We start from the raw sequence: 230,686 nt of genomic DNA, 5'->3' as shown, positions 1-230,686 counted from the left end.
TTGCGCTTTGACAAACCCAGATGGTAAATTGCCGCCATTTGCACCAGTTATATCGTACGCAGTACCTTCATCTTGGCGGTCTGTAAATAAAGATTGAGTTGCATAGCGACTTAAATAGGTTGTATATGTCGCATCTGTAGGGATTTCTTGATTACCTGTTTTACCCCAACTGGCACGAAACTTAAGTGTTGATAAAAACTCTAAATCATAAAATGATTCATTGCTTACCACCCAACCTGCTGAAATAGCAGGGAAATTACCATACCGATTATTACTACCGAAGCGAGAAGAGCCATCTCTACGAATAGTCAACCCAGCAAGATATCGATTATCGTAGTTATAATCCAATCGTGCAAAATATGAATTTAAAGACCATTTATCACCATCACCCTCAACACGCACATCACCTGTTGCTTGGGATAAATGAGCATAGTTTCGTTCATCTGAAGCAAAACCAGAGCCAAAACCAACTACACCCTCATACTCATAATCTATTTGTTCAGTACCTGCTAGCACCGTAAATTGGTGTAGGTCATTAATATCGAACTTATATTCAGCCGTATTAGTCCAAGTAATACTTCTATTCCAATTATCTGTAACAGATAACTGATCACCAAAATTTAAAGAGCCAGCCTGAAATGCACGCGTGAAGTTTCTAAAATAATACTGGCCATAATCGATGCCTAATGAGCTTTTCAAAGTTAGATCTTCGACCGGCTCATACTCTACAAAGATATTACCCATCACTTTATTAAAGCGACTGACATTATCTCGATTCATTTCAATAATGCGAACGGGATTATCACGATCCGTTACACCTGGAACAGGACCACCCCAACCGCCTTCATCGTTATAAACTGGTACTATTGATTGTTGCTCAATAGCTAAGCCCAAGATTTGTCCCGCCAATGTATTAACTAAATTTGATTCCTGATTGGTGATTGTGAAGTTTTCACCTATTCTTAGCTTATCAGTGACTTGAAATTCTGAATTTACACGAAAATTAATACGTTCGAACTCAGAGCCATCTACAACACCTTCAGAATTGAAGTAACCTAATGAGCTATATACAGACGCACGATCTGACCCACCAGATAAGGAAAAGTTAATATCCGTAACCTTTGCCGAACGAGTTACCTCATTGAACCAATTTGTATCTGCAGGACGCTGGACTTGATTAGGATCGGTATATGTTGGAAGAGAAATGCCATTTAATTGTGGATTATTAAAATCACCGTTCCAATCAAAGCTATATAGCGGGCTTGCGGCATTTGGATCAGAGCCATCATTCACTGCTGCTCTCCACACTGCTTCACCACGCTGCTGAGTATTTAAAGGATTTAAATCATAGTCAAAATCATCGTATGACTGATTGAATGAGAAATCAAAATTCAGTCCTTCTTGGCCTTTTTTTGTTGTAATAACGATGACACCATTGCCCGATCTCGCGCCAAAAATACTAGCCGCTGCAGCATCTCTTAAAACCTGAATATCGGCAATATCATGCGAATTCAATTCATGCATTCCCGATTTAGTTGGAATACCATCTACTACGTATAAAGGGTCATTATTACCAAGCGGGCCTAGTCCTTGACCTCGAATTCTAACTGTCGCCGTCGATTCGGGAGAACCATTGGTTGTTATTTGAAGACCTGGAACTCGACCCTGAAGGTTTTGCATGATGTTACCAGCTGGTAAATCAGCAACATCTTCAAGTTCCACAGTACTTACAGCACCTGTAAGATCTTCTTTTTTGACGCTACCGTAACCGTAAGAAACTTCGATTACTTCAATGCCGCTACTTTTTTTTGCTACATCTTCTTGGGCTTCTTCAGCCGCTATTGTCACTTTAGGTAATAATATTGAACCGAACAAAAGTGCCTGAATACATAGCGCGAGCTGACTTTTATGGTATCTCCGCATGGTGTGTCCTCGTTATAGATGAAAGGCTCCTGCAAATAAACAACGTTGTCTTTTTGTTTTATTTTAAAGCCCAGCTTATTAGCTAGGCTTATTGCAGTCACAATGTGTAATGTTAATTATTATGTTGAAAACGATTTAAACAACGTTGTCTTTATAGCTAAAAAAATTACGTTGATCAACATTTTTTTTACACTCTTAATTGAAATAAATATGTTTAAGTTGGCTGACAAAACAGTGCACATTGAGTAAAAAAGTCTCGAAGATCAGTTTTCTATTTATATAAGAGATTGATTTAAATATATTTTTAAAAATATCATAATGAGTGATACACACTAGCCGGCAACAGTGGAGTTTGAGAGTTGGGCTTCAATTTCGGGTGTTGATAACGAAAACTCATAATTAATACCATTCCGCTTAATTAAGTGGTCTATTTTGAGGCAATAAAACCGCGTTGATAACAAGGCAAAAATTTAGTTATTTAGTTGTTCTAAATCAGAAATTTTTAACGCAGGTAGCGACTGGTTTGATCACTCAAAATGATTAAGTATTTTTGCGGATTGGTATAAAACACGTATCAAACTCTAAAAGTGATTCAACTAAATAGCTAGATTTATTTTTTGTTTATATCTTACTGGAGGATTTAACAGGCGGTGTTTTATTTTTTCTGTACATGTGAATGAGTTATTTAGTACTTAGTTAAGTTCTATTTAGTTAAGTACTACTTATTTAGTACTTAGTTAAGTACAAAGCCATGTCACTTTATACTTTCAATTTATGTCATTTTTTACTTCAAACGACACCCAAGAAGAATTTGGGTGGCAGTCTTACCAGCCACATCTCGGCACACACGTCACACGCTGTGGCTGCTCCCTTCCGGGCCTGACCAGGTTCACCTGCTAGTGTTGCGAGAGGACCAATAAGACTACCATTGAGGGCCTTGTTTGGCGCGGGAGGGATTATCTCTACTTTTGGCTCGTTATTCAAGGGGTATTCGAAAAAGAAAGTGCGATTGCATACTTGGTATACAATCGCACTGTATTTAGGGGCTTTTATACTTACTTTTCAAGTTCAGCTTTTATGTTACGCAATGCTGCTTTTACTTTTTTCATATTTTCTGGGCCCATACGCAATAATTGTTTTTGCGCATCGGGTAAGTTTTCCCACTCTGAATAAGCATATTGATAAGTCACTGAGTTACGCACTAACGGCATATCACCTTTGGGTTCTGGGGTATCGAGTAGTACATCAATCGCTTCTTCAAGTGTTTGCGTAAAGGCATCACCTTGATAACCAATTTCTGCGTATGCTTCATTAATAAGCGGTTTGTATTCGTCATAAATACGAATCGCTTGTGCAGCACTTAAGCTGGTAAATAATTTTACATACGGGGTGTAACGCTCATAACTATTTGGGTCAATCGTTAAAATATCCCCTTCGATAACCATGAATGACTCTTTAGGGCGCTCAACGGGCGCATGGCTCAATGCAACTTTGCCTTTGGCTAGGTTATCAACATAAACCACACCACGACGAATAAGATCATCGGTCACCATTAAACTCATGACTTGATCTGTTAATAATTCATCCATTCGGGCCACCACGACCTCATCACTGTCGTTTAATGTAGGCAAAGGCTTAACCTCTGGCTCAGGTTCAACAGCTCGTTGCTCTGGGCGTTCAACCGCAACAGGGTCTGGGGTTGGCTCTGTTACTACGGGTTCTGGCGCTGGCTCGTTATATTCAGCCATTGGCGTTTCTTCGATAACAACGTCTTCGACTACTTGCGTCGGTTTGTCGTCTGGCTGTAAAAAAATAAACGCCGCAACACAGGCTACAATAATAACAATAACAACTGCAAAAATGAGATTGTTATTCCCAGGACGCTTTTCTAATTCGGTATCTGACGAATGCTCTGACATACACACTCCCTTAATATAAAAAACAGACAAAAAAACACGACAAAATTAATATTACCAGTAAGGTAAACTTTGCTTCTTCTAGCTTAAAGACTTACAGTTGATAAATAAAGTAAAGACGCACAACGATTTAAATGCAACCATGAGCAGTAAGTTAAAAAAAACACAACACTCAAAAATCGCTTTATTATTAACAGGTGGTGGTGCCCGAGCGGCTTATCAAGTGGGTGTGCTTAAAGCCATCACACAAAGTATGCCTCGTACTGCGCCTTTACCTTTTACCATTATTAATGGGACATCAGCCGGCGCAATTAATTCCGCTGCGCTTGCCTGTTATGCTTCTTGTGCTCACTTAGCAAGTAAAAAGCTTGAATGGGTATGGCGCAATTTTTCCACCTCGCAAGTTTATAAAAGTGATTTTTTAAGTGTATTTTCACACCTCACTCGCAATATTTTAACGAGCTTTCAGTCTGAACATATTAACCACCCACCCGCAAGCTTGTTAAATAATCAACCGTTAAGAAAGCTGCTTAACGAGATACTCGATTTAGCACGCATTGAGCGTAATCTTCACAAAAACTACCTTGATGCGGTATCAATCACAGCCTCTAGTTATACAACGGGTGACTCTGTGGCGTTTTTTCAGTCGTTAACCCAACAGCCTTGGCAGCGAGCTAAACGCGAGGGACAAGCGACCCGCATTAATGTTGAACACTTAATGGCATCCAGTGCCATTCCAATGGTGTTTCCAAGTGTTAATGTGTACAACCATTACTTTGGCGATGGTTCAATTCACCAATTGTCGCCGTTAAGTCCTTCTGTGCATTTAGGGGCTGAAAAAATATTTATTATTGGTGTCGATGCACCCAAAGAGTTGCACCCACCTGGTTATCAACCCCACTATCCGGGACTGTCTAATATTGCAGGTCACCTGTTAGATAGTGTTTTTACCGACACATTGCAGTCTGATTTAGAACGTTTACAGCGTATTAATCGTACGCTTGGGTTATTACCAGCGCGTGACAAGCACCAAGAACTGAAACAAATTGAAACCTGTATTATCAATCCATCACAAAACTTTAATATGATTGCTGCGCAGTATTACGATGATATGCCATTAGCTATTAAAGTGTTGCTGCGCATGATCGGGGTGAAAAAACGTTCTCAATCCAGTTTAACGAGTTACTTGTTATTCGAAAAACGTTACACCCAAAAATTGATCGAGATTGGTTATCAAGATGGGCTTAAAAAACTGCCAGAAATACGGAAATTTTTAGAATTAGAGTAACTGATCTGTTAGTCTAATCCATCAAGTAAAAAGCGTTCAACGCGCTCTACCCTGCGTGGTTTGCCTTGCAATACCAAAATATCACCGGCGAGCAAAACCGTTTGCTCTGAGGGCGATTCTATTTCACGGTCTTGACGACGTAATGCACGAACTGATACTCGGCGCTGCTCAAGCTTAAGTTCGCTTATCATGTGATTCACAGCGAATGCGTGTTCAGGTAAAGCGATAACATGTAAGTACTCTAATCGGTCTGAGCTGCTTTCTTCGCTGTCGAGTTTATCACCGGTAAAAAATCCATTTAAAAACTGATAACGATTGCGGCGCTCTTTGCTCACTCTGCGAATAATACGGGTCATTGGTACACCCGACATATACAGTACGTGTGATACGAGCATTAAACTTGCTTCAAGGGTTTCTGGTACTACTTCTGTGACACCTAACTCTTTTAGGGTTTCGAGCTGAGAGTCGTCACGCATACGTACGAGTATCTTCACGGTGGGTGCAATTTGTTTTATCGCATCTACCACGACTTGCGTCTGCTCAAAGTCTGTAAACGTTATGATCACTAAACGAGCACGTTCAACCCCTGCAGATTTTAAAATATCTTTTTGTTTTACATGACCAAATATAATTGGCTCACCTGCGGCTTTTGCTTCTTGCAATAAAATGGGGTTGCTTTCTATTGCAACGTACTCAATGGCTTCGGGCTTTAAAAAGCGAGCGATTGTTTGCCCTACCCGCGAAAACCCACATATAACAACATGGTTATGATACAAGGGGCTGCTATTCGCTGGCTGTTGCCAATACTGCCCTGGCTGAGAAAGCAAACCCAAACGCTTTAGTAAAACAGGTGTTTTTTCAATAAGGTAAGGGGTCAGTGCCATAGACAACACGCCTACCGCAATTAAAAATGAGGCTTGCTCTGAGCTTATCAATAAATGCTGTGAAGCGAGTGCAATCAACACAAAGCCAAATTCGCCCATTTGCCACAGCATAATACCTGCTGCAACGGCATCTTGCTTTCGCTCGCCTATAAGCTGTGCAGAAATAGCCAGAACCGCAATTTTAAAAAATAATAAACCGACTAATACCGCAATAATCCAATACCAACTTTGCAACACATACAAAATATCTAATTGCATTCCTACGGTAACAAAAAACAGCCCCATTAAAATATCGCGAAACGGTCTAATATCGGCTTCTAATTGGTGACGATACTGGCTTTCACCGAGCATCATACCAGCCAAAAACGCTCCAAGCGCCATAGAAAGACCAAACAAATACGTTAAACCGGCTGCAAACAATGCCACTAACAATGTGGTGAGCACAAAGAGCTCGTCGGTTCTAACAAGCGCTATTTCTCTAAAGACTTTAGGCAGTACCCACTTGCCTATTGCCCATAACAAAATACACACAAAAGCACCTTTGGTTAATGCAAAGGCAAGTGCGCCAACAATTTCATCAGAGCCACTTTGAGCAAGTAAGGGGTAAATAATTAGTAAGGGCACGACAGCGATATCTTGAAACAACAACACGCCAATTGCTAACTGACCACGCCGCTGATTTAACTCACCTGATTCTTTGAGTAACTTCACGACCACTGCCGTTGATGATAAAGCCATTAAGCTCGCAATCGTAAAGCTATTAAGTAGGCTGTACTCAAGTAACAGTAAAATCAACATGAACACTAGGCTTGTGATCACCACTTGCAGTGACCCTAAGCCAAATACAATATTGCGCATTGCCATTAAGCGCGGTACTGAAAACTCAAGCCCTAAACTAAACAGTAAAAAAACAATGCCTAGCTCAGCTACAAAGTGCATTTCGTGGCTTTGTGCCATCCAGCCAATGCCATGACTCCCCGCTAATAAACCCGTTGCGAGGTACGCCAGGATAGGAGGTAAGCCAATTCGCTTGAAAAACCAAACAAAAATGACCGCAGCTACGAGTAACCCAAAGGCTTGAATCAGCACATTTTGCAAGCAATTACCTCCTTCTACTTAATGATAAAGCCGAACCCTCGTTTAAATATAGCAACCATATGTTTTTCAGCCAGTTTAAAAAAGTGGCACAAATTTCGCTTTATTAAGGAGTATCTAACACTCCGGGGGGAGAACAATCATGGAAAATGTCCATATTTTGACGCAGCGAGTGACTGCAAGAGGCGACTTTATGCCGTTTTCGGCAGAACGTTACCGAATAAGTGAACAGCACAATACACATGACTTAGTGACAAAGTTACAAACAACCCTGTCTATTGAGGGGATTTTGACTATTTTTGCCGAGCATGCAAAACAGCTCATCAATTTGTCTGGGTTGCAGTTTCAATCGGCTTTGGGTGTGTCTGAAAGTGTTGACAGCGATACCACGCACACTCCCTACTCGTTTGATTTAGATTTAGAAAGTGAGCGTTTAGGTCAGCTAATTTATTTTAGCCAATTTCCTATGGGGCAAGCTATCGAAACCAAACTACAGCAATTACATGCTGCGCTTGTTTACCCGCTTCGTAATGCAATTATGTACACACGTGTATTACGCTTGGCAACAAAAGATGCACTAACGGGGTTAAATAACCGTAGTCAATTTAATGACAGCTTGGCACAAAGACTAGAGCGTTGTCGCCGTCAGCATCGTCCATTTAGCTTAATGTTGCTCGATTTAGACAACTTTAAACAAGTGAACGACAATTTCGGTCATAAAATTGGCGACGACGTACTACAAGAATTTGCTAACGTTTTACGTAACTGTGTACGAGGCACAGATTCAATTTTTCGCTTTGGTGGCGATGAATTTGCGCTGTTAATTGACGACCCTGAATTTACCACTAACAAAGTCATCGCAGATCGCGTTATGCGTTTAGTCTCGCAATCAAGCTTAATGGCCCAATACGCTGTAACATCGAGCATAGGGTTTACGCTTGCGAATAACCAAGACTGCGAAAATGAAGTGTTTGCCCGCGCAGATAAAGGCCTATACCGTGCTAAAGCCGCGGGTAGAAACTGCGCAAAAGCGTACTAAAAGTCACATTTTTAAAGCGCAAAACAATACGCAAATATCGTTACGAAAAGCCTAGCTTCCCCCGCTCGACTTTTTTGTAGCCAATTTATAACCGAGTAATACCAACCAAAAACCTGAAAAAAAACCGCTCAGTAAATAAAGTAAAGCTGCCATGGTCGTTAATGGCGACACAACCACGAGAGCGAGGGGTGTTAACACCCCTAAAATAAAAAACACGCCGCCTTTGCCTGACCAATACCCTAACAGCAATAACGAGCACGCAACGCCCCCCGCTAGTGCATAAAACAAGGTACTCATTTCAAGCTCAGCAAACAAAAAACCGGCAATAACCGCAACTATAATCGACACAATAAAACCCAGCGGTGCTTTATTAACTAGCGATAAACCAACATGAGCCTGTTCACTCATTTTCACTCTCCCAAAAAATGCCTTCATCTGAACTGTGCGTAGCACTGATAAAATAGCCAACCACTTGAACAAGCTGATCATTATAAAAAATAAGCGGCACTTGTGCACGAACCCAAGGAGCGACCTTCGCATCTTTAAACCAATGTTTGAGCGTATTTGACCCCGGCTTTTTAAGCGGCTTTATGCGCGCTTGCGGGCAATTAAACACCACTTTCACCTGCTCATCAGCCGTTGGCAATCGAATTCCTTTACCTGTTTTAAATCTTAAAGTTCGGCCATCCGATAAGGTTACGGTTTCAAGATTTATATCACATGATTTGGGTATTGGCTGTTCTGTAACGAAATACCAGTAATGTTGATGGCGACGAACTTGTCCGCTCGCTAAACAGATTTTTAATTGGGCATCGGCCTGTGCGTTTAAGCCCTGTTCAATAATTTGCTTAAGCTGATTTTCAGAGGGCATTTGATGTGTAAATTGCTTGAGCCACGCGCGCACAAGGTTTGCTTTACGCGTATCAGAAAAACCTTCAACCGCACAACAGCTTAAACCGCCGTGTTTATTTTGACAGTGCGCAAGGTCTGTTTCTGTGTATTCATCTAACAGTGATTGTTGCTGCTGTAATAAGCGAATACTGCGCGCAGCACTTTTCTCAAAGCCCTGAAAGCGGTCGTTTAAAACGGGGATCACCTGATGACGTAAAAAATTACGGTCAAAGCGCTCGTCGCTGTTTGAGTCATCTGTAATATGTTGAATTCCACGCTGTTCAGCAAATAGCTCTATTTGCTGGCGTGTCACATTAAGCAAGGGTCTAAAGCAAACACGCCCAGATGACAACACTCTTTGCTGCTGCATTGCACTTAACCCTTGCAAGCCTGAGCCACGCTTTAGGCGCAAAAAGAACGTTTCAAGCTGATCATTTAAATGCTGACCTAGTAACAACACGCTGCCTTTTGGACTATGCGTATCGAGCGCATCATAGCGTGCGTCTCGGGCTTGCGCCTCGAGGCTGGTTCGTGCTTGTGTTTCAATGTTCACTTTTATTGCTTTAAATGGCACTGCAAGAGAGCTGCATAACGTTTCACAAAATGATTGCCACTGCCCTGCATATTCACTCAAGCCATGATTTACATACACAGCATCTACACTCAGTGCCGTATTTTCACGGTGTAATTCAGCCATTAAATGCAAAAGCACCACAGAGTCGACACCACCAGACAAGGCAACAGTATACGCCTTGTGCCCCTTTGTAATTAAAGGCTCAAGTTCTTTACGAAAATCGGTATAAAGTGGCAAAGTTAACATCGACTGGCACGCTTAAAATAAATTGCGTTGTATTATAAAACAAAAAAAGCCGCAAAAGCGGCTTTTTCATCATTATGCTAATTAGCAATAACCAAACGACATTAAACGTTTGTAACGCTGATCAAGCATTTCATCAAGTGACAAGCCTTGTAAATCAGCTAAATCGCGCTTTAGTTGATTTTTAAGGTTACGCGCCATTGCATCGTAGTTACGATGTGCGCCACCCAGCGGCTCTTCAATCACGTTGTTGATTAAATCTAGTTCTTTAACACGTGCAGCTGTTACACCCATTGCTTCTGCAGCGATAGGCGCTTTATCTGCACTCTTCCAAAGGATTGATGCACAACCCTCTGGTGAAATTACTGAGTAAGTGCTGTACTGCAACATGTTTACGCGGTCACCCACGCCTATTGCCAATGCCCCACCCGAACCACCTTCACCAATAACAGTACAGATCGTCGGTACTTTTAATGCAGCCATCACTTTAAGATTACGTGCAATCGCTTCTGATTGACCACGTTCTTCTGCGCCAACACCTGGGTATGCTCCCGGCGTGTCGATAAATGTCATGATAGGCATTTTGAAACGCTCAGCCATTTCCATTAAACGTAATGCTTTACGGTAGCCTTCTGGTTTTGGCATACCAAAGTTACGTTTGATTTTTTCAGCTGTATCACGCCCTTTTTGCTGACCAATAACCATGACTGGTTGGCCTTCAAAACGCGCAACACCGCCTAAAATAGCGGGATCGTTAGCAAAAGTACGGTCACCTGCTAGTTCGTCAAATTCCGTGAAAATGCGCTCGATGTAATCACGAGTATAAGGACGCAACGGGTGACGGGCTAACTGTGAAACCTGCCAAGCACCTAACTCAGAGAAAATTTTCTCTTTCATTTCAGCGCTTTTTTCTTTTAATCGACTGACTTCCTCTTCTAATCCAAGGTCTAATTCGCCAGCGCGGCTTACATTTTGTAACTCTTCAATTTTTGCTTCTAATTCTGCGATTGGAAGCTCAAAATCAAGATAATTGAGGCTCATGCTCTAAACTACCTAATTAATTAAATTCTAGTTCTACATCTTGCGCCGCCATCAGTGATAACTTGTGAATTAAGTCATCACTAGGCGTAACACACCATTCGGTTCCTAACGTAATCTCAGCCAACGCATCAGGACGTTGATAGAATACTTTAATAGGACACGTGCCAAACTTATAAGGTTCAAGCACTTTTTGTAAATTATCGAAGAAGTTCGCCTCGATCTGCACCATATTCAGCGTCATTTTAATCGCTTTTATACGCTTTTCTCGCGCTTGAGCAATGGTGCATATGTCTCTGGCGGTCATTGTAATGCCACCGGAGAAGTTATCAAAGCTGACCTGTCCAGATATTACCAAGATATTGTTAACTTGCAGCATATCTTGGTACATTTCAAACTGTTCTGGGAATAAGCGTACATCAATACGGGCACTCTTGTCATCTAAAGTTACAAGACCCCAACGATTTCCCTTTTTATTTATGAGCGTACGCGCCGCAATGACTAAGCCTGCAGCGGTTGACTGCACATCGCGATTCGTTGGCTGCAAATCAACCAAACGCCCCGAAGTATAATATTTAAGCTCTTTTCGGTACTGATTAATCGGGTGGCCCGTTAAATACAGCCCTAACGTTTCTTTTTCACCGTCTAACCATTCGTTATCCGTAAGGTCTGGGGCTTTAATAAAGGCTTGTTCAACTTCGTCTGGCTCTGTGGCTAATAAACCAAATAAATCAGCCTGACCAAGCGACTCCGCTTTATGGTGCTGGTCTGCCGCTCGCATGGCATCTTTTAAACTAGCTAACAATGTTGCGCGACCAGGCTGTGTTTTATCAGGGCCTAACTGATCCAGCGCCCCCGCATAAATAAGTTTTTCTACTACGCGTTTATTTAAACGTTTTAAATCAACGCGAGCGCAAAAATCAAATAAGTCTTTAAACGGGCCGCCTTCTTTACGCGCTTCTAAAATGGCTTCTACTGGGGCTTCACCCACCCCTTTAATCGCACCAATACCGTAAACAATTTGGCCTTTTAAGTTAACCGTAAACTTGTACTCACCCGCATTTACATCAGGCGGTAGCAAGGTTAACTTCATGTTTTCACATTCGTCGACCAAGGTAACAATTTTATCGGTGTTATCCATATCAGCCGACATTACGGCCGCCATAAACTCGGCCGGATAATGCGTTTTCATCCACAGAGTTTGATACGACACCAATGCATAAGCAGCGGAGTGAGATTTGTTAAAGCCGTAACCTGCGAACTTTTCGACCAAGTCGAAGATTTTTATCGCTAGTTCGCCGTCAATACCGTTCTTTTCTGCACCTTCTTCGAAGGTTGAACGCTGCTTGGCCATTTCTTCAGGTTTTTTCTTACCCATTGCACGGCGAAGCATGTCTGCGCCACCAAGGGTATAGCCTGCCAGTACCTGCGCAATCTGCATTACCTGCTCTTGATACAGGATGATGCCGTAGGTCGGCTCTAATATTGGCTGTAAGCTTTCATGTTGCCATTGTACATCGGGGTACGATATTTCTTCACGCCCATGCTTACGGTCGATAAAGTTATCTACCATGCCTGATTGCAGTGGACCCGGTCGGAATAATGCCACGAGTGCAATCATATCCTCAAAGCAGTCGGGTTTTAGACGACGAATAAGGTCTTTCATGCCGCGCGATTCTAGCTGGAAAACCGCGGTCGTCTCAGCGCGGAGCAATAAGTCAATGCTGGGTTTATCATCAAGCGGGATAGCATTGATATCAACGGGGTCTTTACCTTCGCGCGCTAAACGCTCGTTGGTCATGTCGAGCGCCCATTGCAAGATGGTTAATGTTCTTAAACCTAAGAAGTCGAACTTAACCAAGCCTGCGGTTTCAACGTCATTTTTGTCAAATTGAGTTACCGGGAACTTGCCTTCATCGTCGCAATAAAGTGCAGCAAAATCGGTGATCGTGGTGGGTGAAATTACCACCCCCCCTGCGTGTTTACCGGCATTACGTGTACACCCTTCAAGAATGCGACACATGTCGATAAGCTCTTTTACTTCTTCGTCACCGTCATAGGCTTCTTGTAAACGCGGTTCTACATCAAACGCTTTCGCAAGCGTCATACCGGGGTCGCCAGGGACTAGTTTTGATATGCGATCGACAAACCCATAAGGGTGGCCAAGTACACGCCCCACATCACGAATAACCGCTTTTGCAGCCATGGTCCCAAAGGTGATAATTTGCGATACCGCGTCGCGGCCATACAATGCCGATACGTGATCAATCACTTCATCACGTCTGTCCATGCAGAAGTCAACGTCAAAGTCGGGCATGGATACACGTTCAGGGTTCAAAAAACGTTCGAATAGTAAGTCAAATTCAAGCGGATCTAAGTCGGTAATTTTAAGTGCATATGCAACCAACGAGCCCGCACCCGAGCCACGTCCCGGTCCCACTGGAATATTGTTATCCTTACTCCACTGGATGAACTCCATTACGATTAAGAAGTAACCCGGGAACCCCATTTGGTTAATTACATCGAGCTCGATTTGTAAGCGCTCATCGTATTCTACGCGCTTTTCTTTTCGCTCTTCTTCATCGGGGAATAAAAACTGCAATCGCTCTTCAAGACCATCTTTCGATACTTTAACTAAGAATTCATCGATTTTGAGCGAGCCCGTTGGGTAATCGGGTAAGAAATAGGTGCCCAACTGTACGGTTACGTTACAGCGTTTTGCAATTTCAACGGTGTTTTCGAGCGCTTCAGGAATATCACTAAAGAGCTCAGCCATTTGCTCAGCTGTTTTTAGGTATTGCTGATCAGAAAAACGTTTTGGTCGGCGCTTATCTTCAAGGGTGTAACCATCATGAATTGCAACACGAATTTCGTGGGCTTCGAAGTTTTCAGGTTTTAAAAACACCACCTCGTTAGTGGCCACCACGGGCAGTTGTTCTTGGCTTGCTAATTCTACCGCTAAATGAAGGTAATCTTCTTCAAATGGGCGCTCAGTCCGAATAAGCTCAATATAATAATGGTCACTAAAGTGTTGCTTATAGAAACTCACCACCGACTCAATCAGGCCGGCATTGCCTTTAAGTAATGCTTTGCCTAAATCGCCATCTTTTGCGCCTGATAAAATTATGAGGCCATTTTTGAGCCCCACCAGCCATTCACGGTCAATCACGGGACGATGAAAAACATGCCCGCGTTGATACGCTTTAGAGATTAATAACGTGAGGTTTTTATAGCCTTCGTTATCTTTGGCTAAAATAGTTATTCGGCATGGTTCATCTTCGAATTCTGGGCTTCGTAACCAAAAATCAGCTCCCACAATTGGCTTAATTCCAGCGCCATGTGCAGCCCCATAAAAACGCACCAAACCACATAAGTTCATCTGGTCTGTTATGGCCAGCGCTGGCATTTGTAGCTCTTCTGCTTTGGCAACGATTGGTTTTGTTTTTGCGAGGCCATCCACCATTGAGAAATCAGAATGAACACGTAAATGAACAAATTGCGGCGCAGGCATTAGCGTTGCTCTCCTTTTGACGCCAAAATGCGCTGCACAGGTTTAAAGCTTTTGCGATGCTCATTAATAGCACCATACTGTTCTAGTGCAGCAAAATGCGCTTTGGTTGGGTAACCTTTATGTCCTGCGAAGCCGTATTCTGGATAGCGTTTATCGAGTTCAATCATTTCGTCGTCTCGGGCCACTTTCGCAAGAATTGATGCAGCCGAAATCTCTTCCACTAAGCTGTCGCCTTTAACTACCGCTTGCGCAGGTATGGTTAATTGGCTAGGAACGCGATTACCGTCAATAAATACAAACTCAGGTTTTACACTGAGTCCTTCAACCGCACGGCTCATTGCCAGCATAGTGGCATGTAAAATATTAAGCTCGTCAATCTCGCTTGGGCTACAACGACCAATGGCATAACACAGGGCTTTTTCTTTGATTTCTGCGGCTAAAAGTTGGCGTTTTTTATCCGACAATTTTTTTGAGTCGGCAAGTCCCACAATCGGTTTTGTAGGGTCGAGGATCACCGCGGCGGTTACTACGTCACCAACGAGCGGGCCACGTCCTACTTCATCAACACCGGCAATATAATTTACATGTGGTCGATCAATCTGCATTTAGTAACTCCGCGACTGCTGTTGCAGCTTGTTCGTTGGCATTTAACCTAATTTCTTTATGAATCGCTAAAAAGCGTGCTTTTAGTTCACTATTATCTGAATTTAACATAGGTGTGAGTGCATTTGTTAAATTATCAACATTACATTCTGTTTGTAGGTACTCGGGGACAAGCTCTTCATCGGCCAGTAAATTCGGTAGCGAAAAGTACTTGATGTTAAAGGTAAACAGCGTTTTAAATATCCAATAGCTCATTGGCTTTATTTTATACCCTACTACCATTGGCTTTTTATAGAGCATGCCTTCTAATGTAGCGGTCCCTGAGGCAAGTAAAATCGCATCGGCAGCTTGCATAGCAAGATTTGACTGGCCGTCGAGTAACTGTAATTTTAAATGAGGGGCTGTTTTTTCTAGAATGTCACAAAACTGAGTTTTTCGTTTTTCGTTAACGAGTGGTACCACTATTTTCAGTGCTGGGTTTTCTGCCTGTAGTTTAGCGGCGGTCTGAATGTAAGTGTCACTCAAAAGACCCACTTCTGAGCCTCGGCTGCCCGGTAAAAGCGCCAATACTTTGTCTGAATCTGATAAACCGAGTGCATTACGCGCTTTGCTCTGATCATGCTCCAGCGCAATATCATCAGCCAGCGTATGACCAACAAATGTGCAAGGCACGTTGTGTTTGTCATAAAATGCTTTTTCGAATGGTAATAAAGCCAACACTAAATTAGTTGCTGCGCTGATTTTATGAATACGCTTTTCACGCCACGCCCAAACAGAGGGGCTCACATATTGAATTGTTTTGATACCCGCTTCTTTTAGCGGCTTTTCAACACGTAAATTAAAGTCTGGCGCATCGATACCAATAAACACATCAGGCGGATTATCTATAAAATGTTGCACGAGCTGTTTGCGAATTTTTAATAAGCGCGGTAAGCGCCCCAACACTTCAACCAGCCCCATTACCGACAACTCATCCATATCGAATAACGTTGTACAACCCGCAGCTTGCATACGCGGCCCTGCAATTCCTTCAAAAATAGCATCTGGGAAACGTACTTTAAGTGCTTTAATGAGCCCTTCACCTAAAATATCACCTGATAACTCACCTGCCACCAAGGCAATACGTAACGGCTTTGTTTGTTCTTTCATTCGTTGATAATTCGCAACTTTCTGCACTAATAAAAATGAGTTTACCGTGTTTTAGCAATCGGATAAATGTCACAGAGTTAATAAATACTAGAAATTAAAATTGCGATTAAAAGTTGCTCTAAAAGCCGTTTATAAAATAGATAAAAACAATGCCAGCACAGGGGGCTACTCACTTTTGAGTAAGTCAAAGGGGTTGAATTAGTAATTAATTACTTTCTTAAACTATAGATTAATCATTTGAAATATTTAGTTTTTATCTCTAACCTGTAGAATTAACGAACAATCGCTATCATATTAATTTCCTATTTTCTATTGACTAAAATAGATACAAGGTTAATATTCACGAAGTTTCAGTAATTACTGAAACTTTGAAAGATATTTTTTTTGTCGTGTCTACCGCACCCTTTAATAAGGAGCTAAACAATGATAGATGAAACATTTGTGGATCTATCGCGATTGCAATTTGCAATTACTGCCCTCTTTCACTTTCTATTTGTACCACTCACTATAGGTATGACGTGGATTTTGGTGATCATGGAATCCGTTTATGTGATGACAGGTCGTGAAATTTACCGTGATATGACTAAATTTTGGGGTAAGTTGTTTGGTATAAACTTTGCGATTGGTGTGGCCACTGGTCTCACTATGGAGTTTGAGTTTGGTACTAACTGGTCTTATTACTCTCACTATGTGGGTGATATTTTTGGCGCTCCTCTGGCTATTGAAGGGTTGATGGCGTTCTTTTTAGAATCGACCTTTGTCGGCATGTTTTTCCTTGGTTGGGAGCGACTCACAAAACGCCAACACCTTGCAGCGACCTTTTTAATGGCTTTAGGCACCAACCTTTCGGCATTGTGGATTTTGATTGCCAATGGTTGGATGCAGAACCCTGTGGGCGCAGAGTTTAACTATCAAACCATGCGCATGGAAATGACCAGCTTTGCGGAGCTAGTATTCAACCCAGTCGCACAGGTTAAATTTATTCATACGGTGTCTGCCGGTTATGTCGCGGCTTCAATGTTCGTACTCGGCATCAGTAGTTGGTACATACTCAAAGGTCGTGATTTGGCCTTTGCGAAACGTTCATTCTCTGTTGCATCAGGTTTTGGCCTTGCCTCTATTTTATGCGTTATTTTACTAGGAGATGAGTCTGGTTATGAAGTAGGCGAAGTGCAAAAAGTTAAACTGGCTACAATCGAGGCTGAATGGCACACAGAAGAAGCGCCCGCAGCATTTACACTGGTAGGTATTCCTGACTCTGAACAGCAAGTCACCCATGCAGCGGTTAAAATACCTTATGCGTTGGGCATTATTGCGACACGTTCGATTGATGAACAAGTCACGGGTATCAAAGATTTAGAAAAACAACACGAAACACGTATTCGTAACGGTATGCAAGCATACGAGTATCTCGAAAAATTGCGTGGTGGTGATGACTCCGCCGAGAACATTGCCAAGTTCGATACACTTAAAGCTGACCTCGGTTATGGTCTGTTGCTTAAACGCTACACCCCTAATGTGGTTGATGCCACAGAAGCGCAAATTCAGAAAGCGGTGAAAGACTCATTTCCGAAAGTGGGGCCCATGTTTTGGTCATTTAGGATAATGGTTGGCTGCGGTGTGATTATGTTAGGGGTCTTTGTACTGGCCTTTTACTATAACGCCAAACGCGTTATAGAGCATAAGCGCTGGTTACTCTGGGCCGCCGTGTGGAGTATTCCATTACCTTGGATTGCTATTGAGTTTGGTTGGATTGTTGCTGAATATGGACGTCAACCATGGGCAATTTCAGAAATATTACCCACATTTTTAGCAACCTCCTCGTTAACGGTAAATGATTTGCTGATCAGCATTACGGGCTTTATTGTATTTTACACCGGTCTAGCAACCGTTGAAGGTTGGTTGATGCTGCGCTTTGTTAAACAAGGGCCTAGCTCTTTGCACACAGGTAAATATCATCATGAACTCATTAAAGAAGACTCGCTAGCAGGCCAAGGAGTACAGTCATGATCTTTGATTACGAAACACTAAAATTAATCTGGTGGGTATTAATCGGTGTGCTCTTGATTGGCTTTGCTGTTACCGATGGCATGGATATGGGGGTGGCTATTTTGCTCCGCCTTGTTGGCAAAACAGATATCGAGCGCCGAACCGTTATCAATACCATCGGGGCTCACTGGGATGGTAACCAAGTGTGGTTTATTACCGCTGGGGGTGCATTATTCGCTGCATGGCCTATGGTGTATGCTGCTGCATTCTCAGGCTTTTATTTTGCAATGATGCTGGTCTTATTTGCGCTGTTTTTCAGACCACTTGGGTTTGATTATCGCTCAAAAATTGAGTCAGCCCGTTGGCGAAATAACTGGGATTGGGGCTTGTTTGCAGGCAGTTTTATTCCTGCACTCGTATTTGGGGTTGCTTTTGGTAACCTACTGCAAGGTGTGCCTTATCATATTGACGATTTATTACGTGTAAGCTATCAGGGCTCATTCTTTGCTTTACTTAATCCATTTGCCATTGTTGCTGGCTTAATAAGTGTGCTTATGTTGGTTGGTCACGCGGGTATGTGGCTGCAACTTCGTACCGATGCAGACGTAGCCAAACGCTCAGCACAATATGGCCGATATGCACTTATGGCGTTTATTGTATTGTTTGCTTTGGCCGGTGTTTGGGTATCGCAAATTGACGGTTATACAATCGTCAGCATGGGCGACACTCAAGGCTATGCGAACCCTCTGGCTAAAACAGTAACGCAGGCACCTGGTGCATGGCTTGATAACTATACAAAAATGCCACTAACGATGCTTTTCCCAGCGCTAACATTTGTGATGGCGGCACTGGCTATTGTGTTATCTAAATTACAAAAGCCTGCGTTAGCACTTGTTTCATCAAGCATCATGTTGGCTGGAGTTATTTTAACAGCAGGCATGTCAATGTTCCCGTTTATTATGCCTTCAAGCAACAACCCAAATATTAGTCTTACTATGTGGGATGCGGTTTCGAGCCATATGACCCTCAATGTTATGTTTGTTGTTGCCATTATTTTTGTTCCTTTAATTTTAACTTACACGACCTGGTGTTATGTGAAGATGTGGCGAAAAGTCACTATCGCTGAAATCGAAAACAACACTCACGGTAGCTATTAAGGAGATTTAATTATGTGGTATTTTGCCTGGATATTAGGTGTTCTATTAGCCTGTACACTTGGGGTAATTAACGTGATGTGGTACGAATTTCATCAACATAAAGATTCTATCGCTGATGATGAGCTAGAGCTGTACGCGAGACTCAAAAACAACGATGACAACTAAACCCCGACCAAATCGCGCGCAGCAGCAAACGCTGCGCGCTTTTTTAAAGCAGTATAGTCAGTCCGCTTCTGGGCTGCTTAAATTAAGCATTAGTCTGGGCACTTTCAATGCCCTGTTAATGATTGCCTCTTGTTACTTACTTGCAAATACCGCGCATCAAGTCATGTTTGAACAAGCAAACTTGCAAGCCGTAAGCCCTTTATTATGGCCTCTTGCTGGGCTAATTTTAGTTCGTGCTTTGTTGGTTGCGCTAAGTGAACGCGTGAGTAACCTTGCCGCGTTAGAAATAAAAAACGTGATGCGAAATACATTGCTAGAAAAGCTCAGCAAACTTGGGCCAGCTTACAGTGAACAAAAAGGTCACGGCGCTACACTTAATACCTTACACAATGGTGTTGAAGCACTGCATCAATATTACGCCAACTATATTCCAAGTGTGGCTTACAGTGCACTTATTCCATTCGCAATATTAGTGGTGATTTTTCCAACCGATTACAAAGCGGGCCTCATTTTCCTATTAACAGCCCCGCTTATCCCATTTTTTATGATTTTAGTGGGCCATAAGGCTGAACAGTTAAACCAAGAGCGTTGGCAACAGCTAGCGGTACTAGGAAATTACTTTTTTGACAGATTACAAGGACTGACTCAACTCAAGCTCTTTAATGCAACCAAGCGTGAGCTAAATAGCATAAGTCAGATTTCTGATGATTACCGTGGTGCGACCATGGGGGTGTTGAAAGTCGCCTTTTTATCATCTTTCGCCCTTGAGTTTTTAGCCACCATTAGTGTTGCCCTTGTTGCCGTTATCATTGGCTTTAGGCTGTTCTTTGGCACCCTCGACTTTGCCACTGGTTTTGTGGTGTTATTACTGGCTCCTGAGTTTTATTTACCGCTTAGGCAAATGGGCACCCACTACCATGCAAAACTTGAAGGTATCAGCGCTGCTGCTGATATGGTCGAGATTATTAATCACAGTGAAGCAGATGATCACACGGGTACATCCCCTCTCCCATTACCACTTGAAGACATAAAATTAACCGCACTTAGCTATCACTACCCCGAAACAAACGAAGGGGTGACAGATATCAATTTAACACTACCTAACACGGGTTTAATTGCATTTGTTGGCGAAAGTGGCTCAGGAAAAAGTACTTTATTTGACTGCCTATTAGGTTTTCATCATCACGCTAACCACGCCATTAGCATCAACGGGCAACCCTTAAGTGACACGGCTTTAAGTGATTGGCATGCACAGCTTGCATGGATCCCTCAACACGCCACTTTATTTTACCGAAGTGTTGCCGACAACCTGCGTCTAGCCAAACCTGATGCATGCCAAGACGAGCTCATTGAAGCCGCCAGTAAAGCGGGCGCACTTGAATTTATTAACGCTTTACCACATGGCTTTGATACCTTACTGGGTGAGCAAGGTGAAGGCCTCTCCGGTGGGCAAAAACAGCGCATAGCGCTTGCCCGTGCATTTTTAAAAGATGCCCCAGTTCTACTACTCGATGAACCTACAGCACATTTAGACAGCCAAACAGAGCAGCTTATCAACCAAGCAATCTGTGAATATGCGAAAAATCATTTAGTCTTGGTCATTGCTCACAGACTTAATACGGTAAAGCACGCTGATACCCTTTACGTAATGCAGCAAGGCAGCATTGTAGAGTCGGGCCGTTATAAACAACTGGTCAACGATGCGGGGCTATTTGCAAAACTGGTAAGTCGAGGTGAAGCCCATGCATAATTTTGTACGCTTACTTAAACTATGCAAACCGCATGCTGGCATGCTGTTACTGGGGGCTTTTTTAGCAAGCTTAACCGTGCTGGCTAATGTGGGTTTACTGGCTATTTCAGGCTGGTTTTTAGCCGCGATGGCTGCCGCTGGCATTGCCGGTGTGCAGATGAACTATTTTACTCCAGCAGGCGTGATCCGCTTTTTAGCGATTGTACGAACCGCATCGCGTTATGGCGAGCGTATGATTACACATAACGCGACATTTTTATTATTGAGCGAGATTCGCGTAAAAATGTTCGCAACACTGAGTCGGCTCAATAATGTCGATTTAGCAATGAGCCGCAGTGCCGATTTAGTCAATCGATTACAAAACGATGTCGACGCGCTTGATAAGTTTTACTTAAATGTGCTGCTACCAATCATCGTTGCGCTTTTTACTATCCCAATTGTGATGGCGTTTATGGCAGCGTATAACGCCGACGTTGCATTGCTATGCTTTATTTCATTAATGGTTATAGGGGTGCTACTCCCCGCTTTACTAAGCCGTAAACTTCATAAAGAAGCGCATGTCGAAACACAACTTAGTGCAGAATTAAGAGCTGAACTTGCCGATACATTAAAAGGGGCAAGAGAGCTTGCTGTATATCAAGCACAAAACGCTCAACTCACGCATTGTGATTCTTTAAGCCAACAATACAATGCTCAGCTCTATAGCCGCCATAAAGCGGTTGCAAACAGCAATGGTTTAAGCACCTTGGTTATTCAACTGACTATGCTGGCAAGTGTGTTTATGATTATTCCATTGGTTTCTCTGGGCACCATGAAAAACGTTGAACTGGCTATGCTGGCGCTATTTGTTCTAGCAAGCTTTGAAACTGTACTCACCCTGCCTACAGCGTTTATAGAATTACCTCTGACCTTAAGCGCCGCAGAGCGCCTGTTCGTACTTGAAGACAATCACAGCAAAGCCAATACACAGCAAAATGAAATAGACAATCAATCAGCGCTCGGTCTTACGTTAAGTAATGTCAGTTATCAATACGCTGGAAGCACACGTAAGGCACTTAATAACATCAACGTGTCTGTCTGTGCTGCAAGCAAGGTTGCGCTGGTTGGTGCCAGTGGCAGTGGTAAAACCACGCTTGTTAATTTACTCACCGGTCTTTGGCCACTGCAATCAGGCTCTTTAAAGCTGACCACAGACGAGCACAGTTTTGAGCTTGAGAGCATGACACCTTCAGCACGCTTTAAACAACTGACAATTGTTGCGCAGCAGCATCATATTTTTGATGGCACTCTGCGTGAAAACCTACTCTATGCAGCGCCTGATGCAACAGATGAAATGCTTATTCAAGCCTGCGAACAAGCAGAACTCAGCTCTTGGCTTAACAATTTAAAGGCCGGGCTCAATACCCGTTTAGGCATAGCAGGTAGAAAGCTGTCGCACGGTCAATCACGCCGTATTGCAATTGCTCAAGCCATATTAAGGCGCGGTAATTTAGTCATTCTTGACGAACCGACAGAAAGTTTAGATAACCACACTAAATACCATTTGCTTAATACACTTGAGACAGTTTGGGCAGATAAAACGATGCTCACTATTACCCATGACCCAGCCATGCTTAGCCGGGTTGATAAGGTCATTTGGTTAGAGCAAGGGAAAATAAGAGCAGTGGCCACTCATGCAGAGTTGCTTGCAAACGAAGCTGATTATGTTGAGCTGATCACGCGTTTTTAATCGAGCTGCTCAACCGTAACGTCAATCACACCGTGCTTTAAGGAAGCAATTTCTGAAAACGCCTGCTTAGATAAATCAATAATGCGACCGCGAATAAATGGGCCGCGGTCGTTAATGGTAACAATCACACTTTTGTTGTTGGCAAGGTTCGTCACTTTGACCCGTTTGCCAAACTTAAGTGTTTTATGAGCAGCACTCAAGGCTTGTTGATTAAAAGCCTCCCCGCTTGCTGTCGTTCGACCATGGTACTTGTCAGCGTAATAACTCGCTTTACCTTTTTCTATCGCGCCCTTTGGTACGGAAGGTGCGCTACTACAGCCACTCATTAGCAAGGTCGCTAACACTAAAATAAAGAGTTTGTTCATATTGATTGTCCTTTTTAATCAATAAATTTAGCAAATCATTGCTTAGTAAAACCTGAACTACAAATACAAAAAAGCCACCTGTCGGTGGCTTTTCGTCTATCGCTATTGATTAGCGAATGATTCCGCGCTCAGAACTTTTCACAAAGTCGATCATAAGCTGAACGGCTGGGTATTTTGCTGCATCTTCGCTGAGTTCAGCGATTGCCTCCTCTACACCTAGGCTCTTACGGTAAAGTGTTTTATACGCACGGCGTGTTGCCATTATTTCATCACTTTCAAAGCCACGTCGTTTCATGCCTTCTGTATTGATAGCAACGGGTCCTGCTGGGGTACCAATCGTTGTAACAAACGGTGGAACATCTTTGTTAACGCCTGAATACATGCCAACAAATGCATGTGCACCCACTTTACAAAATTGATGAATACCCGAGTTACCAGCAAGGATAACCCAATCACCAATGTGTACATGGCCTGCAACAGATGCATTATTAGCAAAAATAACGTTATCGCCAATGACGGCATCATGCGCAACATGGGTGTACGCCATAAACAAGTTATTGCTACCAATTTTAGTAACGCCTTGGTCTTGGATAGTACCACGGTGGATTGTTGCACATTCACGAATTACGTTGTTATCACCGATAATTAACGTAGTTGGCTCATTAGCATATTTTTTGTCTTGGCAAGCTTCACCAACCGATGCAAATTGAAAAATATGGTTACCAGAACCTATTGTCGATGGGCCTTTAACAACCACATGAGACTCAATGATACAGTTATCACCAATTTCTACATCATTACCAATGTAGCTGTATGGGCCAACTGAAACATTATTTCCAAGCTTCGCACCTGGTTCGATTATCGCCGTAGGATGGATCACTGTTAAAACTCTCTTCTCGCACACATGATTTCGGCAGTACACACTACTTTGCCGTCAACTTTTGCTTCTGCTGCAAATTTCCATATATTGCGGCGCTCTTTTACAAACTCTACATGCAAATGCATCGTATCGCCAGGTAAAACGGGTTGCTTGAATCGCGCATTATCAATCGCAGCAAATAAATAAAGTTCATTTTCGCTACGGTTTTCAACTGTTTTAAAACCGAGTAAACCAGTCGCTTGAGCCATTGCTTCTAAAATCAACACACCTGGGAAGATTGGTTGATTAGGAAAATGTCCCGTAAAAATAGGTTCATTCACTGTTACATTTTTAATAGCATGTAACGACTCGCCTGGCGTGTAATCTAGTACACGGTCAACAAGCAACATCGGATAACGATGCGGAAGTAAACTCAAGATATCTTGGATATCAAGACTATTTAATTCATTTGCCAAAATAGCTTCCTTATTTGTCTTCAATATTGAGTGACTTTGTCAGTGACTCAAGTGCTTTAATGCGGTCTTTCATATCACCTAAATTACGGATATGGGCGATACTGCGTCGCCATTCTTTATTGGTTAGATGCGGTAAACCAGATGAGTAGATCCCAGGTTCAGTGATTGCCTTTGTCACCATACTCATGCCCGTGATTATAGCACCATCGCATACGCTAATGTGACCATTAATTGCGACCATGCCACCAATCTGACAATTCTTACCAATCACAGTACTGCCAGCAAAAACAGTGCAACCAGCAACGGCTGTACCTGAACCGATCTCGACATTATGCGCTATTTGACATTGATTATCGATAATTACATTACTATGGATGAGTGTGTCGTCAAGTGCACCACGGTCAATGGTGGTCGATGCCCCAACTTCAACTTTATCACCTATAATAACGCGACCCAGCTGCGGAATTTTCACCCACTCGCCACGCTCATTTGCATAGCCAAACCCGTCACTGCCGACCACGGTATTCGCCTGAAATAAGCAGTCACTGCCAATTTCAACGTCGTGGTAAATAGTGACATTAGCCCAAAGCTTAGTGCCTTGACCTATTTTTGCATTTTCGCCAATGAAACAACCTGGGCCAATTTGCACATCATTTGCAATCACGGCACCGGCTTCAATCACGACGTTAGCAGCAATCGCGGCATTATCACCAATTGAGGCTGAATCGTGAATGACTGCACTCGGATGAACACCTGTCGAAGCAGAGCGTGGCGTCGTGTCCATTAATTGAGCTAGCTTGGCGTAGCACACGTACGGGTTAGCAACAATAATCTTGTTACCCGCAAAATACTCAGCGTCGGCAGGTGATAAGATCACCGCACTGGCTTGTGTATCATCTAATTGCGAGCGATATTTCTTGTTCGCTAAAAATGCAATATGCCCAGTACGGGCATTTGCAAGTGTTGATATTTTTTTAATCTCTGTAGCGCCATCACCCTGAAGTTCGGCGCCCAGAAGATCCGCAATCTGCGAAAGCGTGTAGTTTTGCATATATGGTTTCTATTGCTTACTTACTTTTTCAACTACTTTATCTGATAAATCAGATACTGTTTTAGAGTTAACGTAAATTGTGGTTTCTTTCACTTTTACTTCGTCAAACTTGCCTGCTTTAGCAACTTCTTCAATTGCATCTAAGATTAGCTTTTGTACTTTCGCTAATTCTTGGTTTTGACGCATTTTGATTTCTTGCTCTAAAGGACGGCCTTTTTCTGCAAGTTGTTGTTGCATACCTTGAATCTTAGTACGTAATTCTTCTTTTTGCTTGTCGCTCATTGTCGTTGCTTCACGCTTGAACTTTTCAGCTTCAAAACGGATATCACCTTGCAGCTTTTCAAGCTCCTGACGACGCTCTGAGAATTCAGCTTCAAGTGTTTGTTCAACTTTCGCCATTTGAGGGATTTGTTTATAGATTTCTTGCATGTCTACAATCCCTACCTTGTGCGCAAAAGCATTCGTAGATAGGCCCATAGACAATGTAGCAAGAAGTGCAAACGCTGTTGATTTAAATGATTTTTTCACAAAAAACTCCTTTAGAATGTATTACTAATATTAAAGCTGATGGTCTTCGTATCGTCATCTTCTTCTTTTTGCAATGGATACGCAAAACTGATCAGCATTGGACCCATTGGAGAGATCCATTGTAGTGATAGACCGGTTGACACCCTAAAGCGCATAGGATCTGAATAATCCTCTAGTTTAGCGCGTTGATCAGGTAACAAGTTTTGATAACGGTCAATGTTAAACTCTGTATCCCATACGTTCGCAGCATCCACGAAGAAGCTTGTACGTACAGAGCTGGTGTTTTCTTCATCTAAGAAAGGCGTAGGAACAATAAGCTCCATACCTGCAACTGCTTTGGCGTTACCACCAATTCGGCCTTGTGGTATTAATACATCAAATTCTGATGCGCCACCAATACTGCCTGTTGTTGTGCCATCTGGCAGTGGTGTGCCCGGAATGCTTTGTGGCTGACGAGACACCGCGCGCGGTAGAATTGTATTACGGTCAAAACCACGCAGTTCCATCTCGGTGATACGGAAAAACTCTTGGAAAGGCAGCGTTTGGTCATAACCATTTGTCGTGCCATAACCATTACCATAAGCAAGGGCTGCACGCGTTGAGAATACCCAACGATGGTCATTACTGATTGGCCAGTAAAAACGTGAATCATAATTTAACTTAAAGTAGGTTAAATCTGAATTCGGCGTTGTACCAGTTAAGTTAAGTGACTGACGCGAACCCGCTGTTGGGAATAAACCACGGTTTACAGTAACACGCGACCACCCTGCACTCAGCTCAAACTTGGTAAAGTCGAAACCTGCATCTGGATTTTCTGGGTCTAAGAAGGTTTCACGCATTACACGTGTTTGCTCATATTCTGCAATATCAGACAGTTCTTCTTGAATCCAACGGAAACCAAAGTTAATACGGTTCACCGCATCAATTGGGAAACCAATGTTGGTACCAATACCATAACTCTTCGATTTATAGTCGATAAGACTAAATTTGCTCGCATCATAGTTGCTATAGAAGATACTACTTCCTTGCGATACACCATCCGGCGTAAAGTAAGGGTCGGTATACGACAAGCTGATACGCTCAGAACCACGTGAGGTATTAATGTTAAAGCCAATTTGGTTACCGGTGCCTAAGAAGTTTGATTCACTCACACCAATATTAAATTGCAAACCCAAGTATGAACCATACGCAAGGCCCGCATTAAAGCTACCAGCAGATTGTTCTTTAACCGTAAAGTCTACATCAACTTGGTCGTCAACACCGGGAACTGGCACCACATTAAAATCAACACTTTCCATGTATGGAAGACGTTGAATTTGTAATTTTGAACGCTCAAGATTTTGATTTGAAAGCCATGCACCTTCAAGCTGTGTCATCTCACGACGAACAACTTCATCCGCAGTATTTTGGTTACCACCAACAATGATTCGGCGAACATACACACGCTTACCTGGATTAACAGACAGTGTCAGTTGCACTTCTTTCTTTTCATCATCAATCTCAGGAATGGTGCGCACTTCTGCGTTTGCATAGCCAAAACGTGCTAAGTAGCTTTTGATAAATTCTTCAGATGACGTAACCACTGAACCATTATAAAGCTCACCAGTTTTTAGCGGTATAACACTCTTAATTAGCTCTTCTCGACCTAATAAATCACCGATGAAGTCAAAACCCTTTACGGTGTATTTTACACCTTCGGTAATATTAGCGGTTACATAAACAGAATCGCGCTCAGGGCTAACCGATACTTGTGTTGAATCGATATTAAAACGCAGGTAACCACGGTCTAAGTAGTAACTACGAATTTTCTCTAAATCGCCTTCGATAGTTTGCTTTTGATAACGGTCACTCGACATAAACTTCCACCATGGCAAGTCTTGTTGTGACTCAGCAAGTTTTAGCAATTCTTCGTCAGAGAATAATTCGTTACCCACGAGGTTTATTTGACGAATTGACGCGGCGTCACCTTCATCAAACTTAAATAATAATTTTACACGGTTACGTGGCAGCTTTGTGATGCTAACTTCCACTTTTGCATTGTATTTACCAATACTGTGGAAAAACTCAACTAAGCCTTTTTCAATGTTATCAAGTACCGTTTTATCAAGCGGCTCACCAGTACGAATATCTTGCTGGTCTAGCGACTCGTTTAACTGCTCATCTTTGATGTCTTTGTTACCATCAAACTCAATGAGGCTAATCGTAGGGCGCTCAGTTACTCGAAAAATGACGTTATTACCGTCACGTAACGCTTTAATATTGTCAAAGTGACCAGAGCGATAGAGAGCCTTTATGGTTCTTGAAATTGTGTACTCATCAATATTATCGCCCACGTTGATCGGAATATGGGTTAGCGCTGCACCTAGAGCAACACGTTGTAAACCTTCAACTTTTAAATCTTCTACAATAAAGGAGTTTTGGCCTAGGGCTGCAAAGCTTGCACCTAATAAACTTGAAACTGCCAAATGTTTTTTTATAGCCATTTTGTTATCTTTATCCTTTACAACTGTATTACCGCTCAACACCTTATAAATTAAACTTTTGCGGTGTTTTACAATCGTGTTCAAATTGGAATTTTTCACTTATTTGTTATAAACGCGATACATCATTGAACAAAGCGAAACATGTTAAAAATATGAGTAGCAAGGCACCCACTTTAAAACCAAATTCTTGCGTCTTTTCAGAGACCGGCTTTTTGCGAAAAAGTTCAATTATGTAATACATTAAGTGCCCACCATCAAGCACTGGCAACGGTAATAAGTTAAATACGCCAAGGTTTACACTGATCAAAGCTAAAAAGCTTAAAAATGCAACCAAGCCATAGCTTACGCTAGTTCCCGCTCCAACTGCAATGCCTACAGGGCCACTTAAATTTTTAACCGAGACTTGACCTGTAATTAAATTACCAATCATGTCAAAACTTAGGGTGATTAAACGCCATGTTTCTTGTATGCCCAGCACAATACTATCGACAGGGCCATAATGTCTAGTTTCAATATAATTTTCTGGCCATGCTTCAACTACAGGAGCCACACCTAAAAAGCCCTGCGCTACACCATCTGCATTGGTTTTGCTCTGAGGTGTCACAGTCAACTTTCTTATACTATCTTGCCTTTGTACACTAAATTGTAAGGATTTGTTAGGTGATTGCTGAATAACTGAAACTAACTGGGTCCAACTGCTGATATTTTCGCCATTTACAGCCACAATTGTGTCATTAACCTGTAAACCAGCCAGCTCAGCGGCTGAGTCTTTAGTGATTTGCGCAACGGTTAATGTTGCTTCAGGTCTAAAGGGCACAATACCGATTGAGGTCAATGGTGGGACATCTTGCTGATCAAGTTTCCAACCATCTAGATTTAAAGTGCGGACATGTTTTTGGTAATTCTGATCACGTAATGTGACGACCACACTTTGCTCACCTAAACGGCTCATTAATGAGAATGTGGCATCTTGCCAAGTGCTGATATCATCTTCACCAATTTTGATAATTTGCTGATTAGGTTCGATCTTAGCCGCTGCAGCACGACTGCCCTCGGTTACAGACCCCACCACAGGCTTTAATGATTGCACACCGACCATGTACATTACAGCAAGTGCAAAAATAGCGAACAAAAAATTGGCCATAGGACCTGCTGCTACAATCGCAATTCGCGCTTTCACTGACTTAGCATTAAATGATAAATGACGCTCTTCAGCAGGTACTTCATCGACACGCTCATCCAGCATTTTAACGTAGCCACCAAGGGGAATAGCAGCAATAACATATTCTGTTTTGTGTTTGTCGTACCACTTAATCAGTGGTTTACCGAAACCTATTGAGAAACGTAGCACTTTTACACCCGCTTTACGGGCTACCCAAAAATGCCCATATTCATGGACAGTCACTAAAATACCCAGTGCCAAGATAAACGAACCAAGGTTCCAGAAAAAATCAAACATGTTAGTTCAGACCCCTTTTTATAAACTCACTCGCTTTGATACGTGCAGCTTCATCACACGCTAAAATCTCTTCCAGCGTGTGTACGTTCACATCCTCAGTCGCGTTGAGTGTCTGTGAGTTTATACGGTAAATATCAGTGAAACCGATTTGCCCATTTAAAAATGCAGCAACGGCAATCTCATTCGCAGCATTGACTGTTGTTGTTGCACCCTGTCCCATTTCACACGCATCAATCGCCAGTTTAAGGTTAGGGTAACGAGCATAATCAGGTTTGGTGAATGTAAAATCAGCAATCTGAGAAAAATCAAGCGGCTTAACCCCTGCATCAACACGTTCAGGAAACGCCAGTGCATGCGCTATCGGTGTACGCATATCAGGATTCCCCATTTGCGCAAGCACCGAACCATCTTGATATTGCACCATAGAATGAATGATACTTTGTGGGTGGATCACCACTTCAATATCGCTAGCATGGCAATTAAACAGCCATTTAGCCTCGATAAACTCAAGCCCTTTATTCATCATGGTTGCTGAGTCGACTGAGATTTTTTGTCCCATAGACCAATTTGGGTGCGCAACAGCTTCTGCCACAGTCACCGATGACAAACTCTTTAAGTCACGCGTCAAAAATGGCCCACCAGAACCTGTCAGTAATATTTTACTCACGCCGTTGTCCGACAGTAACCCCACAGAGGCTTGCAGTTTTGCTGGCATACATTGAAAAATAGCATTATGTTCGCTGTCAATCGGCAACAAGGTTGCACCGTGTTGTTTTACTTTATCAATAAACAACTGACCCGACATAACTAACGATTCTTTATTGGCAAGCAGTACTTTTTTACCTGCTTCAACCGCACTTAACGTGGGTAATAGACCTGCCGCGCCGACAATGGCCGACATAACTGTATCAACATCAACATGCGCCGACAGCTCACTCATAGCAGTGACACCCGCGAGCACAGCTGTTGTACAAGCGGTATTAGCTAACAACGATTTTAATTTATTTGCAGCGTTCTCATCCGCCATCACTGCAAATTTAGGCTGATGCGTAATACACAACTCTGCCATTTTTTCTGCATTTTGCCCGGCGGTTAATGCAAAAACAGCAAAACGATCTGTATTTCTAGAAACAACGTCTAAGGTGCTTAAACCGATTGAGCCAGTTGCGCCAAGTACGACAAGCTGTTCTATTTTGCTCATAAACTTAACGTCCATGCATAACAAAGCACAAAAATAGGCGCCGCAGCTGTTAAACTGTCAATACGGTCCAAAATGCCGCCATGACCGGGTAGGCATGAGCCACTGTCTTTTAAGCCGACTTCACGTTTAAACATACTTTCTAATAAATCACCGACTGCTGAAAACAAGGCGATAAACGCGGTCATTACGGCGTAGATTGGCCATACTGCCATGTCTACATTGGTAAAGTGACAAAACGCCAAAACAAAAATAACCGCGGCAACAATGCCCCCCAATAGACCTTCAATCGTCTTATTTGGGCTGACTTTCGGCATGAGCTTGCGTTTACCTAGGTTTTTTCCGGTGAAATAAGCGCCGATGTCTGCGCTCCATACAATACCTAGCACGACTAAAATAAGCACTGAACCAAAATGCGTCGACTCGGTATACCCTGCACTTCTTAAGGTATTGAGCGCAAGCCACAACGGCACTAAAGTGAGGAATCCTGCAATCGCGCGCATGAGAATGCCTTCATTCCATGCTTTTGCCATGGCTGGATAGCGCCATACTAAGTACGTCGCAACAATCCACCATGCAAATGAAAGGGTAAACAAATAGTTCGCGTCACCAACAAGCTGACCATTTTGCCACAACGCTTCAATAGGCCAATGCCAATTGAAAAGAGCAAGAATGACCGCCGTGGCTGCCACAAATGAAAAACGTTTAATTTTATCGCACAGGCCCATAAAAGCTGACCATTCCCACGCACCAAGTAAAACAATACCAGCGGCGATATAACTAAATAATGTTAGTGGGGTATAAAAAACCAGTACAAGTGCAAGCGGTGCCAGCACCAGCGAGGTTAAAATTCGTTGTTTAAGCAATGTGTGTACCTTCAACTAGTAATTAGGTCTCGGCGAGTAATTGTTTTATTTGTTCGCCGGTACAACCAAATCGTCGCTCTCTGGCAACGTAACATGCGACAGCATCAGCAAAAGCAGCTTCATTGAAGTCTGGCCAAAGCGTATCGGTAAAGTAAAGCTCAGCATAGGCAGCTTGCCATAAAAGAAAATTACTAATGCGTAAATCACCACCAGTGCGGATCATTAAATCAAGCTCACCTTGACCTGCCATACTCATGTGTTCATTCATGAGGTCTTCTGTAATCTCTTCAGCTGCTAATTCACCCGCAGCGACTTTTTTTGCAAGTGCGGTTGCTGCGTTGGTTATATCCCAACGACCGCCATAGTTAGCTGCAACATTTAACTGTAGACCCGTATTATTACGAGTTAATTCATGGGCTGCATCAACTTTGTTTCGCAAACTTTCTGAAAAGCGCGATAAATCACCAATAATAGTGAGCTTTACATTATTCTTATGAAGTTTTTTAACTTCTTTGCCCAGTACGAATAAAAACAGTTCCATGAGTGTATTTACTTCGTCTTCTGGACGTCGCCAATTTTCACTACTAAATGCGAATAGTGTTAACGACTGTATACCTAAGCGAGTACAAAATTGCACTGATTGACGAACCGCATCAACGCCCTTTTTATGCCCATATACACGTGGGCGATTTTTCGCTTGCGCCCAACGACCGTTGCCATCCATGATTATAGCGACATGCTTAGGCAAACTTTGCTGGGAAATTTTATCAGCGTTAAGAACCATAAATATCGAGTATTCCATAAAAAAACGCCGTCTAGTATACCCCAGACGGCGTTTCAAAACTAATAAATTTAGTTGCTTAGATTTCCATCAACTCTGCTTCTTTCGCAGCCAGCTGTGTATCCATCTCTTTGATGAATTTGTCCGTTAGCTTTTGAATTTCATCTTCAGCTTGGCGTGCTTCATCTTCAGAAATATCTTTATCTTTCAATAAGCTCTTAATATCACCATTGGCATCACGACGAATATTACGAATGGCAACACGGCCACCTTCAACTTCACCACGTACAATTTTGATAAGGTCTTTACGACGCTCTTCTGTGAGTGGAGGAAGTGGTACACGGATTACAGTACCTGCTGACATAGGGTTTAAACCTAGGTCAGATGCCATAATTGCTTTTTCTACCGCTTGTGCAAGCGACTTATCAAACACACTAATTGCAAGAGTACGAGAATCTTCAATCGTCACATTTGCAACTTGGTTTAATGGCGTGTCTGCACCGTAGTAAGACACTTGAATGCCGTCTAGTAATGCTGGGTGAGCACGACCTGTACGAATTTTAGATAATTGACTGCCTAGTGCCGCAACACTTTTTTGCATGCGCTCTGACGCATCTTTTTTGATATCGTTAATCACGGTTCAATCCTAATCTATTTAACAATTTCATCTGAGGCTTGTGAAGAGATAAGCGTTCCTTCATCTTCGCCCATAATAACACGCTTAAGCGCGCCTGATTTATTCATATTAAAAACGCTTAAAGGCATTTTGTGGTCACGTGCAAGTGTGAATGCCGCCAAATCCATCACCTTTAACTCTTTTTCGATGATCTCATTGTAGCTTAAGTGGCGATATAGTGTAGCTTCTGGGTTTTTAACTGGGTCATCAGAATAAACACCATCTACTTTCGTTGCTTTGATCACGGTGTCAGCTTCAATTTCAATACCACGTAAACACGCAGCAGAATCTGTTGTAAAGAATGGATTACCTGTGCCCGCAGCAAAAATAACAACACGGCCAGATTTTAATAAGCTAATCGCTTCAGCCCAGTTGTATGCATCACACACACCATTAAGTGGAATAGCAGACATTAGACGACAATTAACAAATGCACGGTGAAGCGCATCACGCATCGCTAAACCATTCATTACAGTCGCTAACATACCCATGTGGTCACCTACAACGCGGTTCATACCCGCTTCGGCTAATGAACCACCACGCAAGAAGTTACCGCCACCGATAACTAAACCTACTTCTACGTCGAGCTCTACAAGTTCTTTAATTTCTTGCGCCATACGGTCAAGTACTTTCGGGTCGATGCCGAAGCCTTCGTCTCCCATTAATGCTTCACCGCTAAGTTTAAGAAGAACACGTCTAAAAATAGGTTTACGATTGATAGTCATAGTATTTGGGCCAGCCTTAATAATGAGATAAAAAATAACCGCGCTTATGGTTACACATAAAACGCGGTTATTTTAAAGAATTTTCGTCAGTGACGCAAAAGCTAATAGCAGATTAATTTCATCTAATTATCGTTGCGTCACTTACGTTGAAAATTACTCGCCTTTTGCAGCAGCGATTTGTGCAGCAACTTCAGCAGCGAAATCTTCTTCTTTACGCTCGATACCTTCACCAACTTCTAAACGGATGAAGTTAGTAACAGTTGCGCCTTTCTCTTTAAGAATTTCACCAACAGTTTTCTTAGGTTCCATGATGAAAGCTTGACCAGTAAGAGAGATCTCACCAGTGAATTTCTTCATACGACCAACAACCATTTTCTCAGCGATTTCAGCAGGCTTGCCTTCGTTCATCGCGATGTCGATTTGAACTGCTTTTTCTTTTTCAACAACGTCAGCTGGAACGTCTTCTGGGTTTACGAACTCAGGCTTAGACGCAGCAACGTGCATTGCAACGTGCTTAAGTGTTTCTTCGTCAGCATCACCTACTACAACAACACCGATACGGTCGCCGTGGCGGTATGCAGATAGTTTTTCACCGTCGATGTACTCAACGCGACGAACGTTGATGTTTTCACCGATTTTAGCAACAAGTGCAACACGTGTTTCTTCGAACTGTGCTTTAAGTGCATCGATGTCTGCTTTTGATTCAACAGCAGCATCTAAAACTTCGTTAGCAAAACCAAGGAAGTTTGAGTCTTTAGCAACGAAGTCAGTTTGACAGTTAACTTCAAGAAGTGCAGCGAAACCGTTGCCTTCTTTGATAAGGATTGTACCTTCAGCAGCGATGTTACCCGCTTTTTTAGCAGCCTTTGCAGCACCGCTCTTACGCATGTTTTCGATCGCTAACTCAATGTCACCGTTAGTTTCAGTTAACGCTTTTTTACAATCCATCATGCCAGCGCCAGTACGCTCGCGTAATTCTTTAACTAGGGCAGCAGTTACAGCCATTAGAATATCCTCAATTGAATTCTGTTATTAGGGAAGCGGTATAGGCCGCTTTACAAGAATAACAAGTCTTCACCTTAAGTAAGATGAAGACTTGATGACAGCTAATTATTCAGCTTCTACGAAGTCGTCTTTCTCAGCTTGAGCAACGATGTTGTTCTCACGACCTTCAGTGATCGCAGCTGCAACAGCACTTGTGTAAAGGTTGATAGCACGGATCGCATCGTCGTTACCAGGTACGATGTAATCAACACCGTCTGGGTTAGAGTTAGTATCAACGATAGCAACAACTGGAATACCTAGGTTGTTAGCTTCACGGATAGCGATGTGCTCGTGGTCTGCATCGATAACGAAAAGTGCGTCAGGAAGACCGCCCATATCTTTGATACCACCAAGGCTCTTTTCAAGCTTTTCCATTTCACGAGTAAGCATTAACGCTTCTTTCTTAGTTAATTTCTCGAAAGTACCGTCTTGGCTTTGTGCTTCAAGGTCTTTAAGACGCTTGATTGATTGGCGAACTGTTTTCCAGTTAGTCAACATACCACCTAACCAACGGTGGTTTACGTAGAACTGATCGCTTTGAAGAGCTGCTTCTTTAACTGCTTCGCTTGCTGCGCGCTTAGTACCAACAAAAAGTACTTTACCTTTGTTAGAAGCTGCGTTCGATAAGAACTTAAGTGCTTCGTTGAACATTGGTACAGTTTGCTCTAGGTTGATGATATGTACACGGTTACGAGCGCCGAAGATGAAAGGCTTCATCTTAGGATTCCAGTAACGTGCTTGGTGACCAAAGTGAACACCAGCTTGAAGCATATCGCGCATTGAAACGTTTGCCATTTGTAAATTCCTCTAATAGTTTAGGGTTAGGCCTCCACATATCCCATAGCACCAACACCTAAGTTAATTTGTAACTTATGTGCACCCAAGTGTATGTGACGATACGTGTGTGTGTTAAAATAAAATTGTGTTTGTCTTAAATACAAAAAATCAGTAAAGAATTTATTTGTAAAAAGACGGCGCGCTTTATACCATATTAAAATTGAAAACTCAACATTCAGTGCAAAAATTGTGCACTGAAAAATGACCTGAAAAACAACTTTGGAGCCTCAATGAGTGCTGTGATCAAGACCCCTGAAGAAATCGAAAAAATGCGTGTTGCCGGGCGCTTAGCCGCTGAGGTACTCGAAATGATAGAACCGCATGTGGTGCCTGGTGTAACCACGGATGAGCTAAATACAATTTGCCACGATTACATCGTTAATGTGCAAGACGCGATTCCAGCGCCGCTAAACTATCACGGTTTCCCTAAATCAATCTGCACCTCAGTGAATCATGTTATTTGTCACGGTATTCCTAACGACAAACCTCTCAAAGAAGGTGACAGCGTTAATATCGATGTAACCGTAATTAAAGATGGCTTTCATGGTGATACCTCAAAGATGTTCCATGTAGGCACACCCAACATTCAAGGCAAACGCCTTGCTGATATAACCCAAGAAAGCCTTTACCTTGCCATAAAAATGGTAAAACCAGGTGTTCGCTTAGGTGACATTGGTGCCGCGATTCAAAAGTACGCAGAAAGCTTTAATTATTCGATTGTACGTGAATATTGTGGTCATGGTATCGGCGCTGAGTTCCACGAAGAACCTCAAGTAATGCACTACGGTAAACCAGGTACAGGCGAGGTGTTAAAAGCAGGAATGTGTTTAACAATTGAGCCAATGGTGAACGCAGGAAAACGCCAATGTAAGTTATTAAAAGATAACTGGACTGTCGTTACAAAAGACCGTTCATTGTCTGCTCAGTGGGAACACACACTGTTAGTGACTGAAAATGGTGTTGAAATTTTAACGCTCCGATCAGATGATACTATCGACAGGATCATCGAACACTAGGAGCCAGCCCCTGTGGCATTACCCAACAAAGTAAAAAAGTTGCTCAGCCAAGCTGAGCAACTTAGCGATTATCGCGACTGTTCTGGTTATTTTTATAAGTGGCTACAGAACGAATTTTCTAAACAACCCGTCAGCAACTTAATCAATGCCCGCGCTGAGTTTATTGACCGCTTATTGATTAAACTGTTTCACGACTTTGACCTTGCCCACGAAAGTGATTTAGCACTTATTGCTGTCGGTGGTTATGGGCGTGGCGAGCTACACCCCTACTCCGATATTGACTTTATGCTGCTGGTTAGTGAACAACCAAGTGACGCTGTATGCGAAAAAATTGGCCAGTTCGTGACGATGCTATGGGACCTCAATCTCGAAATTGGTCACAGTGTTCGCACTATTGAACAAGCACTGGAGCAAAAACGTGAAGACGTTACTTTTGCCACCAGCTTACTCGAAAGCCGTTTAATATTTGGCAATCACATTGAGTTTGAAAAACTCAAAATGCACTTAATCGACACGCCAATTTGGCGCTCTGATGAATTCTTTTTGGCAAAAGTACAAGAACAACAATTACGCCATAAAAAATGCCATGGAACCGCCTATAATCTTGAGCCTAACATTAAAGAAAACCCAGGTGGCTTGCGCGATTTACAAACCATTATTTGGGTCGCAAAAAAGCACTTTAGGGCTGAAACATTACAAGAACTCATTAATCATGGTTACCTCACTCATGAAGAATACCAAGAACTCTCAGAGTGTTTAGAAAACCTGTGGAATATCCGCTTTGCCTTGCACATCGCTGCGGGACGTTCTGAAAACCGTTTATTGTTTGATCACCAGCCTCATGCTGCCGAAATTTTAGGTTTTGGTAGCGACGGTAAAGCGTCGGTCGAGCGCATGATGAAACGTTTATTTCGCATTATGAGCCGTGTACGAGAGCTTAACCAAATGTTGCTGTCTTACTTTGAGCAAAGCATTTTGCCAGGTGCAGGCGAGTTACCCGTTGTAGAGCTTGACCGGAACTTTGAGCGTATTGGTCATCAGATTCGGGTTAAAAACCCTTCTGTATTTTTCCGTCGCGACCAACTCTTTGTGTTGTTTGAGCACATTGCCGACAACCCCGAAATTACGCATATTTACCCAAGCACGATTCGTACAATGCGCCAAGTACGTCGCCGTTTATTAGGTGATTTACAAGATTACGCGGCGTGTCGTGAAGCATTCTTACGGTTAATTAAACACCCTAATGGCATGGGCCGAGCATTCACGCTCATGCACAAACACGGCATTATTGCGGCTTACTTACCGCAGTGGCGAAATATATTCGGACAAATGCAATTTGACTTATTCCACGCCTACACTGTGGATGAGCACACGCACAAGCTTATTAATAATATTTACAAATATTTTGATAAGTCTCGAGTCAGTGAATTTCCTCTGTGCAGTGAAATCGTCACCCGCATGGATAAACCTGAACTGTTATATTTAGCCGGTATTTTTCACGATATTGCCAAAGGACGTGGTGGCGATCACTCAGAGCTTGGCTCGGTCGATGCCTTAGCGTTTGCCAAACTGCACCGTTTTCCTGCATCAGATGGTAAACTTATTGCGTGGTTGGTTGGCAATCACTTACTTATGTCGGTCACCGCGCAACGCAAAGACATTAACGACCCTGATGTAATTAAAGATTTTGCCAGCAAGGTGAAAAATGAACGCCAGCTCGATTATTTATATTGTTTAACACTGGCTGATATCCGTGCTACAAATGATAACTTGTGGAATGATTGGAAAAACACCCTACTGCGAGAGCTGTATTTACACACCCAGCGCGCACTGCGCTTGGGACTTGAAAATCCAATGGACCAACGAGATCAAATTCGAGACAAAAAGCGCCAAGCAAAACAGCGCTTGCTTAATCTTGGCTGTAACGAGGATCAGATTGATTTAATTTGGAGTCGCTTTAAAGCTAATTATTTTACCGCTTTTAGCGAGCAGCAGATTTCATGGCACACAGAGCACCTGTTAAACAGTGCAGACTTAAGCCAACCCAGTGTCATGGTGTCTGACACAGCAATGCATGGTGGCACGCAGGTATTTGCTTACAGCCCCTATTCTGGTGGCTTATTTGCACGCCTTGTGAGTGTTATAGGCTCTAAAAAAGCACAGATCCAACATGCGCAAGTGTTAACGACCAAAGACGGTTATGTGCTGTTTAGCTTTGTTATTTTAGAAGTGAATGGCGACCCTATTGCCAGTGGTCGTGCACAGTCGATTAAGCGTGCATTGGATCTCGCTATTAATGATCCTAAAAAGAAAATTCGCTTTAAAAAGAATCGTTCGCAGCGCTTTAAAGACTTTAATATTAAACCAAAAATTGTGCTTAGACCGCATGCACGAAAAGACCGCAGTCTAATTGAAATTCAAGCAGTGGATATTCCGGGCTTACTCACCAAAATAGCCGAAGTATTCCAAGCACATTTACTGCATATTCATGCTGCACGGATCACCACAGTGGGCGAACGCGCAGAAGATTTCTTCGTGGTATCGAATAATGAATACCAAGCATTAACAGACGAAGAACAAGCAAAAATTCATCAAGCATTGCGTAAAAAACTCAACGCAGAAACCGAATAAGAGGATCTTATGTCAGATTTAAAAACCATGATCGAAAACGCCTGGGAAAACCGCGATAGTATCAGCCCAAGCACAGTATCAAGCGAAGTAAAACAGGCCATTATTGATGCGCTTGAACTGCTTGATAGCGGCGCGGCTCGTGTTGCTGAAAAAATCAGTGGTGAGTGGGTTGTTCATCAATGGTTGAAAAAAGCAGTACTGCTGTCATTCCGTATTCGTGATAACCAACCAATGAACGATGGTGTTAATCAATTCTACGATAAAGTACCACTAAAATTTAGCGACTATACGCCAGAGCAATTCCAACAAGGCGGCATGCGCGTAGTCCCTAACGCTGTGGCGCGCAAAGGCAGCTTTGTTGGTAAAAACGTGGTGCTTATGCCTTCTTACGTCAACATTGGTGCTTACGTTGACGAGGGCACCATGGTCGATACTTGGGCAACCGTTGGCTCGTGCGCACAAATTGGTAAAAACGTTCATTTATCAGGGGGCGTAGGCATTGGTGGTGTACTTGAGCCACTTCAAGCAAACCCAACCATTATCGAAGATAACTGCTTTATTGGCGCACGCTCTGAAATTGTTGAAGGCGTTGTTGTTGAAGAAGGCGCCGTTATTTCAATGGGTGTATACATCAGCCAAAGTACGCGCATTTATGACCGTGAAACCGGCGAGGTTCACTACGGCCGTGTACCAGCGGGTGCCGTTGTTGTTCCGGGTTCACTGCCTTCTAAAGATGGTTCGCACAGCCTATACGCTGCCATCATCGTAAAAAAAGTAGATCAACAAACGCGCGAAAAAGTAGGCATTAATGCACTACTTCGCTCGATTGATGAGTAATCAGTGATTTTACACAGTCTGTTATGACTAAAAAGCGCTTTCCTTAATGAGGAATAGCGCTTTTTTTATACCTGTTAATTTTCATCAACTTTATTAAATTGTTACATCTTATTTCAAAAACACACTTTATCGCGTATTTACAGCAACCCAGCGTCTACTTTGACATACATTCCATTAAACTTACTGGCACTTTTTTTACGTCGCATTACAATGCACACAAATTGATTTTGGAACACACACAATGAATTTGACGCGCAGTTCACTGAAGAACCCAGCGAGTGTTATTGTCATCTTAGTACTGATTATGTTGTTTGGCATGTTGAGTATTTTCAAGCTGCCAATTCAACTTACACCCGATATTGAACAACCGCAAATCACTATTTTTTCAGGTTGGCGCCAAGCCGCACCAGAAGAAATAGAATCCGTGATTATTGAGCCGCTCGAAAACGCAGTAAAAAACACACCTGGCGCTTTAGAGGTAAATACCAATATCAACCGAGGTAATGGCTCTATCACCCTTACTTTTGCAGTCGGGCAAAATATGCAGCAAGCCATGCTCGATGTACTCACAAGTCTAAACCAAGCACCGCCACTCCCCTTAGATGCATTCGACCCTGTGGTATTTGCAGGCGGCAATAATGGCGAAGCCGCTGCCACTTTGTTAGTGACTCCGACGCACTACAACGCCGATAGCTTAGATCTTGATATGGCACAGTTTCAAAAACAAATCGACGAATTTGTTGAGCCACGTTTAGCCCGTATTCCCGGTGTTGCCCGCGTTGATTTAGCCAGTGAACGACCAAAAGAGTTACGCATCACCTTTGATCCTCACAAAGCCGCTGCCCTTGGCGTAAGCCTTGACCAAATCAGTAACGTATTAGCCAGTTCACGCGATACCTCAGGTGGCCTTGCTAATGTCGGACGCCGTCAATATACCGTGCGCTTTACGGGTCAGTATGATTTGTCGAGCATGGCACAAATGCGCGTTGGTTATTCTGGCGACAGACCAATTTACCTTGGCGATATTGCACGCGTAGAACGCACTTTTTCTGACCGTTTAGGCATGAGTGGCCGAAATGGTAAACCGGCGTATTACATTCGAATTTCGCGTGCCAACGAAGCCAATACTGTCGCACTTCTTGATGACATAAATTTAGCGATTAAAGAGCTAAACGAAGGCCCTCTTGCTGAAAATGGCTTATCGATTGAGTTAAGCTTTGATGCCTCAGTGCATATTCGTAACGCCTTATCATTAGTGAAAAGTAACTTAGGATTAGGTGTACTTTTATCATGCTTGATCTTATGGTTGTTTTTCCGCGGGTTAAAAGCCACGTTTGTGATTGCCGCTACAATCCCGGTGTCGTTGATGGTGGCGTTTTTAGCCCTTAATATTTTTGAACGCAGCTTAAATGTTATTTCCCTTGCCGGCCTAGCCTTTGCTGTCGGCTTAGTTTTAGATGCTGCTATCATAGTCCAAGAAAATATAGCCCGACTCAGAAGCGAAGGCTTTGATACTAAAAAAGCGGCATTAAAAGGAGCAGCGCAAGTCACCGGTGCCTTATTTGCGTCAACCACCACCAGCGTTGCTATTTTTCTCCCTATTCTCTTTATGGCAGGCATTGAAGGTCAGCTGTTTTCAGACCTTGCACTCACCCTCTCTATTGCGGTCATTGCCTCAATGGTCTGTGCCATTACACTCATTCCATTAGCGAACCATGTTTGGCCTGACACTGAACTAAAACCCGATCCTTATCGTGCTTATTGGCAAAAACTAACTAACTTCATCATGGCACTCACTAACACCCGCACTAAGCAACTGCTCTGGATTGCCTCGTTATTAGGCGGCTCATTAATTGCCACCATGACTATGCTGCCAAAAACTGACTTTATGCCCAGAGCGCCAACTGATGGCTTTTTCTTTAACTTGAATACCCCACCGGGTGGCAATGTGCAATTTATGGAAGAAGAGTTATTAATGCGTATCAAAAAACGCTTAATGCCTTACTACACTGGTGAGAAAGAGCCAGGAATAAAAGACTTTAACTTTTATGCATTTGGTTCCAACGCTGGCGGATTTATTTATTCGGCTGATCCACAACGCGTTGAAGAATTGATGAAAGTTGCTCGAGAAGAAATTTTCATCGACTTACCCGACACGCAGGTATTCTTCTTTCGAGGTTCTATGATCCAAGTCGCGAATGGGGGAGATGGCCGAGATATCAATATTGATCTAACCGGTCCGAACATGGATGACCTGATTTCAGGTGCTAATGTCGCCTTGCAAGCAGTCACAGAAGCAATGCCAAATGCCACAGCAAGACCACAACCGCGTTTAGATATGGCCGAACCAGAGCTCAGGCTTACACCTAACGACCGCCGTATTACTCAAGCAGGGCTAACTCGCCGTGACGTTTCACAAGCGGTACAGGCTTATACAGGCGGCTTATTTGTTAACGAATACTTTGACGGCAACGAGCGTATGAATGTAATTTTGCGAGGCACTCCATGGCAAACCCCTGAAGAACTAAAAGCCTTGCCCATTGTTACACCGCTCTCGGGCATTCAAACTCTGGGCGAGCTTGCCCAAATTAAGCGCACTGTTGGCCCTACACAATTACGCCGTGTTAACGGACGTCGCACAGTGAGTATTGTCGTCACACCACCTGCCGATATGAGTTTGCAACAAGCACAAGCTATTTTAGCAGAACACGTTATGCCAAAAGTACGTGCCAGTTTACCCGAAAGTGCTGGCGCGATTTTGGCTGGCAACGCACAAAAAATGAATTCAGCTATGCAAGAGATGACTCTCAACTTTTTACTAGCTTTGTTTATTTTATTCCTGCTAATGACAGCATTATTTAAATCTGCAAAAGACAGTGTCTTGGTACTGCTAGTTATGCCGCTGGCGATAGCTGGCGGGGTACTGGCCTTGTTTGTGCTGAATTTATTCACTTTCCAATCACTCGATTTATTGACCATGATTGGCTTTATCATTTTGCTGGGATTAGTGGTCAATAATGCGATTTTATTGGTCGACCAAACGCGTGTTGCGATGTCTGCAGGGCTTAACCGAGAGGCTGCAGTTCGCCAAGCAGTGCTACTTAGAGCACGCCCCGTTTATTTGAGTACCTTAACGAGTTTATTTGGCATGTTACCGCTGATGTTAATGCCCGGTGTTGGCTCAGAGATTTATCGCGGTCTTGCGACCGTCATTGTAGGCGGCATGGCTATTAGCGCGCTATTTACGCTTATTTTAATGCCGAGTTTATTGCAGCTTGGCAGGCAATTACCACCAATAAACAATAATCAACAACCCGAAAAAACGCCTTTAAGCTTGGTATCGAATCAATGAGTGATAAAACGATGATAAAAAATATACGTATTGTAACCGCGGTATTATGTGCCTTCGCCTTTCATGCTTTCGCGGTCGTTCCTGTCACGGTCGATACAGTGAGTAAAGCACAGCTAACCAGTGAAATTGAAGTAAGTGGCACTTTATACGGCAAAGACGATGTCACGCTTACCGCAGGAATTAGTGGACGTTTACTCTATGTGGTAGAGCCCGGCACTTTAGTCAACCAAGGTGATACGCTAGTACGCATGGACACTTTACCACTGGAACTTGAAAAAGCCCGTCAGCAAGAAATGCTCAACCGTGCAAAAATAAACCTGCGTTTATACGAGCAAGAGTTAGCCCGTTTACAAAAACTCGCTAAAGCGAGCAGTGCAGCGGCAAGCCAAGTTGATGGAATGCAAAATAAACACGACCTCGCTTTGTCTGATATTGCCCTTGCTGAGGTAGAGTTAAAGGTGATCGACGATAAACTATCCCGTGCGACCATCAGCGCCCCCTTTTCAGGTGTTATCAGCGAGCGCTATAAACGTGCTGGACGTGAAATAAACCGCGCCGATGAATTAGTCACCTTACTCGATATCACTCATTTAGAAGTGCGTTTATATGTCCCTGTTAAATACCTCAAGTTTTTACATAAAGACATTGCACTGCCGGTCAAAGCAGGCGATTTATCAGCACCTGAAACAACAACCGCTAAAGTTACAGCAGTGATCCCATCCACAGACCCGCGTTCACAAACGGTCGAAGTACGTGCCGCATTGCACGTATCTCAAGAGCAAGTATGGGCGATAGGTCAACTTGTCGATGTTACTGTTCCATTAACAAGTAAAGGCGATGTGTTATTAGTGAACCGAGATGCCCTCATTTTACGTAAAAATGGCACGCATATCGTAAAGATTGATAACGCCAGTACAGCAGCACAAATTCCCGTTATCGTTGGCAGTGGCAAGGGTCAGCTTGTTGAGGTAAGTCCCCTCACTCCTGCGTCTCTTAGTGCGGGCGATAAAGTGGCAATAAGGGGAGCTGAACAGTTGCAAACGGGCCAAAAGGTTGATGTACAAATAAAGCCCGAATGAAAAATGAGTAAAGTATAAAGCCAGTGTCACTGGCTTTATACTCCTAGGCTTTTAACTGACTTTAAATTGCTTCACAATTTGGTCTAGCTCAAGCGCTGTTTGCGCTAAGCCATCAGCAATCGCTGCTGCGCGCTCTGCACCATCCATCGTTTCATGTGCTTTTTCGTTAACATGTTGAACACTTTCACTTATTTGCATACTCACGACATTTTGCTCTTCAGACGCACTGGCAATTTGTACATTCATATCTTTAATTGTGCCCACCGATTGTGAAATTTGCTCGAGGACTTCACCGGTTTGCTCAGTTTTCTCTGCGGTTTGCTCCACATTTTGCATATTCATTTTCATCGAATCGACCGAGCGCTTCGCTTCATTCTGTAAATTAGAAATCATCACTTGAATTTCTTCAGTACTTTGTTGTGTCCGACTTGCTAAAGAGCGCACTTCATCTGCAACCACTGCAAAACCGCGTCCTTGCTCTCCAGCTCTAGCAGCTTCGATGGCCGCATTTAATGCTAATAAGTTAGTTTGGTCAGCAATACCTCTTATCACATCTAAAATGGAGCCCACTGACTCAGTTTCTGCTTCTAAGTTTTCAATCGTTTTGCTCACGTTCATCATGGTCTCAACCAACTCGCCCATTGCGTGATGCGTTTGTGAAACTACTTGCGTGCCCGTCAGTACTTCATTATCGGCTTTTGTTGCTGCATCAGCAGCCATTTGTGCACTTTGCGTAATCTCATTAATGGTTGCTGACATTTCATGCATTGCAGTGGCTGTTTGTGTTAATTGGTCAGATTGATGCTCTGCACCTGTTTTAGAACTCGCCGTTATCGTTGTTAAATCTTGTGATGTGCGCGAAACTTGCGTGGTAGATTCACTGATCTGAGTCAGCATTTCGTTAAGCTTTGACACCATTTCGCGCATCGCTAAGTAAATTCCTGTTTCATTTCCATGCTGACTAAAACGATATGTTAAATCACCTTCAGCTATCGATTGCACAATGGTCGCTATTTCGCTCGGCTCCCCGCCAATAGGCGCTTTTATTAAACGCGAGATAAAGATACTTAAGAAAATGCCCACAGTAATAATTATGATGGCAAAGACTAAAATGGTGGTAATCGCATTTTCACTGCTGGCTTGTATCATGGGACCAATTTCATCTTGGCGGTTTTGGCTGGCGAGTTTAATACGTTCAATTTCCTCAGCTATTTGCGGGCCTACTTTATCAAGTGTCCCGCTAATTATATTATTACGCTCTGTAATCAAGGACTTTACTTGCTCAAGCCCTGTAATATAGTCATTCGTTCTGGTTTTGAAATCAGACAATAATGCCTGCTCTTTTGCATCAAAAAGGCCCGCTGACAATTGCTGAATTTTAGCTTGAACGCCCTTAAATTCTTTCGTTGTTCTGTCAAAATCGGCCAGTGAGTTGCTGACTAAAAACTTTGCAGCATACAATCGCCCAAGTAATAACGACTCTTGCAATTGTGCACTTAAAAATAATGCTGCGCTGTTTTCTTTGTTTTTACTCAGCAGCATAATTTCAGTTAAGGCCTCACGCATAAACTGCCCATTTCCATCGAGCTTATTTTCGACCACATCATTGCGTTTTTCTACTAACTTAACGATGTCTTCAAAACCATTTTTATAATTACTTGCTCCTTTTTCTATCGCTGTCATTGCTTTTACTTTCTCGGCATCAGTAAACTGTTTTTTGCTCTGAGTGATTAATTCACTGAGTAAATTATGACGCTCGTTAAAATCGGAAATGGCTTGAGGTTTTTGATCTTTCAAATATTTGAGTGCATTTAAGCGTAAAGTTAATACGTTTGATTGGACTCGTCCCGTGATATTGCTATCGCGTGCATTTACGCGATAATCAACAAAATTATCATAGCCTGAGTTAAGGGCTAACAAGGCAACTATACTGACTACCCCTAGCAGGACAATCATTGCGCCAAATGCAAGATACAGCTGTGTATTTAACCTGAACTTCGTAAACATAATGTTCTCTCTGTTTAATTGCAGTACCCTATGCGTGATGGCTTCCTTACTAAAAATCTCATTAAGTATAGGAAACAACAGTGAGAATGATATGTTATGAGGGGAAATAGGGGGGAATTTAAGAAATATCTGATATGTAAGTAAAAATCGTCCTAATTATTCCAGTTTTATAAACAATTAAACCCCTCTAAGGAAATCTGTTTAGTTTGCTCATCGACATTACTTTTTTGATAGATCTGTAAACTATCTTGATGAACTTTAAAACTAAATTCACCTGCCCACGGTAATGAAGCAACCGGGATTTGGCGATAAAAACCATAACGGTCATAGCAAATATATGAAATATGATGGTAAACATCAGTAAAAACGCCATAGTCAGCTGTAAATACACTAATATGCTGTTGCTGCTTAAAATACTTTGCCTGTGTCCCTGCAACAAGGTACCAAAAACACAGACTCACCATAACCACAAGTTGAAGCCCTGCGACAATGAATAATAAAAGATGTCGTCTAGCAGTTGGCTGAGTATCTAACGCTGCTCTGCCTGTGTCACACCTGTTATTTTTGAGTAATAAATAAATGCCCGTTATGACCATAAACAGCTTAATAATGAGTAACGCAACGCCTATTTGATACATCATTTTTGGGCTATGCCATTGAATGCCAAATACAGGAGGTACAAAAAGGCTGTCGATAAGCGGCAATAAAATAAGTAATGAGGCTATGATTAGGCTTTTATTCTTCATTGTTTTCTACCGTGTTGTTTCATAACGCAAATACACTATATAGGCTTTTTCCTTTTAACAAAAATAAAAAGGCGCGACCTTGGGTCACGCCTTCTGGGCAGAACTTATTGCGTTTTATAATGCAGCAAAGACATCGTCAGTTTTTGCAGCACAAATAAAATCGTTTTTATGTAAGCCTTTAATTGAGTGGCTCCACCACGTAACAGTCACTTTGCCCCACTCTGTAAGTAAACCTGGGTGATGGCCTTCTTCTTCAGCCATATCACCTACTTTATTTGTAAATTCAAGTGCTTGTTTAAAGTTTTTAAACTTATACACACGCTCTAATTGCATAATGCCGTCGCGCACTTCTGGTACCCAATCAGGGATCATTTTAATTAATTCTGCTAACTCAGCATCAGATACTTTCGGCGCATCAGCACGACACGCTTCACACTTTTGTGTGCTTAATGAAGACATTATAAATCCTTAACTTGCTAATTTTTCTTTAGGTGGAAACTTTGGCTCATGAAGCCCTAATTCTTTTGCTTTACTCACCAATGACATGATATCCATTTGTGAGATATCAAATAAGTCATTAATCGAATTAATGGTGTAGTACACAGGCTGCATTATATCAATACGGTACGGTGTGCGAAGCACATCCAGTACATTCATTGCATTGATTTCTGGTTTATCAGAGTACACGTACTGCGTTTCACCTGGGCTTGATAAAATACCGCCACCATAAATACGCAAGCCTTGGTCTGTTTGCATTAAACCAAACTCAACAGTAAACCAATATAAACGTGCCAGATACACGCGATCTTTTTTCTCTGCTGCATACCCTAATTGACCGTATTTATGCGTAAACTCAGCAAATGCAGGGTTTGTTAACATTGCACAGTGACCAAAAATTTCGTGGAAAATATCTGGCTCTTGTAAGTAGTCAAACTCTTCACGTGTGCGAATAAACGTAGCCACGGGGAATTGCTTATTAGCTAACAAACGGAAAAACTCGTCAAAATCAATTAACGCAGGCACAGGCGCAACTTGCCAGCCGGTGGTTTTTTCCAGTACTTCGTTTAATTCACTTAATTGGGGAATACGATCTGAAGGAAGGTTTATTTTTTTTAAACCCTCAAGGTATTCATTGCAGGCTTTGCCTTCAATGCAAGCGAGTTGGCGAGCAACCAGCTCAGACCATATTTTGTTTTCGTCTTCGCTCCAATGGATCACCCCATTTTCATCGGGTTGCTTGGAGGTGTAATTACTTGCTTTAGCCATAATAACCTTCTTCGTTAAATCTTGATCAGCACGATAAGAATCACTTTAACTTGTTAAGTCGATACTATGTAAAAGTAAGCGAGATTTTAATAGTTTTGGGTGTTTCTACTGTTTGCAGAAACACCTCTACTGTAAATAAAAAATTACACCAAAAGATCCAAATGTTTACACAACCCGTTAAATAAGGGATAAAACACCATTTTAGTGTAAACTTAAATTTACATCCTATCCAATAGATGTAAATGCAGTTTTAAGATCGTCAATTATGTCGTTAACATCCTCTAAACCGACTGATAAGCGAATTAATCCATCACTAATGCCAGCCGCAGCCCGCTCTTCTGGTGTATAGGGAGAGTGAGTCATAGACGCGGGATGCTGAATGAGGGTTTCAGCGTCACCTAAACTCACTGCTAACGTACAAAGCTGAGTATTATTAATGAAGGTTTCACCTTGTTCTAGGGTGCCTTTAATTTCGAACGCGATCACACCACCCGCTGCTTTCATTTGTGTACCAATAAACTTATGACCTTGATGTGATTTAAGGCCAGGATAATAAACCTTGCTCACCAACGGGTGCTGCTCTAAAAACTCAGCAACCACTTGGGCACTCGCACAATGACGCTCCATTCGTACTGCAAGCGTTTTTAACCCTCGGTTTATTAACCAGGCATCATGCGGACTAATCGTTGCGCCAATATCTTTAAGCACGGTCATTTTTATTAAATTAATGTGCTCATTAGAACCACACACAATGCCAGCAACCACATCGCCATGTCCGTTCAAATATTTAGTCGCACTGTGAATAACAATATCGATGCCATATGAAGTGGGTTGCTGAAGTAAAGGCGTTAAAAAAGTATTATCAATAATACTAAGCAACTTATGTTGCTTCGCGACTTCTGCAATTAAGCTTAAATCAAGCACCGTCATGGTTGGGTTTATCGGCGTCTCAGCAAAAATCATTTTACTGTTTGGTTTAACAGCAGCACGTAATGCGGCTTCATCGCTCATATCAACAAAACTGACTTCTATACCGAAGCGAGGCAGCATGTGAGCAAAAAAAGCAAAAGTACAACCATAGAGTGCACTTGATGCCACAAGATGGTCACCATGCTGTAAAAAGCTTAATACTGAGGCTGATACTGCGCCCATTCCCGTTGCTGTTGCTGCAGCCGCTTCACAATTTTCAAGTTGTGCAACTTTTTGCTCTAACTCTTGCGTTGTTGGGTTACCTAAGCGAGTGTAAATAAACCCCTGCTCTTCACCAGCAAAACGTGCAGCCCCTTGTGCTGCACTCGTGAACGCAAATGTTGAGGTTTGATAAAGTGGCGCACTCAGTGCGCCGTGAGGATCATTTGGCTTTTCTGGACCATGGATACATTGTGTATGTAAGTGATGCTTAGTCATTGTCTGTTCTCGTTTTTATTATCAGTACTTCATACTCATAAATAAAACGCACATACAGCCTAACCACAAGCATGCCGGATGCACAGATGGCTAAATATCACTCAACCGTTTTTATTAACTGTACACAAATGTTGTCATTGAGTCTTTTCGGTGTCTTTATCGCTGCTGCGCGAGGCTATTTTTCGCGCAATACTATTAGCCGTTTCTTTTAATAGGCTACGTTTGTGCTCTAAACGTGGCAATGGCCTACTTAACTCCATGGCTTTATAGCCAATGCGAGCAGTAAAAATACCGGCGCTAAGCCCTTGCGCGGCACGGCCCGACAATTTACCCAACAGCTCTGCACTGAGTGCCGTTGCAGCCAGATCGGACACCAGTTCAGCACTGCCCACAAAAAGCACTTGTTTGATCAACAAGCGATACAATTTTATGCGACTTGCATAACCAAAACCAATGCCATAAATACGACCAATTTGCTCAATTAATTTAGTGCCACGCCAAAGTACCGCCATCATATCAACCAGTGCAAGTGGGCTTAATGCCACCAATAAGCCCGATTCTGTGGCAAACCGATTAATCAGTTTCTTTGCTTGCTGATCTTGGCTGACTAATAAGCTGTCTGCATATAACGTCATGATTTCTTTGTCGGTATGATGACTGGCTATTTGTGTTTTAAAGTCATCAAAGCCTATGAGTGCTTGATGTTTATTGAGTTTCTCAAGCCAAGGCAGCGCTTCACCTACTTGCTCACTATTAAGTAATCGATCAGCCTCTGTACGATGTAGCTGATTGCGCTTTAAGCTACGCAGCATGCGATACTCACGCCAAATAACACGGCTAATCAAGAGCACGCCACTTAGTACCGCTGTTAAATACACTGAACCGACAATAATCGATTGCTGAAACGTCACATACAGCGACATACCAAATTCAAGCAAGACCAAGACTAAAAAGCTCACAACAAAAAGGCTTTTTAATGTTTGCCATTTTGACTTTCTGTATACCGGTGCCAGTTCTATGTCGTCAGTTAATTCGTCATCGTTTTCAATAAACTCTGCATTTTCAATTACCTTTGCAGCTGTAAGCTCCTCAGTCGGTGCTTCATTTGCTGCAGAGCTCGCAATACGGCGCCCAGCTTGAAAATCAACCTCGTTCGGCTGTTTACTCATGTTAGTTTATCTCCTATCAGATACTGCATGACATGATCTAAACGAATATGCTTTAACCGTTTATCAGGGCATGGTAATGGCGAAAACGACAAAAACTCAAAGCCTTGTGCTGGCCACTCGTGTTTATTCAATAGTCGTGAAGGTGGCTGGGGGGGTAAATAAGTGACCCACTCATGCTCGCCCAATGGTTTACCGTAAATACAGGCTAATTGCTGGCCTTTTTCTACAACTTGGCGCGGCTCTGTCGCACAAATTGACGACATAGCCATGGTTTCAATTTGTACGCCTTCAAACTTTAAATGGTTGCTTTGATCATGCACGATTGAATCAAGCAATAATGCTAAATCTTTATGATACTGCGCGCTAATATGGTCTGATTTATTTGCAGCAAACAACAGCTTGTCGATGTTAGGTTTAAACAAACGTTTAAAGAAACTGGCTTCACCGTAATTAAAATGTGCAAGCAATTGGTTTATTACACGACTTTGCTCATGTAACGTTTCGGCCCCTTCGTTCAATGCACTCAAGACATCCACCAGCACAATTTGTCGGTCAAAATGGCGAAAATGTTGCTCATAGAATGGCTTCACAACTTCTTTTACGTAAGCCTTATAGCGCTTTTTAAGGTGCGCTAAATTTGACCCTTCAGCGATTTCCTCTGGTACGTTTGCGACCGGGAAAAACTGCAGTAAGGGGGCACCTTTAAGTTCACCCGGCATCAACATACGCCCGGGTTGTAACATGGCAAGTTTGGTATCTTGCTTTAAACTGACGAGTAACTGCTGGTACAGTGCTGCCACCTCAGCAAGTAAACTTTCATCAACACTGGACGATAAATCGAGCTCTGCAAGTGCAGATAAAAATGGCTGAGCTTTTTCATTGCGCGCCGTTTGCATAAGCAATGAATATTGTAACTCACACCAATCAGCAAATGACTGCTCAAGCATTGGCAAGTCGAGTAACCATTCACCTGGGTAATCAATGATGTCTAAATACAAAGTGGATTGCGGTGCAAAATGACCACGAAGCCCGGCATTACTTTGATACTTGATTGCCAGTCGCAGTGTGTTGATACGCTCAGTTGATGCCGGCCATGCCGGTTCACCTTCCAAGGGCAATAATGATGACAAAGCCTGATTATATTCAAACGTTGGAATGGTGAGAGCTTGCTGAGGCACCACTTTGGTTGCAATATGGCGTTTTTCACGCATTACATTAAAAAATGGTAGGTTTTTATCATCAGCTTGACTGGTTAAATGCTTAACAAGTGCGGTTATAAACGCCGTTTTACCACTGCCACTTAATCCTGTTACAGCAAGTTTCACGTGTTGATCTAAACCACGATGCAGCGCTTTTTCGGCTTTGTTTTTTAATTTATTAAAGGTGTTCTTTGCAAATGATTGGCTCATACAGTGTCTAGCACCCTATTTGCGCTTGGTTTCACATTGCAAACAAGGTGCTTTAAAATCCTTTAAAGTTTGTTAATTTCACGGCTAACCGTAAATTCAGTTGAGGTGACATAGCGTTCCATCTCTTGTAAACGACCATCAACTCGCGCAAGACGCTCTTTTAAATCTTGCAGTGCACGGCGAGGTGGTTCCCCTTTTTGCCATACTTTAAATTTCACTTCAAGCGGGTCTTGGTGAATACTGTCGCCAGTTTTCATTGTTTTCTCTGATGGTTTCTTATCTAAAATAAACCACGCAGCAATGTAAGCAACAACAATAAATGGCCCACCCGATAACAACACTGCGGTGACGACAAGAATGCGTACGAGCCAAAGCTCCATATTAAAGTAGTCGCTGATACCTGCGCACACACCGGCTATTTTACCGCGCTCTGCGTCTCTGAATAATTCGCGTTTGGTACTCATACTTTACGTCTCCACTGTGGAGCCTCTTGATCAAGTAAGGCTTCTAATGTTTCAACTCGCTCTGCCATTTTGTCTGCTTTTTGTGCAAGCTCTAACAGCTGGCGATGTTCGTGTTCACTTAAACCTTGACTCACTTGCTTTTTACTACGGTAGTGTAAAATAAGCCAAAGTGGGGCAACAACCACCATAAATACAATAATGGGTGCCATCAAAACTTCTGCGTCGAACATGATTCTCTCCTGTCAATCCGTTATGTGTTTAAGCATTGGGGGACTTGCCCCCATTTTTTATTTTTTATCTGCCAGTTTTTTCTTAAGCTCAGCAAGCTCATCATCAATCTTTTCGTCTTGCTGTAGACCCGCAATTTCGTCAGCTAATGATTTTTTACCAAGATCATAAGACTCTATTTGAGATTCTAGACCATCGATCTTGTTTTCGTAACGTTCGAAGCGGTTTAGCGCATCTTCCACTTTTGAGCTATCAAGCGCTTTTTTCACTTCTAAACGTGACTCAGCTGAACGTTGACGTAAAATAATCGCTTTTTGACGTGATTTAGCATCAGCCAGCTTCTCTTGTAACGTGCTTACTTCTTGCTGAAGCTTTGCAATATGAGATTCAACATGCTCAAGCTCAGACTCAACGGCAGCCACAGCATCCGCAGACTTTTGCTTTTCAATCAGTGCTGCACGCGCTAAGTCATCACGGTCTTTGCTTAGTGCTAACTCCGCTTTTTCTTGCCAATCAGCAACCTGTACTTTTAATGTATCAACGCGACGTACTAATTCTTTTTTCTCAGCAAGTGTTTTTGCTGACGTAGAGCGTACTTCTACTAATGTATCTTCCATCTCTTGGATGATCAGACGAACCATTTTTTCTGGGTCTTCTGCTTTATCTAAGATGGCATTGATATTAGAATTAACGATGTCTGCAAAACGTGAAAAAATTCCCATAACATTTACCTCTTTGGTGTTTTAACTTAATCAGTTGGTATATCTAGTATCAATATGCTTGCCAACTTTTATAAAGCTAGAATAACTTAATATATTCAAACAGTTAAACTAAATTTATAAATTTCTTTAGTTCTCTCAGATAATGAAATACACTAGATCTTAGTAAAAATGACTAAGAGTTAGGGAATATGAGCCAATTTCGCCAACAGGATAATTTACTCGGCCAATCTGACAGCTTTTTAAGCGTGCTGGATCAAGTATCACAGCTGGCTAGTTTAGATAAACCAGTGCTTATTATTGGTGAACGCGGTACAGGTAAAGAACTGATTGCAGCGCGTTTACATTTTTTATCGAAACGCTGGGAACAGAACTATATCAAGCTCAACTGTGCTGCGCTTAACGAGAACCTACTCGAAAGTGAATTATTTGGCCATGAAAGCGGGGCTTTTACCGGAGCAAGTAAACGCCATGAAGGTCGCTTTGAACGCGCCAACAGTGGCACGCTGTTTTTAGATGAATTAGCCAACACCTCAGCGATGGTGCAAGAAAAACTGTTACGCGTTATTGAATATGGTGAGTTTGAGCGTGTCGGCGGTAAGCAAACCGTTAAAGTAGATACTCGCCTTGTGTGCGCAACAAATGAAGACCTACCAAGTCTTGCAGAGCAAGGTGAGTTTAGAAGCGACCTACTTGATCGTCTCGCTTTTGATGTTATTACCCTGCCCCCGCTTCGTGAACGCCAAGAAGATATTATGTTACTTGCAGAACAGTTTGCGATTAATATGGCGCGTGATCTTGAGTGGGAGCTCTTTAGTGGCTTTACTCGCAGCGCTACCGAAACACTGCAGTCATACGACTGGCCGGGTAATATTCGTGAGTTAAAAAATGTTGTTGAACGAAGTTTGTATCGTCACGGCAATGAACATATTCCCGTTCACCAGATTATTTTAGATCCATTTGCCAGCAAATTCAGACCTAAGCAACGTATTAAAGGCAGTAGTAACAGTGCACCAATTGCACATATAGAACATGCGGTTACACCCCCTTCACAGGCGCAAGAGTCAGTATCACTAAGCAAACCTGAAATTCAGTTTCCTTGTAACTTGAAACAACTTTCCAATGACTTTGAAATTGATGTCATAAAAAAAGCATTGGAACACAGTCAATTTAATCAAAAGAAAACTGCAGAACAGCTCGAATTAACGTATCATCAATTACGTGGCTATTTGAAAAAATACAATTTATTAGACCAGCAGCAATAGTTAGAGGCTAATCAGGTGTATAAACCGTTACTTGCTTTGTCTTTGGTATGCTTAGTAGGCTGCCTAGATAGCGAAGAAAAAACCACTGAACAAAAAAATCAGGGCTTAGTGTATTGCGCTGAGGCTAACCCGGTGTCGTTTAATCCACAAGTAACGACCACGGGCTCAACCATTGATATTATTGCTAATCAGCTTTATGACCGCCTATTGAGTATCGACCCTGTGTCTGCTGAATTTCAGGCGGAACTTGCCACCGATTGGAAAATCAGTCCAGACGGCAAGTCCATCACTTTTACTTTACGAAAAGGGGTGAAGTTTCATACTACCAAGTACTTTACACCGAGCCGTGATTTTAATGCCGATGACGTCATTTTTACCTTTAGCCGCTTATTTGATGTATACAATCCCTATCATTTTGTGGGTGATGCCAATTACCCGTATTTTCAAAGTGTCGGTATTGATCAATTAATTCGCCGCATTGTGCGTGTTTCTGACTACCAGGTGCGCTTTGAACTTTATAATGCTGAAAGCAGCTTTTTAGCGAATCTTGCAACTGATTTTGCCGTGGTGCTATCAAAAGAATACGCCATGCAATTAAAAGAGCGAAAGCAAGAAAACCTCTTTGACCAGTACCCCGTTGGCACGGGCCCTTATGTGTACAGAGAATACCGTCGCGATCGCTTAATTCGCTATTACCGTAATCCTGATTATTGGAAACACCCTGTGGTGCTTGAGCAATTGGTTTACGACATAACGCCAAATGGCACCACCCGTGTCGCCAAAATGCTGACCAAAGAATGCGATGTAACCGCTCACCCTAGCAGCGCACAATTAAGTATTTTAGCTGAACGAGACGATATTAACGTTCAAAAAGAGCAAAACCTTAATATTGGTTATTGGGCATTTAATACTGAGCGTCCACCGTTTGATGATATTCGTGTGCGCCAAGCACTGGCCAGCGCGATTGATGTCGACAAAATCATGCAAGCAGTTTACTACGGTAATGGTATTAAAGCGCAATCGTTACTGCCCCCTGCCTCTTGGGCTTTTGAAGCACAAAAAGCGATGCCTGAATTCAATCCTGAACTTGCGAAAACACTGCTTGCAGAGGCCGGCTATAAAAATGGCTTTGATATGAATATCTGGGCCATGCCAGTCAGCCGAATTTACAACCCGAATGCCCGTAAAATGGCGGAGCTGATGCAAAGTGATCTGCGCAAAATCGGGGTTAACGTGAGTATTGTGGAATACGAATGGAATACCTTTTTACAACGCGTTGGTGAACACCGCCACGATAGCGTGTTACTCGGCTGGGCAGCCGATACGCCCGATCCCGACAACTTTATGAGCCCATTGCTAAGTTGCACAGCAACTTTTAGTGGTAAAAATCCGGCAAACTGGTGTAACCCTGAATTTGATTTATTACTCACTCAAGCGCTCGACACCACCGATTTAGAAAAACGGAAGCAATTTTACAATCAAGCTCAGCGCATTATTGTACAAGAGTTGCCGATCCTGCCAATTGCCCACGGCATGCGTTTTCAAGCATCTAGCAGCGATGTGAAAGGGATAAGTTTAAGCCCGTTTGGCGGTATTTCACTGGCTAACGCGAGGAAAGAATAATGATACTTGATTATATTCTTCGTCGCTTAGCGCTGTTAATGTTTATGATGCTGACATTAAGTATTTTTACTTTTTCGTTAAGCTATTTATTCCCCGGTGATGCCTTAACCAATTTAAGTGGTATTACTAACAGCACTTTTTCGCAAACCAGCGTGCTTGAAGAAAAGTTCCACTTTACTGAAAATTATGCCGTGCAATACTTCGCGTTTTTAGAGCGCATTGTCCAAGGAGATTGGGGGGTATCGTTCGCCTCTGGTGAAAGTGTATTTCAGCATATTGTTGACCTATTTCCTGCCACACTCGAGCTGAGTACCTATGCGCTTATCGTGTCAGTGGTCGTCGGCGTGCCAAGCGGTATTTTAGCCGCAGCTTATTACAGACGTTGGCCCGATAAATTCATTAACTCAGGCACACTCATTGGCTATTCAATGCCCGTATTCTGGTTAGCACTGCTGTTAATAATGGTGTTTTCACTGCAGTTAGGCTGGTTTCCGATGTCGGGCCGTATGGGGCTACTTTACGAAATTGAACCTGTCACAGGGTTCATTTTGATAGATATCATTGCGGGAGACTTTCCGTATCATGGCATGGCTTTTGTGGATGCATTGCACCACCTAACATTGCCAACTATCGTTTTAGCTATGTACCCAACAACTGTATTGGTGCGCTTTACGCGCGATTCAATGCTCAAAGTGCTTGATCAAAGTTACATTAAAACAGCACGCGCTAAAGGGTTAAACCGCGCCCAGCTCATTATTCATCATGCCCTTAGAAATGCGTTATTGCCTGTGATAAAGCAAATCGGCTTACAATTTAGTACGCTGATCACCCTTGCGATGATCACCGAGGTCATTTTCTCATGGCCTGGCATAGGCCGATGGTTAATTGACAGTATTTATCAACGCGATTACCCCGCTATTCAAGGCGGCTTATTGGCTGTGTCTATGTTCGTAATTTTAGCAACGATTGTCGCAGAGCTCACTTACACTCTATTCGACCCACTCTCGCGGAACCAAGCTCATGGCAAAGTTTAATTTATTCTCTGAAGAGTCGAATAAATCGCCGTTAGCGCGATTTTGGCGTAAATTTAAAACCAACCATCCTGCACTTGTTGGCTTATGGTTATTTATTGCCTTTGCTTTACTGGCTGCATCAGCCCCTTTACTTGCCCCTTATGGCGTAAACCAGCAGCACAGCGATGCGTTATTATTGCCGCCGTCATGGCATGATGCCGGTGATGTTCGGTTTCTATTAGGCACCGATGATTTAGGTCGCGATGTGTTGTCGCGATTAATGAATGGCGCAACTTACACATTTGGCTTATCTGTTGTAGCAGCCCTTATCACCACGGTTATTGGGGTTTTGGTAGGCACTTTTGCGGGCATTAGTCGTGGTATTCGTTCAAGCTTTTTAAATCACTTACTCGACATTACCTTGTCGATTCCCTCGTTACTTTTAGCCATAATTATTATCGCGATTCTTGGTCCTGGCTTAATGAACACCGTGTGGGCAATTATCCTTGCTCTACTGCCACAGTTTATTCACTCTGTTCGAAACCTGATTGTTGAAGAGCTCAATAAAGATTATATCACCGCCTTTAAACTAGATGGTGCGTCTAACTGGCACATATTAGCCCGAGGAATTTTCCCGAATATCTACGAACATATTGTGGTTATATTCACAATGGCACTTTCTACAGCAATATTAGATATCTCAGCACTGGGCTTTTTAAAGCTCGGTGCACAGCCGCCAACCACTGAATGGGGGGCGATTTTGGCCGAAAACCTTGGTTTAATTTACCTTGCCCCTTGGACTGTGGGTTTACCCGGCGTATTATTATTTTTAGCTGTGCTGTCTACCAATTTGGTGGGTGATGGTTTACGCCAAGTGCTCAAAGAACGTAAGGCCGACTAGTTATGCAATTACTCGATATTCGCAATCTCACGATAGAGTTACGCACCTCTGATACGGTAATTCGTGCGGTTGATAAAGTGAGCCTAACCCTTAAAGAAGGTGAGGTTCATGCGCTGGTTGGTGAGTCAGGCTCTGGCAAAAGCTTAATTGCGAAAGCCATTGTTGGGGTGTTGAATAAGCGCTGGCATATCACTGCTGACAGAATGCACTGGCGCGGTGTTGACTTAATGCGTCTATCCAATGAGCAACGCCGTAAATTAGTTGGTCAAGATATTGCTATGATTTACCAAGATCCAAGCCGCTGTTTGGACCCCACAGCAAAAATATTTGATCAAATTGCCGAAACCTTACCCGTTGAAGCAACCAGTGGCTTTTTCTTAAAACGAAATCGCCAACGTAAAGACCGCGTAAAAGCACTTATTCATAAAGTGGGAATTAAAGATCACAAAAAAGTGCTCGACAGCTATCCTCATGAGCTTTCAGAAGGTATCTGCCAAAAAGTGATGATAGCGATGGCGATTGCTCGTACTCCTAAATTACTTATCGCCGATGAACCAACCACAGCCCTTGAGAGCACGACTCGTGCACAAGTTTTTAGATTATTAAAAAGTTTGAACCTGTTAAAAAACATGTCAATTTTAATGATCTCTCATGAGCTTGAAGAGATCATAGACTGGTCGCATGGGATGCATGTTTTATACTGCGGACAAATGGTTGAAGCAGGCCCTACAAGCCGCATATTTAGTCAGCCACACCACCCTTATACACAAGCATTATTAAAGAGCTTACCTGACTACGAGCAAGGTTTGGCACATAAAGAGCCCTTTTATGCGCTCAAAGGCACGATTCCAACCTTGCAACATTTGCCGATAGGTTGCCGACTTGGCCCCCGTTGCCCACAAGCACAAAAAGCGTGTGTGGTAACGCCTAAATTGACGAAACATCATGGTCATAGTTATGCGTGTCACTTCCCATTAATTAAGGCGATGAAATAATGCAACCTCTGCTAAAAGTGCAAGCCCTATCGAAAAGTTTTAATTTGCGTGCAGGACTCTTTTCACGCAAGCGTTTTACGGTGCTGAAAGACATTTCATTTTGTTTAGGCCAAGGAGAAACTATCGCCATTATTGGTGAAACAGGCTCAGGTAAAAGCACCCTTGCAAAACTATTAGCAGGTGCAGACAACGCAGATAAAGGGCAAATTTTACTCGATGGTAATATCATTGAAAATGATGGGCTTCGCGATAATGACTGTCGTCATATTCGCCTTATATTCCAAGATTCTGAAGCCTCACTCAACCCCGGCCTCACTATTGGTGACATGCTAAACGACTGCTTACAATATAATACTGATCTAGACAAAGCCGCTCGCGAAGAGAAAATTAAACAAACGTTAGCAAAAGTCGGGCTCTTGTTAGACCATCGTCATTATTACCCGCATATGTTCAGTAGTGGTCAATTGCAACGTATAGCGCTTGCACGCGCTTTAATTCTAGATCCTAAGGTTGTGGTGCTTGATGAGGCTTTATCGTCGCTAGACCCCTCTGTGCGTGCTCAAACGGTAAACTTATTACTACGTTTACAAAAAGAAACGGGCCTTAGCTATGTCCTGATCACTCACCATTTAAGTTTAGTGCGCCATATTAGCGATCAACTTGTGGTGCTTGATCACGGCGAGATTGTCGAATACGGCCAAACTGAAACGATTTTCCAAAACCCGCAATCACCCGTAACACAGAAATTGCTGAGTTGTTGATTTACCTTAACGCTTTACGCTTAATTTGGCGTTAAAACGCCTCCTACACTCGGCACGATTTCATATCGAGGTAGGAATGGCGTGAGCCATGAAGAAGTTGCTATTCGGCGTTAAAACGCCTCCTACACTCGGCACGATTTCAAATCGAGGTCAGAATGGCTTTAGCCATGAAGAAGTTGCTATTCAGCGTTAAAACGCCTCCTACACTCTGCACGATTTCAAATCGAGGTAGGAATGGCTTTAGCCATGAAGAAGTTGCTATTCGGCGTTAAAACGCCTCCTACACTCTGCACGATTTCAAATCTAGGTAGGAATGGCTTTAGCCATGAATAAGTTGCTATTCGGCGTTAAAACGCCTTCTACACTCGGCACGATTTCAAATCGCGGCCAGAATGGTTTTAGTCACGAAGAAGTTGCTATTCGGCGTTAAAACGCCTCCTACACTTGGCACGATTTCAAATCGAGGTAGGAATGGCGTGAGCCATGAAGAAGTTGCTATTCGGCGTTAAAAACCTCCTACACTCGGCACGATTCCAAATCGAGGTAGGAATGGCGTGAGCCACGTAGAAGTTGCTATTCAGCGTTAAAACGCCTCCTACACTCTGCACGACTTCATATCGAGGTAGGAATGGCTTTAGCCATGAATGCAGCATTCGCTAATGCACTTTGGTATAAAGAAAGCGCGCAATCTTGGCCCATCAAGGCTAAGTAACAGCACAAGCCTCATCTGAGCGACACTTCGACTCTATCACCGTGACTGGGGGGTGTTGAAGTGACAATAAAATGAAGCGCTTCAGAGCCTTAATTACTTAATTGATGAACTTTGCCTGCGCTGACATGTAAACCATTGGTATTTTTAAACGACAAAAAAGGCGCCATAAGGCGCCTCTTCATTTAGCTAACTAATAGCTTACTCTGTAGGTTGAGCAGCTTTAGGTACTTTTACATCAGCTTGCGCTTTGAGTGCAGCAATAAATACCATATAGTTTTTATTTACTTGCGCCATTGTGATGTTTTGTTTTTGTTGCTCATTAATATCACTGCTTTGAGCTTCATTCACCGCTTTAAGCGCAACAATCGCAGAGTCACCATTATTTAAATCAACAACATCTGTCACGGGTGCACCTTGTGGGTGTGCCATTCTAAATGCCTGTTGAACAATAGCGGGTGAAACGGTGTACGCTTGACGTGCTAACGCCGCTTCTTGGCGAACTTCTAAGCCTTCAGCTGCCGCAATATCGCTTAAGCTTTTACCTGCTTCAATATCTGCATACAGAGTGCGTGCTTTATCTTTAGCAAGTTCAGATGCTTTCTGCGCAACTAACGTCGCTTTGATTTGCTCTGAAACATCTGCAAGTGGCTTCGTCGTTGCTGGTTTGTGATCATTCACTCGAACAACAACAGCATGCTCATCACCCACTTCAATCACTTCTGAGTTCATGCGATCTTCTAACACTTCTGGTGAGAAAATTGCTGCAATAACTTGTGGGTTATTAAGTGGTTCTGGTAATGCGTTACGCGTTACTAGCTCTGTTTTTTGAACTTCAACACCTGCCGCTTCTGCTGCATCGTTTAATGTGTCAGAGATTTCAAACGCTAATTCACCCATTTCTGTTTGCTTCTCATAGAAAGCATTCACTTTCTTAGAACGCTCCAGCTCAGCACGTAGCTCGCCTTTTACGTCAGCATAAGGTTTTACTTGCTGTGTTTGAATATCTGTCAGTTTGATGATGTGATAACCAAACTCAGATTCTACAACATCAGAAATGTCACCTTTGTTTGCAAGTGCATATGTTGCCTCTTCAAACGCAGGGTCCATCATGTCGCGTTCTATCCAATCAAGATCACCGCCCATCTCAGCACTCACGACATCGTCTGATGACGACTCAGCAAGCTGCGCAAAGTCTGCACCATTTTTAAGTTGTGCAAGTAACTCTTCTGCTTTCGCTTTTGCAGCATCATCGTCTTCACTATTATCAATTAAGATATGTGAAACACGGCGTTTTTCTGGCTCAATATATTGCGCGCTATTTTGATCGTAATACGCTTTTACATCTTCTTCTGACACGCTTGAATCTAGGCTCAGATTCGCCGCATTTAAATCAATGTAGCTCACTGATACTTGCTCAGGTGCTAAAAACTGCGGTTGATTTAGGTCATAGTAATCAGCAATTTCTTGTTCGCTTACTTCAACGCCTTCTTGTAACGACTCTTTAGTAACAACAAGGTAATCGATACTGCGCGTTTGTTGTTGAAGTGCAACACTGTTGTTTAATTCGTTTTCTAATACGAAATCAGTTCCTGCAACAGCACCCACAAGTTGGCTACGCGTCATATCTTCACGTAGATACTCTCTAAAAGTATCTGGTTGAAAGTTCATTTGACGAAGTACTTGTAGATAGCGGTCGTTATTAAACTGGCCACCCACTTGGAAGTAAGGCATTTCTAAAATAGCTTTACGAACACTTTCGTCACTAACACGAAGACCTAATTCTGCCGCTAGTTGAGTTTGCAATTCTTGTTGTACTAAACGGTCAATTACGCCTTGGCGGATTTGTGCCATGTAATTTGGATCGGCTGCGATTTGCGCAAAATATTCACCAAATTGTTGCTCTAAACGATTACGCTCATTTTGATAAGCACGGCTGAATTCGGTTTGGCTAATTTTAACTCCATTTACTTCTGCAACGGGTTGCTCTGTGGTTTGTCCTAAATAACCACCGATCCCAGCTAAAGCAAAAGATAAAATCACCGCGCCTAAAATAATTTTGGCTGCAGGTCCCTGCGAACCTTCTCTGATTTTCTCAAGCATTTATCTATCTCTATTCTGATCAGGTACAAATTAACCCTGCTCATGTAAAAAAAGCGTATCTTACCAGATACGCTTTTTCACTTGAAGTAACTGGTGCTAAGTTACCTAATTCAATTTAAGTGTGATTAGGTATCTCTCACCTTACTAATCTTTTGTTGATTAGTTTACTGCATCTTTCAGCGCTTTACCTGCTTTGAAAGAAGGAATGTTTGCTGCTGCAATCTGGATAGCTTCACCAGTTTGTGGGTTACGACCTGAACGCGCTGCACGCTCACGTACTGAGAAAGTACCAAAGCCAACTAGCGCCACTGAATCGCCATCTTTAAGAGCGCCTGAAACAGCCTCGATGAATGAATCTAGTGCACGACCAGCAGCCGCTTTAGAAATGTCAGCATCAGCTGCGATTTGATCGATTAATTGAGATTTATTCACAATATCATCCTCTTTCATTGTTATTATCAAGAGCGATTGTTTTTTTAATTAACATCACTGTTTTGAAAATTTATGAGCAAGTTAAGTTTATGCTCAGGTTATTATATTTTTCTCAACCCTAGGCCACATAAGGCCTAGGCTTGAAAACTAGTGCTTAACTTATCATACCCTTTGTATTTGAAAAGCCCCTAAAAGCACTTTTTTGCTGTTTTTTACTGGTTTTTTTCAGTTTCGACTGAAAAACTCTCTACTGGGTGCTTCAAAGCTATCTTTAAAACGTCATCAATCCATGTAACTGGGTGAATTTCAAGACCCTCTAAAACGTTATCAGGGATTTCTTTTAAGTCACGTTCGTTAATTTTTGGAATAATAACGGTTTTAATACCGCCACGGTGGGCAGCTAAAAGTTTCTCTTTTAAACCACCAATTGGAAGTACTTCACCACGCAAAGTGATTTCACCCGTCATGGCAACATCAGAACGTACCGGGTTACCCGTTAAGCTCGATACTAAACCTGTCACCATGGCAATACCCGCACTTGGGCCATCTTTGGGTGTTGCACCTTCAGGCACGTGGACATGTATGTCACGTTTTTCATAAAAGTCACTATTGATACGCAATTTATCCGCGCGATTACGCACCACAGTCATTGCTGCTTGAATTGACTCTTGCATCACATCGCCCAGCGATCCCGTGTACGTTAGTTTACCTTTACCAGGCACTGCGGCTGACTCAATCGTTAATAAGTCACCGCCTACTTCAGTCCACGCTAAACCCGTTACTTGGCCTATACGATCGCCATCTTCTGCTTTACCGTAATCAAAGCGCTGCACACCTAGGAATTCTTCTAGGTTGTCTTCGTCAATGGTGACTTTCTTAATGTCTTTATTAAGCAAAATATTTTTCACTGCTTTACGACACAGCTTAGACACTTCACGTTCAAGATTACGCACACCAGCTTCGCGGGTGTAGTAACGAATAATGCCAATGATGGCGCTATCTTCAATCTCAACTTCACTTTCTTTAAGACCATTACGCTTAACTTGCTTTGGAATTAAATGCTGCTTGGCAATATTTAGCTTCTCATCTTCGGTGTAGCCCGATAAACGAATTACTTCCATACGGTCTAATAATGGACCCGGAATATTAAAGCTATTTGATGTAGCAACAAACATTACATCAGATAAATCGTAATCGACTTCTAAATAGTGATCAGCAAAATGGCTGTTTTGTTCTGGGTCTAATACCTCAAGCAATGCTGAGGCCGGGTCACCACGCATATCAGAAGACATCTTGTCGATTTCGTCTAATAAGAACAGTGGGTTTTTAACCCCAACTTTGGTCATGTTCTGAATCAACTTACCTGGCATTGAACCAATGTAAGTACGACGATGACCACGTATTTCAGCTTCATCACGTACGCCACCTAAAGCCATACGAACATATTTACGACCCGTAGAGCGCGCAATAGACTGCCCTAGTGATGTTTTACCCACACCCGGTGGACCCACTAGGCACAAAATTGGGCCTTTTAACTTATTAGTACGCTGTTGGACTGCAAGATACTCAATAATACGTTCTTTAACTTTGTCTAAACCGTAATGGTCGGTATCAAGAATTTTTTGCGCACCCGCTAAGTCTTTTTTCACTTTAGAGCGTTTTTTCCATGGCACATTGATAAGCGTATCAATATATGAACGAACCACGGTGGCTTCTGCCGACATAGGCGACATCATTTTCAGCTTCGCAAGTTCAGCACTTGCTTTCTCTTGCGCTTCTTTTGGCATGCCCGATTCTTCGATACGCTTTTTAATTGCTTCGAATTCATCTGGTACATCATCCAGCTCGCCAAGCTCTTTTTGAATCGCTTTCATTTGCTCGTTGAGGTAGTACTCACGCTGCGATTTTTCCATCTGCTTTTTAACGCGGGTACGAATTTTCTTCTCAACTTGCAGTAAGTCTATCTCACCTTCCATCAAGGCCATTAAGTACTCAAGACGTTCTGTTACATTAGAAATCTCAAGTACTTTTTGTTTTTCTGGCACTTTAAGTGGCATATGCGCTGCCATCGTATCAGCTAAACGTGCAGCCTCATCGATTCCCGACACAGAAGTAAGTACTTCAGGTGGGATTTTCTTATTGAGTTTCACATAGCCTTCAAATTGGCTAATAGCGCTACGAATAAAGATATCTTGCTCTTGCTCATCAATGTGGCTTGATTCAATGAACTGCGCCTCAGCAACGAAGAAATCATCGTTATCTAAAAACGTTTCGACGCTCGCACGCTGCGTGCCTTCTACAAGCACTTTAACGGTGCCATCAGGTAGCTTTAATAACTGAAGTACTGTGGCTATGGTACCAACACGGTAGATATCATCTTGTTGCGGATCATCAACAGAGGCGTCTTTTTGCGCCACTAGGAAAATTTGTTTGTCTTTGTCCATCGCCGCTTCTAAGCATTTTATTGATTTTTCACGACCAACAAATAGCGGGATCACCATGTGCGGGTATACCACTACATCGCGCAGTGCCAACACGGGGATTTCAACTCGATCTGTTCTCTCAAGCGTCATTATATTCTCTTCGCACTTCATTTATTTTAAAGATTACTCAAGTATATGGGGATATGTAAGGGAAAGTTCAACATATTTATAAAAAAAGGAGCCATTGGCTCCTTTTTTATGTTTAACTGCTTAAATTTTGAACTATTTCAAATTTATTCAGATGCCGCTTTGTCTTGATTACCACTTTGGTAAATCAAAATTGGGTCTGACTCACCTTTAATAACCGTTTCGTCAATTACCACTTTGCTTACATCATCCATCGAAGGAAGTTCATACATGGTATCAAGTAATACACCTTCTACGATTGAACGTAAGCCACGTGCACCTGTTTTACGCTCCATTGCTTTGTGCGCAATCGCTGATAAGGCATCTTCACGGAACTCAAGCTCAACGTCTTCCATTGCGAACAATGCAGAAAACTGTTTAGTTAAAGCATTTTTAGGTTCGCTTAGAATTTGAATCAGTGCGGCTTCATCCAGCTCTGTTAACGTTGCAACAACCGGTAGACGACCAATGAACTCAGGAATTAAACCGTACTTCACCAGATCTTCAGGCTCAACATCTTTAAATGTCTCACTTAAGCTGCGGCTGCCAGATGATTGTTTAACTTCAGCACCAAAGCCAATACCCGTATTTTTGTGACTACGCTGCTCAATCACTTTATCTAGGCCTGCGAATGCACCCCCACAGATAAATAAGATTTTCGACGTATCAACTTGTAAAAACTCTTGCTGCGGATGCTTACGACCGCCTTGCGGTGGTACAGAGGCAACCGTGCCTTCAATCAGTTTTAAAAGTGCTTGTTGCACACCTTCGCCTGATACATCGCGGGTGATTGATGGGTTGTCTGATTTACGAGAAATCTTGTCAATTTCATCAATATAAACAATACCACGTTGCGCTTTTTCGACGTCGTAATCACATTTTTGCAGTAATTTTTGAATAATATTTTCGACGTCTTCACCCACATAACCGGCTTCGGTTAATGTTGTGGCATCAGCCATAGTGAATGGCACATCAAGTAAACGAGCCATCGTTTCTGCAAGTAATGTTTTACCACTACCTGTAGGACCAATTAACAAGATATTACTTTTACCAAGTTCAATATCAGCGTTGATGGTTTGATTACGAAGACGTTTATAGTGATTGTATACCGCAACCGACAGTACTTTTTTCGCGTGGTCTTGGCCAATCACATAATCATCTAAGTGATTACGAATTTCTTTCGGCACAGGCAGTTTATCAGACGCGCTATGTTTCGGCGCAATGTCTTTGATCTCTTCCCTGATTATATCGTTACACAGCTCAACACATTCATCACAAATGTATACTGAAGGGCCTGCAATTAATTTGCGAACTTCATGCTGGCTTTTGCCACAAAAAGAGCAGTATAACAATTTATTACTTTTGTCGCCGTCTGTAGGAGTGTCAGACATTCAGCTACCTCATTTTTTACGTTGGCAGCAGCACGCAACTGCTGCTAATTCACTATGGTTAACTATATCAAAGAATATAAGTTTTCGCATAGTAAAGGGTGATAGCTAATAATACGATATCATTAGCTATTCAGATTACTTTGTTTCGCGACTAGAAAATACTGAATCAACGAGACCGTATTCAACCGCTTCGCTTGCACTCATAAAGTTGTCACGGTCGGTATCGCGCGATACCACGTCTAACGGCTGACCCGTATGCTCAGCCATCAAGCGATTTAGCTTATCTTTAATTGATAAAATTTCACGAGCATGAATTTCGAAATCAGACGCCTGACCTTGGAAACCACCAAGTGGTTGGTGAATCATCACACGCGAGTTAGGTAAACAAAAACGTTTGCCTTTAGCGCCACCTGATAGCAAGAAGGCTCCCATGCTCGCCGCTTGACCAACACAAATAGTACTGACATCTGGCTTAATGAAATTCATTGTATCGTAAATCGCCATGCCCGCAGTGACCGAGCCACCTGGCGAGTTGATATAAAGATAAATATCTTTTTCTGGATTTTCTGACTCTAAAAACAGCATTTGCGCAAGAATCAAGTTTGCCATGTTATCTTCAACTTGGCCTGTTAAGAAAATAATGCGCTCTTTTAAAAGACGTGAGTAAATATCATATGAGCGCTCACCCTTTGCTGTTTGCTCAACAACCATAGGGACTAATGCGTTTAGAGGGTCTATCATACCGCTGTTCATTCTTATTTAATTCCTTATCCGCTGCGACTCATCCTTACTATAAGGAAAGCACATTTATACTAATGTTAATTTACGCGTATTTTCAATCTATTTAAGTATATGCGAACACAAAGATGTATTTTCAATCCTTTATGTTTAATGTTGCGCATTAACATAAGTATTGTTGGTTTTGGTGAAACTGGCCACCACAAACTAAAATGGCCCGAGTACGCTGTATAAATACAGTGTAACACGAGCCATTTAATCGCTAGCGAGAGCTTAAGTCAATGACTTATTAAGCACCTTGCTGTGGATTCATGATGTCGTCGAATGCTTTTTCAACGTCAGTCACGTTTGCTTTAGCTAGGATAGCTTCAACTGCTTGCTCTTCCATCGCTACGTTGCGCATTTGCTGCATTAGTTGATCATTTGCTTTGTAGTATTCTACTACTTCAGTTGGATCTTCGTATGCAGAAGCCACTGTTGCAATTAACGCTTCAACTTTTGCGTCATCAACTTTAAGCTCGTTCGCTTTAATCACTTCACCTAGTAATAGGCCAGTTTTAACGCGAGTTACAGCTTGCTCGTGGAATAACTCAGCTGGAAGCTCAGGCATGTTTTGAGCGTTGCCGCCAAAACGTTGTGCCGCTTGTTGACGTAGAGCATCAATTTCTTGATCTACTAGTGCTTTTGGCACGTCGATTTCGTTGTTCGCTAAAAGACCTTTGATAGCTTGGTCTTTCACGTTAGCTTTAACCGCTTGGTCAAGCTCACGTGACATGTTTTTCTTAACTTCTTCTTTCAGTGCATCAACGCCGCCTTCAGCAACACCGAATTTAGTTGCGAACTCTTCGTTAAGCTCAGGAAGCTCTTGAGTTTCAACTTTCTTCACAGTAATAGTGAAAGAAGCCGCTTTACCTTTTAGGTTTTCAGCGTGATATTCTTCAGGGAATGTTACTTCAGCAACAACTTCTTCGCCCGCTTTTTTGCCAACGATGTTGTCTTCGAAACCTGGGATCATACGACCTTGACCAAGTTCTAGAGGGAAGTCTTCAGCTTTACCGCCTTCAAACTCTTCACCATCGATAGAACCAACGAAGTCGATAGTTACACGATCTTTTTCACCCGCAGCAGCGTCAACTTCAGTCCACGATGCGTGTTGCTTACGTAACGTTTCTAGCATGTTAGCTAGGTCTTCGTCAGTAACAGAAACAGCTGGTTTTTCAACGTTAATTTTATCTAGACCTTGAATTTCAACTTCAGGGTACACTTCAAACGTTGCATCGAATTCTAAATCTTTACCTGCTTCTAACGCTTTTGGTGCGAAAGTTGGTGCACCCGCTGGGTTGATTTTTTCAGAAACGATTGCTTCGATGTAGTTGCGTTGCATTAATTCGCCCGCAACTTCTTGACGTACTGCAGCACCGTAACGTTTGTTGATGATAGACGCTGGAACTTTACCAGGACGGAAACCATCGATACGCTGGGTTTTAGACAGTTGTTGTAAGCGTTTTTTTACTTCAGTCTCAACGTTCTCTGCAGGAACGGTGATGGTCAGACGGCGCTCAAGGCCTTGAGTCGTCTCAACAGAAACTTGCATGATTTACCTCAATCTTCAATTTTGGCGACTGTTCGCCTTCCTTACAAACAAGGTGATCTCCATGAGTGATAGCAAGTTTTAACGCTGAAAAATTCAACTTAAAACGGCGCATTGTAACCATGAGATACCATTGCTGCTCTGCCCCTATGGGCACTATGTTAAACAATAGACGCGGCATTATAACCTAATATTTTTGATAGTCGAGTCTAGGGGGCAATTATTTGGTCTATATAGCGGCAATCTGCGTTTAAACGAACAAAAAACGAACGTAAAATTATCAGCAAAGTAAGGTGATTAATTAAATCAGAATGTTTAAAAAGGGAATGACTAAGCGGTATTAATTTAGCGCATGAAACGCTCAGATTACCAAGATGAATATACTAGTAGAAAGTGGTCGGCGATGCAGGATTTGAACCTGCGACCCCTTGGACCCAAACCAAGTGCGCTACCAAACTGCGCTAATCGCCGATATAAAGAAAAGTTTTGAAAATACAACCACAGTGAAAGTGGTCGGCGATGCAGGATTTGAACCTGCGACCCCTTGGACCCAAACCAAGTGCGCTACCAAACTGCGCTAATCGCCGATACTGTGTGTAAATTGGGGTGACTGATGGGGCTCGAACCCACGACAACCGGAATCACAATCCGGGGCTCTACCAACTGAGCTACAATCACCACGGCATTTACATATTTTCAAATGGCGCACCCGGAAGGATTCGAACCTTCGACCAACGCCTTAGAAGGGCGTTGCTCTATCCAGCTGAGCTACGGGCGCATCGAAAACTTCAAAAGTTTGCCTGTAAGCAACCGCTTCTTGAAGAAGAAGTGGTCGGCGATGCAGGATTTGAACCTGCGACCCCTTGGACCCAAACCAAGTGCGCTACCAAACTGCGCTAATCGCCGATGCTTACTATTGTTTGCGAGTGACCTCGTTAACAACGGGGTGCATAATAGTGATTTGGCCGAGTCAGGTCAAACATTTTTTTAAGAAAATAATTCAATCGGTCACTTTTAGTTCATAATGGTTAAATATTGCAAATATAAGCTAAAATTTGAACTCTTTTTTATAAATAGACGCTTTATATCATATTGCATCTTGGCGCTATGCAGCTTTTCTGCGAAAATACGCAGCATAATAAAATATGATCAAACAAACGTGTTTGTTATATCCATGCCCCTTATTCGGATGATCATATTTTGATGTATCAGTATCAAGTTAACTAACCCCAATGAAAGGTCACCCATGACGGCAAACATCATCGATGGTAAGGCAATAGCTAAACAAGTACGCAGTAATGTGGCAGAACGAGTTGCAGCGCGTGTTGCAAACGGTTTACGTGCTCCAGGACTCGCAGTCGTGTTAGTTGGTCAAGATCCAGCAAGCCAAGTATATGTAGGTTCAAAACGCAAAGCCTGTGAAGAAGTCGGCTTTGTTTCTAAATCTTACGACTTACCTGGCGACACGACAGAGCAAGACTTACTCGCATTAATTGATCAACTTAATGAAGACAAAGAAGTAGACGGCATTTTAGTTCAACTTCCTTTGCCGCAAGGTCTTGATGCAGAGAAAATTCTTGAACGTATTACCCCTCATAAAGATGTTGATGGTTTCCATCCTTATAACATTGGCCGTTTAGCACAGCGTATGCCAGCACTTCGCCCATGTACACCTAAAGGGATTATTACCCTACTCGACTCTACGGGTGTGCGTTACAAAGGTATGCATGCGGTTGTGGTTGGTGCATCGAACATTGTTGGTCGTCCTATGTCACTTGAGTTACTGCTTGCCGGTTGTACAACAACGGTGTGTCATAAATTCACGCAGGATTTAGAAACTCATGTGCGTCGTGCAGACTTATTGGTGGTGGCTGTAGGTAAACCCGAATTTATTCCTGGTGACTGGGTTAAAGAAGGCGCTATCGTCATTGATGTAGGTATTAACCGCCTTGAATCTGGCAAACTTGTGGGTGATGTTCAATATGATATTGCCGAACAAAAAGCGCACTTCATCACGCCTGTGCCAGGTGGTGTCGGCCCGATGACTGTTGCAAGCCTCATTGAGAACACCCTTGAAGCATGTGAAAAATATCACAGCTAATAATGATTGATTGTAAAAAGGGTTGCCACATGGCAACCCTTTTTTATTGTGAAACGAATACGTTTACACGCGTTTAAGTTTTAGCATTTGCGGCAACACCGAAAAAATAATCATCGTAAACATAATCAGATACTGCCATGGTTGGTATTGCTCATTTAATAAAATAATTGCACAGATGATCCCTGCAATTGGATTCGCAATCGTGCCAAACGAAAATTCAGCCACACTCATACGCCCAAGTAACCATACATATAAAATATAGGCAATCGCTGTATTGGGCACAATAAGCCAAAATAATGCACTGTATTGTAGCGTTGAAATAGGCTCAAAAACGCTGTGGTAATTTGTTGGATTAATGAAGCTGCCGTCTATAACCGCAGCGAGTAATAAAATAGTACCGCCAATAATTAACTGCCATGTAAGCACCACCCACCAATGAATACTGACTGATAAGGTTTGTACAAGGGTACTGCCAATCACAATCGTCAGTAATGCCCCCAATAAAGCACCGACACCCAGTGCATTTAAAGCGACATAAGCGGGGTCGAACAATAACCATGCAAGCACGACTAATACGGCTGCACTAATAGCTTGAGGCTTTGCAGGTCGCTGTCCTTTTGCTATCCATGCATATAAAAGTGCGACCACGGGGACCGACACCATGCCAACACCTGCAATTGCTGCAGGAAGATTAATCGCCATAATAAAGATAAACGCAAAAAACAGGGCGATGTTTATAGCGCCTAAAACGAGTAAGCTGGGCCATTGACGCGCGCGAGGAAAGCTTGGTTTTATTAATAATAAAAGTAACCCTGCGGGTAATGCGCGTAACGCACCTAATAATAACGGCGGCCAATCAGGGGTCGCATATTTTGTCACCGCATAAGTTGTACCCCATAAAAAAGCGGGGATCATGGCAAGAAAAATATTCAATGTAAGTCCTTGTAAATGCACAATAGCGATAAAATAAAACCTCAACCTTTATTGAGGTCAATACTTAAAAATAAAAAACTAAAAACAAAAAAGGCTGCCAATATGGCAACCTTTTGTCGGTTTCAATTTTAGCTTCGTGTTTACGCTTTACGCCACGTTGTTTTTCCAGCAGAGTCTTCAAGCACCACACCTAACGCATTTAGCGCATCACGTGCTTCATCAGCAGCGGCCCAATCTTTGTTAGCGCGGGCTTCATTACGTTGCATGATTAAGGCCTCAATCTGTGCTACTTCGTCATCGTCTTGACCGCCTTGTAGGAAGGCTTCTGGGTCTTGCTGCGCAACACCTAATACTTCGGCAATACTACGAAGCACAAAAGCTAATTTTCCAGCTTGCTCTGCATCGCTGTCTTTCACACGGTTAAGCTCTTTTGCTAATTCAAATAACACAGGTAAAGCTTCAGGTGTATTGAAGTCATCGTCCATTGCTTTTCTGAATTTTGTAACGTATTCATTGTCGGCTAATTCACACTCAACAGGTGTTACACCGCGTAATGCCGTGTAAATGCGCTCTAATGAAGAACGTGCTTGCTCAAGGTTCTCTTGCGAGTAATTAAGTTGGCTGCGGTAATGACCCGAAATTAAGAAATAACGAACCGACTCAGCATCGTACTCTGTTAGTACGTCACGTACGGTAAAGAAGTTGTTCAATGACTTAGACATCTTCTCTTTATTTACCTGCACCATGCCTGTGTGGATCCAGGTATTTACGTACTTACCATTGTTTGCACAGCATGATTGAGCAATTTCGTTTTCGTGGTGTGGGAACTGTAAATCTGATCCTCCCCCATGAATATCAAAATGCTCACCTAAATGTTTAGAGCTCATTGCCGAACACTCAATATGCCAACCAGGACGACCCTCACCCCATGGCGATGACCACGAAGGCTCACCTGGCTTGGCTCTTTTCCAAAGTACGAAATCAAGCGGATCTTGCTTATCTTGCGCAACTTCAACACGCGAACCCGCTTGCAACATAGTTAAGTCTTGCTGTGAAAGTGCGCCGTATTGCTCAAATGTTGATACATCAAACAATACATCGCCGTCAGCTGCTACGTAAGCATGACCTTTCGCTATTAAACACTCAACCATGGCGATGATTTCATCCATGTGGTTGGTTACCGTTGGCTCAACATCAGGACGAAGCATGTTTAAACTATCAAAGTCTTCGTGCATCGCTTTAGTCATACGGACTGTTAAGTCATTTATAGACTCACCGTTTTCATGAGCACGCTTGATTATTTTGTCATCAACGTCCGTAATATTGCGGACATATTTTAAGTCGTAACCAATATGGCGCAGGTAACGGACAATAACGTCGAAGCCAACAAAAGTACGCGCATGTCCAATGTGACAGTAATCATAAATAGTGATACCACACACATACATGTCGATTTTGCCATCAACAAGGGGTTTAAACTGTTCTTTTTGTCGTGTAAGTGTGTTGTAAATTTGTACCATTTATAAAATGTCCTTAACGGTGTTTCGAGATTCTCTATGGTAACACTTGCAAAGCCACTGCTCTAGCGCTTTATCAATTGAACAAGCACTTTGTTAATCTTCTCAACAAGCACTTTGTTAATCTTAGCTAAGTGCTATAAAATAACGGCATTATTAAACCAGATATAGGAAACCTCATGGTTGTTCTACACACAAACTTTGGTGATATCACCATCAAAATGCACGAAAGCGATGCACCAAACACTGTTAAAAACTTTTTAGAGTATGCAAACGCAGGCTTTTACAACGGCACTATTTTCCACCGTGTAATTGATGGTTTCATGGTTCAAGGCGGTGGTTTTGAGCCAGGAATGGTTCAAAAAGAAGTTAATAACCCTATTCAAAATGAAGCAAACAATGGCCTAGCAAACAAAGTTGGTACATTAGCTATGGCACGTACGCCTGATCCACATTCAGCGACTGCACAGTTCTTTATTAACGTGAACGACAATGATTTCTTAAACTTCAGCAGCGAAACTTCACAAGGCTGGGGCTATTGTGTGTTTGCAGAAGTAGTTGAAGGTATGGACATCGTAAACAAAATCAAAGGTGTTGCGACTGGCAGCGCAGGCTTCCACCAAGACGTACCACTTGAAGATGTAATTATCGAAAAAGTAACTGTTAGCTAAGCTAACGGTGAGTTTTTATAAGCGGGCTTAAGCCCGCTTTTTTGCGAGTGACTATGAAACAGAGCTATTTTATTGCCGACCTCCATTTAACAGAAAACCGCCCTGATATCACTGCGGCATTTTTTGATTTTCTTGATGACAAGATTATTAATGATGACGTAGATGCGTTATATATTCTGGGTGATTTTTTTGAAGTTTGGGTTGGTGATGACTATCAAACGACACTTTCAGAACGTGTTGCTGCACACTTAAGACAAGCAGCTGAAAGTGGTACTGAGCTTTTTTTCATACACGGCAATCGAGACTTTATTATGCGTGACGGCTATGCCAACAGCGCCAATATGACGTTGCTGCCTGAACAGGTTGTTATTGATTTATATGGCACGCCGACGGTGCTACTGCATGGCGATGAAATGTGTACTCAAGATATTGAATATCAAAAGTTTCGTAAAAAAAGTCGTGGTTGGTGGTGGCCTAAGCTCATGTTAGCGATGCCACTATGGTACAGAAAGAAAATTGCCCGTAACGCCCGCGAAAAGTCAAAACAAAGCCAAGCAGGTAAAGCACTCGAAATTCTTGATGTAACCGAAGAAGCTGTACTTGCCATGTTCAAAAAGCACCACGTTGCCAATATGATCCACGGTCATACACACCGCCCAAATGTTCATCAATACACTGTTAATGGTAAAACGTTAATTCGTACTGTGTTAGGTGACTGGTATGAACAAGGCTCATATTTAAGAGTAACCCCCAACAATCAAGAACTCGTCCACACCCCCTTTAAATCGTAAGAATTTTAGCTATGCTTGAACAGAGTCTCCGTTTAAAGCGTGCCGTTTTATGATTACACGATTAACATGCCTGTGCTGCTTACTAGTTTGCTTTACACTCAATAGCCAAACTTGGCGGTTAGTCACAGAGCCTTTCCCACCTTTTCTAATCGATAATAGTGAAAAACCGGGTTGGGTTCATGAGGTGGTTATTGCCGCTTTAAAAAGTCAAAATAAAAAAGCCGTCATTGAATATACACAGTGGGCTCGGGCACTTAAATTAGCCAAACGACATAAGCACATTGCTGTTCTAGGTGCTTTTTACTCAGAAGATCGAGCCAAAGTATTTTATTATTCAAAACCTCTCGGCTTTGCCAATGTTGTCTTGTTTAAGCGCCAAGATGCCGTAATTCGTTACAATGGCTCTATTGATTCTCTGAAACCTTATACCATTAGTATGGGGGAAGATTATGTGAGTAGTGAAGAATTTACGAACAACTCAACATTAGGTATTACAACCACACGTGATTTAGTTGAAAGCCTTTACTTGCTTCAGCAAGAGCGGGTTGACCTCGTAGCAGGTACGCAAGAAGTGGCTGAATACTGGCTCGCACATAATAGTAAATTACAAAACAGCGATGTGGTTATTACCGCGTTAAACCCCAATATTGCGACTCATCAACTTTATATCATTTCAGCTAAAAGCCATCCTCAATCAATTGAATTTCAAAACGAATTAGAAAAAGGCTTGGTCGAAATAATTAACAATGGCCAAGCAGAAATAATCCTTAATCGTTATCAACTAAGTGACAAAGAAAAACAAGCCTTCTACTCACCATTTATTCGCACTGAGATGCCTTAAACAGGCACCCCACTGTGAAATTTAAAATCGTCATCAGGCGTTGAAATTAACTCAGCTTCAATGTGCGCAAAAAATTCGACACGCTCGCTGATATCGAACTCACTGATCTCTTGCGCAAGTGTTAAATAGTCTTGGTAATGACGCGCTTCTGAGCGCAGCAATGAAATATAAAAATCACCTAAGCGTTTATCAACATGCGGCGCTAATTTGGCAAAACGTTCACACGAGCGTGCTTCAATGTAGGCACCAATAATTAACTTATCAACTAAGGCATCTGGCTCGTAAGTTTTTACGTGGCGCAGCATCCCTTTGGCATAACGACATGGGGTAATACTTTTATACTCAATGCCATATTCATCCATAATCTCAAGCACTTGATAAAAATGATGCAGCTCTTCTTTAATAAGCATGACCATTTTATCAATGAGATCTTGCCCATAAGGTGAATCCGACTTTGGGATCATCGACTTAGTCAGCTTGTTTTTATCTGCAAGCTCACGCCAATCGCCGTCGCGCTTATAAATAAGTGTTTCAAAGGGCTTTAACCACTCAAGTAACGCATCCGCACTTTCTTTATCAACCGCATACTTACGAATTAAAAACATCGCACTCTGTGCCGCTTTTAATTCACAAATTAAGTGATCGATTAATACGATATCTAAATTTTCTTTTTTGGTTGCCGCAACAATCCACTCATCGGGTGTTTCGCATTGCAAAAATGACTGTATCGGGGCTAATAATGCAGAGTAAGGCACTGATTCTATTCTCATCGTCAAACAAGCGTGCATTTTACCACATAAATATCGTTTCACTCCATGACCCAAATCAGGGCAAAAGTAATTTCTTATATGCACTAAAGAGTTACATCTTAACTGAGTATTCGATTATTTCAGCTTCTTGACAAGATTTAATAAGTGAACCATAACTTAATCAAAGCTGTACAAAAATAAAACAGCTCATATTCCTTTTTTACAGGGGCAACAATTATGATTCTAAACCATCTATGGGGCTTATATGCTCATCCACTCGAAGAGTGGCAAACCATTGATAACCGGCATGAAAGCTTGCGTTACAGCTTATCACATATCTTACTTATCGCGTGTATCCCCTCTATTATGGGGTATTACTCTTCAGTTCATTTGGGTTGGAGCATTGGCTCAGGTGAAGCAGTCTTTTTGACCCATGATAGTGCATTGCTTATCGCGGTTGCGATGTATTTTGCACTAATAGTAGGCGTATTTGCGCTGGCCTACCTTGCGCATTGGATGGCCGTTACGTTTGGAGCAAAACCGACCTTTACACAAACTTTGGAACTTGCTGCGTATACGGCAACACCGGTGTTTATGTCATCGCTTGCTGCATTTCTACCCGAGCTGTGGTTTGTCGTGTGTGTAGGCTTGGTCGCGCTTGCTTACTCGGTATATTTACTCTACACAGGGGTGCCCATTTTAATGCATATCCCTGAGGAGCGAGGTTTTATTTATGCCAGTTCAGTGGTCACATGCGGACTGATTTTATTGGTTATTATTTTAGCTGCAACCGCTATTTTGTGGACTAACGGCATTGTCCATCCTATGTTTACCTAACGAGAATTAAATCCTTTCTTTCCACAAACAAAAAAGGAGCTCGCAAGCTCCTTTTTTATTATTCAAGCAAGTTGCTAATTAATCAGCACCATTCTCTTCTTGATTGTGTAACTCTAAACCTGACGACATTGCATTTTCACGCGTTGATTTCGCTGAATCATTACGTAAGCGGTCAATGCGGTTTAAATAATCCTGATCAATATCACCCGTAATATACTGACCATCAAATACCGATGTTTCAAAACGTGTGATTTCAGGGTTCTCTTGGCTTACTGCCGAGATTAAGTCATCAAGTGACTGATAGATTAGGCCATCTGCACCAATACTTGCATTAATGTCTTCTACTTCACGGCCATGCGCAATCAGCTCAGCAGCCGAAGGCATGTCAATACCGTACACGTTCGGGAAGCGTATTTCAGGCGCTGCTGAAGCAAAGTATACATTTTTAGCACCTGACTCACGTGCCATCTCAACGATTTGCGCTGAGGTAGTACCACGTACAATTGAATCATCTACAAGCAGTACATTCTTACCTTTGAACTCACGGTCAATCGCATTTAATTTCTGGCGAACTGACTTTTTACGCATTTCTTGGCCAGGCATGATAAATGTACGACCAATATAACGGTTTTTAACGAAACCTTGGCGGTATGGCAAGTTAAGTACAGAAGCAATTTCCAGTGCGACATCACATGATGTTTCAGGAATAGGGATCACAACGTCAATGTCTTTATCGGCCCATTCACGTGCAATTTTTTCACCGAGCTTGGTACCCATGTTGACACGCGTTGCATACACTGACATACGGTCAATGTTTGAATCTGGGCGAGCAAAGTAAACAAACTCAAAAATACAAGGCGAGTAACTCGTTTTGTCAGCACAAGGTTGAGAGAAAAGCTGACCGTCTTCAGTCACATAAATCGCTTCGCCTGGCGCAACATCACGTACAAACTCAAAACCGTCTGTTTTTAATGCGACGCTTTCTGATGCAAACATATATTCTGTGCCGTTTGCCGTTTCACGCTTACCAAATACTAACGGACGAATACCATTCGGGTCACGAAAAGCAACAATACCGTGGCCGATGATCATTGCAATTGTTGCATAGCCACCATTTACTTTATTGATTACTTCAGTGACAGCATCAAAAATGTCTTGTGCTTCAAGCTTTAATTTATTTGGCTTACTTAACTCATGCGCCATGATATTAAGTAAGATCTCAGAGTCTGATGTTGTATTAACATGACGGCGAGCTTCTGAAAATAATTGCTGCTTTAATGCTTCTGCATTTGTTAAGTTACCATTGTGCGCAAGTGCAATACCAAATGGCGAGTTAACATAGAAAGGTTGCGCTTCAGACGAGCTAGATGAACCAGCTGTCGGGTAGCGAACATGGCCAATACCAATCGTTCCTTGTAGACGCTTCATATGACGGGTATGAAATACATCTTTAACTAGGCCATTGGCTTTACGTAAGCTAAACGTGTTGTTTTCAATGGTAATGATGCCAGCTGCATCTTGACCGCGGTGTTGCAAAACAGTTAAGCCATCATATATCGCCTGATTAACAGGAGAAGTTCCGACTATGCCAACGATACCACACATTAAATTTATCCTCGCCGATTAACGGTTTACAGAATTTAAAAAACTTGAGTTGTTTTCGAGGTACGAAAAGAACCACTCAACAACAAAGCCAAATTCTGGAATCAAAATAGAGTTGCCCCACCAATGCGTATTAGGTGCACCGGTAAAAGCATCAAGAAAGAAGAGTAACGCGCTCACGACCAACACGCCTCGAAGCGCACCAAACACTATGCCAAAAACACGGTCGGTGCCAGATAAACCAGTACGTTGTACAAGCTCACCTAAAATATAGTTTAGTAATCCACCTAACAGGAGTGTCGCAAAAAATAATATGGCTATTGCGGCAGCATTTCTTAAAAGGGGTTCTGAAATACTTGTTAGGAAGGATGCTAAATATTGGTAAAACAAGCTAGAGATGATAAATGCGCCAGCCCATACAGCCAATGACATTGCTTCTTTTACAAAGCCACGTATTAAGCCAATGATGGTAGACAGTGCAATGATGCCAAGTATGGCGTAATCAACCCAGATCATAATAACCAACTAGTCGTTAATTTGGGGCGCATTCTATACCCAAACCACCTGTAGATGCAAGATTTCAGCATGATATAAAACGTATTTAGACAAGGCATTGATTGCAGGCAATAGTGATATCTTGGCTAAATCAACAAGGCAGTAAAAACATGTTTTAGCCATGCCCTTTGGCACGTTACAAGGGGGGCTGTACGGTGTTGTGGCAACTTAAATGATACTTGAGCTGTATCGCCACCCGTTCGGTGAAAGCCCCCTTGTCGCTGTTACAGGATTCGTTAGAGGGTTAAGGGGTTATACCAATCCGCAATTAGACTAAATCACTTTAAGGGACTAAATCACTTTAATGAACTAAATAAGCGCATTGGTATGAAAGCGTAAAACTTAGATTAGATCACTTTGTTACTTCAAACTGAGTAACTTTGCCATTTAACTTGGTTAGCTGTTTTAACTCGGGCAGTTTACTCTCAAGCTCTTTCTTATTCAGTGACGGACCCACAAAGACTTTTGTTAAAGTGCCATTAGGGGTCTTAATTGGACGAGTGAAGGTTTTAAAGCCGTTTGCTTTTAGCTTTTCTTGCAGTGATTTAACGTTTGGAGCGTGCGAAAAGCTACCGAGTTGAATCACATAAGCCATTTGCGTCAAGTTTTCTTCGGCTTTGCGTGCCGGTTCTGCTGTTTTTTCAGCAGGCTTAGGCTGCGCTTTAACTTGCGTTTTAACTTCCGCTTTAGGCTCTATTTTAGCAATAGTCACGGTGTCGTCTGTCGATGCTTCGACCATTTTGGCGGGTTCATCGATTTGTTTAACGTGGTCTGAAGCAAGCTTTGCGTCATCAGCCTGAATATCTTCTACCTGCGCTGCTAAGGGCTGCTCTGTTGAGGCGACCTTATTATCAATCGCCTCTTGTAAGTCAATCGTCGTGAACTCTGGGCGTTCAGGGATCGCTTTAAAGCCGTCTGTGTAATGAACCTTCTCTCCATCCAAAATATTTGGAATAAAGACAATAGCCGCTACAACCACAATGGTGGTCCCTACTAAGCGATTAATAAACCCTGCGTTCACCGAATTCCTCTCTATTTTTTAAAGTAGTTAATGGCTGCAGCCACAGTGATAAACGAACCAAACACAATCACTAAGGTATTCGCATCGACTGTTTGCACTATTTTATCCAACGCAGCTTCTACATTAGGGTAATGCGTGCTGGGTGCTGTCGATGGTGTCTCAGCCAGTGCCTTCGCTAGATTTTCAACTGTGTCTCCACGAAAACAATCTAAGCTCGCTAATGACCACTCATCAACCACATCTGCCACGGCCGACATCGCAGCCACTTTATCTTTATCTGCAAGCATAGCGACTAATGCATGAATTTTAAACCCTTGATCTTTATACACGCTTAATTTGCGCGCTAAATAACGTGCTGACTCAGGATTATGTGCAACATCGGTAAAAACACGTGGTGTGTCGCTTAATTGTTGAAAGCGCCCTTCTACCGTTAAATTTGCCAAGCACTCACGCACCTGCTGCTCACGTGGTAAAAGTGCAAGCTTGCTTAATAACGTCAGTGCAGTTGCAGCGTTTTGACAAGGGATGGCAGGCTTTGCAAAGCGCCAGTTATTTCCCTGATACTGCCAATTAAACCCGTCAGCGTCCTCGGCAAAAGTAAAATCACGGCCAGATAACACCATATCCGCGTTAATTTCATTACCGTAATCGGTAACCGTATGAGGAATATTTAAATCGCCAACAACTGCGGGAGTATTGTTACGAAAAATACCGGCTTTATCGTAACCGACAAGCTCACGTGTATCACCTAGGTATTCTTTATGATCAAGGTCGATGGTAGTAATCACACAGGCATGCGGTGTAACAATATTTGTTGCATCGTATCGTCCACCTAACCCGACTTCTAACAGCACGTAATCAACAGCATGGCGTTTAAAGATAGCTAACGCGCCTAAGGTGCCATATTCAAAATAAGTCAGTGACGTGTCACCTCGGCCTTTTTCGAGCATATCAAACGCATCAACATGAAATTGATCGTCCAGCTCTTGTCCGTTAATACGCACTCGCTCGTTATATCGAATTAAATGAGGAGAAGCATACGTACCAACACTAAAGCCTTGCGCCAGAAGAAGGCTTTCAAGACAACGCGCAGTCGTGCCTTTACCATTCGTACCTGCGATAAGGATAATTTTGCTAGGGCTATTGAGTAAATCGACTTGATTAGCAACGCGTGCAACGCGCTCTAAGCCCATCTCAATATTTGCAGGGTGGATACTTTCTAAATAACAAAGCCAATCATCAAGGCTCGATGATTGGCTAGGAAGGATTTCTGTCATAGCGTGTAATCAGTTAAGCTGAAATTTACGCTACTCTATGCTCTTGTTCGGTAGAAGGCAAGTTCATAAATTTTGCGAGGATGCGAGCAAGGGTGTCACGCATTTCACGACGGTCAACGATCATGTCAATTGCACCGTGCTCTAACAAGAATTCACTGCGTTGGAAACCTTCTGGAAGCGTTTCACGTACTGTTTGCTCAATAACGCGTGGGCCTGCAAAACCAATTAATGCTTTTGGCTCAGCGACATTAACGTCACCTAACATGGCAAGTGATGCAGATACACCGCCCATCGTTGGGTCTGTTAATACTGAAATAAATGGCAAGCCTTTTTCGCTCATTTTAGCTAAAGCTGCACTTGTTTTAGCCATTTGCATTAATGACATTAATGCTTCTTGCATACGCGCACCGCCCGATGCAGAGAAACAGATAAGCGGCATGTTGTGCTCTAAACATTGGTCAACAGCATCAACAAAGCGTGCACCTACAACCGACGCCATTGAACCACCCATAAATGAGAACTCAAATGCAACAGCAGCGACTGGAATACCTTTTAAACGGCCTTTCATTGCAACAAGTGCGTCTTTTTCACCGCTTACTTTTTGCGCCTGCGTGATACGATCTGAATACTTTTTAGAGTCTTTAAACTTTAAAACGTCCTTTGGCTCATGCTGTGCACCAATTTCTTGGCGGTCAGCGTCATCTAAAAAGTTTTCAAGACGCTTACGACCACTTAAACGCATGTGGTGATCGCATTTAGGGCATACATTGAGTGCTTTTTCTAATTCTGCTTTATATAAAATTGAATCACAGTCTGTACACTTAGCCCAAACCCCTTCAGGGATTTCTTTACGACCTGACGATTTAGTCGTTTTAGGTAAGATTTTTTCTAACCAACTCATTTGCAACTCTCTTAATACTGTTCTGTGTCGCAGTCTGCTAAAGTGAAATACCACTTAGTAATTTACACAAGAAATAAGCAGACAGATTTTTTCAATTAAAACATGAATTACCCGCAGACGATATAAAAAACTGGTCTTAGTAGTGAGCCTTTCGCAGTTAACTATCTGAATCAGGTAAGAACAAAGGTCCTAATGGGGTTTTAGGAATACCAAAATGCTCAGGGTAATCCACGTCCACTAAATACAGTCCCGCCGCTTTTGCAGTGGCACTTGCCTTTGCACGCTCTTTTAAATCAAGTAATTCTTTTAACCACACTGGCTCATGCTTATGTAAGCCAATATCCATTAAACAGCCCGTGATATTTCTCACCATATGGTGCAAAAATGCATTGGCTTTAATGTCAATAACGACATAGTCACCCTGACGTTTTACAGACAAGTGATGAATCGTTCTATTTGCCGTATTCGCTTGGCAATGCAGTGCGCGAAACGAAGTAAAGTCATGCTCACCTATTAAATACTGACAGGCTGCTTGCATTTTAGTTTCATCTAGTGGGTGATGAAAGTGCGTCACCCCTTCGCTCATAATTGCGCCACGATAAGTGTAATTGTAAATCACGTAACGATATCGACGCGCCGTCGCACTAAAGCGAGCATGAAAATCTTCATCAACAGGCTTTGCAAAACGTATCGAAATATCTTTAGGCAGTAAGGTATTCATGCCCATCGTAAACGCGACCATTTCACGTTCTGCGTGTGTATCAAAGTGCACGACTTGCCCAGTGCCATGCACTCCAGCATCAGTTCGGCCAGCACAGACTATTTCAACGGGGTGATTACAAATGCGCGACAACGCAGTTTCTACTTCTTGTTGTACGCTATTAACATGTGACTGGCGCTGCCAACCACTATAACGTGCGCCGTTGTACTCTACTCCAAGTGCTACTCGCATAATGACATATTTACCTAGTGTGCTTAATGACGGGGCATTTTATGCGATCTACGAGCGCAATAAAAGCCACCATCGCAGATCACACAATGCTGTGTGCTCAGATATTAATCGTCTTCAATATTATCTAAGCCCTTCGTGCCTTCTTTAGCCCGTAGCTTATGATGTATTGCCGACTTAATGAGCATGTAGCCACTGATAGGTGCGGTAATTAATAAAAAGATAGAAATTAAAATTTCTTTTACGCTCACGCCATCGTGGGTGTAAGTAAAATAAACCATGGCAGCAATGAGTAACGATGCCATACCTAATGTTGTTGCTTTCGTTGGCCCATGTAAACGCATGAAAAAATCAGGCATTTTAACTAACCCTATTGAGCCTATTAAAATAAAGCAACCACCAATTAATAATAAGATTGATACAATCCACTCACTCATCATCTGTTACCTTATTCAATAATATCGCCGCGTAGCAGGTACTTACATACAGCGACGGTGCTCACAAAGCCCAACATGGCGATAAGTAAAGCCGCTTCAAAATAAAGCCCTGTATCCATGCTCATCCCATACAGAATAATCAATGCGATGGTGTTGATAAACATAGTATCAAGAGCCAAAATGCGATCAGGCACTGATGGCCCTGCAATCAAACGCCACAAGTTAAGCAATAACGATATTGCGATCATGGCGTAAACAATTAAAAAAACCGTGTCTAGCATCGAAAAATCTCCTTAAGCGGTGCTTCGTAGCGCTGCTTAATCGTATTAATTAACACCTGTTCATCTGCTAAGTCCAAGACATGAATTAACAAATAGCGTTGCTGTACTTCTTCCCCTTCCGCAAGTGATTCAGGAATAGGATACACCTCAGCACTTACCGTACCTGGGGTTAGCGACACGGTGCTTGCCAAAATTGTGATTGGCATTTCATGACTTAAATCGAGAGGCACTTTAACAAACCCCGGACGCAACTTTTTAGTTGGTCCCAAAATTAAAAGTGCAACTTGCAAATTGGCTGTGACAATATCGTATAAAACTAACAATAAATGTCTAAATGCCAGCCCCGGTCTTACAATTAACGGTTGCGGGTCACGAAATGGAAAAGTAATCCACGGGATCGTGATAGCAAAGAAAGCAGCCAACAATAGGTGCCCAGGTGACACGCTATTATTTAATAGCAGCCACACAATAAATAATAATACGCTGCGAAATGGCGTAGGTAGCCAACGAAAACGAGCTTCTAACCGCATTTACTGGCCTCCATGTAAAACATCATTGATACCACTGTTTATGTCGAACAGTTGCTCTGAGGTCGCCAACATAAATTCAGACACTGGCCCAGCAAAAATAACCATCAACGGCGAGCAAATTAATAGCGTCATTAATGCAATTACTTTCAGTGGGTGTGCATTGACGCCTTTTATTGCATCGCTGTCTTTGTGTTTATGATCCCAAAACAAGCTTGTACCTGCACGAGAAATAGCCACCAAAACAGCCAAACTCGCTAAAAGGTAAATAGGCCAAAATAACATGGCTTTTTCGCTATCTAGGGTACTCTTTAAAATCCAAATTTTACCCACAAAGCCCGACAGCGGTGGCATACCCACAACTGTAAGTGCGGCTATCACAAAACTAATCCCCAACAAAAACGGCTGAGCGACAGCGCGTCCTGCAACTAAACGGTCTGCAACTTTACCACGCTGAAGCGCGACCAAGTCAGCAAGTAAAAACAACACGGCGCACACGATAGTCGAATGCACTAAGTAATAGAGTAATGCCGCAGTTGCCGCTACATTTTGAAGCGCAACAAGTGCCACTAACGTACCGACTGATACGATGACTAAGTTGGCCACCAGTTTTCTAAAGTCTTGGCTGGCAAGGACACCAATGGCCCCCATTACAATGGTAGCAAGTGCTAAACCCCATAACCACGGTTGAGCCATGTGCGCAAGCTCGCCTGCATTATCACCAAAAATAACGGTGTATACACGCAGCATGGCGTATACACCCACTTTAGTCATAATAGCAAAGAGTGCAGCCACAACCGGTAATGCGCTTGCGTAGGTGTTCGGCAGCCATAGGTGCAGCGGTAATAACGCACCTTTTAACGCAAACACGACAATAAGCAACAAACCACCTACTTTTGCTAAATAAACATCATCCCCTGTAAGCAAAGGCACTTTTTGGGCTAAATCAGCAATATTCAATGTGCCTAGTACACCGTAGAGCACGCCTAATGCTATCAGGAACACGCTTGAACCAATTAAATTTAAAATCACATATTGCAACGCAGCTCGGGTGTTGTGTTTGTCGCCAGCATGCATTAATAATGAGTATGAAGCGATGAGCAATACTTCAAAAAAGACGAACAGGTTAAAGACATCTCCCGTTAAGAACGCGCCATTCACACCTAAGATCAAAAAGTGCACTAATGGGTGGAAAAAACTGCCTTTTTTGTCATCTCCGGCACAGCTATAAAGTACAACAACAGCCCCCAGTAAACTGGTTAAAAGCACTAACAATGTCGCTAATCTGTCGGCCACTAATACAATGCCAAACGGTGCTGACCAATCGCCAATAGCATACACAAGTGGCGTAGTATCATTCACATACACTAATAAACCAGCGCTAATGAGCACGGTGATCACAGCCATAATCACCGACATAACACGGCGAATATAGAGGTTTTTCCCACAGGGCGGCATTAAAAGTATAACGCCTGTTAGCATAGGGATTAAAATAGGCAATGAAGCTAAATGCTGGATCATTTTTGCTCCTTCGACGATTTAACCAGGTGTCCGTCTACATGGTCGTTACCTAAATCTGCGCGACCACGAATAGATAAAATCACCACAAATGCCGTCATTGCAAAGCCAATAACAATGGCCGTTAATACTAACGCTTGCGGTAACGGATCGGCATATTCACTGCCACTGCCAAGCACAGCCGCTTTATTGATTGTTAAACGGCCTGATGAGAATAAAAATAGGTTTACCGCGTACGATAACATGGTTAAACCAAGCACCACCGGAAAGGTTCGTGCTCTTAAAATTAAGTAAATTCCACACGCGACAAGCACGCCCACGCATGATGCGTACAATACTTCCATTAAATATTTACCTCTTGCTTGGGTGTATCAGCAGTGAGTTTTCCTAAACTTGCTAAAATCATCAGCGTTGCACCTACAACAGTTAAATACACACCTAAATCAAACATGATAGCACTGGCAAGTTCTGTCTTGCCGACTAGCGGTATATCAAAATAATCAAACCATGTTGTTAAGAATGGACGCCCAAACACCCAACTTCCTAACCCCGTGAATAAGGCTATGGCAATACCGGAAGCGATAATCTTACGGTAATTCACATCAAAACGTGCCGCAATCCAGTTAGAACCGTTAGCCATATATTGCAAAATAAAGGCAATCGCAGTCACTAACCCCGCTATAAAACCGCCTCCTGGTAAGTTATGACCACGCAAGAAAATGTACGCAGACACCAATAACGCAAGCGGTAATAAGCTTTGTGAAATACTGGCAAGTAAAATGGGGTATCGTTCACGTGCCCAAGGTCGCCCTTCACTGTCACTTGCTGGCATAAATAATGGCAAGTTAATTAATAGTTTATAAATACCCAGTGCAGCGATACCTAACACGGTGATTTCACCTAATGTATCGAATCCCCTAAAATCAACAAGGATCACATTTACAACGTTGGTTCCCCCACCGCCTGTTTTTGCATTTGCCACAAAAAAGTCTGAAATAGACTCAAGCGGTCTAGTTAGGAGTGCATAACAGATACTTGCTATAACAACACCAAATGCAGAGGATATACCTAGGTCACGTAACATGCGTAATGAGCTTGATTCTTTTGGTGTGCGCTGTGGTAAGAAAAACAGCGCAAGCATCAGTAGAATAACAGTCACTACTTCAACCGTTAATTGAGTTAATGCTAAGTCAGGTGCCGAGAATCGAGTAAATGCGACCGATACCATTAAGCCCACGATTGAAATCATGATCAGTGAAATCATACGAGAGCGATGCCAAATAACAGTTGCCAGCGCACCAATAATTAATAAGCCAGCCCCTATCGCATTATGAAAATCAATCGGCGTTAGTTCACTTGCCCCTGCTAGTTGGCGCATTTCAAACAGTGGCCAACCTGCACATAAAAGAACCACCGCAATCATCACAAAAGCATAGCGTTGCAGCGAGCCATTTTCGATACGATTAACTTTCTGTTGCGACCACTTAATAACACTGTACAAGCCAAGGTCGAATCCTTTTTTAGCATTCAGCGTGGGGAGCGATGCTTGGAAATGGAACAGGTGTTTGCGCTGCACATAAATGATGATACCGCAACAGGTCGCAATAAAGCTCATTAACAGCGGAAGGTTTAAACCATGCCAAACAGACAACTTATAGGCTGGCGCCGCATCACCTAAAACGGCAAATGACGCTGAAGCCAAAATATCGCTGACCGCAAAATGCGGGAACATACCGACTAATATGCACACTACGACTAATATTTCGATTGGTACTCGCATATAGCGCGGCGGTTCATGAGGCGTTTTTGGCAAATCAATTGGGTCACCATTAAAAAAGACATCATGAATAAATCGCGCCGAATAAGCGACTGAGAGCGCACCTGCAACGGTCGCTAAAACAGGGATTAACCATGACATTGAACCAAGCACTTGTTGATGCAGTGTTTCTGCAAAAAACATCTCTTTCGATAAAAAGCCGTTCAGTAGTGGCACACCCGCCATTGCCGCTGCTGCGACCATTGCTAATGTGGCGGTATATGGCATAAAACGCCACATACCATTGAGTTTACGCATATCGCGTGTGCCCGTTTCATGGTCAATAATACCGGTGGCCATAAATAAAGACGCTTTAAATGTCGCATGGTTAATAATATGAAAAATAGCGGCCACAGTCGCAAGCTCTGTATCTAAACCAAGCAATAAGGTAATAAGGCCCAAATGACTAATTGTTGAGTAGGCAAGCAGCCCTTTTAGATCATGCTTAAAGAGCGCAACGTAAGCACCAACAAGCAACGTTGATAACCCTGTCATAGCAACCAAAATAAACCACGTATCGGTTCCTGATAAGGCAGGATAAAAACGGGCGAGTAAAAAGATCCCTGCTTTAACCATGGTTGCCGAGTGTAAATACGCACTCACAGGTGTTGGCGCTGCCATGGCATGCGGTAACCAAAAATGGAATGGGAATTGCGCCGATTTAGTAAACGCCCCCAACAGCACAAGTACCAATGCCACTTCATATAAATCATGCGATTGAATCAGTGTCTTACTGGCTAAAATAACATCTAAATTATAACTACCAACAATATCGCCGATGAGTAATAAACCCGCTAATAACGCTAAACCACCTGCACCAGTAATTGCCAATGCCATGCGCGCACCTTTACGTGCTTCTGACTTATCCCACCAATAGCTAATTAGTAAAAACGAGCTAATGCTGGTTAGCTCCCAAAATAGCCATAATTGAATCACGTTATTTGACATAACAATGCCAACCATGGCTGTCATGAATAGCATTAGATAGCAGTACAACTTCGGTAAAGAGTCATCTTTGCTCAGGTAATAGCGAGCATAGAATATGACCAAGACACCAATGCCTAATATCATATACAGAAACAGCAAGGTTAGGCCGTCAAGCCTAAATGAAACTTGCATGTTGAGTAGCGGGATCCAGTCCGCGCTATAACGGATTATTTCGCCAGAAAAAACCGCAGGCGTAAACGAGAATACAATTCCAAGGGCAATCAAAGGCGCTAACATGGTCAAAGCCGTACTTTGATTTCGCGTTAGTTTTGAAGTGCAGGATGAAATAACACTGCCGATTAAGGATAACAGGGGTATCCAGAGCAAAGTCATAATAAGGAGCCTTTTTGTGTCATAAGAATATCAATACCGCTGCTAGTTATAGTTAGGTGCGTACTGTTCATTTGGATGGTTAAAAGTTGGCTTCAAAAAAAGCTTACAGTGCGTATAGTTATACTGATCAGGTGCTATTTTGTCTATAGGAGAGCAGCCTATTTGCACATTTTTTAACCGCTTTGTGTGTTAAAATAGCAATAATTCTACGATTAGTCAGAAAATTTATCCAAGCTTGAAGTTGTTGTTATCGTTGGCTTTACACCTAAAAACGTGAAGTAATCAATAAACCTTATCGGCTTTGTTAAGGGCTGGTTAATTTGTTTTTGCCAAAGTTGTCTGTATTGCTGTGATAACGCCATTGTTTGGTATTGCATAATTGACCAATTAGGACTGGGTTTATACGCCATTGAATTCTTGCATGCGCGGCTCTTCTGCCAACCACTTGGTGGCAATACATCATTGGCAATGAATAAATTAGGCGCCACTTTACCCTGCTGTTTACACAACCACTGCTGTTTTTTCTCTGGAAGTGGGTATTCATCCTCAAAACCATTAAAGTGCATTAGCTCATGCAAAAACACTTGATAGCTCTGTTGAGAATTAATATGCATAATCCCCCCAACCACATTTGCCGCGCCCGACTCTGACATCATTACGATAAAGTCAAAGCCTGCAGGCCAATTGTATGCAACAGCGTTTTCCCAATTACACTGAACTGCCATATCATGATTACGGCAAGAAAACTGATCGCCAACGTAGACAATTTCACTAAAGCAAAAACTATTCTTCTCTGGCTCTGGTTTAGCTTGGTAAAAACGTTTAAATGATTTCAGTGCATTAATTCCTGCATGATGATCAGTCAACATCAACACATTAAATTTACACTGTGGCATGACACTCACTGTGTGTAATGACAATGAAAAATTGTGACGTTTTGCAAAATCGGCCTTTATATACTCTGCATCCGAGCGCTGGCGTAACAACCAAGCTTGCCTCGCATCGCCTTGTGGCAAACGATTCGTTTGCCACAACCATTCAATTGACTGCCACTGCTGCTGAGCAATCAAGTTGTCTGCTAAGGCTTGTTGCTGGTCCACAGCATAATTATCAAACTCGGATTGCCACCACAGCTTAGCTGCCGCAGGGTTACCTTGTTGTAGAAAGCGTAATGCGAGTTGGTAATGAGCATCTAACTCACCTAGTTCAGCGAGTTGCCGTAATTGAACATTATCAACAAGGGTAAGGTTTGAACTCACAACAGTGGGAGCCAAATAGAAAATGGCCACAGCACGTGTTGGGGTTTTATTAAAATAATAAAGATACGAAGGCGTGAAGTCAGATACCGAGCTTGAGAGAGTGCTCAAGCTCAGTAATAACCCGCCTATCAGGTAAACATTAGCTCGCGTCTTCACCAGCCATTAACTCAAGCTCTAGACGCGCATATTTATATTCAACAAACTCATGCACATTTGTTGCAAGAGCAAGCCTAAAATAATCAGCCGCAATGTAATCATTACCTGCTGCTTGATGTAATTTAGCTAGATAGAAATACGCCTCGCATAAACGATGCGCATACTCTTGCTCAGAAGTAACCCCTTCAATAATACCTGATAAGAATTCAAACTCACTGATTTCGCCTAAATACAATGCAAGTAATTGATAACCCCATTGGGATTCGTCAACCCCTTGTGAATTGGCTTTTAAATCAATCAGCGCTTGCTGCTTGTCAGCGTCTGCTTGTGCTAGGTAAAGCCATAAAACACGATAAGGGTCACTGGGTGAGCGGTCTAAAAACTGCTGTAAGTCGTCTTGCGCTAATAATGGACGATTTCCATAATACAACGCAATTCCGCGGTTTAAATAAGCATATTCATGCTGTTCATTGAGTTCCAGCGCCGAGTCAAAAAGCTCATACGCCTGCTCATACTGTTGCATAAGCGTGTGATGAATACCTAAAAAGTTATACACTTCTGCTAAATCAGGCTTTAGTTTAATGGCCCGATTAAAGTCTATACGCGCTAATGTCGACATGCCCAAACTGTCAAATAACACACCGCGATCATAATAAAGTTTTGCTTGTTGTTCTGCACTTAAATCGGTGCGATTAAGCAGCTCTGAATAACGGGCTATGGTAATTTCATTTCGAAAATCAGACGCTAATGGTGCGGTGAACGGCACATTAACAATAGGGACTGACTCAGGCTGAGAAGTTGTTTGACATGCACTTAAAGAAAAAATAGCCACAGCTGTCAATGCTAAGTGTTTAAAAATCATTAAAGTCCTTAATACCTGAATTCTCTGTAGACAAAGTTGAAGCGATTGAGTTTCATTAAAGCATAAAAAAAGGGGCTAAACAGCCCCTTTTTCTTGTATCCAGTAAATTACTGGAAAATCAAACCTTATTCAGCGTCTTTAGGCGCTTCTGCTGTTTCTTCAGCAGCCGGTGCCATCGCTTCTTTGATACTTAAACGTACGCGACCTTGGCGGTCAACCTCAAGTACTTTTACTTGTACTTCTTGGCCTTCGCTTAAGTGATCAGTAACGTTGTTTACGCGCTCAGTGCTGATTTGAGAAATATGCACTAGGCCATCTTTACCCGGAAGGATATTAACGAATGCACCAAAATCAACGATACGAACAACTTTACCTGTGTAGATTGTGCCTACTTCAAGTTCTGCTGTTAATTGCTCAATGCGCTTGATTGCATTATTTGCGCTAATGCCGTCAGTTGCTGCAATTTTGATTGTACCATCGTCTTCGATTTCAATCGTTGTGCCTGTTTCTTCAGTAAGTTGACGAATCGTTGCGCCACCTTTACCAATTACTTCAGCAATTTTCTTCGCCGGAATTTGCATCGTGTAGATACGTGGAGCGAACTGAGATAACTCTTCAGAAGGAGCAGAAATCGCTTCGTCCATTACACCTAAGATGTGTAAACGTGCAGCTTTTGCTTGTTTAAGCGCGATTTGCATGATTTCTTGTGTGATACCTTCGATTTTGATATCCATTTGAAGTGCAGTGATACCGTCTGAAGTACCCGCAACTTTAAAGTCCATGTCACCTAAGTGATCTTCATCACCTAAGATGTCAGAAAGAACAACAAAGTTTTCTTCTTCTTTAACAAGACCCATCGCAATACCTGCAACAGAGGCTTTAATAGGCACACCCGCGTTCATTAACGCAAGAGAAGTACCACATACAGACGCCATTGAAGATGAACCGTTAGACTCGGTGATCTCAGATACAACACGGATTGAGTAAGGGAACTCAGTTAGTGTTGGCATTACAGCTTGGATACCACGCTTAGCTAGGTTACCGTGGCCGATTTCACGACGCTTAGGTGAACCAACAAAACCTGTTTCACCTACGCAGAACGGAGGGAAATTGTAGTTAAGCATGAAGTGGTTTTTGTGCGTGCCCGTTAAATCATCAATTAACTGTGAATCACGTTCTGTACCAAGCGTTGCAGTAACAAGTGCTTGTGTTTCACCACGTGTGAAGATAGCAGAACCGTGAGTACGCGGTAATACACCCGTCATTACGTCTAGTGCACGGATCATATCTGGTTCACGACCATCGATACGTTTTTCACCGGCAGTGATACGGCCACGAACAATTTTCTTCTCTAAAGAACCAAATACTTTACTTACTTCTTGAGTATCAAGTGTTTCGTCTTCAGCAAGCTCAGCAGAAAGCGCTTCAATAACAGCGTCTTTAGCTGCGCCTAACGCTTCTTTACGCGCTACTTTGTCAGTGATGCGGTATGCTTCACCCACTTTATCAGCAGCAAGTTCAGCCACTTTCTCTTCAAGTGCAACGTTCTTTTCTGGTGCAGTCCAATCCCATGTAGGCTTGCCCGCTTCTGCTTTGAACTCATTGATTGCGTTGATGATAGCCTGAGATTGCTCATGACCATATACAACAGCGCCTAACATAACATCTTCAGACAGTACGTTCGCTTCAGACTCAACCATTAATACCGCGTTGTCTGTGCCCGCAACCACTAAATCAAGTTGGCTTTCTTCAAGCTCTTTTAACGTTGGGTTTAGAACGTATTCGCCGTTGATGAAACCAACACGTGATGCACCGATAGGACCATTAAATGGAATACCAGAAATTGCAAGCGCTGCTGATGTACCAATCATTGCAACCATATCAGGTTGGATTTCAGGGTTTACAGAAACAACTGTCGCGATAACTTGTACTTCATTTACGAAGCCATTCGGGAAAAGTGGACGAATTGGACGGTCAATTAAACGTGCAATAAGTGTTTCGCCATCGTTAGGACGACCTTCACGCTTAAGGAAACCACCTGGGATACGACCCGCAGCGTACATACGCTCTTGGTAGTTAACTGTTAGTGGGAAAAAGTCTTGACCTGGTTGTGCATCACGCTTACCAACAACAGTAACAAGTACTGAAGTGTCGCCAATGCTTGCAAGTACAGCGCCGTCAGCTTGACGAGCGATAGCACCTGTTTCTAGTGTCACAGTGTGTTGACCTAGTTGAAATTCTTTAATAATTGCTTGCACTTAAAAATGTCCTTTAAATGTAGAAGCAACTCAGAAAAATTAGCCCGTAAGCTGCATCTCTGAATTGGTAAAAATAGTCCATCAAAGTACCAATTACAGTACTTAATTAACCTTAAGTAAAATCAATTAAGTACTACAATTGGCAATGATGATTTTTCAAACACTTAGCAACCTGTGCTACTAAGTTGTGCGCTAGTATACCTTTCATACGCGCACAAAAAAAGGGGCTATATAGCCCCTTTTCTCGTAATCTAGTTCTTAGCGACGTAGGCCAAGCTCTTGGATTAACGCAGTGTAACGTGCAATGTCTTTACCTTTAAGGTAATCAAGCAGTTTACGGCGTTGGCTTACTTTGCGAAGAAGACCACGACGTGAGTGGAAATCGTGCTTGTGATCAGCAAAGTGACCTTGAAGCTTGTTGATATCGAACGTTAGAAGTGCAACTTGTACTTCAGGTGAACCAGTGTCGCCTTCAGCGCGTGCAAATTTAGCAATGATTTCAACTTTTTCTTGATTGCTTAGTGACATAGTAACTCCAAAAATTAATTTAAATTGTGTCTTAGCCGATCACTAATTCAGCCAAAACGATTGAGCGGGCGTATTCTACCAGCTTTAGCAATAACTACAAGGTAATCTTTACTCTGGCAGTTGATTCGATAAACCACGCTTTGATTTTAGGTGACCGTCTTTATGACGCTCGCCTGTGCCAATGAATATACCATCAGCCATTACTTTCACCACACCATCAGGCACGGGCTTACCAATCACCACGGTTTGACCATGGCTAAATGCCATACCTTGTTCTTTACTAATTTCAATCACAGGTAAGTCAACCAACGCGGTATCCATGGGTAACAAAAGCGCATCTAAATAAGTAGACGGTGCAACGTCATCGGCTTTGGCTTGTTGCAATTTTTCTTCAAGTTGCTCAAGCGTCACCATTTTATCACTCGGATAATGACCAACAGCACTTCGGTGCAACATAATAACGTGTGCGCCACACCCTAACTTTTCACCAAGGTCATCCACAATAGTGCGAATATACGTCCCTTTCGATACATGGGCGGTCATTTGCACTTCGTTATTTGCTTCATCAAACTCATCAAGCGTTAAACTAAACACATTAATTTTTCGGCATTTACGCGGTACCTCAATGCCCTCGCGTGCATATTTATATAAAGGCTGGCCTTGATATTTTAATGCTGAGTACATTGATGGGTATTGGTCCGACTCACCTAAAAAACTTGCGATCTCTTGCTCGAGTTGAGCACGAGTTACCGCTACTGGACGCGTTTCAACAACTTCGCCATCCGAATCTGAGGTGGTTGTACGTTCCCCAAGTTTAGCGCGTACGACATACGTTTTGTCCGTGTCTAACAAAAACTGGGTAAACTTAGTTGCTTCACCAAAACAAATCGGCAGCATGCCTGTTGCAAGCGGATCGAGCGCGCCGGTGTGCCCGGCCTTCTGTGCAAAGTAAATGCCCTTTGCTTGCTGCAATGCTTTATTAGACGAGATACCTTGCGGCTTGTTAAGTAATAAAATGCCGTCAATTGCACGGCCTTTACTGCGTCTAGCCATTAGTCTTTAGTGCCTTCTTCGCTATCATCTTCGTTGACATGCTTTGCATTATCTTCACGAATAACCGAGTCCACTAAATTTGAAATACGCATACCTTCCATCAGTGAGTTATCAATGACAAAACGTAACTCTGGCATAATGCGCGCACGAATGCGTTTACCTAATAAAGAACGAATATAACCCGTTGCTTCATTCAGGATTTTAGCGCTCTGCTTGGCTTTATCTTCATCATCAGTATTGAATACTGTAATAAATACTTTCGCGTACGAAAGATCGCGAGATACCTCAACTGCAGACACCGTTACCATACCTAAGCGCGGGTCTTTAATTTCGCGTTGAAGAATAACAGCAATCTCTTTTTGAATTTGCTGTGCAACACGATCAGTGCGAGAAAATTCTCTCATTATACTTCACTCTAAAATTATAACTTATTGATGTATATAAATAAGTTAATTTAATTACGAATACACAAATGGGGGCTTAGCCCCCATTTATAATAGTGACTTAGACGAAATTAAAGTGAACGTTGTACTTCAACCGTCTCGAACACCTCGATTTGGTCGCCAACTTTAACATCGTTATAGTTCTTAACGCCGATACCACATTCCATACCGTTACGAACTTCAGCTACGTCATCTTTAAAGCGACGTAATGATTCAAGCTCACCTTCATAGATAACCACGTTATCACGAAGTACACGGATAGGTGCGCTACGCTTAACGATACCTTCGGTCACCATACAACCTGCGATAGCACCAATCTTAGGTGACTTAAACACGTCACGAACTTCAGCAAGACCAATGATCTCTTGCTTAAATTCTGGTGCAAGCATACCAGACATGGCTTGTTTAACTTCTTCGATCAGGCTGTAGATTACGCTGTAGTAACGTAGGTCTAGGTTTTCTGATTCAATCACTTTACGTGCTGATGCATCGGCACGAACGTTAAAGCCTACAACGATTGCATTAGAGGCTGCTGCAAGTGTTGCGTCAGTTTCGGTGATACCACCTACGCCTGAACCAACAATCTTCACTTTAACTTCATCAGTAGATAGTTTAGTTAATGAATCAGCAATTGCTTCAATTGAACCTTGTACGTCCGCTTTAAGTACCACGTTAACTTCAGAAACATCGCCTTCAGTCATGTTAGTAAACATGTTTTCAAGCTTCGCTTTTTGTTGACGCGCTAGTTTCACTTCACGGAACTTACCTTGACGATATAAAGCAACTTCACGGGCTTTACGCTCGTCTTTAACCACCGTTGCTTCATCACCTGCAGCAGGGATACCAGAAAGACCTAGAATCTCTACAGGAATAGATGGGCCAGCAGACTTAATGTCTTTACCATTCTCATCTTTCATTGCACGTACACGGCCGTATTCAAGGCCACATAGTACGATATCGCCTTGGTTAAGCGTACCAGACTGAACTAAGATAGATGCAACTGGACCACGGCCTTTATCTAAGCGTGATTCGATTACAACACCCGCAGCCATCCCTTCTGATGGTGCAGTTAGTTCTAAGATCTCAGCTTGCATTAATACCGCTTCAAGTAAGTCATCAATGCCTAAACCTGTTTTTGCAGAGATATGGACGAATTGCGTGTCACCACCCCACTCTTCAGGAATAACGTCTAGCTGTGCTAATTCGTTTTTAACGCGATCTGGATCTGCGCCTTCTTTGTCCATTTTGTTTACAGCGATGATTAGAGGCACGCCAGCTGCACGCGCATGCTGAACCGCTTCTTTAGTTTGTGGCATTACGCCATCATCTGCTGCAACAACAAGGATTACGATATCAGTGGCTTTTGCACCACGAGCACGCATTGAGGTAAATGCGGCGTGACCTGGTGTGTCTAAGAACGTGATCATGTTGCCATTTGTTTCAACATGATAAGCACCAATGTGCTGAGTGATACCACCCGCTTCACCTGATGCTACTTTCGCTGAACGAATGTAGTCAAGTGTTGACGTTTTACCATGGTCAACGTGACCCATTACTGTCACAACCGGCGCACGAGGAAGCGCTTTGCCTTCTTCGTTACGGTCGTTTAGCACTTTCTCTTCTAATTCATTTTCTTTAACAATGATAACCTTATGTCCCATTTCTTCAGCAACAAGCTGTGCTGTTTCTTGGTCGATCACTTGGTTGATGGTAACCATGTCACCCATTTTCATCATTGTTTTAACAACTTCGGCACCTTTAACAGCCATACGCGATGCAAGTTCAGCAACAGTGATAGTTTCACTGATACGAACTTCATTTTTAACGTCTGCGGTTGGTTTTTGGAAACCATGCTGTAACGATGTAGGCGCTTTAAGCTTGCCTTTTTTACCTTTAGGTGCAACAAATTTTTCTTTTGCTGGACCTTTTTTCTTTTTCTTAGCACGGCGAGCTGTTTGCTCTTCACGAGCATCAGACTCATCTTCTGCTTCACGTGCATAAGTTGAAGTCGTAAGGTGGTGATCAGCACTTTCTTCACGCTGCTTACGCTCTTCTTCTTCTTTCTTCCAGCGAGCTTCATTTTCTTCAGCTAGCTTTCTTGCCTCTTCTGCTTGACGTTTCGCTTCTTCTTCAGCTTTTCTCAATGCGGCCTCTTCTGCTTCTTTTTGCAGACGCTCAGCTTCGGCGCGATCTTTTTCAGACTTAGCACTTTGTTCTGGGGTCATCTGCTTCTGTTTCGCTTTACGCTCAGCTTCAGCTTTGCGTTTAGCCTCTTCTTTGGCTTTACGCTCAGCTTCTTCTTTCGCTTTACGTTCTGCCTCTTGTTTCGCTTTTAGCTCCTCAGCTTCTTGCTGGGCTTTAAGCTCTGCTGCTTTACGTGCAGCTTCTTCTGCAGCTAAACGCTCTTCTTCTTGCTGTTGCTCAATGGCGCTTTTCTTAACATAAGTACGTGTTTTACGTACTTCTACTTGTACAGACTTTGCTTTACCTGTAGAGCCAGTCACACTCAGTGTGCTCTTGCTTTTACGTTGCAAAGTCATGCGAGCAGGGCCTTCCGAGCCCGTGCCGCCATGCTGCTTGCTAAGGTGATCAAGTAACGTTGACTTTTCAGCCTCGCTCACCATATCACCTGCTTTTTTAGAAATACCGGCTTGCTCAAGCTGCTGTAGTAACTTATCAACAGTTGTACCAATATCTCCGGCTAGTTTTTCAACATTTACTTCTGCCATAGTGTGTAATACCTCCGTTAATAAATTACTCGTCTGCGAACCAACAAATGTTACGCGCAGCCATAATTAGTTTGCCAGCTTCTTCTTCTGAAAGCTCAGTGATATCAACTAACTCGTCGATACCTTGCTCGGCTAAATCTTCTAATGTTATAACACCTTTACTTGCCATAACGAATGCAAGGTGACGCTCTAAACCTTCAAGGGCTAATAAGTCCTCTGCAGGTTCTGCACCTTCTAGGCTTTCTTCAGTTTTAAGTGCTTTGGTTGTCAGTGCGTCTTTCGCACGTGAACGTAAAACATCAACTGTTTCTTCGTCTAAGCCATCAATTTCTAAAAACTCTGATGCTGGTACGTAAGCAACTTCTTCAAGGGTTGAGAAACCTTCGTTGATTAGTAATGTTGCAAACTCATCATCGATATCTAGGTACTCAGTAAATAAGTTGATTAACTTGTCTGACTCAGCTTCATTTTTCGCACGCATTTCATCAACCGTCATTACGTTTAATTCCCAGCCAGTTAACTGGCTAGCAAGACGAACGTTTTGACCATTTCGACCAATTGCTTGCGCTAGGTTATCAGCTTCAACAGCGATATCCATTGAGTGCGTGTCTTCGTCCATCACGATAGATGCTACCTCAGCAGGTGCCATCGCGTTAATAACGAATTGCGCTGGGTTATCATCGTAAAGTACGATATCAACACGCTCGCCACCAAGTTCAGTAGACACCGCTTGAACACGCGCACCACGCATACCTACACAGGCACCTACTGGGTCAATACGTTTGTCATTTGACTTAACAGCGATTTTCGCACGTGAACCTGGATCACGCGCTGCTGCACGTAATTCAATCATTTCTTCGCCAATTTCTGGCACCTCAATGCGGAATAGCTCCATGAGCATTTCAGGCTTAGAACGCGTTACGAATAACTGTGCGCCACGCGCTTCAGGTTTAACTTCGTAAAGAAGACCACGAATACGGTCGCCCGGACGGAAGTTTTCACGCGGTAGCATGTCGTCACGGTAAATAACCGCTTCTGCATTGTTACCAAGGTCAAGTACGATAGCATCACGCGTTGCTTTTTTAACAACACCCGTTACTAACTCACCTTGTTGGTCTTTGTATTCTTCAACAACAAGTGCACGCTCAGCTTCACGTACTTTTTGTACGATAACTTGCTTAGCCATTTGTGTTGTAATACGGTCAAACTTAATTGACTCAATTTGTTCTTCTACGTAATCACCCATTTGCAATTCAGGGTCTTCAACTTGTGCCGCTTCAAGCGTGATTTCGCTATACGGGTGCTCAAGTGAACCATCTTCTTGCACAGGAGCGATTTTCCAGCGACGGAATGTATCGTAATTACCTGTTTTACGGTCAATTGATACGCGAACGTCAATTTCACCATCGTGTTTTTTCTTTGTTGCAGTCGCTAATGCGAACTCTAACGCTTCAAAAATCTTTTCTTTTGGAACCGCTTTCTCATTGGAGACGGCTTCAGCAACCAATAATATTTCTTTTGCCATGGGTTATGCCTCGCTTGCCCTATTCCTTCGCACTCGAATTAAAACTTTGCGATGATGTTCGCACGTTCAATGTTACTTAGCATAATCATATGCTCAGTCCCATCTGCTGAAAGTGTGATCATATCACTGCTAACTGATACTAAATCGCCTTTAAAATTACGGCGACCATCTTGTGGAAGCTTAGTACGCACGCGTACTTCTTCTCCTTGTGCCTTCTCGTAGTGATCTTGTTTGAATAATGGACGATCAACACCAGGAGACGACACTTCCAAATCGTATTCGTTTGTAATTGGGTCTTCGACATCTAAGATTGCGCTAACTTGACGACTTACGTCGGCACAATTGTCTACCGTGATCCCTGCATCATGATCGATGTAAACACGTAATGTAGAGTGGCGACCAGCTTGCACAAACTCAAGACCATGTAACTCAAAGCCTAACATTTCAACGGCTGGTGAGAGCATGGCTACTAAATCTTGCTCAAGTTTTGTCACGAAAATCCTCCATACAAACAAAAAAAGGGCATATAGCCCTGAAATACTGAGTTTAATAATGATTCATAAAATCATGCTAGATCAGATACAACAACGCCCCGAACCAAGCGGGGCGTCACACCTAAAGCATAAAACTGTGTGGCCTAGGGCCAAGCTTGGTTGCGGTCAATTACCTGACTAAATTAAACTAAATAGCCTAAACGCAAAACGCGCATTACCCAGAATGCGCGACTTCATACAGTAAAAAATTACTGTGCATGTTAAAGACAACTTACGATGTTTTAACATGAATTTGGTTGCGGGAGCCGGATTTGAACCGACGACCTTCGGGTTATGAGCCCGACGAGCTACCAGGCTGCTCCATCCCGCGCCAATGGATATCAAGTAAATTACTTAATATCGTTTGCTTGAGTGGCAAGCACATCAAGTCAATGGCGGCTATTATAAGCATGTAGCGCTCAATTAGCAACCTTCGGGCATGAATTAGTTGGACAATTTTTTACGAAAAAAAATAATGACAACCTTGTCATAAAATTTCCTATTTCCGGAAAAATAGGTCTATAGTTAACACTATAAGAAGAACAAACTATAGTGTTGGCTATTAAGCGATTTTCCTATGAGTCTATCTATTTTTCAAAAAAGGCTTTTACAACAGAATGTTGAATTGCTAAAACCTGATTTCCATCAATTTACGCACACCTTTTACCACAATTTGAGCCAGCGTAATCTAACAATGACGATGCCAAGCGAAGAGAGTGTAAGCAAACGAAGCTATATACTATTTTGTGCGCTTAATAAGGTTGTGTCACACCTTGATGACTTACTTTTGGTGATGCCTTTCATTCAATATATAGCAAACAACCTAAGCTTTTTGAATGTATCAAGTCACGATATAGACCATTTGTGTGACGCATTTTTCGACACGCTGGAGTCCCAGCAAAGAGGCTTAAACAGCCACCTAAAACAAGCGTGGTCACAGGCAATTCGTATATTTTCCAACATTGTTAAAAGCTATTTGTTTGCTTACAGTAATGTAATTTCAATCAATACACGTTGCGCTACTCGACTTAGTTCGTAGTTGAGGGCTGACACTAATTAATGTTGAGTAAGTTCATTATTCAGTCTATCGATTTGGCGCTGCTCAACAGCAATGAGTGTATTAAATTGACTGGTCACAGCAGACATTTTGTCTGATAAAGCCTGGTCGCTACTCGCATCGACTAGATTAGTCGGTCTGGTAGAGGCTTGTTGTTCAAGGCGCTTAATTTGTTGATTTAGCTCAACATGATAACGGTCAATTTTGTCTTTGTGCTCTGCGATTTCACGTTTAATCTGTTCACTACGAATAAAATGGTCAATTTCATTCTTTTCTGTATCGTTACTTTGCAAAACTAACTGGCTTTTTTCTGTGCTTAACCTGTCTATATTACGCTGCTCATTGTTGATCAATAAATTATAACGTTCTGAAACGGCAGACATCTGTTTGGCTATGGCGGCTTCTTTTTTTGCTCCGACCAAATTGTGCAGTTGCGCATCGGCTTGACTGCTTAATGCCGCAATTTCATTGTTCATCCGTTCTGAGTAAGAGTCTATTTTATTATTGTGTTCTGCAATTTTAGCGTCTATTTGCTTTAATCGAATATAGTTATCAATCTCTGCTGTTACATCGCTTGATTCAGAAACAGGTTTTGGCGAGCCTAATAATGTGGGGTTTTGCTCTTTAACGGTGATCAACTTTGCATCTTTGCCGCAAGGTTGTTGGCTAAACTCAACAATGCCATTTTTTTCACATTGATAAATTGCCGCGTTGGCCGCCTTGCTCAAAGTGACCCCTAAACAAACCAGTGTAAATAAAGTAAAGAAGCGTGGTTTCATAATATCGTCCCTGTTGTTTATCCTGTGTTTCTGTAAGCATGTTGTGGGCCAACACGATCTAAATTCAGCGGTATTACGTAGTAATTTAAATCAATTATCATGGGTTTACTATTGTGCATTACTCTACTTTGCGATTTATTTTTGGCGATCAACTCAATGCTAGCCACAGCTGGTATAAAGACGAAGACCAGCACACCACTCTTTATGTCATCGCTGAGCTAAAACAAGAAACCGATTACGTAAAACATCATACACAAAAAATTGCCGCCTTTTTCTTAGCAATGGAACACTTTGCAAAGGCGCTCAAAAGCGCGGGGTTTAATGTGCTACATCTTACCTTAGATGACACAAAAGATGACGAATCATTACCCGCCCTTCTTACCCGTTTAGCGAAACACTACCAATGTAAACGCATTGAATACCAGTATCCCGATGAATACCGACTCAAACAGCAATTACAGGCATTCTCAGAAAACAGTGAGTGTGCGATTAACGCATACGACACAGAGCATTTTTTACTTCCCTTTAATGATATATGCCAACACTTTAAAAAAGACAAGCATGTAAAAATGGAATTCTTTTATCGCGCAATGCGTAAACGATTCAATATATTAATGGACGAAAACAATGAACCCCTCGGAGGCAAGTGGAACTTTGATCAACAAAATAGAAACAAGTTAAAACAACATGATCTCAACGCAATTCCTGAACCACTGTGCTTTGGGCACGATGTTAAGGATATTCTTTCACGCATAAAAAAACATAACATAACGACATTTGGAGAGTGCGATCATTCGATACTTTGGCCAACAACACGTTATGAAGCAAAGCAGCTTCTTGATTTTTTTTGCGATCATTTGTTAGTTCACTTTGGGCAATTTCAAGATGCGATGACCTGTCAATCTGAGCACCAATGGTCGTTATATCACAGCCGCTTGTCGTTTGCTCTCAACACTAAAATGCTGCACCCAATGCAGGTTATTAAGCGCGTGATTGAGGCTTTTGAAAAACAGCAGCAAAAAATTGATATTGCCCAAGTTGAAGGGTTCATTAGACAAATTCTGGGCTGGCGCGAATATGTGCGTGGTATTTACTGGCAAAATATGCCTGACTACGCCAACAAAAATGCCCTTGACGCAAAGCGTGCCCTGCCCGACTATTTTTGGCACGCAAACACTAAAATGAAATGTATGCACCATGCAATTAAGCAAAGTTTAGACACCGCCTATGCTCATCATATTCAACGTTTGATGATAACGGGTAACTTTTGTTTGCTTACAGCCATAAACCCAAATGAAGTCGATGCTTGGTATTTAGGTATTTATATTGATGCTATCGAATGGGTTGAAATGCCCAACACTCGCGGCATGAGTCAATTTGCAGACGGCGGCTTAATTGCCACTAAACCGTATGCCGCAAGCGGTAATTACATTAATAAAATGAGTGACTATTGTAAGGATTGCCATTACAACGTGAAAGAAAAAGCCACCGATGATGCGTGCCCTTTCAATAGTTTATATTGGAACTTCATGCTAGAGCACGAACAATTGCTTAGCAAAAATCCGCGTATAGGCATGATTTATAACACTTGGTATAAACAAGACGAATCGCAGCAACAAGCCACTCTCAAACGCGCAAAGTGGTGCGTCGATAATTTAGAGAAATTATAAAAAAGGCCGCCTCAAATGAGGCGGCCTACTTCTAACAAATAACAAGGGGAAACAATGCTGATTACAGCTTAATTACTTATTCTCAAGCAATTTACCACTGCCAATTTCAATTTTACGTGGTTTGAGTGCTTCAGGAATTTCACGCTGTAAATCAATGCTTAAAAGTCCATTTTCAAGGTCTGCACCGAGTACTTTAACGTGGTCACCTAGTTGGAACTTACGTTCAAAGTTGCGCTCAGCAATTCCTTGATGGATAAACTTACGCTCTGCATTGTCTTCTTTGTCAGCTTTTGTGCCGCTGACTTTTAATGTATTGTTTTCTGACTCAATGGTCAGTTCACTTTCACTAAAACCGGCAACGGCCATAGTGATACGGTATTTGTCTTTATCTAATGCTTCGATGTTGTATGGAGGAAAACTTGGCTGCTTGTCTGTGCGTGCTGCCGCATCCATTAATGATGCTAAATGATCGAAGCCAATGAATGAACGATAAAGTGGTGATAAGTCTACTGTACGCATAATAATATCCTCATATTTAAGCGATATTTTGTTAGTACTCTTCTTTTGAACAAGTGCTAACAAAGTTAAATTAATTATATAAATTTTAATTACTTTGGTTTGTTTGGGACCCATCAGGCGTCCTCACTAAACGATTTATGGGCAAGCAAAATCTTTTCAAGATTTTTTACAAAAAAAATTGCAATTTTTTTCTCTTTTTGAAATTTATTGAGGCTTATTCTGGTCTGAATAAGTTGATTTTAAAGGGCTAAGCACGTACAAAATAAAAATGAAAAAAATACCCTCAGTTTTAAAAAAAATAGTCGCTTTGACTAAAAACTTGCTGTTGATGGCTATCATCTTGTATGCCGTTACGCTATTTCAGCAACGAAATTTATTACCAACAGACCACACTCCCGCCCCCTATTTCAATTTAGCGACACTCGACAATCCACAGCAACGCGTCACCATTGCCGATTTAAAAGGCACAAACACAGTGCTGTATTTTTTTGCCCCTTGGTGCAGTATTTGTCGCTACAGTATGCCTAATCTCGAAAAAGCCTATCAACAAGGCGAACTGAACGCAGTTGCCATTGCCCTTGATTATGAAAATATTGACGAGATAACGCAGTTTACAGATTCACTAGACTTAACGATGCCCGTTTTATTAGGGACGCGGTATACAGGACAAGATTACAAAGTCAGTGCCTACCCAACGTATTATGTTATTAATGAGCAACTCGCGATTACAGCTCATTCTATGGGGTATTCCACAGAACTTGGGCTGCGCATACGAGCACGTAATTGACTTAAGAGGCACTCAGAGAAAAAACAGAATAGAGTAATCGATTTTATGCACTGTTTTTATGAATCTAATTCGTTAATATGATAACCAGACCAACACACTTACATCGAGGAGAGCGATATGTTGACTGTAATTTTTGGCCGTGAGGGCTGTCCATACTGTGTACGCGCAAAAGACGTAGCAGAAAAACTAGCGAACGAGCGTGAGGATTTTAAATTTCGCTATATCGATATCATTAAAGAAGGTATCAGCAAAGCAGATTTAGAAAAGTCTGCTGGCAAACCTTGCCCAACCGTTCCACAAATTTTTATTGACCAAACTCACATTGGTGGCTTCACAGAATTCGAAGCATACGCTAAAGAAAATTTAGGGTTATATCAATAAATTGTAAACATGGTTGATTTTGGTAAATTACAGCTGATTAAATTATGACCAACATCAACCACATACAAATTAGTTGTAATTTATACAAGCAATTGCATTGTATTTCCTATACAATGCGCGCCTCTTTAAATTCGTTGAGGCGTATTAATGTCAGAACCAGTCACGTTTGAATCTTTAAATCTTTCTCCTGCAATTTTAAAAGCAGTTGAAGAGCTAGGTTACAAGACTCCATCTGAAATCCAAGCTCAATGTATACCGTTATTGCTAGAAAGAAAGGACGTACTGGGACTAGCGCAAACGGGTACAGGTAAAACAGCAGCATTTGCACTGCCATTACTAAATAATATTGACCCGTCTGTGAAACAGCCACAGATCCTTGTTCTAACGCCTACGCGTGAACTTGCGATCCAAGTAGCTGAGGCATTCGAACAATATGCTAAGCATACTCGTGGTGTAGAAGTTTTAGCCCTTTATGGTGGCCAAAGCTACAGCATCCAATTAAGTGCACTTCGTCGTGGCGCGCAAATCATTGTTGCAACGCCAGGCCGCTTAATCGACCACATTAACCGTGGCACAATCAAATTCGAGAGCTTACAAGCCCTTGTTCTTGATGAAGCGGACGAAATGTTACGCATGGGTTTCATTGATGATGTAGAAAGCATCATGGAAAAAACACCGCGTGAAAAGCAAACATGTCTTTTCTCTGCAACCATGCCTAAGCAAATCCAAAATATCAGCAGCAAATACATGAACGAGCCTGAGCAAGTTCATATTTCAGCGCGTAACTCAACAGTATCGACTGTTGAACAAGTATTTTGGAATGCACACGTACACAAAAACAAAGCGATCGTGCGCTTCTTAGAAGCTGAAGAATACGATGGTGCGATTGTTTTCGTACGTACACGTAATGACACAGTACAATTAGCTGAATTACTTGAGCGCGAAGGTTTCTCTGCCGCACCACTTAATGGTGACATGAACCAACAAGCACGTGAACGCACTGTAGAGCGTTTGAAAAGTGGTTTACTTGATATCGTAATTGCAACCGACGTTGCAGCACGTGGTCTAGATGTTGACCGTTTAAGCTTGGTAATTAACTACGATATTCCACAAGACTCTGAAGCCTACGTTCACCGTATTGGCCGTACAGGTCGTGCGGGTCGTTCAGGTAAAGCGATTCTTTTCGTAAAACACAACGAGCGTTATTTACTTAAAAATATCATTCGTCATACGAAGTCTGAAATTGCACAAGTAGATTTACCAACAGCGAAAGTTGTTGAAGAAAAACGCATCAAAGCATTGCAAGACAAGTTGACTATTGCACTTGAAAATAAAGACATCACGTTCTTTAACCAAGTAGCGGCCAACATGGCTGAAAAGCTTGAACTAAGCTTCGAAGACTTAGCAGGTGCCTTACTGTGTTTAGCGCAGCAACAATCACCAATCAAGGTTGAAGAAGTTAAAGTTCAACCGCGTGGCGAACGTACAGAACGCGGTGGTGATCGCCGTCGTAACGAACGTGCTGACCGTGGTGATCGCCCTGCTCGCGAACGTAAACCGCGTGAGCCGCGTGAACGTAACAGCCGCAGCATGGGCCCTATGGATACATACCGTATCGAAGTAGGTCGTGAGCACGGTGTACAAGTTAAAAATATCGTTGGTGCGATTGCTAACGAAGCAGATATCTCAAGCAAGTTTATTGGTGACATTCGTCTGCACGACAGTCACAGTACGGTACAATTACCGCAAAACATGCCTAAAGATGTGCTTGATCACTTCCAAAAAGTGTTTATTTGTAAACGCCCAATGGGAATGACACTCACCAAAGCTGAAGCCGCTTCTGAGCGCCCAGAGCGCAGCGAACGCCCAGCAGGTGAGCGCAGTGATAAAAAGCGTAGCTTCAAAGACAAAGACCGTGGTGAAAAACGTAGCGGCCCTCGTAAAGAGCGTCGTCCAGTAAGCTTCACAGCAAACTAAGCGTTTAAAGCTAACGACTAAAAAACCTTGTCATGAGAGTGACAAGGTTTTTTTGTGTCTTTTTATAAGCCTTGAAATTGTGGTTAAGCCTTAGGCAGCACCTTGATCCTTCTCATTAACTTCCATTTGAATAACATTCTGTGAATCTTGACCCAAATTGATTTCTTTCGTCCCTAAATCTTTTTCCATATGTTGTCTCAACATCGCTAGCTTCAGCTTTGTTCTAAGTTTAACTATTTCTTCTCTTTCTAAGGAAATATCAGCTGTAGCACTTTCTATCACCTCTCTAGAAACTATCGATAACCTTAAAAAACTTAGGCGTTGATCATGCAACTCTATAATTTGGTTTATACACCTTCTCATCCCTTCTGCGATAAAAGCAACAATGCCTAAAACAGCAAACATAAATGGGATACGACTTAAAAATACATCCCAAACACTTTCTATCTTACCTTGATCAAAAAAAGTTATTAAATCACCAGCTTTTTCAAACAAAGAAATTGTAATAAAAAATAAAACACCTAAAAAAAGTATGCTAATAGCACCATAGAATAATTGTTGTTTTCGGGTCTCGCCTGTGAAGGATTTGAAGTCCTCGCTAAAAATATCTACATCATCTTGTAATGTTTTAAGTTTGTTTGTTTGGTCTCTAACGTCTTTTTTTAATATCTCTAAATTTTCACTATATACTTTATTTGATTGTTCTAAACTACCATTCTTATCTCTAGTTAATTTCAAAGTTGCTGTTGTTTCCGCAAGCAGATCTTTCTTTTCTGTAAGCTCTACGTTAACTGACTTAAGTTTCTCATTAACGTCACTCAATAAATTATCTTTTTCATCAATTTCAACTTTTAAAGAACTTAAATGCTCTTGATGATCAGTTTCGAGTTCATCTAAGCTATTTTTAAATTTCGATAAATCATGAAATTCATCTTTTAGGTTACTTAAAAGCTCATAAGACTCCTCTTGGATTAGGTAAAGCTTATCGATTTGCTTATATATTGAATTGTGAGAGCTTTTAGATGTAGTAGACTCATTAAATACAAATCCTTGTAAACACTTTATATTTACTTCTCCATCTAGTGTAGATATCGAAAATTCAGAAATTGGGGCTAAGATACTAAAAACTAATTTATATAACCCTGATTTTTTATCCTTCTCAAAATTATCAGAAATTTGATTTATTTTATGACCTGAGGTGTTTGTATAAGTTAACTTTATATCTTTTTCTAAATTCAAAGTTAGTTCAATTTTAGAAACAACTAATGGCTTTGATAATTTTAAATTTATAGGTTTAGTTCTCAGTAAATATGAAGGTCCTTCTAACACATCAAAAGAGCCTGTTGAAGAAATTATGTCTGTAATTTTGCTTGTTGATTCTATTTCAGACTTCTTTAAACCAGTAGTTATTTTCAACAATTCACTTGCTTGATCAATTGTATTTTCTAAACTCTCGATTTTAGCTTCTAGCTCTTCCAACATAATCCTTCCTACTTTTTGTAAATATTTACTAAATTCTGATTGTATAATTAATTAATCACTCAACCCCATATGATTAAACCATAGATTCCTAATAACCTATAAAAAAGCCTCAGCATGGCTGAGGCTTTATTACTTAATCGTTATGATCCCGCTGGGTACACGTAGCTTGACTGTAGGCCGAGTGGGATGCCTAAGCCCCAATATGCTAGTAAGAAGATACTCCAGCCGATTAGGAACGCGATAGAGTACGGCAGCATCATGGCAATTAAGGTGCCGATACCTGTGCCTTTAACATACTTCTGGCAGTACACGACAACCAATGGGAAGTAAGGCATTAACGGGGTGATAATGTTTGAGCTTGAATCACCCACACGGTACGCTGCTTGGGTTAAGTCTGGCGATATGCCTAATTGCATTAACATAGGCACAAAAATAGGCCCAAGTAATGCCCATTTTGCCGAGCTTGAACCCACAAACAAGTTTACGAATGCAGTTAAGAAAATAATACCAATCACGGTTACAGAACTGGGTAATTGCATGGCTTTTAACAGCTGTGCACCTTCAATTGCCAGTAATGCCCCAAGGTTTGATTTACTAAATGCCGCGATAAATAACGCACAGAAAAACGCCATAACAATATAATACGCCATGCCGCCCATTGCTTTACTCATGGCATCAATCATGTCTTTTGAGCTTTTGAACGTGCCAACCACAAAGCCATAAACTGCACCAGGTATCCAAAACAGTAGGAAAATTAGTGGCACGATAGACTGCATCAAAGGTGAACGGAAGTTAGTCAGCGAGCCATCGGGGCTTCGCATAGCTGAGTCTGCTGGAGCTGATACAAACCAAAGTAAAGCAAGGCCTGCTACCATCACTGTGCTTGCAATATAAAACGCACGCTTTTCATCGCTACGCGCTTCATCAAAAGCGGGTAAGTCTTCGGTGTCACCATCAAGTGGGGTATTTTGTAAGCGTGGTTCAATAATTTTATCGGTAATGTACCAGCCTAATAAAATAATGAATAAGCTTGAAGCTGAGGTGAAAAACCAGTTATTTAACGGGTTAATCGCCATATCAGGATTAATAATTTGTGCTGCACTTTGGGTAAAGCTTTGCAGTAATGGATCGATACCTGATGGAATGAAATTGGCACTAAAGCCCCCACTCACGCCCGCAAAAGCCGCAGCAATACCCGCAAGAGGATGACGACCCATCGCATAAAAAATAACCCCCGCAAGCGGGATAACTAACACGTAGCCAGCATCAGTTGCGGTGTGGCTAACAATCGCCACTAAAATAATAGACGGGGTCAATAGCTGCTTAGGAGTGACTTTTAGCATTAGCTTTAAGCCCGTATTGATAAAGCCTGAATGCTCAGCAACCCCAACACCTAACATTGCAACAAGCACAACACCTAAAGGAGCAAAGCCTGTAAAGGTTTTTACCATCGACGATAAAAAGGTGGCTAAGGAATCACCCGCCAACAAATTATGGACAACAATGGCCTCGCCTGTTCGTGGGTCTATGGCGTCAAATGTCATGCCCGAAAAAAGCCACGACAGCAGCCAAATAAGTAACATGGCCACTAAAAAGATAATGGCCGGATCAGGAAGCTTATTGCCTACCCTTTCAATCGTATTTAAAAAACGTGCGATTGCTCCGCTTGGTGCCTGCACATCATTGTTATTATTCATTTTCGAATTCCCTAGAAAAATTTCTTGCTTACCTTATCGCATCCGCGTTAAGAGGTAAATTTTAAGTTAACTAAGCTATCTGATTTGGGTACTTCAACTATATAAAAAAAGCGGCCAAAGCCGCTTATTTAAATAACATCAACACCGATTAGGCTAATGCTTTTACTTCATCCCATAAACGAACCACTAATGCTTTATCATCTTCGTTAAGCTCACCATTACGGTATGCTTTAACCAGGCTCGACTCGACTTGGTTATTAAGCTCGTCGGTTGATAAGTTTAATTCTTCAACTTGCGCATACCCTACCGCCAAATCAAAATGGCCTCGTAAATAGCCACCAGCAAATAACTCATCATCGGTTGCTTTATCAACTAAATCATCAAAATATTGCTGCGCTGCATCAATATAATTTACTAAACTCATGGTTATCTCTCCTCTGGGTGCAGCCCATCTTGATGACCTACTGCATACATTATATGGTCATTAAAACCTGTGGTTACTCGAATATAACCACTTAATTCATCGTCTAACTCACTGTCGCCAGTATCGGCAATCAATGGACGGCCATTCAAGGCCTGTAATTTTGTTTTGGTTGCGACCACAATAATATTATCGCGGCCGATAGCACGAATAAGTGCTGGACTGAGCTGTTGATTTCCACGACCAAAAATATGGCCCTGACCACCGATCAGGGTGATCACTAATTTAGTCGGTTTACCGTGTGTTAGCTCCAGTAATTGCTGTGCAGTTAAATCCTGAGCAATCAGCGCTTGGTCTGCCACTAAATCAACACCGAGTAAGGTATTCTCTAGGCCCATTTCTTCCATAATGGCAGCAACTGTTGAGCCACTGCCCATGACGTATAAAGTCTCTTCATCCATGTCAGACACCACATAAGCTGCAATATCAGCAAGCACTAACTCGTCGGTTTCTTTACCACCATTTTTAACCGCTTGCACGTAACGTACTTCGCTCGGCACTTGCATTTCACCATACCGTTTTGCTTTTACTGTGCCTTCGCGAAATGCGGCTTCGTCGATATCCATCACGTCTGCATCGCCTAAGCTCACCAACTCACCTTTTACAAGCATTTCAACCACTCGGCCCGCAGCTTTTGGGGTAATAGCATACACACCTGAATGAATTTTACAGCCTGCGGGAATGCCCAACACGGGTGTAGTGTCGCCAACAGCATGACAAATATTTCGGGCTGTTCCGTCACCGCCTGCAAATAAAATAAGGTCTACGCCTTGTTCTACGAGACGCTTTGCAGCTTGCTCGGTGTCATCCGGCGTCGTAACGTCGCCACTGTGATAAATAACCTGGGTATTAAAGCCTAATTGGGTGGCTGTTCGCTCCCCCATTTCACCATTAACGGTGTATATAATGAGCGAGTCTTGATACGCAAGTAATGCTTCAAGTGCTGCACGGGTGCGTAAATTTGCTTTGGGTTCTGCGCCGAGTGCCATGGCTTTCGCTGCTGTATCTGCACCATCACTGCCTTTAAGAGCTACACTGCCACCAAGCCCTGCAACAGGGTTTACAATTAAACCTAACTTAAACTGCATCAGATAACTCTCCTGGATGTTGCCATACAAATTGTGCACTTGTCAGTGGCCACGGGGTCTTATAAAAATCACTGAGTGCTTTTAGTAGTGCGTAAGTTCGTTGATTAAAACCAGACGCTAGTAAACTTAATAGGTGCTGGTGAACACGCTGCTGAAAAGCAAAACGACACGTTTGTTCGCCATTTAAATTATCGACCGAAACATTAAAGTCAAACCCTGCCGCAGCGCTAAGCGCCCATTCTATTGCTTGGGGTTTAACTTCTACCGCTTCAAACTCAGCTTGCTGATGTTTATCACGACCATCTGGACAATACCAATAGCCATAATCTTCAAGTAAGCGGCGTTTTTCACCTGCCACCAGCCAATGGGCAATTTCGTGGAGTGCACTGGCGTAAAAACCATGCGCAAAGACAATTTGATGATAAGTCGTTTGCTCATCTGCAGGCAGGTAAATAGGCTCGTCAGCACCTTTAATTAAGCGCGTGTTATGGCTTTGATAAAAAGTGCTGTCAAAAATAGCGATTAAATCGGCAATCTGATGCATACTGGCTTACATTCATCTCGTTAAAAGCGTTACAACAACGCACCAAAAACGAGGCGAATTGTACGGACTTTTCAGCCTAAAGTAAAAACAACCCCTCTCGGTTAGAGGTATTTTGCGATATCGACGTTATCTATTTGTTCAGGGCTCAAATAGCGTTTTGCGTATTCAAGGTAAATACCTGAACTTAAAAACAGTTTAAATACGTCACGATCAATATGATCGTCATCGACCATTTTAGCTAAAATATCAATAGCAACACTCAATGGTTTGGCCTTTTTATATGGCCTATCTGCTGCAGTGAGTGCTTCAAAAATATCAGCAAGTACTAACACTCGTTCAGGTATCGATAAGTCATCCGCTGATAATTTACGCGGATACCCCGTGCCTTTTAAGGTTTCGTGGTGGGTCGATGCATAGCGCGGCACACGGGCTAGCTCTTCGGGGAATGGCACATTATTAAGCATACGAATCGTGCTGATAACGTGTTCATTAATTTTAAATCGGTCCTCTGCGGTAAGTGTTCCACTTCTAATTTGTAAGTTATATAACTCACCTAAATTATACTTGTATTCAGGAACCGACATTTTTATACCTAAATTAGCATCGTATTCCACAGCCTTGTGGTGCGTAATTAGGTCACTGGGTTTATCACTTAACAGCGTTTCTTCAACAGGTAAAGATTGCCCCTTTAAATCTGCAAAGCGCATTTCTTCTAGAGGCGATAAACCAAGCGTTGCATCGAAATGCCGATGCCACTTAATACACGCAACGTCTTTTAAGCGTGCAAGTTGCTCATCATCCATAAACTCACTTCCCACATTGCAAGTAGCAATGAAAGCAAAGTCAGCATGTAATTTGTCTGTTTCAGCGTCTAACTGCTGTTGCAGTGTCTCCCTGTGTGTTGGGTTTTCAAGCAGCTTTTCGTAGTAGTTTATTTTAGCGTCGCGCAGCAACACTTCAAAACGTGTACGGATTTCATGAATACGATTATAAATGGTTTCTAGTTTGGTGCCTTTGTCTACAATGTGTTCTGGCGTGGTAATTTTACCACAGTCATGTAACCACGCTGCCAGTCTAAACTCACGTTTTTCATCTTCGTTTTTAAATGCAAACTCTGCAAAGGCGGGATCTGTTGAATCAGATGCAGCATTTGCAAGCCAAATGCCAAGCTCAGGAACACGCTCACAATGCCCTGCTGTATAAGGTGATTTATCATCAATCGCTTGGGCTATAAGTTCAACAAACGATTCCATAAGTGCTTTTTGTGAGTTTTCGTGTTTCTCTATAGAACGGCTCATATCAACCATTGAATTGGCTAAATAATGAATTTCGAGAATGCTACTTGACAGAGTAGACACATTTTTATACTCGCGCTGCTGAATTTTTTTGTTCTCACCAACAAGCTTTAAAATTGGATTCACAATTGATGATGCAAAAAACCACGATACTGGCAGTAGCAGTAATAAACATAAACTCGTTATTAAAATAGAAATCCGAATTTTTTCACGAATGACCGCAAGTACATCTTCTTTTGCTACCAATACAGTGAAGAAATCGTCATTGTCAGCTTGCATGTCACCGCTTAATGGTAAGGGCACGACAAACATGTATTTTTCTATCCCATTTTCATGTACATCCAGCATTTTGCCAAACTGATGACGCTTATTTGCAAGGCCTGTTCTTTGGTCATCAAGCTTAATAAGCGCTGATAAATCGTCAAAGGTATGCTGATGGCTTTGCGTTCTACTGCTGGCAATAATGTCACCACTACCCTGATAGACATACATTTCGGCGGAAACCAAAAACTGCATTTTAGTCTGTTGCTCAGTTAAATACGCACTTAAACTCGAACTTGCTATATCCACCGCAAGCACATCGCCGGTATCATCTGACTTAATCGAATAGGTATAACCCGGTACGTGGTAAACATTAAACATGTACGGTTCAGATTTGGTAACAACCCCACTTTCTGCGTCTTGAAACCATATTCGCGTTCGTGGATCAAAATCGGTTTGTTGTTCTTCTGCTTTACGGACTGTCAGTTGTGAGTCTAAAAATAACATCGACTTACGACGCTCTTCACCTTCCCCCGATACTTTAATGACCAGCCATTTATACTCATCTTTTATATTCAAGCTGGCGGGTAAATTTGCATACCCTTTTAGATTAATAACTTGGAGAAAATCACCATTCGCACGCCCTAAAATAAGTGAATAAAAATCTGTGTGGCGACTAAGCACCTCTATGAGTACATTTCGAAAAATCTCATAGTTACCTTGGCTTTGTGAAAATAGGCGTGTGTCATGAACCATCACGCTGAGGGTGTTATCTGCACGCTGATTTATACGTGTGATATGATCAGCAATCTGCTGGCTTGTTTGCTTAAATTGCTGAGCTTTGGTGTGCAATACTAACTTTTCACTGAAGTAATAATGCAAGCTAATCGCCACAATTCCCGTTAAAAGACTGGCAAGCGCAAAGACTAAGAGAACACTCGCTCTAATTGATATTTTATAGCCTTTTTTATGGCGTGATAGCATTCTGCATCTCCTTGCATGCTCTCTTTATTGAATGAATATAAGAAAAAAGAAGTACAGATAATATATACAAGTATCTTTGGATAATTACAATTTATTGACTAAATTAAACGCACCTTGGTATCGATTAAATTTTAATAACCAATTGATTTCTTCCGCCTTCCTTAGCTTGATACAAAGCCAAATCAGCTCGTGATATCACTGATTTTTGCTGCTCCTCACGCATGATGGTCAGACCAAAACTTGCTTGTATCGATAAAGAGCAACTACCTAATTTAAACTCCTCGGCATTTAACCTTGCTATCATGCCGTTTATAAGCGCAGTGGCATCTTTTAATGAACAAAGCGGCAGTACAATGACAAACTCTTCACCACCAAATCGATAGACATCATCAGCACTGCGCAGAGAGTTCGTTAAAAAAGTCGAAAAGTGTTTAAGCACGGTATCCCCCATTTCATGTCCATGGGTATCGTTTACGCGTTTAAAGTAATCAATATCAGCTAAAACGACACACACATGTTTCGTTTTATTTTGCTGCTTAATTAATTTTTGATATCCCTCATAATTGTTATCAAACGCACGCCGGTTAGGCAGCTGTGTGAGTGCATCTTTAAATGCCTGTCTTTTCATTTCATCTGCAAGTTGACTTAGCTGAGTGTTACGAACAAAAAGCTGCCGACGGATTAAATGCTCATGAGCCGACATAACGACCCCTGCAAAATTAGCGGATACATGTGCCAACCCAACCATATAAAAAGTATGGCTACTTACATCTTTATTAAAATAAATAACGGTAATTGCAAATGCACTGTAAGACACACCGATTAAGGTGGCATTCTTTAATGACAATAAAGTAGAGAAATACATAGTGATCAAAATAATCACATCAAAAAACATATGCAGGACATAATGGCGCTCAAAGGTGAACACCATAAATTGCATACTAAAAAATAAGAATGTCATAAACGCAGCCACCGCCTGCGATAATTGCTGTGGTGTCCGGATATAGCACACCCCAAGAGCAGTGATCACACAAACTGCAACAGAAATAGTCCGGCTAAATAATGCAATACCGGGCCAAAAGTTGGGTTGAATTATCATTTTATCGGAATAGGTCACCAGCATAATCATAATGGCGGTGATACAGGCAAGAAACTGTGCAGTTTTTTTATCTTGCTCAAGCTTACTTTGAGTAAATGCTTGCTCAACTTGCATAGAGTTGAACCGACAAAAGTAGCGTGCAATTGACATATCTTGATTTAATAACTTTGCACCGAATGTGCTCATAATTATATACCTACGCAGGAACGGAAAAAGGCGAGTAATGAGGTGTTTAAATAAAGAGCAACCGTTCCATTATAGAGTGAAGAGCTTACAATTAAACTCGTTCTTTTGTATATAAATTACACACATGCACCAACACAAAGTTGCGAAAATGGCACAAAGCATAAAATTATCGCTTTGTGCGCGGTGATTAAATAATATCCTCTCCTGCCTCATCACTTGTAACAATATCTGTTTCTTGCAGTGCATGTGCAATCCAATTATTCAAAACAGGACACGATAGTACCTGGTCACAATAAGCTTGTGCAGGGCTTGATAATGTTACTTGGTAAGTTTTAAAGCGCAGTACCACGGGCGCAAACATCGCATCAACAATTGAAAACTCACCATACAGCCATGTATTGGACGACGATTGTGGTCGCATCGAAAATATCTCATCAATGCGCGCAATGTCTTTCTTTGCGTGTTCTGACAGCTCAACATGTCTTTTAGCTCGAATATTCATGGGCATTTCATTTCTGAGTGCGAGAAAGCCACTATGCATTTCTGCAGCCACACTTCTTGCGTGAGCTCTTTTATTTAAGTTTTCAGGCCATGCTCTGCCATTTAGATAAGCATCGTTGATGTATTCACAAATCGCGAGTGAATCCCACACTGCTAAATCACCGTCGATTAATGCAGGGACTTTTTGTACAGGAAATTTCGTTTTTAATCTGTCATAAAAGTCTGGGGTATCTAAAACAAGTTGCTGCTCGGTAAATGATATATTGAATTTACTTAATAAATACCACGTTCTTAATGACCAACTCGAATAATTTTTATTACCAATAAATAATTGCATTTTTCATCCCTTAACGATTAGATTAATACCACTATAGAGCAGCAAAAGGCGAATTACTCGCCAATTGTTTTTATACAACCCATAAGAGAAACTGATACATCATGGATATTGATGCCTTACGAACTTTTTGTGCTTTTGTAGACACGGGCAGTTTTACCCGCGCAGCCGCACAGATTTGTCGAACCCAATCTGCGGTAAGTATGCAGATGAAAAAACTAGAACAAGACACAGGGAGTTCTTTATTTGAGAAGCAAGGACGACAGTTAGTGCTTACCCAACAAGGTCATCAATTAGCAAGTTATGCAAAGCAGTTAATCAATCTTCACGATGAGGCCTTTAAGCAACTTCAAGCAGGCACTGGAAACCGTCGAATTCGTATTGGCTGCCCTGATGATTACGCCCATTCAATTTTACCGCGACTCGTGAATTCACTGCGCATGTTAAATACTGCGCTGGATATACAAATTAGCTGCGCACCTAGCAGTGAATTAAGGGCTAAGCTTGACCAAGGTCAACTTGATTTAGTGATTGCGACCCGTTCACCAAACTCAGAGGAAGGTTACCTAATACAATCAAGCCAAGGAGTGTGGGTGAAAAGTCCGTCTTTTAAATTAAACCCTGCAACCCCCTTGCCACTGGCCTTATTTCAACGCGACTGTAAATTTCACCAAGCCAGCATCGAAGGTCTACTGAAAGCAGAGCGACACTTTAATATTATCGCCTGCTGCGGCTCTGTGGGGGCTTTACATGGTTTAATTGAGCAAAATCTCGCAATAGGGAGCATGGCACGCATTAGTATGCAAAAGAGCGTAGAAGAAATTACCGATGAAACACTCCCCCTCTTACCAGTGATTGATATAGTGCTTTTGCATGGTAATCATGCTCATAACCCCGTCAGCCTTGAGCAACTTAAGTCTCTGATAGAACATATTAAAGTAGTTTGACTAATTTGCGCGTACGTTTAGGGTCGGTTAAGTATAAAAACTCATTCAAATCGTGTGACGCATTAATCAGCATATGCTGTTTTGGGGCTGTTAATTGCCAACTTTCGCTATCAGATGAAACTAAATCAATCGTTTGATATTTGATACTATGCGGCTGTTCTAAGGTGATAGCTAATTGCTGCTTTTCAACTGCAATTCCAATAATTTCATCTTGTTGAGACTGCCATATTAACTCAATATCACCGTCAGAATTTACGCGAAAAACTTCATTACTATTTGAAAAATAAATCTGGTCTTTATCATCTAAGTCCATACCGTAGCAACTCAAGCGTTTACCAGAACCAGAAAATGGCGTCAGCGATAGATCATTTAAATCAAATTTAGCTGGGTGAAATGTAACCCCATCTTTTGCGCGGTAAGAGACTAAAATGGATTCTTCATTATGATACATTTCGCGTAAATAAAATGAGTGATGAGGATGTGGAATAGCTTCATAGGTCCCACTGACAATATCAATTTTATATAAGGTATCTTTGCTTGCAGTGAATACTTGCTGACCATTTTTATGCCATACAGTACCAAACAGCTCTTCGTTATCTGGATTTGCGAAGACTAATTTCTGTTTTTCATTTTCATACAAAAATAATTGTTTTAGTCCAAAGCGATGTGACTCAAATACAAATTTTGTTGAATCCGGTGAAAACACTGGCAGAAAGTCAACCGAGGAAGTATCCACCCGCTTTGTAAGTGTATTTGGATCTGTTCGTGTTTGACTGACAATATCAACATCCACATTCACTAATTCCATTAAAATTGACTCAGCAGATGAAGTGTACTGGGCATCGCGAATTATTTGATAATTATTAAACGGAATAAGCTGCAGCTCACCTTCAAGATCTAAACTTATAAGTTGGTTACGTTGGCTTATTAATAACGCTTGATTGTTTGGATGCCAACTCAAACCTTGAATACCGTTTTCTATTACTGCAATGGTTTTCACTGTATTACTAGCAAGCTCAAGCACATCGATACGGTATTTATTTTGTCCTGCTTCAAAACCTAACGCGACTTTACTACCATCATTTGATAACGCATGAACAAGTAACCAATCTTGCTCAGAAGCCGCTAGTAATCGCTTTTTTTGTTTACTGTTTATATCCAGTGAAACCAGTTGGGTGTCATTACTTTGTTTATTTTTCTCGATAAAATAGAGTACTTCTCCAGCTCCCCAATAAATATGATGGCTCGTCAGTGTCGTCTCGGTAAAGCGATTGACAGTCATTTTCTCACGTGCCACAAATGACGATAAATCAAGCGATAAAGTTTGGAGTGACTGATTATGCTCACTCGCTTCGACAAACGCCAACGCATTGTCTTGTGAAGACCACCCTAAGGCAAAATAACTTGCAGCAAACTTCGTGAGCCTAGCTTCTCGACCTGTGGCTAATTCCTTTAACCAGATATGTTGGTTGCCTTTATCACCTCGAACAAAGGCTAAGTGGTTACCATTATGCGATAAAGATAAATTAGATTCATTCAGTTCGCTTGACGTCAGTGGCATTAATTGACTAAAACTTGGATGCGCTTGCTTATCAGCAATCATTTGCCAAACTACAACGCCTGTAAAAACGAGTACCACGAGTAGCAACGGCAACCATTGCGTTTTTGCTTTAGTTGCTTTAGTTGATTGGCTCAATTCAACCTGCTCCAAGCTATAACCCCGTTTTGGATGAGTAATTATAAATTGAGGGTTCTTGGCATCTTCTTTTAAGGCTTTTCTTAATAACGCAATACAACGCTGTACTGAGCTTGGATTAAATATTGAATTAGGCCAAACCGCAGCGAAGATCATTTCTTGGCTTACGACCTTCCCCTGATGAATATAAAGGGTATGTAATACATCCATGACTTTGGGCTCGACAACTTGCTCATATTCTTGCGATGAAATTAAACATCTGCTTTCATCAATCGCAAATTTACCGATTCGATAACTCGCCACTTACTGCTCCAATAAATATTGACGAATCAAAGGTTAAGGTTTTCTTAAGAGAAACTCAAGCATTACTCCATTGTGGCTTTACTCAAACTCATAGATTGTTTTTTCATCTTTCAATAGGTAACAAAAACAATGTATAAACTTTTATCAATCACCACTATTTTCATCAGTGCTTTTTTACTTTTTCAAATTCAGCCTCTGCTCTCAAAGCAACTTTTACCTCACTTTGGTGGAGGTGCCTCTGTCTGGTCAGCCAGCTTAGTGTTTTATCAAACAATGCTATTGCTTGGTTATTTTTATGCACACTATATCAGTCGGTACACGATTACATTACAAGTAGTTACTCACCTGTTCTTGGTTATCATTGCAACACTGGTTATTTACTTACAAAACGAAATTTTTCACTTCACTGATTGGCCTCCAACTCTCGCTGTATTTGTGCATTTATTGCGAGAAATAGGCCCCATTTTTATGCTACTTAGCGCAACCAGTGTGCTTTTACAGCGTTGGTATATCCAAGCCTTTGCAAGACATGTTCCGTACCATTGGTATTCTATTTCAAACCTAGGCTCTTTAATGGCGTTAATGAGTTACCCATTTATATTTGAATTACTGTTTTCGCTAGAGCAGCAAAAGTCATATTGGCTTTTTGGGCTACTCTGCTACTGTGCCTTATTACTATTAATAATGGCGTTTTTGCTAAAAAAAGACCTTAAAGTAGCCCGAAAACCTCAGTTAGCGAATAGTGCAAAGCTATCACAAGGAAAATCAATCTGGATTATTTTGAGTGCCTTAAGTACCGCGATGTTAGTGTCAACAACACATATGATCAGTACTAATATTCCACCAATGCCATTACTTTGGTCCTTGCCACTGGTGATTTACTTACTCACTTTTAGTTATACGTTTGCCAATAAAGTAAATTATCAGCGTTATGTGTGGGCGTATACGTTTGTATTTGCAGTGTTTGCTGGACTGTTAATGTTTTATTTTGGCAGCCAATTTAGCGCACTAGCTCAACTCATTATGTATTGCGCTATCTTATTAACCGCCTGCATGGTGTGTCATGGTGAACTAAGAAGTACAGCCCCTGATAACGCTCAATTAACCACTTTTTACTTTTATATTGCCCTAGGAGGTGTGCTAGGTTCACTTAGCAGTACCATGATTGCTCCTTTACTTTTCGTGCAACTTGATGAGTATCTACTGGGGTTAGCTGTTATTTTTAGCTTTATTTGCTATTGCCAATTTAAAACCCAAACAGGTAATAAACACATTAAGTACACCCTCGTTGCAACCGCTGTTGTATGGCTCTCATGCTATTGTTTCTTAGCCGTAAACTTTAATCAGTATAATGTTGCTACGAGCCGCAATTTTTACGGTTACCTCACAGTAAAAGATATTCATACCAATACAATAAAAGAAAGGCGCTTAATAGATGGCACAACCATCCATGGCGCAGAGCCACTTGATAATAATCAATTCCTTGGTCAAAGTTATTATCATCAACATACGGGTGTTGCTAAATCTCTCACGATTTTAAAACAACAGGGCGCATTAAACATAGGTGTCATTGGTTTAGGAGCTGGTGTACTCGCAAAGTTTGTGGGTCAAGGTGACCGCCTCCATTTTTTTGAACTCAATCCTGCAGTGCATGACATGGCAAAGAATTATTTTTCTTATTTAAATAGCAGTAAAGCCAATGTGAGAGTAACCATAGGTGATGGTCGAATTGCGCTTCAAAAAAATCATCAAGAAACATTTGATGTGTTAATCATTGATGCTTTTTCAAGTGATGTTATTCCCGCGCACTTACTCACTCGAGAAGCTATGTCGCTCTATTGGCAAAGACTCAATGAAAATGGCGTGCTGATCGTGCATATTTCCAATAACCACATCGATTTATTGCCCGTATTACAAGCACACAGCCAGCATTTTGATAAAACGTTAATAAAGTACAGTTATCAAGGGCGTGGCTTAAAATCTCTGGGCTCTGACTGGGTGGTATTAACCAGTAATCACACTTTTTTAAATGATGTTTCTATTAGTGACTTATCGCCTATAAAGCACTACGGGAATTATCAACTTGCAGAATGGACTGATCAAAAAAACAGCTTGTTGCCTCTGTTAAAATTTTAAATTAAAACACAAAAAAGCGCGATGGCTTGAAAGCTATCGCGCTCATTACTTTTTCTAAATAGATACTTTTAGATTGAGCCTTTGATTGGCCCATGCTCGTGGCTAACATGGGGGTTTTGGCCACGCTGGCGTAATAAATGGTCCATTAAGGTAATCGCCATCATCGCCTCGGCGATGGGGATTGCACGAATACCCACACACGGGTCGTGACGACCTTTGGTGATCATTTCAACGGCTTCGTTGCTGGTATTTATACTGTTACCCGGAATCGTAATGCTTGACGTTGGTTTTAGCGCGATAGACGCAATAATATCTTGTCCTGTCGAGATACCCGCAAGCACTCCCCCCGCGTGATTTGATGTAAAACCATCTGGGGTCAGCTCATCACGGTGCTCTGAGCCTTTTTGCTCAACGACATCAAAGCCATCACCAATCTCAACACCTTTTACCGCGTTGATGCTCATAAGTGAGTGCGCAAGCTCAGCATCAAGACGATCAAATACTGGCTCACCTAAGCCAACAGGCACATTCTTAGCGACTACTTTCACTTTAGCGCCTACCGAATCACCCTGCTTTTTAAGCTCACGCATGTACTCATCAAGCGCGTCTAATTTACTGGTATCGGGGAAGAAAAACGCATTGTTTTCTACTTCATCCCAGTTATAGTTTTCGGCTTTAATAGGCCCAAGCTGACTTAAACATGCACGTACTTCAATACCATGAAATTGCTTTAAATATTTTTTAGCAATCGCTCCTGCCGCCACACGAATCGCGGTTTCTCGAGCTGATGAGCGACCACCGCCACGATAATCGCGGATACCGTATTTATGCCAGTAGGTGTAATCACCATGACCTGGGCGAAATACGTCAGCGATTTTACCGTAGTCTTTTGAACGTTGATCGGTGTTTTCAATCAGTAAACCAATACTTGTGCCTGTGGTTTTACCTTCAAATACACCTGAAAGAATTTTGACTTCGTCACTTTCACGGCGCTGTGTTGTATAACGACTTTGCCCTGGTTTACGACGATCTAAGTCAATTTGTAAATCGGCCTCACTAATTTCAAGGCCTGCTGGTGTGCCATCAACAACGCCGCCTAATGCAACGCCGTGGCTCTCACCAAAGGTGGACACCTTAAATAACTGCCCTATGCTATTACCTGCCATTAACTTTCCTCATTCCTGGCTACTGAGACCGAGCCCTAAGGCTCGGCTTTTAAATTCGCTATTAATCGGCGAAATAATTAACAAGCTGTTGTTTGCTTATCACAAATACGCCTAAGCCACCTTGTTCGAATTCAATCCATTCAAACGGCGCGCCTGGGTACAGTGCATCCATATGTACCATAGAGTTACCAACTTCGACAAATAACAAACCGTTATCAGTTAGATGCTCTGCTGCTTCAGCTAAAATGGTACGAGTGACGTCAAGTCCATCATGGCCCGATGCTAAACCAAGCTCTGGCTCATGGTGGAATTCGCGCGGTAAGTCGGCCATGTCTTCAGCATCAACATAAGGCGGGTTAGCAACGATCAGGTCATATTTTTGTCCTGGCACACCGCTAAATACGTCTGACTGAATAGGTAATACACGCTCATTAAGCATGTAATCACTAATATTAATATCAGCAACTTCTAAGGCTTCATACGAAATATCGACTGCATCAACTTGCGCGTCTTCAAAAGCTTGTGCAAGCGCAATGGCGATACATGCAGAGCCTGTGCATAAATCAAGAATGCGGGTTACCGACTCAGGCTCTTCAAGCCAAGGAGCAAACCGGTTGTTAATTAGCTCAGCAAAAGGTGAACGCGGAATCAATACACGCTCATCAACATAAAATGGCATGCCGGCAAACCAGGCAATATTTGTTAAATAAGGCACTGGCGTGCAATCGTTAATACGTTCAGCGATTAATGCTGCTAAACGATTTTTTTCAGTGCTCGTTAAACGCGCATGCATTAGCTCTTTAGGTGCATCAACAGGTAAACTTAGTGCTGGTAGCAATAAGCTGACCGCTTCATCCCATGCGTTATCTGTGCCGTGGCCAAAGAAAATACCACTGCTCGCGAATTGACTGGTTGTCCAACGTAACCAATCGTGCAACGTTGAAAGTTCAGCAATTGCCTCGTCTAAAATTGCGTCTTCTATTTGGAAATGGTTCATGTATGTTCCTTAACTTTCAAAGTCTGTTCTGACGCGTATTGTACCGTCTTTTCAATTGCTTTTTACTCGATTTTTAGCGTTTTTTTGTTTAGACTGCCGCCATGAAAAAAGATCCCCACGACAACAATCACATCAGCACTGACGATATAGACTTATTTCGTCAGAGTATCAGTGGTGCCAAAGCATTTAAACAAGACACTATCCGATTTACTAACAAGCCTAAAGTGTCACAAGCGAAGCAATTTTCCCAGCAAAAAAAGCAACATCAGTCAGAATTTTTCTTTTCAGACGAATATGTGCCAGATATTGATACGCACGGCACTGTAAGCTATGTCAAACCAGGGCATGATTCCTACTTGGCAAAACAACTGCGTCGTGGTGACTACGTACCTGAGCTAACCCTTGATTTACATGGGTTAAATAAAGAACTTGCCAAAGATGAGCTTGCAGGACTGATTCACGAATGTAAAAAACAACATTACTACTGCGCGTGTATCGTGCATGGGATTGGTGAGCGTATTTTAAAACACAAAGTACCGCAGTATTTAGTGCAACATCCCGATGTTATTGCTATGCACCAAGCCCCGCTTGAATTTGGCGGTAAAGGCGCAGTACTTATTTTAATTAACCTTCCGCAAAGTGACGAATTCCGACGTTAACGTCACTTTAATAAGGCCACAAGTGCATATTTTTTCGATCATCTTTCCACTGATTTTTATCGTGCTAAGTGGCTACATTAGTAGTCGTAGCCGATTTTTATCGAAAGAACACATCGCAGGCCTCAGTAAATTTACTTTTTATATTAGCGTTCCGGCATTTTTATTTGTCAATATGGCGCAAGCAGATTTACATAGTAGCGTTAGTATTGCTGGATTTTTAAGCTTTTATATTCCGGTATTAGCAATCTACGCACTCGGGTATTTACTTGATCGCTATGTAATTTATAAGCAATCAGCCGCATCTCGCCATGCCGTGTTTGCGCTGGGTAGTAGCTACTCTAATACCGTACTAGTCGGGCTACCAATTATTATCGCCGCACTTGGGCAGCAAATGGTTGGGATTGTGTTTATGATCATTACCTTTCACAGCGCTTTACTGTTTACACTGACTTTTCTATTGAGTGCAAAATCGCAGCAAACCTTTTCATGGCGAGCCTTCGCGAAAAATATGTTACTGAATCCTGTGGTTCTAAGTATAAGCAGCGGCCTTGCGATTAACTTATTGGGTGTAACGCTTTATCACGATTTGGTGAATGGTTTGAGCTTACTTGCCAAGCCAGCTATTGCCTGCGCACTGTTTGTGTTAGGCGCAAATTTAGCGTTTTATAAGGTGGCAGATAACTGGCAAGCATCCCTTATCGCAACCATCATTAAGCTCGTAGTCTTACCATGTAGTGTGTACTTTTTTGCAACTCAGGTTTTCAACCTTGAACACTCTTTGATGACTGTACTGGTATTGCTCAGTGCGTCGCCATTAGGAGTGAATGCGTATTTAATAGCTAACCAAATAAAACAACATCAAGCAACGCTCGCAAGTGCTGTCGTCATATCAACCACACTGAGCGTTATAAGTTTTACTGTTTGGTTAAGCATTTTACTTTAAGTCTTACAGCCCACCAGATACATCCACAAAACTGCCTGTGGTAAACGATGCATGCTCTGAGGCCAAAAAATAAATGGCTTTGGCGACCTCATCAGCCTCACCGCCTCGCCCGAGTGGTAATTTACTTTTTAAGCGGTCTACGCGATTAGCTTCACCACCATCACGGTGCATGTCGGTATAAATTAAGCCGGGCCTTACAGCATTAACACGAATTCCCATACTGGCGATTTCTTTTGCAAGGCCTATGGTAAAGGTATCAAGTGCGCCTTTTGAGGCAGCATAATCTAAATACTCATTCGCTGAACCTGTCCGTGAAGCCCCCGATGACACATTAACAATACTGCCTTTGTGCATTCGCTTTATAGCTTCTCGCGCACATAAAAATGCCCCTGTCACATTACAGCTCAAAATAGCATTAATACGCGCCGCGTCCATTTCTAAAAGTGACATTTGTGGCTTCATCATCGCAGCATTGTTAACCAGTATATCTAAGCGTGACACCGTGCTATCAAGTGCAGCAAACATAGCCATTACTTGTTGCTCATCAGCCACATCTGCCTGAAAGGTGTGCGCTTTAACCCCTTGCTTTTCGATTTCTTTGGCAACTTGTTCGGCGCTTTGTTGGTCTGATTTATAGTTAATGCACACATCATAGCCATGCTTGGCAAATAGTTTAGCTGTTGCTGCGCCAATACCACGCCCACCACCAGTAATAAGCACAACGGGATTTGAACTCATGATGACTCCTTAAAAACTAACTGAAATTGCTCGCACACTAAGGGCATCTCAGGATGACGTGAATAAGCTGTGCCGTGTAATTCTCGCTGGTAGTATGGCCAATGCACTTGTTGCCAATAACGAAGACTTTTATCGCCCTCGCCTTCTAACGCGGCATACGCTTCGGTAATTTGATTATAAGGGGTGATAACAACAGAGGTGGTTTCAATAATGCCAAGCGGCCGCCCTTGCCAGTTCGTAAAAATAGCCAAGTCACCAACCCGAGGGAGCGCCTCGTTATTAGCTTCAAACCAATACAGTGATGAGGTGGTCGCTCGCTTGACTCCTTGCAGAACAAGGTCAGCGCATTCATTGGCATCCACCTCATTATCGCAAAAATGCCAAGCAGGCAAAGTACTAATTTGACGAGATGACTGCTGGTTAAAATCAGCAATCATCTTGTTAATTCGTTGCTCGTTACTTAACGGCTGCAACAACTGAAATCTCAACAAGTAGCGCGTCACGCGCCATTTTAGCTTCAACACAGGCACGCGCGGGGGCATGGCCTTCAGGTACCCATGCATCCCACACTGCATTCATATCGGCAAAGTATTCCATGCTTTTAAGATAGAGGGTGGCGCTTAACATATGCTCTTTGCTGCTACCGGCTTCAATTAGCAGAGTTTCAACTTTATCGAGCATAGTTTGCGTTTGTTCAGCAATGCCTTTTTCTGCATCAGCGCACACCTGCCCACATAAGTACACCGTGCCGTTATGCTTAACGATGCGGCTCATTCGCGCACCTGTTTGTAATCGTTCAATTGTCATAGTATGTATTAAATAGTTAACAGTGACAGTAATTTAACAGACATACTGCTATATTTCGACGTTATTTGGCGAGTGAATACTTAAGTAGTGGCTTCGCTGTTTCGTTTCATCATATTCAATGACTGCTACAGCACCCGTATTAAAAATAGGCATATTACCAGGGCTCAATTGATCAACTAAATAACTCACGATCGGCATATGAGCGACGACTAGCCAAGTATTACACTGTGGATGCATCGCGATTAACGTTTCTAAATAATCAGTAGCCACTTGTGGTACACCGTCGGGAGTAATGTCGCGACACGTTTCTTTGTAGAGTAACGGAATATTGTGTGTTGCATTCTCAGCCGTTTGCTGGGCACGTAAGTACGGACTTACCAACAAAGCGTCTGGTTTATAATGACATGCTAACCACTTCCCCATCCTACTGGCTTCTTGTTGACCCGTTGGCGTCAATTGTCTTGCTGCATCATCTGCTTGCATAGGCGTTGCTTCGCCATGGCGCATGATTAAGATTGTTTTCATAAAAAATCAACCAATTAAAGAATATAAAACAGTAGCCAGTTTGCTTGATTGTTAGCTATATTAGAATATCATCACAAGATAGATTAAACATCCGCTTATGATATTCAGGTAGATTTTCGTTGCTGTGCCTTTAGCGTTCCTGAGATTATCATCTGTTGTTAGGACATTAACGCATTCTTTCAGGAGAATCTTTTGAATATCAGCCGCAATGATAACAGAACATACCAGCCCCTAACACTGGACAATGGTCTAAAAGTGCTTTTAGTGCAAGACCTAGAGTCAACAAAATCAGCGGCTTCTATGGCTGTTAATGCGGGTCACTTCGACGATCCCCTTGATAGACAAGGTCTGGCTCATTTTTTAGAGCATATGCTTTTTTTAGGGACTGATTTATATCCCGAGTCTGGTGCCTTTTCGAACTTTGTTTCACAATCAGGTGGCAGCACGAACGCCTGGACTGGCACCGAGCATTCTTGCTACTTTTTTGACATCAATAATCAACAGTTTTCAGATGCACTCGCGCAATTTAGTCGTTTTTTTATTGCCCCCTTACTCAGTCCAAAAGAAACCACCAAAGAGCGCAATGCAATTGACGCTGAATTTAAATTAAAAATTAAAGACGACGGACGCCGTATTTATCAAGCGCATAAAGAAACGGTAAACCCAGCACACCCTTTTGCTAAGTTTTCGGTGGGTAATCAACACACATTAGCAGACCGTGAGGGCTGTATTAGCGAAGAACTGCGCGCATTTTTCAACCGTCATTACCAAGCACAATGGATGACTTTAGTTATTTGCAGTAACGCCGATATTGCCACGATGACTGACTGGGTTAAGCAGTATTTTAGCGATATTAAAGGGCAAGCAAAGAGTAAAGAGATCATCGAGCCTCCCCTTTATCGCAAACAAGATTTGGGCAAAGTTTTACACATTGAACCGCACAAACATATGCAAAAGCTCATCATCAGTTTTGCTATGCCCAACATTGACGATTTTTATCGCCATAAAACGGTTAGTTTTATTGCTCACTTGCTTGGCTATGAGGGCAAGGGCTCGTTGTATTCAATTTTAAAAGAACAAGGTTGGATCAATGCTCTTTCTGCTGGTGGCGGTATTAATGGCAGTAACTTTAAAGATTTTAATATCAGCGTAGCTCTTACAGATGAAGGTATTGAATACTATGAAGATATTGTCGAAATGGTATTCGAGTATATCTGTTTAATTAATCAAAACTGCGCCAAACTTCCCAGGCTTTATCAAGATAAAAAGAACCTGTTACAAATTGCCTTTGATAACCAAGAAAAAGCACGCCTCATCGACTGGGTTAGTAATTTAAGCATTAACATGCAGCATTACGATGAAGAAAATTACGTACAAGGCGATTATTTAATGGAAGGCTTTAATCGTTGCGCCCATGAAATTGCGATGCAATGGTTAACCCCAGATAATATGCGATTGGTGCTCATTCACCCCGATGTTGAGCCAGAACATACTACCGCTTGGTACAATACACCTTATAAAATCGAAGATATATCGCCATGCTGGTTAGAAGCATTAAGTGAAATAAACACGCCCTTACCTGAAATGTGTCTGCCTTGCGCTAACCCTTATTTAACCAAAGAGGTTGAACTGTTACCGCTAGACACTCCCAAAAAAGCGCCTGAACTACTTGTGAAACAAGAAGGGTTTGATTTTTGGTTTAAGCAAGACGCGACTTTCCGCGTTGCTAAAGGGCATTTTTATTTAGCGATGGATTCTCACTACGCAATTAAAGACGTAAAACACATGGCGCTAACGCGCCTGTTTGCAGACCTTTTTATGGACAGTGTGGCAGAGCAGTTTTATCCAGCCGAACTGGCTGGGCTGAGCTATCATTTAACCTCGCATCAGGGAGGGCTTACACTGCACACAGCCGGTTTATCTTCAAGTCAGCTCACTTTAGTCAACGAATTACTCGAAGCACTGTTTAATGTCGATATTTGCGCAAAGCGCTTTGCCGAGTATAAAAAACAGCTTGTTAGGCATTGGCGTAACAGTAATCAAAACAAACCCGTCAGTGAGCTATTCAGTATTTTAGGGGCGCAAATTATGCCGTGGAACCCTGAGCCCAATGCACTTGCTCAGGCGCTAAAAGATACCAGTTTCCACCAATTCAACTGCTTTAGAACTGAGTTTTTTAAAGCCTTGCATGTTGAGTCATTTTTACATGGCAATTGGCAGCGCAGCGATGCACTTAAATTTCAAAAGCAAATCGTTGATCACCTCGCTGGCAGTACCACTATTATCGATTTAACACGGCCACTAAACGATGTTACCGAAGTAGAACACCAACGTATCACACTCAATTGCAACGACCACGCGATGGTGCTTTATTACCAAGCATTAACCGATGACACCACAGAAAAAGTTAAAATGATGGTGCTTAATCACCTTATCAATCAAGACTACTTTAACGAGCTAAGAACAAAACAGCAGCTTGGCTATTTAGTGGGTGCTGGTTATGCCCCATTCAACACACGCGCTGGCATTGCGTTTTATGTGCAATCGCCTAAACACAACGCTGATGAGATACTCAAACGCCACCAGCAATTTATTAGTAATTTTGTCGCACAGATCCCCACTGTTGATGAGCAGCAATGGCTTCAAACAAAAGCGGGACTCGTCACACATATTGCAGAAAAAGACAAAAACTTACGACTTCGCTCACAACGTTTATGGCTGGCAATTGGTAACCGCGATACTGAGTTTAATATGCAACAACAACTGATCGCTGAGCTTGATGCGCTGAGTCTTGAGGATATGCAGCAATATATTATTGAGATCTTTTCTGAAAACCGGCCTAGAATCGAACTTTTAAGTGAGCCAAAGCTCAAAAAACCAGCAAAAGCCAACCTTTCTTCTCATTCTCTTTGACTCGTTCGTGAGCTTAGATTAAATTATCTGGTGCGAATTAAGGTATTTCATTAATGATAAAAATAATAAAAATGATTTCTACTTTTTTAATAATGAGTATGGCGGATGTTTTTTCTGCTTCTGCAAGCCCGATAGAGCTTGAGCAAAGTACACTGTTGCTGATCCCAAGCACAATTATGATGCTCTTGCTGCCATATTTGCTATTTGTCATTTACAAACTAAAGCGTTCTCGACATCAGCTGCGAATCTCTGAACATCGACTAAAAAGTACCGTAGAAGGCAGTGGTGATACCCTATGGGACTGGAACATAAAAACGGGCGAAGTAATACGTATCAACGATAAATACACCACAGATACGAATAACGCCAACGGCTTCCCTCCTAATCGAGACCTTATTCACCCACATGATTTACCACACGTTGAAAATGCACTCAAAAGACATTTTGCAGAACACACTGCATTTTTCGAAGCAAGTTACCGAATTAAAGATAGTTTTGATCGCTGGCACTGGGTATTAGACCGTGGAAAAATTATCGAAAAAGATACCAACCTAAACCCCTTACGAATGACAGGCACTGTCAGAGATATTTCACAGCTAAAATCAACAGAAGCCCGTTTAAACCTATTTGCTAAATGTGTTGAATCGCTGACTGATGCAATTGCTATCTACGACAAAAACTTTAAGCTTGTTGATTTAAACCCGAGCTTTTTAACTCTGTTTGGCGGCAGCCGTGAACAGTATTTAAAGAAAGATTTTGCACTGCTTGGCTACGACCAAAGTTATGTCGACGAAATTAAAGCCACCGTAAAAGCCACCGAACATTGGCAACAAGAAGTCAAACTTAAAAATGCTCAACGTCAATTATTACCCATTGAAATTTCAATTGATGAAATTAAAAATGAGCATAATCAAATTTGTAATTACGTGGTTGTCTATTCTGATCAAACCGAGCGTAAAAAAGCGGAGTCTCAATTACATAACCTATCAAACAGAGACCGGACGACCGGCTTGCCTAACCGAAACTTATTTTTCACCAATTTAAAAAAACTCGCAAAGCAAGACAATCACCATGCTCTTTTAGTGTTTGACCTAGACAACTTTAAAAAAATTAATGACTCATTAGGTCATCAACTAGGTGACAGTCTCCTAGCTAAACTGGCAATGCGTTTAAATAAACTCACTCGCGAGAAAGATGTGTTTTATCGATTGGGTGGTGATGAATTTGCACTGGTTATGTCGGGCACTAACGACATTCATACCATCACACGGATGGCTAAACTATTTTTAGCCGCAATTGCCACCCCTTTTAATATGGCAGGCCATGAGCTGGTAATTACCTCAAGTGTCGGAATCGTGCTGTTTCCAGAAGACGGTAATACCCCCGAGCTATTGCTAAAAAATGCCGATACTGCGATGTATCACGCAAAGAAAAAAGGCAACAGCTACTTATTCTTTAATGACACAATGAACCGTGAGGCGGTAAAGCGCTTACAAATTGAAAACTTAATGCGCTACGGATTAAAAGAGGATCATTTCGAAGTCTATTACCAACCGAAAATGAATATTCACACCGGTAAACTCGATGGCATGGAAGCACTCGTCCGCTTTATCACTCCTAAAAAGGGGATTATAAGCCCGGGCGTCTTTATTCCGATTGCCGAAGAAACAGGGCAAATTATTGAAATTGGTGAAGTGGTCTTAAATAAAGCCTGTCGCGATGTGAAAAACTGGATAGATCAAGGCCTCTTTAATGGCCGTGTTGCGGTGAACTTATCCGCTAAGCAATTTAGTTTACCCGACTTAACCACTCGCATTGATTTAATATTACAAAAGAACGAGTTGCCCTCTTATTTTCTCGAACTCGAAATTACCGAAGGCACCGTAATGGATGACCCGCAAGAAGCCATTGCAGTCATGCGCTCATTAAGTGCTAGAGGCATTCACTTAGCGATGGATGACTTTGGCACCGGTTATTCATCCCTCGCCTATCTAAAACAGTTTCCACTAAACACGCTTAAAGTTGATAAAGCATTTATTGATGATATGCAGACTGAGCGGGGCCGGAACATGGTTGACTCAATCGTTACCATCGCACACAACCTAGAGTTACATGTTGTTGCCGAAGGGGTTGAACAAGCTAAACAAGTAGAGATGTTAAAAGAATTAAAGTGTCAAACGGTGCAAGGTTATTATTACTCAAAACCATTGTCACACCCTGAATTTACCGCATTTTTGAAAAGCCAACTCACTAAATCAGCTCCAAGTTTAATCAGGAGTGTAAACGTTAATTAAGGGCGCCAACCACATGCCTGACGGCCAACATGGCGAACAAAAGCACGGCGGTAGTGCACATTAAACAAACACCAAGCAATGGGCCCAAGCACGCCCCCTAAAAACATCCAACGTTTTACAGGCATTCCCTTCGAAAGCGACTCTAAATACATCACCAATACAAATAAACAACTCAGTAGAATTAGCAGCACACAGCACCTCATTAAAAACAGCGCGCAGTGTATATAATTTAAGCACAGGTTTAAACCATGAAGCTGTAATAGCCACTATAAAGACGGGTTATATTCTATTACTATCAATTGCAAAGCGTTAAAAAATGCGTGAAATGATATACAGAATAAAGTCGAGGATATAATATAGGAACGTGCCTGTGGCACCTAAGGAAAAAACAATAAAATATGAGGATATATTATGTCTAATGAAACCAGCAATCTATACCAAGCGCCCGAAGCTACCCTAACAGATGCAAACAGCAGTGGTAATAAACCAATCTTAAACTTTGATCGTTTCTCTGCCTGGGGCGTGTTCTTTTTAAGTGTTTTTACACTGGGCATTTACAGTGTTTATTGGCTAGTAAATCGCACAAATCTTGCAAATTCACTCGCTAAACATCAAGTTAGCCAAGGTATAATTTACGGCTATGTTGGTTTATACGCGGTGAATATTATTTTATCGATTGCGGGAGTTAGCCCCGAACTTGGGGGTGTTGTGTCGCTTATTTCTTTTGTTGTCGCGATCATTCTTATCTTTTCACTGCGTACTTCTTTAACTGAGTTAATCAACGAAAGCAGTGATGAACCTGTCAAACTAAATGGTATTTTAACCTTTTTCTTCAACGTGATTTACTTTCAATATAAAATCAACGAAGCAATAGACAAGCAAAAATAATCGTTACAAACGTAAAAAAGGCATTGAATTCAATGCCTTTTTTATTCCTGCTAGAGAGCACCTGAGTGCTTCACATTTAAATACGTATTCAACACATGTGGCAGTAGTTGCACAGGCTTACAATCAATAGCGATGACACCTTGCTTTTTAAGCTTTGCCATATTGGCTTTGTGTGCATTAAGTAAAGCAAGTGCCGCACAATAACTAGTTGCATCTTCATACTTCTCGATTGGCTCATCGAGTACCTCAGCCACTGCACGGTTATTTATATTGATAAGCGCTACAAGGTGGTGCTTTTGCAGCATTTTTATGGCTGGGAGCAATTCATCAATACTCTGCTCATCTAACGTTGTCACCAAGAGCACTAAAGAGCGTTTAGTTCGCTTAGCAATAAGTTGATTAACCGCAACTAAATAGTCACTGCTGCTATTATCGGGGTATAAATCATAAAAATGATTCATCACCCGCGAGACATTCTGCGCCCCTTTAACATCTGGTAACCAACGCAAGGCTTGATTGAAACTTTGCATACTAAACCAGTCACCTTGTTTTAACACAGTGTGAGCGAGCAATAAAAGTGCATTTAATGCATGATCAAAGTGAGTGCCTTCGTTTGCTTCAATCGCCATTTTTTTAGATGCATCAAGCATCACAATCACATGCTGATTCTGCTCTTCTTGGTATTCACGAGAAATTAATTTACGACGTTTACTGGTCGCTTGCCAGTCAATTTGCCTAACACTATCACCTTGCCGGTATTCCCTTAATTGATGAAACTCAATACCTTCACCCCGCTTTTTGGTTAACTTTAAGCCATTAATTGGCTTATTGGTTACGCCATTAAGGTGTTGCTTTGAGGTTACACGACTAAAATCAGGGTACACTTTTAACCGAGTCTCTTGCTTGACTAACCAGCTAGATTGCCACAGCCCAAAAGACGAGCCAACTCTGAGCTCAATAGCGGTTATGTCAGCATCACCGCGTTTATGAGCACGAATATTAAAGCTCAGCTGTGCTTGCTGCATCGCTGTTAAAAATACCGTCTGTTGCGGCTCAGCAAGCTCTATGGCCTGACTTAAATGCAGACTAGCATCGAGAAGCTGGGGCTGCTTAGCGGTGTTATTGATAGTAAGCTGAACTGGCTGCCAACGATACAATGCCATATTTTGGCTCGTCGACAATTCTGTTGATAACAGCGGCTGCGACTTTGACAACATTAAGTCAATCCATGTAATCACGACAGGCACCAATAATAACGCCGTCATTATTACGCTTCCAAGCTCAGCTATAGCACAGACAAGCACCATCAGCACGACTGCACATAGCAGTAAAACAAGGCGTTTGGCAGGTCTAAGCTTAATTCGAATCATGAGCGAGGTGCTTCAACACTGGCTAATATGGCATTGATAACTTCGTCGTACGACACCCCTTCTAACTCTAAATCAGCCGATAAGATCAAACGGTGTCTTAAAATATTAGGGGCGACTGATTTTACATCATCTGGGATCACAAAATCGCGCCCATTCATCAATGCGATTACTTTTGCAGCCTTAATCAGGTTTATTGATGCTCGTAAACCTGCGCCGTGCAATACACCTTGCCAAGTTCGTGAATTACGAACAATATCGACAGCATAATTAAGAATTTTTTCGTCAACTAGCCTATCTGCACATAGCTGCTTAATTTCACTAATACGCGCGGCATCAAGTACTGCAGGCAGTTGCTCAACCGTTGATTCATTCGACACCACTTTGGTGTTAAGTTTTAACAACTCAACTTCCGCTTCATGCGAAGGAAAACCCAATTCAACTTTCATCATAAATCGGTCTAATTCCGCTTCAGGCAACGGGTAAGTCCCTTCTTGATCGAGCGGGTTTTGTGTTGCTAAAACCATAAAAGGAGAATCGATAGAAAGCGATTCACCATCAATCGTTACTTGTTGCTCCTGCATCACTTCAAGTAATGAGGACTGGGTTTTTGCGGGTGCACGGTTAATTTCGTCTGCCAATAAAATATTGGTAAAGGCGGGTCCTTTTTTAATATTGAATTCACCCGACTTCATATCATATAAGCTATGACCAACAACATCTGATGGCATTAAATCAGGCGTAAACTGTACGCGCGAAAAATCCACGTTTAAGCTTTTTGCCAATGCCCTAACCAGTAACGTTTTGCCAAGCCCTGGCACACCTTCAAGCAGTACGTGACCACCTGCAAATAAAACGGTTAGCACATCTTCAACAATGGCATCTTGACCAACGAGGACACGTGAAATGTTTTGCTTTACTTGTTTTACAGCCTCCGCGGCATCTATCAAGCTCATGCGTTTATTTTCCAGTTCCGTGCTCATAATGCATTCCTTAATTGTTTAAATCGTTTGATATATTCTAATCGTTGCTCGCGTGACGTGGGTAATTCACTTACAAGCAGCTGAGTCACTTGTTGTTTGTCGAAGTGCGTTAAATTAGCAATAATTTGTGCCTGTTTATCATCACTTAACATTTTAAAATTAGGTACTCGCATCTCTACTTTTGCATTAAAGTCTTTACGAAGCGCTGTCCATAAATACGCTTCGTGTCCGTGTTGCATGTAGAAATTAGCCACCGCACGAATATGCGCATTAAAACTGGTTTTAATCTCGAAGTCAGGGGCATAGGCTCGACCAATTCGACTACTGATATGCCACACTGTAAACACTACCAATAATAAAAGGCTCACAACAAACTGCCAGCTCCAGTGCCATATTTTTGCCAGCCAATTAGGGTATGTTAAATAAGGAACATATGTCACTTTATCAGCCCCTTTGCTAAGCCAAAGTAGGAGGCTGCCATGGTCAAGGTGGCGTAATCGATAGTTTGTAAATGGTGCCAATGACGGCATTACAATAACGCGGCCTTGCCCAAAAGCGAGGTCACACATAACAGTATCGCCCTGTTCTGTGTTTGTGCTGACACCTGGGCAATGTTCAATCGTAAATGCACGGCTTAGTTCAAGCGCTAACACGGTGTCTTCATTTATAGCCAAGGTGCTGTTTTTAGACCCTTCTTTAAGCATTGCAAAGTCATAGTCAAAGGCACTGTCTTTCGCTGAAACGGTGATCCCTAGTTGATTAAAAAACAATGTATTATCAAGTGCCAACTCATCGCGCTGTCGATTTAATACATACACCAATCGCCCACCTTCAGCCACCCATTCAGCGAGCTGCTGATCTAACTGATACGAATCGGCAAGCACCGCTTCATCGACAATTAAAATAGTGTGTGGGTCAATGCGTATTTGTTCGCTATCGGCATGTGCAGCGAGGTGTTTATCTTTAAGCCATTTAATGCCATTTGCGTTTAACAATCGCTGCGCCATGGTGAAATTATCTTTAGCCACATCAGAGTGAAAACCTATTTCGAATTCTTTTTTCTCCCACTCCAGCGACGCAACCCCCGCAACAATAATAAAACCAAGCAATACCAAACCAGCAATCAGTACATATTTAAGCTTCATGAGTACTTTCCTCCTTGCTGGCTGTCATTGCTTTTATTTCCTCTGTAAGAGCAATAAAATCAAGATCGGGTGTTTGGTGCCCCCAAGCAACACTCACCCACGCTGTAAACAAGCGCGTAAAAATATCGTGTATATGCGTCGGTACTTTGGCATCTATCGCACGCTTACATTCACGCTCAGTCATTGAGCGATGTAATCTCACTTGATGTTGCTGCTGCGCCCAACTAAGCGAGTAATGTAACAAATAAGCCAGCGCTAAACGGTGTTGCCCTGCATTAAAACAACGCAATGCCGAGGCAATTAAATCTGTAGGTAAATCCTGTGCTTTAATTTCAGCAAACAAACTGGGGATCACGGGCTCTTCTTTATGTCTGGCACGTTCAGGCAGGCTTAAATTGGCAAAAAAACCGCGTTTTTTCATTAAGTAATAGACTAACCAAATGACTAATAACGCCACTAACACCCATCCCAATACACCAAAAACCTGCCCTATGGCTTCAAAAATATTAAATAACCATGATAAGTCACTCGATGAGGCTTTTTTGGGTTCAAAAATAGGCGTCCACGTTGTTTCTGTCTCTATCACATTAGGTTCATTATAAAGCGCTGTGACTTGCTCTTTTACCTGTTGTTTATCAATTTCATCGGCGTAACTGGCAGACGGAGCAATAGTAACACTGGATAAGAAAAGCAGTGCCAGTGAACACAATACACCGCTTAGACGTGCGCGAATATTTTTAAAAGCAAGCTCAATATCCCACCCTTCAAGCTCAACTCGACGGTGTAAATAAGCTAAAAAGCCCCCCGTGACAAATAAAGGCGCAACGAGTGCAATACTTACTATATATAAAGCATTAAAGGCAATTTCTAACCATTCAGGGGCCTCAAAAATCTGATACATCGCTTCTTCAGCTGTAAATGAATACGGCACTAATGCAATCGTTAATGCAGAAAACCCCATCAACAAAATAAATTCAAAGTGGACACAAAATAGCATCCAAAGTGTTTGTTTGGGTTTTGTTGAAGCGAACAACAGCTGTTTACGCTTCGCTTTTCGCTCTTTAGACAGTTGCTCTAGTTGTTCAACTGGCGCCAAGAAAGCACGATTAGGACTGAACCTTAAGACACTTAAATGCACTAGCATCTCTGCCAACTTTAATTGCTTTAACGACTTTAAACTGTGGGTAATCGAGACCGGTTGATTAAAAACCGCTTTTGACATGTAATCGAGTATCGGGCGCTCGAATAAAGGTTTAAGCCACCATATTAAAAAAGCACTCCAGCTCCAATTAAGTAACACGCCCACAATTATAAATAGTGGTAAGGCCATGCATAAATACATAAAAAACAAAGAAAAAAAGTGCGATTTAACTAATAACACTGTTAAATCAAAGGTTTCGTAAGCATCACGTTTACGAGGGTTAAAACTCAGGCGATTAAGCTCCATAACGCATTCCCTTATAGAGACGATACAGCACATACGCCCAACACCCACTGCCCACTGTATATTTTATTTCATTCGCAATATCGCGCGGAGACCAAAACGCTTCTATGAAAGCAGCTATCACCAGCATTAAAAAGGCCCCTACAATTAAGGGCAAAGCTTTTTGTGCGGCTTGTTTTATGGCATAAGCACGCGTGAATTGGCCAGGGTTAAGGAGTGCGTAGCCAATTCGGCACCCTGCTGCAGAGGCAATGATAATCGCTGTCAGTTCAAAAGAGCCATGGGTGATAACAAACGAGAAAAACGGTCCTTCAAACCCAACATTTACAATATGTGCGGCAATGGCCCCGAAATAAAAACTGTTGAATAACAAGAAAAATGCAGCTCCTACACAAAACAACACTCCCCCTGCAAACATTTGAAATGCGATCCCTATATTGTTGTAGATATACACCCCAAACATTAATAAATCTTGTGATGCTCCCCGCTCAGCAGATTGCACACTTCCACTTGGGTCATACATTTTTTCTATGTTTAGCAACGTACCTTGCCCTAGAAAAGTATACGCTGCATCTGGGTCCAGTCTTACCCAAATAAAGGCAATTAAAGCTAAGCTCCAAAAAGCCAGCAAATTAACAGCTAACATCACACGGTTTTCATACAGAGCCCGAGGAAACGCTGTTCGTGCGACATGCCATAGCTCAGAAAACTGATTGCTACGAGACAAATACAAACGTTTTTGGCCTAACTGCACTAAACGATTTATTTGTTCAACGAGTATGGGGCTGTATTGACGGCTTTGAGCGATGGCTAAATCATTACAGATCTTGCGATACAGATTTGGAAAATGATTGGGCAACGACTCTGAACGTTCCATTTCACATAACGCTTTGAATTCATCCCAGCTTTGTGTGTTCGATTTTACAAATTGGGTTTGTTTCATTGCTGACTCTCCACGTGTGAGTGGTCATGATTATCGTGTAGTTGCCCAGCAAAATAACGGGCATAACTGGCTAATTGCTCCTCAATATCGGTTTCATTACTGGCTAAAGGCTCAGCAAGTATAGTGGCAATCTCCAGGTGTCTGGCAGCGGATAACTCATTGTGTCGTTCAGCAAAAGCAAGCACCGCTAATTGCTCTTCGGTCGTCAAGCTGACAGCAGGAATGCTCACATCACCTTTAGGCAGTAATGGGCGCTCTTGCAGCTCATCATCATAAATAACTAAGGTGCCTGCTGCCCAATCGCCGATCCGTTTGAATCGCGTATTAAACATCATCACGATGAGTCCTAAAAAATAACCAATAGGCAGCATATCTGCAGGACGTAATAAGTTGCGTACCACTATTTGCGAAAAGCTCGCTGGCAAACCGTTGTCTTGTACTACACGTATTTTGAGGCGTTTTTTACCGGGGGTCTGGCCATTTTCCATTTCAAAAAGGATGTTGTATCCCCAAGATATAAGAAAGTAGGCAATAAGAACAAGGCCTTCGCCTGCGTCTCCAAAAAAAGAAAAGAGCGTTGCTATGGCAAGCAGGATCAAGCCACGAATAATAAGATCGATAATATAAGCGTAACTACGCGCCACAACACCTGCTGGTGTTATAGCAATATCAACACCTTCTGGGAGTTTAACGTACTCTCTGTTTTCCAATCCGTGGTTTAACATGCAATCTACTACTAGTCGTTATTATCGTCTTTGCTTATTAGGGCAGAACCTTAAAAAGCAATAAGTTAAGTAAACCATGATGCGCGTTTTCCTGTCTTTTTTCAATGCCTTTTAGCCTAAAAAAAGGAACATAGGCTGATGTTTAAAGTGAACTTAGCCCTAATTTTAACTTAACAAAAAAGCCGACATAAATGTCGGCTTTTACAGATGACAGATAATTATTTTTCTGCTCGACCCATAAACTTATGTTCAGCAGTATTAATACGAATACGATCGCCCGTTGAAATGTGCTCTGGTACTTGAATCGTTAACCCAGTAGTTAAACGCGCAGGCTTCGAGCGTGCACTCGCAGAGGCACCTTTAATCGAAGGGTCAGTTTCTTCAACAACAAGTTCAACACTTGAAGGTAAATCGATACCAACAGGCACGCCATCAATCACAATGACATGCACACCTTGTGTTTCTTCGTTAACGAATAAAATTTCTTCGCTAATTGCGTCTTTATTAAGGTTGTAAGGCGTGTAATCTTCATTGTCCATGAACACATATTCTTCGCCATCAATATAAGAAAACATTGCTTCACGACGCGTCAAATCAGCAAGCTTTAACATGTCACTGTCTTTAAACGTCTCATCGACTTTACCGCCAGTAACAACATCGTATAAACGCATACGGTATAAGCTACCACCAGCTCGACCTTGCGGCACAGAACGCTGGATATCTTTTACTACTAAAACACGGCCATTGTATTCAATCGCTGCGCCTTTTTTTACTTCACTTGCCTTAGGCATGGGTGTATTCCTATCGTTTTTTGATGACAGAAATTTACCACGTAATGGCTTTTGTTCAATAAAAATTTGCAGTTTTCCATCACCCGCATTATTTATCCTAGTTTTCAGCAAATTATAAAAATAGATATCTCCAAACTTAAAAATTCTGCTATGTTTATAACTACGAAAAATGACTTCAAGGATTGGATCATGAATCAACACACAGTACACGAATATTTAATGAAAAAGCCATTGGTGATGATCACCCAACCATTTGGCCAAGATGTCGATGTTTATAAGGTTAACCATAAAATGTTTGCCACTCTCGTAGAGGGAAAAGAAGGCCAAATTGACGATGAAGGTAACCTTGTTTGGTGGTTAAATTTAAAATGCGATCCTGATGAAGCCCAAGCATTGCGAGATATTTTCCCATCCGTGGTCCCGGGTTATCACATGAATAAACGTTTATGGAATACCGTTATTTTAGATGGCACAGTACCACAAGGGGAGATTGAACGTATGATTGATAATTCGTTTAATCTAGTGGTCGCAAACATGCCTGAAAAAGACAGAAAAGCGATTGAGATGCACCTTTAACCTCTTCGCTAGTTACATCAGCACTGATCACAGGGTGTGATCAGTGCGATTCAAGTAAAAATGATGATCGGTATACAAAATACCCCCTATCATATAAGCATCAGGCTGTTTTTCAATTAACTGAAAACCACATTTCTCCAGCACTTTTTCTGAACCGACATTGCCCTCAGTGACCACGGCTTTAAATTCACAAACGCGGTGTTCGCGAATAGCATAATCAAGCACCACTTTTAATGACTCAGTAGCATAACCACGGCCATGAAAGTTTGGCAGTAGCAAATAGCCTACTTCTTGGCTATTTGGCACAGTGGATGACGTAAACCCTGTCACCCCGACTTCTTTGCCCGTGCAGGTTTCGACTATCACCAAACACAACGGCGTATTGCCACCTGGTGACCAAGGCTTTAAGCGTTCATTAAACTTAGCGCGTACATGTGCTTCAGAGGGTTTATCAAAGCACTTTTCAATCACATCAATATCGTTGTGTAATGCATAAAATAATGGCCAGTCATCGGCATTTAAAGGTCTTAAAGTTAATCGCGCAGTGGTGAGAGTCATGGTGATTAGTCGTTTGCTAAATAAAGTCTGTTATAGCAAATCACTCCCCTACTTTAAATACAACTTATAGCCAATACAGCAACAAAAAAGCCCTGTTCAATAGGAACAGGGCTTTTAGTATAAAGTCACTCGTTAACTACGCAGCTTAACTTTTAGTTGTTTCAGCATTTGGCTCTTCTAAGGCTTGCTCATCTTCAACCACTTCTTTCGTTACTTCGACAGGGTCTAGGTGTGATTCCTGTTGTTCAACAACAGACTCTTCAGCACTTTGATAAAAACGCCCCTTATTCTCAGCCATTGCCTTTAATGTATCGCATGGCGTAAAAATAGGGTTATAGTTTGCAAATGTTGCCATTTCAGAGCTCACTTGCGCCGCCCCTAGCTTATCCATATAGCTAAATGGGCCGCCTAAGAACGGTGGGAAGCCGATACCAAAAATAGCCCCAATATCCCCGTCACGTGGGCTGGCAATAATGCCATCATCTAAACAACGTACCGCTTCATTTAGCATTTGTGCCACACAGCGTTTGGCTATTTCGCTTTTATTTAGACGTGGCGAAGGAGTCACACCCAATAACTCGTAAACTGACTCATCCACTTTTTTATCTTTCTTGTCGTAAAGATAAAAACCACGTCCCGTTTTACGACCTAAACGTTTAGAATCAATTAAACGATTAAAGGCATCAGGGGCTTTAAAACGCTCACCCAATTCTTTTTCTAAAATTGGCGCAATTTTAGAGCCAATATCAATGCCAACTTCATCAAGTAAAGCTAATGGACCCACAGGGAAACCAAACTCAACAAGCGCTTGGTCAATCTTCTCAATAGGTTCACCCGCAAGCAGTAAATTAGCCGCTTCGTTTACATACGGCGCTAAAATACGGTTTACGTAAAAACCCGCCATGTCTTTCACCACAATCGGCGTTTTACCTTGCTTACGAGCAAAATTAACAACGCGCGCAATGGTGTCTTCAGACGTGCCAGCGTGAGGAATTATTTCAACCAATGGCATTTTTTCTACAGGTGAGAAGTAGTGCAATCCTATTACATTCTCTGGGCGTGCAGCATTAGCGGCAATGTGTGCAATCGGTAATGACGATGTATTACTTGCAAAAATCGTGGTGTCTTGGCACTCACGCTCAACATCGGCCACCATACCTTGCTTAAGTGCCAAATCTTCAAACACAGCTTCAATAACAATATCAATGTGTTTAAAGCCGCTGTAATCTGTCGTGCCTGTAATACGGCTCATGGTTTGTTGCAGCTCGGCTTTTGATAAAATACGGCGCTTTTGCTTTTTGTCTAAAATCTTGTAGCTGTAGTTCATTGCATTACTAATGCCCTTTTCAGCCACATCTTTAATACGCACAGGCACACCCGCTTTAACAGCACTTACGTGGGCAATACCCGCGCCCATCAATCCGCCGCCAAGAACTGCGGCTTTACTAATGGCTGGTGCGTCATCATTACGCCACTCTTTTTTCATTTCAGTGGTTGCAAAGAAAATACCACGCAACGCTTTAGACTCGTCGCTCATAACAAGCGTTGCAAAGCCTTCTGCTTCTGTTTTGTATGCTTTTAATTGATCAAGTTCAACACTCGCACGCACGGCTTTAATAATTGCTAAAGGCGCAGGGTAATGACCGCCTGTTTTCTTAAGCACATTTTCTTGGGCTTTTTTGAAAATAATATTGCGGCCAAACGGGTTTGACTCTAACAATTGGCTCAAACGGTCTAATTTAGGCTTGCTTACTTTCGCTTTCCCTTTAAGGGCAAACTCTTTTGCAACTTCAAGTAATACACTGTGCGGAACACAATCATTTACCAAGCCTGTTTTTTTCGCTTGTTTTGCACGTACTTGTTTACCTGTTAGCATCCATTCGAGCGCTTTTTGCAGGCCAACTAATTTAGGTAAGCGCTGAGTACCCCCACCCCCAGGTAATAAGCCTAGTTGTACTTCGGGTAAACCCAGCTTCGTGATGTCGCTGTCTGAACAGACACGATAATCACACGCTAATGCAAACTCTAATCCCCCACCAAGCGCCGCACCATGAATGGCACTGACTGTTGGGAATGGTAGTTTTTTCATATCGAAAAACGCTTGCTGACACATCTCGCTCAGCGCTAATGCATCTTCACGACTGTTTGCACTATCAAGCATTTTAATGTCGGCACCGGCAATAAAGTTATCGCTTTTACCACTAATAAATACCATGCCTTTAACAGCTTGTTGTTGTGCGTCTTTTAAGAGTGTTTTTAAATCTTCTGCGAAACTACTGCGCAGGGTGTTCATTTTTTCACCCGGCACATCAATTGTCACAACGCCAACACCGTCATCACCTACCGATAAACTAAATACTGAATCTGTCATTACGCACTCTCCAATACAAAGGCTGCACCTAAGCCACCCGCTGCACAGGCAGTCGTTAAAGCAAGGCCGCCACCGCGACGATTAAGTTCATGTAAGCTTTGCGTGATCAGGCGCGCACCTGTTGCCGCAAATGGGTGACCGTAAGCAAGTGAGCCACCTAACACATTGAACTTGTCCATGTTAATTTCGCCGATCGCTTTGCTGCGACCCAGCTTTTCTTGGGCAAACTTATCTGATGCAAACATTTTCATATTTGCCAGTGTTTGCGCTGCAAATGCTTCGTGCATTTCAATTAAATCTAAATCAGCTAATGTGATGCCCGCACGGTCAAGCGCGATGGGTGTTGAATGGGCTGGGCCCATAAGCATGTCTTCGTGCACACCGATTGCCGAAAACGCAAAACTACGGACATAGCCTAAAATATTGTAACCCAGTGCTTTTGCTTTGCTTTCGCTCATCATAAGCACCGCAGCGGCCCCATCAGTTAATGGCGTTGAGTTTGCCGCCGTCACTGAACCGTGTTGACGGTCGAAGGCTGGTTTTAATTTAGCGTAACCTTCAATACTTGAGTTATGACGAATATTGTTATCTTGCTCGATGAAGCTCTTATACGGTGCAACGTGTGCCGTCATCACTTCGTCTTTTAATTTACCGTCGGCCCATGCTTGGCTCGCAAGCGTGTGTGAACGGTGTGCAAGTGCATCTTGGTCAGCACGGCTAATGTTATGCGTTTTAGCCATTTGCTCAGCTGTTTGACCCATAGATAAACCTGTAGAGTATTCCGCAACGGCTGGCGGTACCGGCATTAAGTCTTTTAAACGCAATTTAGAGAATATTTTTAAACGCTGCCCGAACGTACGCGCCTTGTTTAAATCAACTAAGCTGCCCGCTAATTTTTTGCTCACACCGATTGGTAATACAGACGATGAATCAGCACCGCCAGCAATACCAACCTGCACAGACCCCGCCATAATTGACTCGGCTACGTTGGCAATTGCTTGGAAACTTGTTGCACACGCACGTGATACCGAATACGCATCAACAGAGACAGGCATACCGGTACCAAGCACTATTTCGCGGGCAATATTAGGGGCTTCTGGCATTTGCACTACTTGCCCAAATACCAATTGATCAATTTCAGATTTATCGAAGTTAAGGCGCTCAAGCATTTCGTTGACAACTAACTTGCCCATATCAAGGGCTGGTACATGATGGAATGCTGTGGCTTGTTTTGCGAATGGCGTTCGTAAGCCGCTAACGATAGCGATACGATCGCCCTTTGCTGTTTTAAGTATGTTTTGCTCAGACATTTATGCTCTCCCGCTGACAGGTCTGACCTGTTTGTTTTTCCTGATTCTAAAACAACCCGTGTATGAATGCCAATAGTAAGTTACCAACCATAGGCTTTTTTCGACCTATTTACAAAAAATAGCACCATTTATATGCTAGGCTAAAAATCCTTAAAAAATAACGAACTATTTTAGGATTTTCTGTCTAACACTTGTGTTATGACTTTTGAATCCTTATAACTTGTTGATAGCGCCCCAATCACAGTATCGCTTGGATAATTTATCGGCACTGAATAGTGTTTATTGGCGCTTCACAAAAATGAACTTTGACTCACGCTTTTAGGACAGTCTTTTTATTATGGCAGTTAACGCATTTTCACAATTAAAATCATACTTAGACACGCAAATTATCGGCCAACCTCAATTAACTCAAGCACTGTTAATCGCTATTTTAGCGGATGGTCATTTATTGGTTGAGGGCCCGCCAGGACTTGCTAAAACGCGTGCTGTTAACGCGCTAGCTAAAGGCGTTGAAGGCAGTTTCCAACGGGTTCAATTTACCCCTGACTTGTTGCCAGCAGATGTCACAGGCACCGATATCTATCGTCAGCAAACAAGCGAATTCGTCTTTGAAAAAGGGCCGTTATTCCATAACCTGATTTTGGCTGATGAAATTAACCGTGCTCCTGCAAAAGTGCAGTCTGCATTGCTCGAAGCGATGGCAGAACGCCAAGTAACCGTTGGCAAAAACACTTACCCGTTGTCAGACTTGTTTATGGTGATGGCAACGCAAAACCCATTAGAGCAAGAAGGGACTTACCCTCTGCCAGAAGCACAACTAGACCGCTTTTTATTACACTTAAGCATTGATTACCCGGGCGCTGAGCATGAGCTTGATATTTTGCGTCTGACGCGTGGCGAAGCAATTTCTGATAAACAAGCGAGTACAGAGCAAATTAGCCAAAGCGAATTATTTGCCGCCCGAAAAGCAATTTTAGGCTTATACCTTGCTGAACCGCTTGAAAAGTACTTAGTGCAATTAATTGTTGCAACCCGTGAAGCATCAGAACTTGATGAACAACTTGGCCGCTGGATTGAATACGGTGCCAGTCCGCGTGCCACAATCGCGCTTGATAAATGTGCCCGTGCACATGCATGGCTTGAAGGTCGCGACTTTGTTGCCCCCGATGATATCCAAGCGGTTCTTCACAATGTGTTACGTCATCGCATCATTTTAAGCTACGAAGCCCAAGCCGATGGTATTAGTAAGGATGACGTTATCAGTCGCATCCTAGAATTGGTTGCAGTGCCATAAACTATGTCTAGCCAATTTGATACAGCGGCGTGGTTAGCTGCAAGTCATAGTCAAGGCGTTAATTTATCACTCAAAGAGTTGATGTATTACAAAGCTAAGGCTCGCTTGCTTGAACTTGCGCCCAAAGTAAAAATCAAAAACAGCTTAGCTGGGCAATATCTTGCGCCTCATAAGGGGCGTGGGATGGAATTTGCCGAAGTGCGCCATTACCAAGCTGGTGATGATATACGCTCTATCGACTGGCGTGTAACAGCACGTACTGGCGAAACCCACACAAAGCTGTTTCAAGAAGAAAAAGAGCGTCCTGTTTTTGTCTTTACTGACTTTTCAAACTCGATGCTATTTGGCTCTCGGTTATTATTAAAGTCGGTGCAAGCTGCGCATATCAGTGCGCTGGTAGCATGGTCGGCCTGCCAACGAGGTGACCGCATAGGTGGTTTGGTGTTCAACCAACACAGCCATCATGAGCTAAAACCTACATCACGTGAAAAAGCAGTATTAAAGCTTTGCCATAATTTATGCGATATTCACAGCAACGCACTTAACAATATCGACAAAACAGCTTCCAGCTTATTCAGCGATAATCTCAAACGATTAAATCACTTAGCAAAGCCAGGAAGCCTTGTGTATATTGTCTCAGACTTTAATGCTCTTGATGAAGCAAGCTTTAAACAGCTTGAAATGCTCAGTAGACACTGCGAACTAATTGGTTGTCATATCAGTGACCCGTTTGAGCATCAGCTGCCGGCATTTAAGCAAACCGTCACTGTGTCTGCTAATGGCCAAGATTTAGCCCTACCATTAATGGACAAACAATTCCGTGAACGCTTCGCAAAATCAGCCGAGCACTCTTTTACTCAAAGACTAAAACGCTTACAGAAATCGGGGCTGAGTTTAATTTCATTCAGTGCAGCCACACCGCTTGAGCTGCAATTAGTGAGAAAGTAACAATGCAAACAAATCCGCTCGATGGCTTACATGATGTCATTGCACCCGCAGAGGTTGCGTGGTGGCCACTTGCGCCTATTTGGTGGCTAATAATCTCAATAGTCTGTGTGCTTTTGATTATTGGCTTGGTGCAGTTATATAAAAATAACCAATTTAAAAAAGCCAAAAAACAGGCTATTGAACTAAGTCGCACACTCGCAGATGACGACGTGCAGGCGCTGCATATCATTTTAAAACGCTTAACACGTCACTACTACACAGAACAATTAGCTGCTCAGCCTGTGGCACAATGGTCACAGAGTTTGTCACAGCTTAGCGGCGACACCTTTAGCTATGATGAATTAATGCAACTTTATCAACCAGACAATAACCATGCCGAGCTGGGTGTAAAATTACGCCATGCCATCAATAATTTTAAACTCAAGGAGTCTATTAATGTTTGAGTTTAGCTGGCCATGGTGCTTTATTTTATTACCTTTACCTTGGTTATTAAGCCGCTTAAAGCCGCTAAAGCAACAAGGTAACTTGCGTTTGCGTATCCCTGGATTTGCTAAGTTAGGCCTTAATAATCAAGCCGCACAAGACCACGGCCGCAAGGTATCGATAGTCGAGTGGATAATTTGGGCGCTATTGGTTATCGCTATTGCCAATCCAACATGGCTTGATGAACCAATTACCTTACCAAATGAAGGCCGCGATATCATGCTGGCAGTTGATTTATCAGGTTCGATGACAGAGCAAGATATGGCGTATCAAGGACAATATGTTGATCGACTGACCATGGTAAAAGCGGTACTCAGTGACTTTATAGAGCAACGCCAAGGCGACCGCTTAGGACTGATCTTATTTGGTGATACCGCCTTTTTACAAACCCCACTAACCCGCGATGTAAAAACAGTAAGCCAAATGCTCAGCGAAGCCCAAATTGGGTTAGTTGGCCGTGCCACAGCGATTGGTGATGCTTTAGGGCTGTCGGTAAAACGGTTTGCCAATAAAGACGAAAGTAACCGTATTGTGGTGTTGTTAACAGATGGCCAAAACACTGCTGGCAACCTTGACCCTGATGACGCGCTGTTACTTGCCCGTGAAGAGGGAATAAAAGTGTACACCATAGGCGTAGGTTCCGATAACCCTCGCGGTTTTAGCTTATTTAACATGGGCGGAATGAGTGGTGGTAATCTAGATGAAGGCTTACTAAAACGCATTGCAGAACAAACCGGTGGTCTCTACTTTAGAGCGAAGGATGTCGCAGGGCTTCAGCAAATCTATAAAGAGCTCGATAAACTGGAGCCTATCAGCAGTGATGAACAAACATTCCGCCCGCAAGTCTCCTTGTTTTATTTACCCTTACTTGCAGCGTTGGGCATTATTGCACTTGCCTTGCTTGTTAATTTTATTCGCCAATTTAAACGGGAGGTCTAAGCATGGATTTTGAGTTTATTCGCCCTACCCTACTTTGGTTATTGCTGCCTGCATTGATTATTTTTAGCGTGCTATTTGTACGAAATAAAAAGCATGCTCCAGCTGATTTAATTGCACCGCACCTTGCACAATTTGTTATGAACGAAAGTCACAACAAACAAAAACAACCACTCTGGTTGGTGGCGCTATTTACCCTGCTTGCGATTGTTTTTTCGGCCGGCCCAAGCTTTGAGAAAAAACAGGTGCCCGTGTTTCAAGCAAAAAATGCACGCGTTATCGTCATGGATATGTCGTACTCAATGTTCAGTACCGACATAGCCCCCAGCCGATTAGTACAAGCGCGTTTTAAAGCACTTGATATGATTGAGCTATTTAAAGAGGGTGATACTGCACTTGTGGCCTATGCGGGGTCAGCATTTACTATTTCGCCTTTAACTAATGACGCCAGCACGTTAGCGAATCTGATTCCAAGTTTGAGTCCAGATATTATGCCAAGCAAAGGGTCAAACGTGATTGATGGCCTTGAAAAAGCCGATGATTTACTAAAGCAAGCCGGGTATTTAGACGGTGACATTATTTTGGTAACCGATGGCATTGATCAACTCGATCACGATGATATTAGTCGCTTTACTGCTCAATCGAGCTACCGCTTAAATGTCTACGGCGTTGGCACAGAACAAGGCGCCCCCATTAAGTTACCTGAAGGCGGCTTTTTGAAAGACTCACAGGGGCAAATCGTCATTCCCACTCTTAATATCAGCCGCTTAACAGCAATTGCTCGTAACAGTGGCGGCAAATTTGCGTTATATCAAACCAGTAACCAAGACATAAAAGCCTTCGCCCCCAGCGCCAACGCAGAGCGTCTCAAAGACGAAAAACAAAGCCAAACGTTATGGCGTATCGATGCAGGTATTTATGGCTTACTGATTTTAATGCCACTGGCACTCTTTTTAATCCGGAGCAGCAGCCTAGTGCTTGGTTTTATGTTTATTATGCTACTACCACAACAGCAGATACACGCCGCAGAGTTACCAGCAGTGTTTAAAAACCAAGATCAACGCGCTTTGGATGCTTATCAGCAAAAGCAGTTTGATCAGGCCGTTAATACAGATAACACCCAGCTAAAAGGAGCCGCACTTTATCAGCAAGGTAATTACCAAGCTGCGGTTGATGCTTTTAGCCAAGATAAGTCTGCAACAGGCCTTTATAACTACGGTAATGCTCTGGCTAAAGCTGGGCAGCTAGAACAAGCCATTGATGCCTATAAGCAAGCCCAACAGTTACAAGATGATTTTACTGAGGCACAAGAAAATCAAGCACTTGTTGAGCAGTTATTAAATCAACAACAGCAACAACAAGATCAACAGCAAAATTCTGACCAACAAAACAAGGATGGTCAGCAAGACGACCAGCAAAAGCAACAAGGCGATAATTCGCAGCAAGGTGAAAACAGCGAACAGAGCGAGCAACAAGAAGGTGAACAACCCTCTGAGCAAGATAAACAATCGGATCAGAAAGGTGAGCAAAGCGAGTCAAATAGCGAGCAAAAAAATAAACCTGAAATGCAATCTGAATCAGCGCAACCATCCGACTCTGGTGAACAAAAGCCTGAGCAAACACCCGAGCAAAAAGACGCGCAGCCAGAGCCGATGCAAAGTGATGAACAAGCTAAAAAAGAAGCTGAACAACAAGCTATGCAGGCACAAGCGGCTGAACTAACAAATGAAGAAAAAGAGAAAGCCCAGCAACTGAATCAGTTGCTGCGTAAAGTTCCTGATGATCCCGCTATCTTATTAAGAAATAAAATGCAGTTAGAAGCACAAAAACGAAACTATCAACGTCGTCCACGAGGAGCCGAAAAATCATGGTAATGCGATTATTATGTTGTTTATTGCTAATCGCGGCAGCGCCGCTTTGGGCCGCCACCCAACTACAGGCCAGTGTTGATAAAAACCCCGTCCTTGCGGGCGAATTTTTTATCCTCACTATTTCTGCAGACGACACGATTAACAGTGAACAACCCGACACGTCTGTATTATTAAAAGACTTTGTCGTTGGGCCAACCAGTGTGAGCTCACGCACAAACATTATTAACGGCGAAATTAGTAAACAAACTAATTGGTCTGTAAAACTCATGACGCGTAAGGAAGGCACCTACACTATTCCTGCTTTTACGGTGGCAGGTGTAAGTTCAAAACCAATTCAACTTAGCGTTTCTAAACGCAGCCAATCGTCAGAGCAAAATAAAGATGCGTTTATAAAAACCAGTCTCAAGCCAAACAACTTATATGTTCAAGAAGCAGGTGTTTACACAGTTAAACTGTACTTAGACAATAACAAAGAACTGCTCGATGGTAACCTAACGACACCAGTCATGGCAGACGCTGAACTAACCCCTATTAACAAGCAATCAGAAAGCTATGAACTGATTGACGGTAAACGGTATTTAGTGATCACCCGTGAATACTTAGTACAACCACAAAAAAGTGGCATTCACACCATAACAGCCCCTGTGTTTAATGGCCGTATTCGTCAAAACTATCGCCAAATGGAAATCTCTGCGATGGGCGAAGATATTGACGCAGAAATCAAACCGATTCCTGATAACTACTCTGGTGCTTGGTTGCCAAGTGAGCTGGTTAACCTTGATGAGCAATGGCAACCAAAAGATGACACTGTAGAAGTTGGCACCCCGATTACGCGCACCATTACTTTAACGGCACTGGGCGTGACTAAAGAGCAGCTTCCTGATATCGATATGCCGCAAGTGCAAGGTTTTAGAAGCTACCCTGACGAAAAAGAGAACAATCACCTTGTTCGCGATGGCCGCGTCATTTCTCAGCAAACAGCCTCTTATGCTTTATTACCGCAAACCCCGGGAACGTATACACTGCCCGAAATCAAGCTGCCTTGGTTCAACACTAAAATTAATCGTATAAGCTATGCAACAATCCCAGCACGCTCGATTACCGTCGTACCAAGCACTAACCCGCTCACGCCACCTCAAGCAGCTGTTACAGCGCCTACAGAGCAAGCAGCCACGCCTAGCTTAAATAACAGCACACCTGCTGTCGTTACTCAGTTAAGTACGCCAACTTGGCTGATAATTATTGCCGTTGCCGGTTACATACTGTGGTTAGTGACACTGGTGCTGTATTTTAAAAAACGCCCTCAATCAACAGGAGAGTCAACGCACACTTCAGCGACGACTTCATCCTCATTACCCGAGCTTAAAAAGTTAGCTAAGCAAGGTAAATACACTGCGTTTTATAGTGCATTAAGTCGCTATGCAAAACACCACACAGGAAAAACAACGGGGGCTTTAGACTCATTGTTAGCCACACTAAACGATGAATCATTAAACACTGAAATTGCCAAATTACGTGCAAAACTCTATAGTTCATCGCATGAAAAACCTGATTTAGTGCTAATTGTTAATCAGCTTAACCAGGCTGAAAAACACCCTAAATCGGCAGCACAAAATCAGACATTGAAAAATCTTTACGATTAAAATCAATTAATAGTAATAAAATAATGAAAAATAACGGCTAATCTTGAGGTTAGCTGTTATTAAAAATAATGAATAATATCAGAAATTTTTTTTCTGATAGGCAGGTCTTAATTACTATGACAGAAAAACAGAAGCGATATGAAGCGCTGGTTCATATCTACCACAGTGAGCTTTTTCGCTTTGCATATTGGTTGTGTCGTGATCAAAGTGTTGCCGAAGACTTAGTGCAGGAAACCTTCCTGAGAGCTTGGCGTGCCTTGGATTCGCTTCAAGATCAGCACGCGGTTAAACCCTGGCTTTTAACCATACTAAGGCGCGAAAACGCCCGTCGTTTTGAGCGTAAACAATTTGACTACGCCGACGTTGAAAACGAGACGCTAGTAGATGAAAGAAGCACAACCTTAGACGCTGAAATGGAACAAACAGTGATCCAACGACAGATTGGAAAGTTAGCAGATGAATATCGAGAACCATTACTCTTACAAGTTGTAATGGGGTGTTCTGGCGATGAGATTGCCGAGATCCTCGATTTAAATAAAAATACCGTTATGACACGTCTTTTTCGTGCCAGAAACCAGCTTAAAGAGGCTTTAAGCAGTGATGATGACCAACTTAGAGGAGCATCAAAGTAATGGATGAACTCGAGTTTCGCCGCCGCATCCTCGCCGAACCAAGCACGATTGATAAGGACCTTGAAACGTTTGCCGAGCAGGACACAGAAAAACACGCATTTATTAATGATGTGCGAGCACTTGATGCTGAAATTCACAGCGCATTAAATGTACCCGTGCCCGAAAACCTTGCCGCACGCATTATTGAAAACACCTATGCCGCTGAGGAGCAGCGTGCTGAAGAGCAAACGGCTGAGCAACCACTTGACACAATTATTGAGGCAAAATCTCGATTCGCCTTTAAGCGCCTTTATTTAGCTGCAGCAGCGTCGTTTTTAGTCGCCGTAAGTATTTTCTTTGTCACCAACAAACAACATACTCTCTACAGTGTCGGTGAACATGCTTTTGCACATTTATACCATGAGATTGGATCGCTTGATAAACACGAGGCAATTGATCTTGCCTATGTGAACAAAAAGTTTGCCACGATCGGCGGACACTTAGATGAGCTACCAGGTAAAGTAACGTACCTTACGTTTTGTGATTTCCAAGGTAAAAAAGGCCTGCATTTAGTATTTGAATCTGATTTTGGCCCAATGACAGTTTTTATTGTCCCATCTGATGAACAGCCCTTTGGCACTGGCGCTGAAGATTTCAGCGACGAACGCTTTGCTGGACATATAAACCGAGGTGAGCGAGCAGATACAATACTCATTGCCAGTATCGGCGCACCACTTGATAGCTATAACAGTATGCTCAACAGTGCCATTCGCTGGCTACATTAGCGAAACAGCAGATAGAAAAAAACCGCACGTCGTGCGGTTTTTTTTTGACATACATTAATGTCTTATTTGCATACATCAGCAACTGCGTTAGCAAAGTAGTCAATGTTTGTATCACTGATACCAGCAACATTTACTCGGCTAGAGCCAACGATGTAGATTGAATAGTCTTTTTGTAAACGATCAATTTGCTCTTTATTGATGCCTAAGAAAGAGAACATCCCGTTTTGACGGTCAATAAATGAGAAATCTTGCGCAATACCTTTCGCTGCGAGGCTTTCTTTAATTAGAGTACGTAAACCATTAATACGGTTACGCATTTCATCAAGCTCATCATGCCACATTTGTGTCAGTTCAGTGCTGCTTAAAATAGTGCTTACAATATCAGCACCGTGAGCAGGAGGCATTGAGTAAATACTACGCACAACGCTTAATAGCACAGAATTTGACACATCGGCCGTTGCCGCATCTTTGGCGATGATAGAGCATGCACCAATACGCTCACGGTATAAGCCAAAGTTTTTCGAGCAAGAAGAACAAATGATCATCTCATCGACGGCTGCTGCTAACTTACGTAAGCCTGCAGCATCTTCTTCTAAGCTTGAACCAAACCCTTGGTAAGCGATATCGATAAGAGGTGTAAAACCAACTTCGACAGCAAGGTCTGCAACCGTGCTCCATTGTTCTGCATTTAAATCCATACCACTTGGGTTATGACAACATGCATGGAATAACACAACATCACCCTTTGGCACTTGCTTTAAGGTATTGATCATCTCATCGAATAACAGGTCTTTATTCTCGTAATCGTAATAAGGGTATTCTTTAACTGTTAAACCAGCCGCTTCAAATAGGCTAATGTGGTTTGCCCATGTTGGCGTTGTTACCCACACTGTCGCGTCTTTGTTACAACGCTTGATAAATTCAGCCGCAACGCGAAGCGCACCTGTACCACCGGGTGCTTGTGCTGTGCGTACACGGTTTGCTAATAGTGCTGGATGCTCGCCCAGTAATAAGTTTTCCATTTTTTGGCAGTAATCTAAGTTACCCGCCAAGCCAATGTACGATTTACTGGTTTCGTTTTCTAAACGAAACGCTTCCGCTTTTTTAACCGCTTTAAGTACAGGCGTATTGCCTTGCTCATCCTTATAAACACCGACACCCAAATCAATTTTATTTGGATTTGTGTCTTGTTTAAAGGCCGCCATTAGGCCAAGAATAGGGTCTGTTGGTAATGGTTTTAATTCTGAGAACATTGACTATCTCTTTTTATAGGGGTTAGCGTTGCCACTAGCTTAACATAAAAACCCAGCCTAATTACTAGTTAAATTAGACCAAGAGTTGAGGAATTTTGATACAACAAGCCACCAGTAAAGCAAGGGTTTGCTTATCAAAGAAATCATTATTAAATGCTTCAGCATCAATAATACCTAAGCACTCATTTTGTTGTGAAAGTAGCGGCAAACATGTCTCTGCTTTCACGTTGGGATCACACGTATAATATTCACCGCCCTTGGCAAGGTAATCAGCAACATTGTTAATAACTCGGCCACGCTTAGATAACGCGACTTGCACATTGTTACTGCCTTTAGCAAAGGCCTCTGTTATAGGAAACAAAGGACGACTTGGGGCACCATGGTAAACTAATTTTAATAACTGCTTACCTTCATCCGTTGCTGTCGCTTGATAAATACCAAACCAGTCCACCTGAGTTTTTTCAACAACAAAATCAATAATTTGTTGTAGTTTTGCCAGCTTAGCAGTGTTCTCTGCGTTATTAGCGACATAATCACTCAGCTTGAATGGCTCATCCTGTAAATAACCAAACAGACTACAGGCACCACCTTCACCTAATTCAGGGATTTGATACTGCCAGCGTACTTCTGGTAACTCTGCATCTGCTAGGTATTGTTCTAGATACGATAATTGCTCAGCAACAAGGTTTTCTGGTAAATCAAGCTGCGCAATTGATAAGTAAGTTGAAATCATTTAGCCATCCAAACATCTATAATGGCAGAATCATAACATGCGTTGTTAGTGTGAGCTAGTGCTTGATGAGGATAATTGATAACAAATTTCGACTTGGTTCCCAGCGGCATTAAATGAAATATGAGAGGCTATTTCACCTAGTAAACTTAACCCCCTACCATGCTCTCGCATTAAGCTTTGATCTGAGGCATGTGCCTTAGCAAAGCCATTTCCAGAATCACACACCGTAAAATACAACGCTAAGTTATCTGGGCAATAACGAATATCAATAATAATTAAAGCGTCGCTTAGAGTGGCAAGTGCGGTGTCTCTTTCTTGGTAATAAACTAAAAAACCATCTTCTTGATTTTTAATCTCAGAATCTAAACCTAACACCCCATGATCTAAAGCATTATTGTATGCCTCAGACAATATTAAAAATATATTTGCGCGATGCGCGTTCAAGCCCGCTACTTGGGTGAGCACATCCACAACCTCTAACACCGGATCTGTGCTTTTTATTTGCTTTGAATTCAGGCTCAAAGAAAAGTTAAACGGTAAAGGAGAAAAAGGCTCTGCCGCTTGTTCTGGTTCAGGAACAGGTAAACAATTTAATAGCACTAAACTCAAATCGTCTTGTTGTTCGTTACCTTGCGCAAATTTATTTACCCGCTCTAACACCTGCGCTGTTGTAATGTTTTCTTTTGAACACAAGGCTTCTTTAAAACGCGTCTCGCTAAAAAAATCACCTTGAGGATTGGCCGTTTCAATAATGCCATCGGTAGCCATCACAACGCGTGAGGTTGGCTCGACTTCGATATGTATTAGACCGCGTTCAAATTCATCTCCCTCAAGTATTCCCAGTGCCATATGCTGGGACTCTAAGGTACGTGTAATTTCGCCTTTATCGTTAATGATATAGGTGTCAGGTAAGCCGCCAAGCCACGCAGATAAACTGCGTCCAGAATGGCTAAGCTCTAATATTGTCGCAGCACAGAACATGTGCCCAGGTAATAAATTAGCCAAAACAGCATTAATTTCAGCAGCAATATCACTCACTGACATGCCTTTACTCACCATGGTATAAAACACTCGTGATACTGGCAGGGCCCCAACTGCAGCCGCTAAGCCATGGCCGGTAAAATCCCCAAGCATGCAATATAAACTGCCTATGGGACTTTGCGCGACGAGAAACATGTCACCATTAAACATGGCAGCGGGTGAAAGATGAAAATCGAGGTGTTGCGTAAATAGCTTTTGATTTTCTAACGCATTATTAAAGATATGCTCAACGATTTCGTGTTCGCGTTCAACTTGATTTTGGTGATACTCAAGTTGTAAATTTTGTTCTCGCGCCTTTTGGCTTAAGTTTCTTATTCGGCTGTGCGCCTTAATTTTTGCGTTTAAAATCACTTCTTGAAACGGCTTATGAAGAAAATCATCTCCGCCTACCGCTAAACAACGTTCAAAACTGGCTTCGTCTTCAAGCGACGTAATAAAAATAATGGGGAGATAAACTTGGCTAAAACGCTCTTTTATTATTGCAGCTGTTTCAAAGCCATCCATAACCGGCATAATGACATCAAGTAGCACAATATCAATACTGTGCTCTGCCAGTAATTTTAGCGCCATCAAGCCATTTTCAGCGTTATAAACTCGATAGCCTTGTTGCTCTAACATCACGGTTAACATGCGACGATTTAGAGCAAGATCGTCAACAACCAGGATATTAAGCATTAATCAATGTCGAACTTTTTATCGAAACGAGAAATTTGCAGAATCTTTTTTAGCTGCGGCTGACAATTACTAATTTGAATATTATCAACTTTTCCCGTAAGGTTTTTTTTCATATTTAGTAACATACCCAGCGCAGAGCTATCCATGTAATCAGTTTCTCTTAAATCGATTACAATCTTATTTATGTTATCGCTTAAGTCAGCGTATGCCTGACGAAAAGATTGCACCAGATTAAAATCAAACTTTCCTTTGATTTGTACAGTTAAAATAGCGCCATCAGCAGAAGTGCTGCGCGTCAAACTCATAATAAACTCCTAATAAACAAATCTTTTCTAAGACATATCTAAATATAACTGCTTAGAAGAAATAAGCCAAAAATTAAAACACTTAAGAGGAAATTTGTTATCATTTAGGCAAGCTTTTATAACGAGTATCACTATGAGCGATAATAATCTAGTTTATTCAACAGCCACTGGACGCATTGAGCAACCTAAAGAAACAAAGCCTTTGCAAAGTAAGGTGTTTAAAGATGGCTTCCTTCGCATTGAACGTCAAACCAAAGGGCGTAAAGGCAAAGGTGTCATGCTTGTTGTTGGCATTGACGCTGAACAACATGATCTTAAAAAGCTCGCCAAAACCATTAAAAGTAAAATGGGCCAAGGCGGTGCAGTAAAAGACGGTATTATTGAGGTTCAAGGCGACGACCGAGAAAAGCTTAAAGCGATTCTCGAAGCGCTCAAATTTAAAGTTAAAATTGCAGGGGGCTAAAAAGCCCCCTTTTAATTAACGTCTTCTATATGGCTCAAGCGCTCAAAAAGTGCTGGCAGCTGCGCTTCGGACACCGGCTTACTGTAATAGTAACCCTGTACAATATAGCAGTTGTTGTTTTGTAAAAACTCAACTTGCTCTATCGTTTCGACACCTTCAGCAACAACATTAAGCTTTAACTTTTGCGCCATAGCAATAATCGCCGCGGTGATTTCCATGTCATTGGTATCCTCAGGGATATCTTTTACAAATGAGCGGTCGACTTTGAGAATATCAACAGGAAAACGTTTCAAGTAACTCAGCGATGAATAACCTGTGCCAAAATCGTCAATAGAGATTGATACGCCCAATGCTTTAAGCTGATGCAACTGCAAAATTGCCGCTTCAACATGCCCCATCAACATACTTTCAGTTAATTCTAAATGAAGTCGCTTAGGCTCAACCCCTGTTTGTTTAATGATCTTATCGAGTGTCGAAACCAAATTAGCGTCTTTAAACTGGCGTGCCGATAAGTTGATTGAAATATTATTTTTTAGGTTTTTACTCGCTAAACGCGCAGCAAACTCACACGCTTCTTGAAGAACCCACGCCCCTAATTCAACAATTAAACCGGTTGCCTCTGCAATCGGAATAAACTTAGTCGGTGGGATCATGCCTTCTTTAGGGTGGAACCAACGAATAAGCGCTTCATAGCCAACCACTTGCTGATTTCGGCTATCAACTTGAGGTTGATAATAAACCTCAAACTGACGCTCACGAATGCCATTACGTAGCTCATTTTCAATGAACAACCGCTCATTCGCAGCGGCGTTTAATTCTTGGCTGTAGAAGTGGAAAGTATTTCGTCCTTTTGCTTTCGCCTCATACATAGCCAAATCGGCATGTTTAAGTAATTGATCTTCTTCTTGGCTATCAAATGGTGCCATTGTAATGCCTATACTCGCACTGATAATCACTTCATTATTACCAAGTTTGATTGGCTCATTGAGCGTTCTTTGAATCGTATTTGCCACTTCCATTGCATGTGTTTGATGCTCAATACCACTTAACAGTACGGCAAATTCATCGCCTCCGAGTCGGGCAATCGTATCTTCTGTGCGTAAACGTTTTTTCAAACGGTTAGCCACTTCGACCAATAACTGATCACCAGCATCGTGACCTAAAGTGTCGTTAATTCGCTTAAATTCATCTAGGTCAAAATAAAATAACGCAAACGCATAATGTCCACGCTCTGCAAGCGCCATCGATTTACGTAGTTGCATTCTAAAGAACGTTCGGTTGGCAAGTCCGGTTAGTGTATCGAAATAAGCTAACTGCTCCATCTTACGTTGGCTTTCTTTTACAAACGAAATATCCTGCGCTGATGCAACATAACTGGTAATTTTTCCGCCATCTTCACGAATCGGCGAAATACTTAATGACACCCATACAGATTGGCGCTCATTGGCTTGTAACAGTGTATCGCCACGCCAATAATTTCGGCTTCTTAAATCAACATCTATGTCGTCAACCAAAATGGCCATTTCTTGCGATATGATGCTCATTAAAGGCGAGCCAATAAAGTAGCGCTCTTCAAACCCAGTCATCTCAACCATTTTCGGATTGACGTACTCAATTTCAAAATCTTGGTTGGTGATGACAACACCGGTTCCAGAGAATGCCACCGCTTTTGATAATCGGTTAGCCGCTTTTTCGGCAATTTCTTTTTCACTGATACGCTGATTTAAACCATCAATTAGCTTTCTGATTTCTATCGCCATATCTTTAAATGAGCCATTGAGGGTGCCAATCTCATCTTTATTTGCGTACGGAAACTCTGTTTGCAATTGCCCTTTGCCAAAGCTGACAACGGCATTAACTAACGAGTGGATACGGCGCAGAACAAGCTGGTAAAGCGCTTGATGTAACAACAGTGCGACTAAGATGGCATATAAAATAAACAGTCCAAAAAACTTAACTTTTAACTCTTCTAAGGCAGACAACGCCGAAGAACGCTTTTTATAAATACCAATGTACCAGTTAAGGCCTTCTACTTTACGAATATTGATAATGTGTGTTTCGCCGCCTTGCACAAATGAATTTGCAGATTCAGGTAATTTAGAACGAATAGTCTCTGAGACGAGCGTTTGTAAATCCGCATTAACAAAGTCTTTTGTCAGTAGTTTTTTACCTTCGCGACCATATTCTTCTAATGTCGATTTATCTAAGTCGGGATGCGCAAGTAACTGTCCTTTTGCATCAAACACAAATAAATGTTGCTCGCGATCACCAATTGGTAATTGAGCAAGTAAGGTTTCTAGCGCAATATCACTGCCTGTGACACCAAAAAATTCATTATTGTGGTAAACCGGAACCAATACACTCACCACCCATTTATGCCAAATGGTGTCGTAGTAAACTTTTGACCAGACTGCTTCTCGGCTTGGGTTTAATGCTTCTTGTGCGTAGTTAAATGTTTCGCCTTTTGTAAAATCAAACTCAGCAGGTACATTGAGTGCCCAGTTTGGTGGCGCGATACGTATAAAATTATCTTTACTGACTAAATAAAAATTAAAGAAATCTTGAATAAGTGTCGGTGACACTATTTTCCATAATGACTCGGAATCGTTAATCAGCCTTTTATAAAAAGCGGAATAGTTATCTTGAGGAATAAAAGCGGCGGAGAGTCCATCTGCAGACGTACTGCGTATGCTGCCATCAACAGCAAATTTAATATCGGCATTGTGATTACTTTGCAAGTGAGACTCGTTAAGTAATAACTGGCTAGTAACGACATTATTCGCTTGTTCAGCAATATTTGTTTTTGTTTTTATCAAGCCGTTAAATTGACGACTTAAGCGTTCACTCGAATGCTTTAAAAGTTCGTGTTCTTCAAAAACGAGCTGCTTTTCTTCTGATTTAAGCATTAATGCCGCTGCACAAATACCCGCAATTAAACAAATTGCAGAAATCAGCAGCGATAGCTTCATACTTAACGAATTCACACCAAAACGAGATGGCGGGCGTCGATACACCACAGGACTACCTTATTAATAATTGTTATTATTTATTATCCAAAAACAAATATACCAGATTCATTTTTAGATTTATAAATTTTTTATGAAGATTGATGAATTTTCATAACTAATCCATGTGTTTTGCAAATTCCTTCGATATGCTGTTGACTTTATAAACGACACTTCTTACATTAACTGGATGAAACACATTATTTCTCGCACTTATTTTTCGTTTTTTAGCTTCTTTAGATAGAGGAGGCTTAACTGTTTGCGAGATAAATTCACCGAATAGCTAAAGCCTCCCTCTTGGGAGGCTTTTTTGTTTGTGCACTGTTTTGGAATGAGGAAACCAACATGAGCAACGATGCATTAAATGCGTTACGACACGATATCAATGAAATAGATTCCGATTTATTAGTATTACTCGCAAAACGACGACGTATTAGTCACAGTGTTGTTGAATATAAAATTGCCAACAATAAACCGATTCGCGATGAAGCCCGCGAACAAGCATTGCTTGAAAAGCTAATAAGCTATGGAAAGTCGCTGGGGTTAGACGCCTACTACATTAATAATGTGTTCCAGACTATTTTGGAAGACTCCGTATTAAATCAACAGGCCATGTTACAAAAAAGCCTGAACCCAGATGCAATGAGCGAAACGCATCGTGTGGCATATTTAGGTGGTCAGGGCTCATACAGCCAATTAGCGTGTCATAAATACTTTAGCCGCCGCCCGGGTAAGGTCATAGAAATAGGCTGCTCGAGCTTTGAGCAAATCACGGGGAAAGTTGAAAATGGCCAAGCCGACTTTGGCTTGTTACCAATTGAAAACACAAGTTCGGGCAGTATCAATGAAGTCTTTGATTTATTACAACACGCCCAAGTTTCTATTGTAGGTGAAGTCACTCACAGTGTTGAGCATTGTTTACTTGCAATACCGGGCACTGAGCTTTCACACATCAATAAAATATATGCGCATCCACAACCTTTCGCACAGTGCAGTCGTTTTGTGCAAGGGCTCGGTGATATCCAACATGAAACCTGTGATTCGACATTTCACGCGCTACAATCCGCAGTTGAGAACCCGAATAGTGCGGCCATTGGCTCTGCTCAAGCGGGTAAAAATGTTGGCCTCGAGGTTGTTAAGTCTGGACTTGCAAACCAAAGTGAAAACCACAGCCGCTTTATTGTTGTTGCACGTAAACCATTGCAAGTCTCTAAACAAATCCCCACTAAAACAAGTTTGATTATGGCAACTAAACAGCAAGCAGGTTCGCTTGCAGATGCCTTAATGATATTTAAACACCATCAAATTAACCTTGTAAAACTAGAGTCTCGACCAGTGCCAGGAAATCCATGGGAAGAAGTGTTTTACGTTGATTTAGAAGCAAACCTAGATGATGCACATGTAAAACAAGCGCTAGAAGAGCTAAAAGAGCATACCCAATACACACGCGTACTGGGTTGTTATCAAAGTGAATCTCTACAAGCTGTGAGTGTTTAACCTTCATTCATACACATTAAGTAAAGGAGCCGTTGGCTCCTTTACTATTTATCTGCGTTGTTTTTACGAATATTCATCGCAGGCACTTGCACCCTGCGCAGTCCCTAAGCATAATCTTGAAAACAATTAGAAATGAGATTTTTCATGAGTTGGTTAGCTGAGTTAGCAAACAAAAGAACCCCTTGGGTATTATTAGCCTTAACGGCACTCGCATTTGAAATAACAGCCCTGTTTTTTCAATATAATATGGGTCTAGAACCCTGTATTATGTGCATATACCAACGCACAGCGATGCTTGGTCTCTTAGCCGCGGGTATCATTGGAGCAATAAACCCACACGCTGTAACCTACCGATTAATCGCCTTTGCAACGTGGGGAGTCTCTGCCATTTGGGGCTACTTTATCGCAAAAGAGCACATTGCTATGCAAAACAACACAGATCCATTTGCATTTAGCTGTGCGTTTGAGCCAAATTTTCCTAGTTTCATGCCCCTACATGAATGGATCCCGCACTTTTTCGCAGCAACAGGAGACTGTGGCAACATTGATTGGCAATTTGCGTCAATGAGTATGCCCGCATGGATGGAAGTCATCTTTGCCGCATATTCAATTGTTTTTGTCGGGGTTTTAGCAAGCCGCTTACTAGTCAAAAAGTCACTGTAATGATTTACTTTTTTAGCAGTCAAATTCCTGAATTAAAGACCTTTAAAGTAAGGCAGCGTCAGCAGATAATAGCAATTGCACTGAGCCACTTAAGCCCAATGCATAAAATCGTTTTATCTGTGTGCAAACTGGCATTTTTAGCGCCCTTGTTTCTAGGCCTTGCCTACTTTGAAGGTTGGATGCTTTTACCTTGGTTATTATTAGCGGGATTAAGCTACCCATTAATCACAACGCCGGTTGAAAATATGTTCGCTCAACCTCACCTGCGAAAAGCGATACAAGAGTTTAAACAGGGCGAATAGACGCCCTGTTTAAATTACTATTTAGTTAAAGCGAAATTTTTCCTTCTATTTTAGCGAATAATTTATCACCAATCCCCTTAACCTCTTTCAGTTGCTTAACTGATTTAAATGGGCCTTGATTCTTACGATGCTCAACAATGGCTTGAGCCTTCGATTTACCAATGCCAGGTAACTGAGAAAGTTGCTCTACAGTGGCTTTATTGATACTCACTTTTTGAATTTTTGTTTGCACTGACTCAGCTGGTTTTTCAGCGAGTGCCTGAGTCGCCGGCAGTAATGCAAGACTTGCTGCAAATAGTAAACTTGATAATAACTTCATTGTTTCCTCCATGATGTCCTTACGTGGACTGTTAAATAGTCTCGTCACCGAACACTAATTCCATTACATTCGTCACTAATTTGGTGACAAACTAAATAAAGTCAATTTATGCCTTTTTGTCAAATTAATGTCATAAAAAATACACACACGCAGCTTGCAAATTCGGCCCCAAACGATTACTGTATATAAAAACAGTAATCAAAGTAGCGATTACACGCTGCAAATGCCACGCTTGAATGCAGGAGAAATCATGGCTGTTGTTGTTAAATATGTTGTAGAAAGAAACGGAGTCGAGCGCATGACGTTTACTACCAAAAAAGAAGCTGATGCGTACGATAAAATGCTCGACATCGCTGAGTCGTTAGAGCTCATGCTTGAGAAGGTAGATGTACCATTAAGTGAGCAACAAATTGAATCTCTAGCCCTTGAAATAGCAAAAGAAAAAGACCAATTTATGGCTGTCCTAAAAGGCGCTAAAGAACTGCCTAGCAAACCGAAAAAAGCCAAATCAGCAGACACAGATAAAGTCGCTGATATAAAAGAAAAAGCAGCCAGTTAATATCCCTTACTTTAGCAGCGGATATTATTCATCAAAGTAACCGGTCACTCTTAAAGTAGAGTTAAAAAATTAACACAAAAAAGGGCAACTTATGTTGCCCTTTTTAATTACATTCTAAAGAATGACACTTAGCGTCCTAAAGTGACGATTCAACTTCATCAAATAATTGTGTAATTTCTTGTTTTGGCTCTGATGTGTTCAAGCTAACGACCACAATGGCAATACTTGATAAGATAAAGCCCGGTACAATTTCATAAATAATGGCACTTAACTTTTCACCATCAATCGTAATCGGTGCATAAATCCAAAACAGCACTGTCGCAGCGCCCACAACCATTCCCGCTATTGCCCCTTGTAGGTTCATTCGTCTCCAATAAAGGCTAAGCAACACTAACGGTCCAAATGCCGCACCAAACCCTGCCCATGCATTGCTCACTAAATCTAATATAGAGTTATCACGGTCATAAGCTAAGTAGATAGCAAAAACGGCAACCAACATCACACTAACACGACCAATTAATACCAACTCTTTTTGAGACGCGTCGCGATTCAGGTAAATTTTATAAAAATCCTCAGTCAAAGAGCTCGAACACACTAATAACTGCGAAGAAATAGTACTCATAATCGCTGCTAAAATTGCGGCTAGGAGAAAACCTGCGATCAGTGGGTGGAAAATGAGTTCAGATAAAACTAAGAAAATTGTTTCTTTATCGTCGATTGGCATTTGGTTTTCAAGCATATAAGCCGCACCGAATAAACCAGTAAATACAGCACCAATTGCAGACAATGTCATCCAAGACATACCAATACGACGCATGGTAGGCATATCTTTAACTGAGCGCACTGACATAAAGCGAACAATAATATGTGGCTGACCAAAATAGCCTAAGCCCCAAGCCATTGCCGAAATAATCGCAATTGTCGAGCCACCTGCAAACCAATCCATCATGTTAAGTGCATGAATTTCTGTTTCTTTGGGTGAGCTTAATAAGAGGTCATAGCGAGCATTAGCCAAGGTGTCCATGAAAGGCTGATCAAGCATTGTAAAAGTCGCAATAGGCACAGCTAATAACGAAATAAACATAATACAGCCTTGCACAAAGTCCGTTAAACTTACTGCAAGAAATCCACCAAACAAGGTATACACAACCACAACACCCGTGGTGATATAGAGCCCCATTTCGTAGCTCATATTAAATGAGTTTTCGAATAATTTACCACCGGCAACAACACCTGATGAGGTATAAAGAGTAAAGAAGACAATGATCACAATGGCAGAAATAACGCGAAGAATATTCTTATTATCATCGAATCGATTAGCGAAGTAGTCTGGGATAGTAATCGAGTCATTCGCCTTTTCGGTATACACACGTAATCGCGGCGCTACGAGGAAATAGTTTGCCCAAGCACCTAATACGAGCCCTATTGCAATCCAAACTTTACTTAAACCAAATAAATACATTGCACCTGGCAGACCCATTAACAGCCAACCACTCATGTCAGACGCACCTGCCGATAACGCAGCTACACTGGGTGATAAATTACGCCCACCTAGCATATAACCCGATACATCGTCAGTTGATTGCTTATAGGCATAAAGCCCTATTCCCAACATAACAATGAAGTACAATGCTAACGAAATTATCATTCCTGTTTCCAAATCAGCCTCCAAAAATTAATCAATGTAGGCTTCTAATCCAAATAATGACTCGCAAGTTACTTAGTTTTAAGACATTATTGGGATAAAAGCCGGTATCACACACGACTATATCATGCTTGTGCCCCACAACTCCAATTAAGCCGATGAGCTGTATAATTTACAATAACAACGGTTTGCTAACAATTTTTCTGATATTTAATTCAAGTTATAGAATTTAAGCACAATTTATCTTAGTCTTAAGGTCTTGAACAAGAGAATAAAATTACGTTTCCCGCATAAAATTTATTTAACTAATGCTATTTTAAGCTCAATGCAATATATTGCGGGAAGGAAATGAATTAACAGATGTGGACTTGCTTCAATTATGTATTTTTACGCTGCGCGCCAACCGATTTTAGATAAGGAAAAGAAACTCATAGGCTACGAGCTCCTCTTTCGGGATGGTGTAGATAATGTGTTTCCAGACATCGATGGCGATGAAGCAACTTCACGGCTTATTGAAGGGAGCCAGTTTAATTTCGGCTTAGAAGATTTAACCGACAATAAACCCGCTTTTATTAACTTTACTTTAGACACCTTACAAAAAGGCTATCCGCTGTTATTAGGTAAAGACCACGTTGTTGTCGAAATCCTTGAAACAATTCAACCGGGAAAACGCCTGCTTGCTTTAGTCAAAGATTTAAAAGAAAAAGGCTATACACTTGCCCTTGATGACTATATTCATCAACCTGTTTGGCGTCATTTTTATCCGTTTATCGATATTATTAAAATCGACTTTTTAAGCTCCGAGGCCGAGTCAATTAAAGAGGTAATTGAGGCAATAAAGCCTTTCCCTCATATAAAATTACTTGCTGAGAAAGTAGAAACCCACGAAAAGTATCAACTTGCTCTCGACCTAGGGTTTAGTTATTTCCAAGGTTTCTTTTTTTCAAAACCTGAAATGGTACAAAGTAAAACGCTGCCTCCGTCAGAGATGGCACTTGCTGAGCTTTTATACGAAACATCGAGTGTTGATCTAAACCTTAAGAAAATCACTGAAGTCTTTGAGCGTGATGTTAATTTATCTTATAAATTATTACGTTACTCAAATTCAGCCGCGTTTAAACGCCGTGCAGAAATAAGCACTATTAAACAAGCACTTATTGTATTGGGAAGTGAAGAAATTAAACGCTTCTTATCGCTACTTTTTGCTGCACAAGTGGCTGCTGATAAGCCTGCAGAGCTTATTCGATTATCACTCACTCGTGCTCGATTTGCAGAGTTATTGGCAATCAGTCACGGAAAATTCCGTGATACAGGAATGGCATTTTTAACCGGTATGATGTCCTTAATGGACGCTATTTTAGATGAAGAGATGTCTAGCGTAATGAATAAGTTGCCGTTGGCAAACGACATTAAAGTTGCGCTTCTTAAAGACGAAGGCCTTTTAGCCAGTTATTTACGCTTGGTAAAACAATATGAGCAAGCTAATTGGCAAAATGCCAATGAAATACAGCAAGCACTTGGTCTGAAGCCTGAAGAAGTTCCCGATGCATACCATGACGCTGTTAACTGGGCGAATGAACAAATGGCTGTGTTTGGCGACTAATACCACCCCGCTTCATCTCCATAAAAAATGCCAGCATTCATGCTGGCATTTTTTATAGGATACTTTTTAAAGATTTTCTAAGAAGTCTTCATCAAAGTCATCAGGCTCTTTTTCGATGGGGGGATTGCCATCGTGAAGCTCATAGAGCTGGCGCTGAAAATAGACATCTTTTACGAAGATATACGGATCGAGCGACTCATTTAATAAACTTTCTTGGTTTATCAATGAGGCACGGGCCTCCACTGCTTTTAAAACAAAAACCAAGACGGTTTGCGGTGTAGTCAGGGCTATTTCTGGTAATACGACGTTATCGACAACATCACCAGTTAAATTACGGGCTGTACTTGGTCCCATGCCTGGGATCATTAAGTAGGCACCATCACCAACTCCCCAAACACCCAGTGTTTGGCCAAAATCTTCATCCACTATCTCTAACCCCAGTGATGAAGCAACATCGAAGAGACCCAACAAACCGACCGTTGAATTGACTAAAAAGCGTGCCAGACTAATTCCCATATTACCAGGCTTACCTTGAAGACCCGCATTTACCATGTCTGTTGGTGCAGTGATATTATCGGTAAAATTCACAATACTGCGTCTAACAGGCATAGGCGTAACGGCCACATAACCAACCGCTGCAGGGCGAAGAATGTACGCGTCGAGTACGTCCATATTAAAATCGTACATTGGACGGTTAAATGACTGTAACGGGTCACGCTCATCAACTTTTTCTTCAGGAATTTGTGCGCATCCTGCTAGCACTACAAAAAAGATAAAAAATATACTGTGCCTAAACATCGGCTATCCTTACGGTATTAACTCATTAATTAGCAACGCGTATTCTTTAACGTTTTTACGCTCTAAGACATCCGAATTACCTTCCAACTCGCCGCTAGAAGTTACCACAGTCTCATCTTTTGATAAACGCGCGGTTAAAATAATTTTATCGACACTCGATAAATTTAAACCATCAACCATGGCATTACTATCACTGAGGGTCACCTCAAGTGGAAAGCTATACTCGGTCATTTTCACAACGGCTAATGGCATTTGTGGACCACTGGCTGCTTTTGCGAAAATAAACAAAGTGCCATTTTCAGGTTGTTTATTGCTAAGTGATTCATCTAAATTGACCGTGATTTTAATCTCACTGTTGCTATCATTGACTGCACCAGCGCTTGCGACTTGTTGCTCATTATTTAAATGTGCATCAATTTCAGCAATACGCTGTGCAATCATTGGATAACGGGGATCATTTTGCTCCATACTAGCAAGTAACACTTCGAATGCAGTTTTAGCTTGCAACCAATCCTTACGCTCATAAGCAATAAGTGCTAACAATGAAATAGCATCGATATTGGTGGGCTCAGCCTTGAGCACGCGAGATAACATTGTTGCAGCACGTGACATGTTTGCGTCACTGCCTTCCATTAAAAGTACCTGAGAGTAACTGATCAGCACTTGTTTGTTATCAGGATTCATTTTCAACACTTTATCAAATGACTGCATCGCCATGTCGAACTCATTCAACGACATAGCAACACGTCCAAGCAGCATCCAAGCCACTTCATCGTCACCGCTTTGATCAAGCTTAGTACGCAGTGCTAACGCAAACGCTTGTAGCTCATTTGCTGTCAAAGGCTCACCACTTTGCATTACTGCACGCTCACCATATGACTTTAAGTTTGCCATGGCATCGTGCCAGCCTTTAATCTGTTGCTGACTGCCGGTGTAGCTGTAGAAAATAACCGTTAATGTAATTAAAAACACGGTTCCGGTTAGTGCAAAAATACGATTATTACCTTTACTATTCAGTGCTTTTTCTGGCGAAAGCTCGTTTAATAAACGACGCTTTAACTCAATAACCGATTCACTGTGCATATTTTTATCAATACGCTGGTTGTCTAAATCAGCTTTCAATTCTTCTAAACGTTGGTAATAAATTCGGATCAATTCCGAGTTTGCATTGTGATCAAGGCGTTGAATACGTTCGCGTTTAAAAAACGGCACCACAACAAACAGCAATGCAATCAGTGTGAGTAAAACAAAAGAAGCCCACATTAATGCCATTTAGTTTTGCTCCTGACGTTGATTTTGTTCAATTAACTTAGCGAGTAACGCTTCGTCTTCTGTTGTCCAAGTTTGTTTAACCGACGCTTTACGTTGACGCAAAACAATAAAGCCAAAACCCAGCACCACAATCAATACAGGTAACACCCACAACACTAAAGTTGCTGGTGTAACAGGTGGATCGTAGTGAACAAAATAGCCATAGCGATCAATCATGTAATCAATCACTTCCTCTTTGGTTTTGCCATCTTTAACGAGCGCCAACACTTTATCACGGAGATCCTTTGCGACAACGGCATCTGAATCGGCAATATTTTGATTTTGGCACTTAGGACAACGCAGCTCTTTCGTTAACTCACTAAAACGCGCTGCTTGTTCGTTATTATCAAATTGATATTTATCTTGCTCTGCAAAAGCACTCACCGTGATCAGCAAGCTTACTAAAAAAATCACCCACCTCATTGCTGTAGCTCCTGCATTAACGGTGCAAACTTAGCTCGCCATACACGCGGGTTAATATCGCCAGTATGGTGAAGTAAAATAGTACCTTGTTTATCAACTAAAAAGGTTTCGGGGGCACCCGATACACCTAAGTCGAGAGCCAAGGTGCGTTTTAAGTCTAAAATATTAAACTGGTATGGGTCGCCAGCACGATTGAGCATACTCGTGACATCGTCACGTAACGCATTAATATCAAATTGACCGTCAAAGTCAGGGTCATAACCTTGCTCATAGTACAAGCCGATAATTTTAACGCCTTGTTCTCTGAGCTCAGTTAAGTAGCCTAATTCAGCCAAACAGGTTGGGCACCATGTGCCCCATACGTTAAGAAGATACACTTCACCTTTTAAATCAGTGTCTGTCCAACGTTTAGACTCATCCATTAAATCAGGCAAATTAAAAGTAGGCATCGCTTGACCAATACGCCCTGTTTGCAATTCACGTGGATTAGCAAATAAGCCTTGGTACAAAAATACGCACAGTAAAACAAAAACCAGCAAAGGCGCTAATGCTAACAACTTTCGGTTCATGCTGCGGCCTCCCCATTCAATGATTTTTGACGGTAACGCTTATCGCCTAAGACTAAGAAACCCGCGAGTGAAATTAAAATACCACCAAGCCACATCCAACGAACAAACGGTTTGTGGTAAATACGCAACGACCACGCGCCTTGGCTAAGTTGCTCACCAAGCGCTAAATACAAGTCACGAGTAAACCCTGCATCAACCGCAGCTTCTGTCATAAATTGCATGCCAATGTCGTAACGACGCTTTTCTGCATGTAAGACGGTTACTTGCTTGTCGTTTTTAAACACGGTCACCACACCTGCATGACCACTGTAATTCGCACCACGGATTGCTTTAACACCGTCAAAACGATACTGGTATTCATTAAGCGCGACTTTATCACCCGGCTTCATCGATACATCGCGCTCAACTGAGTACGCAGAGGTTAAGGTAACGCCTGCAATTACAAATGCTAAACCAACATGACCCAATACCATCGCCCAATAACTCAAACCTAGACGTTTAAAGCCCTCAGACAATGTCGTGTGAATAGTCACTTTTGACACTAAATCGACAAACGTTGTGACAAAAATCCATATCGCCAGCGTTGTGGCTATAAACGTGATTGGCGCCACTACATCATAGCTTGAGTACAGCCATGCAGCAGTTGCAACAACACTGACTACTGCTGATAACGCAAGCTTATTTTGTAGCATTGACCACTTATTTTGTTTCCATCGTAGTAGCGGCCCAATTCCCATTAAAATAGCGAATGGAACAAGTAAAATAGCAAACATCTTGTTAAAGAATGGTTCACCAATAGAGATACTGCCTAAACCAAGCTCTTTATGGATCATAGGTAACAACGTACCTAACAGAACGATTAAAGTCGCTACAACGAGAAAGATATTATTAAGCCACAGTGCCACTTCGCGTGATGCAAACTTATATCGCCCTTCACTTTTCACTTGAGAAACGCGCAGTGCATACAGGCTCAACCCGCCACCAACAACAATCGCTAAAAAGGCCAATATGAACATACCGCGATTAGGGTCTGAGGCAAACGCATGCACCGAAACAATAATGCCTGAACGCACAATAAAGGTGCCTAATAGGCTCAATGAAAACGCAGCTATTGCCAGTAGTACTGTCCACGACTTAAATACACCACGCTTTTCTGTGGTCGATAATGAATGCAATAACGCGGTGGCAACAAGCCACGGCATTAACGAGGCATTTTCCACTGGATCCCAGAACCACCAGCCACCCCAGCCTAGTTCTGAGTATGCCCACCAACTGCCGATAGTAATACCAAACGTTAAAAAGCCCCACGCTGTCATAGTCCAAGGTCGAGACCATTTTGCCCACGTATTATCAAGCTTGCCGGTAAGGAGTGCAGCAATCGCAAACGCGAATGACACTGATAAACCCACATAGCCCATGTAAAGTAATGGCGGGTGGATAATCATGCCAGGGTCTTGAAGAAGTGGATTCAAATCTCGCCCTTCAACAGGGAAATAAGGCAGTAATCGTTCAAATGGACTCGACATTAACAAGGTGTAAAGCATAAAGCCCACGCCTAAAAAGCCTAAAACACCCAGTACACGCGCACGTAATACCCAAGGCAATGATTTAGAACGCATTGCAACAACCGCAGTCCACCCTGCTTGCATCACTAACCACAACAAAATAGCGCCTTCATGGCCCCCCCACGTCGAGGTAATTTTGTAATACCAAGGTAAGGTGCTACTTGAGTGGTAGGCTACGTAAGAAACGGTAAAATCATCAGTTAAACTGGCATAAATAAGCGCAGCAAAAGAGAGCAGTACAAACACAAACTGGCCCACTGCCAGTGAGGGCGCCGCACGCATCAGGCGTAAATTACCAGTATGAGCCCCCCACAATGGAAAAATACACAATAAGACACTGAGCACCATGGCCAGTGTGAGTGAAAAATAACCGAGTTCTGGGATCATATTAATTACCGCTTTCTAAGTTATAGGTCGGTTTTTCGTGCTTGATACCTTTCACTGCTTCAGCAACTTCCGCAGGCATGTATTCTTCATCATGCTTAGCGAGTACTTCAAACGCATCAATTTCGTTGGCATTCACAAGCACCCCTTGGGCTACAATCCCTTGGCCTTCACGAAATAAGTCTGGCAAGATGCCTTGGTAATTAATTGTCACCATTGGGCCTGTATCAATCAGTTTAAAACTGACTTTAAGGCTTGATTCATCACGCACAACAGAGCCTGGCACAACCATACCGCCAATACGCAATTTTTGACCTATGTGCGGTTTTTCTTTGTTAGGGCCTTTACCATCAACAAGCTCACTCGGCGTATAAAATAAATTAATGTTTTCTTGTAGTGCATATAGCACCAAACCAATCGTTGCGCCCACACCGAAAATGATGGCGACAACAGCTAATAAGCGTTTTTTACGTCTTGGATTCATTGCCCTGCCTCTTGCTTCGCTTTTTTAATGCGCTCTTCTCGTTGTGCTTGTTGCTTAACTGAAGAGAAAATACGTTTCGTATCGTTTAACGAACTCACTAAAATACCAAGTAAAATTAATGCACAGCTGCCAAATGACAACCACACATAAAAGCCATAGCCTCCCATGGCAATAAAATCTGCAAAAGAATCAAACTGCATGATTAACCTCGCTCAAGCATTTGACGCACCCACGGACGGTGCTTTTCACGCTGTAATATTTCATTTTTAAGACGGATCAACGTCACAGTCCCGACAAAGGCAGCAAACGCAACAATATTCACCATTAATGGCCAAAACATGCTTGGGTCAATCGCTTTTGTATCAAACTTTGTGATTGTGGCACCTTGATGAAGGGTGTTCCACCACTCAACTGAGAAGTGAATGATAGGGAGGTTTATTACCCCAACAATGGCCAAAATACACGCGGCTCGCCCTGCGGCTTTCTTATCTTCAAAAGCATGGTATAGCGACAACACACCTAAGTATAAAAATAACAGAATAAGCTCTGACGTTAAGCGTGCATCCCACACCCACCAAGCGCCCCACATAGGTTTACCCCAGGCTGCTCCGGTGATTAATGCGATTGCTGTTACACACGCTCCAACAGGCGCAATTGCAATCACTGCAAGTTCAGCATTACGTAGTTGCCATACTAATGCGATCACTGCGGCAATCGCCATAGAGGAATAAGCACCCATCGATAAGATTGCAGATGGGACATGGATAAAAATAATTCGGTAGCTGTCTTTTTGTTGGTAATCTGCAGGTGCATAAGCCAGCCCCCAGACCCATCCAACAATCATACACACCACCGTCACGACGGCGAAATAAGGCAGTAAGGTGTTACACAATTGGTAAGCACGATCTGCTTTTGCGTAGGGATGTAACCACTTCCACATATTAACTTACACTCACTTTCAATGCTGACGATATGGCAATTGGCGCAGCTAAAATCGCAACGATTAGCATGGCGCCAAGGATTGCAAGCTGTCCACTATACGCAAGCTCCATTGAACTGGTATCGATAGCAGATGTTGCAAAAATTAATACTGGGATATACAAAGGCAACACAAGTAAACTCATTAAAATGCCGCCTTTTTGTAAACCCACCGTGAGTCCAGCACCGATTGCGCCTATAAAGCTTAGCAAAGGTGTGCCCAATAACAGGGTTAGCACTGTAGCAAGAAGTGCTGAACTTTCTAAATTTAATAACAAAGCGAAAACTGGCGTCATTAATACCAAAGGCAGCCCTGTAATCACCCAATGAGCAGCAACTTTAGCTAATACTGTCAAAGGTAACGGGTATGACGAAGCTATAAGCTGCTCTAATGTGCCATCGTGGTAATCATCACGAAAAAGTTTGTCTAAACCAAGCATGGTTGAGAGTAATGCGGCGACCCAAATAATACCCGGTGCCATTCGTGCTAATAAACCCGGTTCAGGTCCAATCGCCAGTGGGAAAAGAGTGATAACAATCAGAAAAAATAGAATAGGATTAACGATTTCAGCACGCTGACGAAACGCTAATTTAAGATCTTTTGAAAAAACCGCAGAGAACAGTTGCCAATAAGAGTGCTGCTTTACCATCAGTGGCGATACTCCAAAGTCACCGTTTTAAGATCACTAAACTGTGTTGTTAAATCTTGGTGCGTAGTGAGAAGAATAGCCCCACCAGCATTTAAGTGTTCAACGAATCGTGCTTGTAAAAATGCCACACCGCTTTTATCAAGTGCTGTAAATGGCTCATCTAAAATCCATAACTTTGCACTGTTTAGCCATAGTCGCACTAAAGCCACACGACGTTGCTGTCCTGCGGAGAGCATGCGTACTGGCACATCTTCAAGCCCTACTAAACCAATTTTGGCTAAGATAGGATAGAGATCTTGCTGTGTATCGTAACCATTAATCTTTAGCCAAAATGCCACATTCTCAAGCGCCGTCAGTTGGCTATTCACACCTGTTTTATGACCGATAAATAAAAGCGATTGCGCATACTCATCGTAGTATTTTGCAATTGAGCGCTCTTGCCATAAAACATCGCCCTCATCTGGCATAGCGAAACCAGCAATAATACGCAATAATGATGTTTTACCAGCCCCATTCGGACCAGCTAACTGCATAATTTGCCCCGATTTCAAGCTGAAATTAAGATCCGCAAACAAACAACGATCTTGCTTGATGCAGGTGACGGCCTTAATGTGTAACAAGATGATGATTCTCTATACCCAAAATTAGGCGTTAGTCTACCATAATGATAGGGTAATACGAATATTGCTTTATAACGATTAACTTATATTTGATCTAAAATAATGAATAAACAAAGCCAGTTGACTCTCACCACTCACCTAAACCTTGATCCAAAAGGCATACATTCGGCTGGTCAACAACACCCCAACGACGCGTTAAAAGCACTCACAGATCAGCACTTAACAGCACGCAATATTGTTGTAACTAAACATACTGTGCAAATGGATGTATTAATTAATAACAGCTGGCAAACTTTACGCTTATCGACAGAACAAGCGAACCCACAACTTGAGAAATTTTTAGCCGCAACCATTCAATTAAGCAGCGATGGTAAACAACTGACAATATCACCCTTACCCGTAACAATGACGCTGAGTAAAGCGCCTCAGTTACACGCTTTACTTAATCTGTTAACACAGGGTGACTCACGTACAACCGCCCCCTTACCTGCAAACCTTGCTGCAACAAAGCCGGCTTTGCAATTACCCGTACTCAACACTGAATTTGTACTCAATAACACCCTTGCAGCACTCTTAAAAACAGAAACCCCACTCAAGGCTGTGATAGTGCCTGCCAGCAATAAACACAACGAATTTTCGCTGACAATCATTAACCGCTTTGGTGATTCACTTCACCAACAAAGCATTAGCCAGCAAAAGGTCGCTGAACTTTTGGCAAAACTCACACCTGAGCTAAACCTAAAGCTATCTGGGCAACAAGTGCAGTTGAACTTACCTGAAAAGCCAACGTCCTCCTTAACGGTGCCATTAAATACACTGCCCTCTAAGCAAGTAAAAAACATTCAAGCTCAATGGCAGTTAAGCCCGCTTAGTTTAATAATGACACCTAAAGCAATTAAAGACACTATCACGCTTATTAACCAAGCGCCTGCACAGCAAATAACACTTAAAAACTCTCTCGCAGAGACCTTTATTCAAGCACTGCAAAGCCAGCGCAATGCCTCCCCTAAACAGCATGTTGAATTAACGCCACTAAGCACCACAGACTCACCGATTCGCTCATGGTTAAAAGGCAGTTTTGCCGACCTAAAAACGCGCATAACCGATGCTGTTCGTTATTTCGAAAAACTACCCGCTGCAAATAAAGCCACAAATAATTCACTTGATGCTGCATTGAATACTAAAACCGACTCAATCAGTCAGCTTGGCTTTAATGCTAAACGACTCGATATTGTCAAACTCGCGGCTTTTGAAAATAACAGGCCAAACGAAACACGATTCCATCAGTCAATATCAGCAACCGCTGTGGCTGATGCACCAAAGACTCATGCCCCCTTAGCCAACACTTCAGGGACAACAGCTACAATACGAGCGCTGGCCGAAAACCCGATGCTGCCTGTTAGCTTTACTAAATCGGCGCCACTTGTTCAGCTATTTCAATTGATTAAAGCAAGTGTTTTTCCACGCATCAATAGTCAACAAGCAATTGAATTACAAAAACTAATCCCCGCTGAGGCTAATAAAACTCAGGGGACAGAGTCGCCATTAATAAAGCCTCACGCTAAATCTGTTGCAGCAAACCAAGTGACACTAACCCAGCCGCCAAGTAATGTAGCAAGTCTCAAAACGCAACCAACGCTGACACACCCCATGTTAGACAAACTGCTGACAGATGCGGGTAATACATTAAAAATGCAGCCACCTTATTTAGCGTTGAAAGAGCCTAACTTAGCGCAACCACTACAACCCATTAGGCCTTTAGAGACGGCGTTAATTGCAAAGTTACTGCCTTTACCTAACACCAAAAGTAGCGCAGTCAGTGATCTTCCTGTACAGCTGAGTCAAAAAATCAATGAACTAAGTGAGCAGAACAAATCCCCCTCAGTCGATTTAAATAGATTGGTGAATCAAGCATTTAATAGAATGATATCAAATCAAAATGTACACCCTTCAACCATTGAGCGTGAGTTACTGAGCATTATAAGGCCCTCAAGTTTGACACCTCAAAGCCAACAAGCCAGTTTTACTCAAGGGCTTGAACAATTAGCTATAACCACACTCGCGGCCCCCATCGTAAGCCAAGCCCCTACAAATCTTAGTTTTAATAATCAAACAGGGCTTGATGCACTTTTACAAGTGTTAGTACCTAACTTTAAAGCCGTGAACAGTAATAAGTTACTCGAACAGCTTCAACAACCTAGCTTGCAAGCCATGGCAGCAGAAATAAGCCAAGTAAAAACAGCGCTCACTCAAGTGCAAGCAACACCGATTAACCAGCAACAAGATGCCAGCGCCCTCGCGCAATTTTTCTTACCCATGAAACTCCCCCCAGAAACAGGGCAAACAGAGATAAGTCTTGGGCAATACAAAAAACCCAGTAAAAATAAACTCGAGAGCAAGAATGTGTGGTTTGTTAGGTTAAACTTTGACTTTGCAACGCTTGGTAAACTGCAAGTAACGGCTGAGGTTATGGATACCGCGGTCGATTGCCAATTGCTTGCATCGTCGCAAGAGGTAACCGCTCTAGCGCACCCGCATTTAGATACACTGCGCCATAAGCTCGCTAGTCATGGTTTAAATGTAGGAGAGTTAAGTTTAAAACAAGGTGCAACGACTCATCAGGCATTTTATAAATCGCATGCCATCATCAACATAAAGGTTTAATATTCAATGAGCGAACAATACACACATAAGTCAGCCATTGGTCTTCTCTACGAAGCTGGAAACTCGCCAAAAGTAACCTGTAAAGGATTTGGTGAGCTGGCAGAAGAAATTGTGAAGCTTGGCGAACAAAAAGGCATTTTAGTTCATCAAGATGCTGATTTAGCAAAAACACTGTCACATCTTGAGTTAGGTGAAGAGATACCGAAGGAGCTTTATTATGTGATTGCTGAGCTTATTGCCTTTTCGTATGTTTTACGCGGTAAATTCCCCCCTGGTTGGCAAGATTTTCAAGGCAAGTTAAATATTCAGGCTTAAAAAGGAACGTCCTTTCACGTCATTAAGTAATACCATTCCGCTTAATTAAGTGGTCTATTTTGAGGCAATAAAACCGCGTTGATAACAAGGCAAAAATGTCGTTATTTAGTTGTTCTCGGCAATTGCTCCTACCCTACCTCCTGCACCCATGCAGTCGTAAATCAGACATTTCTTAACGCAGCTAACGACAGGTTTAATCCCTCAAAATGATTAAGCATTAGTGCAAGTTGGCAAAAAGGTGCTCTTAAGCACCTTTTTGTTTATGAAGCGACATAAGTAACTCAGCTTCAGCTCTGGGTAGTTCACATTCGTGAATAATCTCTTCGAGATCAGCACCCAGTTCAACCATTTTGACCGCGCGCGAATAGATTTTCGCATTAGGATCATCATATTTTTGTGCGTCTTGCAGTTGCTCAAGCTCTTGGCTTTTTTCTTCCACTGCGACAACACGTTTGCCAATACTTAGCATTCCTGCGCGCATTTCAGCCACTTCACTACGCAGAATACTCAGTTGTTGTTGAGTTTCTTGCAGTTGTTTTTGCTTTGCTTGAATAGCCGCGGATTGTTTATTGTTATTAACAAAAATAAGCCCCAAACACACTAATACAAGTAGGATTGAGGCACCAAACAAGGAGTATAACAGCATATAATTTCCAAACGCTTTATAGTGCGCTCAGCTCGTCCCACTCATCGTCATTTAATAGCTTATTCAGATCAACCAAGATCAATAACTCACCATCACGGTTTGAAACGCCTTGGATAAACTTAGCGCTCTCTTCAGTGCCAATATTTGGCGCACTGTCGATTTCAGAGCTGCGTAAATAAACAACTTCAGCCACACTGTCGACTAAAATACCAATAACTTGTTTTTCGGCTTCAATAATAACAATGCGCGAATTGTCTGTTACTTCTGCACCCATTAAGCCAAAACGTGCACGCGTATCGATAACCGTAACAACATTACCACGCAAGTTAATAATGCCCAGTACATAAGAAGGCGCGCCTGGTACAGGAGCAATTTCGGTATAGCGAAGTACTTCTTGTACTTGCATTACGTTAATGCCGTACGTTTCTGCTTCAAGTTTAAAGGTTACCCACTGTAACACTTCATCGTTGCTATCAGCATTTTTATTCGCTGACAGTAGTCTTTCTTCACTCATGCTATTACTCCGTAATAATAGTTACTGCTCACGGCTGTCTAAGCCTTGCTCTAGCAATTGATATAAATTTTCAACATCAATCAAGGCACACATTTTTTCTTTGATAACCCCAGCAAGCCAAGGCCGCTTACCTGATTTTGCTCGCCATTTTACATCTTCTTTGCGAAGCGTAATATTATTTACGAGCTTTTCAGCCAACAATCCCCATTGGCTATCACCTAAGGTGATTAAATACTGATAATCTAGTGATTGTTCTAGCTTTTCATTATACTTTTCTGGCATAACCCAGCGAGCGGTGTCTACCACATTCAGTTTTTCATCGCGGTTAAGCATGACCCCTTTAAACCACTTAGGCTTACCAAATAATTGGTTTACCTCTGCAAGTTGATGGATACCGCCTAATGCTTTTAACGGCACTGCAAGGGTTAACCCTGCCACCTCAAAAAATAAAGCCTGAAACTCACCATCAAAATAGTCTTCTTGACGTTCAGATGACGTTTTAGCTGCAATGTCATTGCTAGATTTCTCGACTATATCTTTGATATTAGCTTGGTTCTCGGTTTTCTCAAGCTCTTTAGTCGGTTCAACTAGGGGTATTTCGGGTTCAGGTGCCGCTTCTGGCGGAGCAATATCTACTTTTGGTTGTTTTACTTGCTCCAGTAATTTTGCAACAGGCTCTAGATTTTGTTCAGCAGGTTCATCTTCGCACAGCAAGGCACCCAAGTATTGGGTCATCACTTTTTCATTGGCAAATAAATGCTTACTCATCGTTAACCTTGTGCAATTAAGAAATCAAGTAACGCGCGATATGCAAAAACCCCGCGTGAACGCGGGCAAAATTGAATCGGCACTTGTTGTGCCAAACTCGCATCTCTAAATTTTGTATCCACCGGCACTACACCAGACCACACTTTGTCTTTGTAATTATCCTGCAACGTTTTATAGGCTTCAAGGGATGCTTTAGTCCGCTTGTCGTACATAGTAGGGATAATTGTATATTGGTATTGTTTCGACTGTGAAGTTTGCATTAACTCCATAGTACGCATCATTCTATCAAGCCCTTTCAATGCCAAGAATTCAGTTTGCACAGGAACCAAAATACGCTCACTGGCAGCTAATGCATTAACCATCAGCACCCCAAGGACTGGCGGGCAGTCAATGATAGCGTAGTCATAATGCTCACTAATTTTAGCCAGTGCTTTTTTTAAAATAAGGCCCATGCCATTTTTGTTGCCCATGCTTCTATCAAGCGTTGCTATGGCCATGGTCGCGGGCATTATATCAAGGTTTTCAAGCGTTGAAGGGCACAGCGCCTGTAAAATTTCTTCACTTGCCATACTATTGCCGCGGGCAAAAATATCATAAACACTGACTTCCAGCTCTTCTGAATCAATGCCAAAATAATAAGTAAGTGACGCATGCGGATCGGTGTCTATGAGTAAAACGCGCTTTCCTTGTAATGCTAGAATACCAGCAAGACTAACAGCTGTTGTTGTCTTCCCTACTCCACCTTTTTGATTCGCTACTGTCCAAATTTTCACATCACACCTTATTATTGTTCATTGCGCGTGGTAATTCGAATCCCACCATGGGGTAATTGAATCACTTTAATGGTGTTATCATTGCTTGGCAACTCAATTTCAGCAGGCTCTTCAGGTGCGACATCCATTGGTTGATCATTATTCTGCTTTGGCTCTGGCGGTAAACCGTATTTAGATAATGCCACCACGACTTTACGATTTTCGGCTCGACCTTGTGCTGTATCATTACTGGCAAACGGTGAATACTGGCCATACCCTTCAATTGCCATTCGTGCAGGGTTAATTCCTAAACTTTCAAGCTCAACAAGTATAGACGTGGCACGTGCAACAGATAACTCCCAGTTAGAACGAAACATTTCATTACGGATACCTTCATTATCCGTGTAGCCTCTAACGCGAATATAGTTATCAACAGGGGCAATAATCTCTTTAACTAGAGCAACCACTTCCTTTGCTCGTTGTTGTGCAACTGCGCTACCCGATGAAAATAACATGCCTGAGCTCAATTCTATGATAAGCCAATCTTGATGAAGCTCTAAACTAGCCTCACCATCCCGAATTTCATCGATTAATGCCGATTGTAACTTGGTAAGCAAGCTATCAAGGGGTTTACCTAAGTGCTTTTTATCTATATTGCTGGTTTCACTTTGACCGTCGAGTAACTCGGGGCCTTGCTCATCTTTACGTATACTTTCACCGTACAAAATGTCGTTTTCAGGGGTCACACGGTCAGTTAAAATACCCGTCCCATTGACGCCTGTGCCTGCCTGCTCCTGTTTTCGAGCTGACTTTTCAAACACCTGCTCAAGCGAATCAGACAAAATTTGAAAATCTTCATTCTTGCTAATAGCGATAGCGTACATAACAACAAAAAAAGCGAACATGATAGTCATGTAGTCCGCATAAGAGACTAACCAGCGCTCTGTGTGCTGGCTTTTTTGAGTGGTATGACGCATACGACGGCGCATCATAAAAACTTACTCACTGACTAAGCTTGGACGTTCGACACGGTACGCCTCAAGTTTAAGTTCAATATTGAGTGGGCTCTCGCCTTGAGCAATCGCAATAATGCCTTCAGCAAGTAATTCGTGATACAGCATTTTTTGTTCAATCTGTTGTTTTAGCTTATTTGCCATTGGCAGGAACAATAAATTAGCTAAACCGACGCCGTAAATCGTCGCAATAAACGCCGTTGCAACGCCTGCGCCTAACTTTTCTGGGTCAGTAATAAATTGCATTGCCTGAATAAGGCCAAGCACGGCCCCTAATATGCCAATTGTGGGGCTATAGCCGCCCATTGCTTCATACACGCGACTGACTTCTAACAGACGTTCGCGTTCAAGCATTAAATCAATCTCTAGCGTATCTCTGAGCTTATTTTCGCCGGCGCCATCAACAAGCAAGCTTAAACCTTTTGCAGCATAGGGGTCTGGGTGCGCAAGCGCTTCAGACTCTAAAACTAAATACCCTTCTTGACGCGCTTTTTGTGACCACCGCTTCACTTGTTCAATCGCGGCGTCCACGTCATGGTAAGGCGGAAAAAACACCCAGTGACTAATTTTCAGCGTTTTAGTAAACACACTGCCTGGTGTTTGCAGCATGACCGCACCTAAAGTTCCGCCAAGTACAATAATTAAGGCAGGACCATTGAACAAAGCACTGACAACCCCTCCCTCAAGCGCGTAGCCGAAGGTTATGGCACAAATAGCAACGATTAATCCAAGAAAAGACAGCTTATCCACAGCCAGTCTCACGTATTAAGCGTGTAGCAACATCATTAAGAGCTAGGTTTTCACTGGCTAAACCCGCATTAGCAACGGCCTGTGGCATACCATAAACCACACTGGTTTTTTCATCTTGTGCCCAAATAGTGGCTCCCACTTGCTTCAGCATGCGAGCACCATCACGACCATCAGCCCCCATACCAGTCAGCACTACCGCTAATACATCACCACCAAATGCTTTTGCAGCACTGGCAAATGTAACATCGACACTGGGTTTATAGGTAATACGCGGACTGTCATCTTCAAACACACGCAGTGTGCGCGCAGAGCCACGTCCCTCTATCAGCATTTGCTGACCACCCGGTGCTAAATACGCAGTGCCAGGCATCAGTCTGTCACCCTGCTGTGCTTCTTTCACATTGATTTTACACAGGCCATTTAAACGTGCAGCAAACGCTGGCGTGAATGCAGCCGGCATATGTTGAATAAGTAATATGGGGTGCGGAAAATTAGCAGGTAGTTGCGTTAATATTGTTTGCAGCGCAACGGGGCCACCTGTCGAGGTGCCAATTGCAACAACTTGGTACTGTTTCCCTGACGCTCTAACATTACTCGACGGCGAAGGCGCTGCGGGAGTTGAACGGCTAAAACTACGATCTGGCTGAACAATGCCGCCAGTTCGCGTGCTAGTTGCAGGTGTCGGGGACGCCGGACGAGGTGAAGTCAAAGGACGTGTAAAACGAGAAATACGGCGACGCCCTATTTCCTTTACTTTATTTTGTAGTAAGGCAATCGCTTCTTCATTGTTTCTTGCAATGTCTTCAAACTTTTTAGGCAAGAAATCAAGCGCCCCCGCGTCCAGTGCATCTAGCGTGGCTGTTGCACCATCTCGGGTTAACGAAGAAAACATTAATATTGGCGTAGGCGTTGCTGCCATAATTTCTTTAACAGCACTAATGCCGTCAAGTACCGGCATTTCAACATCCATTGTAATAACGTCTGGTTTTAGCTCACGCGCTTTATCAACTGCTTCGCGGCCATTTACAGCAAACCCTATTACCTGAATGTCGCTGTCTTGCTCTAATATTTCGCTTACTCTGCGACGAAAAAAGCTTGAATCATCAACAACTAATACTTTGACTGCCATTAGCACTCTCTTGTTATTTATGCCATAAAGTGCAGCATATTAGCTGCACTTTAAAATTATTGAGCCTAACTATTATTAGCCAACGTAATGTTTTAGCATACTTGGTACATCTAAAATCAGTGCAATGCCACCATCAGAAGTGATTGTTGCGCCTGCCATACCTGGTGTACCTTGCAGTAAAGCATCGAGAGGTTTTATCACCACCTCTTCTTGACCAATTAATGAGTCAACGACAAAGCCCACTTGCTTAGTACCAATCTGTACGATAACCACATGACCTTCTGCTTTACGCTCTTGGCGATTGGCTCCTTTCACTAACCAATGTTGTAAATAAAATAATGGAATCGCTTTTTTACGGACAATAATTGTCAGTTGCCCATCGACAACGTTGGTCTTTGTTAAATCAAGATGGAAAATTTCACTCACCCCAGCCAGTGGTAAAGCAAAGGTTTGCTCACCCACAATAACCATCAGAGTCGGCAAGATTGCCAGTGTTAAAGGTACTTTGATCTCAAGTATGGTTCCAACACCTAGCTCAGACTGAATGTTCACAGAGCCATTTAGTTGGGTGATTTTGGTTTTCACCACATCCATACCCACACCACGACCTGAAATATCTGAGATTTCCTCTTTGGTTGAAAAACCAGGTGCAAATATTAAATTATACGCTTCAGTGTCCGATAAACGACTCGCTTGGTCGTGATCGATAACCCCTTTGTTTATTGCTATTTTTTTCAGCTTCTCAGGATCCATACCTGCACCATCATCACGAATGGTGAGCAGAATATGATCGCCTTCTTGCGATGCTGAAAGCGTAACTGTCCCTGTACGAGGCTTACCGGCCGCTTCGCGCACCGCAGGCATCTCGATACCATGGTCAACAGAGTTACGCACTAAGTGAACAAGTGGATCAGCAAGGGCTTCAACTAAGTTTTTATCTAAGTCGGTTTCTTCACCGACTAATAGCAAGTTGATGTCTTTTTTCAAGCTACGTGCTAAATCACGAACAACACGCGGGAAACGACCAAATACTTTCTTAATTGGCTGCATGCGGGTTTTCATTACCGCACCTTGCAAGTCTGCCGTGACGACATCTAGGTTCGAAATGGCTTTCCCCATCGCCTCACTGTTGGTGTTATTTGCAAGGCTCACTAAGCGATTGCGCACCAACACCAACTCACCAACCATGTTCATAATTTGGTCTAACCGTTTAGTGTCGACACGCACGGTTGTTTCAGCTTGGGGAGGCGGCGCTTTTTTCGCCGCAGCAGCTGCCTGTTTCTCAGGCGCTTTTTCAGTTGGCGCAGGCTTACTCGTTGCAGGTTGTGGCGCAGGTTTAGCAGGCTCAACCTTTGCAGCCACTGGGGCCGCAGGTTTTGCTGGCTCAACTTTGGTTGTTTCTGGCGTTTGAGGCTTATCTGTCTCTAATGATTGCGGCGCACTGCCTTTGCCATGTAATTCATCAAGTAATGCTTCAAACTCATCATCACTAATTTCATCATCAGAGCCTTCATTGCTGACTGCAGGGGGGCTTTGCTCGACCGGAGCGCTTGGCTCAACGGGAGCTTGGCTGGTAATTTTGTCGGCTTTTACTTCACCAAAGCTGCCAACGCCGTGAAGCTCATCTAATAAGCTGTCAAACTCATCATCGGTAATATCATCGCTGTCACTGCTCATGGTGTCTGATGTGATTGATGCAGGCCCTTGGCCTTTACCGTGCAACTCATCGAGCAAGCTTTCGAATTCATCTTCAGTAATTTCATCTATGTTTTGTGGTTGAGCTTGGGTATCACCCAATCCCCCATCAAATAACATATCAAATGCAAACGGATCGTCGTCATCAATATTACTAGAGACATCAGCAGTAACTTCGGGTGTATCAACAACCGGTTCAGGCTCAACAGTGACTTCTTCTGCTACTTCGTCTGTTACGGTTGTGTCTTCACCAGCGAGCTCTTCTGCTGTTGGTGGTTGACTTAATTTATGTAGGACGTCTAAGAGGGCTTGATCTGCTGGCTCTGGTTGTTCACGATTTTGAATTGTCGCGAACATTTCATTGATTGTATCGAGGGCTTGTAAAATAACATCCATAAGTTCTGGAGTTACACTGCGCACGCCTTGGCGCAACAAATCAAACACATTTTCAGCACCATGACACGCATCAACAAGCTCAGTCATGCTTAAAAAGCCTGCGCCACCTTTTACGGTGTGAAAGCCTCTAAAAATAGCGTTTAGTAAGTCTTTATCATCTGGATTATTTTCAAGCTCGACCAATTGCTCCGACAAAAGCTCTAAAATTTCCCCTGCTTCAACAAGGAAATCCTGTAAAATATCTTCATCGACTTCAAAGCTCATGCAGCTACTCTCCTCTTAGAAGCCCAGACTTGATAATAGGTCATCAACTTCATCTTGTCCTGAAACAACATCATCGCGTGACTCTTTATCAATAATTGGCCCTTCTGGACCTGCCAGCGTATCGCTTTGTGCAGGTGCTTTGTCTATGGCCTGTTTTTCTTGTTTTATTTGACCATCGTCTTGACTGCCGAATACAGTTAAGAGATTGATTAAACTGTCTTCTACTTCGCGCACTAATTCGATAACACGGCGTATTACCTGCCCCGTCAAGTCTTGATAATCTTGCGCCATTAGCACGTTGGTCATCAAGCCTTGTAACTCATCTGTTTTGGTGTGCGAGTTATTCATGAACTTATCTAAGCTGTGGCATAACGTTTTAAATTCACCGAGTTCAATTTCTCGATTCATTAAACGATCCCACGTTGGTTTAATCGTAGCAATTTCATCAGCGAGCTGTTGTGCTATAGGCAAACTCGCTTCCACGGCATCCATCGTTTTATTGGCCGCGCTTTCAGTCATTTCCATGACATAATTCAAGCGCTGCTTTGCATCCGGGATTGCTTCTGTTGTTAAATCTGTGAGTCGAGTATCAAGATCGAAGTTTTTTAGTGCTTCATGAAGTTGTCGTGTCAATTTACCGACTTCAGCAAACAACTCTGATTGTTCTTTTGATGCTGTTTCAAGTATCAGCTTATCAGCTTTCTCTTGTTCACCATTTTCAAGATACTCAACAAGTTGACGAGCTTGCTCTAAACTTATTTGAGGCGCAGCAAGTGCTGACATAAGCCTCTCCCCTTAGATTAACCTAAACGTTCAAACACTTTTTCCAATTTGGTTTTCAGTGTCGCAGCAGTGAATGGTTTGACGATATAGCCATTAACACCCGCTTGAGCAGCAGCAACAATTTGTTCTTTTTTCGCTTCAGCTGTCACCATTAACACGGGGATATGTTTAAGGCTATCATCAGCACGAATTGCGCGTAATAGATCAATACCTTGCATTCCAGGCATATTCCAATCTGTTACAACAAAATCAAACTCTTGATTTTGCAACATCGGCAATGCTGTTGAACCATCATCAGCTTCCTGCACATTGGTAAAACCTAAATCCCTTAACAGGTTTTTAATGATACGTCTCATTGTAGAAAAATCATCAACAACAAGAATTTTCATGTTTTTATCCAAAACATCCTCCGGTGAGGTTTGAACCTTATTTACTTACTACTAATTAATCCAGTCATTGATTTTTGCTTTGAGCTTAATCATCGCCTGACCATGTATTTGACTCACACGCGATTCGCTAACATCGAGTATGTGCCCTATTTCTTTTAAGTTCATTTCATCGTTGTAATACAAAGACAAAACGAGTGCATCTCTTTCTGGTAACGATTGGATAGCCGTCAATAGAGACTGGTTAAACCGTTCATTTTTAACATTATTAAACGGTTTGTCTAGTGCTAAATCATGCCCCATAGGTGTGATGACGTCTTCATCAACGCCTAAATCCTCTATACCCAGTACCTTACTGGAATTTACATCATGTAGAATATGATGGTACTCATCCAGTGTAATATCAAGTTTTTCAGCAACTTCTGTGTCTTTTGGCTCGCGGTTTAAAATACTCTCTAAATCCGAAATCGTTTCAGCGACAAGGCGTGCATTACGGTGAACTGAACGGGGAGCCCAATCACCTCGACGGATTTCATCGAGCATAGCCCCTCGAATTCGAATACCCGCAAATGTTTCAAAACTGGCCCCTTTACTCGCATCAAAATTTTTCGACGCTTCTATAAGGCCAATCATACCTGACTGAATCAAATCATCGAGTTGCACACTGGCAGGTAAACGAGCAATTAGATGACACGCCACTTTTTTAACTAAAGAGGCATGTTTTTCAACAATCGCATTTAAATTCTGTGCTGATTGATATCCCATCGCTTTATTCACCGATGTTGTCATAGTTAACCGTTTACTAGTTTTTCAATAAAAAATTCTAAATGACCTGACGGTTGATTTGGAATTGGCCACTTAACTGCTTTCGTTGCTAATGTTTTAAATGCCACAGCGGCTGGTGAGTTTGGAAATAACTCCACAATCACTTTTTGGCGGCGGGTCGATTTGCGCATATTCTCGTCATACGGAATGGTTGCGACAAGTTCCATAGACACATCTAAGAATCGATCCGTTACTTTTGAGAGTTTAGCAAATAATTCTTGCCCTTCACGCATATTGCGCACCATATTGGCAACTATTTTAAATTTGTAAACGCCATGCTCACGACTTAACACTTTAATTAGGGCGTAAGCGTCGGTAATTGAGGTAGGTTCATCGCACACAACAACAACAACATCTTGTGCTGCACGCGAAAAGCTTAATACCATGTCTGAAATACCCGCAGCGGTATCGACAATTAAAATATCAAACTCAGTATTTAGCTCGCTAAATGCGCGAATAAGCCCCGCATGTTCTGACGGTGTTAACTCAACCATACTTTGCGAGCCCGAAGTCGCTGGCACAATTTTTATACCTGCTGGGCCTTCGACAAGAATTTCATCCAGTTCACACTCACCAGATAAAACATGAGATAAGTTTCTCTCGACACGTAAACCAAGCATTACGTCACAATTTGCCAACCCTAAATCGGCATCTAATACTAATACACGATTTCCCAGCTGACCTAATGCGATCGCGGTATTGAGTGACACATTCGTTTTACCCACACCACCTTTGCCGCCAGTGACAGCGATAACTTTAACGCCACTATTATTATTTTGATTCATTTTGCGCAGGCCGCTTGCTTGATCTAATACTGTGTTAATCATACATCCCTACTGTGTTCGACGCTACTGCTTGACGTCGTGAATGTTGTGCTTTTGCTCGTTTTAAATATAATTGCTCAGCTTTTTTTACTAGTTTTTCTGCATTCGCAACGCGAATATCTTCAGGAACACGCTGACCATTAGTAAGATACCCTATTGGCAAGCGATTTTGAATCGCAATACTAATAATCTCACCTAAACTAAGTGATTCATCTAACTTAGTGAAGATACAACCACTTAGTTGCACTTTTTTAAAGTGGCGAACGGTTTCTTGTAGCACGTTAATTTGCGCTGTTGCACTTAACACTAAATAACTGCGAATGTCGACACGCTGATTGCGCATTAATGTATTAAGTTGCTCAGTTAAGCGTAAGTCGCGTTGACTCATACCCGCAGTGTCTATTAATACTAGACGCTTATTGCGTAAATGGTATAACACTTCAGCTAATTCATTTGCGTCTTTGACTTGTTTCACACCACAGCCAATAATGCGGCCATAAGTGGCTAGCTGCTCATACGCTCCAATACGGTAAGTGTCTGTTGTAATAAGCGCGACTTTATCTGCACCATATTTTTGTGCTCCAAGGGCTGCCAATTTCGCCACGGTGGTGGTTTTGCCCACCCCCGTAGGACCCACTAAAGCGTACACACCGCCTTGACGTAAAATTTCATTATTTGTTGTATGCATTTGGTTTTCAACCATTTGCAATAAGGCTTGCCACGCTTGTTGACGCGAAACGTCATCAGGAATAAAACACGCCATTTGCTCCGCAACATCACGCTCAATGCCCATACCGGCTAGGCGATCAATCATACAAGCACGGGTAGGATCGCGACGCGCCATGTCTTGCTGCATCAAACCAGACACTTGATGTTCAAGTAATTGACGAATGGCATTCATTTCTTCACGCATCGTCGCCATTTCTGAGTGGTTTGCGGGTGCGGCCGTTTTGTGTTCTGCTGGTGAATCTAAATCGTCGAAGCCTGTGTCTAAATCATCATCAAAACCTAGGCTATGTGCTTGTGTTTGCACTCGCGGTGCTGCTTGCTCTTGATAGCGAGGTTTTGCTGAATATTGCGGTTGCTCTTGCGGCGCAAAACTGTGTGCTTTTGGCTGATAATGTTCGCTCGTTTCAATACCAGATTGATTAAACATTGAAGCAAGCTCTGGCGAACGAGGGCGTGGGGCTTGACGCTCTAGTAACGCTTGTAGGCTGTCTGCAACTTGGGCTTGTGGCTCAGGTTTAGCGCGCATAGGTTCTGGTTTTACGAAATTATGCGACTGTTGTGGCGCTGTGTGTGCAGGCACCGGTTTCGCTTCGGCTTTTGGGGCTGCTTTGTCATAATCAACAGCGGCGACAATTTCAACACCATTCGCTAACTTTTTGTTAGACATAATAACCGCATCAACACCTAATTCATCTTTCACTTCTTTCAGTGCGGTGCGCATATCTTTAGCAAAAAAACGTTTAATTTTCATGGTACAACCCCTTTACTATCCTATTGTTGGCCTACTGAGCTGACAATCTTAATCTGTCTTTCGTCTGGTACCTCTTGGTAAGACATTACCCTTAAACCTGGGATGGTGTACTTAACAAAACGAGATAACACAGTGCGTAACATTCCTGACGTTAGTAATATCGAAGGTTCGCCGGCCATTTCTTGGTTTTGATGCGCTTCATTTAATGATTGCTGAAGTCGCTCTGCAAGTCCTGGCTCTATTCCGGCACCTTCGTCACCTGCATTTTGAAGTGACTGATGCAACATCTGTTCCAACTCAGGCGCCAAGGTTATGACAGGGATTTCAGATGACATACCAACCGCATCTTGAACAATCAATCTGCGCAGTGAAATTCGCACTGCAGCCGTTAGTACATCTGGGTCTTGGCTACGTGGGCCATATTCAACAAGGGTCTGAACAATTGAACGCATATCACGAATTGCGACCCCTTCGTTAAGTAAGTTTTGCAGCACTTTTACAACCGTGGTCAATGGTAATACGTCAGGAACCAGTCCCTCGACAAGACGAGGATGACTTTTCGCTAACATATCAAGTAGGTTCTGTACTTCTTCATGGCCTAATAGTAATGCTGCGCTGTTTGTTAATAGCTGGCTAATATGGGTTGCCACGACAGTAGCCGCATCAACCACGGTGTAACCCAATGATTGGGCTTCATCTTTCTGGTCTGGCTTAATCCATACCGCATCGAGTCCAAAAGCAGGATCTTTTGTTTCAACACCTTTGATTGGGCCAAATACTTGCCCTGGGTTTATGGCAAGTTCGTCACCATGCTTAAGCTCACCTTCACCACTGGATACACCCATCATTGTGATACGGTAGGCGTTAGGGTCTAACTCTAAGTTGTCACGGATATGCACGGGCGGTACCAAGAAACCGAGTTCTTGCGAGAGTTTCTTACGCACACCTTTAATACGGTTAAGTAGCTCTCCCCCTTGCGACTGATCAACCAGTGGAATTAAGCGATAACCGACTTCTAAACCAATCACATCTACTTGCTGTACATCATCCCAGCCCAATTCTTTTTGCTCTTGCTTGTTAGCAACACCGGTGCCTGGCGCGCCCCCATTTGCTTCCAATTCAGCTTTTTCTGCTTCTGCTTTAATTTTTTGTTGTTGGGTAAAGTAAGCAAGGTAACCTAACAATGCGCCCAAGCTTAAAAATGCAAGATGAGGCATGCCTGGCACAAGGCCCATGGTGATCAAAATACCTGAAGCGATAAATAACGACTTTTCGTTTCCTAGCTGCGACTTAAACTGATCGCCCATGTTATGCGACTCATTTTGACGCGTCACAACAATCGCAGTACCAATTGAAAGAAGTAATGAAGGTAATTGCGCAACGAGACCATCACCAATGGTTAATAGAGTATATACTTCCATCGCACGGCTGAAGCTTAAGTCATGTTGAATCATGCCGACAAATAAACCACCCACAATATTAATCACAAGGATCACAATACCGGCAATAGCATCACCTTTTACGAATTTACTGGCACCGTCCATTGAGCCATAAAAGTCGGCTTCACGCGTTACTTCTTCACGGCGCTCACGCGCTTGCTCTGCACTAATAAAACCTGCGTTTAAGTCAGCATCAATCGCCATTTGTTTACCTGGCATAGCGTCAAGTGTAAAACGCGCTGACACCTCTGAAATACGCCCTGCACCTTTGGTGATAACCACAAAGTTGATAATAATGAGAATAAGGAACACAACAAGACCAACGGCATAGTTACCGCCGATAACCACCGAGCCGAACGCTTCAATTACTTTACCAGCAGCATCCCCGCCATTATGACCTTCAAGGAGTACTACCCGAGTACTGGCAACATTCAATGCAAGACGCATAATAGTGGCTATTAACAGCACGGCCGGAAACATACCAAACTCAAGGGGCTTCATGGTGTAAACCGTAACGAGTAACACCACCAGCGCAAGCGCGATATTAAACGAAAAAAGAATATCTAAAAGAAAAGGAGGCAGAGGTAAAATAACCATGCCAAGGGCTGCCAGCACCAGTAATGGTGTTCCAAGCCCCTTCGCATACTCTTTTTTATCTTTATTAAGTTGTTGTAATACCGCTTTAAATTCCATAATTCAACAATTTCAAAAAATTGACACTACACGGAATTTGCAATAACTATTCCAAGTTATTAAACGGCTAATTAATATTTATAAGCCTCTGGGATAGGGAGCTTTTTATTAAGTGGAACAGGACGTTTACCACGCCCTTTTTGGAAGCGTTTTAATTGAAATACATAGGCAAGCACTTGCGCTACTGCGGTAAACAGTTGATCAGGTATTTGCTGGCCCACCTCGGTGGTGTGATAAAGCGCACGGGTAAGCATGGGTGATTCAACAATAGGCACATCGTTACCCTTACCCACTTTACGAATTTGCATAGCAAGCTCATCGACCCCTTTAGCAAGTACAATTGGCGCACCTGCTTTGGCGGTATCGTACTTTAGGGCAACCGAATAGTGAGTCGGGTTGGTCACGATAACATCGGCATCTGGCACGTCTTGCATCATACGCCTTTGCGACATTTCACGCTGAGTACGACGAATACGGGCTTTAATTTGTGGATCACCCTCTGAGTTCTTATATTCGTCTTTTACCTCTTGCAAGGTCATTTTAAGCTCTTTGTGATGCTTGTGGCTTTGATAAGGCGCATCTATCGCTGCAATAATAATTAGCGTACAAGTCAGGCCTAAAAACATCCAAGCTAGAATCTCAAGGGCATGAATGAAATTCCCCGGCGCACTTTCAATACTTAGATGTAATATTTCATCAAAAAAGGTATTAATTAAAAATACTGCAAAGCCTGCAACCACCGCAAACTTCAATATCGACTTAACCAGCTCAACGCCTGCTTGGGGACCAAGCATACGTTTAATCCCTTTAGCCGGTGACATTTTGCTGGCTTTAGGCGCTGCAGCTTGCCAACTAAAGTTAAAGCCGCCCAGTAACGTGTTACCGATAAATGCCGCTATTACAATAATGAGAACAAACATCGCCATTGGGAACAACAAGGCATCAGAGACAATACTCCACACTGAAAACATTTTGGTGGTGTCGTAAGTTTCATTACGATTAAGGCTTAATAATCGCCCCATCACATTATATAAGCCCTTGCCAATTTCGGGGCCATACAACAGCAATGAAATAGCCGAAAAAATTAATACGAACATCGTTCCCAACTCTTTAGAGCGGGCAACTTGGCCTTTTTTCTTGGCGTCTTCTATTTTTTTCCCGGTGGGTTCTTCGGTTTTCTCTTGACCTGAATCTTCAGCCATGGCGCGCTCCTAAGGTGTACAGCCAACAAGGCTGCACATTAACTCAACCATTTTTAACCACTGAAACTCAAACTGAGTCATAAAATTGCCTAACGTAGCCCAAATAATCACAAGCCCTGCGACAAGAGTAAAAGGGAAGCCTATCGAAAAAATGTTTAATTGCGGAGCAGCACGCGTCATGACCCCAAATGACATATTGATCACAAGCATCGCTGTCAATGGAGCAAGAGCCAGAACTAACGCGGTGGTAAACATCCACCCACCCCATGTAACGATATCCCAGTAGTGGTCAACCGACCACCAAGTACCATCAATAGGCAAGACTTCAAAACTGTGTATGACCATTTGAATCATCATCAAATGCCCATTAAAGACAAAAAATAGTAACGTGGCTAGAATCAGGTAAAACTGGCCCACCGCGGGTACACTCAAGCCATTCGAGGGATCAACAACAGAGGCAAAACCTAAGCCTGTTTGCATCGCCAATATTTGACCTGCAAGTACAAAAGTATTCAGCAATAATACCGAAGCAAAGCCAATTGCCACACCAATCAACAATTGTTGGATAACAACCAGTACCATTTCAAACGAAAACAGGTTTGTAAACGTGCTCTGCGACAGCATAGGCACAGCCACAAAGGTCACTACGACCGCTAAACCCAGCTTAATACGCGTTGGCACATTCTTCGCACCTAAGCCTGCCATGATCATAATCATGGAGCTAATGCGTACAAATGGCAGTAAAAAGTCACTGAGCCACTGTAAGATGACCGCAAATGGAAACTCCATTTACCCCGCAATCTCCGGAATCGACATAACAAGCCGCGTAAAATAATCCATGAGTTCTTGAGTGAACCAATGACCACCCAATATAAGCGCACTGATTGTAATGAGTAGACGAGGCAAGAAACTGAGTGTTTGCTCGTTAATTGATGTTGCAGCTTGAAACACCGCAACGACAAGCCCCACCAGCAAGCCAGGCACAACAATCGCTGACACCAGCTTGATCACTAAAAATAAAGCGTCGCTGAGAATATCGACAAAAATTTCCGGTTCCATCGTATGACTCCTAACTGTTACACGCTATGTTACGCATTGCTACACACCAAGCCCAAAACTCTTCGCAAGCGTCCCCATTACTAAGCTCCACCCGTCAACCAGTACGAACAACATAATTTTAAATGGTAAGGAGACGATCATCGGCGATAACATCATCATACCCATGGCCATCAAGACTGACGCAACCACGAGATCGACAATCAAAAATGGAATAAAGAACATAAAACCTATGATAAAAGCGGTTTGTAGCTCACTGGTCACAAATGCGGGGATCAGCACGATTAAAGGCGTGTCTTCAGGGGAATCCAACTTATCGTAACCCGCTATTTTTGCAAATGTTTCTAAATCTTTAAGGCGCACTTGCGAAAGCATAAAGGCTTTCATTGGTTCTTTTGCCAATTCTAACGCTTGCACTGAGGTGACTTGTTCATTTAGGTATGGCTCTATCGCACGCTCATTCACTTGCTGGTAAATTGGCGCCATAATAAAGATACTTAAAAACAATGACATACCAAGCAATATTTGATTCGAAGGAGTTTGTTGTAAACCGATTGCTTGGCGCAAAATTGCCAGCACTACAATAATACGCGTAAATGAAGTCATCATAATCACTGCCGCAGGAATAAAGCTCAGCGCAGTCATTATTGCAAGTACTTGCAAAGTTACCGAGTAGTCTTGCGAGCCATCAGGGTTGGTCGTGATAGTGAGTGCATCGATGCCTTCTGCATTAACAGATGGCAGGAATAACACGGTAGCTAAAATAAGTATCCACTTGATCATAGCGTTAATTCTTTTTATTAGGGGGTGATTGTGAGTTCAACAACTTGCCAAAGCGCTTGGCAAGTTCCGGTAATTCTTTTTCTTTTAAGGGAGTTTCTAGCTTATGCAAGTAGTTAATACTGTGCGGCGTAACACCTATTAAATGCTGAGCATTATCAATTTCAATAACCATCAAGCGTTCACGCGAGCCAAGCGGTAAACTGCGAACAACTTTAAACTCTTCACTGTTTGCTAAATTAGGGTTGAGCTTCTTGACAAAAAACGCCAATACCACAATAACCACTAACACTAAAAGCAAAGACATCACCATAGACAGCAAATCTGCCGTAGGTGATGCTGTAGGAAAAACAGTGCTACTGGCACTAGATAAAGCTATAAATGCGCTCATCGTAACTTTTTAATTCGCTCAACTTGGCTAATCACATCTGTAAGACGAATACCAAACTTGTCATTAACAACCACCACCTCGCCGTGCGCAATCAAGGTGCCATTAACTAACACATCAAGTGGCTCACCAGCGACACGATCAAGCTCAACAACAGAGCCTTGGTTTAATTGTAATAAGTTGCGAATATTGATTTTAGAACGACCAACTTCCATCGAAATGGTGACTGGAATATCTAAAATGGTGTCAAGTTTGCGCTTTTCATCACCTGAGAGTTCATGCTTCTCATCTTTCAGCTCGTCAAGCTCAGCAACTGAGGCATTACTTGTTGCACTTTCGGCTTCCTCGGCCTCGGCTAATGCCGCTGCCCATTCGTCCATTGTATCTTGATCATCACTCATTATATTTAACCTTATAAATCGACTACCAGTCTAAATCGACACCTTCAGAGAGGTGAAGATCTTCTTCTAGTTCTGCTAATTCTGCATCCGAATCCAGTTTTTTGCCACCTTTAGTGAACACATGGAGTTCAGACTTAACTGATTCAGGGCGTTTAATTTTTTCGCTAATTTGTAATGCCACATTGTCTCGAGAGCGGCCCATTTTAGCTCTAAAGGTCGGCAGCTCTTCAATAAAGACCGTAATGTGTTCAGGCATTTCAACGGGAATAATATCACCCGCTTTTAATTCCATAATTTGCGCAAGCGTTAAATCAACCTCTAATAACTGAGTTGATAAATCGACTTCGACATCCATAATTTCATCACGGAGAGCTTTACTCCAACGCAAATCAGTGTCTTCAGTATCTGATTGAACACCGGCATCAAGTAATTCACGAATTGGCTCAAGCATTGAATACGGCAAGGCAATATGAAAATCACCGCCACCGCCATCAAGTTCAATATGGAACGAGCTAATAACCACCACTTCTGTTGGGCTAACAATATTTGCCATCGCAGGGTTAACTTCAGAGTCGAGGTACTCAAACGACACATCCATAACCGGTGCCCATGCCTCTTTATAATCTTCAAAGATTATTTTGAGTAGCATTTGCACAATACGACGCTCTGTTGGCGTAAATTCACGGCCTTCTATTTTTGCATGATAACGCCCGTCACCACCAAAAAAGTTATCGACCAAAATAAACACTAAGCGTGCTTCCATGGTGATCAGGCCGGTGCCTTTTAAAGGACGAAAACGCACCATGTTTAAACTTGTTGGTACAAATAAGGTATGGATGTACTCGCCAAACTTAATCATTTGTACGCCGTTTATTGATACCTCTGCGGTACGGCGCATCATGTTAAATAAGCTGATCCGCATATGACGGGCAAAACGTTCATTCACGATTTCCAAGGTCGGCATGCGACCACGGACAATACGATCTTGTGATGAGAAGTCATACTGAAGTGTATTACCGTCTGAATCACCACCGTCGTGAATATCTTCCTCTTCGACTTCATCAACGCCGTGTAAGAGCGCATCAATTTCGTCTTGGGATAATAAATCGCTCACGCTGACCCCTTATTGCATCACAAAGCCGGTGAACAACACCCGCTCAATCACTTTACTGCCTTCAACATCATTTAAGGCAGTTTGAACTTTTTCTAGTGCCGCCACACGCACTGACTCTTTACCTTCACTGGTGCCAAGTTCATCAGCTGTGGTCGTAGACAACACCCCTAATAAAGTACTTTCGATAAGTGGAATATGTTTCTTTGCCGTTTCTTCGTTTACTTCACCGCGTACTAATAACTGCACTTTAATTTGTACAATTCGATCACGACTGGCACCTGGCACATTAAACACAAAAGGACGCGGCATCGCGACATATAGCGCCGAACCGACCTTCGCAGAGCTTGATGGAGCAGCCGTTTCAGAAACCGTTGTTTCATCAGCAAGGCTTTCTTGTGGGGCATCATCGCCCATAAATAAAAAATACCCCGCACCTGCGGCTAAAATCACAACAACTGCAGCAATGATTATAATCAGCTTTTTTTTACTTTTACCGGTATCTTCTATTTCTAAATTTGCGTCTTCGGCCATAATCACTTCCTTAAGCGTTACAGTAAACTCATTCTCTGTAACTGTATTATTTCTTATAATAGCAGGACTTATGCATAGTAATCTATTGATGATGACGATTGTTGTCGAGAAGTTTCTACGCTTTGCGTCGTGACATCTTGCTGAACCTCTTCGTCATTATGATGCCCTGCAAGCTGCCCTTGCTCTGACTGGCTGCCTTGTTGTTCAGGGTTACCTTGCTGAATACTACTTTCGCCTAGCTCAATCCCCTGTTGCGCTAACATTTCACGCAGACGTGGCATCGATTGCTCTAAAGCTTCTTTGGCTTGTTGATTTTGCACAACAAAGTTAATTTGTGCTTGCTCAGCATCACTGCGGATACGAATTTGCATGCTGCCCATTTCAGGCGGATCAAGACGTATTTCAGCTTCTTTGTTATTAATATTTAACAGGGCACTGACTCGCTCTTGGAGCATTTTTGCCGCATCACTTTTTATAATATTAATTGCTTGCATCACCCCAGGGTCAAGGCTCACTGTTTTACTGTGTGGCTGCTGTTGAGCCTGTGTTTGAAAACTATGCACATCTAAGGCTTGTTCATATTGTTGATAGGCCGCGTCATAAGCCCCTATTTGAGAGGGATTAAGCGGTGCCGTCAACTGATTGAAAAGCTGCACAACTCGTGCAGTCGACACCTCTTTTGGGCGCTCAGTGTCGAGTAAAGTATCAAGCTTTGATGTTGTTTCAGTGTCTGTGTTTACAGCGCTGGCATTTTTTAGCACTGATAATTGCTCACTGCGCTCAGCTTTAGGGCTTTTACTGTCAGACTCTGTTGTCGCCGTTAATGTGGGTGTTACAGCATCCGCTTTCACGGGGGTAACCGCGTCAGATAAAAGAGTCTGCACCGCCACTAATTTTTCATATTGTTGAGTGCCTGGTGTTAAAGATTGCAACTGTGCGTTGACTTTATTAAGCAATGCTTGCTGCTCATCTTTCGTTAATGTGGCAATTTGTTTTTCTATTGCAGCCGGAACTTTACTGTCAGGGACTTTACTGTCAGACACTTTGCTTTCTGTAGCATTACTTAGTGCTGCTTTCGCTGCGTCTGCGACTAATGCCGGCTGCGGTGTCTGTGTTTTTTCACTATGAGTATTCATCGCTTCGCTAAGTAGCGCTTTAATCTTATCAACGTCATTTGAGCTTAGCTCACCTGCCGCCTTTAATTGATTAATTTGCTGCTCAAGTTTTACCTGCTGCGTTGACGTTAAAGTCAATTCTTTGGCAAATTGACCGACCGCTTGACCATCACCACTTTGTACTTTTGCCAACAAGCTGACAATTGATTGATTCGTGACTGACTCGTTTGCCGCTTTCTCACTCATCACGCTATCAGCTGAATTTGTCGCCGCCATTTTAGTAATGGTATTGTCAGTATCTATCGCTGGCTTACTAGCGATATTTTTCGCATTTTCAGCAGCGTTGTTAGTCGGTGCTAACTTAGCATCTACAACTTGCGATTCTTGCACTTCGCCACTGGGAGTCACCACTGAACCTAACGATGCGGCCTTCGTATCATTACTTACACTGCTCAACAGTTCTGTAGCCTGTGCGGCCTGTTTCATCGCTGCATTTTGCTCAGTAGTATTTGCCGTGATAACTTGAGGCTGCTTGGCAGTGTTTACTGTTGTCGCATTTTCAGTGTCATCGAGTACAGACGGACTATCAATAATTGGCGTGACTGAATCTTTCGGTGGCAATTCGCCAATCGGTTTCAATTGATTGTCAATCGCGGTAGCAACTTTAGACTTAGTTAATAGATTGGCAACTGAGTTTTCGCTGTCAGACAACGCATCATCATCTGCTAAAGACGCACTTAAAGGCGAAGGAATAACAGGCGTAATATCATCAATTGGGGTGGGCTTTTTATCAACCACAATCCCACTAAATTCATGTTTGTCTGCGAGCACGTTTACACGCGTGCTCATTGCGTGTGATGCATTAATTTGTGAGAGCAGTGGGTTGTCTTCCCCTTCGATGAGGGCAACGTCTGTGCCTTCATCATTATGCGTCGGCTTATCAGAGACCTGTTTGCTGTCTGTATTATTTGCTACGACACCGCCTGCTTGTTCAGCCTCACTTTGCATTACGTTACTATTGTCGCTCTGTTTATTAGCGACAGTTTTAGAGTGTACCGCTTCGCTTGCTTCAGACAATTCAGTTAAAAAGCTTAGGCCTGATGCGTGATCATTTGCCTCTGATTCTTTGCTTAAAAAACCAGTATCGTGCTCAGTTTTAACCTGCAAATTAATATCACTGATCGCCATAATTCACCTAAATATAAAGAGGCAATTTGCCGCCGCAAGTGCCAAAATTAACGCTGTTAAGCAGATAGCTGCAAATTGCATGCCTAAAAATCAGGATTATAAGGTTGGGTTTTTCAGTTGACGCTGGAAGAACTGATTAGAGGCAAACTCGTCCAACATTTTTTGTTCATTTTTAGCCACTATCGCAGCCTGTTTTAACGCGTGTTTCTCAATTAATTTAGCGACTGCTTTTGCTTTAACTTGCTGTTTTAGCCACAGTGTTTTTCTTTGCGATACAACTTGTTTTGCCGTATTAACAGTACTGGCTTGTTGGCGAATGGCTTCTTCGATTTTTGCTATAAACGAATGGTACTGACTAAACCCTGCGCTTGATAAACCAGAACGGCCTTTTAAGTGCAATTGCTGTGAGTACTCTAATCGAAAGTTGTTTAGACCTTGCAGTTTTTGTTGATTACTTTGCAAGTGCTGCTGCGCTTTTAAGTAATCCATGCGCAATGATTCTTCTTTGTCGTTTTCAAGCTTTAATAATAAATCAAGTTTACTGTTTGCCATTATGCTTGTCCTAATAACTGCGCAAGGCCTTGAAGGCCATCATCATAACTGATCACATCTTTCATGCCTTGCTGTAGGAATTGATTGACTCTTGGCATCATATTAATGGCTTGATCGAGCATCGGGTCAGTGCCTTTTTGATATGCTCCAAGCGTGATCATATCTTTATTCTGCTGATACATTGAATAAACCTGTTTAAGCACACGTGCTTGCTGCATATGCGCCTCTGACACCACTTGCGGCATCACCCGCGAGATCGACTTTTCAATGTCTATTGCGGGATAATGGCCGCTATCAGCAAGCTCTCGAGAGAGCACAATATGTCCATCAAGAATAGCTCGAGCCGAGTCAGCAATAGGGTCTTGCATATCATCCCCCTCACTCAGTACCGTAAAAAAGGCTGTGATAGATCCTTGCCCTTCGCCGCCATTCCCCGCGCGTTCTACCAATGCTGGTAACTTAGCAAACACCGAGGGTGGATAGCCTTTTGTTGCCGGTGGCTCACCCACTGCCAGCGCTATTTCACGCTGTGCCATAGCATAACGGGTTACAGAGTCGAGCAGTAACAGCACATTAAGCCCTTGGTCACGAAAATATTCTGCAATGGTTACTGCACTTTCGCAGCCTTTTAAACGCATCAAGGGAGATGCATCAGCAGGAGCAGCAACGACCACTGAACGTTTACGCCCTTCTACTCCTAGTATTTCTTCAATAAACTCTTTGACCTCACGGCCACGCTCACCCACAAGACCAACAACAATGACGTCAGCCTCTGAACCACGAGTCATCATTCCTAGCAGCACCGACTTACCAACACCAGAGCCTGCAAACAAGCCCATACGCTGGCCTTGACCCACCGTAATCACAGAGTTTATCGCACGAACACCCACATCCATCGGCTGACTAATTGGTCTTCTTGAAAGGGGGTTAATCGTATTTTGCGCAAACTTGAGGTAGTGCTCAGCATTAACAGCACCCAGCCCATCCAACGGTCGACCTAAGCCGTCAACAACCCGACCTAATAAGCCCATCCCTACAGGTAAACCCGTTTCATTAACTTGTGGGATCACCCTTGCACCGGGGAGTACTCCAGAAATATGGTCGTTTGGCATCAAATAAAGCGTTTGGTCGTTAAAACCAACCACTTCAGCATCGACAAACCCATTGATAGTTTCTATTTTACATTGGCTGCCTACTGGCGCTCTCAAACCTCTTGCTTCAAGCGTCAAACCGACTACGCGCGTCAACATACCCGCAACGGCCGGTTTAGAAACTTTAATATGCTTTTCGTACCGTTTTAAACGGTCGCTAAGGGTCATTGATTGACTACTCATAGTGAGCCTAAAAAGAGTTAGATACCACTATTATGCAAGAAGTTTTCCAATGTTTCTTTGACGCGTGTTTTTACGGTCATATCGATGGATGATTGCGGGGTTTTTATTTCGCAGCCGCCGCGTTCAAGTGTCGGTTCTGCTACTAATTGCCAGTGATTATCTGTAATAGTTTGCTCACCGTAACTTTCGGTGATCAGCGCAATGTCATCTGGGTGTAGATGAATACGCACTCTTGTTTGCTCGTCTGCTAGTGCATCAATAGCGTGTTTAAGTGCGTGCAAAATAACATCTGGTGATGTTTTTATTTCTTGATAAATAAGCGATTCGCTAAGCATAACGGCCAGTTGAACAAGTTGCTTTTCAGCACTTTCATCCACTTTTGATAAGGGCTGAGTTAGGCTATCAAGCAAACTTCTTAGCGTAGTCAGTTGCTCTTCTAAAATCGGTTTTATGTCTTCTTGGCCTTGTGCTTTACCCAGCTCAACACCCTCTTTGTAGCCCGCTTCTTTTCCTTCACCCACGCCTTTTTCAAAGCCATCAATGTAACCTTGCTCATGGCCTTGCTTTAAGCCTTCGTCGAAAGCATCTTGACGAATTTTTTCAAGCTCAGCCATCGTCAAAGGTGGAAATTCAGGTTCTTCTGGCTCTTCTTCAACGTCTTTTTTTTCTTGCTCTTTACGGTACAGATCAGCCAAAGGGGTACCGTAAGCTGTTGAGCGCCCAGCAAACTTTCGGGTATCTTGCGCTACATCAGGAATCGGCCAGTTCTCGAGTAGTTCATCGACTGCGTCACTTGCATGAACTGGGCGTCCGGGATGAAAGGAAGGCTTTGTCATGGTTTACAGGAACTCCTCACCACCGCCACCGCCAAGCATAATTTCGCCTGAGTCAGCTAAACGACGTGCTGTAGACAAAATTTCTTTTTGTGCCGCTTCTACTTCACTAATACGCACAGGGCCCATAGCTTCTAAGTCGTCGGCCAGTAATTCCGCTGCACGTTTAGACATATTACTTAAGATCTTCTCTTTCAGTGCCTCATCTGTGCCTTTAATCGCTTTCATTAAGACATCTTGCTGTACTTCGCGCAGAATCGCTTGAATACCTCGATCTTCTACATCCATTAAGTTTTCGAATACGAACATCAAGTCTTGAATTTGTTGCGACATTTCTTCGTCATGCTCACGAATCGAATCCATTAACTGACCTTCAATATTGGTATCAAGGTAGTTCATGATATCTGCCGCTGCTTTTAAGCCGCCCATTTTCGCTGCCTGTGCACCTGCTTGGCCGGCGAACTGTTTCTCCATGATCTCGTTTAACTCTTGCAATGCAGCTGGTTGAACTTCTTCAAGGTTCGCAATACGCATCGTTAAATCAAGACGCACTTTCTCTGGGAATTGCGACAGAATCTCGGCTGATTGCTCAGGCTCTAAGTAAGAAAGCACAATGGTTTGAATCTGCGGATGCTCATTACGAATAATATTAGCCACCTGTTTCGAGTCCATCCACTTAAGTGAATCAAGACCTTTCGCTCCCGAACCCATCACAATTTGGTCGATTAGGCTGGCGGCCTTATCTTCACCAAGTGCGGCCGTAAGCGCTTTTTTAATAAAGTCTTCAGATTGGAAACCTATGGTACTGAAGCTTTGAATTTGCTCAATAAACAAGTTATGAACGGCGCTGATTTTCGCTTGCGATAAATCGTCTAATGCAGCCATCGCCATGCCCACTTTTTGCACTTGCTTAGGCTCTAAGTGTTTTAGAATTTGCGCAGCATCTTCTTCCGATAAACTCAGCAATAAAATCGCTGCTTTATCAACACCGTCTAATTTATCAACATCAAACGCCGGTGGGAGTTGTTTTTGTTCTTGATCAGTCATCTTCAGTTAACCACGCTTTCACTACTTGAGAAGACAGTTCTGGTTCATTAGCAACCAATGCACGAACTGCTTTGAGTAAATCTTCATCACCATGTAAATCTGGCAGCTGTAGTGTACCATCACTTGAGAATCCTACAGCAGCAGAGTCAAAGTCTTTATTTAGCATATCTAGCGTACTATCACCAATATCTACACCAGAGCTAAGTGCATCTTCATCATACTCTTCAAGTGTATCATCTGGGTAAATTAAGCGTTTCAGCATAGGTTTCACAACCGCCATGATAAGTACGATAATCACTAATGCACCTAATGATAAACGCAATATCTTCATAAACCAGTCTTGTTCCCAAATAGGCACTTCTATGGCCGCAGCGGTGTCTTCACGTACAAACGGAACAGTAACAACTTCAAGCGCATCACCACGTTGCATATCAAACCCCACTCCGCCTTGTAGCAAGCGACGGATATTTGACAGCGCTTCAACAGAACGAGGAACCATTGTTGTCTCGCCGTTTTCACCCACTTGTGGCACATAGTCAACCGCAACAGATACACTAATACGACGAATAACACCTGTTTGCTGACGCTTATGAGAAATAGTGGTATCTAGCTCGTAATTACGGGTTGCTTCTTTGTGCGAACGACTTGGGTTCATTGCACTACCAGCACCCCCCTGTCCTGCAACTTCAGGAATATTTGAATTAACAGGCGGTTGATTAGTCAAGGCACCTGGGATCCCCACAGCAAGACCACCAATGTTATTTTCTTCAAATGTTGTTTCACTGCGCACTGCAGGTAAGTCTGGGTTGTAGCGCTTTTGTGTTTCTTCTACCGCACTAAAGTCCATATTTAAATCAACTTGCGCAGTGTAATTACCTAAGCCTACGACAGGAATTAAGATGCTGTCGATTTTATTTAAGTATTCTTCTTCACGCTTGCGCTCAATTTCATATTCTTTGCGAGAACGCGCTGCCAGTGAATTTTGTGAACCCGAATTAAGTAAGCGACCGTTTTGATCTGTCACCGTAACACGCTCAGGTGAAAGACCTTGTACTGCAGAGGCAACAATATCAACAACTGAGTCGATTTCTTCACCATCTAACATACGGCCACGTTTAAGAGTCAGTACAACGGTAGCTGATGGTAGTTTTTCACGACGAGCAAATACGTTTTCTTTTGGAATTGCTAAAAGCACTTTGGCGCGAGTGACATTTTTTAGCTCTTCGATTGTGCGAGCAAGTTGCTGCTCACGACCATGTTTTAAACGTTCACGTTCTAAGCGTTGGCTAACACCAAAGCCCATATCTTGCATGATGATGTCGGTGCCTGAGCTTGGCGCTTGCTCAAGACCTTCACGGGCCATCAATAATTTAATATTTTGGTATTCGCCTTCTTCAACTGAGATGACATTACCATCAAGTTCATAATCAATCTTCTGTGCGTCTAAAAAGTCCAGCGTTTGGATAAGCTCTTCGGTTGGCATTTTACCCAGCGGTCGCATATCTGGTTGACGAGCCCAGATAATAATAAAAATTGCGATTGCCAAACAAATAGCCAGTGCAATGACCAACGTCACCTGACGTAATACATCAACGCCATTGAGGGCACTGAGGTAGCCTGACTTTTGCTCTTGTTGATCATCCGTGTCTGAAGTATCGACACCGCCGCCTGCGAGGGCTAGATCAGTTGATTGATTAGATTGCGCCACAATAATTCTCCACTACCTAGTTAAACAGGCATGTTCATGATTTCTTTATATGCTTCAACAAGTTTGTTGCGAACTTGCACCGTTGCTTCAAAAGCAACCGAAGACTTTTGCGAAGCAATCATTACTTCAGCAAGGGATACACTGCGGTCTCCCATCTCAAGTGCTGTTACTTTTTGTTTTGCTTCTTGCTGCAGGCCATTAACGGTATCTAGCGCGCTTGTAAGTAAGTCACCAAATTGCGCCGATGATGTTGGCTGAGCCTGAGTTGGTAAATTATTAACGGATTGACTACGGCTAGCTTCAAGTGCCATAGATTGCATTTCTTGAAATAATGCGCTGTTTTGAACTTTCATAATACTCTCTGACAATGCAGTTTACTTATACACAGATAAAGCACAAAACGTGCCACAAAATAAAACACTATAAATCAATGTGTTAGATGGTTATTTTGTTTGTCAGAGTTTTGACAGCAAACAAGCCCACATGGAGTGAGCTTGTCAGTTAAAGGGGGATGCTTTTAAGCGGGTAATGCAATACCTAAGTCGCGCATTTGAGCTAGTTTATATCTAAGTGTTCGTGGACTAATCCCTAATGTTTCAGCAACCTCTTTACGCTTTCCTTGACACCTAGCTAGGGTTTCTAAAATAATGCGATGCTCTTTGTCTTTAAGCTCATCTTTATAATTTCCCTGCTCGTTAACAGATGGAATTTCGTCATGCGTGGGGTTAACCACTTGCTCTTTATAAACCGGGGCATTTTGCACCGGTGCACTATTTACAGTCTGTGCTTTAACCACTAAGAGCTCTTCAATAAATATATCGTCTTCATGAATGCTATTACCATCACATAGTATCAGTGCACGCTGAATCACATTATCAAGTTCACGGACATTACCCGGCCAAGCATGCGATAGCAGTTTTTGCTTAGCTTGCTCAGTTAATAATGCGATAGGCTCTTTACTTCTGATGCAATGACGCTCAATTAAATGCTCTGCAAGGACAATAATATCACCTGGGCGCTCACACAGCGGACGCCACATTAAAGGAAAAACATTTAAACGATAATACAAATCTTCTCTGAATAAATTTTCGCTAACAGCTTCTTTTAAATCACGGTTACTGGTTGCGAGTACTCTAACATCGAGCTCAATGGTTTTACGACCACCCAAACGCTCAACTTCACGCTCTTGCAAAACACGCAATAACTTAGCTTGCAGACCCAAATCCATTTCGGTGATTTCGTCAAGCAAGATAGTGCCACCTTGTGCTTGTTCAAATTTGCCCGGACACGCTTGAATCGCCCCAGTAAACGCGCCTTTTTCATAACCAAACAAGGTCGCTTCTAACATGTTCTCAGGAATAGCGGCACAGTTAATCGCTACAAAAGGAGCATCTGCGCGACTTGATTTATCGTGAATAAAGCGCGCCAGCACTTCTTTACCCGAACCACTGGGTCCGAGCACCATGACACTGGCATCTGAACGTGCCACTTTACTGGCCAGCTCAAGTAATTTAATACTGGATGGATCCGCGACAATCGGCCCATCGGTTTCTTTTTCTTTCTCGGGTAAATAACGACTCACCATATTCAGTAAAACTTCGGGTGCAAATGGTTTAGCCATATAATCAATGGCCCCTAAACGCATTGCCTCAACCGCATCATCAATGGTGGCGTATGCTGTCATCATTAATACTGGTAGTTCAGGGTAATTAAGTTTAATGCTACGCAATAAATCAAGGCCGCTCATCGCGCCCATTTGTACATCGCTTACCACCAATGAATACGTTCCTTGCTTTAGCAATACCATTGCTTGCTCGGCACTGTCGGCAGCGATGCAATCAATACCTGACATTTCCAATGTATCAATTAAGGCTTCGCGTAAGCCTGCGTCGTCTTCAACGACTAAAATAGAGTTCGTATTCATCTTGCCTCCACTGACGTAGTTTCTGCACTAATGGGCAGGATTAAACTAAAACATGCCCCCCCATGGGCATTATTAGCCACTTCGACCCGCCCTTGATGCGCATTAGCGACTGAGCTTACGACTGCAAGCCCAAGCCCTGTACCTTGGCTTTTCGTTGTGTAAAAGGGTTCAAATAATTTTTCGGCTTGGCTAATATCGACTCCAGGGCCATTATCGCTGACGCTGATACGAACACAGTGTTCACTCCTCTCATCACGCTGAGCGCTGAGTGACACTTTTGCGTGCTGGCCAATAATTTGAATACTGTTATGAATAAGATTTTGAACAGCACTGGCTAACGCTGTTTTATTGCCCACAATTTCAATATCGGGCTCTGGCAAACTAACGGTTAATTCACTGTGGTTTTGCGCCACCATAGCATCAGCTCCTGCTTTTACTTCATTGAGTAATTGCTGCATTGATACACGCTCAACTACTTGCTGTTCGCCACTTTTAGCAAACAACAACATATCATTCACTTGGGTTTCTAAATCTTTTAATCGTGACATTAACTTGTTATGAAAATTACCCCGTGAGCTTTCAGGTAAGCGTTTAGAGCCTAAATTAGCCGCATATAACATAGCAGCCGAAAGCGGTGTTCTTACTTGATGCGCAAGCGATGCGACCATTTTACCCAGCGCACTCAGGCGCTGCATGTGCGCAACACGCTTTTGCAGTCGGCGTGTTTCGGTCAAATCGGTCATTAAAATTAATTGCCCCGGTTCTGGCGTCAGAGCCGTTATATCAAGCTTAATCAAACGACCATCTTTGAGTGAGACTTCGTGACCATCATCTTGTTTAGGACGAAAAGAGCGCTGAATAACGCTGAACCACTTTTCACCTTCCAGAGGCTCACCAAGCATATCGATAGCGATTTGATTCGCTTTTGCAATCATGCCGCGGCCATCCAATACCACAACCCCCGCAGGCATGGTATCAACCAAATGGCTCAACCAACTTGCTTGCTGACGAAGTTCACTCAACTCACCCACATACTCTTCTTGCTGTAAACATGGGTTATATTGATTAGCTGTGATAAATTGTGGTTTTAGTACATGTGCTAAGGCCATAATCGATACTCAAAAAATCGTGTCTAGCTGTATAAATGCACAATCCGTACCATAATTATTATTGTTTTATTTCAGTAGTTTAGCGTTAATTTTACAACGACAAAAAAATGACAATTGCGAGGGAACGATGCAACACCATCACCACAACCGCTGCCCATGGCTCGATACCAGCAAAGACGATTATGTCGCCTATCATGACGAAGAATGGGGGGTGCCAATTTATGATGACCACCGCCTTTTTGAATTCATTACTTTAGAATCTGCACAAGCAGGACTCAGCTGGTACACAATTTTAAAAAAGCGTGATGGCTACCGTCGCGCCTTTAAAAATTTTGTTGTTGACGACGTTGCACAAATGGATGACAGCGACATTGAACGCCTAATGCAAGATGACGGCATTATTCGCAATCGCTTAAAAATTGCCGCCACGATTAATAATGCCAAGCGATTTATTGAGATACAAAAAGAGTTTGGTAGCTTCTCAAATTACCAATGGCAGTTCGTTGGGGGCAAACCTTTGGTGAATAATGTCGATAAACTTGAAGATTACCCAGCCATTACTGAAGCCTCGACATCATTTGCAAAAGATTTAAAAAAACGTGGTTTTAAATTTTTAGGTCCAACAACTGTTTATGCCCATATGCAGGCCTGTGGCATGGTTAACGATCACAGTAATGATTGTTTTAGAAAAGCCCAGATAATCGAGCAATATTAAGCGCTTGATTTAAATAAAGGAAGGTAATGCGATATCAAGTAGGTCGTACTTTAGCCTGTTAATTCAGGTATTCCCGTAAACATCGACCTACATAATACAAACAAGCGCTAGTCTCGCGATAAGTTATATTTTTTCATTTTTTCGACGAGTGTCGTGCGGCGCACGCCCAAAATTTCGGCAGCACGCGCTACAACATAGTCATAACGCTCAAGCGCTTGACTAATTAGGCTAATTTCAAGTTCTGCTAAGTATTCTTTAAGCTCAATGCCATCATCTGGTAATAAACCCGAGTCAACATGTGTAGCGGGCGTTTGCGGCTCTTCATCTTCATAATCGCTAAAGCCAGTGCTGAATATATCGTTAAATGCATCTCGTTCCATCAACTCTTCAGGGTACTCAGGCTGATAGGCTTCAACTTCTATGTAACGATACTTTGCAGGTAAATCTGGCACATCAACCACTTTATCAGGGAACATGATCACCATACGCTCAACCAAGTTTGCCAGTTCACGAATATTCCCAGGCCACGCATGCTCTTTTAAGCTTTGAATTGCTCGCTCTGTAAACTTCGCCGTCGTGCCACTTTGCTCGTTAACACGACGCATTAACTCTTTAAGCAGGAGCGGAATATCATCAGCGCGTTCGCTTAAAGACGGGTTCTCAATAGGAAATACATTTAAACGATAGAATAAATCTTCACGAAAATCGCCTTTTTCTATCATCTCTTCTAAATTGCGATGGGTCGCTGCAATAATACGCACATCGGCTTGAATTGGTTTCGTACCACCGACCCGCTCATAGCTTCGCTCTTGTAAAACGCGCAGCAACTTTACTTGCATCTGTAGCGGCATATCACCTATTTCATCAAGAAAGAGCGTACCACCTTGGGCTAATTCAAAACGTCCTTTTCGCGCCGAAATTGCACCTGTAAATGCGCCTTTCTCATGGCCAAATAATTCACTTTCTAATAACTCACCCGGAATGGCACCACAGTTAACGGGAACGAATGGGCCGGAGCTGCGCTTAGATAGCAAATGAACATTTCGCGCAACCACTTCTTTACCCGTTCCAGATTCACCGAGTATCAGCACATTGGCATCGGTTTTAGCAACTTGCTCAATTAAAAAGCGCACATCTTTAACGGCATCTGTTTCACCAACCAAACCATCAAACAATTTATTCGATTTTGACTGTTTATGATCGCCCGGCAACATACGTTGATACTGCTGACAATCATGTAAAAGCTGCGTAGTCACATCATGATTAAATGGCTCACAAATTAAGCCTACAACATTGGCAATGCTTAAAAGTGGTTTTAACGTTTCACCAATCAAAAGAAAAGGGATCGCAGGAAACTGCTTAATGACAGACTCATGATCTAATTGCTGAAGTGCACCAAGAATAACCATGCACTCTTGTTGTTGATGTTTTTCACAAAATGATTGAAGTGTTGACTCATCAACGAGTTGTACAGCTTCTCCGATAAAAGTGAGGGCTGCATTTAAACCAATCGCACGATTATTATTATTGTCTAAAATTAAGATCATTATTGGCGAACCACAGTGACTACGGGTTAGTTAGTTTCTAAATTGTAAGCGAGTTTAAGAGGGATGCAAGCGCTAAGCGGCAACTTTTTGACATCAACGCCAAAAAATAGTCACTCAGCAGCTATAACTAATACTAAAGGGTTAAAGCAAACCCAAAATTGATTCTGCAGAACGGTTTGCTTGTCCACGCAGTGCAACGGATGCCTGCGATAAAATATCATTAGCAATTTGATCAGACACCGCTTTTGCATAATCAGTGTCTTCAATTCGACTTTGACTTGCTGCAATGTTTTCGCGTTGGTTACCCAGTCCTTTTATTGTACTTTCTAAAGTGTTTTGAAATGCACCTAGCTCAGTACGTTGCGTGTTAATTTCTTCGCTCGCTTGGTCGCTTATATCAATCGCAGCTTGTGCTCCTGCTTGTGTCGAGATATCAATACCCGCAATCACTGAGGCGATACTGCCGTTACTCGGCGTAATTGACTGGGTGGTATTGGCATCTGGTCCCACTTGAAATGATACTTGCTCACCATCAAACAATGGCTTACCACCAAAAGTGGCATTTTCAAATGTTTCTGTGATCTGCGTTTGCAACTGCGTTACTTCTTCTTGCAATGCTGCTCTGTCATTGTCTGTCAGTGCACCATTGCCTGCTTGGATAGACAGCTCGCGGATTCGCGACACCGCATCGTTAACGCCCGACAAGTTAGACTCAGTCACTTGCGAGTAAGAAATACCATCATAAGCATTGCTAATAGCTTGGCTATAACCATTTTGCTGAGAGGTTAGCCTATCAATAATTTGCAGTACAGCGGCATCGTCCGCCGCAGAATTTACTTTTTTACCTGTCGCTAATTGTTCAGCAAGCTTGTTATTTGCTTGCTGAGTTTGATTGAGTAACCCGATTTTGGGTGATTGAATTTTCATAGCGGCCTCCGACAAACCGATTGCTTAAATTATAAGCAAAAAAGTGGCAAATTGGAATTTATACCAAATCGTTTAACTAAGAGAGGTATTCTGAGGTAAGAAAACCGCAAAATGATTTTGGATTTTTACAGATTGATATCAGATAGGCGATCGAGACTAATTCCAGGCTAGCTATGAACATCCTCCTAAGTAAAAGAGAGTCGCATTGCTAAAGTTCGAGTAAATCAGTAAAGCTAATTGTTAAAAAGCTATATCACGTGTATTTAACGACAAACTTTATTGAAAATAAGTTATAGCCTATTGATAGATCATAGCAACGGTCTTAAAGATTTTAACTGTGCACTCTTGAAGCAATAAGTTAATTTAAGAAAAGCATATTACTTATAATTTCTCTACTTATGTGCTTCGTGCACTGTTTTACATTTGGTTTTCCAGTTCACTCTAAAATCACTTTTCACTTCAATTAAGAAAGCAATCCAAAGTTTATTAATCCGAGAAAAGTAATCTTTTGATATTTTTTCATCTTCAAAATAATACAAAGTAGTTAGAAGGGGGCAGAAAAAGTACAGCATAGTCCCTTTTAGCAAATTAAAAATATGGGGGTGGGCTGAGTGTTTATAAGCATATATGACGCGTTGCTGCCGATTAACTAAATTACTCGCTTCTTCACGAGATGAGTAATGACTACTCGCTAACTCAATTAAATGATCACAAAGAGACTCAAACTCATCAAAGTTAAGTTTACCTTCAAAATCATCAAAACTGACTTTTTGGAAGTTTGCTGACTTTATCTTTTCGATAATCATATCTTTATCATCGATCACTTTTGATAAAATTACATCATCCTCAGATAACGGTTGAGTTCCTGAAATTCGAGCACCCTCACCTACATTGTATACGGCCACGGATTTAGGTAACTGCCTTGCTAGTCTTTCAAGACTGTTTTTCGACATGGCCATTAAAGGTGTTGCTTTAACGGCATAATTTAAATTCGCTTCAAAGTCAATATCAGCACCAGCTGGGGCACTGTATTTTGATTTAAGGCCTGTATCAGAGTAAATACTTAGCTTCGAGTGCGTTTGACCACTTAACGAATAACCATTATCGACACCTATTAGATAAATATTTTTAAAACCTAACATTGTTGCAAAAGAAAAGGCGGTATTAGATACAAAAGGCCCACTCGCTGGTAGTTCTGTAATTGGTTGTCTGTATTTTAAAAAACTATGTAGTGTCAAAAATGCGGTAGATGCTTCAGGCCCTTTTAGACCTAAACCTGCCCATTTATAAAGCTTTGGTAATTCAGGATAAATAACATCTACTGATAAAAGATTTAGCTTTTTGTACTCTTCTCTTGGCAGTATATCTACTAACACATCATATTGAGATTTAGGCCTTTCAACAATCACATGAAAATCTGGTGTTATGCCTACTTTTAATAAACTTTGGAGTGCAGTTCCGGCAGCAAATATGATGGCTTTATCTTGATTTTCTCTTATTAGATCAATAGATTGGTCTAATGAAGGACCATTCCCTACTACAAATACTGGAACATCATCTAAAAACTGATTTTCTTTTTCATTCTTAAAGTAAAATTCTATTCCGTTTTCAACATTGTAAATACTGTGGGCTAGCCCTGTAATTCCATCATTGTAAAAACCAAAGCCTTGGTGAAGCTGGTAGTAGTTTTTGAAAAAAGATTTAATTAACTCATTAATTTCTTTTGAAGGGTAATGTTGGAAACAAAAGCTATTTACTACAGCAGTAGAACCTACTTCGAGAGATATCCTGTATACCTCTTCAAAAAACGACTCATAATCAACGCCAATACTTAAAAAAAGTGAGCTTCCCGCATTATCTAAATCATGAATGACTTTTTGCCAATCAATACAAAACAAACTCGCAAAAAATAGCTCAAAGTCAGGCTCACAAATAAAAACATAGTCAAAACTGTGCTTTTTCATTAATTCAGGAATGTGATACCCCAAACCAATGCCAAAGATGAGTGCCGTAGGATAATGAGTAGGGAGACTAAATGCTAATTTATGCGAACGCTCTTTCTTCCGCTCACTTAAAATACCACTTAATTTAGACATATATTTCATGTGCAGACGATCGTCATCAGGACTTGTATCCCATTTCTGAGTTGAAAAATAGTCTGCACGACCAAAGTTTGCTTGCGAGGTGTATTTATCTACTTGTTCTTTAGCTTGGGCTTTTGGATTATCACTATATAATACAACTTCAGAGTCTTTTGGTTTAAAGTTACCATGGCCTGACTTAGTGACATGAAGGCAGAAATCTTCTCTGGGTTTATAGCTACTTACAACGTTAAAAATATCAGGATAATATTTCCTAAAGACTTCTAGGTTTAGTACAAATCTTTCATTTGCTTCTGAAGCAAACTTTTGCTCACGCTCTTCATGCGCCCTTACCTCTGTCAATTTATCTGCAAGGTGATCTAATTCTTTATCTAAACCCAAAGTGCTTTTCATCTGTTCCTACTTTATTTGGTTATAAAGGCCTACTTTCTTTTTATTTTTAACGATACTCGTTAGTTGGCTTTTAGCTTCGTTCTTCTTTAAAAGAATATCAGAACTGTATCCATCTAACTTCTGTAACAACTGATTTAATTGAGGATGAACTTCAGATGGGATGTCACTATCTGAGTTAAAAAAACTCTCGAGCATCAAATGTAACTCATTGACTAATTCAACACAGCTTTCAATGTTTTCTTCGCTCAACGCTGACTCAACCTTTTCAAGTTGAGCTTGCAAATCATGAATATTAGCTTGCATGAGCACTGTTTTCTGAAAACGTTTTATTGCGAACTTCAACTGGGATCGCATCCCATGCAGATTTAATTTCTTTTAATAACCCAGATACTTCATCAATAATTTCTATATCATTTTTAATTGATGCATCAATGAGTCTGTCAATCATGTATGAATAAAGTGCGTATAAGTTTTCAGTAACCTCTCCACCCACTTCAAAATCTAAACATCCACGTAATGCTTCAAAAATTGCTGAGGCTTTAGATAAGTGCTCACTCTTAGCTTCTAGATTTTTTTTCTCTATAGCAACTTTAGCTAGTACCATTTTTTCTAAAGCACCAGCCATTAACATCTGGATTATTTCATAGCGATCAGCACCCGCCACACGAGTCTTAAGTGCCTCTTTTTGGTAATTTTTAACTTTAGCGTTATACATGGTACACCTTTATATCTAAAAAAGAGAAAAGCAGCGTTTACGAAGATGACTTCTTAAACCCTGGAAGGCTTGATAATTGAGCGCTCAAATAGCTTTGTGTTGACTGCATTTGCGCTAACAATACGTCTAAACCCGCATATTGCTGACGAAGTCTAGCCTCTAACTCTTCCATTCTGTATTCATGATTAATAATATCATCTTCTAAGTCATCAAGTTGCGAGTTTAAGTTAGTTTCTCGCTGATTCATGATCCCTTTAGAATCTAGATAGTTATCAAACAATGACTCTAGTTGTTTTGCTATTCCATTTTCACCTGCAAAAGCCTTGCCAATATCATCATAATTCTCATCCATCGCTTCATTTAGGCTGCGAACTAAACTAGACTTCTCAAGATAGCCTTCTTTATCTATTCCTAAGCCTATATCAAATATGCTTGAAAATGGACCTGCATCGGTCAAGGGAGTTGATAGTGCATTTACTAACTGAGAATCAAAAGAACGAATTGTAGAATCTGAGTTTAATGGTTTGCCAATTCGAGTCTGTAAACCTATTTGACCGATTAAATTGTTATAGTTTTTTATAAACTCATCAACTAGAGCTGTTACGCTTTCTCTATCAGTCTCAACGGATAGTTTCGCTGTTTCGCCATCAACACTCTGACGTTTAGCAACAATTGTCATATCCTGTACAGCATCTTTAAAAGTATTGGTGTCGTTAGTTATAGTGATACCATCAACTTTTATTGTTGCATCGCGTGCTTCATTACCCGCAGCAATAGCGATACCACCAGCTCCTCCAGCGTTTGCAACTGTTGAAACATTATCGAGTTCAGCATTATCGTTAGTAATAACTAAATCATTGCCAGTTCCAGACACACTAGAGCTAAGCACTAACTTTGATTCTGTTCCAGTATTTATAATATTAGCAGTCACACCAAAATTATTATCAGAACTGTTAATTGCGTCTCGTAAATCAGCAAGCGTGGCGCCCGCATCAAGTGTAAGATCAAAGCTCTTATCGCCAGCGGCAAATGATAATGTACCGCCTGATGCTGTCACTACATCATCTGTTGACGTAAATAGACCAGCATTAGATGTTGCTCTACTACCTTGAGCAAGTTCAACCACTTCAATATTAAAATCACCGGGTGATATGTCAGAAGTAGGTGTAACCGAAATTAAATCGCCATCATCACTCGTAGGCTGTTTGATGTTAGCAATACGCTTGTTGAAATTATCAATGTCTGCTAGCTTTTCAATTGTATCTTGAAGCGTAGACATTGCTGACTTTACTTCACCAAGTGAAGAAAGCTCGACCTGCAAAGATTGTTCTTTTCTAGCAAAAGCTTGTAATTTAGGGGTATTTTCAGCTGACAGTGTTGCACTAATAATACTTTCTAGATCAAGGCCAGAACCAACCCCTGCTGATGTAATTAAAGCCATACTAATACTCCTAAAATATCTAAATCTCTATGCAGTTCTATCGAAGAGCAAACCTTTATTGCTTAATTTATCGGCAAATTCTTCCAAAGCTTTAGCCACTTCTCGAAATTCCTCGGTAGGGATTTCTCGAATTACTTCATCGTTCTGTTTATCAAGAACTTTGATTACTGGGGGGTCACCCAATTCATCAAATTCAAAAATCAAATTTGTCGAAGTAACGGGAATATACTCATTCAGCTTTTCTAAGTTTTGCTTCACTTCAGCAATCAGATCTTTTTTATCTTTTTGCTCAGTCTTAGACTGTCTTTCTATGTCTATTGGTTCTCTTCCAGCAAGTTCCGTGCCTTTCGCGAGTTTTGCGTTATCTAACTCTGCTTTTGTGTTGTTGGCACTATTCGTTGTTGAAAGGTTTTCATTAGACCTTTGAGTTGAATTAAGATCTATCATCATAACACCTCAAAATGTTAACTCATATCAAGTATAAGCCACTTCAGGAAAAAATACCTCTGTCTAAAGTGGCTTATAAATCAAGTAAATTAGCCTAGTAGAGAAAGCGCTACTTGAGGACGTTGATTTGCTTGACTTAAGATTGACTGGCTAGCTTGCTGTAAGATTTGCATCTTAGTTAAGTTAGCTGTTTCTGTTGCGAAGTCTGTATCTTGAATACGAGAACGTGCCGCAGATAAGTTTTCAGCGATGTTTGATTGATTACGAATGGTTGATTGGAAACGGTTTTGTACCGCACCAAGTTCAGCACGCTTCTTATCAACAACCGCGATCATCGCATCCATACCAGCCATAACAGCTTGAGCATTACCTTGTGTCGATACACTGATACCTGTTTCTGTAAATACACCAGCGAAAGTATAAGTTGAAGCGGCAGCAGTACCACCTGCATCACTCACACCAGCTACCGATGACGCTAATACACTGCCAGAGATTGCAGATGCAATACCAGCGATACCTGATAGCGTGAAACCACCGTTTGCAGACATCGTGTTGGCTGTTCCACCAACATTCTGCATGCTAAAACCAATTGTTTGAACTGCATCTGCGCCGACTTGGAAGTTTGCTTCATAAGAACCATCCAGAAGGTTTTGGCCACCAAAAGTTGTATCTTCTGCAACACGGTTTACTTCTGAAGATAAAGAACGAATTTCTTCTTGAAGCGCTAAACGGTCTTCATCAGTATTTGAACCGTTTGTTGCTTGTTGAGCAAGTGTACGTATACGTTGAAACATTGATGTTACTTCATCAAGCGCACCTTCAGCAGTTTGCGCAAGTGAAATACCATCATTGGCATTACGGTTACCTTGAGTTAAGCCATTAACTTGGCCTGTTAAACGGTTGGCAATTTGCATACCAGCCGCATCATCTTTCGCACTATTGATGCGTAAACCAGATGATAAACGTTTGAATGATGTATCTAATGAGTTGCCAGAATTCATTAACTGGCGCTGTGCGTTCAATGAACTCACATTAGTATTTACGTATAAAGCCATATTAGCCTCCGCTTTATCATTTTATAGAAGAATAGCGGGATACCCCTACCCTGCTATTCAACCGACTTAGAGTCCTAGATTGATAGTTCTCTAACTCATTTATCGTCTGATAAAGCGAAAGCTTTAGCTTTATTTGTAAATATTTTAAATATTATTTAATTTTTTATCCTTGAAGTAAGCTCAACGCAGCCTGAGGTCGCTGATTTGCTTGACCCAAGATTGTTTGACTCGCTTGCTGTAGGATCTGGTTTTTTGTCAACGCTGCTGTTTCTGCAGCAAAGTCTGCATCTTTAATACGCGATTTTGCAGCTGATAAATTCTCTGAAATATTAGCTTGGTTACGAATCGTTGATTGGAAACGGTTTTGTACCGCACCAAGTTCAGCTCGCTTTTTATCAACAACAGCAATCATCGCATCCATACCAGCTAATACAGCTTGTGCATTACCTTGCGTTGACACACTAATACCTGACGCTGTAAACACACCAGCATAAGAATACGTTGAAGCAGCTGCTGTACCACCTGCATCACTGACTCCTGCAAGACTTGAAGCTAAAACACTACCAGATACTGCTGATGCTATTCCGGCGATGCCTGATAATGTAAAACCACCATTCGTAGATAATGAATTATCTGTTCCACCGACATTTTGCATACTAAAGCCGATAGTTTGTACTGCATCAGCACCCACTTGAAAGTTAGCCTCATAACTACCATCAAGTAAGTTTTGACCACCAAAAGTTGTATCTGTAGCAATACGATTAACTTCATCAGATAACTGGCGAATTTCTTCTTGAATTGCCAAACGATCTTCATCCGTATTTGAACCATTCGCAGCTTGTTGAGCAAGCGTCCTAATACGCTGAAATGTAGATGTAATTTCATCCATCGCGCCTTCAGCTGTTTGCGCAAGTGAAATACCATCATTCGCATTTCGGTTACCTTGATTAAGGCCTAGAATTTGCGATTGTAAACGGTCAGAAATTTGTAAACCTGCTGCATCATCAGCAGCACTATTAATACGTAAGCCTGAAGATAGACGTTTAAATGAAGTATCTAAATCAGTACCTGTTCTGTCCAATTGTCTTTGTGCGTTTAACGCACTAACATTAGTATTTACATATAAAGCCATAATAAACTCTCTTCTTATCTGTCAAAGTTTAGTCACTTCAAAAGTGATTTTGACAAAGTGACTCGTTACAGCGGCAAACCTAAGTCGCCTGGGGCAAAAAACTGCCACTTTGCGGGTTAGTTAGTTAACTTGAGATAAGTAGAGCAATTAGTAGGCCAATTATTTAAAAAGATAATAAAGAGAACGAAAAAAGGCTCCAAAGGAGCCTTATAAAGAGATAAGTTTAAGAGTGGGTTAAATCAACACAAACTATGGCATAATCTGTGCTTAGTAATTTATGTTCTTACAAATGTTAGAACACTACTGTCAGGATTTTGAGCGCCTCCGCTTTATAATCCTATCTTGGCGCCTTTGTTAATACCCCATTAGACAAAGGCGCTTTTTCTTTAAGTCAATATTTTGACTTCATATTCTTTAAGCTAACTATTAACCTAGAAGACTTAATGCCGCTTGTGGACGTTGATTTGCTTGGCTTAAGATTGTTTGGCTAGCTTGTTGTAAGATTTGCATCTTCGTTAAGTTAGCTGTCTCTTGAGCAAAGTCTGTATCTTTAATGCGAGACTGTGCAGCGCTTAGGTTTTCAGAGATATTCGATTGGTTACGAATTGTTGACTGAAAACGGTTTTGTACAGCACCCAATTCCGCACGCTTCTTATCTACGACCGCAATCATTGCATCCATACCTGCTAACACAGCTTGCGCATTACCTTGAGTAGATACACTAATACCTGTCTCAGTAAATACACCTGAATAAGTGTATGTTGAAGCAGCTGCCGTACCACCTGCATCACTCACACCTGCAACACTTGAAGCAAGCACGCTACCTGAAATTGCAGATGCAATACCTGCGATACCTGATAATGTGAAACCGCCGTTTGCAGACATTGTGTTAGCAGTTCCGCCTACATTTTGCATACTAAAACCGATAGTTTGCACCGCATCAGCACCCACTTGGAAGTTTGCTTCGTAGCTACCATCTAGTAGGTTTTGACCACCAAACGTTGTATCAGCAGCAACACGATTAACCTCAGAAGATAGTGAACGAATTTCTTCTTGAATAGCCAAACGGTCTTCATCTGTGTTTGAACCGTTTGATGCTTGTTGCGCCAAAGTACGAATTCGTTGGAACATTGATGTTACTTCGTCAAGCGCACCTTCAGCTGTTTGCGCTAGAGAGATACCATCATTCGCGTTACGATTACCTTGGTTTAGACCATTAATCTGTGATGTTAAACGGTCAGAAATTTGTAGACCTGCTGCATCATCAGCTGCGCTGTTGATACGAAAACCTGATGATAAACGTTTAAACGAAGTATCAAGTGAGTTACCTGAATTCATTAATTGTCTTTGAGCGTTTAATGAACTAACATTTGTATTTACATAAAGTGCCATGATATTTCTCCCGAAGTAAACTTATCATTTACTCTCAAACTTACTCTAATTAAGCGGTAGCGGTTATTTGCTACGCTGCTTGGTTAATTAAGTTATCGGTCCGCTCAAAAAATCCTTTAGCTATTTTTATAAAAAATTTAAAAATATTTCTAATACTATGAATTTAAACAGTAAAAAACATCAACTTTTTACTGTTTAAAATTAAACCACAGCAAACAAGCAGTAAAAAATTGGGTGACATTAAGTCTAAAGAAATAAAAACGAATACTTAAATGACGTAGAAAGGGATATTTTAAAAGTGGTTTTTAAAAGCTAAGCTCAAAAAATGAGCTTAGCTTGGGGGAAATTATAAATAATCAAATAACGAAAGGTTTGCTAAACGACCAAAAGTCGCTTGTGATGCTTGCAGCGCCGTTTCTTGTTTAGTGAGTTCAGTGATAGCTTCTGCCATATCAAGCTCAACAAGCTCTGCTTTCGCTGCTTTATTGCTAATATCTAAATCACTATTTGATTGCTCTATTTTTTCTGCCGTATTTAACCTGCCACCCAGGCCAGCTTGAACCAACGACACCTTATTTTTAGCATTCTCTAATTGCACTATTGCATCAGCCAATACTTGGTCAAACTCATCCTGAGTTAAATCAGGATTGGTGAGCCCCGCAATTAAGCTATTTAAAGTATTGAGGGCGTTTTCTTTTTGTGGGGCTTCTAATTGAACGTCAATCTGCCCATTAGCAACTGGCTCAACAGAAATTTCCATACCTTGGTAGATTATTTTACCGTTTTCAAAACTACCACTGTCAATAGCGGTTCCGCCAAGCTCGACCACAAAAGTATTTGGGGTGCCAGTTGTGGTAATAAAGCTCAGGGTATTCGCATTGGCTGCTGCCGTCGGATCTGCGTTGTAATTGGCTTTGTGAAATTTATCAAACTCAGCTTGCTCAGTGACATATATTTTAGAACTGGTTATGCCGCCTGAAACTGTACCATCGTTCGACACCACATTTAAACGTGCATCGACTTTTTCAAAAGTATCATAGCCATTGTCACTTGATTTTATTTCAACACCTTCTGCGACCTTTATCTTATGTTGGCCTTGGTCGCCACCATATTGATAACTACCCGATGTACTATCATAAGAATAAGCAGGGGTATTATCTTGATAACCAGAAAAAATATACTTACCGTCTTCTGTTTTCGCATTCATTAAATCAAGCACGGTACTTTGCAGTGCTTTTACTTCTTCAGCAATGCCTTCGCGGTCAATATCACTATAAGCGCCATTACCTGCTTGGATTGATAAGGTATAGGCAGATTCAAGTGCACCTTTAATATTCTGCAGTACACTTTCTTCTGTGGTTAATCGACTCGTTAGCATTGTAATGTTTTTGCTGTACTGCTCGTTACCCTGAATGCGGTCACTGTAAAGCAATGCACGTGCTGTAGCAGAAGGATCATCTGCGGCTGTTAATACGCGCTTTTGCGTATTGACTTGCTCTTGTGCTTTACTGACATTTTGTTGACTGTTAAGAATAGAGTTAAGGTTATTCTTATACATCATGTTATTTGAAATACGCATAATTACCTCGCCGCACTTAATAAGGTATCAAAAATAGTACGCGCTGTTGCAAGTACTTGTGCTGATGCCGCATACGATTGTTGGAACCGCAGTAAATTGGCAGCTTCTTCATCGAGGTTTACACCTGACAGAGATTCGTACCACGCTTCAGACTGCTCTGCGAGCGCATTAAATGCTGCGCCGTTCGTTTGCGCTTGACTAGTGATAACACCAATATCGGTTACGATCCCCGAATAAGCCTGATTAAATGTTTGATGATTATCAGCCGTGCTACTCGCTTCAACGTTTTGACGCACTAACTCACCATTTTGTAGGTCGGCAAGTAATAAACCATTACGGTTATCATCGAAACCACCCTCATTGAACTCAACAGTAAACGTATCACCTATTGCAGGTGTACCTTCGATATTAAAATCAAACCCGTAAGTATCGTAAGGTGCTCCCGCTTGCGCAAGAATATTTTCTGCAGGTGGCGTAATCGTAAAAGTACTGGTGCCATTGCCGTCGGTAATTTGATATTCGTTAGCATTGGCGGTTTTTACTAGGGTAATATCACCGTTTGCTAAGCTCGGTGGTGGACCAACCGCAATTCCACTTGAATTGGCAATATCTGATACAGTTCCAGCTGAAATACTCGCGTCGCTGTTATTATTAATATCATTTGCGGTGCGAATGGGTGATGCCAGCGCTAAATCTTCTGGACGCTCTGTTGCCAATTCTAAGCTTGTTGCTGCCTGTGAATTTAATTTAATTTGAAATTGATCGCCTGCGTTTGCAGTACCAGACACATTTAGCTGTAAACCGAAGGCTTCGCCACCGGTGATCGTTGATGAATCAATCACACCGCCAACCACATTTGCTGTTGATGCGGTGCCTACCGGTTCACCTTTATTATCGATTGCCTGAATTTCAACTGTCGATGCGCTGGTGTAAGTAACTATAAAATCACTGGCAGGCAACTCACTGCCCTTACCAGGTTCAAGTGTTGCCGTCATGGTCGATGAACCAGTATTAGCTTGATAACCAAAACCATTCACCGTTGGAATGGCAAAAATATCACCACCAATTTCACCATTTGCGTCCATACCAAGACGGTTTTGCTGATTAAAGGCATCAGCAAGGGCTAAGCCCATTTGGCCTAATTGATTCTGGGCTGGCACTAAAATGTCATCACGAAATGACAGTAAGCCGCCTATTTTGCCTTTAAGTTTACTTACATCAACCTCAAGCGGCACGGCTTTGCCACCATTAACATCTAAATGTAGCTCTCTAAAGCTAGGATCGGGATCGCCAGTAAATGAAAACAGGTTAAATGTACCGCTTTCCATCACTAATGCTTGACCAGATCCCAAATAGACTTGTTTCTCACCGTTATTACCGTTGAGAGTTTCTACATCAATGAGTTCTGATAAGTCACGAATTGCTTTGTCGCGCTCGTTGTACAGTCCGCTAGACGCTGATTCACGATCAGTCCCATGCACCGCGGCAATTTTAGAGTTCAATTCGCTAATACTTTGGATCAAGTTATTTGCTTCATCCGAGAAAATTTCTAATTGCTCGTTCACAACAGTCTGCTGGTCAACCACGATGCTTGAAAGCCTGTCCATTTGATCAATCAGGTTTTGTGCATCTGTCATAACCAGCGAACGCGCCACCGTCGATGAAGGCTGATTTAAGCTTTCTTGAACATTATTAAAAAACGAGTTAATGCTGGTTGATAAGCTATTCGACTCTTCAGAAAACAAGCTATCGACTCGGCTTGCTTCTGTTACAAACTGATCAAAAAATGCTTTATTTGACGTGTCACGATTTAGCTGTTTTTGAGCAAACTCATTGAGTAAACGATACGTTTCACCCCGACCAACTTGGTTGTCGATCATGGTGCTGAACTCAGTGCGCTCACGAACATAACCCGCTGTATTTACATTGGCTATGTTTTTACTGGTCGTTTGTAAAAGCTCAGAATTCGCTCTTACACCTGAATTTGCTATGTCATATAAGCTGAATGACATGAGGACTTACTCCTTAACGTACCAATGAAGCAGCGACGCTTTGAAGCTCAACACGCTTCAATACCTGCTTAATTTTGTTGGCATAATTTGGATCAGTTGCATAACCTGCTTTTTGTAACGAATCTAAAAAGGCTGCAGGTTCTGCGGTGTTTTTTAGTGCGTCTTGATAACGTGGGTTTTCATTTAAGAAATCCACAAAATCATTCACACTGTCTTTAATTGACTGATAAGAACGGAAGCTTGCATGCTTTTTAACAGGCACACCTTGCTCAAACTCAAGCGTAACTTTACTTGCTTTGTCACCTTGCCAGCTCTTATCAGATTTAATGTTAAAAAGGTTATTACTACTGGTGCCATCCGCTTTACTAATAATATGCTTACCCCAGCCCGTCTCAAGCGCAGCTTGAGCAACCATCACAGCAGGGTTTAAACCAATTTTTTCAGCCGCATTTTTTGCGTGCTCCCAAACAGAGCTAATGAAAGACTCAGCATCTTCAAAGCGGTTTTCTGATTGCTCATCAGTGGCAACTTCAGCCATTGAGTGTGTTTCTGGCTTAGCTTCTTGATTACCGCGAACACGCTTATCGCTATCAAACTCCGCGGTTGTTCTTAACACGGAACCAGGAGTAAATTTCTTACCGTCGGGCGATAGCTGCTGCACAATAAGATCAGCCAAACCCAATGAGCCGTTAGAAGACAACTCAACTGAAAGCTGTTGATCATGCATTTCTTCAAAGAACTTTACGCCACTCGAGTTAAATGGGCTGTCTTTATCTTCAAATGCTTCATTAGCCTTACGCATGCTTTTAAGCAGCATTTGCGTAAAGATAGATTCAAATTGTGCCGCCGCTTTTTTCAGCGCCTCTTTTGACGCATCGCTAGAGGCATCACTTTTTAGAGCACTTTGACGCAATGAGTCTAAGTTGCCTAAATCAAAAAAGTTTTGCTTGTCGAGATGATTCGTATCCATCAGCTTTTTGACACAATAATTAATAATGCATAATCAAATGCAATAATTACGCCAAAAGAGGGTTTATCAGATTGAGGGAAGGTAAAAATGAAAAAACGCGCTGAGCTCAGCGCGTTTTTAATTGATTATATAATAACAAGTTGCCCGTTTATGGCTCCCGCCTCTTTCAACGCTTCAAGGATAGCCATTAAGTCACCAGGGGCGGCACCAACTTCGTTTATCGCTCTCACTAAATCATCAAGGCTAATACCTGGATTAAACACAAAAGCGCGAGAATCATCTTCATTAACATCGATAATACTTTGGTTTGTCACCACCGTCTCGCCTTCGCTCAGTGCATTCGGCTGCGATACGTTTTGCTGCTCAGCAATGGTCACGGTTAATCCACCGTGGGTAATTGCAGCTGGCTGTAATTTTACGTTTTTACCAATAACAATGGTGCCCGTACGTGAATTGACAATAATTTTTGCCGCAGTATCAGCCGGTGTGAACTCTAAGTTTTCAAGCGTTGATAAATACGATACGCGCTGCGATGCATCGCGCGGTGCAATGACACGTACAGACGCTGCATCAATTGCTTGAGCACTGTTTGGCCCAACTAAATCATTAATAGTTTGCTCTAGGCGCTTTGCCGTTGTGAAATCTGGACGATTCAAATTAAAGGTGATGTAGTCACCTTGCATAAACGGGCTTTTAACAGCGCGCTCAACCGTTGCCCCATTCGGAATTCGGCCAACGGTGGGAGTGTTTATAATCACTCGGCTGCCATCAGCACCTTCTGCGCCTAAGCCCCCCACGACCAAACTGCCCTGTGCAATGGCATACGTATTACCATCAACCCCTTTCAAAAAGGTTTGTAATAACGTACCACCGCGTAAGCTTCCTGCACTGCCAATTGAAGACACGGTAATATCAATGGTTTGACCTGGTTTTCTAAACGCGGGTAACTCGGCATGTACAGCAACGGCTGCAACATTTTTAATCTTTGGTTTTAAGTTCGCAGGAAGCGTGATACCGAAGCTATTTAACATCGCTTTAAAGCTCTGCTCTGTAAAACGACTTTGCTCGCCCGTGCCAGGTAAACCCACCACTAAACCATAACCGACTAATTGATTTGAGCGTACACCCTCAACCA

General features: G+C 42.1%; 204 protein-coding genes, 6 tRNA genes, 1 other RNA gene and 1 pseudogene (2 of these 212 running past the window's edge). 52 read left to right on the top strand and 160 right to left on the bottom strand.

The genetic code is table 11. The annotated features are described in order from the left end of the window. The 3 genes from IT970_RS05565 to IT970_RS05555 all read right to left on the bottom strand — a co-directional run. Positions 1-1,923, bottom strand: partial view of a SusC/RagA family TonB-linked outer membrane protein gene (locus tag IT970_RS05565; RefSeq protein WP_075594269.1) — the 5' portion only. It extends 1,026 nt beyond the left edge of the window; the window shows 1,923 of its 2,949 coding nt (coding positions 1-1,923); its start codon is at positions 1,921-1,923; its stop codon lies off the left edge, out of view. A gap of 822 nt (positions 1,924-2,745) precedes the next feature. Further along, positions 2,746-2,842, bottom strand: an RNA gene (gene ffs, locus IT970_RS05560) — signal recognition particle sRNA small type. A gap of 136 nt (positions 2,843-2,978) precedes the next feature. After that, positions 2,979-3,842 carry a DUF3014 domain-containing protein gene (locus IT970_RS05555; protein WP_118844141.1) on the bottom strand — a complete coding sequence of 288 codons (864 nt, stop codon included), beginning with the start codon at positions 3,840-3,842 and terminating at the stop codon, positions 2,979-2,981. A gap of 139 nt (positions 3,843-3,981) precedes the next feature. Here IT970_RS05555 and IT970_RS05550 point away from each other — a divergent pair, with 139 nt between their 5' ends. After that, positions 3,982-5,127, top strand: coding sequence for a patatin-like phospholipase family protein (locus tag IT970_RS05550; protein WP_036971648.1), 1,146 nt, complete (start codon positions 3,982-3,984; stop codon positions 5,125-5,127). Positions 5,128-5,135: 8 nt separating this feature from the next. On the opposite strand, the gene IT970_RS05545 is transcribed toward IT970_RS05550, so the two are convergent. Next, entirely contained in the window at positions 5,136-7,109 is a 1,974-nt protein-coding gene (locus IT970_RS05545) for a monovalent cation:proton antiporter family protein (RefSeq protein ID WP_118844140.1), read from the bottom strand. A 139-nt stretch (positions 7,110-7,248) separates the two neighbouring features. On the opposite strand from IT970_RS05545, the gene IT970_RS05540 reads away from it, so the two are divergent. Next, positions 7,249-8,145 (top strand): GGDEF domain-containing protein, encoded by an 897-nt coding sequence (locus IT970_RS05540; protein WP_118844139.1) that lies wholly within the window; start codon positions 7,249-7,251, stop codon positions 8,143-8,145. A 51-nt stretch (positions 8,146-8,196) separates the two neighbouring features. Here the strand turns inward: IT970_RS05540 and IT970_RS05535 are convergent, their stop codons facing one another. From IT970_RS05535 to lpxB, 6 genes are all read right to left on the bottom strand, one after another. Then, positions 8,197-8,553, bottom strand: coding sequence for a hypothetical protein (locus IT970_RS05535; protein ID WP_196857663.1), 357 nt, complete (start codon positions 8,551-8,553; stop codon positions 8,197-8,199). Then, on the bottom strand, positions 8,546-9,856 hold the full coding sequence (gene tilS, locus IT970_RS05530; protein WP_118844137.1) for a tRNA lysidine(34) synthetase TilS: 1,311 nt from the start codon (positions 9,854-9,856) through the stop codon (positions 8,546-8,548). The genes IT970_RS05535 and tilS overlap by 8 nt, the downstream gene beginning before the upstream one ends. An 81-nt stretch (positions 9,857-9,937) precedes the next feature. Then, positions 9,938-10,894 (bottom strand): acetyl-CoA carboxylase carboxyl transferase subunit alpha, encoded by a 957-nt coding sequence (gene accA, locus IT970_RS05525; RefSeq protein WP_036969697.1) that lies wholly within the window; start codon positions 10,892-10,894, stop codon positions 9,938-9,940. 16 nt (positions 10,895-10,910) lie between these two features. Next, a complete protein-coding gene (gene dnaE / locus IT970_RS05520; RefSeq protein ID WP_074988618.1) occupies positions 10,911-14,402 on the bottom strand; it encodes a DNA polymerase III subunit alpha in 3,492 nt (1,163 codons plus the stop codon). Next, complete coding sequence (rnhB, locus tag IT970_RS05515; protein ID WP_118844136.1) at positions 14,402-15,007, bottom strand: ribonuclease HII; 606 nt, start codon at positions 15,005-15,007, stop codon at positions 14,402-14,404. The genes dnaE and rnhB overlap by 1 nt, the downstream gene beginning before the upstream one ends. Beyond that, entirely contained in the window at positions 14,997-16,154 is a 1,158-nt protein-coding gene (lpxB, locus tag IT970_RS05510) for a lipid-A-disaccharide synthase (RefSeq protein ID WP_036969702.1), read from the bottom strand. Before lpxB ends, rnhB begins: the two co-directional genes overlap by 11 nt. Before the next feature lie 423 nt (positions 16,155-16,577). Between lpxB and IT970_RS05505 the strand changes: the two genes are divergently transcribed. From IT970_RS05505 to cydC, 5 genes are read left to right on the top strand one after another with little or no spacing between them, the layout of a single operon-like run. Further along, positions 16,578-18,164, top strand: a complete 1,587-nt coding sequence (locus tag IT970_RS05505) for a cytochrome ubiquinol oxidase subunit I (protein WP_036969704.1) — start codon at positions 16,578-16,580, stop codon at positions 18,162-18,164. Continuing rightward, positions 18,161-19,300 (top strand): cytochrome d ubiquinol oxidase subunit II, encoded by a 1,140-nt coding sequence (gene cydB, locus IT970_RS05500; protein WP_118844135.1) that lies wholly within the window; start codon positions 18,161-18,163, stop codon positions 19,298-19,300. Before IT970_RS05505 ends, cydB begins: the two co-directional genes overlap by 4 nt. 12 nt (positions 19,301-19,312) lie before the next feature. Continuing rightward, positions 19,313-19,465: a cytochrome bd-I oxidase subunit CydX gene (gene cydX, locus IT970_RS05495; protein ID WP_036969707.1), complete on the top strand. Its 153-nt coding sequence runs from the start codon at positions 19,313-19,315 to the stop codon at positions 19,463-19,465. After that, a complete protein-coding gene (cydD, locus tag IT970_RS05490; protein ID WP_196857662.1) occupies positions 19,455-21,215 on the top strand; it encodes a thiol reductant ABC exporter subunit CydD in 1,761 nt (586 codons plus the stop codon). Before cydX ends, cydD begins: the two co-directional genes overlap by 11 nt. Beyond that, positions 21,208-22,944: a thiol reductant ABC exporter subunit CydC gene (cydC, locus tag IT970_RS05485; RefSeq protein WP_065979756.1), complete on the top strand. Its 1,737-nt coding sequence runs from the start codon at positions 21,208-21,210 to the stop codon at positions 22,942-22,944. Before cydD ends, cydC begins: the two co-directional genes overlap by 8 nt. On the opposite strand, the gene IT970_RS05480 is transcribed toward cydC, so the two are convergent. The 14 genes from IT970_RS05480 to rpsB form a co-directional block, all read right to left on the bottom strand. Continuing rightward, positions 22,941-23,315: a septal ring lytic transglycosylase RlpA family protein gene (locus IT970_RS05480; RefSeq protein WP_118844133.1), complete on the bottom strand. Its 375-nt coding sequence runs from the start codon at positions 23,313-23,315 to the stop codon at positions 22,941-22,943. The genes cydC and IT970_RS05480 overlap by 4 nt on opposite strands. A 103-nt stretch (positions 23,316-23,418) precedes the next feature. After that, complete coding sequence (gene lpxA, locus IT970_RS05475) at positions 23,419-24,189, bottom strand: acyl-ACP--UDP-N-acetylglucosamine O-acyltransferase (RefSeq protein WP_036969713.1); 771 nt, start codon at positions 24,187-24,189, stop codon at positions 23,419-23,421. A 2-nt stretch (positions 24,190-24,191) separates the two neighbouring features. Beyond that, on the bottom strand, positions 24,192-24,644 hold the full coding sequence (fabZ, locus tag IT970_RS05470; protein WP_036969715.1) for a 3-hydroxyacyl-ACP dehydratase FabZ: 453 nt from the start codon (positions 24,642-24,644) through the stop codon (positions 24,192-24,194). A gap of 10 nt (positions 24,645-24,654) precedes the next feature. Further along, positions 24,655-25,695, bottom strand: a complete 1,041-nt coding sequence (gene lpxD, locus IT970_RS05465) for a UDP-3-O-(3-hydroxymyristoyl)glucosamine N-acyltransferase (protein WP_118844132.1) — start codon at positions 25,693-25,695, stop codon at positions 24,655-24,657. A gap of 9 nt (positions 25,696-25,704) precedes the next feature. Next, positions 25,705-26,223 (bottom strand): OmpH family outer membrane protein, encoded by a 519-nt coding sequence (locus tag IT970_RS05460; RefSeq protein WP_036969722.1) that lies wholly within the window; start codon positions 26,221-26,223, stop codon positions 25,705-25,707. 11 nt (positions 26,224-26,234) lie between these two features. Then, a complete protein-coding gene (bamA, locus tag IT970_RS05455) occupies positions 26,235-28,706 on the bottom strand; it encodes an outer membrane protein assembly factor BamA (RefSeq protein ID WP_118844131.1) in 2,472 nt (823 codons plus the stop codon). A 106-nt stretch (positions 28,707-28,812) separates the two neighbouring features. Further along, positions 28,813-30,165: a sigma E protease regulator RseP gene (rseP, locus tag IT970_RS05450; protein WP_196857661.1), complete on the bottom strand. Its 1,353-nt coding sequence runs from the start codon at positions 30,163-30,165 to the stop codon at positions 28,813-28,815. Between the two features lies 1 nt (position 30,166). Beyond that, positions 30,167-31,366, bottom strand: a complete 1,200-nt coding sequence (gene ispC / locus IT970_RS05445) for a 1-deoxy-D-xylulose-5-phosphate reductoisomerase (RefSeq protein WP_036969732.1) — start codon at positions 31,364-31,366, stop codon at positions 30,167-30,169. Beyond that, positions 31,363-32,229 (bottom strand): phosphatidate cytidylyltransferase, encoded by an 867-nt coding sequence (locus IT970_RS05440; RefSeq protein WP_036969733.1) that lies wholly within the window; start codon positions 32,227-32,229, stop codon positions 31,363-31,365. The genes ispC and IT970_RS05440 overlap by 4 nt, the downstream gene beginning before the upstream one ends. Positions 32,230-32,251: 22 nt before the next feature. Continuing rightward, the gene (locus IT970_RS05435) at positions 32,252-33,031 is read right to left on the bottom strand and encodes an isoprenyl transferase (RefSeq protein ID WP_036969734.1); all 780 of its coding nucleotides are present in this window, start codon (positions 33,029-33,031) and stop codon (positions 32,252-32,254) included. A 58-nt stretch (positions 33,032-33,089) separates the two neighbouring features. Next, the gene (gene frr, locus IT970_RS05430) at positions 33,090-33,647 is read right to left on the bottom strand and encodes a ribosome recycling factor (protein WP_036969745.1); all 558 of its coding nucleotides are present in this window, start codon (positions 33,645-33,647) and stop codon (positions 33,090-33,092) included. Between the two features lie 14 nt (positions 33,648-33,661). Continuing rightward, positions 33,662-34,411 (bottom strand): UMP kinase, encoded by a 750-nt coding sequence (pyrH, locus tag IT970_RS05425; RefSeq protein ID WP_036969747.1) that lies wholly within the window; start codon positions 34,409-34,411, stop codon positions 33,662-33,664. A gap of 153 nt (positions 34,412-34,564) precedes the next feature. Continuing rightward, complete coding sequence (gene tsf / locus IT970_RS05420) at positions 34,565-35,416, bottom strand: translation elongation factor Ts (RefSeq protein WP_036969749.1); 852 nt, start codon at positions 35,414-35,416, stop codon at positions 34,565-34,567. A gap of 105 nt (positions 35,417-35,521) precedes the next feature. Next, the gene (gene rpsB / locus IT970_RS05415) at positions 35,522-36,250 is read right to left on the bottom strand and encodes a 30S ribosomal protein S2 (protein ID WP_036969753.1); all 729 of its coding nucleotides are present in this window, start codon (positions 36,248-36,250) and stop codon (positions 35,522-35,524) included. A gap of 248 nt (positions 36,251-36,498) precedes the next feature. Here rpsB and map point away from each other — a divergent pair, with 248 nt between their 5' ends. The 5 genes from map (at position 36,499) to IT970_RS05390 (ending at position 45,207) form a co-directional block, all read left to right on the top strand. Further along, complete coding sequence (map, locus tag IT970_RS05410; RefSeq protein ID WP_227006846.1) at positions 36,499-37,308, top strand: type I methionyl aminopeptidase; 810 nt, start codon at positions 36,499-36,501, stop codon at positions 37,306-37,308. A 12-nt stretch (positions 37,309-37,320) separates the two neighbouring features. Then, complete coding sequence (glnD, locus tag IT970_RS05405) at positions 37,321-39,939, top strand: [protein-PII] uridylyltransferase (RefSeq protein ID WP_036969758.1); 2,619 nt, start codon at positions 37,321-37,323, stop codon at positions 39,937-39,939. Between the two features lie 9 nt (positions 39,940-39,948). Then, the gene (gene dapD, locus IT970_RS05400) at positions 39,949-40,776 is read left to right on the top strand and encodes a 2,3,4,5-tetrahydropyridine-2,6-dicarboxylate N-succinyltransferase (protein WP_036969760.1); all 828 of its coding nucleotides are present in this window, start codon (positions 39,949-39,951) and stop codon (positions 40,774-40,776) included. A gap of 241 nt (positions 40,777-41,017) precedes the next feature. Then, entirely contained in the window at positions 41,018-44,128 is a 3,111-nt protein-coding gene (locus tag IT970_RS05395; RefSeq protein WP_118844128.1) for an efflux RND transporter permease subunit, read from the top strand. Between the two features lie 11 nt (positions 44,129-44,139). Beyond that, positions 44,140-45,207, top strand: coding sequence for an efflux RND transporter periplasmic adaptor subunit (locus IT970_RS05390; protein ID WP_118844784.1), 1,068 nt, complete (start codon positions 44,140-44,142; stop codon positions 45,205-45,207). Between the two features lie 51 nt (positions 45,208-45,258). Here the strand turns inward: IT970_RS05390 and IT970_RS05385 are convergent, their stop codons facing one another. The 10 genes from IT970_RS05385 to pspA form a co-directional block, all read right to left on the bottom strand. Then, a complete protein-coding gene (locus IT970_RS05385; RefSeq protein WP_196857660.1) occupies positions 45,259-47,214 on the bottom strand; it encodes a methyl-accepting chemotaxis protein in 1,956 nt (651 codons plus the stop codon). A gap of 167 nt (positions 47,215-47,381) precedes the next feature. Beyond that, complete coding sequence (locus IT970_RS05380; RefSeq protein ID WP_075594259.1) at positions 47,382-47,960, bottom strand: hypothetical protein; 579 nt, start codon at positions 47,958-47,960, stop codon at positions 47,382-47,384. A 114-nt stretch (positions 47,961-48,074) separates the two neighbouring features. Next, on the bottom strand, positions 48,075-48,419 hold the full coding sequence (locus IT970_RS05375) for a 4a-hydroxytetrahydrobiopterin dehydratase (protein WP_036969771.1): 345 nt from the start codon (positions 48,417-48,419) through the stop codon (positions 48,075-48,077). Positions 48,420-48,428: 9 nt separating this feature from the next. Further along, complete coding sequence (phhA, locus tag IT970_RS05370; RefSeq protein WP_036969774.1) at positions 48,429-49,226, bottom strand: phenylalanine 4-monooxygenase; 798 nt, start codon at positions 49,224-49,226, stop codon at positions 48,429-48,431. A gap of 225 nt (positions 49,227-49,451) precedes the next feature. Beyond that, positions 49,452-50,633 carry a methionine gamma-lyase gene (gene megL, locus IT970_RS05365; RefSeq protein ID WP_118844126.1) on the bottom strand — a complete coding sequence of 394 codons (1,182 nt, stop codon included), beginning with the start codon at positions 50,631-50,633 and terminating at the stop codon, positions 49,452-49,454. 134 nt (positions 50,634-50,767) lie between these two features. Then, positions 50,768-51,802 (bottom strand): YcjF family protein, encoded by a 1,035-nt coding sequence (locus IT970_RS05360; protein WP_118844125.1) that lies wholly within the window; start codon positions 51,800-51,802, stop codon positions 50,768-50,770. Then, a complete protein-coding gene (locus IT970_RS05355; protein ID WP_075594257.1) occupies positions 51,799-53,211 on the bottom strand; it encodes a YcjX family protein in 1,413 nt (470 codons plus the stop codon). Before IT970_RS05355 ends, IT970_RS05360 begins: the two co-directional genes overlap by 4 nt. A 62-nt stretch (positions 53,212-53,273) precedes the next feature. Next, complete coding sequence (pspC, locus tag IT970_RS05350) at positions 53,274-53,675, bottom strand: envelope stress response membrane protein PspC (protein ID WP_036969787.1); 402 nt, start codon at positions 53,673-53,675, stop codon at positions 53,274-53,276. Then, complete coding sequence (gene pspB, locus IT970_RS05345; protein ID WP_036969793.1) at positions 53,672-53,905, bottom strand: envelope stress response membrane protein PspB; 234 nt, start codon at positions 53,903-53,905, stop codon at positions 53,672-53,674. Before pspB ends, pspC begins: the two co-directional genes overlap by 4 nt. Positions 53,906-53,962: 57 nt before the next feature. Beyond that, on the bottom strand, positions 53,963-54,625 hold the full coding sequence (gene pspA, locus IT970_RS05340) for a phage shock protein PspA (protein WP_036969796.1): 663 nt from the start codon (positions 54,623-54,625) through the stop codon (positions 53,963-53,965). A gap of 188 nt (positions 54,626-54,813) precedes the next feature. Between pspA and pspF the strand changes: the two genes are divergently transcribed. The 6 genes from pspF to IT970_RS05310 are packed head-to-tail and all read left to right on the top strand — an operon-like array spanning position 54,814 to position 61,180. Next, entirely contained in the window at positions 54,814-55,887 is a 1,074-nt protein-coding gene (gene pspF / locus IT970_RS05335) for a phage shock protein operon transcriptional activator (RefSeq protein ID WP_036969799.1), read from the top strand. Positions 55,888-55,902: 15 nt separating this feature from the next. Continuing rightward, positions 55,903-57,510, top strand: a complete 1,608-nt coding sequence (locus IT970_RS05330; RefSeq protein ID WP_036969802.1) for an ABC transporter substrate-binding protein — start codon at positions 55,903-55,905, stop codon at positions 57,508-57,510. Next, positions 57,510-58,544: an ABC transporter permease gene (locus IT970_RS05325; RefSeq protein WP_036969807.1), complete on the top strand. Its 1,035-nt coding sequence runs from the start codon at positions 57,510-57,512 to the stop codon at positions 58,542-58,544. The genes IT970_RS05330 and IT970_RS05325 overlap by 1 nt, the downstream gene beginning before the upstream one ends. Then, positions 58,531-59,424 (top strand): ABC transporter permease subunit, encoded by an 894-nt coding sequence (locus tag IT970_RS05320; RefSeq protein ID WP_036969812.1) that lies wholly within the window; start codon positions 58,531-58,533, stop codon positions 59,422-59,424. Before IT970_RS05325 ends, IT970_RS05320 begins: the two co-directional genes overlap by 14 nt. Before the next feature lie 2 nt (positions 59,425-59,426). Then, positions 59,427-60,419 (top strand): peptide ABC transporter ATP-binding protein, encoded by a 993-nt coding sequence (locus tag IT970_RS05315; RefSeq protein ID WP_036969815.1) that lies wholly within the window; start codon positions 59,427-59,429, stop codon positions 60,417-60,419. Continuing rightward, positions 60,419-61,180 carry an ATP-binding cassette domain-containing protein gene (locus IT970_RS05310; RefSeq protein WP_180311448.1) on the top strand — a complete coding sequence of 254 codons (762 nt, stop codon included), beginning with the start codon at positions 60,419-60,421 and terminating at the stop codon, positions 61,178-61,180. Before IT970_RS05315 ends, IT970_RS05310 begins: the two co-directional genes overlap by 1 nt. A 910-nt stretch (positions 61,181-62,090) precedes the next feature. Here the strand turns inward: IT970_RS05310 and ppiD are convergent. From ppiD to IT970_RS05255, 11 genes are all read right to left on the bottom strand, one after another. After that, a complete protein-coding gene (gene ppiD, locus IT970_RS05305; RefSeq protein WP_075593898.1) occupies positions 62,091-63,992 on the bottom strand; it encodes a peptidylprolyl isomerase in 1,902 nt (633 codons plus the stop codon). Between the two features lie 159 nt (positions 63,993-64,151). Further along, positions 64,152-64,448, bottom strand: coding sequence for an HU family DNA-binding protein (locus tag IT970_RS05300; RefSeq protein ID WP_256213542.1), 297 nt, complete (start codon positions 64,446-64,448; stop codon positions 64,152-64,154). Between the two features lie 188 nt (positions 64,449-64,636). Further along, on the bottom strand, positions 64,637-66,997 hold the full coding sequence (lon, locus tag IT970_RS05295) for an endopeptidase La (protein ID WP_196857659.1): 2,361 nt from the start codon (positions 66,995-66,997) through the stop codon (positions 64,637-64,639). 143 nt (positions 66,998-67,140) lie between these two features. Then, a complete protein-coding gene (clpX, locus tag IT970_RS05290; RefSeq protein ID WP_036969827.1) occupies positions 67,141-68,424 on the bottom strand; it encodes an ATP-dependent protease ATP-binding subunit ClpX in 1,284 nt (427 codons plus the stop codon). 135 nt (positions 68,425-68,559) lie between these two features. Continuing rightward, positions 68,560-69,177, bottom strand: a complete 618-nt coding sequence (gene clpP / locus IT970_RS05285; protein ID WP_036969828.1) for an ATP-dependent Clp endopeptidase proteolytic subunit ClpP — start codon at positions 69,175-69,177, stop codon at positions 68,560-68,562. Between the two features lie 274 nt (positions 69,178-69,451). Further along, positions 69,452-70,756, bottom strand: coding sequence for a trigger factor (tig, locus tag IT970_RS05280; RefSeq protein ID WP_036969831.1), 1,305 nt, complete (start codon positions 70,754-70,756; stop codon positions 69,452-69,454). 391 nt (positions 70,757-71,147) lie between these two features. After that, positions 71,148-71,224 (bottom strand) — tRNA-Pro (locus IT970_RS05275). Positions 71,225-71,263: 39 nt separating this feature from the next. Further along, positions 71,264-71,340, bottom strand: a tRNA-Pro gene (locus tag IT970_RS05270). A gap of 15 nt (positions 71,341-71,355) precedes the next feature. Continuing rightward, positions 71,356-71,431: transfer RNA gene (locus IT970_RS05265), tRNA-His, on the bottom strand. A gap of 23 nt (positions 71,432-71,454) precedes the next feature. Then, positions 71,455-71,531, bottom strand: a tRNA-Arg gene (locus IT970_RS05260). 51 nt (positions 71,532-71,582) lie between these two features. Further along, a tRNA-Pro gene (locus tag IT970_RS05255) sits at positions 71,583-71,659 on the bottom strand. Positions 71,660-71,999: 340 nt separating this feature from the next. Here IT970_RS05255 and folD point away from each other — a divergent pair. Beyond that, positions 72,000-72,854, top strand: a complete 855-nt coding sequence (gene folD, locus IT970_RS05250; protein WP_036969836.1) for a bifunctional methylenetetrahydrofolate dehydrogenase/methenyltetrahydrofolate cyclohydrolase FolD — start codon at positions 72,000-72,002, stop codon at positions 72,852-72,854. A 63-nt stretch (positions 72,855-72,917) separates the two neighbouring features. Here folD and IT970_RS05245 read toward each other — a convergent pair whose 3' ends face one another. Together IT970_RS05245 and cysS are read right to left on the bottom strand one after the other, a co-directional pair. After that, entirely contained in the window at positions 72,918-73,787 is an 870-nt protein-coding gene (locus IT970_RS05245) for a DMT family transporter (protein WP_036969839.1), read from the bottom strand. 140 nt (positions 73,788-73,927) lie between these two features. Further along, positions 73,928-75,307 (bottom strand): cysteine--tRNA ligase, encoded by a 1,380-nt coding sequence (gene cysS / locus IT970_RS05240; RefSeq protein WP_118844122.1) that lies wholly within the window; start codon positions 75,305-75,307, stop codon positions 73,928-73,930. Between the two features lie 176 nt (positions 75,308-75,483). On the opposite strand from cysS, the gene IT970_RS05235 reads away from it, so the two are divergent. The 3 genes from IT970_RS05235 to IT970_RS05225 are packed head-to-tail and all read left to right on the top strand — an operon-like array spanning position 75,484 to position 77,607. Next, positions 75,484-75,975 carry a peptidylprolyl isomerase gene (locus tag IT970_RS05235; protein ID WP_036969841.1) on the top strand — a complete coding sequence of 164 codons (492 nt, stop codon included), beginning with the start codon at positions 75,484-75,486 and terminating at the stop codon, positions 75,973-75,975. Positions 75,976-76,028: 53 nt separating this feature from the next. Then, positions 76,029-76,766, top strand: coding sequence for a UDP-2,3-diacylglucosamine diphosphatase (locus IT970_RS05230; protein ID WP_118844121.1), 738 nt, complete (start codon positions 76,029-76,031; stop codon positions 76,764-76,766). A gap of 49 nt (positions 76,767-76,815) precedes the next feature. Continuing rightward, a complete protein-coding gene (locus IT970_RS05225) occupies positions 76,816-77,607 on the top strand; it encodes a substrate-binding periplasmic protein (RefSeq protein WP_196857658.1) in 792 nt (263 codons plus the stop codon). On the opposite strand, the gene miaE is transcribed toward IT970_RS05225, so the two are convergent. After that, a complete protein-coding gene (miaE, locus tag IT970_RS05220) occupies positions 77,604-78,362 on the bottom strand; it encodes a tRNA isopentenyl-2-thiomethyl-A-37 hydroxylase MiaE (protein WP_196857778.1) in 759 nt (252 codons plus the stop codon). The two genes, IT970_RS05225 and miaE, sit on opposite strands and share 4 nt — an antisense overlap. Before the next feature lie 231 nt (positions 78,363-78,593). Between miaE and IT970_RS05215 the strand changes: the two genes are divergently transcribed. Next, on the top strand, positions 78,594-79,193 hold the full coding sequence (locus tag IT970_RS05215) for a Yip1 family protein (protein ID WP_036969848.1): 600 nt from the start codon (positions 78,594-78,596) through the stop codon (positions 79,191-79,193). A 78-nt stretch (positions 79,194-79,271) separates the two neighbouring features. Here IT970_RS05215 and purF read toward each other — a convergent pair whose 3' ends face one another. The 23 genes from purF to IT970_RS05100 form a co-directional block, all read right to left on the bottom strand. Beyond that, positions 79,272-80,798, bottom strand: a complete 1,527-nt coding sequence (purF, locus tag IT970_RS05210) for an amidophosphoribosyltransferase (RefSeq protein ID WP_036969850.1) — start codon at positions 80,796-80,798, stop codon at positions 79,272-79,274. A gap of 18 nt (positions 80,799-80,816) precedes the next feature. Next, positions 80,817-81,311, bottom strand: a complete 495-nt coding sequence (locus IT970_RS05205) for a CvpA family protein (protein ID WP_036969851.1) — start codon at positions 81,309-81,311, stop codon at positions 80,817-80,819. A gap of 391 nt (positions 81,312-81,702) precedes the next feature. After that, the gene (locus IT970_RS05200; RefSeq protein WP_036969853.1) at positions 81,703-82,371 is read right to left on the bottom strand and encodes an SPOR domain-containing protein; all 669 of its coding nucleotides are present in this window, start codon (positions 82,369-82,371) and stop codon (positions 81,703-81,705) included. A gap of 11 nt (positions 82,372-82,382) precedes the next feature. After that, complete coding sequence (folC, locus tag IT970_RS05195) at positions 82,383-83,648, bottom strand: bifunctional tetrahydrofolate synthase/dihydrofolate synthase (protein WP_065978798.1); 1,266 nt, start codon at positions 83,646-83,648, stop codon at positions 82,383-82,385. 25 nt (positions 83,649-83,673) lie between these two features. After that, positions 83,674-84,549 (bottom strand): acetyl-CoA carboxylase, carboxyltransferase subunit beta, encoded by an 876-nt coding sequence (gene accD / locus IT970_RS05190; protein ID WP_036969857.1) that lies wholly within the window; start codon positions 84,547-84,549, stop codon positions 83,674-83,676. Positions 84,550-84,706: 157 nt separating this feature from the next. Next, positions 84,707-85,501, bottom strand: a complete 795-nt coding sequence (gene truA, locus IT970_RS05185) for a tRNA pseudouridine(38-40) synthase TruA (protein WP_036969860.1) — start codon at positions 85,499-85,501, stop codon at positions 84,707-84,709. Between the two features lie 104 nt (positions 85,502-85,605). Beyond that, a complete protein-coding gene (locus IT970_RS05180) occupies positions 85,606-85,938 on the bottom strand; it encodes a Na+/H+ antiporter subunit G (protein ID WP_036969868.1) in 333 nt (110 codons plus the stop codon). Positions 85,939-85,946: 8 nt separating this feature from the next. After that, positions 85,947-86,216, bottom strand: a complete 270-nt coding sequence (locus IT970_RS05175; RefSeq protein WP_036969869.1) for a K+/H+ antiporter subunit F — start codon at positions 86,214-86,216, stop codon at positions 85,947-85,949. Beyond that, positions 86,210-86,746: a Na+/H+ antiporter subunit E gene (locus IT970_RS05170; protein WP_036969871.1), complete on the bottom strand. Its 537-nt coding sequence runs from the start codon at positions 86,744-86,746 to the stop codon at positions 86,210-86,212. Before IT970_RS05170 ends, IT970_RS05175 begins: the two co-directional genes overlap by 7 nt. Continuing rightward, on the bottom strand, positions 86,747-88,264 hold the full coding sequence (locus tag IT970_RS05165; RefSeq protein ID WP_118844120.1) for a monovalent cation/H+ antiporter subunit D: 1,518 nt from the start codon (positions 88,262-88,264) through the stop codon (positions 86,747-86,749). Beyond that, positions 88,261-88,605: a Na+/H+ antiporter subunit C gene (locus IT970_RS05160; protein WP_036969879.1), complete on the bottom strand. Its 345-nt coding sequence runs from the start codon at positions 88,603-88,605 to the stop codon at positions 88,261-88,263. The genes IT970_RS05165 and IT970_RS05160 overlap by 4 nt, the downstream gene beginning before the upstream one ends. Further along, positions 88,605-91,397, bottom strand: a complete 2,793-nt coding sequence (locus IT970_RS05155; RefSeq protein ID WP_036969881.1) for a monovalent cation/H+ antiporter subunit A — start codon at positions 91,395-91,397, stop codon at positions 88,605-88,607. The genes IT970_RS05160 and IT970_RS05155 overlap by 1 nt, the downstream gene beginning before the upstream one ends. A 212-nt stretch (positions 91,398-91,609) precedes the next feature. Then, positions 91,610-92,764 carry a hypothetical protein gene (locus IT970_RS05150; protein ID WP_075593894.1) on the bottom strand — a complete coding sequence of 385 codons (1,155 nt, stop codon included), beginning with the start codon at positions 92,762-92,764 and terminating at the stop codon, positions 91,610-91,612. 31 nt (positions 92,765-92,795) lie between these two features. After that, positions 92,796-93,674 carry a lipoprotein NlpI gene (gene nlpI, locus IT970_RS05145; protein ID WP_036969883.1) on the bottom strand — a complete coding sequence of 293 codons (879 nt, stop codon included), beginning with the start codon at positions 93,672-93,674 and terminating at the stop codon, positions 92,796-92,798. 125 nt (positions 93,675-93,799) lie between these two features. Beyond that, a complete protein-coding gene (gene pnp, locus IT970_RS05140) occupies positions 93,800-95,932 on the bottom strand; it encodes a polyribonucleotide nucleotidyltransferase (protein ID WP_036969884.1) in 2,133 nt (710 codons plus the stop codon). 258 nt (positions 95,933-96,190) lie between these two features. Beyond that, on the bottom strand, positions 96,191-96,460 hold the full coding sequence (gene rpsO / locus IT970_RS05135) for a 30S ribosomal protein S15 (protein WP_036969894.1): 270 nt from the start codon (positions 96,458-96,460) through the stop codon (positions 96,191-96,193). A gap of 108 nt (positions 96,461-96,568) precedes the next feature. Continuing rightward, positions 96,569-97,513 carry a tRNA pseudouridine(55) synthase TruB gene (truB, locus tag IT970_RS05130; protein WP_065978794.1) on the bottom strand — a complete coding sequence of 315 codons (945 nt, stop codon included), beginning with the start codon at positions 97,511-97,513 and terminating at the stop codon, positions 96,569-96,571. Continuing rightward, a complete protein-coding gene (gene rbfA / locus IT970_RS05125; RefSeq protein WP_036969898.1) occupies positions 97,513-97,917 on the bottom strand; it encodes a 30S ribosome-binding factor RbfA in 405 nt (134 codons plus the stop codon). Before rbfA ends, truB begins: the two co-directional genes overlap by 1 nt. Before the next feature lie 110 nt (positions 97,918-98,027). Then, a complete protein-coding gene (gene infB, locus IT970_RS05120; protein WP_065978793.1) occupies positions 98,028-100,685 on the bottom strand; it encodes a translation initiation factor IF-2 in 2,658 nt (885 codons plus the stop codon). Between the two features lie 25 nt (positions 100,686-100,710). Next, positions 100,711-102,210 (bottom strand): transcription termination factor NusA, encoded by a 1,500-nt coding sequence (gene nusA / locus IT970_RS05115; protein WP_065978792.1) that lies wholly within the window; start codon positions 102,208-102,210, stop codon positions 100,711-100,713. Positions 102,211-102,248: 38 nt separating this feature from the next. Next, complete coding sequence (gene rimP, locus IT970_RS05110) at positions 102,249-102,704, bottom strand: ribosome maturation factor RimP (protein WP_036969905.1); 456 nt, start codon at positions 102,702-102,704, stop codon at positions 102,249-102,251. Between the two features lie 293 nt (positions 102,705-102,997). Further along, positions 102,998-103,074, bottom strand: a tRNA-Met gene (locus tag IT970_RS05105). A 725-nt stretch (positions 103,075-103,799) separates the two neighbouring features. Beyond that, positions 103,800-104,579 (bottom strand): hypothetical protein, encoded by a 780-nt coding sequence (locus IT970_RS05100; protein WP_196857657.1) that lies wholly within the window; start codon positions 104,577-104,579, stop codon positions 103,800-103,802. Between the two features lie 110 nt (positions 104,580-104,689). Between IT970_RS05100 and IT970_RS05095 the strand changes: the two genes are divergently transcribed. After that, positions 104,690-106,249 carry a cryptochrome/photolyase family protein gene (locus IT970_RS05095; RefSeq protein WP_196857777.1) on the top strand — a complete coding sequence of 520 codons (1,560 nt, stop codon included), beginning with the start codon at positions 104,690-104,692 and terminating at the stop codon, positions 106,247-106,249. 72 nt (positions 106,250-106,321) lie between these two features. Here IT970_RS05095 and IT970_RS05090 read toward each other — a convergent pair whose 3' ends face one another. Beyond that, positions 106,322-106,768, bottom strand: coding sequence for an Hsp20 family protein (locus tag IT970_RS05090; protein ID WP_036971655.1), 447 nt, complete (start codon positions 106,766-106,768; stop codon positions 106,322-106,324). A 268-nt stretch (positions 106,769-107,036) separates the two neighbouring features. Between IT970_RS05090 and IT970_RS05085 the strand changes: the two genes are divergently transcribed. The 3 genes from IT970_RS05085 (at position 107,037) to IT970_RS05075 (ending at position 109,913) form a co-directional block, all read left to right on the top strand. Continuing rightward, positions 107,037-107,555, top strand: a complete 519-nt coding sequence (locus tag IT970_RS05085) for a TlpA family protein disulfide reductase (protein ID WP_196857656.1) — start codon at positions 107,037-107,039, stop codon at positions 107,553-107,555. 117 nt (positions 107,556-107,672) lie between these two features. After that, positions 107,673-107,936 carry a GrxA family glutaredoxin gene (locus IT970_RS05080; protein ID WP_036969909.1) on the top strand — a complete coding sequence of 88 codons (264 nt, stop codon included), beginning with the start codon at positions 107,673-107,675 and terminating at the stop codon, positions 107,934-107,936. A 147-nt stretch (positions 107,937-108,083) separates the two neighbouring features. Beyond that, a complete protein-coding gene (locus tag IT970_RS05075) occupies positions 108,084-109,913 on the top strand; it encodes a DEAD/DEAH box helicase (RefSeq protein ID WP_036969910.1) in 1,830 nt (609 codons plus the stop codon). Positions 109,914-110,003: 90 nt separating this feature from the next. Here the strand turns inward: IT970_RS05075 and IT970_RS05070 are convergent, their stop codons facing one another. From IT970_RS05070 to IT970_RS05035, 8 genes and pseudogenes are all read right to left on the bottom strand, one after another. Continuing rightward, positions 110,004-111,395, bottom strand: coding sequence for a hypothetical protein (locus tag IT970_RS05070; protein WP_196857655.1), 1,392 nt, complete (start codon positions 111,393-111,395; stop codon positions 110,004-110,006). Between the two features lie 140 nt (positions 111,396-111,535). Next, on the bottom strand, positions 111,536-113,092 hold the full coding sequence (locus IT970_RS05065) for an AbgT family transporter (protein ID WP_065978787.1): 1,557 nt from the start codon (positions 113,090-113,092) through the stop codon (positions 111,536-111,538). Positions 113,093-113,240: 148 nt separating this feature from the next. Beyond that, on the bottom strand, positions 113,241-113,516 hold the full coding sequence (locus IT970_RS05060) for a YfcL family protein (RefSeq protein ID WP_036969913.1): 276 nt from the start codon (positions 113,514-113,516) through the stop codon (positions 113,241-113,243). Positions 113,517-113,518: 2 nt separating this feature from the next. Continuing rightward, positions 113,519-114,661, bottom strand: coding sequence for an ATP-NAD kinase family protein (locus IT970_RS05055; RefSeq protein WP_182396205.1), 1,143 nt, complete (start codon positions 114,659-114,661; stop codon positions 113,519-113,521). Beyond that, positions 114,651-115,205 carry an elongation factor P hydroxylase gene (locus tag IT970_RS05050; RefSeq protein WP_036969921.1) on the bottom strand — a complete coding sequence of 185 codons (555 nt, stop codon included), beginning with the start codon at positions 115,203-115,205 and terminating at the stop codon, positions 114,651-114,653. The genes IT970_RS05055 and IT970_RS05050 overlap by 11 nt, the downstream gene beginning before the upstream one ends. Before the next feature lie 101 nt (positions 115,206-115,306). Continuing rightward, positions 115,307-116,896, bottom strand: a pseudogene (locus IT970_RS05045) (HD-GYP domain-containing protein); the annotation flags it as partial. 973 nt (positions 116,897-117,869) lie between these two features. After that, positions 117,870-119,030, bottom strand: coding sequence for a GGDEF domain-containing protein (locus IT970_RS05040; protein WP_074988645.1), 1,161 nt, complete (start codon positions 119,028-119,030; stop codon positions 117,870-117,872). A gap of 187 nt (positions 119,031-119,217) precedes the next feature. Beyond that, positions 119,218-119,868 carry a glutathione S-transferase family protein gene (locus IT970_RS05035; RefSeq protein ID WP_075593887.1) on the bottom strand — a complete coding sequence of 217 codons (651 nt, stop codon included), beginning with the start codon at positions 119,866-119,868 and terminating at the stop codon, positions 119,218-119,220. Positions 119,869-119,969: 101 nt separating this feature from the next. Here IT970_RS05035 and IT970_RS05030 point away from each other — a divergent pair, with 101 nt between their 5' ends. Beyond that, complete coding sequence (locus IT970_RS05030; protein WP_036969929.1) at positions 119,970-120,812, top strand: LysR family transcriptional regulator; 843 nt, start codon at positions 119,970-119,972, stop codon at positions 120,810-120,812. On the opposite strand, the gene IT970_RS05025 is transcribed toward IT970_RS05030, so the two are convergent. Next, complete coding sequence (locus IT970_RS05025) at positions 120,799-122,811, bottom strand: winged helix-turn-helix domain-containing protein (protein WP_196857654.1); 2,013 nt, start codon at positions 122,809-122,811, stop codon at positions 120,799-120,801. The genes IT970_RS05030 and IT970_RS05025 overlap by 14 nt on opposite strands. Before the next feature lie 129 nt (positions 122,812-122,940). Here IT970_RS05025 and IT970_RS05020 point away from each other — a divergent pair, with 129 nt between their 5' ends. Further along, complete coding sequence (locus IT970_RS05020; protein ID WP_196857653.1) at positions 122,941-124,947, top strand: fused MFS/spermidine synthase; 2,007 nt, start codon at positions 122,941-122,943, stop codon at positions 124,945-124,947. Between the two features lie 68 nt (positions 124,948-125,015). Here the strand turns inward: IT970_RS05020 and aroC are convergent, their stop codons facing one another. Both aroC and prmB read right to left on the bottom strand, forming a co-directional pair. Further along, positions 125,016-126,113 carry a chorismate synthase gene (gene aroC, locus IT970_RS05015; RefSeq protein ID WP_036969935.1) on the bottom strand — a complete coding sequence of 366 codons (1,098 nt, stop codon included), beginning with the start codon at positions 126,111-126,113 and terminating at the stop codon, positions 125,016-125,018. 61 nt (positions 126,114-126,174) lie between these two features. Next, the gene (gene prmB, locus IT970_RS05010; protein ID WP_065978781.1) at positions 126,175-127,110 is read right to left on the bottom strand and encodes a 50S ribosomal protein L3 N(5)-glutamine methyltransferase; all 936 of its coding nucleotides are present in this window, start codon (positions 127,108-127,110) and stop codon (positions 126,175-126,177) included. Positions 127,111-127,211: 101 nt separating this feature from the next. On the opposite strand from prmB, the gene smrB reads away from it, so the two are divergent. After that, complete coding sequence (smrB, locus tag IT970_RS05005) at positions 127,212-127,769, top strand: endonuclease SmrB (protein WP_036969939.1); 558 nt, start codon at positions 127,212-127,214, stop codon at positions 127,767-127,769. A gap of 22 nt (positions 127,770-127,791) precedes the next feature. Further along, positions 127,792-128,712, top strand: a complete 921-nt coding sequence (locus IT970_RS05000) for an AEC family transporter (RefSeq protein ID WP_065978780.1) — start codon at positions 127,792-127,794, stop codon at positions 128,710-128,712. 3 nt (positions 128,713-128,715) lie between these two features. Here IT970_RS05000 and IT970_RS04995 read toward each other — a convergent pair whose 3' ends face one another. Genes IT970_RS04995 through sixA form a run of 4 tightly spaced genes read right to left on the bottom strand, consistent with a single transcriptional unit; the run spans position 128,716 to position 130,782 of the window. Next, positions 128,716-129,450, bottom strand: a complete 735-nt coding sequence (locus tag IT970_RS04995; protein WP_074988650.1) for an SDR family oxidoreductase — start codon at positions 129,448-129,450, stop codon at positions 128,716-128,718. Then, entirely contained in the window at positions 129,447-129,887 is a 441-nt protein-coding gene (locus IT970_RS04990; protein WP_075593883.1) for an ASCH domain-containing protein, read from the bottom strand. Before IT970_RS04990 ends, IT970_RS04995 begins: the two co-directional genes overlap by 4 nt. Positions 129,888-129,906: 19 nt before the next feature. Continuing rightward, on the bottom strand, positions 129,907-130,257 hold the full coding sequence (locus IT970_RS04985; protein ID WP_065978777.1) for a RidA family protein: 351 nt from the start codon (positions 130,255-130,257) through the stop codon (positions 129,907-129,909). Positions 130,258-130,305: 48 nt separating this feature from the next. Beyond that, positions 130,306-130,782: a phosphohistidine phosphatase SixA gene (gene sixA / locus IT970_RS04980; protein WP_036969950.1), complete on the bottom strand. Its 477-nt coding sequence runs from the start codon at positions 130,780-130,782 to the stop codon at positions 130,306-130,308. A gap of 192 nt (positions 130,783-130,974) precedes the next feature. On the opposite strand from sixA, the gene IT970_RS04975 reads away from it, so the two are divergent. Then, positions 130,975-133,695 (top strand): insulinase family protein, encoded by a 2,721-nt coding sequence (locus IT970_RS04975; RefSeq protein ID WP_118844107.1) that lies wholly within the window; start codon positions 130,975-130,977, stop codon positions 133,693-133,695. A 176-nt stretch (positions 133,696-133,871) separates the two neighbouring features. Continuing rightward, positions 133,872-135,989: a putative bifunctional diguanylate cyclase/phosphodiesterase gene (locus tag IT970_RS04970; RefSeq protein ID WP_371915642.1), complete on the top strand. Its 2,118-nt coding sequence runs from the start codon at positions 133,872-133,874 to the stop codon at positions 135,987-135,989. On the opposite strand, the gene IT970_RS04965 is transcribed toward IT970_RS04970, so the two are convergent. Further along, positions 135,986-136,180 (bottom strand): hypothetical protein, encoded by a 195-nt coding sequence (locus tag IT970_RS04965; protein ID WP_036969956.1) that lies wholly within the window; start codon positions 136,178-136,180, stop codon positions 135,986-135,988. The genes IT970_RS04970 and IT970_RS04965 overlap by 4 nt on opposite strands. Positions 136,181-136,400: 220 nt before the next feature. Between IT970_RS04965 and IT970_RS04960 the strand changes: the two genes are divergently transcribed. Beyond that, positions 136,401-136,877: a DUF4234 domain-containing protein gene (locus IT970_RS04960; RefSeq protein ID WP_036969958.1), complete on the top strand. Its 477-nt coding sequence runs from the start codon at positions 136,401-136,403 to the stop codon at positions 136,875-136,877. A gap of 50 nt (positions 136,878-136,927) precedes the next feature. Here IT970_RS04960 and IT970_RS04955 read toward each other — a convergent pair whose 3' ends face one another. From IT970_RS04955 to efpL, 7 genes are all read right to left on the bottom strand, one after another. Beyond that, the gene (locus IT970_RS04955; RefSeq protein WP_196857652.1) at positions 136,928-138,247 is read right to left on the bottom strand and encodes a DUF58 domain-containing protein; all 1,320 of its coding nucleotides are present in this window, start codon (positions 138,245-138,247) and stop codon (positions 136,928-136,930) included. Continuing rightward, complete coding sequence (locus tag IT970_RS04950; RefSeq protein ID WP_196857651.1) at positions 138,244-139,227, bottom strand: AAA family ATPase; 984 nt, start codon at positions 139,225-139,227, stop codon at positions 138,244-138,246. Before IT970_RS04950 ends, IT970_RS04955 begins: the two co-directional genes overlap by 4 nt. Further along, positions 139,224-140,372, bottom strand: coding sequence for a DUF4350 domain-containing protein (locus IT970_RS04945; RefSeq protein ID WP_118844105.1), 1,149 nt, complete (start codon positions 140,370-140,372; stop codon positions 139,224-139,226). The genes IT970_RS04950 and IT970_RS04945 overlap by 4 nt, the downstream gene beginning before the upstream one ends. Then, positions 140,362-141,819, bottom strand: a complete 1,458-nt coding sequence (locus IT970_RS04940) for a hypothetical protein (RefSeq protein WP_182396195.1) — start codon at positions 141,817-141,819, stop codon at positions 140,362-140,364. Before IT970_RS04940 ends, IT970_RS04945 begins: the two co-directional genes overlap by 11 nt. Then, positions 141,809-142,759 (bottom strand): stage II sporulation protein M, encoded by a 951-nt coding sequence (locus tag IT970_RS04935; protein WP_196857650.1) that lies wholly within the window; start codon positions 142,757-142,759, stop codon positions 141,809-141,811. Before IT970_RS04935 ends, IT970_RS04940 begins: the two co-directional genes overlap by 11 nt. Then, entirely contained in the window at positions 142,756-143,484 is a 729-nt protein-coding gene (locus tag IT970_RS04930; RefSeq protein ID WP_074988658.1) for an RDD family protein, read from the bottom strand. Before IT970_RS04930 ends, IT970_RS04935 begins: the two co-directional genes overlap by 4 nt. A 218-nt stretch (positions 143,485-143,702) precedes the next feature. Continuing rightward, positions 143,703-144,275: an elongation factor P-like protein EfpL gene (efpL, locus tag IT970_RS04925; protein ID WP_196857649.1), complete on the bottom strand. Its 573-nt coding sequence runs from the start codon at positions 144,273-144,275 to the stop codon at positions 143,703-143,705. A gap of 189 nt (positions 144,276-144,464) precedes the next feature. Here efpL and IT970_RS04920 point away from each other — a divergent pair, with 189 nt between their 5' ends. Continuing rightward, on the top strand, positions 144,465-144,851 hold the full coding sequence (locus IT970_RS04920) for an MmcQ/YjbR family DNA-binding protein (protein WP_118844102.1): 387 nt from the start codon (positions 144,465-144,467) through the stop codon (positions 144,849-144,851). A 27-nt stretch (positions 144,852-144,878) separates the two neighbouring features. Here the strand turns inward: IT970_RS04920 and IT970_RS04915 are convergent, their stop codons facing one another. From IT970_RS04915 to fadI, 3 genes are all read right to left on the bottom strand, one after another. Further along, positions 144,879-145,409: a GNAT family N-acetyltransferase gene (locus IT970_RS04915; protein WP_196857648.1), complete on the bottom strand. Its 531-nt coding sequence runs from the start codon at positions 145,407-145,409 to the stop codon at positions 144,879-144,881. Positions 145,410-145,554: 145 nt separating this feature from the next. Then, positions 145,555-147,780 carry a fatty acid oxidation complex subunit alpha FadJ gene (gene fadJ / locus IT970_RS04910; protein WP_180311435.1) on the bottom strand — a complete coding sequence of 742 codons (2,226 nt, stop codon included), beginning with the start codon at positions 147,778-147,780 and terminating at the stop codon, positions 145,555-145,557. Next, entirely contained in the window at positions 147,780-149,090 is a 1,311-nt protein-coding gene (gene fadI / locus IT970_RS04905; RefSeq protein WP_036969977.1) for an acetyl-CoA C-acyltransferase FadI, read from the bottom strand. Before fadI ends, fadJ begins: the two co-directional genes overlap by 1 nt. A gap of 337 nt (positions 149,091-149,427) precedes the next feature. Here fadI and IT970_RS04900 point away from each other — a divergent pair, with 337 nt between their 5' ends. The 8 genes from IT970_RS04900 to IT970_RS04865 all read left to right on the top strand — a co-directional run bounded on the left by IT970_RS04900 (position 149,428) and on the right by IT970_RS04865 (position 157,661). Next, positions 149,428-150,384, top strand: coding sequence for an AAA family ATPase (locus IT970_RS04900; protein WP_036969980.1), 957 nt, complete (start codon positions 149,428-149,430; stop codon positions 150,382-150,384). A 3-nt stretch (positions 150,385-150,387) separates the two neighbouring features. Next, positions 150,388-151,332 (top strand): DUF58 domain-containing protein, encoded by a 945-nt coding sequence (locus IT970_RS04895; RefSeq protein ID WP_036969983.1) that lies wholly within the window; start codon positions 150,388-150,390, stop codon positions 151,330-151,332. Between the two features lie 2 nt (positions 151,333-151,334). Continuing rightward, positions 151,335-151,775 (top strand): DUF4381 domain-containing protein, encoded by a 441-nt coding sequence (locus tag IT970_RS04890; protein WP_074988660.1) that lies wholly within the window; start codon positions 151,335-151,337, stop codon positions 151,773-151,775. Then, positions 151,768-152,754, top strand: coding sequence for a vWA domain-containing protein (locus IT970_RS04885; RefSeq protein WP_074988661.1), 987 nt, complete (start codon positions 151,768-151,770; stop codon positions 152,752-152,754). Before IT970_RS04890 ends, IT970_RS04885 begins: the two co-directional genes overlap by 8 nt. A gap of 2 nt (positions 152,755-152,756) precedes the next feature. After that, on the top strand, positions 152,757-154,625 hold the full coding sequence (locus IT970_RS04880; RefSeq protein WP_074988662.1) for a VWA domain-containing protein: 1,869 nt from the start codon (positions 152,757-152,759) through the stop codon (positions 154,623-154,625). Further along, complete coding sequence (locus IT970_RS04875; RefSeq protein WP_036969990.1) at positions 154,619-156,265, top strand: BatD family protein; 1,647 nt, start codon at positions 154,619-154,621, stop codon at positions 156,263-156,265. Before IT970_RS04880 ends, IT970_RS04875 begins: the two co-directional genes overlap by 7 nt. Before the next feature lie 68 nt (positions 156,266-156,333). Beyond that, complete coding sequence (locus IT970_RS04870) at positions 156,334-156,897, top strand: sigma-70 family RNA polymerase sigma factor (RefSeq protein ID WP_074988664.1); 564 nt, start codon at positions 156,334-156,336, stop codon at positions 156,895-156,897. Next, complete coding sequence (locus IT970_RS04865; protein ID WP_182396193.1) at positions 156,897-157,661, top strand: DUF3379 family protein; 765 nt, start codon at positions 156,897-156,899, stop codon at positions 157,659-157,661. The genes IT970_RS04870 and IT970_RS04865 overlap by 1 nt, the downstream gene beginning before the upstream one ends. A gap of 62 nt (positions 157,662-157,723) precedes the next feature. Here IT970_RS04865 and IT970_RS04860 read toward each other — a convergent pair whose 3' ends face one another. From IT970_RS04860 to IT970_RS04845, 4 genes are all read right to left on the bottom strand, one after another. Continuing rightward, the gene (locus tag IT970_RS04860) at positions 157,724-158,914 is read right to left on the bottom strand and encodes an amino acid aminotransferase (RefSeq protein WP_036969996.1); all 1,191 of its coding nucleotides are present in this window, start codon (positions 158,912-158,914) and stop codon (positions 157,724-157,726) included. Positions 158,915-158,987: 73 nt separating this feature from the next. Continuing rightward, the gene (locus IT970_RS04855) at positions 158,988-159,647 is read right to left on the bottom strand and encodes a GAF domain-containing protein (RefSeq protein ID WP_074988666.1); all 660 of its coding nucleotides are present in this window, start codon (positions 159,645-159,647) and stop codon (positions 158,988-158,990) included. A gap of 45 nt (positions 159,648-159,692) precedes the next feature. Further along, entirely contained in the window at positions 159,693-161,363 is a 1,671-nt protein-coding gene (locus IT970_RS04850; protein ID WP_074988667.1) for an ATP-binding SpoIIE family protein phosphatase, read from the bottom strand. Beyond that, complete coding sequence (locus tag IT970_RS04845; RefSeq protein ID WP_036970002.1) at positions 161,363-161,668, bottom strand: STAS domain-containing protein; 306 nt, start codon at positions 161,666-161,668, stop codon at positions 161,363-161,365. Before IT970_RS04845 ends, IT970_RS04850 begins: the two co-directional genes overlap by 1 nt. Before the next feature lie 133 nt (positions 161,669-161,801). On the opposite strand from IT970_RS04845, the gene IT970_RS04835 reads away from it, so the two are divergent. Then, the gene (locus tag IT970_RS04835) at positions 161,802-162,131 is read left to right on the top strand and encodes a translation initiation factor (protein WP_036970005.1); all 330 of its coding nucleotides are present in this window, start codon (positions 161,802-161,804) and stop codon (positions 162,129-162,131) included. 11 nt (positions 162,132-162,142) lie between these two features. Here IT970_RS04835 and IT970_RS04830 read toward each other — a convergent pair whose 3' ends face one another. Then, a complete protein-coding gene (locus IT970_RS04830) occupies positions 162,143-165,148 on the bottom strand; it encodes a bifunctional diguanylate cyclase/phosphodiesterase (RefSeq protein ID WP_118844097.1) in 3,006 nt (1,001 codons plus the stop codon). Between the two features lie 333 nt (positions 165,149-165,481). Between IT970_RS04830 and IT970_RS04825 the strand changes: the two genes are divergently transcribed. From IT970_RS04825 to IT970_RS04815, 3 genes are all read left to right on the top strand, one after another. Next, positions 165,482-166,633, top strand: a complete 1,152-nt coding sequence (locus IT970_RS04825; protein WP_036970008.1) for a chorismate mutase — start codon at positions 165,482-165,484, stop codon at positions 166,631-166,633. A gap of 144 nt (positions 166,634-166,777) precedes the next feature. Further along, on the top strand, positions 166,778-167,296 hold the full coding sequence (dsbB, locus tag IT970_RS04820; protein ID WP_074988668.1) for a disulfide bond formation protein DsbB: 519 nt from the start codon (positions 166,778-166,780) through the stop codon (positions 167,294-167,296). Then, on the top strand, positions 167,296-167,598 hold the full coding sequence (locus IT970_RS04815) for a DUF6170 family protein (RefSeq protein WP_036970014.1): 303 nt from the start codon (positions 167,296-167,298) through the stop codon (positions 167,596-167,598). The genes dsbB and IT970_RS04815 overlap by 1 nt, the downstream gene beginning before the upstream one ends. A 25-nt stretch (positions 167,599-167,623) precedes the next feature. On the opposite strand, the gene IT970_RS04810 is transcribed toward IT970_RS04815, so the two are convergent. Then, on the bottom strand, positions 167,624-167,917 hold the full coding sequence (locus tag IT970_RS04810) for a ComEA family DNA-binding protein (protein ID WP_065978764.1): 294 nt from the start codon (positions 167,915-167,917) through the stop codon (positions 167,624-167,626). Positions 167,918-168,167: 250 nt separating this feature from the next. Here IT970_RS04810 and IT970_RS04805 point away from each other — a divergent pair, with 250 nt between their 5' ends. Continuing rightward, positions 168,168-168,476, top strand: coding sequence for a YebG family protein (locus tag IT970_RS04805; protein WP_074988669.1), 309 nt, complete (start codon positions 168,168-168,170; stop codon positions 168,474-168,476). A 136-nt stretch (positions 168,477-168,612) separates the two neighbouring features. Here IT970_RS04805 and putP read toward each other — a convergent pair whose 3' ends face one another. Next, a complete protein-coding gene (gene putP, locus IT970_RS04800) occupies positions 168,613-170,124 on the bottom strand; it encodes a sodium/proline symporter PutP (RefSeq protein WP_065978762.1) in 1,512 nt (503 codons plus the stop codon). 376 nt (positions 170,125-170,500) lie between these two features. Between putP and IT970_RS04795 the strand changes: the two genes are divergently transcribed. After that, positions 170,501-171,724, top strand: a complete 1,224-nt coding sequence (locus IT970_RS04795; protein WP_036970026.1) for an EAL and HDOD domain-containing protein — start codon at positions 170,501-170,503, stop codon at positions 171,722-171,724. Between the two features lie 66 nt (positions 171,725-171,790). Here IT970_RS04795 and IT970_RS04790 read toward each other — a convergent pair whose 3' ends face one another. From IT970_RS04790 to ccmA, 10 genes are read right to left on the bottom strand one after another with little or no spacing between them, the layout of a single operon-like run. Next, positions 171,791-172,522, bottom strand: a complete 732-nt coding sequence (locus IT970_RS04790; protein ID WP_036970030.1) for an MlaA family lipoprotein — start codon at positions 172,520-172,522, stop codon at positions 171,791-171,793. Positions 172,523-172,531: 9 nt separating this feature from the next. Then, positions 172,532-173,794, bottom strand: a complete 1,263-nt coding sequence (ccmI, locus tag IT970_RS04785) for a c-type cytochrome biogenesis protein CcmI (RefSeq protein WP_074988670.1) — start codon at positions 173,792-173,794, stop codon at positions 172,532-172,534. Continuing rightward, positions 173,795-174,256 carry a cytochrome c-type biogenesis protein gene (locus tag IT970_RS04780; protein ID WP_036970035.1) on the bottom strand — a complete coding sequence of 154 codons (462 nt, stop codon included), beginning with the start codon at positions 174,254-174,256 and terminating at the stop codon, positions 173,795-173,797. It abuts the gene before it with no gap. Beyond that, positions 174,253-174,825 (bottom strand): DsbE family thiol:disulfide interchange protein, encoded by a 573-nt coding sequence (locus IT970_RS04775; RefSeq protein ID WP_065978760.1) that lies wholly within the window; start codon positions 174,823-174,825, stop codon positions 174,253-174,255. The genes IT970_RS04780 and IT970_RS04775 overlap by 4 nt, the downstream gene beginning before the upstream one ends. Next, entirely contained in the window at positions 174,822-176,777 is a 1,956-nt protein-coding gene (locus IT970_RS04770; protein ID WP_036970041.1) for a heme lyase CcmF/NrfE family subunit, read from the bottom strand. Before IT970_RS04770 ends, IT970_RS04775 begins: the two co-directional genes overlap by 4 nt. A gap of 1 nt (position 176,778) precedes the next feature. After that, positions 176,779-177,258, bottom strand: a complete 480-nt coding sequence (ccmE, locus tag IT970_RS04765; RefSeq protein WP_036970044.1) for a cytochrome c maturation protein CcmE — start codon at positions 177,256-177,258, stop codon at positions 176,779-176,781. Next, positions 177,255-177,458 (bottom strand): heme exporter protein CcmD, encoded by a 204-nt coding sequence (gene ccmD, locus IT970_RS04760; RefSeq protein WP_036970047.1) that lies wholly within the window; start codon positions 177,456-177,458, stop codon positions 177,255-177,257. Before ccmD ends, ccmE begins: the two co-directional genes overlap by 4 nt. 2 nt (positions 177,459-177,460) lie before the next feature. Continuing rightward, positions 177,461-178,198, bottom strand: a complete 738-nt coding sequence (locus tag IT970_RS04755) for a heme ABC transporter permease (protein WP_036970052.1) — start codon at positions 178,196-178,198, stop codon at positions 177,461-177,463. 1 nt (position 178,199) lies between these two features. Next, positions 178,200-178,886 (bottom strand): heme exporter protein CcmB, encoded by a 687-nt coding sequence (gene ccmB, locus IT970_RS04750; protein WP_036970055.1) that lies wholly within the window; start codon positions 178,884-178,886, stop codon positions 178,200-178,202. Beyond that, the gene (gene ccmA / locus IT970_RS04745) at positions 178,886-179,506 is read right to left on the bottom strand and encodes a cytochrome c biogenesis heme-transporting ATPase CcmA (protein WP_196857647.1); all 621 of its coding nucleotides are present in this window, start codon (positions 179,504-179,506) and stop codon (positions 178,886-178,888) included. Before ccmA ends, ccmB begins: the two co-directional genes overlap by 1 nt. A gap of 102 nt (positions 179,507-179,608) precedes the next feature. On the opposite strand from ccmA, the gene fliK reads away from it, so the two are divergent. Next, positions 179,609-182,170, top strand: coding sequence for a flagellar hook-length control protein FliK (gene fliK / locus IT970_RS04740; RefSeq protein ID WP_231387318.1), 2,562 nt, complete (start codon positions 179,609-179,611; stop codon positions 182,168-182,170). 6 nt (positions 182,171-182,176) lie between these two features. Beyond that, positions 182,177-182,485 (top strand): EscU/YscU/HrcU family type III secretion system export apparatus switch protein, encoded by a 309-nt coding sequence (locus IT970_RS04735; protein WP_036970060.1) that lies wholly within the window; start codon positions 182,177-182,179, stop codon positions 182,483-182,485. A 244-nt stretch (positions 182,486-182,729) separates the two neighbouring features. Here IT970_RS04735 and IT970_RS04730 read toward each other — a convergent pair whose 3' ends face one another. The 31 genes from IT970_RS04730 to IT970_RS04580 all read right to left on the bottom strand — a co-directional run bounded on the left by IT970_RS04730 (position 182,730) and on the right by IT970_RS04580 (position 213,124). Beyond that, positions 182,730-183,131 carry a DUF2802 domain-containing protein gene (locus IT970_RS04730; RefSeq protein ID WP_036970062.1) on the bottom strand — a complete coding sequence of 134 codons (402 nt, stop codon included), beginning with the start codon at positions 183,129-183,131 and terminating at the stop codon, positions 182,730-182,732. A 16-nt stretch (positions 183,132-183,147) separates the two neighbouring features. Continuing rightward, complete coding sequence (locus IT970_RS04725; RefSeq protein ID WP_036970065.1) at positions 183,148-183,645, bottom strand: chemotaxis protein CheW; 498 nt, start codon at positions 183,643-183,645, stop codon at positions 183,148-183,150. A gap of 21 nt (positions 183,646-183,666) precedes the next feature. Further along, complete coding sequence (locus tag IT970_RS04720) at positions 183,667-184,413, bottom strand: chemotaxis protein CheW (protein WP_036970068.1); 747 nt, start codon at positions 184,411-184,413, stop codon at positions 183,667-183,669. A gap of 2 nt (positions 184,414-184,415) precedes the next feature. After that, positions 184,416-185,186: a ParA family protein gene (locus tag IT970_RS04715; RefSeq protein WP_036970071.1), complete on the bottom strand. Its 771-nt coding sequence runs from the start codon at positions 185,184-185,186 to the stop codon at positions 184,416-184,418. A gap of 11 nt (positions 185,187-185,197) precedes the next feature. Further along, complete coding sequence (locus IT970_RS04710) at positions 185,198-186,157, bottom strand: flagellar motor protein MotB (protein WP_065978756.1); 960 nt, start codon at positions 186,155-186,157, stop codon at positions 185,198-185,200. 6 nt (positions 186,158-186,163) lie between these two features. Next, entirely contained in the window at positions 186,164-186,928 is a 765-nt protein-coding gene (locus IT970_RS04705; protein ID WP_065978755.1) for a flagellar motor protein, read from the bottom strand. After that, positions 186,921-188,057 carry a protein-glutamate methylesterase/protein-glutamine glutaminase gene (locus tag IT970_RS04700; RefSeq protein WP_065978754.1) on the bottom strand — a complete coding sequence of 379 codons (1,137 nt, stop codon included), beginning with the start codon at positions 188,055-188,057 and terminating at the stop codon, positions 186,921-186,923. Before IT970_RS04700 ends, IT970_RS04705 begins: the two co-directional genes overlap by 8 nt. A 75-nt stretch (positions 188,058-188,132) precedes the next feature. Further along, positions 188,133-190,412, bottom strand: coding sequence for a chemotaxis protein CheA (locus IT970_RS04695; RefSeq protein ID WP_196857646.1), 2,280 nt, complete (start codon positions 190,410-190,412; stop codon positions 188,133-188,135). A gap of 15 nt (positions 190,413-190,427) precedes the next feature. Next, a complete protein-coding gene (locus tag IT970_RS04690; protein WP_036970081.1) occupies positions 190,428-191,195 on the bottom strand; it encodes a protein phosphatase CheZ in 768 nt (255 codons plus the stop codon). Positions 191,196-191,212: 17 nt separating this feature from the next. Next, positions 191,213-191,596: a chemotaxis response regulator CheY gene (gene cheY / locus IT970_RS04685; protein WP_016708035.1), complete on the bottom strand. Its 384-nt coding sequence runs from the start codon at positions 191,594-191,596 to the stop codon at positions 191,213-191,215. A gap of 39 nt (positions 191,597-191,635) precedes the next feature. After that, positions 191,636-192,346 carry an RNA polymerase sigma factor FliA gene (locus tag IT970_RS04680; RefSeq protein ID WP_036971668.1) on the bottom strand — a complete coding sequence of 237 codons (711 nt, stop codon included), beginning with the start codon at positions 192,344-192,346 and terminating at the stop codon, positions 191,636-191,638. A 26-nt stretch (positions 192,347-192,372) separates the two neighbouring features. Then, the gene (locus IT970_RS04675; protein WP_196857645.1) at positions 192,373-193,233 is read right to left on the bottom strand and encodes a MinD/ParA family ATP-binding protein; all 861 of its coding nucleotides are present in this window, start codon (positions 193,231-193,233) and stop codon (positions 192,373-192,375) included. Beyond that, on the bottom strand, positions 193,226-194,710 hold the full coding sequence (gene flhF / locus IT970_RS04670; RefSeq protein WP_065978753.1) for a flagellar biosynthesis protein FlhF: 1,485 nt from the start codon (positions 194,708-194,710) through the stop codon (positions 193,226-193,228). The genes IT970_RS04675 and flhF overlap by 8 nt, the downstream gene beginning before the upstream one ends. A gap of 20 nt (positions 194,711-194,730) precedes the next feature. After that, positions 194,731-196,842 (bottom strand): flagellar biosynthesis protein FlhA, encoded by a 2,112-nt coding sequence (flhA, locus tag IT970_RS04665; RefSeq protein ID WP_036970103.1) that lies wholly within the window; start codon positions 196,840-196,842, stop codon positions 194,731-194,733. A gap of 71 nt (positions 196,843-196,913) precedes the next feature. Next, positions 196,914-198,044 carry a flagellar biosynthesis protein FlhB gene (flhB, locus tag IT970_RS04660; RefSeq protein WP_036970105.1) on the bottom strand — a complete coding sequence of 377 codons (1,131 nt, stop codon included), beginning with the start codon at positions 198,042-198,044 and terminating at the stop codon, positions 196,914-196,916. Positions 198,045-198,053: 9 nt separating this feature from the next. Beyond that, positions 198,054-198,833, bottom strand: coding sequence for a flagellar biosynthetic protein FliR (fliR, locus tag IT970_RS04655; protein WP_196857644.1), 780 nt, complete (start codon positions 198,831-198,833; stop codon positions 198,054-198,056). Then, a complete protein-coding gene (fliQ, locus tag IT970_RS04650; protein WP_036970111.1) occupies positions 198,834-199,103 on the bottom strand; it encodes a flagellar biosynthesis protein FliQ in 270 nt (89 codons plus the stop codon). 39 nt (positions 199,104-199,142) lie between these two features. Further along, entirely contained in the window at positions 199,143-199,883 is a 741-nt protein-coding gene (gene fliP, locus IT970_RS04645) for a flagellar type III secretion system pore protein FliP (RefSeq protein ID WP_036970114.1), read from the bottom strand. A gap of 4 nt (positions 199,884-199,887) precedes the next feature. Continuing rightward, positions 199,888-200,271, bottom strand: coding sequence for a flagellar biosynthetic protein FliO (fliO, locus tag IT970_RS04640; RefSeq protein ID WP_196857643.1), 384 nt, complete (start codon positions 200,269-200,271; stop codon positions 199,888-199,890). Continuing rightward, positions 200,268-200,669 (bottom strand): flagellar motor switch protein FliN, encoded by a 402-nt coding sequence (gene fliN / locus IT970_RS04635; protein WP_036970120.1) that lies wholly within the window; start codon positions 200,667-200,669, stop codon positions 200,268-200,270. Before fliN ends, fliO begins: the two co-directional genes overlap by 4 nt. 22 nt (positions 200,670-200,691) lie before the next feature. Further along, positions 200,692-201,783, bottom strand: a complete 1,092-nt coding sequence (fliM, locus tag IT970_RS04630) for a flagellar motor switch protein FliM (protein ID WP_074988675.1) — start codon at positions 201,781-201,783, stop codon at positions 200,692-200,694. 9 nt (positions 201,784-201,792) lie between these two features. After that, positions 201,793-202,314 (bottom strand): flagellar basal body-associated protein FliL, encoded by a 522-nt coding sequence (gene fliL, locus IT970_RS04625; RefSeq protein WP_036970126.1) that lies wholly within the window; start codon positions 202,312-202,314, stop codon positions 201,793-201,795. A gap of 68 nt (positions 202,315-202,382) precedes the next feature. Next, positions 202,383-204,617, bottom strand: a complete 2,235-nt coding sequence (locus IT970_RS04620) for a flagellar hook-length control protein FliK (protein ID WP_196857642.1) — start codon at positions 204,615-204,617, stop codon at positions 202,383-202,385. Positions 204,618-204,713: 96 nt separating this feature from the next. After that, on the bottom strand, positions 204,714-205,169 hold the full coding sequence (fliJ, locus tag IT970_RS04615; protein ID WP_036970129.1) for a flagellar export protein FliJ: 456 nt from the start codon (positions 205,167-205,169) through the stop codon (positions 204,714-204,716). Further along, positions 205,169-206,503, bottom strand: a complete 1,335-nt coding sequence (gene fliI, locus IT970_RS04610) for a flagellar protein export ATPase FliI (protein ID WP_075593868.1) — start codon at positions 206,501-206,503, stop codon at positions 205,169-205,171. The genes fliJ and fliI overlap by 1 nt, the downstream gene beginning before the upstream one ends. 17 nt (positions 206,504-206,520) lie before the next feature. Beyond that, a complete protein-coding gene (gene fliH, locus IT970_RS04605; RefSeq protein ID WP_075593867.1) occupies positions 206,521-207,339 on the bottom strand; it encodes a flagellar assembly protein FliH in 819 nt (272 codons plus the stop codon). Positions 207,340-207,342: 3 nt separating this feature from the next. Then, positions 207,343-208,383, bottom strand: coding sequence for a flagellar motor switch protein FliG (gene fliG, locus IT970_RS04600; protein ID WP_036970138.1), 1,041 nt, complete (start codon positions 208,381-208,383; stop codon positions 207,343-207,345). Next, the gene (fliF, locus tag IT970_RS04595) at positions 208,376-210,091 is read right to left on the bottom strand and encodes a flagellar basal-body MS-ring/collar protein FliF (protein WP_065978746.1); all 1,716 of its coding nucleotides are present in this window, start codon (positions 210,089-210,091) and stop codon (positions 208,376-208,378) included. The genes fliG and fliF overlap by 8 nt, the downstream gene beginning before the upstream one ends. A gap of 20 nt (positions 210,092-210,111) precedes the next feature. Next, positions 210,112-210,444 (bottom strand): flagellar hook-basal body complex protein FliE, encoded by a 333-nt coding sequence (gene fliE, locus IT970_RS04590; protein ID WP_036970144.1) that lies wholly within the window; start codon positions 210,442-210,444, stop codon positions 210,112-210,114. A 164-nt stretch (positions 210,445-210,608) separates the two neighbouring features. Next, positions 210,609-212,015: a sigma-54-dependent transcriptional regulator gene (locus IT970_RS04585; protein WP_065978745.1), complete on the bottom strand. Its 1,407-nt coding sequence runs from the start codon at positions 212,013-212,015 to the stop codon at positions 210,609-210,611. Next, entirely contained in the window at positions 212,012-213,124 is a 1,113-nt protein-coding gene (locus tag IT970_RS04580) for a sensor histidine kinase (RefSeq protein WP_036970150.1), read from the bottom strand. The genes IT970_RS04585 and IT970_RS04580 overlap by 4 nt, the downstream gene beginning before the upstream one ends. Before the next feature lie 127 nt (positions 213,125-213,251). Between IT970_RS04580 and IT970_RS04575 the strand changes: the two genes are divergently transcribed. Beyond that, entirely contained in the window at positions 213,252-213,839 is a 588-nt protein-coding gene (locus tag IT970_RS04575; protein WP_118844094.1) for a DNA-3-methyladenine glycosylase I, read from the top strand. A gap of 107 nt (positions 213,840-213,946) precedes the next feature. On the opposite strand, the gene IT970_RS04570 is transcribed toward IT970_RS04575, so the two are convergent. The 14 genes from IT970_RS04570 to IT970_RS04505 form a co-directional block, all read right to left on the bottom strand. Next, a complete protein-coding gene (locus IT970_RS04570) occupies positions 213,947-215,386 on the bottom strand; it encodes a sigma-54 dependent transcriptional regulator (protein ID WP_074988678.1) in 1,440 nt (479 codons plus the stop codon). 141 nt (positions 215,387-215,527) lie between these two features. Further along, positions 215,528-216,313, bottom strand: a complete 786-nt coding sequence (locus tag IT970_RS04565; protein WP_118844093.1) for a flagellin N-terminal helical domain-containing protein — start codon at positions 216,311-216,313, stop codon at positions 215,528-215,530. A 392-nt stretch (positions 216,314-216,705) separates the two neighbouring features. Further along, a complete protein-coding gene (locus tag IT970_RS04560; protein WP_118844092.1) occupies positions 216,706-218,808 on the bottom strand; it encodes a motility associated factor glycosyltransferase family protein in 2,103 nt (700 codons plus the stop codon). A 6-nt stretch (positions 218,809-218,814) separates the two neighbouring features. After that, entirely contained in the window at positions 218,815-219,111 is a 297-nt protein-coding gene (locus IT970_RS04555; RefSeq protein WP_180311423.1) for a hypothetical protein, read from the bottom strand. Next, a complete protein-coding gene (fliS, locus tag IT970_RS04550) occupies positions 219,101-219,523 on the bottom strand; it encodes a flagellar export chaperone FliS (protein ID WP_118844090.1) in 423 nt (140 codons plus the stop codon). The genes IT970_RS04555 and fliS overlap by 11 nt, the downstream gene beginning before the upstream one ends. Before the next feature lie 37 nt (positions 219,524-219,560). Then, on the bottom strand, positions 219,561-220,964 hold the full coding sequence (fliD, locus tag IT970_RS04545) for a flagellar filament capping protein FliD (protein WP_118844089.1): 1,404 nt from the start codon (positions 220,962-220,964) through the stop codon (positions 219,561-219,563). 27 nt (positions 220,965-220,991) lie between these two features. Then, positions 220,992-221,411 carry a flagellar protein FlaG gene (locus IT970_RS04540; RefSeq protein WP_118844088.1) on the bottom strand — a complete coding sequence of 140 codons (420 nt, stop codon included), beginning with the start codon at positions 221,409-221,411 and terminating at the stop codon, positions 220,992-220,994. An 89-nt stretch (positions 221,412-221,500) separates the two neighbouring features. Beyond that, positions 221,501-222,466 carry a flagellin N-terminal helical domain-containing protein gene (locus IT970_RS04535; RefSeq protein WP_118844087.1) on the bottom strand — a complete coding sequence of 322 codons (966 nt, stop codon included), beginning with the start codon at positions 222,464-222,466 and terminating at the stop codon, positions 221,501-221,503. A 163-nt stretch (positions 222,467-222,629) separates the two neighbouring features. Beyond that, a complete protein-coding gene (locus IT970_RS04530; RefSeq protein ID WP_118844086.1) occupies positions 222,630-223,598 on the bottom strand; it encodes a flagellin N-terminal helical domain-containing protein in 969 nt (322 codons plus the stop codon). 426 nt (positions 223,599-224,024) lie between these two features. Next, the gene (locus IT970_RS04525) at positions 224,025-224,990 is read right to left on the bottom strand and encodes a flagellin N-terminal helical domain-containing protein (RefSeq protein WP_118844085.1); all 966 of its coding nucleotides are present in this window, start codon (positions 224,988-224,990) and stop codon (positions 224,025-224,027) included. Between the two features lie 346 nt (positions 224,991-225,336). Next, the gene (flgL, locus tag IT970_RS04520; protein ID WP_118844084.1) at positions 225,337-226,569 is read right to left on the bottom strand and encodes a flagellar hook-associated protein FlgL; all 1,233 of its coding nucleotides are present in this window, start codon (positions 226,567-226,569) and stop codon (positions 225,337-225,339) included. 2 nt (positions 226,570-226,571) lie between these two features. After that, positions 226,572-228,581, bottom strand: a complete 2,010-nt coding sequence (gene flgK, locus IT970_RS04515; protein WP_196857641.1) for a flagellar hook-associated protein FlgK — start codon at positions 228,579-228,581, stop codon at positions 226,572-226,574. A gap of 13 nt (positions 228,582-228,594) precedes the next feature. Beyond that, positions 228,595-229,551 carry a flagellar assembly peptidoglycan hydrolase FlgJ gene (gene flgJ / locus IT970_RS04510; RefSeq protein WP_118844082.1) on the bottom strand — a complete coding sequence of 319 codons (957 nt, stop codon included), beginning with the start codon at positions 229,549-229,551 and terminating at the stop codon, positions 228,595-228,597. A 125-nt stretch (positions 229,552-229,676) separates the two neighbouring features. After that, on the bottom strand, positions 229,677-230,686 hold the 3' portion of the coding sequence (locus tag IT970_RS04505) for a flagellar basal body P-ring protein FlgI (protein ID WP_036970188.1). The gene runs 85 nt beyond the window's last position; the window shows 1,010 of its 1,095 coding nt (coding positions 86-1,095); its start codon lies beyond the right edge, outside the window — the gene reads right to left on this strand; the stop codon is at positions 229,677-229,679.

This window comes from Pseudoalteromonas sp. A41-2, from assembly GCF_015767615.1.
GTDB classification, from domain to species: domain Bacteria; phylum Pseudomonadota; class Gammaproteobacteria; order Enterobacterales; family Alteromonadaceae; genus Pseudoalteromonas; species Pseudoalteromonas lipolytica.
This window is presented reverse-complemented; position numbering and strand designations above follow the sequence as displayed.

Coding starts and splice junctions, on each gene's coding strand:
- IT970_RS05555 (WP_118844141.1), bottom strand. CDS start 3,842: ATGTCAGAGCATTCGTCAGATACCGAATTAGAAAAGCGTCCTGGGAAT.
- IT970_RS05550 (WP_036971648.1), top strand. CDS start 3,982: ATGAGCAGTAAGTTAAAAAAAACACAACACTCAAAAATCGCTTTATTA.
- IT970_RS05540 (WP_118844139.1), top strand. CDS start 7,249: ATGGAAAATGTCCATATTTTGACGCAGCGAGTGACTGCAAGAGGCGAC.
- IT970_RS05535 (WP_196857663.1), bottom strand. CDS start 8,553: ATGAGTGAACAGGCTCATGTTGGTTTATCGCTAGTTAATAAAGCACCG.
- tilS (WP_118844137.1), bottom strand. CDS start 9,856: ATGTTAACTTTGCCACTTTATACCGATTTTCGTAAAGAACTTGAGCCT.
- accA (WP_036969697.1), bottom strand. CDS start 10,894: ATGAGCCTCAATTATCTTGATTTTGAGCTTCCAATCGCAGAATTAGAA.
- dnaE (WP_074988618.1), bottom strand. CDS start 14,402: ATGCCTGCGCCGCAATTTGTTCATTTACGTGTTCATTCTGATTTCTCA.
- rnhB (WP_118844136.1), bottom strand. CDS start 15,007: ATGCAGATTGATCGACCACATGTAAATTATATTGCCGGTGTTGATGAA.
- lpxB (WP_036969702.1), bottom strand. CDS start 16,154: ATGAAAGAACAAACAAAGCCGTTACGTATTGCCTTGGTGGCAGGTGAG.
- IT970_RS05505 (WP_036969704.1), top strand. CDS start 16,578: ATGATAGATGAAACATTTGTGGATCTATCGCGATTGCAATTTGCAATT.
- cydB (WP_118844135.1), top strand. CDS start 18,161: ATGATCTTTGATTACGAAACACTAAAATTAATCTGGTGGGTATTAATC.
- cydX (WP_036969707.1), top strand. CDS start 19,313: ATGTGGTATTTTGCCTGGATATTAGGTGTTCTATTAGCCTGTACACTT.
- cydD (WP_196857662.1), top strand. CDS start 19,455: ATGACAACTAAACCCCGACCAAATCGCGCGCAGCAGCAAACGCTGCGC.
- cydC (WP_065979756.1), top strand. CDS start 21,208: ATGCATAATTTTGTACGCTTACTTAAACTATGCAAACCGCATGCTGGC.
- lpxD (WP_118844132.1), bottom strand. CDS start 25,695: ATGCAAAACTACACGCTTTCGCAGATTGCGGATCTTCTGGGCGCCGAA.
- bamA (WP_118844131.1), bottom strand. CDS start 28,706: ATGGCTATAAAAAAACATTTGGCAGTTTCAAGTTTATTAGGTGCAAGC.
- rseP (WP_196857661.1), bottom strand. CDS start 30,165: ATGTTTGATTTTTTCTGGAACCTTGGTTCGTTTATCTTGGCACTGGGT.
- ispC (WP_036969732.1), bottom strand. CDS start 31,366: ATGAGCAAAATAGAACAGCTTGTCGTACTTGGCGCAACTGGCTCAATC.
- IT970_RS05435 (WP_036969734.1), bottom strand. CDS start 33,031: ATGGAATACTCGATATTTATGGTTCTTAACGCTGATAAAATTTCCCAG.
- pyrH (WP_036969747.1), bottom strand. CDS start 34,411: ATGACTATCAATCGTAAACCTATTTTTAGACGTGTTCTTCTTAAACTT.
- tsf (WP_036969749.1), bottom strand. CDS start 35,416: ATGGCTGTAACTGCTGCCCTAGTTAAAGAATTACGCGAGCGTACTGGC.
- rpsB (WP_036969753.1), bottom strand. CDS start 36,250: ATGGCAAACGTTTCAATGCGCGATATGCTTCAAGCTGGTGTTCACTTT.
- dapD (WP_036969760.1), top strand. CDS start 39,949: ATGTCAGATTTAAAAACCATGATCGAAAACGCCTGGGAAAACCGCGAT.
- IT970_RS05395 (WP_118844128.1), top strand. CDS start 41,018: ATGAATTTGACGCGCAGTTCACTGAAGAACCCAGCGAGTGTTATTGTC.
- IT970_RS05390 (WP_118844784.1), top strand. CDS start 44,140: ATGATAAAAAATATACGTATTGTAACCGCGGTATTATGTGCCTTCGCC.
- IT970_RS05385 (WP_196857660.1), bottom strand. CDS start 47,214: ATGTTTACGAAGTTCAGGTTAAATACACAGCTGTATCTTGCATTTGGC.
- IT970_RS05380 (WP_075594259.1), bottom strand. CDS start 47,960: ATGAAGAATAAAAGCCTAATCATAGCCTCATTACTTATTTTATTGCCG.
- IT970_RS05375 (WP_036969771.1), bottom strand. CDS start 48,419: ATGTCTTCATTAAGCACACAAAAGTGTGAAGCGTGTCGTGCTGATGCG.
- phhA (WP_036969774.1), bottom strand. CDS start 49,226: ATGGCTAAAGCAAGTAATTACACCTCCAAGCAACCCGATGAAAATGGG.
- megL (WP_118844126.1), bottom strand. CDS start 50,633: ATGACTAAGCATCACTTACATACACAATGTATCCATGGTCCAGAAAAG.
- IT970_RS05360 (WP_118844125.1), bottom strand. CDS start 51,802: ATGAGTAAACAGCCGAACGAGGTTGATTTTCAAGCTGGGCGCCGTATT.
- IT970_RS05355 (WP_075594257.1), bottom strand. CDS start 53,211: ATGAGCCAATCATTTGCAAAGAACACCTTTAATAAATTAAAAAACAAA.
- pspC (WP_036969787.1), bottom strand. CDS start 53,675: ATGAGTACCAAACGCGAATTATTCAGAGACGCAGAGCGCGGTAAAATA.
- pspB (WP_036969793.1), bottom strand. CDS start 53,905: ATGTTCGACGCAGAAGTTTTGATGGCACCCATTATTGTATTTATGGTG.
- pspA (WP_036969796.1), bottom strand. CDS start 54,625: ATGGGAATTTTTTCACGTTTTGCAGACATCGTTAATTCTAATATCAAT.
- pspF (WP_036969799.1), top strand. CDS start 54,814: ATGAGCCAATTTCGCCAACAGGATAATTTACTCGGCCAATCTGACAGC.
- IT970_RS05325 (WP_036969807.1), top strand. CDS start 57,510: ATGATACTTGATTATATTCTTCGTCGCTTAGCGCTGTTAATGTTTATG.
- IT970_RS05320 (WP_036969812.1), top strand. CDS start 58,531: ATGGCAAAGTTTAATTTATTCTCTGAAGAGTCGAATAAATCGCCGTTA.
- IT970_RS05315 (WP_036969815.1), top strand. CDS start 59,427: ATGCAATTACTCGATATTCGCAATCTCACGATAGAGTTACGCACCTCT.
- IT970_RS05310 (WP_180311448.1), top strand. CDS start 60,419: ATGCAACCTCTGCTAAAAGTGCAAGCCCTATCGAAAAGTTTTAATTTG.
- ppiD (WP_075593898.1), bottom strand. CDS start 63,992: ATGCTTGAGAAAATCAGAGAAGGTTCGCAGGGACCTGCAGCCAAAATT.
- lon (WP_196857659.1), bottom strand. CDS start 66,997: ATGACGCTTGAGAGAACAGATCGAGTTGAAATCCCCGTGTTGGCACTG.
- clpX (WP_036969827.1), bottom strand. CDS start 68,424: ATGTCTGACACTCCTACAGACGGCGACAAAAGTAATAAATTGTTATAC.
- clpP (WP_036969828.1), bottom strand. CDS start 69,177: ATGAACAGCGGTATGATAGACCCTCTAAACGCATTAGTCCCTATGGTT.
- tig (WP_036969831.1), bottom strand. CDS start 70,756: ATGCAAGTTTCTGTTGAGACGACTCAAGGCCTTGAGCGCCGTCTGACC.
- folD (WP_036969836.1), top strand. CDS start 72,000: ATGACGGCAAACATCATCGATGGTAAGGCAATAGCTAAACAAGTACGC.
- cysS (WP_118844122.1), bottom strand. CDS start 75,307: ATGGTACAAATTTACAACACACTTACACGACAAAAAGAACAGTTTAAA.
- IT970_RS05235 (WP_036969841.1), top strand. CDS start 75,484: ATGGTTGTTCTACACACAAACTTTGGTGATATCACCATCAAAATGCAC.
- IT970_RS05230 (WP_118844121.1), top strand. CDS start 76,029: ATGAAACAGAGCTATTTTATTGCCGACCTCCATTTAACAGAAAACCGC.
- IT970_RS05225 (WP_196857658.1), top strand. CDS start 76,816: ATGATTACACGATTAACATGCCTGTGCTGCTTACTAGTTTGCTTTACA.
- IT970_RS05215 (WP_036969848.1), top strand. CDS start 78,594: ATGATTCTAAACCATCTATGGGGCTTATATGCTCATCCACTCGAAGAG.
- purF (WP_036969850.1), bottom strand. CDS start 80,798: ATGTGTGGTATCGTTGGCATAGTCGGAACTTCTCCTGTTAATCAGGCG.
- IT970_RS05205 (WP_036969851.1), bottom strand. CDS start 81,311: ATGATCTGGGTTGATTACGCCATACTTGGCATCATTGCACTGTCTACC.
- folC (WP_065978798.1), bottom strand. CDS start 83,648: ATGACAGAAATCCTTCCTAGCCAATCATCGAGCCTTGATGATTGGCTT.
- accD (WP_036969857.1), bottom strand. CDS start 84,549: ATGAGTTGGTTAGAAAAAATCTTACCTAAAACGACTAAATCGTCAGGT.
- truA (WP_036969860.1), bottom strand. CDS start 85,501: ATGCGAGTAGCACTTGGAGTAGAGTACAACGGCGCACGTTATAGTGGT.
- IT970_RS05180 (WP_036969868.1), bottom strand. CDS start 85,938: ATGATGAGTGAGTGGATTGTATCAATCTTATTATTAATTGGTGGTTGC.
- IT970_RS05175 (WP_036969869.1), bottom strand. CDS start 86,216: ATGCTAGACACGGTTTTTTTAATTGTTTACGCCATGATCGCAATATCG.
- IT970_RS05170 (WP_036969871.1), bottom strand. CDS start 86,746: ATGCGGTTAGAAGCTCGTTTTCGTTGGCTACCTACGCCATTTCGCAGC.
- IT970_RS05165 (WP_118844120.1), bottom strand. CDS start 88,264: ATGATCCAGCATTTAGCTTCATTGCCTATTTTAATCCCTATGCTAACA.
- IT970_RS05160 (WP_036969879.1), bottom strand. CDS start 88,605: ATGGAAGTATTGTACGCATCATGCGTGGGCGTGCTTGTCGCGTGTGGA.
- IT970_RS05155 (WP_036969881.1), bottom strand. CDS start 91,397: ATGACTTTGCTCTGGATACCCCTGTTATCCTTAATCGGCAGTGTTATT.
- nlpI (WP_036969883.1), bottom strand. CDS start 93,674: ATGATTTTTAAACACTTAGCATTGACAGCTGTGGCTATTTTTTCTTTA.
- rpsO (WP_036969894.1), bottom strand. CDS start 96,460: ATGTCACTAAGCAATCAAGAAAAAGTTGAAATCATTGCTAAATTTGCA.
- truB (WP_065978794.1), bottom strand. CDS start 97,513: ATGGCTAGACGCAGTAAAGGCCGTGCAATTGACGGCATTTTATTACTT.
- rbfA (WP_036969898.1), bottom strand. CDS start 97,917: ATGAGAGAATTTTCTCGCACTGATCGTGTTGCACAGCAAATTCAAAAA.
- infB (WP_065978793.1), bottom strand. CDS start 100,685: ATGGCAGAAGTAAATGTTGAAAAACTAGCCGGAGATATTGGTACAACT.
- nusA (WP_065978792.1), bottom strand. CDS start 102,210: ATGGCAAAAGAAATATTATTGGTTGCTGAAGCCGTCTCCAATGAGAAA.
- IT970_RS05100 (WP_196857657.1), bottom strand. CDS start 104,579: ATGAAACCACGCTTCTTTACTTTATTTACACTGGTTTGTTTAGGGGTC.
- IT970_RS05090 (WP_036971655.1), bottom strand. CDS start 106,768: ATGCGTACAGTAGACTTATCACCACTTTATCGTTCATTCATTGGCTTC.
- IT970_RS05085 (WP_196857656.1), top strand. CDS start 107,037: ATGAAAAAAATACCCTCAGTTTTAAAAAAAATAGTCGCTTTGACTAAA.
- IT970_RS05080 (WP_036969909.1), top strand. CDS start 107,673: ATGTTGACTGTAATTTTTGGCCGTGAGGGCTGTCCATACTGTGTACGC.
- IT970_RS05075 (WP_036969910.1), top strand. CDS start 108,084: ATGTCAGAACCAGTCACGTTTGAATCTTTAAATCTTTCTCCTGCAATT.
- IT970_RS05070 (WP_196857655.1), bottom strand. CDS start 111,395: ATGTTGGAAGAGCTAGAAGCTAAAATCGAGAGTTTAGAAAATACAATT.
- IT970_RS05065 (WP_065978787.1), bottom strand. CDS start 113,092: ATGAATAATAACAATGATGTGCAGGCACCAAGCGGAGCAATCGCACGT.
- IT970_RS05060 (WP_036969913.1), bottom strand. CDS start 113,516: ATGAGTTTAGTAAATTATATTGATGCAGCGCAGCAATATTTTGATGAT.
- IT970_RS05055 (WP_182396205.1), bottom strand. CDS start 114,661: ATGCAGTTTAAGTTAGGTTTAATTGTAAACCCTGTTGCAGGGCTTGGT.
- IT970_RS05050 (WP_036969921.1), bottom strand. CDS start 115,205: ATGCATCAGATTGCCGATTTAATCGCTATTTTTGACAGCACTTTTTAT.
- IT970_RS05040 (WP_074988645.1), bottom strand. CDS start 119,030: ATGAGCACATTCGGTGCAAAGTTATTAAATCAAGATATGTCAATTGCA.
- IT970_RS05035 (WP_075593887.1), bottom strand. CDS start 119,868: ATGCAATTATTTATTGGTAATAAAAATTATTCGAGTTGGTCATTAAGA.
- IT970_RS05030 (WP_036969929.1), top strand. CDS start 119,970: ATGGATATTGATGCCTTACGAACTTTTTGTGCTTTTGTAGACACGGGC.
- IT970_RS05020 (WP_196857653.1), top strand. CDS start 122,941: ATGTATAAACTTTTATCAATCACCACTATTTTCATCAGTGCTTTTTTA.
- aroC (WP_036969935.1), bottom strand. CDS start 126,113: ATGGCAGGTAATAGCATAGGGCAGTTATTTAAGGTGTCCACCTTTGGT.
- prmB (WP_065978781.1), bottom strand. CDS start 127,110: ATGAACCATTTCCAAATAGAAGACGCAATTTTAGACGAGGCAATTGCT.
- smrB (WP_036969939.1), top strand. CDS start 127,212: ATGAAAAAAGATCCCCACGACAACAATCACATCAGCACTGACGATATA.
- IT970_RS04995 (WP_074988650.1), bottom strand. CDS start 129,450: ATGAGTTCAAATCCCGTTGTGCTTATTACTGGTGGTGGGCGTGGTATT.
- IT970_RS04990 (WP_075593883.1), bottom strand. CDS start 129,887: ATGATTGCTGATTTTAACCAGCAGTCATCTCGTCAAATTAGTACTTTG.
- IT970_RS04985 (WP_065978777.1), bottom strand. CDS start 130,257: ATGACAATTGAACGATTACAAACAGGTGCGCGAATGAGCCGCATCGTT.
- sixA (WP_036969950.1), bottom strand. CDS start 130,782: ATGAAAACAATCTTAATCATGCGCCATGGCGAAGCAACGCCTATGCAA.
- IT970_RS04970 (WP_371915642.1), top strand. CDS start 133,872: ATGATGCTCTTGCTGCCATATTTGCTATTTGTCATTTACAAACTAAAG.
- IT970_RS04960 (WP_036969958.1), top strand. CDS start 136,401: ATGTCTAATGAAACCAGCAATCTATACCAAGCGCCCGAAGCTACCCTA.
- IT970_RS04955 (WP_196857652.1), bottom strand. CDS start 138,247: ATGATTCGAATTAAGCTTAGACCTGCCAAACGCCTTGTTTTACTGCTA.
- IT970_RS04950 (WP_196857651.1), bottom strand. CDS start 139,227: ATGAGCACGGAACTGGAAAATAAACGCATGAGCTTGATAGATGCCGCG.
- IT970_RS04945 (WP_118844105.1), bottom strand. CDS start 140,372: ATGAAGCTTAAATATGTACTGATTGCTGGTTTGGTATTGCTTGGTTTT.
- IT970_RS04940 (WP_182396195.1), bottom strand. CDS start 141,819: ATGGAGCTTAATCGCCTGAGTTTTAACCCTCGTAAACGTGATGCTTAC.
- IT970_RS04935 (WP_196857650.1), bottom strand. CDS start 142,759: ATGAAACAAACCCAATTTGTAAAATCGAACACACAAAGCTGGGATGAA.
- IT970_RS04930 (WP_074988658.1), bottom strand. CDS start 143,484: ATGTTAAACCACGGATTGGAAAACAGAGAGTACGTTAAACTCCCAGAA.
- efpL (WP_196857649.1), bottom strand. CDS start 144,275: ATGCCTAAGGCAAGTGAAGTAAAAAAAGGCGCAGCGATTGAATACAAT.
- IT970_RS04920 (WP_118844102.1), top strand. CDS start 144,465: ATGAATCAACACACAGTACACGAATATTTAATGAAAAAGCCATTGGTG.
- IT970_RS04915 (WP_196857648.1), bottom strand. CDS start 145,409: ATGACTCTCACCACTGCGCGATTAACTTTAAGACCTTTAAATGCCGAT.
- fadJ (WP_180311435.1), bottom strand. CDS start 147,780: ATGACAGATTCAGTATTTAGTTTATCGGTAGGTGATGACGGTGTTGGC.
- fadI (WP_036969977.1), bottom strand. CDS start 149,090: ATGTCTGAGCAAAACATACTTAAAACAGCAAAGGGCGATCGTATCGCT.
- IT970_RS04900 (WP_036969980.1), top strand. CDS start 149,428: ATGGCAGTTAACGCATTTTCACAATTAAAATCATACTTAGACACGCAA.
- IT970_RS04895 (WP_036969983.1), top strand. CDS start 150,388: ATGTCTAGCCAATTTGATACAGCGGCGTGGTTAGCTGCAAGTCATAGT.
- IT970_RS04890 (WP_074988660.1), top strand. CDS start 151,335: ATGCAAACAAATCCGCTCGATGGCTTACATGATGTCATTGCACCCGCA.
- IT970_RS04885 (WP_074988661.1), top strand. CDS start 151,768: ATGTTTGAGTTTAGCTGGCCATGGTGCTTTATTTTATTACCTTTACCT.
- IT970_RS04880 (WP_074988662.1), top strand. CDS start 152,757: ATGGATTTTGAGTTTATTCGCCCTACCCTACTTTGGTTATTGCTGCCT.
- IT970_RS04875 (WP_036969990.1), top strand. CDS start 154,619: ATGGTAATGCGATTATTATGTTGTTTATTGCTAATCGCGGCAGCGCCG.
- IT970_RS04870 (WP_074988664.1), top strand. CDS start 156,334: ATGAATAATATCAGAAATTTTTTTTCTGATAGGCAGGTCTTAATTACT.
- IT970_RS04865 (WP_182396193.1), top strand. CDS start 156,897: ATGGATGAACTCGAGTTTCGCCGCCGCATCCTCGCCGAACCAAGCACG.
- IT970_RS04860 (WP_036969996.1), bottom strand. CDS start 158,914: ATGTTCTCAGAATTAAAACCATTACCAACAGACCCTATTCTTGGCCTA.
- IT970_RS04855 (WP_074988666.1), bottom strand. CDS start 159,647: ATGATTTCAACTTACTTATCAATTGCGCAGCTTGATTTACCAGAAAAC.
- IT970_RS04850 (WP_074988667.1), bottom strand. CDS start 161,363: ATGCTTAATATCCTGGTTGTTGACGATCTTGCTCTAAATCGTCGCATG.
- IT970_RS04845 (WP_036970002.1), bottom strand. CDS start 161,668: ATGAGTTTGACGCGCAGCACTTCTGCTGATGGCGCTATTTTAACTGTA.
- IT970_RS04835 (WP_036970005.1), top strand. CDS start 161,802: ATGAGCGATAATAATCTAGTTTATTCAACAGCCACTGGACGCATTGAG.
- IT970_RS04825 (WP_036970008.1), top strand. CDS start 165,482: ATGAGCAACGATGCATTAAATGCGTTACGACACGATATCAATGAAATA.
- dsbB (WP_074988668.1), top strand. CDS start 166,778: ATGAGTTGGTTAGCTGAGTTAGCAAACAAAAGAACCCCTTGGGTATTA.
- IT970_RS04815 (WP_036970014.1), top strand. CDS start 167,296: ATGATTTACTTTTTTAGCAGTCAAATTCCTGAATTAAAGACCTTTAAA.
- IT970_RS04810 (WP_065978764.1), bottom strand. CDS start 167,917: ATGAAGTTATTATCAAGTTTACTATTTGCAGCAAGTCTTGCATTACTG.
- IT970_RS04805 (WP_074988669.1), top strand. CDS start 168,168: ATGGCTGTTGTTGTTAAATATGTTGTAGAAAGAAACGGAGTCGAGCGC.
- putP (WP_065978762.1), bottom strand. CDS start 170,124: ATGATAATTTCGTTAGCATTGTACTTCATTGTTATGTTGGGAATAGGG.
- IT970_RS04795 (WP_036970026.1), top strand. CDS start 170,501: ATGTATTTTTACGCTGCGCGCCAACCGATTTTAGATAAGGAAAAGAAA.
- IT970_RS04790 (WP_036970030.1), bottom strand. CDS start 172,522: ATGTTTAGGCACAGTATATTTTTTATCTTTTTTGTAGTGCTAGCAGGA.
- ccmI (WP_074988670.1), bottom strand. CDS start 173,794: ATGGCATTAATGTGGGCTTCTTTTGTTTTACTCACACTGATTGCATTG.
- IT970_RS04780 (WP_036970035.1), bottom strand. CDS start 174,256: ATGAGGTGGGTGATTTTTTTAGTAAGCTTGCTGATCACGGTGAGTGCT.
- IT970_RS04775 (WP_065978760.1), bottom strand. CDS start 174,825: ATGAACCGAAAGTTGTTAGCATTAGCGCCTTTGCTGGTTTTTGTTTTA.
- IT970_RS04770 (WP_036970041.1), bottom strand. CDS start 176,777: ATGATCCCAGAACTCGGTTATTTTTCACTCACACTGGCCATGGTGCTC.
- ccmE (WP_036970044.1), bottom strand. CDS start 177,258: ATGAATCCAAGACGTAAAAAACGCTTATTAGCTGTTGTCGCCATCATT.
- ccmD (WP_036970047.1), bottom strand. CDS start 177,458: ATGCAGTTTGATTCTTTTGCAGATTTTATTGCCATGGGAGGCTATGGC.
- IT970_RS04755 (WP_036970052.1), bottom strand. CDS start 178,198: ATGTGGAAGTGGTTACATCCCTACGCAAAAGCAGATCGTGCTTACCAA.
- ccmB (WP_036970055.1), bottom strand. CDS start 178,886: ATGGTAAAGCAGCACTCTTATTGGCAACTGTTCTCTGCGGTTTTTTCA.
- fliK (WP_231387318.1), top strand. CDS start 179,609: ATGAATAAACAAAGCCAGTTGACTCTCACCACTCACCTAAACCTTGAT.
- IT970_RS04735 (WP_036970060.1), top strand. CDS start 182,177: ATGAGCGAACAATACACACATAAGTCAGCCATTGGTCTTCTCTACGAA.
- IT970_RS04730 (WP_036970062.1), bottom strand. CDS start 183,131: ATGCTGTTATACTCCTTGTTTGGTGCCTCAATCCTACTTGTATTAGTG.
- IT970_RS04725 (WP_036970065.1), bottom strand. CDS start 183,645: ATGAGTGAAGAAAGACTACTGTCAGCGAATAAAAATGCTGATAGCAAC.
- IT970_RS04720 (WP_036970068.1), bottom strand. CDS start 184,413: ATGAGTAAGCATTTATTTGCCAATGAAAAAGTGATGACCCAATACTTG.
- IT970_RS04710 (WP_065978756.1), bottom strand. CDS start 186,157: ATGATGCGCCGTCGTATGCGTCATACCACTCAAAAAAGCCAGCACACA.
- IT970_RS04700 (WP_065978754.1), bottom strand. CDS start 188,057: ATGGCAGTCAAAGTATTAGTTGTTGATGATTCAAGCTTTTTTCGTCGC.
- IT970_RS04695 (WP_196857646.1), bottom strand. CDS start 190,412: ATGAGCTTTGAAGTCGATGAAGATATTTTACAGGATTTCCTTGTTGAA.
- IT970_RS04690 (WP_036970081.1), bottom strand. CDS start 191,195: ATGTCAGCACTTGCTGCGCCTCAAATAAGTTTAGAGCAAGCTCGTCAA.
- IT970_RS04680 (WP_036971668.1), bottom strand. CDS start 192,346: ATGGGATATCAATCAGCACAGAATTTAAATGCGATTGTTGAAAAACAT.
- IT970_RS04675 (WP_196857645.1), bottom strand. CDS start 193,233: ATGATTAACACAGTATTAGATCAAGCAAGCGGCCTGCGCAAAATGAAT.
- flhF (WP_065978753.1), bottom strand. CDS start 194,710: ATGAAAATTAAACGTTTTTTTGCTAAAGATATGCGCACCGCACTGAAA.
- flhA (WP_036970103.1), bottom strand. CDS start 196,842: ATGGAATTTAAAGCGGTATTACAACAACTTAATAAAGATAAAAAAGAG.
- flhB (WP_036970105.1), bottom strand. CDS start 198,044: ATGGCTGAAGATTCAGGTCAAGAGAAAACCGAAGAACCCACCGGGAAA.
- fliR (WP_196857644.1), bottom strand. CDS start 198,833: ATGGAGTTTCCATTTGCGGTCATCTTACAGTGGCTCAGTGACTTTTTA.
- fliQ (WP_036970111.1), bottom strand. CDS start 199,103: ATGGAACCGGAAATTTTTGTCGATATTCTCAGCGACGCTTTATTTTTA.
- fliP (WP_036970114.1), bottom strand. CDS start 199,883: ATGATCAAGTGGATACTTATTTTAGCTACCGTGTTATTCCTGCCATCT.
- fliO (WP_196857643.1), bottom strand. CDS start 200,271: ATGAGCGCATTTATAGCTTTATCTAGTGCCAGTAGCACTGTTTTTCCT.
- fliN (WP_036970120.1), bottom strand. CDS start 200,669: ATGAGTGATGATCAAGATACAATGGACGAATGGGCAGCGGCATTAGCC.
- fliL (WP_036970126.1), bottom strand. CDS start 202,314: ATGGCCGAAGACGCAAATTTAGAAATAGAAGATACCGGTAAAAGTAAA.
- IT970_RS04620 (WP_196857642.1), bottom strand. CDS start 204,617: ATGGCGATCAGTGATATTAATTTGCAGGTTAAAACTGAGCACGATACT.
- fliJ (WP_036970129.1), bottom strand. CDS start 205,169: ATGGCAAACAGTAAACTTGATTTATTATTAAAGCTTGAAAACGACAAA.
- fliI (WP_075593868.1), bottom strand. CDS start 206,503: ATGAGTAGTCAATCAATGACCCTTAGCGACCGTTTAAAACGGTACGAA.
- fliH (WP_075593867.1), bottom strand. CDS start 207,339: ATGACAAAGCCTTCCTTTCATCCCGGACGCCCAGTTCATGCAAGTGAC.
- fliG (WP_036970138.1), bottom strand. CDS start 208,383: ATGACTGATCAAGAACAAAAACAACTCCCACCGGCGTTTGATGTTGAT.
- fliE (WP_036970144.1), bottom strand. CDS start 210,444: ATGAAAGTTCAAAACAGCGCATTATTTCAAGAAATGCAATCTATGGCA.
- IT970_RS04585 (WP_065978745.1), bottom strand. CDS start 212,015: ATGAATACGAACTCTATTTTAGTCGTTGAAGACGACGCAGGCTTACGC.
- IT970_RS04580 (WP_036970150.1), bottom strand. CDS start 213,124: ATGGCCTTAGCACATGTACTAAAACCACAATTTATCACAGCTAATCAA.
- IT970_RS04575 (WP_118844094.1), top strand. CDS start 213,252: ATGCAACACCATCACCACAACCGCTGCCCATGGCTCGATACCAGCAAA.
- IT970_RS04570 (WP_074988678.1), bottom strand. CDS start 215,386: ATGATCTTAATTTTAGACAATAATAATAATCGTGCGATTGGTTTAAAT.
- IT970_RS04565 (WP_118844093.1), bottom strand. CDS start 216,313: ATGAAAATTCAATCACCCAAAATCGGGTTACTCAATCAAACTCAGCAA.
- IT970_RS04560 (WP_118844092.1), bottom strand. CDS start 218,808: ATGAAAAGCACTTTGGGTTTAGATAAAGAATTAGATCACCTTGCAGAT.
- IT970_RS04555 (WP_180311423.1), bottom strand. CDS start 219,111: ATGCAAGCTAATATTCATGATTTGCAAGCTCAACTTGAAAAGGTTGAG.
- fliS (WP_118844090.1), bottom strand. CDS start 219,523: ATGTATAACGCTAAAGTTAAAAATTACCAAAAAGAGGCACTTAAGACT.
- fliD (WP_118844089.1), bottom strand. CDS start 220,964: ATGGCTTTAATTACATCAGCAGGGGTTGGTTCTGGCCTTGATCTAGAA.
- IT970_RS04540 (WP_118844088.1), bottom strand. CDS start 221,411: ATGATAGATCTTAATTCAACTCAAAGGTCTAATGAAAACCTTTCAACA.
- IT970_RS04535 (WP_118844087.1), bottom strand. CDS start 222,466: ATGGCTTTATACGTAAATACTAATGTGAGTTCATTGAACGCACAGCGC.
- IT970_RS04530 (WP_118844086.1), bottom strand. CDS start 223,598: ATGGCTTTATATGTAAATACTAATGTTAGTGCGTTAAACGCACAAAGA.
- IT970_RS04525 (WP_118844085.1), bottom strand. CDS start 224,990: ATGGCACTTTATGTAAATACAAATGTTAGTTCATTAAACGCTCAAAGA.
- flgL (WP_118844084.1), bottom strand. CDS start 226,569: ATGCGTATTTCAAATAACATGATGTATAAGAATAACCTTAACTCTATT.
- flgK (WP_196857641.1), bottom strand. CDS start 228,581: ATGTCATTCAGCTTATATGACATAGCAAATTCAGGTGTAAGAGCGAAT.
- flgJ (WP_118844082.1), bottom strand. CDS start 229,551: ATGGATACGAATCATCTCGACAAGCAAAACTTTTTTGATTTAGGCAAC.